Origin of the sequence: Thiobacter sp. AK1 (assembly GCF_039822265.1) — a bacterium.
Lineage (GTDB): Bacteria > Pseudomonadota > Gammaproteobacteria > Burkholderiales > Thiobacteraceae > Thiobacter > Thiobacter aerophilum.
Genome location: NZ_JBAJEX010000003.1, coordinates 1 through 227565 on the forward strand (window position 1 = coordinate 1; position 227565 = coordinate 227565).

The 227565-nt window shown below is 64.1% G+C and carries 216 protein-coding genes and 2 pseudogenes (1 of these 218 only partly in view); 102 read left to right on the top strand and 116 right to left on the bottom strand.

What is annotated here, in order from left to right:
• Positions 1-113: 113 nt before the first annotated feature.
• Positions 114-380, top strand: a pseudogene (gene glmM, locus V6E02_RS04910) (phosphoglucosamine mutase); the annotation flags it as partial.
• 393 nt (positions 381-773) lie between these two features.
• Entirely contained in the window at positions 774-926 is a 153-nt protein-coding gene (locus V6E02_RS04915) for a hypothetical protein (protein WP_347307659.1), read from the top strand.
• Positions 927-1056: 130 nt separating this feature from the next.
• Here V6E02_RS04915 and V6E02_RS04920 read toward each other — a convergent pair whose 3' ends face one another.
• The 8 genes from V6E02_RS04920 to V6E02_RS04955 all read right to left on the bottom strand — a co-directional run bounded on the left by V6E02_RS04920 (position 1057) and on the right by V6E02_RS04955 (position 6704).
• Positions 1057-1338, bottom strand: a complete 282-nt coding sequence (locus V6E02_RS04920) for a DUF2442 domain-containing protein (protein ID WP_347307660.1) — start codon at positions 1336-1338, stop codon at positions 1057-1059.
• Positions 1310-1549 carry a DUF4160 domain-containing protein gene (locus V6E02_RS04925; RefSeq protein ID WP_347307661.1) on the bottom strand — a complete coding sequence of 80 codons (240 nt, stop codon included), beginning with the start codon at positions 1547-1549 and terminating at the stop codon, positions 1310-1312. The genes V6E02_RS04920 and V6E02_RS04925 overlap by 29 nt, the downstream gene beginning before the upstream one ends.
• Positions 1550-1678: 129 nt before the next feature.
• Positions 1679-2293, bottom strand: coding sequence for a hypothetical protein (locus V6E02_RS04930; protein ID WP_347307662.1), 615 nt, complete (start codon positions 2291-2293; stop codon positions 1679-1681).
• A gap of 98 nt (positions 2294-2391) precedes the next feature.
• Positions 2392-4263 (bottom strand): GmrSD restriction endonuclease domain-containing protein, encoded by a 1872-nt coding sequence (locus tag V6E02_RS04935; RefSeq protein WP_347307663.1) that lies wholly within the window; start codon positions 4261-4263, stop codon positions 2392-2394.
• Between the two features lie 67 nt (positions 4264-4330).
• On the bottom strand, positions 4331-4756 hold the full coding sequence (locus tag V6E02_RS04940; protein ID WP_347307664.1) for a hypothetical protein: 426 nt from the start codon (positions 4754-4756) through the stop codon (positions 4331-4333).
• Positions 4757-5276: 520 nt separating this feature from the next.
• A complete protein-coding gene (locus tag V6E02_RS04945) occupies positions 5277-5813 on the bottom strand; it encodes a hypothetical protein (protein ID WP_347307665.1) in 537 nt (178 codons plus the stop codon).
• Positions 5814-5901: 88 nt separating this feature from the next.
• On the bottom strand, positions 5902-6219 hold the full coding sequence (locus V6E02_RS04950) for a hypothetical protein (RefSeq protein WP_347307666.1): 318 nt from the start codon (positions 6217-6219) through the stop codon (positions 5902-5904).
• A gap of 71 nt (positions 6220-6290) precedes the next feature.
• Positions 6291-6704 carry a hypothetical protein gene (locus tag V6E02_RS04955; protein WP_347307667.1) on the bottom strand — a complete coding sequence of 138 codons (414 nt, stop codon included), beginning with the start codon at positions 6702-6704 and terminating at the stop codon, positions 6291-6293.
• Positions 6705-6839: 135 nt separating this feature from the next.
• Here V6E02_RS04955 and V6E02_RS12985 point away from each other — a divergent pair.
• The 3 genes and pseudogenes from V6E02_RS12985 to V6E02_RS12995 all read left to right on the top strand — a co-directional run.
• Positions 6840-7078, top strand: a pseudogene (locus tag V6E02_RS12985) (phage integrase N-terminal SAM-like domain-containing protein); the annotation flags it as partial.
• Positions 7079-7225: 147 nt separating this feature from the next.
• Entirely contained in the window at positions 7226-7399 is a 174-nt protein-coding gene (locus tag V6E02_RS12990; RefSeq protein ID WP_430626776.1) for a tyrosine-type recombinase/integrase, read from the top strand.
• A gap of 176 nt (positions 7400-7575) precedes the next feature.
• Positions 7576-7830 (top strand): tyrosine-type recombinase/integrase, encoded by a 255-nt coding sequence (locus tag V6E02_RS12995; RefSeq protein WP_430626772.1) that lies wholly within the window; start codon positions 7576-7578, stop codon positions 7828-7830.
• Here V6E02_RS12995 and lipB read toward each other — a convergent pair.
• The 13 genes from lipB to V6E02_RS05025 form a co-directional block, all read right to left on the bottom strand.
• On the bottom strand, positions 7827-8480 hold the full coding sequence (gene lipB / locus V6E02_RS04965; protein WP_347307668.1) for a lipoyl(octanoyl) transferase LipB: 654 nt from the start codon (positions 8478-8480) through the stop codon (positions 7827-7829). The two genes, V6E02_RS12995 and lipB, sit on opposite strands and share 4 nt — an antisense overlap.
• On the bottom strand, positions 8477-8749 hold the full coding sequence (locus V6E02_RS04970) for a YbeD family protein (protein WP_347307669.1): 273 nt from the start codon (positions 8747-8749) through the stop codon (positions 8477-8479). The genes lipB and V6E02_RS04970 overlap by 4 nt, the downstream gene beginning before the upstream one ends.
• Complete coding sequence (locus V6E02_RS04975) at positions 8746-9570, bottom strand: D-amino acid aminotransferase (RefSeq protein ID WP_347307918.1); 825 nt, start codon at positions 9568-9570, stop codon at positions 8746-8748. The genes V6E02_RS04970 and V6E02_RS04975 overlap by 4 nt, the downstream gene beginning before the upstream one ends.
• A gap of 20 nt (positions 9571-9590) precedes the next feature.
• Positions 9591-10730: a D-alanyl-D-alanine carboxypeptidase family protein gene (locus tag V6E02_RS04980; RefSeq protein ID WP_347307670.1), complete on the bottom strand. Its 1140-nt coding sequence runs from the start codon at positions 10728-10730 to the stop codon at positions 9591-9593.
• 76 nt (positions 10731-10806) lie between these two features.
• Complete coding sequence (ptsP, locus tag V6E02_RS04985) at positions 10807-12537, bottom strand: phosphoenolpyruvate--protein phosphotransferase (RefSeq protein ID WP_347307671.1); 1731 nt, start codon at positions 12535-12537, stop codon at positions 10807-10809.
• Between the two features lie 67 nt (positions 12538-12604).
• Positions 12605-12874: an HPr family phosphocarrier protein gene (locus tag V6E02_RS04990; protein ID WP_347307672.1), complete on the bottom strand. Its 270-nt coding sequence runs from the start codon at positions 12872-12874 to the stop codon at positions 12605-12607.
• Positions 12855-13268 carry a PTS sugar transporter subunit IIA gene (locus V6E02_RS04995; RefSeq protein WP_347307673.1) on the bottom strand — a complete coding sequence of 138 codons (414 nt, stop codon included), beginning with the start codon at positions 13266-13268 and terminating at the stop codon, positions 12855-12857. The genes V6E02_RS04990 and V6E02_RS04995 overlap by 20 nt, the downstream gene beginning before the upstream one ends.
• A gap of 146 nt (positions 13269-13414) precedes the next feature.
• Entirely contained in the window at positions 13415-14482 is a 1068-nt protein-coding gene (locus V6E02_RS05000) for an FAD:protein FMN transferase (RefSeq protein ID WP_347307674.1), read from the bottom strand.
• Positions 14479-15414, bottom strand: a complete 936-nt coding sequence (gene gshB, locus V6E02_RS05005) for a glutathione synthase (RefSeq protein WP_347307675.1) — start codon at positions 15412-15414, stop codon at positions 14479-14481. Before gshB ends, V6E02_RS05000 begins: the two co-directional genes overlap by 4 nt.
• A gap of 73 nt (positions 15415-15487) precedes the next feature.
• Positions 15488-16780, bottom strand: a complete 1293-nt coding sequence (gshA, locus tag V6E02_RS05010; protein ID WP_347307676.1) for a glutamate--cysteine ligase — start codon at positions 16778-16780, stop codon at positions 15488-15490.
• 434 nt (positions 16781-17214) lie between these two features.
• Positions 17215-18720, bottom strand: coding sequence for an ammonium transporter (locus V6E02_RS05015; protein ID WP_347307677.1), 1506 nt, complete (start codon positions 18718-18720; stop codon positions 17215-17217).
• A gap of 10 nt (positions 18721-18730) precedes the next feature.
• Positions 18731-19069, bottom strand: coding sequence for a P-II family nitrogen regulator (glnK, locus tag V6E02_RS05020; RefSeq protein WP_347307678.1), 339 nt, complete (start codon positions 19067-19069; stop codon positions 18731-18733).
• A 15-nt stretch (positions 19070-19084) separates the two neighbouring features.
• Positions 19085-19903, bottom strand: coding sequence for a TorF family putative porin (locus V6E02_RS05025; RefSeq protein ID WP_347307679.1), 819 nt, complete (start codon positions 19901-19903; stop codon positions 19085-19087).
• A gap of 341 nt (positions 19904-20244) precedes the next feature.
• Between V6E02_RS05025 and V6E02_RS05030 the strand changes: the two genes are divergently transcribed.
• The 3 genes from V6E02_RS05030 to V6E02_RS05040 all read left to right on the top strand — a co-directional run bounded on the left by V6E02_RS05030 (position 20245) and on the right by V6E02_RS05040 (position 23606).
• Entirely contained in the window at positions 20245-21741 is a 1497-nt protein-coding gene (locus V6E02_RS05030; RefSeq protein ID WP_347307680.1) for a high affinity choline transporter 1, read from the top strand.
• Positions 21742-21824: 83 nt separating this feature from the next.
• A complete protein-coding gene (locus V6E02_RS05035; protein WP_347307681.1) occupies positions 21825-22100 on the top strand; it encodes an accessory factor UbiK family protein in 276 nt (91 codons plus the stop codon).
• A 9-nt stretch (positions 22101-22109) separates the two neighbouring features.
• Positions 22110-23606, top strand: a complete 1497-nt coding sequence (locus tag V6E02_RS05040) for a YifB family Mg chelatase-like AAA ATPase (RefSeq protein WP_347307682.1) — start codon at positions 22110-22112, stop codon at positions 23604-23606.
• 105 nt (positions 23607-23711) lie between these two features.
• On the opposite strand, the gene V6E02_RS05045 is transcribed toward V6E02_RS05040, so the two are convergent.
• Genes V6E02_RS05045 through V6E02_RS05060 form a run of 4 tightly spaced genes read right to left on the bottom strand, consistent with a single transcriptional unit; the run spans position 23712 to position 26967 of the window.
• Positions 23712-24050, bottom strand: a complete 339-nt coding sequence (locus tag V6E02_RS05045; RefSeq protein WP_347307683.1) for an STAS domain-containing protein — start codon at positions 24048-24050, stop codon at positions 23712-23714.
• A complete protein-coding gene (locus tag V6E02_RS05050; RefSeq protein WP_347307684.1) occupies positions 24047-24913 on the bottom strand; it encodes an STAS domain-containing protein in 867 nt (288 codons plus the stop codon). Before V6E02_RS05050 ends, V6E02_RS05045 begins: the two co-directional genes overlap by 4 nt.
• 33 nt (positions 24914-24946) lie before the next feature.
• A complete protein-coding gene (locus tag V6E02_RS05055; RefSeq protein WP_347307685.1) occupies positions 24947-25984 on the bottom strand; it encodes a SpoIIE family protein phosphatase in 1038 nt (345 codons plus the stop codon).
• A complete protein-coding gene (locus V6E02_RS05060) occupies positions 25981-26967 on the bottom strand; it encodes a GGDEF domain-containing protein (protein ID WP_347307686.1) in 987 nt (328 codons plus the stop codon). The genes V6E02_RS05055 and V6E02_RS05060 overlap by 4 nt, the downstream gene beginning before the upstream one ends.
• 96 nt (positions 26968-27063) lie before the next feature.
• On the opposite strand from V6E02_RS05060, the gene V6E02_RS05065 reads away from it, so the two are divergent.
• Positions 27064-28113: a VIT1/CCC1 transporter family protein gene (locus V6E02_RS05065; RefSeq protein ID WP_347307687.1), complete on the top strand. Its 1050-nt coding sequence runs from the start codon at positions 27064-27066 to the stop codon at positions 28111-28113.
• A gap of 114 nt (positions 28114-28227) precedes the next feature.
• Here the strand turns inward: V6E02_RS05065 and V6E02_RS05070 are convergent, their stop codons facing one another.
• Positions 28228-28614, bottom strand: a complete 387-nt coding sequence (locus V6E02_RS05070) for a rhodanese-like domain-containing protein (RefSeq protein WP_347307688.1) — start codon at positions 28612-28614, stop codon at positions 28228-28230.
• 80 nt (positions 28615-28694) lie between these two features.
• On the opposite strand from V6E02_RS05070, the gene metH reads away from it, so the two are divergent.
• Entirely contained in the window at positions 28695-32375 is a 3681-nt protein-coding gene (gene metH / locus V6E02_RS05075) for a methionine synthase (RefSeq protein WP_347307689.1), read from the top strand.
• Between the two features lie 79 nt (positions 32376-32454).
• Here the strand turns inward: metH and V6E02_RS05080 are convergent, their stop codons facing one another.
• Positions 32455-34533 (bottom strand): putative bifunctional diguanylate cyclase/phosphodiesterase, encoded by a 2079-nt coding sequence (locus V6E02_RS05080; RefSeq protein ID WP_347307690.1) that lies wholly within the window; start codon positions 34531-34533, stop codon positions 32455-32457.
• On the opposite strand from V6E02_RS05080, the gene V6E02_RS05085 reads away from it, so the two are divergent.
• Both V6E02_RS05085 and V6E02_RS05090 read left to right on the top strand, forming a co-directional pair.
• Entirely contained in the window at positions 34532-35173 is a 642-nt protein-coding gene (locus V6E02_RS05085) for a thioredoxin family protein (protein ID WP_347307691.1), read from the top strand. The genes V6E02_RS05080 and V6E02_RS05085 overlap by 2 nt on opposite strands.
• Before the next feature lie 40 nt (positions 35174-35213).
• The gene (locus V6E02_RS05090; RefSeq protein WP_347307692.1) at positions 35214-36197 is read left to right on the top strand and encodes a 2Fe-2S iron-sulfur cluster-binding protein; all 984 of its coding nucleotides are present in this window, start codon (positions 35214-35216) and stop codon (positions 36195-36197) included.
• Positions 36198-36212: 15 nt separating this feature from the next.
• On the opposite strand, the gene V6E02_RS05095 is transcribed toward V6E02_RS05090, so the two are convergent.
• A complete protein-coding gene (locus tag V6E02_RS05095) occupies positions 36213-36971 on the bottom strand; it encodes a tetratricopeptide repeat protein (RefSeq protein ID WP_347307693.1) in 759 nt (252 codons plus the stop codon).
• Between the two features lie 197 nt (positions 36972-37168).
• On the opposite strand from V6E02_RS05095, the gene V6E02_RS05100 reads away from it, so the two are divergent.
• The 5 genes from V6E02_RS05100 (at position 37169) to V6E02_RS05120 (ending at position 40229) form a co-directional block, all read left to right on the top strand.
• Positions 37169-37405 (top strand): DUF3567 family protein, encoded by a 237-nt coding sequence (locus V6E02_RS05100; RefSeq protein ID WP_347307694.1) that lies wholly within the window; start codon positions 37169-37171, stop codon positions 37403-37405.
• 161 nt (positions 37406-37566) lie between these two features.
• The gene (locus V6E02_RS05105; protein WP_347307695.1) at positions 37567-37935 is read left to right on the top strand and encodes a hypothetical protein; all 369 of its coding nucleotides are present in this window, start codon (positions 37567-37569) and stop codon (positions 37933-37935) included.
• A gap of 79 nt (positions 37936-38014) precedes the next feature.
• Positions 38015-39160, top strand: a complete 1146-nt coding sequence (gene metX / locus V6E02_RS05110; protein ID WP_347307696.1) for a homoserine O-succinyltransferase MetX — start codon at positions 38015-38017, stop codon at positions 39158-39160.
• The gene (gene metW / locus V6E02_RS05115) at positions 39157-39750 is read left to right on the top strand and encodes a methionine biosynthesis protein MetW (protein WP_347307697.1); all 594 of its coding nucleotides are present in this window, start codon (positions 39157-39159) and stop codon (positions 39748-39750) included. The genes metX and metW overlap by 4 nt, the downstream gene beginning before the upstream one ends.
• A gap of 47 nt (positions 39751-39797) precedes the next feature.
• A complete protein-coding gene (locus V6E02_RS05120) occupies positions 39798-40229 on the top strand; it encodes a DUF4426 domain-containing protein (protein ID WP_347307698.1) in 432 nt (143 codons plus the stop codon).
• Between the two features lie 7 nt (positions 40230-40236).
• Here the strand turns inward: V6E02_RS05120 and V6E02_RS05125 are convergent, their stop codons facing one another.
• From V6E02_RS05125 to V6E02_RS05135, 3 genes are read right to left on the bottom strand one after another with little or no spacing between them, the layout of a single operon-like run.
• Positions 40237-40902: a sulfite exporter TauE/SafE family protein gene (locus tag V6E02_RS05125; protein WP_347307699.1), complete on the bottom strand. Its 666-nt coding sequence runs from the start codon at positions 40900-40902 to the stop codon at positions 40237-40239.
• The gene (locus V6E02_RS05130; RefSeq protein WP_430626773.1) at positions 40895-42211 is read right to left on the bottom strand and encodes an AmpG family muropeptide MFS transporter; all 1317 of its coding nucleotides are present in this window, start codon (positions 42209-42211) and stop codon (positions 40895-40897) included. Before V6E02_RS05130 ends, V6E02_RS05125 begins: the two co-directional genes overlap by 8 nt.
• Positions 42198-42977: an exodeoxyribonuclease III gene (locus V6E02_RS05135; protein WP_347307700.1), complete on the bottom strand. Its 780-nt coding sequence runs from the start codon at positions 42975-42977 to the stop codon at positions 42198-42200. The genes V6E02_RS05130 and V6E02_RS05135 overlap by 14 nt, the downstream gene beginning before the upstream one ends.
• 22 nt (positions 42978-42999) lie before the next feature.
• On the opposite strand from V6E02_RS05135, the gene pyrE reads away from it, so the two are divergent.
• Both pyrE and V6E02_RS05145 read left to right on the top strand, forming a co-directional pair.
• Positions 43000-43656 carry an orotate phosphoribosyltransferase gene (gene pyrE / locus V6E02_RS05140; protein WP_347307701.1) on the top strand — a complete coding sequence of 219 codons (657 nt, stop codon included), beginning with the start codon at positions 43000-43002 and terminating at the stop codon, positions 43654-43656.
• A complete protein-coding gene (locus V6E02_RS05145; protein WP_347307702.1) occupies positions 43653-44306 on the top strand; it encodes a DUF4124 domain-containing protein in 654 nt (217 codons plus the stop codon). The genes pyrE and V6E02_RS05145 overlap by 4 nt, the downstream gene beginning before the upstream one ends.
• A gap of 1 nt (position 44307) precedes the next feature.
• Here the strand turns inward: V6E02_RS05145 and gatB are convergent, their stop codons facing one another.
• The 3 genes from gatB to gatC all read right to left on the bottom strand — a co-directional run bounded on the left by gatB (position 44308) and on the right by gatC (position 47559).
• Positions 44308-45741: an Asp-tRNA(Asn)/Glu-tRNA(Gln) amidotransferase subunit GatB gene (gene gatB / locus V6E02_RS05150; protein ID WP_347307703.1), complete on the bottom strand. Its 1434-nt coding sequence runs from the start codon at positions 45739-45741 to the stop codon at positions 44308-44310.
• A 2-nt stretch (positions 45742-45743) separates the two neighbouring features.
• Positions 45744-47198 (bottom strand): Asp-tRNA(Asn)/Glu-tRNA(Gln) amidotransferase subunit GatA, encoded by a 1455-nt coding sequence (gene gatA, locus V6E02_RS05155; protein ID WP_347307704.1) that lies wholly within the window; start codon positions 47196-47198, stop codon positions 45744-45746.
• A gap of 73 nt (positions 47199-47271) precedes the next feature.
• A complete protein-coding gene (gatC, locus tag V6E02_RS05160) occupies positions 47272-47559 on the bottom strand; it encodes an Asp-tRNA(Asn)/Glu-tRNA(Gln) amidotransferase subunit GatC (protein ID WP_347307705.1) in 288 nt (95 codons plus the stop codon).
• A 133-nt stretch (positions 47560-47692) separates the two neighbouring features.
• Here gatC and V6E02_RS05165 point away from each other — a divergent pair, with 133 nt between their 5' ends.
• From V6E02_RS05165 to msrQ, 13 genes are all read left to right on the top strand, one after another.
• Entirely contained in the window at positions 47693-48736 is a 1044-nt protein-coding gene (locus tag V6E02_RS05165; protein WP_347307706.1) for a rod shape-determining protein, read from the top strand.
• Between the two features lie 76 nt (positions 48737-48812).
• The gene (gene mreC, locus V6E02_RS05170) at positions 48813-49700 is read left to right on the top strand and encodes a rod shape-determining protein MreC (RefSeq protein WP_347307707.1); all 888 of its coding nucleotides are present in this window, start codon (positions 48813-48815) and stop codon (positions 49698-49700) included.
• Positions 49687-50226 carry a rod shape-determining protein MreD gene (mreD, locus tag V6E02_RS05175; protein ID WP_347307708.1) on the top strand — a complete coding sequence of 180 codons (540 nt, stop codon included), beginning with the start codon at positions 49687-49689 and terminating at the stop codon, positions 50224-50226. Before mreC ends, mreD begins: the two co-directional genes overlap by 14 nt.
• On the top strand, positions 50223-52130 hold the full coding sequence (gene mrdA, locus V6E02_RS05180; RefSeq protein WP_347307709.1) for a penicillin-binding protein 2: 1908 nt from the start codon (positions 50223-50225) through the stop codon (positions 52128-52130). Before mreD ends, mrdA begins: the two co-directional genes overlap by 4 nt.
• The gene (gene rodA / locus V6E02_RS05185; RefSeq protein ID WP_347307710.1) at positions 52123-53217 is read left to right on the top strand and encodes a rod shape-determining protein RodA; all 1095 of its coding nucleotides are present in this window, start codon (positions 52123-52125) and stop codon (positions 53215-53217) included. Before mrdA ends, rodA begins: the two co-directional genes overlap by 8 nt.
• Positions 53214-54098: a septal ring lytic transglycosylase RlpA family protein gene (locus tag V6E02_RS05190; protein WP_347307711.1), complete on the top strand. Its 885-nt coding sequence runs from the start codon at positions 53214-53216 to the stop codon at positions 54096-54098. The genes rodA and V6E02_RS05190 overlap by 4 nt, the downstream gene beginning before the upstream one ends.
• Before the next feature lie 112 nt (positions 54099-54210).
• Complete coding sequence (gene mgtE, locus V6E02_RS05195) at positions 54211-55653, top strand: magnesium transporter (protein ID WP_347307712.1); 1443 nt, start codon at positions 54211-54213, stop codon at positions 55651-55653.
• 66 nt (positions 55654-55719) lie between these two features.
• Positions 55720-57096 carry a dihydrolipoyl dehydrogenase family protein gene (locus tag V6E02_RS05200; protein WP_347307713.1) on the top strand — a complete coding sequence of 459 codons (1377 nt, stop codon included), beginning with the start codon at positions 55720-55722 and terminating at the stop codon, positions 57094-57096.
• Positions 57097-57257: 161 nt separating this feature from the next.
• Positions 57258-57683 (top strand): nuclear transport factor 2 family protein, encoded by a 426-nt coding sequence (locus tag V6E02_RS05205; protein ID WP_347307714.1) that lies wholly within the window; start codon positions 57258-57260, stop codon positions 57681-57683.
• 14 nt (positions 57684-57697) lie between these two features.
• Positions 57698-58219 carry a sigma-70 family RNA polymerase sigma factor gene (locus V6E02_RS05210; protein ID WP_347307715.1) on the top strand — a complete coding sequence of 174 codons (522 nt, stop codon included), beginning with the start codon at positions 57698-57700 and terminating at the stop codon, positions 58217-58219.
• Positions 58219-58956: an anti-sigma factor family protein gene (locus V6E02_RS05215; RefSeq protein ID WP_347307716.1), complete on the top strand. Its 738-nt coding sequence runs from the start codon at positions 58219-58221 to the stop codon at positions 58954-58956. The genes V6E02_RS05210 and V6E02_RS05215 overlap by 1 nt, the downstream gene beginning before the upstream one ends.
• Before the next feature lie 53 nt (positions 58957-59009).
• Positions 59010-59924 (top strand): protein-methionine-sulfoxide reductase catalytic subunit MsrP, encoded by a 915-nt coding sequence (msrP, locus tag V6E02_RS05220; RefSeq protein ID WP_347307717.1) that lies wholly within the window; start codon positions 59010-59012, stop codon positions 59922-59924.
• Complete coding sequence (gene msrQ, locus V6E02_RS05225; protein WP_347307718.1) at positions 59925-60539, top strand: protein-methionine-sulfoxide reductase heme-binding subunit MsrQ; 615 nt, start codon at positions 59925-59927, stop codon at positions 60537-60539. It abuts the gene before it with no gap.
• Positions 60540-60585: 46 nt separating this feature from the next.
• Here msrQ and V6E02_RS05230 read toward each other — a convergent pair whose 3' ends face one another.
• The 3 genes from V6E02_RS05230 to lptM form a co-directional block, all read right to left on the bottom strand.
• On the bottom strand, positions 60586-61224 hold the full coding sequence (locus tag V6E02_RS05230) for a histone H1-like repetitive region-containing protein (RefSeq protein ID WP_347307719.1): 639 nt from the start codon (positions 61222-61224) through the stop codon (positions 60586-60588).
• A gap of 368 nt (positions 61225-61592) precedes the next feature.
• Entirely contained in the window at positions 61593-62858 is a 1266-nt protein-coding gene (lysA, locus tag V6E02_RS05235) for a diaminopimelate decarboxylase (RefSeq protein ID WP_347307720.1), read from the bottom strand.
• On the bottom strand, positions 62855-62992 hold the full coding sequence (gene lptM / locus V6E02_RS13000) for an LPS translocon maturation chaperone LptM (RefSeq protein WP_430626774.1): 138 nt from the start codon (positions 62990-62992) through the stop codon (positions 62855-62857). Before lptM ends, lysA begins: the two co-directional genes overlap by 4 nt.
• Before the next feature lie 57 nt (positions 62993-63049).
• On the opposite strand from lptM, the gene cyaY reads away from it, so the two are divergent.
• Both cyaY and V6E02_RS05245 read left to right on the top strand, forming a co-directional pair.
• The gene (gene cyaY / locus V6E02_RS05240; RefSeq protein WP_347307721.1) at positions 63050-63367 is read left to right on the top strand and encodes an iron donor protein CyaY; all 318 of its coding nucleotides are present in this window, start codon (positions 63050-63052) and stop codon (positions 63365-63367) included.
• Between the two features lie 23 nt (positions 63368-63390).
• Positions 63391-63963 (top strand): MarR family winged helix-turn-helix transcriptional regulator, encoded by a 573-nt coding sequence (locus tag V6E02_RS05245; RefSeq protein ID WP_347307722.1) that lies wholly within the window; start codon positions 63391-63393, stop codon positions 63961-63963.
• A 4-nt stretch (positions 63964-63967) separates the two neighbouring features.
• On the opposite strand, the gene V6E02_RS05250 is transcribed toward V6E02_RS05245, so the two are convergent.
• Genes V6E02_RS05250 through V6E02_RS05285 form a run of 8 tightly spaced genes read right to left on the bottom strand, consistent with a single transcriptional unit; the run spans position 63968 to position 71811 of the window.
• Complete coding sequence (locus V6E02_RS05250) at positions 63968-65086, bottom strand: S1C family serine protease (RefSeq protein ID WP_347307723.1); 1119 nt, start codon at positions 65084-65086, stop codon at positions 63968-63970.
• A gap of 17 nt (positions 65087-65103) precedes the next feature.
• Positions 65104-65583, bottom strand: coding sequence for a phosphate-starvation-inducible PsiE family protein (locus V6E02_RS05255; RefSeq protein ID WP_347307724.1), 480 nt, complete (start codon positions 65581-65583; stop codon positions 65104-65106).
• Entirely contained in the window at positions 65580-67289 is a 1710-nt protein-coding gene (locus V6E02_RS05260; protein ID WP_347307725.1) for a cation:proton antiporter domain-containing protein, read from the bottom strand. Before V6E02_RS05260 ends, V6E02_RS05255 begins: the two co-directional genes overlap by 4 nt.
• 12 nt (positions 67290-67301) lie before the next feature.
• Positions 67302-67739, bottom strand: coding sequence for a thioredoxin TrxC (trxC, locus tag V6E02_RS05265; protein WP_347307726.1), 438 nt, complete (start codon positions 67737-67739; stop codon positions 67302-67304).
• 28 nt (positions 67740-67767) lie between these two features.
• Positions 67768-69615 (bottom strand): ATP-dependent zinc metalloprotease FtsH, encoded by a 1848-nt coding sequence (ftsH, locus tag V6E02_RS05270; RefSeq protein ID WP_347307727.1) that lies wholly within the window; start codon positions 69613-69615, stop codon positions 67768-67770.
• Between the two features lie 17 nt (positions 69616-69632).
• The gene (locus V6E02_RS05275) at positions 69633-70553 is read right to left on the bottom strand and encodes a zinc metalloprotease HtpX (protein ID WP_347307728.1); all 921 of its coding nucleotides are present in this window, start codon (positions 70551-70553) and stop codon (positions 69633-69635) included.
• Between the two features lie 8 nt (positions 70554-70561).
• Entirely contained in the window at positions 70562-70873 is a 312-nt protein-coding gene (locus tag V6E02_RS05280) for a chaperone modulator CbpM (RefSeq protein WP_347307729.1), read from the bottom strand.
• Positions 70870-71811 carry a DnaJ C-terminal domain-containing protein gene (locus tag V6E02_RS05285; RefSeq protein WP_347307730.1) on the bottom strand — a complete coding sequence of 314 codons (942 nt, stop codon included), beginning with the start codon at positions 71809-71811 and terminating at the stop codon, positions 70870-70872. Before V6E02_RS05285 ends, V6E02_RS05280 begins: the two co-directional genes overlap by 4 nt.
• A 204-nt stretch (positions 71812-72015) precedes the next feature.
• Here V6E02_RS05285 and V6E02_RS05290 point away from each other — a divergent pair, with 204 nt between their 5' ends.
• Together V6E02_RS05290 and V6E02_RS05295 are read left to right on the top strand one after the other, a co-directional pair.
• A complete protein-coding gene (locus V6E02_RS05290) occupies positions 72016-72516 on the top strand; it encodes an Hsp20/alpha crystallin family protein (protein WP_347307731.1) in 501 nt (166 codons plus the stop codon).
• Between the two features lie 39 nt (positions 72517-72555).
• On the top strand, positions 72556-72924 hold the full coding sequence (locus tag V6E02_RS05295; protein ID WP_347307732.1) for a TusE/DsrC/DsvC family sulfur relay protein: 369 nt from the start codon (positions 72556-72558) through the stop codon (positions 72922-72924).
• 3 nt (positions 72925-72927) lie between these two features.
• Here V6E02_RS05295 and argH read toward each other — a convergent pair whose 3' ends face one another.
• Positions 72928-74322 carry an argininosuccinate lyase gene (gene argH, locus V6E02_RS05300; RefSeq protein WP_347307733.1) on the bottom strand — a complete coding sequence of 465 codons (1395 nt, stop codon included), beginning with the start codon at positions 74320-74322 and terminating at the stop codon, positions 72928-72930.
• Between the two features lie 29 nt (positions 74323-74351).
• Here argH and V6E02_RS05305 point away from each other — a divergent pair, with 29 nt between their 5' ends.
• A complete protein-coding gene (locus tag V6E02_RS05305) occupies positions 74352-75401 on the top strand; it encodes a sensor histidine kinase (protein ID WP_347307734.1) in 1050 nt (349 codons plus the stop codon).
• Positions 75385-76155: a LytR/AlgR family response regulator transcription factor gene (locus V6E02_RS05310; RefSeq protein ID WP_347307920.1), complete on the top strand. Its 771-nt coding sequence runs from the start codon at positions 75385-75387 to the stop codon at positions 76153-76155. Before V6E02_RS05305 ends, V6E02_RS05310 begins: the two co-directional genes overlap by 17 nt.
• Positions 76156-76355: 200 nt before the next feature.
• On the opposite strand, the gene V6E02_RS05315 is transcribed toward V6E02_RS05310, so the two are convergent.
• On the bottom strand, positions 76356-76916 hold the full coding sequence (locus tag V6E02_RS05315; RefSeq protein ID WP_347307735.1) for a thioredoxin family protein: 561 nt from the start codon (positions 76914-76916) through the stop codon (positions 76356-76358).
• On the opposite strand from V6E02_RS05315, the gene hemC reads away from it, so the two are divergent.
• Genes hemC through V6E02_RS05335 form a run of 4 tightly spaced genes read left to right on the top strand, consistent with a single transcriptional unit; the run spans position 76915 to position 80943 of the window.
• Positions 76915-77904 (top strand): hydroxymethylbilane synthase, encoded by a 990-nt coding sequence (hemC, locus tag V6E02_RS05320; RefSeq protein WP_430626775.1) that lies wholly within the window; start codon positions 76915-76917, stop codon positions 77902-77904. The genes V6E02_RS05315 and hemC overlap by 2 nt on opposite strands.
• A complete protein-coding gene (locus V6E02_RS05325; RefSeq protein WP_347307737.1) occupies positions 77901-78698 on the top strand; it encodes a uroporphyrinogen-III synthase in 798 nt (265 codons plus the stop codon). The genes hemC and V6E02_RS05325 overlap by 4 nt, the downstream gene beginning before the upstream one ends.
• Complete coding sequence (locus tag V6E02_RS05330) at positions 78695-79741, top strand: uroporphyrinogen-III C-methyltransferase (RefSeq protein WP_347307738.1); 1047 nt, start codon at positions 78695-78697, stop codon at positions 79739-79741. Before V6E02_RS05325 ends, V6E02_RS05330 begins: the two co-directional genes overlap by 4 nt.
• Positions 79738-80943: a heme biosynthesis HemY N-terminal domain-containing protein gene (locus V6E02_RS05335; protein ID WP_347307739.1), complete on the top strand. Its 1206-nt coding sequence runs from the start codon at positions 79738-79740 to the stop codon at positions 80941-80943. The genes V6E02_RS05330 and V6E02_RS05335 overlap by 4 nt, the downstream gene beginning before the upstream one ends.
• 234 nt (positions 80944-81177) lie before the next feature.
• Here V6E02_RS05335 and V6E02_RS05340 read toward each other — a convergent pair whose 3' ends face one another.
• A complete protein-coding gene (locus V6E02_RS05340; protein WP_347307740.1) occupies positions 81178-82212 on the bottom strand; it encodes a CDP-6-deoxy-delta-3,4-glucoseen reductase in 1035 nt (344 codons plus the stop codon).
• Between the two features lie 64 nt (positions 82213-82276).
• Between V6E02_RS05340 and V6E02_RS05345 the strand changes: the two genes are divergently transcribed.
• The gene (locus tag V6E02_RS05345; protein WP_347307741.1) at positions 82277-83143 is read left to right on the top strand and encodes an SDR family oxidoreductase; all 867 of its coding nucleotides are present in this window, start codon (positions 82277-82279) and stop codon (positions 83141-83143) included.
• 155 nt (positions 83144-83298) lie between these two features.
• On the opposite strand, the gene V6E02_RS05350 is transcribed toward V6E02_RS05345, so the two are convergent.
• Positions 83299-83676, bottom strand: a complete 378-nt coding sequence (locus tag V6E02_RS05350; RefSeq protein ID WP_347307742.1) for an FxsA family protein — start codon at positions 83674-83676, stop codon at positions 83299-83301.
• A gap of 11 nt (positions 83677-83687) precedes the next feature.
• On the opposite strand from V6E02_RS05350, the gene cutA reads away from it, so the two are divergent.
• The 8 genes from cutA (at position 83688) to V6E02_RS05390 (ending at position 91221) form a co-directional block, all read left to right on the top strand.
• On the top strand, positions 83688-84017 hold the full coding sequence (gene cutA, locus V6E02_RS05355) for a divalent-cation tolerance protein CutA (RefSeq protein WP_347307743.1): 330 nt from the start codon (positions 83688-83690) through the stop codon (positions 84015-84017).
• A gap of 19 nt (positions 84018-84036) precedes the next feature.
• Positions 84037-86319, top strand: coding sequence for a protein-disulfide reductase DsbD (locus V6E02_RS05360; protein ID WP_347307744.1), 2283 nt, complete (start codon positions 84037-84039; stop codon positions 86317-86319).
• Positions 86320-86323: 4 nt separating this feature from the next.
• Complete coding sequence (locus tag V6E02_RS05365; protein WP_347307745.1) at positions 86324-86851, top strand: TlpA family protein disulfide reductase; 528 nt, start codon at positions 86324-86326, stop codon at positions 86849-86851.
• A gap of 159 nt (positions 86852-87010) precedes the next feature.
• Positions 87011-87433, top strand: coding sequence for a type II 3-dehydroquinate dehydratase (gene aroQ, locus V6E02_RS05370; protein ID WP_347307921.1), 423 nt, complete (start codon positions 87011-87013; stop codon positions 87431-87433).
• A gap of 13 nt (positions 87434-87446) precedes the next feature.
• Positions 87447-87899, top strand: coding sequence for an acetyl-CoA carboxylase biotin carboxyl carrier protein (gene accB, locus V6E02_RS05375; RefSeq protein WP_347307746.1), 453 nt, complete (start codon positions 87447-87449; stop codon positions 87897-87899).
• 115 nt (positions 87900-88014) lie between these two features.
• Positions 88015-89370: an acetyl-CoA carboxylase biotin carboxylase subunit gene (accC, locus tag V6E02_RS05380; RefSeq protein ID WP_347307747.1), complete on the top strand. Its 1356-nt coding sequence runs from the start codon at positions 88015-88017 to the stop codon at positions 89368-89370.
• A 13-nt stretch (positions 89371-89383) separates the two neighbouring features.
• Positions 89384-90289 (top strand): 50S ribosomal protein L11 methyltransferase, encoded by a 906-nt coding sequence (gene prmA / locus V6E02_RS05385; protein WP_347307748.1) that lies wholly within the window; start codon positions 89384-89386, stop codon positions 90287-90289.
• A complete protein-coding gene (locus tag V6E02_RS05390; RefSeq protein ID WP_347307749.1) occupies positions 90286-91221 on the top strand; it encodes a DUF3426 domain-containing protein in 936 nt (311 codons plus the stop codon). The genes prmA and V6E02_RS05390 overlap by 4 nt, the downstream gene beginning before the upstream one ends.
• Positions 91222-91337: 116 nt before the next feature.
• Here the strand turns inward: V6E02_RS05390 and V6E02_RS05395 are convergent, their stop codons facing one another.
• The 14 genes from V6E02_RS05395 to hisG all read right to left on the bottom strand — a co-directional run bounded on the left by V6E02_RS05395 (position 91338) and on the right by hisG (position 101845).
• On the bottom strand, positions 91338-93113 hold the full coding sequence (locus V6E02_RS05395) for a thioredoxin domain-containing protein (RefSeq protein ID WP_347307750.1): 1776 nt from the start codon (positions 93111-93113) through the stop codon (positions 91338-91340).
• 40 nt (positions 93114-93153) lie between these two features.
• Entirely contained in the window at positions 93154-93960 is an 807-nt protein-coding gene (tatC, locus tag V6E02_RS05400) for a twin-arginine translocase subunit TatC (protein WP_347307751.1), read from the bottom strand.
• On the bottom strand, positions 93957-94418 hold the full coding sequence (gene tatB, locus V6E02_RS05405) for a Sec-independent protein translocase protein TatB (RefSeq protein WP_347307752.1): 462 nt from the start codon (positions 94416-94418) through the stop codon (positions 93957-93959). Before tatB ends, tatC begins: the two co-directional genes overlap by 4 nt.
• Positions 94419-94488: 70 nt before the next feature.
• A complete protein-coding gene (gene tatA / locus V6E02_RS05410; protein ID WP_347307753.1) occupies positions 94489-94710 on the bottom strand; it encodes a Sec-independent protein translocase subunit TatA in 222 nt (73 codons plus the stop codon).
• A gap of 19 nt (positions 94711-94729) precedes the next feature.
• Entirely contained in the window at positions 94730-95068 is a 339-nt protein-coding gene (locus V6E02_RS05415) for an HIT domain-containing protein (RefSeq protein WP_347307754.1), read from the bottom strand.
• A gap of 19 nt (positions 95069-95087) precedes the next feature.
• Entirely contained in the window at positions 95088-95408 is a 321-nt protein-coding gene (locus V6E02_RS05420) for a phosphoribosyl-ATP diphosphatase (RefSeq protein WP_347307755.1), read from the bottom strand.
• A 10-nt stretch (positions 95409-95418) separates the two neighbouring features.
• Positions 95419-95805, bottom strand: a complete 387-nt coding sequence (hisI, locus tag V6E02_RS05425) for a phosphoribosyl-AMP cyclohydrolase (RefSeq protein ID WP_347307756.1) — start codon at positions 95803-95805, stop codon at positions 95419-95421.
• Between the two features lie 45 nt (positions 95806-95850).
• Entirely contained in the window at positions 95851-96612 is a 762-nt protein-coding gene (gene hisF / locus V6E02_RS05430) for an imidazole glycerol phosphate synthase subunit HisF (protein ID WP_347307757.1), read from the bottom strand.
• Positions 96613-96633: 21 nt separating this feature from the next.
• Positions 96634-97395, bottom strand: coding sequence for a 1-(5-phosphoribosyl)-5-[(5-phosphoribosylamino)methylideneamino]imidazole-4-carboxamide isomerase (gene hisA / locus V6E02_RS05435; protein ID WP_347307758.1), 762 nt, complete (start codon positions 97393-97395; stop codon positions 96634-96636).
• Between the two features lie 10 nt (positions 97396-97405).
• Positions 97406-98080 carry an imidazole glycerol phosphate synthase subunit HisH gene (hisH, locus tag V6E02_RS05440; protein WP_347307759.1) on the bottom strand — a complete coding sequence of 225 codons (675 nt, stop codon included), beginning with the start codon at positions 98078-98080 and terminating at the stop codon, positions 97406-97408.
• 43 nt (positions 98081-98123) lie between these two features.
• Positions 98124-98711, bottom strand: coding sequence for an imidazoleglycerol-phosphate dehydratase HisB (hisB, locus tag V6E02_RS05445; protein WP_347307760.1), 588 nt, complete (start codon positions 98709-98711; stop codon positions 98124-98126).
• Positions 98712-98764: 53 nt separating this feature from the next.
• Positions 98765-99826 carry a histidinol-phosphate transaminase gene (hisC, locus tag V6E02_RS05450; protein WP_347307761.1) on the bottom strand — a complete coding sequence of 354 codons (1062 nt, stop codon included), beginning with the start codon at positions 99824-99826 and terminating at the stop codon, positions 98765-98767.
• A 67-nt stretch (positions 99827-99893) separates the two neighbouring features.
• Positions 99894-101198, bottom strand: a complete 1305-nt coding sequence (gene hisD / locus V6E02_RS05455; protein ID WP_347307762.1) for a histidinol dehydrogenase — start codon at positions 101196-101198, stop codon at positions 99894-99896.
• A complete protein-coding gene (gene hisG, locus V6E02_RS05460; protein ID WP_347307763.1) occupies positions 101192-101845 on the bottom strand; it encodes an ATP phosphoribosyltransferase in 654 nt (217 codons plus the stop codon). Before hisG ends, hisD begins: the two co-directional genes overlap by 7 nt.
• 198 nt (positions 101846-102043) lie before the next feature.
• Between hisG and V6E02_RS05465 the strand changes: the two genes are divergently transcribed.
• Positions 102044-103987: an LTA synthase family protein gene (locus tag V6E02_RS05465; protein WP_347307764.1), complete on the top strand. Its 1944-nt coding sequence runs from the start codon at positions 102044-102046 to the stop codon at positions 103985-103987.
• 41 nt (positions 103988-104028) lie between these two features.
• Here V6E02_RS05465 and murA read toward each other — a convergent pair whose 3' ends face one another.
• From murA to V6E02_RS05515, 10 genes are all read right to left on the bottom strand, one after another.
• Entirely contained in the window at positions 104029-105294 is a 1266-nt protein-coding gene (murA, locus tag V6E02_RS05470) for a UDP-N-acetylglucosamine 1-carboxyvinyltransferase (protein WP_347307765.1), read from the bottom strand.
• Positions 105295-105393: 99 nt separating this feature from the next.
• The gene (locus V6E02_RS05475) at positions 105394-105630 is read right to left on the bottom strand and encodes a BolA family protein (protein WP_347307766.1); all 237 of its coding nucleotides are present in this window, start codon (positions 105628-105630) and stop codon (positions 105394-105396) included.
• Positions 105631-105634: 4 nt separating this feature from the next.
• Positions 105635-106387, bottom strand: coding sequence for an ABC transporter permease (locus tag V6E02_RS05480; RefSeq protein WP_347307767.1), 753 nt, complete (start codon positions 106385-106387; stop codon positions 105635-105637).
• Complete coding sequence (locus V6E02_RS05485; protein WP_347307768.1) at positions 106384-107292, bottom strand: ABC transporter ATP-binding protein; 909 nt, start codon at positions 107290-107292, stop codon at positions 106384-106386. The genes V6E02_RS05480 and V6E02_RS05485 overlap by 4 nt, the downstream gene beginning before the upstream one ends.
• Positions 107289-107579, bottom strand: a complete 291-nt coding sequence (locus tag V6E02_RS05490; RefSeq protein ID WP_347307769.1) for an STAS domain-containing protein — start codon at positions 107577-107579, stop codon at positions 107289-107291. Before V6E02_RS05490 ends, V6E02_RS05485 begins: the two co-directional genes overlap by 4 nt.
• Entirely contained in the window at positions 107579-108205 is a 627-nt protein-coding gene (locus tag V6E02_RS05495; RefSeq protein ID WP_347307770.1) for an MlaC/ttg2D family ABC transporter substrate-binding protein, read from the bottom strand. Before V6E02_RS05495 ends, V6E02_RS05490 begins: the two co-directional genes overlap by 1 nt.
• A gap of 36 nt (positions 108206-108241) precedes the next feature.
• Positions 108242-108712: an outer membrane lipid asymmetry maintenance protein MlaD gene (mlaD, locus tag V6E02_RS05500; RefSeq protein WP_347307771.1), complete on the bottom strand. Its 471-nt coding sequence runs from the start codon at positions 108710-108712 to the stop codon at positions 108242-108244.
• Positions 108713-108717: 5 nt separating this feature from the next.
• Entirely contained in the window at positions 108718-109512 is a 795-nt protein-coding gene (gene mlaE / locus V6E02_RS05505; protein ID WP_347307772.1) for a lipid asymmetry maintenance ABC transporter permease subunit MlaE, read from the bottom strand.
• Complete coding sequence (locus V6E02_RS05510; RefSeq protein ID WP_347307773.1) at positions 109505-110317, bottom strand: ABC transporter ATP-binding protein; 813 nt, start codon at positions 110315-110317, stop codon at positions 109505-109507. The genes mlaE and V6E02_RS05510 overlap by 8 nt, the downstream gene beginning before the upstream one ends.
• Before the next feature lie 44 nt (positions 110318-110361).
• The gene (locus tag V6E02_RS05515) at positions 110362-110853 is read right to left on the bottom strand and encodes a DUF72 domain-containing protein (protein ID WP_347307774.1); all 492 of its coding nucleotides are present in this window, start codon (positions 110851-110853) and stop codon (positions 110362-110364) included.
• Between the two features lie 70 nt (positions 110854-110923).
• On the opposite strand from V6E02_RS05515, the gene V6E02_RS05520 reads away from it, so the two are divergent.
• From V6E02_RS05520 to V6E02_RS05585, 14 genes are all read left to right on the top strand, one after another.
• The gene (locus tag V6E02_RS05520) at positions 110924-111967 is read left to right on the top strand and encodes an LLM class flavin-dependent oxidoreductase (RefSeq protein WP_347307775.1); all 1044 of its coding nucleotides are present in this window, start codon (positions 110924-110926) and stop codon (positions 111965-111967) included.
• Positions 111967-112851 carry an NAD-dependent epimerase/dehydratase family protein gene (locus tag V6E02_RS05525; RefSeq protein WP_347307776.1) on the top strand — a complete coding sequence of 295 codons (885 nt, stop codon included), beginning with the start codon at positions 111967-111969 and terminating at the stop codon, positions 112849-112851. Before V6E02_RS05520 ends, V6E02_RS05525 begins: the two co-directional genes overlap by 1 nt.
• The gene (locus V6E02_RS05530) at positions 112848-113561 is read left to right on the top strand and encodes an ABC transporter ATP-binding protein (protein ID WP_347307777.1); all 714 of its coding nucleotides are present in this window, start codon (positions 112848-112850) and stop codon (positions 113559-113561) included. The genes V6E02_RS05525 and V6E02_RS05530 overlap by 4 nt, the downstream gene beginning before the upstream one ends.
• 97 nt (positions 113562-113658) lie before the next feature.
• Positions 113659-115104, top strand: a complete 1446-nt coding sequence (locus V6E02_RS05535; RefSeq protein WP_347307778.1) for a sigma-54-dependent transcriptional regulator — start codon at positions 113659-113661, stop codon at positions 115102-115104.
• Positions 115105-115123: 19 nt separating this feature from the next.
• Positions 115124-116482: an AAA family ATPase gene (locus tag V6E02_RS05540; protein WP_347307779.1), complete on the top strand. Its 1359-nt coding sequence runs from the start codon at positions 115124-115126 to the stop codon at positions 116480-116482.
• 16 nt (positions 116483-116498) lie between these two features.
• Complete coding sequence (locus V6E02_RS05545) at positions 116499-118241, top strand: type II secretion system protein GspD (RefSeq protein WP_347307780.1); 1743 nt, start codon at positions 116499-116501, stop codon at positions 118239-118241.
• Between the two features lie 8 nt (positions 118242-118249).
• Positions 118250-119287: a tetratricopeptide repeat protein gene (locus V6E02_RS05550; protein ID WP_347307781.1), complete on the top strand. Its 1038-nt coding sequence runs from the start codon at positions 118250-118252 to the stop codon at positions 119285-119287.
• A 3-nt stretch (positions 119288-119290) separates the two neighbouring features.
• Positions 119291-120997 carry a GspE/PulE family protein gene (locus V6E02_RS05555; protein WP_347307782.1) on the top strand — a complete coding sequence of 569 codons (1707 nt, stop codon included), beginning with the start codon at positions 119291-119293 and terminating at the stop codon, positions 120995-120997.
• Between the two features lie 12 nt (positions 120998-121009).
• Positions 121010-122212: a type II secretion system F family protein gene (locus V6E02_RS05560; protein WP_347307783.1), complete on the top strand. Its 1203-nt coding sequence runs from the start codon at positions 121010-121012 to the stop codon at positions 122210-122212.
• 27 nt (positions 122213-122239) lie between these two features.
• The gene (locus tag V6E02_RS05565; RefSeq protein ID WP_347307784.1) at positions 122240-123721 is read left to right on the top strand and encodes a hypothetical protein; all 1482 of its coding nucleotides are present in this window, start codon (positions 122240-122242) and stop codon (positions 123719-123721) included.
• 83 nt (positions 123722-123804) lie between these two features.
• A complete protein-coding gene (locus tag V6E02_RS05570) occupies positions 123805-124320 on the top strand; it encodes a hypothetical protein (protein ID WP_347307785.1) in 516 nt (171 codons plus the stop codon).
• Positions 124317-124802 carry a hypothetical protein gene (locus V6E02_RS05575; RefSeq protein ID WP_347307786.1) on the top strand — a complete coding sequence of 162 codons (486 nt, stop codon included), beginning with the start codon at positions 124317-124319 and terminating at the stop codon, positions 124800-124802. The genes V6E02_RS05570 and V6E02_RS05575 overlap by 4 nt, the downstream gene beginning before the upstream one ends.
• A complete protein-coding gene (locus tag V6E02_RS05580; protein WP_347307787.1) occupies positions 124774-125664 on the top strand; it encodes a hypothetical protein in 891 nt (296 codons plus the stop codon). The genes V6E02_RS05575 and V6E02_RS05580 overlap by 29 nt, the downstream gene beginning before the upstream one ends.
• A 226-nt stretch (positions 125665-125890) precedes the next feature.
• Complete coding sequence (locus V6E02_RS05585; protein WP_347307788.1) at positions 125891-126703, top strand: NF038132 family protein; 813 nt, start codon at positions 125891-125893, stop codon at positions 126701-126703.
• A 63-nt stretch (positions 126704-126766) separates the two neighbouring features.
• Here V6E02_RS05585 and V6E02_RS05590 read toward each other — a convergent pair whose 3' ends face one another.
• Both V6E02_RS05590 and V6E02_RS05595 read right to left on the bottom strand, forming a co-directional pair.
• Complete coding sequence (locus tag V6E02_RS05590; RefSeq protein ID WP_347307789.1) at positions 126767-128434, bottom strand: bifunctional sulfate adenylyltransferase/adenylylsulfate kinase; 1668 nt, start codon at positions 128432-128434, stop codon at positions 126767-126769.
• On the bottom strand, positions 128431-129399 hold the full coding sequence (locus tag V6E02_RS05595; RefSeq protein ID WP_347307790.1) for an acetyltransferase: 969 nt from the start codon (positions 129397-129399) through the stop codon (positions 128431-128433). Before V6E02_RS05595 ends, V6E02_RS05590 begins: the two co-directional genes overlap by 4 nt.
• Before the next feature lie 617 nt (positions 129400-130016).
• Here V6E02_RS05595 and galE point away from each other — a divergent pair.
• Both galE and V6E02_RS05605 read left to right on the top strand, forming a co-directional pair.
• A complete protein-coding gene (galE, locus tag V6E02_RS05600; protein WP_347307791.1) occupies positions 130017-130994 on the top strand; it encodes a UDP-glucose 4-epimerase GalE in 978 nt (325 codons plus the stop codon).
• Entirely contained in the window at positions 130991-132049 is a 1059-nt protein-coding gene (locus V6E02_RS05605; RefSeq protein WP_347307792.1) for a VanZ family protein, read from the top strand. The genes galE and V6E02_RS05605 overlap by 4 nt, the downstream gene beginning before the upstream one ends.
• On the opposite strand, the gene V6E02_RS05610 is transcribed toward V6E02_RS05605, so the two are convergent.
• Positions 131946-134171, bottom strand: coding sequence for a VanZ family protein (locus V6E02_RS05610; RefSeq protein WP_347307793.1), 2226 nt, complete (start codon positions 134169-134171; stop codon positions 131946-131948). The two genes, V6E02_RS05605 and V6E02_RS05610, sit on opposite strands and share 104 nt — an antisense overlap.
• Before the next feature lie 313 nt (positions 134172-134484).
• Between V6E02_RS05610 and V6E02_RS05615 the strand changes: the two genes are divergently transcribed.
• The 5 genes from V6E02_RS05615 (at position 134485) to V6E02_RS05635 (ending at position 139323) form a co-directional block, all read left to right on the top strand.
• Positions 134485-135618, top strand: coding sequence for a branched-chain amino acid ABC transporter substrate-binding protein (locus V6E02_RS05615; RefSeq protein WP_347307922.1), 1134 nt, complete (start codon positions 134485-134487; stop codon positions 135616-135618).
• Positions 135619-135729: 111 nt separating this feature from the next.
• Positions 135730-136659, top strand: coding sequence for a branched-chain amino acid ABC transporter permease (locus V6E02_RS05620; RefSeq protein WP_347307794.1), 930 nt, complete (start codon positions 135730-135732; stop codon positions 136657-136659).
• Between the two features lie 85 nt (positions 136660-136744).
• Entirely contained in the window at positions 136745-137848 is a 1104-nt protein-coding gene (locus tag V6E02_RS05625) for an ABC transporter permease subunit (RefSeq protein ID WP_347307795.1), read from the top strand.
• Positions 137849-137855: 7 nt separating this feature from the next.
• Positions 137856-138626: an ABC transporter ATP-binding protein gene (locus V6E02_RS05630; protein WP_347307796.1), complete on the top strand. Its 771-nt coding sequence runs from the start codon at positions 137856-137858 to the stop codon at positions 138624-138626.
• Positions 138610-139323 (top strand): ABC transporter ATP-binding protein, encoded by a 714-nt coding sequence (locus V6E02_RS05635; RefSeq protein ID WP_347307797.1) that lies wholly within the window; start codon positions 138610-138612, stop codon positions 139321-139323. The genes V6E02_RS05630 and V6E02_RS05635 overlap by 17 nt, the downstream gene beginning before the upstream one ends.
• Positions 139324-139621: 298 nt before the next feature.
• On the opposite strand, the gene V6E02_RS05640 is transcribed toward V6E02_RS05635, so the two are convergent.
• Both V6E02_RS05640 and V6E02_RS05645 read right to left on the bottom strand, forming a co-directional pair.
• The gene (locus tag V6E02_RS05640) at positions 139622-140134 is read right to left on the bottom strand and encodes a hypothetical protein (protein ID WP_347307798.1); all 513 of its coding nucleotides are present in this window, start codon (positions 140132-140134) and stop codon (positions 139622-139624) included.
• A gap of 21 nt (positions 140135-140155) precedes the next feature.
• A complete protein-coding gene (locus V6E02_RS05645; protein ID WP_347307799.1) occupies positions 140156-140911 on the bottom strand; it encodes a DUF2334 domain-containing protein in 756 nt (251 codons plus the stop codon).
• A gap of 468 nt (positions 140912-141379) precedes the next feature.
• Here V6E02_RS05645 and V6E02_RS05650 point away from each other — a divergent pair, with 468 nt between their 5' ends.
• The 8 genes from V6E02_RS05650 to V6E02_RS05685 are packed head-to-tail and all read left to right on the top strand — an operon-like array spanning position 141380 to position 151715.
• Positions 141380-142846 carry a lipopolysaccharide biosynthesis protein gene (locus V6E02_RS05650; RefSeq protein WP_347307800.1) on the top strand — a complete coding sequence of 489 codons (1467 nt, stop codon included), beginning with the start codon at positions 141380-141382 and terminating at the stop codon, positions 142844-142846.
• 8 nt (positions 142847-142854) lie between these two features.
• Positions 142855-143655 carry a polysaccharide deacetylase family protein gene (locus V6E02_RS05655; protein WP_347307801.1) on the top strand — a complete coding sequence of 267 codons (801 nt, stop codon included), beginning with the start codon at positions 142855-142857 and terminating at the stop codon, positions 143653-143655.
• A 2-nt stretch (positions 143656-143657) separates the two neighbouring features.
• Complete coding sequence (locus tag V6E02_RS05660) at positions 143658-144599, top strand: glycosyltransferase family 2 protein (RefSeq protein ID WP_347307802.1); 942 nt, start codon at positions 143658-143660, stop codon at positions 144597-144599.
• Positions 144596-145561 (top strand): beta-1,6-N-acetylglucosaminyltransferase, encoded by a 966-nt coding sequence (locus V6E02_RS05665; RefSeq protein ID WP_347307803.1) that lies wholly within the window; start codon positions 144596-144598, stop codon positions 145559-145561. Before V6E02_RS05660 ends, V6E02_RS05665 begins: the two co-directional genes overlap by 4 nt.
• Entirely contained in the window at positions 145548-146483 is a 936-nt protein-coding gene (locus tag V6E02_RS05670; protein ID WP_347307804.1) for a glycosyltransferase, read from the top strand. The genes V6E02_RS05665 and V6E02_RS05670 overlap by 14 nt, the downstream gene beginning before the upstream one ends.
• Entirely contained in the window at positions 146480-149650 is a 3171-nt protein-coding gene (locus V6E02_RS05675) for a sulfatase-like hydrolase/transferase (protein ID WP_347307805.1), read from the top strand. The genes V6E02_RS05670 and V6E02_RS05675 overlap by 4 nt, the downstream gene beginning before the upstream one ends.
• Positions 149647-150579 (top strand): FkbM family methyltransferase, encoded by a 933-nt coding sequence (locus V6E02_RS05680; protein ID WP_347307806.1) that lies wholly within the window; start codon positions 149647-149649, stop codon positions 150577-150579. Before V6E02_RS05675 ends, V6E02_RS05680 begins: the two co-directional genes overlap by 4 nt.
• Positions 150580-150584: 5 nt before the next feature.
• Positions 150585-151715, top strand: coding sequence for a glycosyltransferase (locus V6E02_RS05685; RefSeq protein ID WP_347307807.1), 1131 nt, complete (start codon positions 150585-150587; stop codon positions 151713-151715).
• Here V6E02_RS05685 and V6E02_RS05690 read toward each other — a convergent pair whose 3' ends face one another.
• The 5 genes from V6E02_RS05690 to V6E02_RS05710 all read right to left on the bottom strand — a co-directional run bounded on the left by V6E02_RS05690 (position 151716) and on the right by V6E02_RS05710 (position 156744).
• Positions 151716-152498, bottom strand: coding sequence for a hypothetical protein (locus tag V6E02_RS05690; RefSeq protein ID WP_347307808.1), 783 nt, complete (start codon positions 152496-152498; stop codon positions 151716-151718). It lies immediately after the preceding gene.
• On the bottom strand, positions 152495-153643 hold the full coding sequence (locus V6E02_RS05695; RefSeq protein ID WP_347307809.1) for a glycosyltransferase family 4 protein: 1149 nt from the start codon (positions 153641-153643) through the stop codon (positions 152495-152497). Before V6E02_RS05695 ends, V6E02_RS05690 begins: the two co-directional genes overlap by 4 nt.
• Before the next feature lie 205 nt (positions 153644-153848).
• Positions 153849-154772 carry a glycosyltransferase gene (locus V6E02_RS05700; protein ID WP_347307810.1) on the bottom strand — a complete coding sequence of 308 codons (924 nt, stop codon included), beginning with the start codon at positions 154770-154772 and terminating at the stop codon, positions 153849-153851.
• On the bottom strand, positions 154769-155824 hold the full coding sequence (locus V6E02_RS05705) for a hypothetical protein (RefSeq protein ID WP_347307811.1): 1056 nt from the start codon (positions 155822-155824) through the stop codon (positions 154769-154771). The genes V6E02_RS05700 and V6E02_RS05705 overlap by 4 nt, the downstream gene beginning before the upstream one ends.
• The gene (locus V6E02_RS05710; protein WP_347307812.1) at positions 155821-156744 is read right to left on the bottom strand and encodes a sulfotransferase family protein; all 924 of its coding nucleotides are present in this window, start codon (positions 156742-156744) and stop codon (positions 155821-155823) included. Before V6E02_RS05710 ends, V6E02_RS05705 begins: the two co-directional genes overlap by 4 nt.
• A 95-nt stretch (positions 156745-156839) precedes the next feature.
• On the opposite strand from V6E02_RS05710, the gene V6E02_RS05715 reads away from it, so the two are divergent.
• Positions 156840-158648: an asparagine synthetase B family protein gene (locus tag V6E02_RS05715; RefSeq protein ID WP_347307813.1), complete on the top strand. Its 1809-nt coding sequence runs from the start codon at positions 156840-156842 to the stop codon at positions 158646-158648.
• On the opposite strand, the gene V6E02_RS05720 is transcribed toward V6E02_RS05715, so the two are convergent.
• Genes V6E02_RS05720 through V6E02_RS05795 form a run of 16 tightly spaced genes read right to left on the bottom strand, consistent with a single transcriptional unit; the run spans position 158602 to position 178314 of the window.
• On the bottom strand, positions 158602-159903 hold the full coding sequence (locus V6E02_RS05720; RefSeq protein ID WP_347307814.1) for a putative O-glycosylation ligase, exosortase A system-associated: 1302 nt from the start codon (positions 159901-159903) through the stop codon (positions 158602-158604). The genes V6E02_RS05715 and V6E02_RS05720 overlap by 47 nt on opposite strands.
• The gene (locus tag V6E02_RS05725; protein ID WP_347307815.1) at positions 159900-161252 is read right to left on the bottom strand and encodes a phenylacetate--CoA ligase family protein; all 1353 of its coding nucleotides are present in this window, start codon (positions 161250-161252) and stop codon (positions 159900-159902) included. The genes V6E02_RS05720 and V6E02_RS05725 overlap by 4 nt, the downstream gene beginning before the upstream one ends.
• A complete protein-coding gene (locus V6E02_RS05730; RefSeq protein WP_347307816.1) occupies positions 161249-162451 on the bottom strand; it encodes a glycosyltransferase in 1203 nt (400 codons plus the stop codon). Before V6E02_RS05730 ends, V6E02_RS05725 begins: the two co-directional genes overlap by 4 nt.
• Positions 162444-163658 (bottom strand): TIGR04063 family PEP-CTERM/XrtA system glycosyltransferase, encoded by a 1215-nt coding sequence (locus V6E02_RS05735; protein ID WP_347307817.1) that lies wholly within the window; start codon positions 163656-163658, stop codon positions 162444-162446. The genes V6E02_RS05730 and V6E02_RS05735 overlap by 8 nt, the downstream gene beginning before the upstream one ends.
• On the bottom strand, positions 163658-165607 hold the full coding sequence (locus V6E02_RS05740) for an XrtA/PEP-CTERM system amidotransferase (protein WP_347307818.1): 1950 nt from the start codon (positions 165605-165607) through the stop codon (positions 163658-163660). Before V6E02_RS05740 ends, V6E02_RS05735 begins: the two co-directional genes overlap by 1 nt.
• A 17-nt stretch (positions 165608-165624) precedes the next feature.
• Positions 165625-166785 carry a TIGR03088 family PEP-CTERM/XrtA system glycosyltransferase gene (locus tag V6E02_RS05745; RefSeq protein WP_347307819.1) on the bottom strand — a complete coding sequence of 387 codons (1161 nt, stop codon included), beginning with the start codon at positions 166783-166785 and terminating at the stop codon, positions 165625-165627.
• Positions 166782-168299, bottom strand: coding sequence for an exosortase A (gene xrtA / locus V6E02_RS05750; protein ID WP_347307820.1), 1518 nt, complete (start codon positions 168297-168299; stop codon positions 166782-166784). The genes V6E02_RS05745 and xrtA overlap by 4 nt, the downstream gene beginning before the upstream one ends.
• Positions 168296-169534, bottom strand: a complete 1239-nt coding sequence (locus V6E02_RS05755; RefSeq protein WP_347307821.1) for a TIGR03087 family PEP-CTERM/XrtA system glycosyltransferase — start codon at positions 169532-169534, stop codon at positions 168296-168298. The genes xrtA and V6E02_RS05755 overlap by 4 nt, the downstream gene beginning before the upstream one ends.
• Before the next feature lie 38 nt (positions 169535-169572).
• Positions 169573-170640: a FemAB family XrtA/PEP-CTERM system-associated protein gene (locus V6E02_RS05760; protein WP_347307822.1), complete on the bottom strand. Its 1068-nt coding sequence runs from the start codon at positions 170638-170640 to the stop codon at positions 169573-169575.
• Positions 170598-171434 carry an XrtA system polysaccharide deacetylase gene (locus V6E02_RS05765; protein ID WP_347307823.1) on the bottom strand — a complete coding sequence of 279 codons (837 nt, stop codon included), beginning with the start codon at positions 171432-171434 and terminating at the stop codon, positions 170598-170600. The genes V6E02_RS05760 and V6E02_RS05765 overlap by 43 nt, the downstream gene beginning before the upstream one ends.
• The gene (gene wecB / locus V6E02_RS05770) at positions 171431-172588 is read right to left on the bottom strand and encodes a non-hydrolyzing UDP-N-acetylglucosamine 2-epimerase (protein WP_347307824.1); all 1158 of its coding nucleotides are present in this window, start codon (positions 172586-172588) and stop codon (positions 171431-171433) included. Before wecB ends, V6E02_RS05765 begins: the two co-directional genes overlap by 4 nt.
• On the bottom strand, positions 172581-173579 hold the full coding sequence (locus V6E02_RS05775; RefSeq protein ID WP_347307825.1) for an XrtA/PEP-CTERM system-associated ATPase: 999 nt from the start codon (positions 173577-173579) through the stop codon (positions 172581-172583). The genes wecB and V6E02_RS05775 overlap by 8 nt, the downstream gene beginning before the upstream one ends.
• Positions 173580-173592: 13 nt before the next feature.
• Positions 173593-175119 (bottom strand): TIGR03016 family PEP-CTERM system-associated outer membrane protein, encoded by a 1527-nt coding sequence (locus tag V6E02_RS05780; RefSeq protein ID WP_347307826.1) that lies wholly within the window; start codon positions 175117-175119, stop codon positions 173593-173595.
• Positions 175120-175155: 36 nt separating this feature from the next.
• Positions 175156-176094 (bottom strand): XrtA-associated tyrosine autokinase, encoded by a 939-nt coding sequence (locus tag V6E02_RS05785; RefSeq protein WP_347307827.1) that lies wholly within the window; start codon positions 176092-176094, stop codon positions 175156-175158.
• A gap of 18 nt (positions 176095-176112) precedes the next feature.
• The gene (locus V6E02_RS05790; protein ID WP_347307828.1) at positions 176113-177651 is read right to left on the bottom strand and encodes an XrtA system polysaccharide chain length determinant; all 1539 of its coding nucleotides are present in this window, start codon (positions 177649-177651) and stop codon (positions 176113-176115) included.
• Between the two features lie 42 nt (positions 177652-177693).
• Complete coding sequence (locus tag V6E02_RS05795) at positions 177694-178314, bottom strand: XrtA/PEP-CTERM system exopolysaccharide export protein (protein WP_347307829.1); 621 nt, start codon at positions 178312-178314, stop codon at positions 177694-177696.
• A 308-nt stretch (positions 178315-178622) separates the two neighbouring features.
• Here V6E02_RS05795 and V6E02_RS05800 point away from each other — a divergent pair, with 308 nt between their 5' ends.
• The 11 genes from V6E02_RS05800 to V6E02_RS05850 all read left to right on the top strand — a co-directional run bounded on the left by V6E02_RS05800 (position 178623) and on the right by V6E02_RS05850 (position 187652).
• Entirely contained in the window at positions 178623-178994 is a 372-nt protein-coding gene (locus V6E02_RS05800; protein ID WP_347307830.1) for a nucleotide pyrophosphohydrolase, read from the top strand.
• Between the two features lie 55 nt (positions 178995-179049).
• Positions 179050-179364, top strand: a complete 315-nt coding sequence (locus V6E02_RS05805; RefSeq protein ID WP_347307831.1) for a (2Fe-2S) ferredoxin domain-containing protein — start codon at positions 179050-179052, stop codon at positions 179362-179364.
• Positions 179365-179603: 239 nt separating this feature from the next.
• Complete coding sequence (locus V6E02_RS05810) at positions 179604-180206, top strand: alpha/beta hydrolase (RefSeq protein WP_347307832.1); 603 nt, start codon at positions 179604-179606, stop codon at positions 180204-180206.
• The gene (locus V6E02_RS05815) at positions 180194-181105 is read left to right on the top strand and encodes an ATP-binding cassette domain-containing protein (RefSeq protein WP_347307833.1); all 912 of its coding nucleotides are present in this window, start codon (positions 180194-180196) and stop codon (positions 181103-181105) included. Before V6E02_RS05810 ends, V6E02_RS05815 begins: the two co-directional genes overlap by 13 nt.
• The gene (locus tag V6E02_RS05820) at positions 181105-181887 is read left to right on the top strand and encodes an ABC transporter permease (protein WP_347307834.1); all 783 of its coding nucleotides are present in this window, start codon (positions 181105-181107) and stop codon (positions 181885-181887) included. Before V6E02_RS05815 ends, V6E02_RS05820 begins: the two co-directional genes overlap by 1 nt.
• A gap of 68 nt (positions 181888-181955) precedes the next feature.
• Positions 181956-183731 (top strand): bifunctional alpha/beta hydrolase/class I SAM-dependent methyltransferase, encoded by a 1776-nt coding sequence (locus V6E02_RS05825; RefSeq protein ID WP_347307835.1) that lies wholly within the window; start codon positions 181956-181958, stop codon positions 183729-183731.
• Positions 183728-185050, top strand: a complete 1323-nt coding sequence (locus V6E02_RS05830; protein ID WP_347307836.1) for a phosphatase PAP2/dual specificity phosphatase family protein — start codon at positions 183728-183730, stop codon at positions 185048-185050. Before V6E02_RS05825 ends, V6E02_RS05830 begins: the two co-directional genes overlap by 4 nt.
• Positions 185037-185447 carry a hypothetical protein gene (locus tag V6E02_RS05835; protein WP_347307837.1) on the top strand — a complete coding sequence of 137 codons (411 nt, stop codon included), beginning with the start codon at positions 185037-185039 and terminating at the stop codon, positions 185445-185447. Before V6E02_RS05830 ends, V6E02_RS05835 begins: the two co-directional genes overlap by 14 nt.
• Before the next feature lie 20 nt (positions 185448-185467).
• Complete coding sequence (locus V6E02_RS05840) at positions 185468-186073, top strand: CDP-alcohol phosphatidyltransferase family protein (protein ID WP_347307838.1); 606 nt, start codon at positions 185468-185470, stop codon at positions 186071-186073.
• Entirely contained in the window at positions 186073-187011 is a 939-nt protein-coding gene (locus tag V6E02_RS05845; protein WP_347307839.1) for a phosphatidate cytidylyltransferase, read from the top strand. Before V6E02_RS05840 ends, V6E02_RS05845 begins: the two co-directional genes overlap by 1 nt.
• Positions 187011-187652, top strand: a complete 642-nt coding sequence (locus V6E02_RS05850; RefSeq protein WP_347307840.1) for a lysophospholipid acyltransferase family protein — start codon at positions 187011-187013, stop codon at positions 187650-187652. Before V6E02_RS05845 ends, V6E02_RS05850 begins: the two co-directional genes overlap by 1 nt.
• A 1-nt stretch (position 187653) precedes the next feature.
• On the opposite strand, the gene lipA is transcribed toward V6E02_RS05850, so the two are convergent.
• A complete protein-coding gene (gene lipA / locus V6E02_RS05855; RefSeq protein ID WP_347307841.1) occupies positions 187654-188595 on the bottom strand; it encodes a lipoyl synthase in 942 nt (313 codons plus the stop codon).
• Between the two features lie 225 nt (positions 188596-188820).
• Here lipA and gltB point away from each other — a divergent pair, with 225 nt between their 5' ends.
• From gltB to hemE, 3 genes are all read left to right on the top strand, one after another.
• Positions 188821-193272, top strand: coding sequence for a glutamate synthase large subunit (gltB, locus tag V6E02_RS05860; protein WP_347307842.1), 4452 nt, complete (start codon positions 188821-188823; stop codon positions 193270-193272).
• Between the two features lie 70 nt (positions 193273-193342).
• Positions 193343-194749: a glutamate synthase subunit beta gene (locus tag V6E02_RS05865; RefSeq protein WP_347307843.1), complete on the top strand. Its 1407-nt coding sequence runs from the start codon at positions 193343-193345 to the stop codon at positions 194747-194749.
• Positions 194750-194809: 60 nt separating this feature from the next.
• Positions 194810-195868 carry a uroporphyrinogen decarboxylase gene (gene hemE / locus V6E02_RS05870; RefSeq protein ID WP_347307844.1) on the top strand — a complete coding sequence of 353 codons (1059 nt, stop codon included), beginning with the start codon at positions 194810-194812 and terminating at the stop codon, positions 195866-195868.
• Positions 195869-195876: 8 nt separating this feature from the next.
• Here hemE and V6E02_RS05875 read toward each other — a convergent pair whose 3' ends face one another.
• Positions 195877-197463, bottom strand: a complete 1587-nt coding sequence (locus V6E02_RS05875) for a GGDEF domain-containing protein (RefSeq protein ID WP_347307845.1) — start codon at positions 197461-197463, stop codon at positions 195877-195879.
• A gap of 333 nt (positions 197464-197796) precedes the next feature.
• On the opposite strand from V6E02_RS05875, the gene V6E02_RS05880 reads away from it, so the two are divergent.
• The 6 genes from V6E02_RS05880 to V6E02_RS05905 all read left to right on the top strand — a co-directional run bounded on the left by V6E02_RS05880 (position 197797) and on the right by V6E02_RS05905 (position 205689).
• Positions 197797-199986, top strand: coding sequence for a primosomal protein N' (locus V6E02_RS05880; protein ID WP_347307846.1), 2190 nt, complete (start codon positions 197797-197799; stop codon positions 199984-199986).
• 43 nt (positions 199987-200029) lie between these two features.
• Positions 200030-201754, top strand: a complete 1725-nt coding sequence (argS, locus tag V6E02_RS05885; RefSeq protein ID WP_347307847.1) for an arginine--tRNA ligase — start codon at positions 200030-200032, stop codon at positions 201752-201754.
• Positions 201755-201788: 34 nt separating this feature from the next.
• Positions 201789-202358, top strand: coding sequence for an SPOR domain-containing protein (locus tag V6E02_RS05890; RefSeq protein ID WP_347307848.1), 570 nt, complete (start codon positions 201789-201791; stop codon positions 202356-202358).
• Positions 202359-202400: 42 nt separating this feature from the next.
• On the top strand, positions 202401-203054 hold the full coding sequence (locus V6E02_RS05895; RefSeq protein WP_347307849.1) for a thiol:disulfide interchange protein DsbA/DsbL: 654 nt from the start codon (positions 202401-202403) through the stop codon (positions 203052-203054).
• Positions 203055-203075: 21 nt separating this feature from the next.
• Positions 203076-203726 carry a response regulator gene (locus V6E02_RS05900; RefSeq protein ID WP_347307850.1) on the top strand — a complete coding sequence of 217 codons (651 nt, stop codon included), beginning with the start codon at positions 203076-203078 and terminating at the stop codon, positions 203724-203726.
• Positions 203727-204054: 328 nt separating this feature from the next.
• The gene (locus tag V6E02_RS05905) at positions 204055-205689 is read left to right on the top strand and encodes an acetolactate synthase large subunit (protein ID WP_347307851.1); all 1635 of its coding nucleotides are present in this window, start codon (positions 204055-204057) and stop codon (positions 205687-205689) included.
• A 21-nt stretch (positions 205690-205710) separates the two neighbouring features.
• Here the strand turns inward: V6E02_RS05905 and V6E02_RS05910 are convergent, their stop codons facing one another.
• From V6E02_RS05910 to V6E02_RS05980, 15 genes are all read right to left on the bottom strand, one after another.
• Complete coding sequence (locus tag V6E02_RS05910; protein ID WP_347307852.1) at positions 205711-206475, bottom strand: ParA family protein; 765 nt, start codon at positions 206473-206475, stop codon at positions 205711-205713.
• A gap of 222 nt (positions 206476-206697) precedes the next feature.
• Entirely contained in the window at positions 206698-207033 is a 336-nt protein-coding gene (locus tag V6E02_RS05915; protein WP_347307853.1) for an H-NS histone family protein, read from the bottom strand.
• A gap of 108 nt (positions 207034-207141) precedes the next feature.
• Complete coding sequence (gene glmS, locus V6E02_RS05920; protein ID WP_347307854.1) at positions 207142-208968, bottom strand: glutamine--fructose-6-phosphate transaminase (isomerizing); 1827 nt, start codon at positions 208966-208968, stop codon at positions 207142-207144.
• A gap of 43 nt (positions 208969-209011) precedes the next feature.
• The gene (glmU, locus tag V6E02_RS05925; RefSeq protein ID WP_347307855.1) at positions 209012-210382 is read right to left on the bottom strand and encodes a bifunctional UDP-N-acetylglucosamine diphosphorylase/glucosamine-1-phosphate N-acetyltransferase GlmU; all 1371 of its coding nucleotides are present in this window, start codon (positions 210380-210382) and stop codon (positions 209012-209014) included.
• 109 nt (positions 210383-210491) lie between these two features.
• Positions 210492-210914 (bottom strand): F0F1 ATP synthase subunit epsilon, encoded by a 423-nt coding sequence (locus tag V6E02_RS05930; RefSeq protein WP_347307856.1) that lies wholly within the window; start codon positions 210912-210914, stop codon positions 210492-210494.
• 75 nt (positions 210915-210989) lie between these two features.
• Complete coding sequence (gene atpD / locus V6E02_RS05935) at positions 210990-212369, bottom strand: F0F1 ATP synthase subunit beta (RefSeq protein ID WP_347307857.1); 1380 nt, start codon at positions 212367-212369, stop codon at positions 210990-210992.
• A 101-nt stretch (positions 212370-212470) separates the two neighbouring features.
• Positions 212471-213367 (bottom strand): F0F1 ATP synthase subunit gamma, encoded by an 897-nt coding sequence (atpG, locus tag V6E02_RS05940; protein ID WP_347307858.1) that lies wholly within the window; start codon positions 213365-213367, stop codon positions 212471-212473.
• Between the two features lie 46 nt (positions 213368-213413).
• Entirely contained in the window at positions 213414-214955 is a 1542-nt protein-coding gene (gene atpA, locus V6E02_RS05945) for a F0F1 ATP synthase subunit alpha (RefSeq protein WP_347307859.1), read from the bottom strand.
• 8 nt (positions 214956-214963) lie between these two features.
• Positions 214964-215500 carry a F0F1 ATP synthase subunit delta gene (locus tag V6E02_RS05950; protein ID WP_347307860.1) on the bottom strand — a complete coding sequence of 179 codons (537 nt, stop codon included), beginning with the start codon at positions 215498-215500 and terminating at the stop codon, positions 214964-214966.
• Positions 215500-215970, bottom strand: a complete 471-nt coding sequence (locus tag V6E02_RS05955; RefSeq protein WP_347307861.1) for a F0F1 ATP synthase subunit B — start codon at positions 215968-215970, stop codon at positions 215500-215502. Before V6E02_RS05955 ends, V6E02_RS05950 begins: the two co-directional genes overlap by 1 nt.
• A gap of 36 nt (positions 215971-216006) precedes the next feature.
• The gene (gene atpE / locus V6E02_RS05960) at positions 216007-216246 is read right to left on the bottom strand and encodes a F0F1 ATP synthase subunit C (protein ID WP_347307862.1); all 240 of its coding nucleotides are present in this window, start codon (positions 216244-216246) and stop codon (positions 216007-216009) included.
• Between the two features lie 54 nt (positions 216247-216300).
• A complete protein-coding gene (atpB, locus tag V6E02_RS05965) occupies positions 216301-217239 on the bottom strand; it encodes a F0F1 ATP synthase subunit A (RefSeq protein WP_347307863.1) in 939 nt (312 codons plus the stop codon).
• 60 nt (positions 217240-217299) lie between these two features.
• Positions 217300-217701: an ATP synthase subunit I gene (locus V6E02_RS05970; RefSeq protein WP_347307864.1), complete on the bottom strand. Its 402-nt coding sequence runs from the start codon at positions 217699-217701 to the stop codon at positions 217300-217302.
• Between the two features lie 690 nt (positions 217702-218391).
• Complete coding sequence (locus tag V6E02_RS05975) at positions 218392-219759, bottom strand: HlyD family type I secretion periplasmic adaptor subunit (RefSeq protein WP_347307865.1); 1368 nt, start codon at positions 219757-219759, stop codon at positions 218392-218394.
• A 21-nt stretch (positions 219760-219780) separates the two neighbouring features.
• A protein-coding gene (locus tag V6E02_RS05980) for a putative Ig domain-containing protein (RefSeq protein WP_347307866.1) crosses the window boundary here: on the bottom strand, positions 219781-227565 show its 3' portion. 5499 nt of this gene lie beyond the right edge of the window; 7785 of the gene's 13284 nt are visible here — the last part of the coding sequence; its start codon lies off the right edge, out of view — the gene reads right to left on this strand; its stop codon occupies positions 219781-219783.

Below are 227565 nucleotides of genomic sequence, written 5' to 3' on the forward strand. Positions count from 1 at the left end.
GGCCACTTGCGAGCCGCTGGATGGTGCAGGAGCTTGGCGGATCGCAATGGGAAGGTCAGGGGGACGCGAGAGCAGCAAACTAGAAGGTAAAGGCCTGACCCTTTGAGGTGATGTTGGCCGACTTGCTCGCACCCGTGACCCTCTACCCCCAGGTGCTGCGCAACGTGCGCTTCGACACCCGTTCGGACTGGCGTGCCAACGCGGCATTGCTCGACATGGTCCGCGCCGCTGAGGCAGCGCTGGGGCAGCAAGGGCGCGTGCTGATTCGCGCCAGTGGCACCGAGCCCGTTTTGCGTGTCATGGTGGAAGCCCGCGACGCGGCGCAGGCACACACCTGGGCGGACGCATTGGCCGGCGCAGCACTCAGTTCCCAGGTTTGATGTGTGGGGTATCCACCCTTGCACGCCGCCACAGAGCCTGCTCAGCCCGTATCCGCACCCCGGGCGAACCGGCGATCTCGCGCCTTTGGGGCGGGTGCTGGCGGCCCTCCGCCAGCCCTTCGACGAAAGCTCGCTCCACGCTCCCCTGGCTGAACCCGCGCCCGCAGCATCCATGTCGGCATTCCGCATGTTTTGTGGAACCTGAGGGGTGAGCACGTTCCTGCGGGCGGTTGTCCCAGGCGCCGGCGTTCTCGTTTGGTTTTGGCGGGGTGGGTGTAAAGTAAAGGCCTGACCCTAACGGTGCATGGCGGGGTGGGTGTAAAGTAAAGGCCTGACCCTAACGGTGCACGTAAAGTAAAGGCCTGACCCTAACGGTGCACGCAGGCATTGCGATTGGCCGCTGCCGCCCTGCGCACCAGTCAGTCGGCCCTGGGCGCCTACTTTCGCCGCATGCGCGCGCGCATGGATAAGCCCAAGGCCGTCACCGCCGCCGCCCACAAGCTGGCCCGGCTGATCTACACCATGCTGACCAAGGGTGAAGAATAGACCGATCAGGGCCAGGACTACTTCGAAGAATGCTACCGCGAAAGAGTCGTCCGCCAGTTATCCCTGCGCGCCGAAAAACTCGGCGAAACTCATCAACAATCCAGAAGTCGCGTGAACGCACCATTACCAATCAACTACTTGGGGCGTGTTTCTTGAGAGCCGAAACAGCGGAAACCAGCGGAAAACGTTCGGGATGTCGGATGGACTCGACCGATAGATCGACATCGAGCAGAGGCCAGTAAAGGTGATCTGCCGTAGGCCATTCAACATTGCAAAGTTGATCCACGGTTGCCTGGCGAAACCATGGAAACTCGGAGAATGGAATCAACAGCTCTTCGTCGCCAAGCAACAGCCAGAAGCCATGCTTGGAAATGTGCGTGACCTCAGCGGCCAAAGTGTTTGTACCAGGCATCGGTGATCTCCTGCAAATGACGGCGGACGACTTCTTCAGCAGCGGCCAATTCCTTCTGCGACAGCCCCGTATGACTTGCCAGGGCCACCGAGGGTTCGATCCAGAACTTGGCTTCGCCGTCTGGATGTGCGACATGAACATGCATTCTCGGCTCTTCCCGGGAAAAGAAGAAGAGCCTGAACGGGCCATCGCGGACGACTGTGGGTGCCATGGGGTTCTCGTGGGCTAACGTAGAGCTAAGGGGCGCCCGGCACCGGGGACGCCTGCCGAAGGCACGGGCGGTGAATTAACCGACCACCTTTCGAAGCCCGCTGGCCGTGCGTCCCTTTTGAGCGCCATGTTATGCATGGCGCAAAGGTGGGAAGTCTGCATATAAGGTTGATTGACCACTTGGCGTGTGCTGTCCCCGCAGCAAATATCCCTTTGGTTCGATAAAGCTATAGATGGATTTCTTTGGTTTTTCATGCCAACTGATATTGAAGGCACAGATGGCTGGAAAAAACTCAAGCTCACTGTATGGGAGATGGTCGTGAATCCAGTAGGCGAGAGCCCGCCAATCAGTTCCTTGTTCGTAACGGTCTGTGAACCAAGGAAGTACAATGCATGCAGTAGCACCTTTTAGCCCTTCAGCGTCGAGGCGATCCCAAATGTGCCTGCCGTAGTTCGCCTCGTTATTGGCGCAACCGTATTTGTGCTCGTTACAGAATGCGTTTATTTCGCAGGACCGAAATGAGGAGCGTACAGCAACCCGCCCAAAGGTTGCATTTAACGGCTCAAGAAGTTCCTCGCAGAGTTTTCGGCCGACCTCAATAGCCAGGTCTGGGTTATCTGGAATATTTTGCAGCCCGTGAAAGTTTGCTGTTTCGCTATACAAAAATTCGCGCATATAGAACGAGCGAGAAAGACGAACCATCCCGAGCTTTTCCAGTGCACCTACAGACGACGGTTTGCGCATAGCGCCTCCTTGAATGCATAACGCGCCGGTTCAGCGGCGGGCCGCGCAGCGGACCGTCCGCTGCAACCGGTTGTTAGACAGTTGTTGCCGTACACTGATCACGATACCACATCCTCGATGGCTTGCTCTTTTTCCCACTCCTCGGGCCCTTCGTCGTAGGTCTCCACCTCAGCACCGGCCTGGAAGAGCGCCGGCTCGCGCGGGATCGCCTTGCCAGTGGCCGTTTCGATGCGCTGGAGTAGCGCCTCAGCACGGGCGGCGAAGAAGGCCCAGAAGTTGTCGTTGCGCAGGTGATCGGGGTTGATTGCGTGGGATTCCAGGATCTGGTTTAGACGGGCGTCGTCGATGCCGGCGGCCTTCTGGATGGCTGGCAAGTACTCGGACGGCGCACGGCCACCGATCTGACGGTTGGTGCGAGCAGCGAGCGCAGTCTTGTTGATCACGCTGTTGTAGACGCCGGGGTGCAGCCCTGCGCCTTTGCACCAGCGCTCGGGGAAGATGTGGTGGATGTCCACCTTGTCGTCGTAGAAGGTCTGGGCATCGATCGGCACGCCCGTGCGGAAGTCGTGCGCGCCGTCGCGCATAAGAAGCGCGTAGAGGCCCTTGTACGCGGCGCTGTTCCGGGTGCGGAGCGTGAGCAGTCGCCCCGCCTGGAAGCTCGATTCCCGGATGGTCACAGGCTCGGTGGCCTCGCCGCGTATCCAGGCGACCACCTCGGGCAGGTCGCGGGCGAGGCGGGTCTCGATGGCACCACCGTAAAGCTCGCCGAACACACCACACCAGTACCAACGCGCGATCTTCTGCTGGGTGCCATCGGTCTCGCCGTCCTTACCTAGGTCCACAAAGATCGCCGCCAGCGGCACGAGCTGGGTGCGGTAAGGGAGATCGCGCGCGTTGAAGATCTTCTGGCCGTGGAGAAAGCGCGCGGCACGCACGAATCCCTCCTCAACGCTATCGGCCCAGGCCTTCCAATCGGCGACTTCGAGCCTGAGGATGTCCTTGCGCTTGCAACTGATGCCGGGCGCCTCGTGTTCCGCTCGGCCAGTCGTGAGCGCGGCACGACGGCGTTCCTGGCTGACGAGGAGCGAGATCGCTTGGAGGAAATCGTCGTTCTGGAGGCTCGCAAGAACGGGGTGCCTGCTCTTAAGGCGCTTCTCTCGCGCCTCCCAGTCGTCGCGGAGCTGAAAGTCGTCTGCAGCGAACGACGCGGTGAGAAGCTCGAAGACGTTGAGCGCTACGCCGCCCGTGTTGACGCGCTCGAACACGAGGCAGACGGCCTCCTTCGGCGTCTCCTTCTTCAGCTCGATCACCGGCACCTGGTACTGCTCGAAGCGCTTGATCACCTCGCGCTCGAAAGCGTCGTAGAGCTGGATCTTCTCGGGTGCGTAGTTCCAATACTTGTTGTAGGCCTGCCGCCACTCTGCGCTCTGGAAGATCCGGTTCGCGGGAAAGAGATCCTCGGCGTACTCGCGTTCGGGCGTGCTTACGTCGAGCGCGATCTCTCCGCCGAAGGTCTTGACCACCCGGTCCTCAGGAACGCTCAGCACGGCGTCTTCGCGTTCGTCGGCGTTGGCGAGGGCCTTCTTCATATCGAGGTAGTACCAGCGCCGGATGGGCTTTCCCTTCTGGTCCCTGGTCTCGACAGCCTCCCTGCCGAGAAGCGCCTGGTAGAGGGAGGTGAGGCGCTGTTGGCCGTCGAGGATGAGCGCCTCGGGGGCGACCCCGCGCAGGCCCGAGTCCGTACCAGAAAGGGGGCGTGGCTTGAAGCGAACGTGCGCGCCACCTGTTTCGAGGAGCATCACGGCGCCGATCGGGAATGAGACCGAGACGCTGCCGATCAGGCTCCGGATCCGCTCGTCGTCCCACACCCAACCGCGCTGAAAGTCCGGTAGCTGGAGCTTTCCCTTGTCGGCCCGGGCGAGCAAGTCTTGGAGGGAGGTCTTGGTGCTGTCGAAGCTGGCGCCGATCATTCTGTCACCTCGTTGATGCGCGTGATGGTCTGCGTCACGGTCTGATTCTCCTGTCTAACGTCCAAGCTCAGGGGCGCGCCGCTTGCGGCGCGTCCCCCTGGAGCGAGGGGTTAGCGGAAAAAGGTTTCGCAGGCCAAACGAAGACAACAAACATAACGAACTCAAGCAAGAGAATGACCGGCGAAACCACGCGTGTTACGGAGCCGCCCATGCCCAAAAAGGCGATTAGCGCGGCAGAAACAGACAAAAGCAAGCCAGCGGCGACCCGCGCTTTGGGGGTGACAGAACCGGCAACAACGCGAGGAAGACCAATAAGCAATGGCCCCAAGCCCAGCACCAACCCCATGATGAACAGCGGGCCGAAGAACAAAAGGTAACTTCCGGGCTCAGGTGGTTCGCCGACGCCATACGCGAACATAAGCCCGAGGTAAGAGGGGGCTGCGATCAAGGCGAACCCGAGAAGAATGGCAACGAGGCGGATAAAGGTGAGCATGTCCCTAACGTCGAAGCTCAGCGGCGCGAGCCGCTTTGCGGCGAAGGGTCCCGCTGGAGCGCAGTGTTAGCACAATACAGCACTGCCGGCAGCTGCCCATGGTGCCAACCCTACAATAAGTTGAAGGCCAACGGAAATTTGGCGCTGCCAAGGCTCGCGCACGATGTGCTCAAAAGTTGTAAGTTGGGGGGGAGGCATGTCTTTGAGGAACCAGACAAACCCGACTAGAGGAAGTCCAAGGAAAAGCACGACATGAACCCCTCCAAGGCTGCTGCTCTGGGGAGCAAGAACGAGCCAGAAAGTGAGCAGACAACCCGCAATAAGGTTGACTCTTCCCAGAGAAAGCAAAACTCGCCCATCAGGTTGAGCCGCTACCACCTCGCGGAAATAGCGGGAAACGGGCCAGCGTGAGACGTCCTCAAATGGTTCCGGCATAGGCGCTAACGTTTGAGGTGAGGGGCTGGCTGGCGGCGGGCGAAGCCCGCTGTAAGCCAGTCCCGCTTGACCGTAGGGTTGGGCATCACGCGCCCCCCTCTACGTGAGACCCCATGCGAATAAGGTCAACGATGTCAGCGCCACTGGCGCTACCGATAACAAAAGAATCTTTGACGAGAGAGGAAACTATCTCGTTCAGTCGGAGAATCTTGATTCCGTGACTGGCGATGAGCTTTAGTTCTTCTTCGGATTTCACGACATTAACCACGAGTTCGGATGACCATTCGCCGCCCCACAGCTTTGCCATAAGCGCTTTTTTGTCGGAGCGCCGAAATTTCTTTTCCACCCACTCAGCCACCCCTTGCTCCAGTTCTTCTTGAGAGCGTTTGGCGCTGTTGGCAGCGCGACCAGATTTTTGGTCTTCTTTTGGAACCTGAGAAATGTAGCTAACGGGGCGAATGGATGCCTGAACTTCAACGTGGCGGCACTCAGCCTTTCCAGATGTGTTCCATTTGACCGCGAGCAGGTCAATTTCTTGAACGCCCATCTTGATTCCGCGAATCGTGAAATATCCCTGTCGGTTCAACCATTCTTCAACAATTTCTTCAGCGAGTAGAGCCATGGCTTACCTTAATGACGCCCAACGTGCAGCTTGAGGGGCGCGCCGCTTTTGGCGCGTCCCGCTCGAATGCAGGGTTAGGGCATAAGCGTCAATTGTTGTCATTGGATTTCAGTTTTGCTTTTGCAAGAAAAAATGCCATTTCCATTGCTGTGGGTTTGATCTCCGTTTGCATGTGAACTATGGCGATAACTACTTGAGGTGTACGTTTCTTACCGGACCTGTTTTTTGGTTTCCTTAGTTTTGATTTACCATTGTTTTCTACATTGGACGGAACGTTGCTAGATGAGGCAACTTTAGCCGCTGCAGCTTTTCTTTTTCTGTTGGAGTTCGCAGGGCCAGCATCTGAAACGAGCTTCCCAGTCTTCTCTAAGTAGCGCTGGGCAAAGCGAGCCGCATTTTTATACATGACAGGGCCCTAACGATTAATTGAGGCGCGCCCTGCTGCTGGGGCGTCGCTCTCAAATGCAGAGTTAGAATTCATAGCGCTACTAAACCACTTTTCCCAGAGAAAAATAGCACATAAAGAATCGCAGCCAAGGTCAAAAGGATAACAAGATTAATTAACGCGACCAAAAAGAAAGCTCTGCGCACTACGGCAGTTATCGCAAGTGCAATAAGCAAAGTGATTTGGGTACCTAAAGCTATGCGGAGGTTGGCCGCAATAGAGGCAGAAGACGCGAGCACTGATTTTGTGAGTGATGGAAGATTTGAACCAAATGATCCGTAGAACTCAGCAAATGAAGCAGCAATTGAATTGAAACCATAGAACGGCGGCGCCACCAATATCGATAGCAGAAGTGCCCAGACCCATGTCCAAAGGCCGAGCGGCGCTCGACCACGCGCAACCTCTCCTTGGATGTGGTGTTCGGAACTACGCTCGCTGTCGGTCATGAGTTCTAACAAAAAGTAGCCGTCCTAAACGACGAAAAGAATGTCGTCGTCTTGACGGATAAAATCAAATATCTAGCATAACTTCATAAAAATCAATACGGCGCAGTTTTTCGGACATCCTAAAAAGGACAAAGAATGCGTCAAGCCATCTCCCCCAGCTCTCCCTCTGCCTCCCGCCCCAAGCTGCTCGATCATGTGCGCGACAAGATTCGGCTGAAGCACTATAGCATTCGCACCCAACAGGCGTACACGGACTGGATCAAGCGTTATATCCGCTTTCATGACAAGCGGCATCCCAAGGATATGGGGCCGCCGAGGTCGAGCAATTCCTCACCCATCTTGCGGTGCAGGGTAATGTTGCCGCAGCCACGCAGAACCAGGCCAAGAGCGCGTTGCTGTTTCTTTACAAGCAGGTTCTGGGGATCGAATTGCCCTGGCTGGATGAGGTGGAGCAAGCCAAGGCTCCGCGGCGGCTGCCGGTGGTGCTGATCGAGCGCGAGGTGGCCCGCCTATTGGATCGCATGCAGGGGACGATCGGCCTGATCGCGCGGCTATTGTACGGAACCGGCATGCGCATCATGAAGGCCGTTCGTCTGCGCGTGAAGGACGTGGATTTTCACCGGCGCGAGATCGTGGTGAGGGAAGGCAAGGGCAACAAGGATCGGGTCACGATGTTGACCGTCAGCCTGGTGTAGCCGCTTTAGGCCCACCTCGTAGCGGTGAAGCGCTTGCATGATGATGATCTGCAGAAAGGCTTCGGCGAGGTGTATCTGCCCTTTGCTCTTGCCCGCAAGTATCCGAATACGGGCCGTGCGTGGGGTGGCAATATGTATTCCCGGCGGCTGGGCGCTCGCAGGACCCGCGCAGCGGGGTGGAAAGGCGGCATCATGTCAGCGATCAGGCCGTGCAGCGGGCGGTGCGTCAGGCGGTGCGCGATGCCGAGATTGCCAAGCCTGCCACGGCGCATACGCCGCGCCATTCCTTTGCCACCCACCTGCTTCAATCCGGCTACGACATCCGCACCGTGCAGGCACTGCTTGGCCACAAGGACGTGCAGACCACCATGATCTACACCCATGTGCTCAATCGAGGCGGGCGCGGCGTGGTGAGTCCCTTGGATCGCTAGAGGCAAGCCTCCAGGCGCACCCGCAGGCGTTCGCCCACCTGATCGAGCGGCTCGTCCACGCCCAGCTCGCTAAGCTGCGTGACCTTTAGCCCCTCATAGCCGCAAGGGTTGATGGCGCTGAAGGGCGCAAGGTCCATGTCCACGTTGAGGGCGAGGCCGTGGTAGCTCATACCGTGTCTGATGCGCAGTCCGAGCGCGGCGATTTTTTTTCCGTCCACGTACACGCCCGGCGCCTTGTCGCGGCGCTGGCCTTCTATTCCGTAGTCAGCCAGCAGATCGATCACAGCCTGTTCCATGCGGTTGACCAGCTCACGCACGCTTAAGCCGCGCCGCTTCAGGTCGAGCAGCAGGTAGGCAATGAGCTGGCCCGGGCCGTGGTAGGTGACCTGGCCGCCGCGGTCGACGGGGAGGATGGGGATGTGGGTCACTTGCAGGATGTGTTCGCGCTTGCCAGCGAGCCCCAGGGTATAGATGGGCGGATGTTCCAGCAGCCAGAGCTCGTCCGGCGTGTCGGGGCCGCGCCGGGCGGTGAAATCCTGCATGGCGTGCCAGGTGGGCTCGTACTCGACGCGGCCGAGGTGGCGCACGATCAGCGCGGCGTGTTGGGAGGCGGCGTTCTCACCCGTTTGGCCGCGGGTGAGTCGCGTCACAAGACCACCTTCACTAGGGGATGACGGCTTAGCTCGGTGTACAGGGCATCGAGCTGAGCCTGGGACGTGGCGCGAATGGTGCAGGTGAGGCTTAGGTAACGGCCCAATCGGGAGGGCCGCATCTCGGTGCTGGCCACGTCGTAATCCGGCGCGTGACGCAAGACGATTTCCACGATGGTTTGCGCAAATTCGTCTCGTGACTCGCCCATGATCTTGATGGGGAAGTCCATAGGGAATTCCATCACGCATTTTTGTGCGCCCATGTTCATTTCCCTCGCATGGTGGTGGCCTTGTAGGCCTGGTAGAGGGCATCCATGCGCTGGAACAGGGGGCCGGGCCGCCCAGTCCCCACGGCTTGGCCGTCCAGGGCCGTGATGGGCAACACCTCCCGCGTCGAGGAGGTGAGCCACAGTTCGTCCGCCGCGCGCACCTCAGCCTCGGCAATGGGGCGGATGTGTACCGGCATGCCATCTTGTCGGGCGAGTTCCACCACCACGTCGTAGGTGATGCCCGCCAGCATCAGATGGTCCTTGGGGGGCGCATACAGGGCCCCTGCCTTCACCACGAAAATGTTGCTCGCTGCACCTTCGGTGAGGAAACCGTCGCGTAGCAGCACCGCTTCCATTGCGCCCGCCTCCACTGCCAGTTGACGCAGCAGGACGTTGGGCAAAAGCGAGATCGACTTGATGTCGCAGCGCAGCCACCGGTTGTCCACCGCGGTGATGGCGGTAACACCGCTCGCCTTGAGCACCGGATCGGGTGGAGCAAGCGGGGTGCTCATCATGAACACGGTGGGGGTCACCTGCTGCGGGAAGGCGTGGTCGCGCTTGGCGGGACCACGCGTGACTTGCAAATAGAGATACTGGTCCTCACCCGCGTTACGGGCGATGAGCTCGCCGATGAGTCGAGTCCACGCTGCCTCGTCGTGGGGGGTGGCGAGCTTAATCTGGTCCAGGCTGTACTGTAGGCGTCGCAGGTGTTCGGCTAGCCGGAAGGGCCGACGTGAATAGACGGGAATCACCTCGTACACGCCGTCGCCGAAAATAAAGCCCCGGTCCAGTACGGACACCCTGCCCTGTTCCAGGGGCATCCACTCGCCGTTGAGGTAAATCACTTGAACCACAGCTTCACCGTATCCCAGGCGCGGCCAAACATGCCCGCCACCGGCACCTCGGTGAGCGCCTGCAGCGTGTAGCTGGCGTAGGGCTTGCCCTCAATCTGGATGGTAAGGGTGCCCACGGCCTGTCCCTGGGTCAGGGGGGCCAGCAGAGGCTGCCGGCTCATCAGGCTGGCCTTGGCCTGGGCATACCACCCCTTGGGCAGGGATAGGTACACATCGCGATCGAAGCCCGCCTTCACCGTGTTGGAGGCGCCCTTGTACACCGGCAGGGTGGCCACGGTCTGGCCCTTCTGGTAGAGGCGGTAGGTCTCATAGAACTGGAAGCCGTAATTGAGCAGTTTCTGGCTTTCCGCAGTGCGCGCATTGTCGGAGGCGGCGCCGGTGACCACCGAGATGAGCCGCATCTGGCCGCGCCGGGCGGAGGCGATCAGACAGTAACCCGCCGCCTCGGTATGGCCGGTCTTGACTCCATCCACGTAGGGATCCTGCCACAGCAGCCTGTTGCGGTTGGGCTGGGTGATGCGGTTGTAAGTGAATTCCTTCAGCGCATACAGCGGATAGAACTCCGGGAAGTCGCGGATCAGGGCCGCCGCCAGCAAAGCCAGATCGCGTGCCGTGGAATAGTGCTGGGGATGAGGCAGGCCGGTGGAATTCATGAAATGGGTGTTGGAAAGCCCGAGCCGCTTCGCCTCTCGGTTCATGAGCTCGGCGAAGGCTTCCTCGGTACCGGCAATACCCTCGGCCAGCGTGATGCAGGCATCGTTGCCGGACTGCACGATCATGCCCTTGAGCAGATCGTCCACGCGCGCCGGCGTCCTGGGATCGAGGAACATGCGCGAGCCCTCCGTGCGCCAAGCCTTTTCAGATACGGGCAGGGTCTGGTCCAGCTTGAGCCGGCCTTGGCGGATGGCGGTGAAGCTGAGATACGCCGTCATCAGCTTGGTCAGCGAAGCGGGCTCAATGCGCATGTCCGGGTTGTGTGCGGTGAGCACTTGCCCGCTCTGGAAATCCAGCAGCACCCAGGACCGGGCGGCGATGTCGGGCGCTGGCGGCGGCGGCAGAAGACGGCTCTCCCCATGCACGAACGTGGCATGGATAAGCAACAGGAACGCAAACAGCAGTTTTTTCATGGGAAGGAAAGGCACGGGAAGACTGCGGAAAGGATCGGATTATAGCGCGAAGGTTCCCGCCGCCTGGTGATCGCGCCTACAGGTTGTTGAGCCGCGCAAGCAACGCCCGCATCTTTTCCGGGTGCTCGGTCTTGAGCATCTTGCTCACCAGGTTCGCTACTTCCGGCAGGTTGGTCTTCAGCACCTGCTGCTTGACGGCGAGCAGATGGGCCGGGTGCATGGAGAACTCGCGCAGACCAAAGCCCAGCAGGAGCCGGGTGAGGCTGGGATCGCCGGCCATCTCGCCACACACGGCCACCGGCGTGCCGTTGCGATGGGCAGTGCGGATGGTGTGTGCCACCAGCTGCAGCACCGCAGGATGCAGGGGATCGTAAAGATGCGCCACCGCATCGTCGGTGCGGTCGATTGCCAGCGTGTACTGGATCAGGTCGTTGGTGCCGATGGAGAGGAAGTCCAGCTTCTTCACGAAGACCTGAACCGTGAGGGCGGCAGCGGGGATTTCGATCATGCCCCCGACCTTGACGCCCTTGTCGTAGGGGAGACCGTCCGCTTCCAAGCTGTGCTTGGCCACCTCGAGCAGATGCAAGGTCTGGTCGAGCTCCTGCATGGTGGCGAGCATGGGAATGAGGATCTGCACCCGGCCATAATGGGAGGCACGCAAGATGGCGCGCAGCTGGGTGTGGAAGAGATGGGGCTCGGCTAGACACAGGCGGATAGCGCGCAAGCCCAGGGCGGGATTGGCGCTGGCCGGTCGCTCCATGTGGGTGAGCTGCTTGTCGGCCCCGAGATCGAGAGTACGGATGGTCACCGGTGCGCCATCCATCTCCTCCACCACCCTGCGGTAGAACTCGAATTGCTCATCCTCACTCGGTAGGTCGCGGCGGTTCATGAACAAGAACTCGCTGCGGAATAGGCCGATGCCGGTGGCGCCGTTCTCTTTCACCTGGGCCACGTCCTGGGGCAGCTCGATGTTGGCGTGTAGTTCCACTGGCGTGCCGTCCAGGGTGCGTGTCTGCGCCTGAACGATGCGCTTGAGCTTCTGACGGTCGATCTCCCACTGGTTCTTGCGCAGCTGGTACTCGGCCAGCACGTGCTGGTCCGGATTGACGATGACCACGCCCTGTTCACCATCCACGATGAGTAGCTCGTGCTCGCGGATCAGACTGCGCGCATGGTGCAACGCCACCACGCAGGGAATGTTGAGGCTACGCGCGAGAATGGCAGTGTGGGAAGTGGCACCGCCCACGTCCGTGATGAAGGCGGCGAACTGGTGGCGCTTGAATAGGATCATGTCCGCTGGCGACAAGTCATGGGCCACCAGGATGCTGGTCTCCTCCGGGCTGCGCCCTTCCGCCGGCATGCCGGGATGCCCCAGCAGCTGCTTGAGCACCTTCTCCACCACCTGGATCACGTCCTGCTTGCGCTCGCGCAAGTAAGGGTCCTCGATGCTCTCGAATTGGTCCAGCAGGTTCTCCATCTGCTGCGCCAGCGCCCACTCCGCGTTGCACTGCTGGGCTTCGATTAACTGCTTGGGCACCTTGGAGAGGCTGGTGTCATTCAGGATCATCAGGTGCACCTGGAGAAAGGCCTCCACTTCCGGCGGCGCATTGGGCGGGATGTGCTCGCGCGTGGCTTCCAGCTCCGCCCGCACGGCGGCCACGGCGGCATCGAAGCGGGCTTTTTCTTCTTCCAGCAGGTGACGGGGCAGGGCGTAATGGGGGACGTCGAGCGCGGCGTGGGAGACCAAATGGGCGAAACCGATGGCGATGCCACCGGACACCGCCACGCCGTGCATGGTGAAGCTCATACCCGCCCCTGGACCAGAACGCCGCGCCAGGGGCGCGCAGGCGCGTCACGATGTTGCCGCCAAACGGTCACTGTCCCTCCCCGAACTTGTCGCGAATCAGCCTGGTGAGGGCCGCCATGGCCTCGGCCTCGTCGGGCCCGTTGGTCTCGATGCGAATGGTGCTGCCCTTGGCGGCCGCCAGCATCATCACGCCCATGATGCTTTTCGCATTGACGCGATTGCCATTGCGTTCCAGGAAGATATCGCTCTTGAACTGGCCCGCGAGCTGGGAGAGTTTCGCCGAGGCACGTGCATGCAGGCCCAGCTTGTTGATGATTTCAACGTCCTGCTGCAACACTGCACGCCTCTCTCGATACCTCGATGACGCCTTCCCGACCGCCGCTGATGGCTTTTTCCACCACCACGCTTAGCGGCTGTTCCCGATAAGTCAATGCCCGCACCAGCATGGGTAGGTTCACGCCGGCCACCACTTCCACCTTGCCGGGCTGAAGCAGCCGACAGCCGATGTTGCAGGGCGTCGCGCCGTAGATGTCCGACAGCACCAGCACGCCGCTGCCGTCATCCAGCTCCGCTACCAGGGCCCGTGCCTGCGGCAGTAGGGCGGCGGGCTCGTCGTGCACACTCACACCCAGCTGACGCAGGCGCGGCGGCCGGCTGCCGAACACATGGCTTGCGCAGTGGATGAGACTCTCGCCCAAGGCGCCGTGGGCGATGATCAAAATCCCGATCATGATGCCATCCTCGTGTGGGCGATCCCCAGTCTTCCGCTCGTGGCAACTTAGCCCGTTGCCTTGCCACCGGCGTACCTGGCGCCGGTCTCGGATTGAAAGAAATATTCGTGCCAGGCCGACTGGCAAGCCCCAAGGACGCGGCCCGCTCAGGGTACGACCACGACCTTGGGCACATCCGGCGCGAATTTGAGGCGCCGCGCCAGCCCCTGCGTGACGAATATTCTACCCTCCCCATCCACTAGCAGGGCCTGACGAACCTGCAGTTTTTCAGCTACTTGACGCCAGGCTCCGGGACCGGCAATGAACAGGGGCTTGGACAGCACATCCGAACGCACGCCCGCTTGCGGCCCGGGCGGCACCAGCACCGTGACCGCCTGCACCCCCTGGACCGGCCAGCCGGTGCGGGGGTCGATGATATGACAGTAGCGTCGGCCCTCCGCTTCGAAATAACGCTGGTAGTCGCCCGAGGTGCCGATGGCTTCGCCATCCTGCAAATCCAGTTCGGCGAGCACCCCTGCCCGGCGCGGATGCTGGATGCCCACATGCCAAGGACGGTCGCCAGCGCGCCCCAGGGCGAGGATGTTGCCACCGATGTTGATGAGCGCATTGCGAATGCCTGCCGCCTTGAGCTGCGCGGCCGCCCGGTCCAGGGCAAGTCCCTTGGCGTAGCCGCCGAAGTCCAGTTGCACGGCAGGATTGCGGCTTGCCGCCCGGCCTTCGGCGATGACGATGTCCCCCATGCCTGGATGGGCCGCGACCAGCTTGTCGATGGCCGCGGGATCAGGCCGCACGGGTTTGAATTCATCGGACTCAAAACCCCACAGGGCGATGAGCCGGCCGATGGCGGGATTGAACAGACCTTCCGAGGCCACCCACCAGCGGCGCGCATCCTCGATGGCGGCGGCAAGTTCCGCGGACACAGGCGCAGTCTCACCCTTGGCGAAAGCCGCATTGAGGGCGGTGAGGGGTCCCGGCTTCCACGCATGGAAGTCGCGGTTCATTCGGTCGAACCCGCGCAGCACCTCGCCTGCCGCCGCCTGCGCCTTTTCCGGCGGCTCACCCTGGATGACGACCTCTACCAGGGTGCCGAACACATACGCTTGCTGCCGATGAACCGGCGCATCGCCACAACCCGCCAGTGACACGAGCCAGGCGAGCACCGCCAGGGAAAGCCACCACCTCCGCGCGCTGGAAGCAAACGGCAAAGGCATCATTGCCGCTCCAGCGCATCCATGAACTTGGCGGCCACCTCAAACCCCGTCTGGGCCGTGATCTCCTGCATGCCGGTGGGACTGGTGACATTGATCTCCGTCAGCCAATCGCCGATCACGTCCAACCCCACCAGGAACAGCCCCTCGCTCTTCAACACCGGGCCGAGGGTGGTGGCGATTTCCCAGTCGCGGTCGCTCAAGGGCTGGGCTACGCCGCGGCCACCGGCGGCAAGGTTGCCCCGCGTCTCCCCGGCCTTGGGAATGCGCGCCAGCGCCCAAGGCACGGGCTCGCCGTCGATGAGCAGGATGCGCTTGTCGCCGGCCCGGATTTCCGGGATGTAGCGCTGGGCCATGACGGTGCGCGTACCCAGTTGGGTCATGGTCTCCAGGATTACGCTGAGATTGGGATCCGCAGGTGAGACACGGAACACGCCAGCGCCGCCCATGGCGTTGAGCGGTTTGATCACAGCGTCCCCCTGAGCTTCGATGAAGGCGCGCAGCCGCGCCATCTCACGGCTCACGAGGGTGGGCGCCACGAACTGGGGAAAGCGGGCAATGGCGAGTTTCTCGTTATAGTCGCGGATGGCGGCGGGACGGTTGAAGATGCGCGCACCCTGGCGTTCCGCCAGCTCCAGCAAATAAGTGGTGTAAACGTACTCGAGATCGAACGGCGGGTCTTTGCGCATGAGCACCCAGTCGAAATCCCCCAGGACATGGATCTTGGGCTCGCCCAGCGAATACCAGGACCGGGCATCGTCGATGAGGTCGAGGCGCCGCACGCGGGCCCACACCTCTGTCCCCTCGAGCCACAAATCGCCCTGCTCCAGCACGAACAGGGCATGGCCACGCCGCGCCGCCTCTCGCATGATCGCGAAGGTCGTGTCCTTGTAGACCTTGATGTGTTCCAGCGGGTCGAGCAGGATGGCTAGCCGCATGAGGGCCCCCTAGAGGGAATCGACAGTAAGCGCGCAGCCCAAAGGCGCACGGGATGACATGGGCCGTTCGCTATCAGGTCGCACCCCCTGCGCGCCGCGGATCCGTCTGTTCTAGCTCCAGCGACGCCGCGAGCAGCGCCAGGCGCGCGATCACGCCATAGGTGTAGAAACGGTTGGGTGGCGCGTCAGGACGCGCCTCGGTTTCAGGCAGCGAGCAAGCGGTCTCGAAAGAAAGGGGAACGAAGTGCATGCCGGGAGAATTGAGATTCTCATCCTTGCCCCGGCCCGTGTGTACACGGTAGAAGCCACCCACCACGTAGTGGTCGATCATGTACACCACCGGCTCGGCCACCGCCTCGTTGATGCTTTCGAAGGTATAGACCCCTTCCTGAATCAGTACCTCGCTGACCGCGAGGCCTTCCTTGACCACTGCCATTTTCTTGCGCTGATTGCGGTTGAGCTCGCGCACATCCTCCGGACGCTTAGCCGTCATGATGCCCATACCATAGGTGCCGGCATCCGCCTTGATGATGACGAACGGTTCCTCGGTGATGCCGTTTTCGCGGTAGCGCGCGCGAATCTTTTCCAGCATCGCTTCCACCTTGGCAGCCAGGCATTCCTCCCCTTTCCGTTCGCGGAAGTTGATGCGGCCGCAGGTCTCAAAGTACGGATCGATGAGCCAGGGGTCGATGCCGATCAGGGCAGCGAACTCGGCCGCCACCCGCGAATAATTGGCAAAGTGCACGGACTTACGGCGCGTATGCCAGCCCGCGTGGAGGGGCGGAATGATGGGCTGCTTCACCCCCTCGAGAAGCTGCGGCACGCCGCCCGAGAGATCGTTGTTGAGCAGGATCGCGCAAGGATCAAAGCCCGCAAGCACCAGCCGGTCACCGTCCCGATGCATGGGTTCGAGCGTGATCGTCTCACCGGTAGGCAATGCAATGGGCGTGGCGCGGGTAATGTCCGGAATGAGGGTGCCGACGCGGACCTCCAGCCCCGCATGACGCAGAATGTAAGCGAGCGCCGCCACATTGGCCAGGTAGTAGAGATTGCGTGTGTGGCTCTCCGGGACGATCAAAAAACGCCGGGCGTCGGGACAAATCTTCTCCACGGCCGACATGGCCGCGTGCACACACAGGGGCAGGAAATCGCGGTTGAGGTTATTGAAGCCACCCGGGAACAGATTCGTGTCCACCGGCGCCACCTTGAAGCCCGCATTGCGCAGATCGACCGATGCGTAGAAAGGCACACTGTGCTCCTGCCACTTGAGGCGAAACCAGTGCTCGATTTCCGGCATCGCCTCCAGGATGCGTTTTTCCAGGGACAGCAGCGGGCCGGTAAGGGCGGTGGTGAGATGGGGAACCATGATGACCTGCTCGGCGGGGACGCGGCGATTGTAGCGCATTGCGCACCACGCAAGGGCATGAGGTCTCTCCGTTCTGCCCGCGCAAGCGGGGAACCAGGCAGACGGCCATGCAATAAGCCGTTCCCGCCTATTGAGCCCTATGTTTGTGGCTGCCCCGCGAAAGCGGGGACCCGGCGCTTGCGCAGCGGCGGGCGCACTTCCTCGTGCGTCGTCCCCGCGAAGGCGGGGACCCAGGGATGGCCAGAAATCTCTGGATTCCCGCTTTCGCGGGAATGACGTTTGACTTACGCAGCCTGTCAACTATTTTCGTAAAGCTCAATAGCTACGTGAGATCGCAGCTAGCGTTCTCGCTTGACAAGGCGCAGCACCTCTTTAAGCGCATCAAGTCCAGGTAAGGCGCCCGAACCCCATTTCCAGGAGGCTGGCGAGAAGAGTTACAGCGTGTAGGCCCGTTCCCCATGCTCAGACACATCCAGGCCTTCGCGCTCTTGTTCTTCCGGCACGCGCAGCCCGATCACCAGATCGGCGATCTTGTAGGAAACGAACGCCGCCACCGCAGACCACGACACACTCACGCCCACCGCCTTGGCCTGGATCCACACCTGATCCAGGATGGCGTTGGAACCGACGGTCGCGGTGACCCAGTCGGTAACCAGGCCCGGCCCGCCCAGAGCCTGGGTGTTGAACACGCCAGTGAGCAGGGCGCCGACGATGCCGCCGATGCCATGCACGCCAAACACGTCCAGCGAATCGTCCGCACCCAAGAGCTTTTTCAGGCTGGTCACGCCCCACAGGCAGACAATGCCTGCCACCAGGCCGATCACCAGGCCACCCATCATGCCCACGTTGCCGGCCGCGGGCGTGATCGCAACCAGACCCGCGACCGCGCCAGAGGCTGCACCCAGCATGGAGGGTTTGCCCTTCAGCATCCACTCGGCAAAGGTCCAGGACAGCACCGCGGCGGCGGTGGCCAGCATGGTGTTGAAGAAGGCCAGCACGGCGGCGTTGCCTGCTTCCAGCGCGGAGCCGGCGTTGAAGCCAAACCAGCCCGCCCACAGCAGGGAAGCGCCGATCATGGTCATGGTCAAGTTATGTGGCGGCATCGCCTCCTTGCCATATCCGATGCGTTTGCCCAGGAGGTAAGCGCCCACCAGACCGGCCACACCGGCGTTGATGTGCACCACGGTTCCCCCCGCGAAGTCCAGCGCGCCCCACTGCCAAAGCAGCCCGGCCTTGGCGTTCATGGCATCCACCACCTCTTTGCTGGTGTAAGCGTCCGGCCCCATCCAGAACCAGACCATGTGCGCAATGGGCACATAGCTCAGGGTGAACCACAGCGCCATGAAAAGTAGCACGGCCGAGAACCTCATGCGCTCGGCAAAGGACCCGACGATGAGCGCGCAGGTGATACCGGCAAAGGTGGCCTGGAAGGCCGCGAACAGCAGCTCTGGAATGACCACACCCTTGCTGAAAGTCGCGCCCATGGACAGGGTGCCGGCAGAAGCGTCGAACATCCCCTTCAGGAACAGCCGGTCGAAACCGCCGATGAAGGCATTGCCCTCGGTGAACGCGAGGCTGTAGCCATAGATGGCCCACAGCACCAGGATCAGCGAGAACGTCACCATCACCTGCATCAGCACCGAGAGGGTGTTCTTGCTGCGCACCAGGCCGCCATAGAACAACGCGAGACCAGGAACGGCCATCATCAGCACCAGCAGGGTCGATACCAGCATCCACGACACGTCGCCCTTGTTCGGCGTCGGTGCGGGCGCGGCGGCAGGCGCCGCCGGGGCGGCCTGAGCGGAAGCCGCTGCAGGCGCGGCCGCCTCGGCCGCGGGTGCTGCGGCGGCGGGAGCTGGCGCGGGCGCGTCTTCCGCGAGGATGGGGGTGGCGAAGCCGATGGCACCGAACAGCGCCAGGACTGCGATGAGTTTTTTCATGTCGGCCTCCTTACAGCGCATCCGGACCGGTCTCACCGGTACGGATGCGCACCACTTGTTCGAGCTCGAACACGAAGATCTTGCCGTCGCCGATCTTGCCGGTGTTGGCCGACTTCATGATCGCTTCCAGGACCGGGTCGAGCATGTCGGCCTTGATGGCGACCTCGACCTTGACCTTGGGTAGAAAATCCACCACGTATTCCGCGCCGCGGTAGAGCTCCGTGTGTCCCTTCTGCCGTCCGAAGCCCTTGACCTCGGTGACGGTGACGCCCTGCACGCCAATGGCGGACAGCGCCTCACGCACCTCGTCCAGCTTGAACGGCTTGATGATGGCCGTGACGAATTTCATGGCTGTGGCCTCCATTCAGAAAGATTTGGTGAAAGACACGAAGGCACGGCCATCTGCAACCTTCTTGAAATCGGTGCCGTTGGCCGAAGTGGACCAGTCGTAGGCCCAGTCCTTCGCATTGGTATCCGTGTAGGCCAGGGTGATCACGCCAAAGCCAACGTCCTTGCTCACGCCGACTTTCCAATCGGTGTAGCTGGCATCGCCGACATGCTTGACGGTCTGATGCCCCACATGGCCCAGCACGCCCCAGCCGCCGCCCAGGTCATAGTTGGCGTTGAGCTCCAGGTAGTGGCTGCCGCGGGTATTGCGGTTGTTGGTGAAGTCGTACCAGCCGATGAAGTTCTCGGAAACCACGTGGCTGTACTTGACGCTGAGAAACTTCCAGCTGCCACCCAGATAGACCTCCGTGGTGTCCGGCGATTTCGCCCCGGCGGTCTTGTTGCCCGGGTAATAGTAGGTGATCACGCCCAGGTCATAGCCGAAGTCCCCCGCGGAGGCTTTGTAGCCACCGTAGAAGTCCCATTCCATGCTGTTGTTTTCCTTGAAGGGATCGCCCGTCGTCACGGTGCCGTTGCTGTCCTTGAAGGAACGCACCGAGACCCAGGACACATTGGAAGCCCAGGTACCGACATAGAAACCGCTCGGGTGCGCATAATCGATCCCGCCCTGGATGGCAGGTCCCCCTTGGGTCTGGGACACACCGCGGAAGACGTAGTCGCTGGTGATGCCGACGTTGGCGGTCAGGGGGGCTGCGTTGTCGGCGAATGCCGGCACCACCGTCGTGAGCAGTCCCGCTGCAGCCAGGGTGTGGGTCATGGAGCGGAGGGTATTCATGCCTCTTCCTTTCTTTGCCGATGAGTTGATGAAAAAACACGCAGCGGTGATCCAGCAGGATGCGTGCCATCTCAAAAACCAGAGTGTTTTCAATTCGCTAGAGCACTGCTACCCATGGCGGGTAGTGCCTCGCTTTGGTGCATGCCTTGCCCCCTGGTGCACCATCCGAAGGCGGACAGGAGAAGGCAAGCCAGGGTGGATGCTTGAGCTGGCCGACGAGAACGGCGTAAGGCAGGTCGAGTGTATAGGGGGTATCGATAAGCCCAAGCCATCATGCGGCTCAAGTGCAGAGGGCTTGTTCGCTATAATCGGCAGCTCTACCTTTTCCCGCAGGGAACGCCATGCTGCTCTGGTTCGTCATCGGCTACTGGGTGGTCTCGGTGGCCATCGGCCTGTGGGCTGCCACCCGCGTGCACAACACCAAGGACTTCGCCATCGCCGGGCGGCATTTGCCCTTCTACATGGTCACGGCGACGGTGTTCGCCACCTGGTTCGGCTCCGAAACCGTGCTGGGGATTCCCGCGACCTTCCTCAAGGAAGGCCTCAACGGTGTGGTGGCCGACCCCTTCGGCTCCAGCATGTGCCTGATCCTGGTCGGGCTGTTCTTTGCGGCGCCGCTTTATAAGATGAACCTGCTCACCATCGGCGACTTCTACAAACGGCGCTACAGCCGCAGCGTGGAAGTGCTGACCACCATTGCCATCGTGATCTCCTACCTGGGCTGGGTGGGCGCGCAGATCACCGCCTTGGGATTGGTGTTCAACGTGGTGTCTGGGGGCGAGATCAGTCGGCTGGCGGGCATGTGGATCGGTTCGGTCACCATTCTCGTGTATACCTTCTTCGGCGGCATGTGGGCGGTGGCCATCACCGACTTCGTCCAGATGATCATCATCGTCATCGGCATGCTGTGGATCGGCAATGAGGTGAGCGGCATGGTGGGCGGTGTGGACGCGGTGGTGCTGCACGCCCATCAGGCAGGCAAGCTCGCCTTCGGCCCGGGGCCGGATTTGAAGGAGATCATCGCCTTCGCCGCGGCCTTGGTGACCATGATGTTTGGCTCCATTCCGCAGCAGGATGTGTTCCAGCGGGTGCAGTCGTCCAAGACCGTGCGCATCGCCGTCTGGGGTTCGGTGCTAGGCGGCGTGCTCTACTTCCTGTTCGCTTTCGTCCCCATGTTCCTGGCCTATTCCGCCACGCTCATCGACCCGGCCATGGTGAACCGGCTGATGGAGGAAGACTCGCAACTCATCCTGCCCACGCTGGTGTTGGAGAAAGCCCCGCTGTTCGCCCAGATCATGTTCTTCGGCGCCTTGCTCTCGGCCATCAAAAGCTGCGCCTCGGCCACCCTGCTCGCGCCCTCGGTCACTTTCACCGAAAACATCCTGCGCCCGATGGTGCCCCATATGACGGACAAGAAGCTGCTCAAGTCCATGCGCATCGTCACGCTTCTCTTCACGCTTTTGGTGACGCTTTATGCCATGTATTCGAAGGCGAGCATTTTCAAGATGGTCGAGAACGCCTATCAGGTGACGTTGGTGGTGGCCTTCGTGCCGCTGGCCTTCGGCGTGTACTGGAAGCGCGCCACCAACCAGGGCGCGCTGATGGCGATTTTCTTCGGTCTCGCGGTGTGGCTGTCGCTGCTGATCTTCGGGCCGGACGATCCCTTCATGCCGGCGCAGTTCGCCGGCCTGCTCGCCAGCCTTGCCGGCATGATCATCGGCTCACTCATGCCGCAGTTCGTGCCCCATCCCCTGCCCGAGCGGCCGGAGCACGAATTCCTGCACCATCACGCCGCCCATCCGCTGCCTCCAGGCACTCGGCCACATTCCCATCATTGACGGCGCAAGGCCCGCCCAGCCCTGGCGAGCCTTCCGCGCGCGGCATGGCGGCTCTGCTACACTCGCCATTTTTGGAGGTGACCATGCTGAGCGCCAAGTTCTTGGACGAGTTATCGGTCCGGATCCGGGAGGTGTTCTCCCAGTCGCCGGCTGCCGACGTGGAGAAAAACCTGCGCGCGCTGCTGACGAGTGTCTTTACCCGCCTCGACCTGGTGACGCGGGAAGAGTTCGAAGCGCAGCAGGCAGTGCTCGCTCGCACCCGGGAGAAGCTGGAGGCCTTGGAAAGGAAGGTGGCCGCGCTAGAGACCGCTGCCCCGCCAGAGCCGGCGCCGCCCACAACGACCCCGCCCGAGGCCTGACGCCGCCCCATGAGCCTGGCCGTACTCTTCAGCCGCGCCCTTTCCGGTGTGGAGGCGCCGCTGGTAACGGTGGAGGCGCATTTGGCCAATGGGCTACCGGCCTTCACCATCGTCGGTCTGCCGGAGGCAGAGGTGAAGGAAGCGCGAGACCGTGTGCGCGCCGCGATCCAGACCGCGCGCTTCGATTTCCCCGCCCGGCGCATCACGGTGAATCTGGCACCGGCCGACCTGCCCAAGGAGGGCGGTGCCTTCGATCTGCCCATTGCGCTCGCCATCCTCGCCGCTTCGGGTCAGATTCCCGCCGAACAGTTGTCGCGTTTCGAGTTCGCCGGCGAGCTCGCCCTCACCGGCGCGCTACGACCAGTGCGTGGCGCACTGGCCATGACTTGGCGTGCAGGGCACAGCGGACGAGCCTTCGTGTTACCGGCGGAGAATGCGGCGGAAGCCGCGCTAGCGGGGGACGTGGAGGTCTATCCTGCGCGCACTCTGCTCGAAGTCTGCAACCACTTCGCGGGCGGCGAGCGGCTTTCCCGCTACCGCGGCCAACCGACGCTCGCCTCCCCTCTGCTTGCGGATTTCGCCGAGGTAAAGGGGCAGGCCCAGGCAAAGCGCGCCTTGGAAGTGGCAGCGGCAGGGGCCCACAGCGTGCTGATGAGCGGTCCGCCCGGCACCGGCAAGTCCATGCTGGCGGCGCGCCTACCCAGCATCCTGCCGGCCATGAGCGAGGCGGAGGCATTGGAATCCGCCGCCATCCAGTCATTGGGCAGCGGCGGCTTCCGGCTGGAAAACTGGCGCGTGCGACCGTTTCGTGCTCCCCATCACACGGCCTCCGCGGTGGCGCTGGTGGGCGGCGGCAGCAACCCCCGCCCCGGCGAGATTTCGCTGGCCCATCATGGCGTGCTGTTTCTGGACGAGTTGCCGGAATTCGACCGGCGTGTCCTGGAGGTGTTGCGTGAGCCCCTGGAGGCGGGCCGCATCCACATTTCGCGCGCGGCCAACCAGGCGGAATTTCCCGCGCGTTTCCAGCTCATCGCAGCGATGAACCCCTGCCCCTGCGGCTACCTGGGCCACCCCTCTGGACGCTGCCGTTGTACCCCGGACCAGGTCGCCCGCTACCGGGCGAAGATATCGGGCCCGCTGCTGGACCGCATCGACATCCAGATCGAGGTGCCGGCCCTGCCGGAGACCGAGCTGATGAGCGCGCCCGCCGGCCAGCCCTCGGCGGTTATTCGGGCCCGGGTGGAAGCAGCCCGCGCCCGCATGACGGCGCGCCAGGGCAAACCCAACGCCCAACTCACGCCCGCCGAAATCGACCAGCACTGCCGGCCCGATGCCGCAGGCGAGCGCCTCCTCAGGCAGGCCATCGCACGCCTGTCCCTGTCCGCGCGCGCCTATCACCGCATCCTCAAGCTCGCTCGCACCATCGCCGATCTGGAAGATCGCCCCACGATCCTAGATTCCCACATCGCCGAGGCCATTCAGTATCGGCGTGGCATGGATGCCTGACGCGCCCGCCCCATCCCCCAGCGATCCCTCGACCGCCGAGCGCCCCTCGTAAGCGCCATGGGCACCCTCGTCGCCCGCCGGGAAAGCAGGCCGTGGCCCCTGCGCTTACCGCGCTTCCATGTCCAGGGCGGTGTCGAAGCTGGGTGGGTCCTGGAGAAAGGTAGCCAGACCGAAGGCGGCGGTGGGCTGCATGTGGATGCAAATCATGCGCACGTTGATGGCGCGACAGGCGCGCGCCAGGCTTTCCAGCCACGCGTAGTGCACGGTGTCGATCACCGGCACGTCCGCCAGGTCGTAATACAGGCGGTCTGCCCTGTGCTTGTGCAGTTGGGCGAGAATGGCTTCCAGCACGAAAGCAGTGTCCGACAGATCCAGGGCGCGGCTGGGTTCGGCCAGCATGGCGCCGCCGCCCACGCGCGTGAGGTGGATGCCGCCCAGGTTCATGCCGCGCGGCTCACATGCACGCCCAACAAGCGGAAGGCTTCCTTCAGCCCGTCGGACAGCGTGGCGCGGGTGGTGACATTGCCCAGGTCGATGTTGAGGCTGGTCATGGCGCGTGCGATCTCGGGGCGGATGCCGGTGAGGATGGCCGTCGCGCCCATCAGCTGGATTGCGCGCACCATTTGGATCATGTGGTGGGAAACCTGGGAGTCCACGGTATGCACGCCGGTGACGTCCATCACCACCGCGCTGGCGCGCTCCTGGGCAATGCGGTTCAACAAGGCCTCCATGATGAGCAGGGTGCGCGAGGAGTCCAGCGTGCCAATGATGGGCAGCGTCAGCACACCATCCCAGATCTCGGTGATGGGCGTGGAGGTCTCGCGCAGCTCCCGCTGCTGGGCCTCGATGGTGCGCTCTTTCTCTTCGAGATAAGTCTGGAACACCGCCAACAGCAACTCGTTGAACACGCTGGAAAGCAAAAGCAGGATGGCGCGCATCTCCTCCGGCGCCACCTTCTCGTCCTGCCCTAGGGACTCGATGAAGCAGCGCTGCAGGAATTGCATGTAGCGCACGAAGTCCTCCATGCGTCCGCCACGGGCCACGATCTGCTTGGAAATATTGCCGAAGAAAGTCTTCAGCGCCCGGAACGCGGGTTGCTGGGAATCCAGCGGATTTTCCGTGTCCAGCAGCATGACCATGAGTTCCAGGAACTGCACGCTGAGATCGGTGATCTCGTCGGTGGACAACACATTCCCTTCGCCGAACACGGCCTGGCCCTGTGCCTCGATGCGGTTAGATATGTGGCCCACCTGCAACTTGAGCTGCTCGATGAGACTGTTCTTGGCTTGGGTGACGTTCTTGAGCATGGGGTGTCTCCTAGCAGATGCCGAGGCATCGGATCAGTTGTATCGCAGCACGCACACCGACTGGTCGTCGGTGAGGCGCGCCATGGAATTGCCCAGCACATAAGCCACGAGCTGCGGATGCTGGCGGCACAAGCCCGGGAAGGTTTTCTCGTCCCAGCCGCGGCGGATGCCATCGCTGGTGGACACCAGCACCGCACCTGGTTCGAGCGCAACCTCCACCGGTCTCGGCGTCTTGTGTTCCCGCCCCAGCACGCCCGGGGCAAAAGCGTAGCGGTCTACTGTGCCGTCGCGGCAGACATGGCCAGCCATGTCGCCCACGCCCATCAGCGTGAGCCGACGCTGCCGCGGCAGCAGCTCGCAGGCAATGGCCACCGCGCCCCGCGTGGTGGAGCGCAGCTGGCGATCCACCCGGTCCACGAGAGCGGGCAAGCTCTCCGCCTCCGCCAACTGGCGCGCCAGATGGCTGGTGGCATAGGCCGCCTCCGCGCCATGTCCCAGCCCATCCAGGTGCAGCAAACGCAGACGTTCCCCATCTTCGTGCAGGTAGATGTGGTCGCCGTTGTGGCGGTCGTCCGCCAGCGAGCGCACGAACAGTCCCACCTCGTAGCGGGCCGGTGGTCGAGAGCCTGGCTCGAAGCGGCACCACACTGCCGTGCCATGCCAGCGGCCCTCCTCCCTGCTAGGGCGCTGGGAAAATAGGCCGAAGCGGTCGGCCAGGCGCTGCATGCTGCCCAGGCCCTTGCCCAGGGTGCCAGCGGTGGAAAAACCATCGGCCTGGGCAAGGCTCGGATTCTCCACCCCGGGGCCGTAATCGAAGGAAAGCAGATCCAGTACGTTGCCCGGCTGCTGCCAGATCTGCAGCACGCCGCGGCCGTGGGCATGTTTGATCAGGTTGGTCACCATCTCGGAAGCCACCAGCACCATGTTCTCTCGGCGCGCATCGGCAAATCCCAGCCTACGCGCCACCGACTGCAGGCGTGAGCGCAGCAGGATGCCGGCACTCTCGTTGCCGATGGCGTCCGCAAACAACAGCTTGCAGGCACTGGAATCGAGCAGGGTCGGTGCCGTCACGCGTTGGCCTCCTCCAAGGTGTGCTCGCTGTAGGTGAGGCGTCCATCTGGCCAGCAGGTTTCGGCAACGACACGGCCCCGGCCCCGGTTCTTGGCTTCGTAGAGGGCCCGGTCGGCGCGGGCGATGAAGTCCGTAAGGGAGCCGGCGCAGGACTCCTCCGCCGAGATGGATGCCAGTCCCACGCTGATGCGCCCGTCCATGGCCTTGAGCAAGGTGAGCACCCGACGCAGGGCGATAGCCTTGCCGCAACGATAGAGGAGGGCGAACTCGTCGCCGCCGAAACGGAAGGCGGCATCAGTATCGCTGCGGATCACCGAGCGCATGGCCTCGGCCATCCGGCACAGATAGGCGTCGCCATATTGATGGCCGTGTTCGTCGTTGATGCGCTTGAAGTGATCCAGATCACACAACGCCAGGGTGAGGGCCTGGCCGCTACTCATGGCCTGCATGAAGGCCTGAGCGATGCGGGCATCATACGCGCGACGGTTGTAAAGGCCGGTCAAAGGGTCGGTCTCCGCCTGGCGCAGGGTATCCGCGAGTTCGGCCTGGCGTTTTTCCAGAGCCGCTTGCATGCGTGTCAGCTCACGCTCCGCGCGCGCCCGGGATTCCTCCAGAAAGCGGGCCATCTCCGCGTTGCGCCGCAAAAGCAAGGCGGGATCCTCGATCTCGGTGGAGCGCTGGAAGTGCTGGCGCAGCTCGGAGAGAGCTGTCTGGCTGGGCATCTGGGTAAGGCGGACGATGCTCATGGATTCAACGCCGTTCCATTGCACCTTGAGCTCGCCCTGATCCAAGCTCAGACTGACGGGCAAGGGGTAGCCGGTCCCCGCCCCCGCCTTCCGTAACTGCTCGGCCAAGGCGATGCTCACGGGCGTGGCGGCGAAGGCATTGCCACCGAGGCGGGAAACCGCGGTGAGCACAAAGCCGATAAAATTCTGCAGATCCGGCTCGATCGCCAGATTCTGCCGCAAAAGCTCGGTAGCCATTCTTTGCGCGATGGACGGTTACACGCGAAAGTTATCGGGCTTGGCTACGAAATCTTGAGCCGTTTGTCGGAAATCCAGGGCCTAAAAGGGGGAGCGATGCAGCACGAACTGGAAAGCTGGCGGGAGGAAAAGCGCTCCGCCTACCTCTACCGGGTGGTGTCCGATGCCGAGTCCGGCACGCCGCGCCAGATCCTGTTCCTGGAACTGGCGCGCGCGGCAGACGAACAAGCCGACCTCTGGGCGCGCGAAATGCGTAAGTCCGGCCACACGCCCCCGGCGCGCTATGTGCCCGACCTGCGCACGCGGCTCGTAGCCTGGTTGGTGAAGCGACTGGGGCCCAGGCCCTTACGCCCGGTGCTGGCCGCCATGAAGGTGCGCGGCATGTCCCTCTACACCAAGGCGCCCGTGGGCCATGCCATTCCCACTGATTTCTCCCAGGTGGGGCGGCGGCACCAGGGCATGGGCGCCGGCAACAACCTGCGCGCCGCGGTTTTCGGCGTCAACGACGGGCTGGTGTCCAATGCCAGCCTGATCCTGGGCGTGGCCGGTGCGGTCTCCCAAAGCCCCGCAGACAGCGGCGTGATCGTTCTTTCGGGAATTGCGGGCCTATTGGCGGGCGCCTTCTCCATGGCCGCCGGCGAATATGTAAGCGTTCGCTCACAACGGGAGATGTACGAGTACCAGATCGGCTTGGAACGCGCCGAGCTGGAGCAGTATCCGGAAGAAGAAGCCGCGGAGCTCGCCCTCATTTTCGAACACAAGGGCATGGGGCGGGAGCAGGCACGGGCCCTGGCCGCCAAGCTCATCGCCGATCCGGACCGGGCCCTGGATACCCTGGCCCGCGAAGAGCTGGGTCTGGACCCGGATGATCTGGGCTCGCCGCTCGCCGCAGCGGTGTTTTCTTTCCTTTCCTTTTCCGCCGGAGCCGCCCTGCCGCTGCTGCCCTTCGTGCTGTTCGACGCCGCGCGCGCGCTGCCCGTGGCGGTGGGTCTGACGGCGCTCGCTCTGTTCGCCGTGGGCGCCACCCTGTCCCTCTTCACCGGCCGCACGGCCTGGCTCGGTGGCTTGCGCATGCTGGCCATCGGTGGCGCGGCCGGCGGCGCCACCTGGCTGATCGGGCGGGCCCTGGGGGTCACCCTGGCCTAGCCTCGGCACAATGAACAGGACCCGGTGGGCGAGCGCCCCTGAGGCGAGCAGAGACATCGCGACCGGTATGACACGCACGCGGCCAATCGGGATGAATTGCTCGGGGCGCACGCTTCAGCATTGCTCCCAAGGCAGGCCGTCGAAGCGCCAGCCATTGAGCTTGCCGCGCTGGTGGTCCTCGTTGAGGTCACCCTCGAAACCGTGCTCCACGTTGTACACCTTGGTGAAGCCCGCCTCTTCCAGGGCCTTGCCTGCATCGCGGGAACGGTTGCCGCTCCGGCAGATGAGGACCACCGGCCGGTCGATGGAAGTGGCCCGTTTCACGTGGGCCACGAACTCGGGATTGCGCTCCCAGTTGGGGCCGTCCACCCAAGGAATGAGCAACGCCCCCTTGGGGTGCCCCACGAACAGATACTCCCATTCGCTGCGCACGTCGATGAACACCGCTTCCGGGTGAGCACGCAAAAACTCGTGGGCTTCCTTGGGCTTGAGGTGCTTCATGGAAACAGTATAGGCTCAAGCACGCAGGCCGGGCCAGCGTCCCTGTGCTAACATTGGGCCCTTTTTTCAAGCCCTTGTCCATGCCCGCCGATCGCATCGCCCGCCTGCCGGAGCTTCTTGCCAGCCGCATCCTGGTGCTGGATGGCGCCATGGGCACCATGATCCAGACCTTCAAGCTCACGGAAGCGGATTACCGAGGCAGCCGCTTCCGCGACTGGCCTCACGACCTCAAGGGCAACAACGATCTCCTGGTGCTCACCCGACCGGAGCTGATCCGGGACATTCATGCCGCCTACCTCAAGGCGGGGGCGGACATCATCGAGACCAATACCTTCAACGCCACCCGCATCGCCATGGCCGATTACGGCATGGAATCCCTGGTGCACGAGATCAACCTGGCGGCGGCGCGCCTGGCGCGCGCGGTCGCAGACGCGTACGAAGCACAGGACCCCACCAAGCCACGCTTCGTCGCCGGGGTGCTTGGCCCCACCAATCGCACCGCGACCATTTCTCCAGACGTAAACGATCCAGGGTTGCGCAACGTAACCTTCGACGAACTGGTGGCGGCCTACGGCGAAGCGGTGGACGGCCTGGTCCAGGGTGGAGCGGATCTGATCCTGATCGAAACCATCTTCGACACCTTGAACGCCAAGGCAGCGGTGTTCGCGGTGCAGGATTATTTCGATCGCATCGGACGCCGGCTGCCCATCATGATTTCCGGCACCATCACCGACGAATCCGGCCGCACCCTCACCGGTCAGACGGCAGAAGGCTTCTACAATAGCCTGCGCCACGCCGAGCCCCTGTCGGTGGGCTTCAACTGCGCCCTCGGGGCGGACAAGCTCAGACCCTACGTGGAGGAGATCGCGCGCAAGGCAGACGTCTATGTCTCGGCGCATCCCAACGCGGGCCTGCCCAATCCCCTGTCGGAAACCGGCTATGACGAGACGCCGGAGCACTTGGCGGCGGAGATTCGCGCCTGGGCTGAGGACGGCATCCTCAACATCGTTGGTGGCTGCTGCGGCACCACACCGGCCCACATCCGCGCGGTGGCCGAGGCCGTGGCGGGCCTGCCACCGCGGCGCATTCCAACCGTTTCGCCCTGCCTGCGCCTGTCTGGGCTGGAAGCGCTCAACGTGTGCGAGGGCTCGCTGTTCGTAAACATCGGTGAGCGTACCAATGTCACCGGCTCACGCCTGTTCGCCCGCTTGATCCTCAACGGCGAATACGACAAGGCCCTGGACGTGGCGCGCCAACAGGTGGAGAACGGCGCCCAGATCATCGACGTCAACATGGACGAGGCGATGCTGGATTCCGAGGCGGCCATGGTGAAGTTCCTCAATCTAGTAGCCTCCGAGCCGGACATCGCGCGCGTTCCCATCATGATCGATTCGTCCAAGTGGAGCGTGGTTGAGGCGGGGCTCAAATGCATCCAGGGCAAGGGCATCGTCAATTCCATTTCGCTCAAGGAAGGCGAGACGGAGTTCTTAGAGCGCGCCCGGCTCGCCCGCCGTTACGGTGCGGCGGTCGTGGTGATGGCCTTCGACGAAAAGGGCCAGGCCGATAGCTATCAGCGCAAGATCGACATCTGCGCCCGCTCATACCGGCTGCTCACCGAGGATGGCTTCCCCGCCGAGGACATCATCTTCGACCCCAACATCTTCGCGGTGGCCACCGGCATCGAGGAGCACAACAACTACGCGGTGGATTTCATCGAGGCTACCCGCTGGATCAAGCAGCATCTACCCCATGCCAAGGTGAGCGGCGGCGTGTCCAATGTCTCCTTCTCCTTCCGCGGCAACGAGCCGGTGCGCGAGGCCATCCACACCTGCTTCCTCTACCATGCCATCCGCGCCGGCATGGACATGGGCATCGTCAACGCCGGCCAGCTCGGCGTCTATGAGGAAATCGACCCGGAACTCAGGCAACGCGTCGAAGACGTGTTGTTGAACCGCCGGCCCGACGCCACGGAACGTCTGGTGGAATTCGCCGAACGCTACAAGGGCCAGAGCAAGGAGCAAGTGGAGGATCTCGCCTGGCGCCAGCTGCCGGTGGAAGAACGCCTCACCCACGCACTGGTGAAGGGCATCACCACCTACATCATCGAGGACACAGAGGAAGCCCGCCAGAAGTTCGAGCGCCCCATCCAAGTCATTGAAGGTCCACTCATGGCCGGCATGAACGTGGTGGGCGACCTGTTCGGTTCCGGCAAGATGTTCCTGCCCCAGGTGGTGAAATCCGCGCGTGTGATGAAGCAAGCAGTGGCGTACCTGGTTCCCTACATCGAGGCGGAAAAGGCCGCCAGTGGCGATAATCGCGCCAAGGGCAAGATCGTGCTGGCCACGGTCAAGGGCGACGTCCACGACATCGGCAAGAACATCGTGGCCGTGGTGCTCGCCTGCAACAACTATGAGGTGGTGGATCTGGGCGTGATGGTGCCCGCCGCCAAAATTCTGGATACCGCCCGCGAAGAGCAGGCCGACATCATCGGTCTGTCGGGCTTGATCACCCCGTCGCTGGAGGAAATGGCTTTCGTGGCCAAGGAGATGGAGCGCCAGAACTTCAGCGTGCCGCTACTCATCGGCGGCGCCACCACCTCGCTTGCCCACACCGCGGTGAAGATCGCGCCCCATTACAGCGGGCCGGTGGTATATGTGAAGGATGCCTCCCGCTCGGTGGGCGTGTGTACCAGCTTGCTTTCCGACGAGCAACGCGAGGCCTACATCGCGAAAATCCGCGCCGACTACGACCAGGTTCGGGCGCGTCATCTCGCCAAGGGCGAACGTTCGCGTCTGATTCCCCTGGAAGCGGCACGCGCCAATGCCCTGTCGATCGACTGGTCCCACTACACGCCGCCGGTGCCGCGCCAGCTCGGGACGCGCGCCTTCCGGGATTATCCCCTTCAGGACGTCGCCCGCTACATCGACTGGACGCCCTTCTTCCAGACCTGGGATCTGCATGGCAGGTTTCCCAAGATCCTGGACGACGCGGTGGTGGGCAGCGAGGCGCGCAAGCTGTATCAGGATGCCCAAGGCATGCTTGCCGACATCATCCGCGAGAAGTGGCTCACCGCCAACGCGGTGATCGGCCTGTTTCCCGCCAACGCCGTGGGCGACGACATCGAGATCTACACCGATGAATCGCGCTGCGAGATCGCCATGGTCTATCACACCCTGCGCCAGCAGATGGAAAAGCCCTCCGACCGCTTCAACTACGCCTTAGCCGATTTCATCGCGCCCAAGGCCACGGGCGTGCGCGACTACATCGGCGCCTTCGTGGTCACCGCCGGCATCGGCATCGAAAAAAAGCTCGCCGAATTCGAAGCGCGCCACGACGACTACCAAGCCATCATGCTCAAGGCGCTGGCCGACCGGTTGGCGGAAGCCTTCGCCGAGCTAATGCATGCACGCGTGCGCCGGGAGTTTTGGGGCTACGCGCCGAATGAAGCCCTCTCCAACGAGGCGCTCATCGAGGAGAAATACCAGGGCATCCGCCCCGCGCCGGGCTACCCGGCCTGTCCGGACCACACGGAAAAAGGCCCCCTGTTCGCACTGCTCAATGCCCCGGAAAATGCCGGTGTCAGCCTCACCGAAAGCTACGCCATGTGGCCCGCAGCGGCGGTGTCTGGCTTCTACTTCTCCCACCCGCAGGCCCACTACTTCGCCGTGGGCAAGATCGGCCGCGACCAGCTGGAAGACTACGCCCGGCGCAAGGGATGGGACCTGGACACCGCCGAACGCTGGCTCGCGCCGCTATTGTGAAGGGGCGCGCCCTGACACCGCAGTGGGAAAGCGGTCGGCTGACCACGGTCGCCCGCCGCGATGGCTACAAACGGCGGGGCTAGGGGGAAAGCACTTGGCTCGCGGCGTTCTCCCCACCCGCCCAGGGCGAAGTGCGTAGCCACTGGCGCAGCGCGTTAAGGCCCATGGGACGGGCCATGTGGTAGCCCTGGGCGCAGTCGCAGCCGAGTATCGTTAGGGTGTCCCAGATGTCCTGCGTTTCCACGCCTTCTGCCGTGACGCTAAGACCCAGGTTGTGAGCCAGATCGATGGTGGAGCGCACGATCACGGCATCACTCTCGTTGGTGGCCAAATCCAGCACGAAGGATTTGTCGATCTTGACCTCATCCACCGGCAGACGCTTGAGGTAGGCCAGCGACGAATAGCCGGTGCCGAAGTCGTCGATGGCTAGTCTCACCCCCATGCGATCCAGTTCCGTGAGGATGGCGAGACTGTCGCTGGGGTTGGCCATCACGGCGCTCTCCGTGATCTCCAGCATGAGATGATCGGGCGCCATGCCCGCACGGGCAAGCAAGGTCTCGATGCTTGCCGGCAACCCCAGGTCATGCAGGCTACGTGCAGACAGGTTCACTGCCGCGTGCAAAAGATGCCCATCGTGGTGCAACCTCACCAGATCGCGCAGGGCGCGCTCCAGCACCCACTCGGTGAGGGCGCCGATCAGTCCAGCCTGCTCCGCCAGAAGAATGAAGCGGTCCGGCGACAGAAAGCCTTTCACGGGATGGTCCCAGCGCACCAGGGCCTCCAATCCCACCACGCGCCGCGTGTGGAGGTCGATCTTGGGCTGGTAATGGAGAACGAGTTCGTCGTTGCGGATCGCCTCCCGCAGCTCACTCCTAAACGACAGGTCCGCGCGACCGAGGCGATCTTGCTCCGTAGAATACAGGGCCCAGCCACGCCCCGAGCGCTTGGCGGCATACATGGCGATGTCGGCGCAGCGAATCAGGCTGCTGGCATCCTCGCCATGAGCGGGATAGAGAGCGACCCCGAGGCTTGCTCCCAGGTCGATAAGATTGCCCTGCCACACGAAAGGGCGATCCAGGGCGGCGAGGATTTTCAGCGCCACCACTTGGGCGTTCTTTTCCGCCAGCCCATGGAGCAAAAGCACGTATTCGTCGCCGCCGAGGCGTGACACGGTATCTTCGCCGCGCACGGTGCCCACCAGCCGCCGCGCCACTTCTCGCAACACCTCGTCACCCACCTCATGGCCCAAGGTATCGTTGACTTCCTTGAAATGGTCCAGATCCAACAGCACGACGCCGAAGGATGTGCTTTGCCGCTGCGCCTGGGCAATCTCCCCGCTCAATCGGTCCTGCAGCAAACAGCGGTTGGCAAGGCCGGTAAGAGGGTCATAGAGGGCCTGCCTGGCCAGCAGCCCTGCCTGATGCGCCACCCGTCGGCTTACGAAGGCGGCAACAGTCAACCCCACCAGAACCGCCGCCGTGCCCAGGGCCAAAAGCAGCGTGCGCACCGCCTGATAGGAGCTTCGCGCCTGCGCGAGCGCCTTGGCAGTCTGCTCGCGCTGTAGCTCAATCAGCTGGTTCACCTCACGCGCGATGGCCCGCTGACGCGGCATGGCCACGCTGCGGATGCGCTCGAATATCGCGTCGGAATCATCCGTGAAGGTGGCCATGTCCACCACCCGTTCCACTTCTGGCTGTGCTTCGCGGGTTAGCGCGGCAATGCGGGCGAGGATGGTCTGCTCCGCCTGGGAAAGAGGCATGTTCTGGAGTTTCGCGCGCGCCTCCATGTACACCACCCCCTGGGCGTGGAAATACTGGGCCATGGCATCCTTCTCGAAGGCGTCCGTAATGATGGGCATCGCGTGCATGGCCAGCGCCCGCTCGCGCAAGGCGTTGTGCATAGTGGTGGCGAGCTCAGTCTTGACGTTGTGGTTCTCGGCAATGCGTTCCAGTCGCTGGTTGGCCTCCGTCACCGCGTGCAGTGCAAGGACGGTAAGCGCACCGAGAAGCACGAGCACCACCAAAAAGCCGGCTACAATACCGCTGGAAATCCCCTGCCCACTGTCCCGGCCCGGCTCGCCCTTTGGGGATGGCAAAAATCGTGGATCGCGCGCCATGACCACAGTAGCGGCAGGGGCACTGCCCCACTTGAGAGCCATGCCAGAAAATCTCCATCCCCCCGCCGCCCTGCTCGTCACCTTGCCCGGTTGTCCCCATTGTCCCGGCATGAAGCGCCTTCTGGAAAAGTTGCTCGACGAAGGCCTCCTCGCAACCCTGGAGGTGGTGGACGCTGCCAGCCAGCCGGAACGGGCCCAGGCCCTGGGGGTGAGAAGCGTGCCATGGCTCGCCCTCGGCGCCTTGCGCTTCGAGGGCCAGATGACGCCAGCCGAGCTGCGCCAGTGGGCGCAGCTCGCCGCGCAACCGGACCAGGGCCTGCGCCCTTATTTCTTCGAGATGCTCAAGTCTGGTCGGCGCGACCGAGTGGAAGCCCTCATCCGCGAGGATCCAGCCCGCGCTGCGGTGCTGGCAGCCTTGGTGACCGACCCCAAGGCAAGCATGGCGGTGCGCCTGGGCATCGGCGCGGTCCTGGAGGAGTTCCAGGGCACGACGTTCACCCAGGCCATGGCGGCACCCCTGATCGCCGCCCTGCCTACGGCACAGCCCCGCGATCGCGCGGACATCGCCCATTTCCTTTCCCTGATCGGCGGCCCCGAGGCGCGGGCGGCCCTCACCTCCCTCCTGGACGATCCGGATCCCGAGGTTCGCGAGATCGCCCGCGAAGCGGTAAGGCACGCCTGATTCCCGGCTTTAAGCTAGCATTAAAAAAAGCCCCCTAACCATGCCCTTCCAGGTCCGTTTACTGCCCAGCGGCCACGTATTCGAGGTGGTCGGCCACGACACGCTGCTAGAAGCCGCGCTGCGCGCCGGAGTGGCCATAAACTACGGCTGCAGTAGTGGCAACTGCGGGTTGTGCCGCGCGCGCCTGCTATCGGGGCAGGTTGAGCGCACCCGCCATCAGGACTACGTGTTTCCCGAAGCGGAAAAAAGCCAGGGGTGGCTCCTCATGTGCGCCCACACGGCAGCAAGCGACGTCGTGCTGGAAGCAGGGGTGGCGACCCGCGCAGACGAGATCCAGTTCCAGGAAATCGTCGCGCGCGTCAAGGCCATCACGCCCCTCACAGACAAAGTGCGCCTGTTGCACCTGCAGACGCCACGCAGCCAGCGCCTACGTTTCCTGGCCGGCCAGAGTGTAGCCCTGGCGGTCGGAGACGATGCCGGCGTCTACGCCATCGCCAGCTGCCCCTGCGACGACCGCAACCTGCAGTTCCACGTGCGCAACCTGCCGGACGACCGGTTCGCGGCACGGGTGTTTGGGGGCATGAAAGTGGGCGACAGCGTCACCGTCTATGGACCAGTGGGGGATTTCGTGCTGCGCCAGGACGCGCGCCGACCGCTGCTATTCATCGCCTGCAACAGCGGCTTCGCGCCCATCAAGAGTTTGCTGGAGCACGCCGTCTCCTTGGAATGGGCGCAACCGCTCTATCTCTACTGGCTCGCCACCGTGGCGGGCGGCCACTATCTCTCCAACTGGTGCCGCTCCTGGGAAGATGCCCTGGATCAGTTCCATTACCGAGAGCTTTTGGCGGAAAACCTGGAGGATCCCAATCCGGACGAGGTGCTCACCGCCATCCTTGCCGAGCACGCGGATTTGAGCCGTTTCCAGGCCTACGTGGCGGGTCCCCAGGGCTTCGCCTCGCGCGCCTGCGCGCGTCTCATGGAACAGGGCTTGCCGGCGGGGCAGCTGGCCGCGGCAGTCGTGTGAGGAGGCATCGCTCCTTCAGGGCTTTGCCGCGAGTTTGAAGTAGAGTGCCTCTTCCAGGGCATCCCGCGCCAACGTGTAGTCCGGCTGAAATTCCACCGCGCGAGAGAAGGCCCGCGCCGCATCCGCGAACCGTTCCTGGGCCATGTAGGCAAGCCCCAGTTGGAAATAGAGCTCGGCATTTCCCGGGCACAGACCAATGGCCTCGTTGAAGCAATGCACCGCCACCTCGGGTGAACCCAGGGCGTAGCAGATGAGCCCCAGGTTCACCCAGGAAGCGTAAAAATCCGGCTTCAGGGTGATCGCCCGCTGATAGCAGAAGGCCGCCTCTTGCGTCTGCCCTAGGTTCTGCAGCGCGACCCCCAGTCCGTAATGGGCCGAGGCGAATAGGGGGTCTGTGGCAAGCGCGCGGCGGAACAGCTCGGCCGCCTCCTCGAACTGCCCGGCATCGATGAGCAGCATGCCCAGGTTGTTCTGCGCCTCGGGAAAGCGCGGCCGCAGGGTCAGGGCGGCGCGGTATTCGGACATGGCGCGCTCGGTCTTGCCTTGGGCGGCGAAGGCGCGGGCAAGGTTGTAGCGGGCAATGGCCAGACGTTTGTCGTCCCGGCTACGCGAGGCCAGCAGCACGTCTACCGCCGACTGGAACGCCGCCTGCGCGGCGCGATGCTCGCCTGCTTCCATGAGGCGGTTACCCTCGTCCACCAGGGCGGCGACGGACAAGGCATTTTGCTGGTTTGCACGCAGGATGGCCTGGGCGGAGCGGGAATTTTTCTTCATGCGCCCATTTACGGCAGGTGCGGCAAAATGTTGAGGGCTCCGCCCAGTCCTTGAGGTGGGTTCAACCCAAAATATCCAGTAGGCCGGCGTGCGCCCAATGAACCGCCCGCCACATGACCTTCCTCATCTGGGTTGAATTTTCCCTGTCGCGCACCATCTAATGAGCAGCGAAGCAAATTGCTTCAAGGAGGTCGCAGATGATGAATTTGGTGTTCGCCAATGATCAATACCAGGTGCTGGAATACCCCGAGCTGAACGGCTTCGAGCTTTTGAACACCCGGCTCGGCACGGGCGTGTTCCTGAGTGGGGAAATGGCGCGCGTGTTCCGCCAGTCCATCGAGGGTTTGCGCAACAGCAATCCCACGGAAGAAGACGTGGAAGGGGTGATTGGCAATTTCGACGCGCTCATGACCCACCGTCTGATCTACCACTGATTCCCTCTCACCAATCCAATCCTGTTTCGCCCCGGGTTGACCGGGGCTTTGTTTTTCCCCACGCCCGGCGCTTGACGATGGCGCGTGCCCGGGTGCTATCATGGCCGATCGCCCCGGAGGGGCGCATTTCGCGATTTTTGCAAGGCGCTGGGAGCCCCAGGATGAAGCTGGAATACAACTACCGGATCGGCCCGAGCGGGATCGAGTTTTCCCTGGTCGAGGATGGCGATGACGGCATCGAGATGGAAGGCACGCCGGAGCAGCGCATGACCGTCCAGCGCTACGTCATGCTCGCCTGGCAGAAAGCCATCAACCACACCTTCACCCCGGAGCAGATCCGCGAGCTGATGGCCACCCCGGAGGGTCAGCGGCGTTTGCAAGAAGGAGCTGAAAGCTACCTCGCCAAACTGCTGGAAAACTTTCCGCCGGAACTGGACCGGCGCAAGACGCCGGACCGGCGCGACTGGTCCAAACGCCCACGCGACAGCTCCACCGACCGCCGCCGTAGCCGCCGCAACGCTGGCGCCTGAGGGCCGCCACGCCGCGTAGACCGCGCGGGACGTCTCGCGGCTAAGCGGCTATAATCCGCGCTGTTTTTTCCTTCACCCCATGACCAGCCCTCCGGCCCAGGCCAGCACTTCCGTAGGCATCGTCACGCCGCAGACGGCGCAGTTCGACACGCCCATCGCCCTGCGCAGCGGAGCGGTTATCCCGCGCTATCAGCTGGTCTATGAGACCTACGGCGAGCTCAACGCGGCGCGTTCCAACGCGGTGCTCATCTGCCACGCCCTTTCCGGCAACCATCACGTCGCGGGGCGGTACACGGAACATGATAAATATCCAGGCTGGTGGGACAACATGGTGGGGCCAGGCAAACCCATCGACACCAACCGCTTCTTCGTCATTGGCGTCAACAATCTCGGAGGGTGTCACGGTTCCACCGGCCCCTCCAGCATCAACCCGGAGACCGGCAAGCCCTGGGGCTCGCGCTTCCCGCTGGTGACCGTGGACGACTGGGTGGAAACCCAGGCGCGGCTGGCTAATCGGCTCGGCATCGAGCAGTTCGCTGCAGTGGTGGGCGGCAGCCTGGGCGGCATGCAGGCGTTGCAGTGGAGCATCACCTATCCCGACCGCCTGCGCCACTGTCTGGTAATCGCCGCCGCCCCCAAGCTCACCGCCCAGAACATCGCCTTCAACGACGTGGCCCGTCAGGCCATCCTGAGCGATCCCGAGTTCCACGGCGGTGATTACTACGCCTACGGCGTCACCCCCAAGCGCGGTTTGCGGCTTGCGCGCATGCTGGGCCACATCACTTATCTCTCGGACGACGTGATGGGCACCAAATTCGGCCGCATCCTGCGTTCCGGCACTTTCCAGTTCGGCTATGACGTGGAGTTCGAGATCGAGTCCTACCTGCGTTATCAGGGAGATAAGTTCGCCGCCAGCTTCGATGCCAACACCTATTTGCTCATGACCAAGGCGCTGGACTACTTCGATCCCACCCACCACTACGAAAGCGGCCATCTGTCCGAGGCGCTGGCGCCGGCCAAGGCCAACTTCCTGGTGATTGCCTTCACCAGCGATTGGCGCTTCGCACCCGAGCGCTCCCGGGAGATCGTCAAGGCGCTGCTGGACAATGAGCGCAACGTTACCTATGCCGAGGTGAAATCCACCCACGGCCACGACGCCTTCCTCATGGTGGACCCCTATTACCACGAGGTGGTGCGCACCTACATGGGGAATATCGCCCTATGAACGCCAGTGTGCGCCCCGATTTCGAAGCCATCGGCGCCTGGGTGCGCCCGGGTGCCAAGGTGCTGGATCTGGGTTGTGGCGATGGCAGCCTGCTGCGCTACCTGCGCGAGAGCCGCAACGCCTTCGGCTATGGTGTGGAGATCGCCGACGAGAAGATCGCCGCCTGCGTGCGAAACGGCGTCAACGCCATTCAGAGCGACCTGGAAAGCGGCCTGTCCACCTTCGCCTCCCATTCCTTCGACTACGTGATCCTGTCCCAGACCCTGCAGGCCATGCGTCACACGGAGGAGATCATTCGCGAGATGCTGCGGGTGGGGCGGGAAGCCATCGTCAGCTTCCCCAATTTCGGCCACTTGAATCACCGCTTGCAAGTCCTGGCCGGCCACATGCCGGTCTCCCACGACCTGCCCTATCAGTGGTACGACACCCCCAACATCCACCTGTGCACCCTCAAGGACTTCGAGCACTTCTGCGCTACCCACGGGGTAGAGATCTTGGAGCGGTTGGTATTGCATCGCGGTCGCCGGGTGCGCCTGCTTCCAAATCTGCTGGGCAGTCTGGCGGTCTACCGGTTGCAGGCACGGCGCTGAAAGCCGGCTATATTGAGAAGATCAGCCGTTCCAGGAGGAGATGCGACATGAACAAACTGCTTGCCGCCTTTGCCCTGCTCTTCTTCGCCCTGCCGCTTCGTGCCGAACAGGCCGCTCGCTTTCGCGACGTGGAGATCCATTACAACGCCATGCCCACCGACGAGCTGCTGCCGGACGTGGCCAAGAGCTACAAGATCGAACGCTCCCGCAACCGGGGCATGCTCACCCTGTCGGTGCTGAAGAAGACACCCCTGGGCGTGAGCCAGCCAGTGCGAGCGCGCGTCAAGGTGGTGCTGCCCACCCTCACCGGTCAGAGCATCGACGTGCCGGTACGGGAGATCGTTGAGGGCACGGCGATCTACTACATTGGCGAGTTCCGCATCACCCCGCCGCAGAAGCTCAAGTTCAAGGTGAGCGCCCAGCCTGAAGGAATGAGCCAGCCCCTGAACTTCGAGTTCGAACAGGCTTTCTATCAATAGGGCGCGTTCAGAAAAAGAGCCGGGCAAGGCCCACAAGTCCCAGCCCCAGCACGGCCAGACCCGCCGTCCTGCGAACCACCGGTCGCCGCACCCACGCCGCCAGGCGGTTGGCGAACCAACCCATGGCGAGCAGGTTGGGCAGCGTGCCCAGACCAAAGGCGAGCATGGTCAATGCGCCGCTCGTGGGACTACCGCTGGCGAGGGCGGCGATCAACACGCTATAGACCAGCCCACAGGGCAGCCACCCCCACAGAAGGCCGGCGAGAAAGGCTTGGCCGGGGCGCTCGATGGGCAGCACGCGGGTGAAGAGCGGTTGCAGTCGCCGCCACACCACGCTCCCCGCTCGCTCCACGTGCAGCAGCCAGCGATTCCAGCCGGCCAGATACAAGCCCAAGAGCACCAGCATGACTTGGGCCAGGCCAAACAGCAGCTGCTCGACAGGGAATAGCTGCCTCAGCCACAGGCTGCTTTCACCCAGCCCGCCCGCTACGGCTCCAGCCAAGGTATAGGAGACGAGCCGTCCCAGGTTGGCGCTGAGATGTAAAAGCAGGCGCGGCTCTTTCCCTGGGCGTTGAAGCGCGAAGGCCGTTACCAGAGGCCCGCACATGCCCACGCAATGCACGCCCCCCATCAGCCCCACCAGGGCCGCCGCCAGCAGGGAAAGTTCAGGCATGGGATCCCACCCGGCCCGCGCGCCACACCAAGATGAGCACCGGCAAGCCTAGCATGGCCGTGCCCGTGAAGAAGGCGGTCCAGCCGAAGGCATCGACGAATTCGCCCGAGAAGCCGGCGAGGAATTTTGGGAGAAGCAGCATGATCGAGGTGAACAAGGCGTATTGGGTGGCGGAGTAGGCCTGATTCACCAGGCCCGAGAGATAAGCCACGAAGGCGCTGGAGGCTACACCCGCCGACAAGTTATCCGCAGAGACGGTGAATACTAGCGCGCCCAGGTCGTGGCCGCGTGCGATGAGCCAGACGAACAGCAGATTGGTGGCTGCCGATAGAAGCGCGCCGAGGAAGAGGGTGCGCATGACACCCAGGCGCGCAACCAGCACCCCACCCAGTCCAGCGCCGGCTAGCGTCATGAAAACGCCGTACACCTTGGAGACCGTCGCTACCTCGTCCTTGGTGAAGCCCATCTCGTGATAGAAGGGATTGCTCATCACCCCCATCACCACGTCCGAGATGCGATAAAGAGCGATCAGCCCGAGGATGATCAGCGCGTGCCAGCGGAAGCGGGCGAAGAATTCAAGGAAGGGGCTTAAGAAACTGCCGTAAAGCCAGCGTGCGAATCCCAGCTCACGGATGGCGGGCGGCAGCGGCGAATGTTCCGGCTCGCGAATCGCCAGCGTGGTGACGATGCCCACCGCCATCAACGCCGCCATCACCGAGTAGGCCACCTGCCAGGGATGAACGTCATAGCGCGCCTCATTGAGGTCGAAGGCGGCCGCAATCCAGAGCACGCCCGCGCCGGCGGTGATCATGGCGAGGCGATAGCCGGTCTGGTAGCTGGCCGCCATGGCGCCCTGGCGTTGCACCTCCACCGCCTCGATGCGCCAGGCATCCAGCGCAATGTCCTGAGTGGCCGAGGCGACCGCCACGAGGATGGCGAACACGAGGGTGGGCCCGAGCGCGAGCGCCGGGTCACTCCGGGAAAGGCCCCAGAGTCCCGCAGCGATGGTCAGCTGGGAGAGGAGCAGCCACGCCCGCCGCCGCCCCAGCCGGCGGGTGAGCACAGGCAGGCGCAGGCGATCGACGAGAGGAGACCAGAGAAACTTGAGCCCCCAGGCCAGACCCACCCAGGAGAGATGACCGATGGTGGCGCGGGAGACACCCGCTTCCGATAACCAGAAAGAGAGGGTCCCCAGCACCAGCAGCAAGGGCAGCCCCGCCGAGAAGCCCAGGAACAGCATCGCCAGCACGCGCGGATGGCCATAGACACAAAGCGCCATGCGCCAGGGATGCGCCTCAGGCCGCCGCATCCTCATAATCCACGATCAGGGGCGCATGGTCGGAGAAGCGCTGCGCCTTGTACACCCGCGCCGAGAGGGCACGGGCGGCGATGCCGGGCGTGGCGATTTGGTAGTCGATGCGCCAGCCCACGTTCTTAGCCCAGGCCTGACCACGGTTGCTCCACCAGGTATAGCCCTCGCCTTCCGCCTCCGGATACAGGTGCCGATAGACATCCACCCAGCCGGAAGCGAGCACCTGGCTGAGCCAGGCGCGTTCCTCTGGCAGGAAGCCGGAGTTTTTTTGGTTGGACCGCCAGTTCTTCAGATCCTTCTCGGTGTGGGCAATGTTCCAGTCACCGCAGATCACCACCTCGCGGCTACTTGCGCGCAGGGCGTCGAGCCGTGGCCGAAAGCGCGCAAGAAAATTGAACTTGGCCTGCTGGCGCGCCTCGGATGCGGATCCCGAAGGCAGATAGAGGCTGACCACGCTCCATGTGCCAAAGCGCGCCTCCAGGTAGCGCCCCTCGGCGTCGATGTCGGGTAACCCCAGCCCCTCGATGATCTCATCCGGCTGGCGCCGGCTGTAGAGTCCGACGCCGCTGTAGCCCTTCTTCTCGGCGTAATGGAAATAGCCGAACAATTTGTCCGGCTGCAGCATCTCGCGGGTCAAGTCGGTGGCCTGGGCCTTGAGCTCCTGCACGCACACCACGTCGGCGCGCTGACGCGCAAGCCACTGGAAGAAACCCTTGTCGGCGGCAGACCGGATGCCGTTGAGGTTCGCGGTTATAATCCGCAAGACGTCTTACTCACTCGATGCCATGGAAGATTTCCGGCAGGAATTCATCGAATTCGCGGTGCAGAAACAGGTCCTGCTGTTTGGCGAATTCAAGACCAAGGCCGGGCGCTCAAGCCCGTATTTCTTTAATTCCGGGCTGTTCAACGACGGCGCGTCCCTGGGCAAGCTGGGCCGATTTTACGCGAAAGCTATTCTCTCGTCGCAGCTTGCCTTCGACATGCTGTTCGGTCCCGCCTACAAGGGCATCCCTCTGGTGGCTGCCCTCGCCATCGCCCTGGCCGAAATGGGTCGCAACCTGCCCTTCGCCTTCAACCGCAAGGAGGCCAAGGACCATGGCGAAGGCGGCCAAATCGTGGGCGCTTCCCTCAAGGGAAGGGTGCTCATCGCCGATGATGTGATCTCGGCCGGCACGTCGGTACGCGAATCGGTGCATCTGATCCGAAAGCAGGGTGCCACGCCCTGCGGCGTGGTCATCGCCCTGGACCGTCAGGAACGGGGGCAAGGCACCCTGTCCGCGGTTCAGGAGGTGGAACGGGACTACGGCATGCCCGTGATCGCCATCGCCACCCTTGACGACCTGATCGCCTATCTGCGCCGGCAGCCGGCGCACGCGGCCGATCTGGCGCGGGTGCTGGCCTATCGTGAGCAATACGGCATCGAGGGCCTGCCCAAACCATGAAATCGAGATCCGTCGCCAGCGCGCCCTTGCTTTTCGCGTTGTTCCTCCTGCCGCACGGTGCGCTCGCCGCCAAGCAGCTGTATCGCTGGGTGGATGCCCAGGGCAAGGTGCATTACGGCGATACCCTGCCTCCCGAATACGCGCGCCAGGGCAACGCGGAGCTCAGTAAGAGCGGCCGGGTAATCAAGGAAACCCCACCGGCCCCCACCACGGAGCAGCTCCAGGCACTTAAGGCAGCGCAGGCGCGCGAGCGCGAGGCGCGGGAAAAGGTCGAGGCGCAGCGGCGGCGCGACAAGGCACTGCTGGCAAGCTACACCACCGTGGACGAATTGGATCTGGCGGAACGCCGCAACCTGGAGGCAGTGGACGTGCAGATCAAGGCCCATGAGCTGCGCATGAAGTCGATGCAGGGCCGGCTCGACGCTTTGAAGAAGCAGGCGGCTGGCTTTCGCGCGCGCCAGCGTCCCGTGCCACCGGACCTATCGGCGGACCTCAGCCAGGCCCAGGAAGAAATCGACCAGCTACGCGCGCGTATCGCCCAGGCCAATCAGGAGAAGGACGCCATCCGGGCCCGCTTCGCCGCCGACCGCAAGCGCTTTCTGGAGCTAAAAGGGCTGGCCCCCGCCTCCGCGGGGGCTGCAGCGCCCTAATTCAGCCCAGTCTGGCCTTAAGGAGCTGGGTCACCTGCTGGGGATTGGCCTTGCCCTGGGTGCGCTTCATCACTTGACCCACCAAGGCGTTCAAGGCGCGGTCCTTGCCGGCGCGGTATTCCTCCACCGACTTGGGGTTGGCGGCGATCACTTCCTCCACCAACCGCTCCAGGGCGCCGGCGTCGGTGATCTGACGCAGGCCCCGCCGTTCGATGATGGTGTCGGCATCCCCCTCGCCCGCCCACATGGCCTCGAACACTTCCTTAGCGATCTTGCCCGAAATCGTGTTGTCTAGGATGCGCGCGATTAGACCGGCGAGCTGCGCGGCCGAAATGGGGCTCACGCTGATCTCGCGACCCTCGCGGTTGAGTGCCCCGGCAAGCTCGCCCATCACCCAATTGGCCGCCACCTTGGCATGGGCAGCACCCACTTCCGCCACCACCGCCTCGAAATAGGCAGCCATGGCGCGGCTGGTGGTGAGCACGCCCGCGTCGTAGGCAGATAGCCCGTACTGGCTCATGAAGCGGCTGCGCTTGGCATGGGGCAGCTCCGGCAGACTGGCCCTGATAGACTCGATCATTTCCTCCGGGATGCGCAAGGGCATAAGGTCCGGATCCGGGAAATAGCGGTAGTCGAAGGCCTCTTCCTTGGAACGCATGGAGCGCGTCTCGCCACGGTCCGAATCATAGAGGCGGGTTTCCTGCTCGATGAAGCCACCCGCTTCGAGAATCTCGATTTGCCGGCTCGCTTCGTATTCGATCGCCTTCTCTAGGAAGCGGAAAGAGTTGAGGTTCTTGATCTCACAGCGGGTGCCGAAGGCGTCACTGCCCCTGGGCCGCACCGAGACATTGGCATCGCAGCGGAAGGAGCCTTCCTGCATGTTGCCGTCACAGATGTCGAGATACTGCACCAGGGCGTGCAGGGCTTTAGCATAGGCCACTGCCTCTTCCGCGCTGCGCAGGTCAGGCTCGGAGACGATTTCCAAGAGCGGCGTGCCGGCGCGGTTCAGGTCAATGCCGGTCATGCCGTGGAAATCCTCGTGCAGGGACTTGCCGGCATCCTCCTCAAGATGAGCACGGGTGATGCGGATGACCTTCTCCTGATCCCCCACGGCGATGGTGATGCTGCCACCCTCGATGATGGGCCGCTCGTATTGGCTGATCTGGTAACCTTTGGGCAGATCCGGGTAGAAGTAATTCTTGCGAGCGAACACCGACTCGCGGTTGATTCGCGCGCCAATAGCCAGGCCGAAGCGGATGGCCCGCTCCACCGCTCCCTTGTTGAGCACCGGCAGCACCCCAGGCAGGGCGATGTCCACCGCACAGGCCTGGGTGTTGGGCGCGGCCCCATAGCGTGTGGCGGCACCGGAAAAAATCTTGCTACGGGTGGAGAGCTGGGCATGCACCTCCAGCCCGATGACCACTTCCCATTCCATGACTAGATTCCCTCCGGCATGCGCGTGTGCCAGTCGGTCGCTTTCTGGTACTGATGGGCGACGTTGAGCATTTTCGCTTCCGAGAAATAATTGCCGATGATCTGCAGGCCTACCGGCCGCCCTTTGCTGCCGAAACCCACAGGAATGGACATGCCAGGAAGTCCTGCCAGGTTCACCGCGATGGTGTAGATGTCGGACAGATACATGGCCACTGGATCGTCGGCCTTCTCGCCCAAATCGAAAGCAGGGGTGGGCGAGGTGGGCCCCATGATCACGTCGCAGCGCTGGAAGGCCTCGCTGAAGTCCTGGGCGATCAGGCGGCGCAGCTTCTGGGCCTTGAGGTAGTAGGCGTCGTAGTACCCAGCGGACAACACATAGGTGCCGATCAGGATGCGCCGTTTCACCTCCGACCCAAAGCCCTGCGCACGGGTCTTCTTGTACATGTCCATGAGATCGTCGTACGCCGGCGCCCGGTAACCGTAGCGTACCCCGTCGTAACGCGCCAGGTTGCTGGAGGCCTCGGCCGGCGCGAGCACGTAATAGACCGGAATGGACAGGCGCGTATTGGGCAGGGACACCTCCACCACCTCGGCACCCAGCTTCTTGTATTCGGCAATGGCCGCCTCCACCGCCGCTGCCACGTCCGGTGCCAGCCCTTCGGCGAAATATTCCTTCGGCAGGCCGATGCGCAACCCGACCAGCGGCTGCTCCAAAAGCCGTGTGTAATCCTCGGCGGGGCGGTCCAGGCTAGTGGAATCGCGCGGATCGAAACCGGCCATGACGTTGAGTAAGAGCGCGCAGTCCTCGGCGCTCTTGGCCATGGGGCCGCCCTGATCCAGGGAAGAAGCGAAGGCGATCATGCCATAGCGGGAGACGACGCCATAGGTGGGCTTGATGCCAGTGATGCCGCACAGGGCCGCCGGCTGGCGGATGGAGCCGCCGGTGTCGGTGCCGGTGGCCGCTGGCGCAAGGCGCGCCGCCACCGCCGCCGCCGAGCCGCCGGAGGAGCCGCCCGGCACCGCCGCGCGATCCCAGGGGTTCTTCACCTTGCCGAAATACGACGTCTCGTTGGATGAGCCCATGGCGAACTCGTCCATGTTGGTCTTGCCCAGGTTGACGATGCCCGCGGCGTTCATCCGCTCCACCACGTGGGCATCATAAGGCGCCACGAAATTGGCGAGCATCTTCGAGCCACAGGTGGTAAGCCAACCCTTGGCGCAAAAAATATCCTTCTGGGCCACGGGGATGCCGGTGAGCGGCCCAGCCCCCCCCGTCGCCAGCAGATTGTCGGCGGCATCGGCTTGGGCCAGGGATTTCTCCCGGTCCACGGTGATGAAGGCATTGAGCTCGGGGTTGTGGGCCTCAATGCGCGCAAGGAACAGCTCGGTGAGTTCGCGGCTGGAAATCTTGCGGGCGGCGAGCTGAGTGGCGAGTTCTTTCAGACTGCTGTTGATCATGTCGGATCCAAATCTCGAATGGCGTGCCCCGCCCACCTCGAAAGCCGGGCGCGGCGCCCCGCGCACAGGGGAATTACTCGATCACCTTGGGCACCAGATACAGCCCGGCTTCCACCTGCGGGGCGATTGACTGGAACAGCTCGTGCTGATCAGGCTCGGTGACCTCATCCTCGCGCAGGCGCAAGGCGATGTCCTGGGCGTGGGCCATGGGCGTGATGCCCTCGGTGTCGACCGCCTGCATCTGTTCCACCAGGTGCAGGATGTTGGAAAGCTGGGCGAGCACGGGTTCGATCTCGGCCTGCGTGATCTCGATGCGGGCGAGGTGGGCGACGCGTTTTACGTCGGCTGCGGAAAATGACATGGATTTCACCGGCTTCCGTTAACGAATGAAGCCCTATAGGGTATCATAAGCCCTTTATTCGAGCAGGCTGTCGCCTCCTTCTTGCGTCTTCCCGGTGCGCGAGTCCTGCCCCATCCTTTCACGGTAGCGAGACATGTTCGGATTCCTGCGTGGTTACTTTTCCAGCGACCTGGCCATTGACCTGGGCACGGCCAACACCTTGATTTACGTGCGTGGCAAGGGCATCGTGCTGGACGAACCCTCCGTGGTGGCCATCCGTCACGAAGGCGGGCCCACGGCCAAGAAGACCATCCAGGCGGTGGGCATCGAGGCCAAGCAGATGCTGGGCCGCACACCCGGCAACATCACCGCCATTCGGCCCATGAAGGACGGCGTGATCGCCGATTTCACCATCACTGAGCAGATGCTCAAGTACTTCATCAAGAAGATCCATGGCTCGCACCTGTTCGGCCCCAGCCCGCGCATCATCATCTGCGTGCCCTGTGGCTCCACCCAGGTGGAGCGGCGCGCCATCCGCGAATCAGCCATCGGCGCCGGCGCGCGCCAGGTCTATCTCATCGAGGAACCCATGGCGGCTGCCATTGGCGCCGGGCTACCGGTGGCGGAAGCCACCGGCTCCATGGTGGTGGACATTGGCGGCGGCACCACCGAGGTGGGCGTGATCTCCCTAGGCGGCATCGTCTATTCCGCCTCGGTTCGGGTGGGGGGGGATAAGTTCGACGAAGCCATCATCAACTACATCCGCCGCAACTATGGCATGTTGATCGGGGAATCTACCGCGGAACAGATCAAGAAGGAGATCGGCTCCGCCTTCCCCGGCTCGGACGTACGCGAGATGGAAGTGAAAGGCCGCAACCTGGCCGAAGGCATTCCCCGCAGCTTCACCATCTCCAGCAACGAAATCCTGGAAGCGCTCACCGATCCCTTGAACAACATCGTCTCTGCGGTAAAGTCTGCCTTGGAGCAGACCCCACCCGAACTGGGGGCGGACATCGCCGAAAAGGGCATGGTGCTCACCGGCGGCGGCGCGCTGTTGCGCGACCTGGACCGCCTGCTCATGGAAGAGACCGGGCTACCGGTGATCGTGGCCGAGGATCCGCTCACCTGTGTGGTGCGTGGTTCCGGACGGGCGCTCGAGGAAATGGAGCGTCTGTCCACGGTCTTCACCAACGATTGAGCGAGTGTTCCTTCTCCCGGCACGGGAGACAGCCCGGAGAGAGGGGGCGGACCTCTCTGGCCAAGCACCATAACGAATGACCGACACCACCCCGCCACCCTTCTTCAAGACCGGCCTCAAGCCGGCCACCCGCTTCGCCATCTTCGCCCTATCGTCCGTCATTCTGATGCTGGCCGATGCCCGCTTCGGCTACCTCGATCCCCTGCGCCAGGTGTTGGCGGTGATCGTCAACCCCCTCCAGCACGCGGTGAACGCGCCTGTGCGCCTGGCTGGCCAGGTCGGGGCATTCTTCGTCACCCAAGGTCGGTTGCGGCTGGAAAACGACGAGCTCAAGGAAGCACGTCTGCGGCTTTCCGGGCAGCTCATGGAATTCCAGGCGCTACAGGCGGAAAATGCCCATCTACGCGCTCTGTTCAAGGCACGCGAACGCTATGGCACTCGCGTTACGCTGGCAGAGATCCTCTACTCGGAACGTGATCCCTTCGCGCGCAAGATCATCATTGACCGGGGCAGCCTCCATCACGTGGTGCCGGGCCAGGTGGTGGTGGACGAGGTGGGCGTAGTCGGGCAAGTCACCCGGGTCTATCCCGGCGTGAGCGAAGTCACCCTGATCACCGACAAAAACCAGGCCGTGCCGGTGCAGAACCTGCGCAACGGACTGCGCGCGGTGGTGTTCGGTAGCGGGCAGGACGGTAGCCTTACCGTGCCCTTCATGCCCATCCATGCGGATCTGCAGCCTGGGGATCAGTTGGTTACTTCGGGCCTCGACGGCATCTATCCGCCGGGACTACCAGTGGCGACGGTGCTGCGCGTGGAACGCAACGCCGCCTATCCCTTCGCGCGCATCACTTGTCTGCCGGTGGCCGGCGTTGATCGGCATCGCCAGGTACTGGTGCTGGCGAGCCTCGCGCCCGCGCCGCCGCCCCGCCCCCAGCCCGTGGAGGTAAGCCGTGGCAAGCGCTAATCCCCCTCGCTCGGTGCTCGCGCGTCCGCCGCGCACACGCTTCATCGTTCTGACTCTGACGCTTTCGCTTATGGCCAATCTGCTGCCATGGAATGGCATAGCGGTGCTGTTGTGGCCAGACCTGGTCGCGCTGGTGCTCCTCTACTGGATGATCCATTACCCACGCCGGGTGGGCCTTGCAAGCGCCTGGTTCCTGGGGCTCGTCATGGACATCGCCGATGGCGTGTTGTTTGGCCAGCACGCCCTGGGCTATGTACTCATCGGCTACGCCGCGTGGCTTACGCACCGGCGGCTGCAGACCTTCAATCCCTGGCAGCAGGCGCTCTACGTGCTGGGATTCATGCTGCTGCTCAAGCTCACCATGCTGCTGATCCGGCTCGCCTTCGGCGCGGCCTTTCCCGGCTGGCTCTACTTCGCCGGTAGCCTCACGGCTGCCGTGCTCTGGCCGCTCCTCACCCTGGTGCTGCAGCTGCCCCAGCGCAGGCCGCCGGCCGCGGCACCGCCTTACGGTACCGCCTCGCGATGAGCCGCCGACCGGAGATCCGCGACCACCAGCGCGAACTCTATTACTTCCGCATCCGGCTGGCGGTGGCCGCGAGCATCGCCCTGGTGCTGTTCTTCGTCTTGCTCGCCCGCGCCTTCTGGCTACAGGTCCTGCAGTACGAGCACTACCATACGCTAGCCGAGGAGAACCGCATCTCCATCGTGCCCATCGTGCCCAACCGCGGATTGATCCTGGATCGCAATGGCGCGGTGCTCGCCCACAACTATTCCGCTTACACGCTGGAGATCACGCCAAGCAAGGTGGAAGGGGGACTGGACAAGACCATTGACGCCCTGGCCGAACTGATCGAGATCACGCCCCGGGATCGCAAGCGCTTCCGCAAGCTGCTGGAAGAGAGCAAGAACTTCGAGACACTGCCCATCCGCACTCGCCTCAATGACGTGGAGATCGCCCGCTTCGCGGCCAACCGCTACCGCTTCCCTGGGGTGGACATCCACGCCCGCCTGTTCCGGCACTATCCCCAGGGAGAGATCACTTCCCACGTGGTGGGCTACATCGGCCGGATCAACGATGCGGATCTGAAACGGCTCGAAGAGATGGAGCTGTTGCCCAACTACCGCGGTTCCGACTACATCGGCAAGGCAGGCTTGGAGCAAAGCTACGAGCAGGCGCTACACGGCACCACCGGTTTCGAGCGGGTGGAGACCGATGCCGCAGGCCGCGCAGTGCGCACCCTGTCGCGTACCCCACCGATTTCCGGCAACAATCTCACCTTGCACCTGGATCTGAAACTCCAGCAGGTGGCAGAGCAGGCCTTCGGCAGTTTCCGTGGAGCGCTGATCGCCCTCGATCCCCGCACCGGCGGTGTGCTCGCCTTTCTGTCCAAGCCTGGCTACGACACCAACCTCTTCATCGACGGCATCGACCCCATGAACTGGCAGGCGCTCAACGATTCGCCGGACAAGCCCCTGATCAACCGTGCCATGCATGGCATGTATCCGCCGGGCTCCACTTTCAAGCCTTTCATGGCCCTGGCGGCACTGGAGCTCAAGAAACGTTCCCCCAGCTATACCATCGCCGACCCGGGCTATTTCAGCCTCCCGGGCAGCAGTCACCGCTACCGGGATTGGAAGCCCGGCGGCCACGGCATGGTCAATCTGCACAAGTCCATCGTCGTTTCCTGCGATACCTACTACTATGGGCTGGCGGTGGATATGGGCATCGACGCCATCCACGATTTCATGGCTCACTTCGGTTTTGGCCGCAAGACGGGCATCGACATCGAAGGCGAGCGTGCCGGCCTGCTTCCGTCCCAGGAATGGAAATGGAAGCGCTTCAAGCAGAAGTGGTTCGTGGGCGACACGGTGAGTGTGGGCATCGGTCAGGGCTACATGCTGGCCACGCCGCTGCAGCTCGCGGTTGCGGTGGCCACCCTCGCCAATGGCGGCCGCGAGATGCGGCCACACCTGGTGCGGGAGATCCAGAACGCCAAGACCGGCGCGGTAACCCCGGTGAAACCGGAGCTTATCTCCGAGTTGCCGGTGAACCCGGAGAACCTCGAGCGGGTGAAGGCGGCCATGGTGGACGTGACCCGTCCCGGCGGTACCGCAGCCCGCGCCGGGGCAGGCGCGCCCTACACGATGGCGGGCAAGACCGGCACGGCCCAGGTGATCGGCATGAAGCAGGGGGAGAAATACGTGGAGAGCCGGGTGGCGGAGCGCCACCGCGACCATGCCTTGTTCATCGCCTTCGCGCCGGCCGAGGATCCCCGGATCGCCGTCGCGGTGCTAGTGGAAAACGGCGGCCACGGCGGCTCCACCGCCGCCCCCATCGCCCGCGCCGTGTTCGACTACTACCTGTTGGGCAAGCGTCCGGCCGGTGCCGCTGCCACCGAGGAAGGCGCGCAGGAGAACGGGGATGATTAGACGCTGGTTGGCGCGCAGCGCGCGCCACGTGGATGGCGTGCTGCTCGCCCTGGTGGGAGCCGTACTGCTTCTGGGACTGGGAATCCTCTACAGCGCCTCGGGCCAGGACACCGCCCGTGTAGTGAACCAGATGCTCAACATCTTGCTCGCGCTCGCCATCATGTGGGCGGTGGCCAATGTGCCGCCCCAGCATCTCATGCGTTTCGCCCTGCCCACCTATCTCGTGGGCCTGCTACTGTTGGTGGCGGTGGCGCTGTTTGGCGAGGTGAGCAAGGGCGCGCGCCGTTGGCTAGACCTGGGCATAACCCGTATCCAGCCATCGGAATTGATGAAGATCGGGGTACCGCTCATGCTTGCCTGGTATCTGGACAAGCACGAGAAGGGGCTGCGCCTGCGGGACTTCGTCGTGGCCGCGGTGATCCTCGCGCTGCCGGTGGCCTTGATTGCCAAGCAGCCGGACCTGGGCACGGCGCTACTCATCTCGGCCTCCGGTTTCTACGTGTTGTTCCTGGCGGGCATTGGCTGGCGGGTAATCCTGGGGCTGGCGGTGGCAGGCGCAGCCATGCTGCCGGTGGTCTGGTCTTTGCTTCACGACTACCAACGGCAGCGCGTGCTGACCCTGCTCGACCCCAGCCAAGATCCCTTGGGGGCAGGCTATCACATCATCCAGTCCACCATCGCCCTCGGCTCCGGTGGCCTGCTGGGCAAGGGCTGGCTACACGGCACCCAGGCCCATCTGGACTTCCTGCCGGAGCGCCACACCGATTTCATCTTCGCGGTGCTGGGGGAGGAGTTCGGGCTAATGGGCATCCTGGTTTTGGTGGCTCTCTATTTCGCCATCCTCGCCCGGGGACTGTTGATCGCTGGCAACGCCCCATCCCTGTTCGGCCGCCTGATGGCGGGCAGCATCACCCTCACCTTCGGCACCTACGCCGTGGTGAACATGGGCATGGTATCCGGCATCCTGCCCGTGGTAGGCGTGCCGTTGCCCCTTGTGAGCTATGGGGGCACAGCGATGGTGACGCTCCTGATGGGCTTTGGTATTTTGATGAGCGTAGCCACCCACCGGAGACTGGTGAAGACATGAGGCGGGCGCATCCTTCCAGGCGAGCAGCAAGCGGCTTCGCGCTGGCTTTGTTGCTTCTGGCCGGCTGCGCCAGCGCGCCCGCACCGAGTCCGCGCGCCGCCTCCGGCGGGGGTGCGATCGCGTCCGAGAAACCCACGCCAGCCGTGGCGCGCCCGGGGGGCTATTACCAAGACGACGGCCCCGGGGACAACCCGCCTGCCGACCTCGAGCGCATCCCGGACGCCGAGCCCAAAGCGGAACCCTTGCACCGCTTCGCCAACAATCCCTACATCGTCTTCGGCCGCACCTACGTCCCGGACGTGAGTGGACGGCCTTATGTGGCGGAGGGTATCGCCTCCTGGTATGGACGCAAGTTCCATGGGGCGCGTACTTCCAGCGGCGAGCCATACGACATGTATGCCATGACCGCCGCCCATCCCACCCTACCCATCCCCAGCTACGCGCGGGTGACCAATTTGGCCAACGGCAAGTCGGTGATCGTGCGCATCAATGATCGGGGGCCCTTCCACAGCGACCGTCTGATCGACCTGTCCTACACCGCCGCTTACAAGCTGGGGCTGGTACGCACCGGCAGCGGCCGCGTGCGGGTGGAGAGCATCGATCCAGCGAACTGGAATAACAATGCCATCGCCACCGCGGCCGAGACAGACGACGCGGCCTGGTGGGTGCAGCTGGGTGCTTTCAGCCTGGCTAGCAACGCGGAGCAGATGTTGAGCCGCGTCAAAGTCCAGGTGGCAGCGCTTGCCGACCGGTTGCGCCTAGTGGAAGGCGAAGGCGTGGTGCGTCTGCGCGCAGGCCCTTTCGCAAGTCGCAGCGAGGCCGACGAAGCCGCGGCCTTGGTGCGCCGCCTCACCGAGCTCGCACCCTTGGTGATCCGGTGAAAGCCAGGCCGGCTCACTAAAGCGCATCGCGCCTCCGCGCAAATAAGCGTGGACGGCTCCCCCACCTCTCCCTAGAATTTGGCCTTTTGCCGCCTCTGCCCTGCCTCGCCCCATGACCGTCGTCCAGGATGGCAAACCCCACGAAAACGTCCAGGCGTCCCTGCACGAGGTGCAGGAACTCCTGCGCAAGGCCGAGCTCGTCGAGTCCCTGGTGCACAAGCAGGCAATGCCGCGTCACGAGCTGGTGGAATCCCTCGTCCACAAGCAGAACCTGGCGGCCCTGCAAAAGAAGCTGGATGAGCTGCATCCCGCCGACGTGGCCTACATCCTTGAGGCCCTGCCTCTTGAGCAACGGCTCAAGGTTTGGGATCTGGTCAAGGCGGAACGCGACGGCGAAATCCTGCTGGAGGTCTCGGATGCGGTGCGCGAGACCCTCATCAAGCACATGGATTCGGAGGAGCTGCTCGCTGCCGCCGAAACCCTGGACACGGATGAGATCGCCGACCTGGCGCCAGACCTGCCCAAGGACGTCATCGAGGAGCTGCTCGCCTCGCTGGACGTGCAAAACCGGGCGCGCCTGCAGTCCGCCCTGTCCTACGAGGAGGACCGTGTCGGCGCGCTCATGGATTTCGACATGGTGCCGATCCGCGAGGACGTCACCCTGGAAACTGCCTTGCGTTACCTGCGCCGCCTGAAGGAGCTGCCGGACCAGACTGACAAGCTGTTCGTGGTGGACCGCAACAACGTCCTCAAGGGCGTTTTGCCCTTGAAGCGCCTACTCACCGAGGAACCGGAACAGACGGTGCGGGAGGTGATGGCGGAGGACGTGGTGGTGTTCCACCCGGAAGACGATGCGCACGAGGCGGCCCAGGCCTTTGAGCGCTATGACTTGGTGACCGCGCCGGTGGTGGACGCGCAAGGTCATCTCATCGGCCGTCTCACGGTGGATGCCGTGCTGGACTTCATCCGCGAGGAATCGGAGGCCGAAAAACTCAACCTGGCTGGTCTGCGCGAGGAAGAGGACTTGTTCGCGCCGGTGTGGAAAAGCGTGCAAAACCGGTGGACGTGGCTGGCCATCAACCTGGTCACGGCCTTCGTTGCTTCCCGCGTGATCGGCCTGTTCGAAGGCACCATCGAAAAGCTGGTGGCGCTGGCCACCTTGATGCCCATCGTCGCCGGCATCGGCGGCAATTCCGGCAACCAGACCATCACCATGATCGTGCGCGCCCTCGCCTTGGGCCAGGTGCAAGACACCAACGCCCGCAAGCTGCTATGGAAGGAACTGGGTGTGGCCGTGGTCAACGGCCTGCTGTGGGGATCGGTGATCGGCTTGATCGCCTGGTGGCTCTACGACAACGTCGCCTTGGGCCTGGTGATGACCGCGGCCATGACCCTCAACCTGCTGCTGGCGGCCACCATGGGCGTGCTGATTCCCATGGTCATGTACAAGCTGGGACGCGATCCGGCGGTGGGATCCAGCGTCATGATCACCGCCATCACCGACAGCGGGGGATTTTTCATCTTCCTGGGACTTGCGACGCTATTTTTGTTGTAAAGTCAAACTTCCCGCAGCCCACGCGGGATGCGGAGAACGAGCAATCGCCGGGGGCAACCTCCACCCATGCAATACGACCTGATCGTGATCGGCTCCGGGCCGGGCGGAAACCGCGCCGCTGTCCTTGCCGCCAGTCACGGACTCAAGGTCGCCATCATCGAGAAAGCCGAGTGGGGCGGCTGTGGCGGAAACCGCGGCTATCTGCCCAAGCATGACTGGCATCACACCGCCAAGCTGCTCCTCGCTGCCAAAGGCTTCGCCCGACGCGGCATCCACGGCAGCGTCAGCGGTGATCTCGCCGGGGCCTGGGAACATGCACGCAAACTCGCCCGCTCGGTACGCGATACCCAGATCGCGCAGATGAAGCGCCTGGGCATCAACGGCTTTGCCGCCACTGCTTCCTTCGTCGATCCCCATACCATCGCCCTGGATGGACGTGACCGCCTCAGCGCCCGCCAGTTCGTCGTCGCCACCGGCTCCGCGCCCTACGTACCCAAGCCCTTCTTCATCACGGCACAGCGTGTGCTCACCACCGATGAGCTGTTCAGCCAGCCGCCGCCCGCGGGCAAGCGCGTGACCATCGTCGGCTCGGGCGCCGTCGCCACCGAATTCGCCTTCATCCTGACCATGTTGGGGCGCGAAGTTACCTGGGTGGCCCACAATCCTCCCCTGTCCCATTCCCGCTTCAGTGCCGCCGCCTTGCAGCGTCTAAACGAGCGCCTACGCCGCCACGGTATCGAAGCGCGCGTCGGGGCGCGTCCCGAAGCGGTGGAAATGCCGCCCGAGGGCGTACGCGTGATCCTCGCCGGCGGCGATTCCGTGCTCGCAGACTGGGTGCTGCTGGGCACCGGCCGCCGTCCCCACACCTCGGGGCTGGCCCTGGAAGCGGCGGGCGTCAACACCGACAGCAAGGGCTTCATCAAGACCAACGAGTACATGCAAACCTCGCAACCCCACATCTATGCGGTGGGAGACGTGACCAATCCCCGCATGAGCGCAAGCCAGGCGCTGGCGGACGCGGCGGTCGCAGTGGCCAACATCCTGGCACCGGGCTCCCGAAGGCAGGACCGGCGCGCCGTGCCGGAAGTCATTCACTCCGCCCTGGAACTGGGGCGCATTGGCGCCGCGGCGGCCGAGGAGGAGGGCTTGCTGGTGGGCAGTGCCGATTTCAGCCACAACGTCCGGGCCTTGAGTCAGGACGAGGCGGATGGCTGCGTGCGCCTGGTGGCGGACGGCAAGACAGGGGCCTTGCTGGGGGCCGAAGTGGTGGGCAGCGATGCCGCCGAGCTCATCCACCTCTTTGCCCAGCGTCTGAACCAGCCGGAGGCGCTGCGCGTCCTGGCCAATGGTTTCTATGGCCACCCGGCGCGCGCCGAGGCGGTCTGCCAGGCAGCCCAGGGCATCGTGGCCCGACTGCCCGCGCCGGAAAAGCCAGGCGAGTGAAATTTTTCTCCGCTGAGGGAATAAACTCGCACCTCGTCCTGTTTGCTCCAATGTAATTCCCTTCAACCAACCCCTGCCGGGGTGGCGAGGTGACGCAATGGCCTTTCTGCCTGAGCCACTACCACGCCCGCCGGCGCAAGGGGCAACACTGGAGCACAGCCATGCACAAGACTCTACTGCTTTTCGCTGTCTTCGCCGCTTTTTCCCTCCCCGCCCACGCGGGTCCCGCCGAAGAAGCGGCGCGTGCCCACTTTGACGCCATCGGAGCCGGCCAGGTGGACCTCATCATGGCGCAGTACGCGCCCCAGGCCGCTTTCCAGTGGGTGGGTGGCCCGCTGGATGGCGCCTATGGCGGGGCGGAAGCGATCCGCGAAGTCTGGAGCCGCTTCGCCAAGAACGCGCCCTATACGGTGACCGTCGCGCGCCTCGAGGAATCCGCCAACGACAAGGGCGCGACCGTCACCGCCAACGTCCAGTTCCAGGGCAAAAGCACGGTCAAGGTGCGCTACGTGCTGGTGTACCGGGATGGCAAGCTGGTCAACGAAGTCTGGCAGGTGGATCCTAAACTCGCCGTCAGCGCCTATTGAGTGAGTCGCGCAGCGTGTGGCAGCGGCGCCATCCCATCACCGAACACATCCCCCGCCTGCGTCGGTTTGCCCGGGCGCTGACGGGGGATGCCGCGCGCGCCGATGATTTGGTACAGGACACGCTCGAGCGGGCACTCAAGAAGTTCGCCCTCTGGCGCCACGGTTCGGATTTGCGCGCCTGGCTGTTTACTGTCATGCACAATGTCTATGTCAACCAGCAGGCTGCGCGCCGCGAAGGCGCTGGCCCTGCCTGGGAAGGCGTGTCCGATGAGGATGTCCTGGAGAAACTGCCAGTAGCCCCCACCCAAGAAAAGGCGCTGGAGCTACGCGACCTGGCCGCCGCTCTTGCGCAGCTTGCGCCGGAGCAGCGCGAGGTGTTGCTGCTCGTGGGTCTGGAAGGCCTACGCTACGAAGAAGTGGCGCGGGTCCTGGGTGTGCCGCTGGGCACGGTGATGTCGCGCCTGGCACGGGGCCGTGAACGTTTGCGGCGCCTGATGGAAGGAGAGCGCTGGCCGAGCCTGCGCCGAGTGAAGTAATGCGGGAAATCGACGAACACAGCTTGCACGCCTACCTGGATGATGCCCTGGATGGGCCGCGCCGCGCGCAAGTCGAAGCCTACCTCGCGCAGCACCCGGATGCGGCGGCGCGCGTTTCGGCCTGGCGCCACCAGAAAGAAGCGCTGCACGCCCTGTTCGACCCAGTGCTGGAGGAACCCCTGCCGGCGCGGCTCAAGCCGCCCGCGCGCGCCCTACCCGCACTACGCTATGCCGCGATGCTGGGTTGGTTGGGCGTAGGCGCCGCCTTGGGTTGGCTGGCACGGGGCGATGCGCCCGCACCAGGGCCTCTTGCGTCCCTGCCGCGGGAGGCGGCAGTGGCCCACGTGGTCTATGCGCCGGAAGTGCTGCATCCGGTGGAAGTGGGCGCGGAGCAGCAGGCCCATCTGGTCAAATGGCTGTCCAAGCGCCTGGGCGCTGAACTCAATGCGCCTGATCTCGCCCCCAGTGGCTTCCATCTCATGGGCGGGCGGCTGCTGCCGGCCGACGACGGCCCTGCCGCGCAGTTCATGTACCAGGACAGCCAAGGCAGGCGGCTTAGCCTCTACGTGCGCGTACTGTCCGGCACGGCGAGAGAGACCGCCTTCCGCTTTGAACGCAAGGACGGGGTGAGCGTCTTCTACTGGGTGGACGGCCGCTTCGGTTATGCCCTCTCGGGCGAGCTGGACCGGGCGCGTCTGCTGGAAATCGCCACGTCGGTCTATCACCAGCTCGGCTGAGGACGTTGGATTCCCTGCCTTGGCCGAGCCAGTCGCAAACATCGAGAGGCCTCATGTCCAAGCTTCGTATCCCTTACATTCCCCCTTCGGAGATCACCCCCAGCCAGTTGGTGCTAAGCCGGCGCACCTTTCTCAAAAGCGGCGCCGCCGCGCTGGCGGCGCTAGCGGCTCCGGCACAGGCGCGCCTTGCCGCACAGGCGAGCGCCTATTCCACCCAAGAGCCCCTCACCCCCTTCTCAGACGTGACCCACTACAACAACTTCTACGAGTTCGGCACCGGCAAGGAGGAGCCTGCGCAACGGGCCCATAGCCTGATCACCCGTCCCTGGACGGTGAGCGTGGAGGGCTTGGTGCAAAAGCCCAGGGTGTGGGACGTGGAGGCGCTGCTACGCTTCCCGCTGGAAGAGCGCATCTACCGCCTGCGCTGCGTGGAGGGGTGGTCCATGGTCATCCCCTGGATCGGTTTCCCCCTGGCCCAGTTGCTGCGCCAGGCAGAGCCATTGGGATCGGCGAAATACGTGGAATTCGTGAGCCTGCACGATCCCCGCCAGATGCCAGGTCAGCGCCTCCCCCTCCTAGACTGGCCTTATCGCGAAGGATTGCGTCTGGACGAAGCCCTGCATCCTCTGACCCTGCTTGCCGTGGGCCTGTATGGCGAACTGCTGCCGAACCAGAACGGTGCGCCCATCCGCCTGGTCGTGCCATGGAAATACGGCTTCAAGAGTGCCAAGTCCATCGTGCGCATCCGCCTGGTGGAAAAGCAGCCCCTCACCACCTGGATGCGCGCAGCACCCGATGAATACGGTTTCTATTCCAACGTCAATCCGGCAGTGGACCACCCGCGCTGGAGCCAGGCTCGGGAACGGCGCATCGGCGAGTTCCACAAGCGGCCCACCCTCCCCTTCAACGGCTATGGGGACCAGGTGGCGTCCCTCTATGCCGGCATGGATCTGAAGAAATTCTTCTGAATGGGGCGCGCCTCCCGAACCGAGTCGGTGAGGAGGCCACGCCTGGCCTGGCTCAAGCCCTTCCTGTTCCTGTTCGCCCTGCTGCCGCTTGCGCGGCTCGTCTGGCTTGCACGCGGCCAAGGTCTCGGGGCCAATCCCGTCGAGTACGTCACCCACTCCACCGGCACCTGGGCGCTGGTATGGTTGCTCGCGACCCTGGCCGTGACGCCCCTGCGGTGGCTTTCCGGCCGCAACGAGCTGGTGCGCCTGCGCCGCATGCTGGGCTTGTTCGCCTTTTTCTACGCCAGCCTGCACCTTCTCACCTATCTCTGGTGGGACCAGTTCTTCGACTGGAATGAGATCGCGCGCGACGTGATCAAGCGGCCCTTCATCACCGCGGGGGCGAGCGCCTATCTCCTGATGCTCCCCCTCGCCTTGACCTCCACCCAGGCCATGATGCGCCAACTGGGACGCCACTGGCAGAGACTGCATCGTCTGGTTTATGGCGTGGGCATCGCGGCGGTCCTGCACTACTTTTGGCTGGTCAAGAAAGATCTCAGCCAACCCCTCCTCTACGGGGCGATCTTAAGCCTCCTGCTTGCCGCGCGCGTGATGCACTGGCTGCGCAGCAAATAAAAAAAGCGGGAGGGTCGCCCCACCCGCTTCATGAACCGCGCCGCGCTTACTTGAGCAGCGACGCCACCGTGGCCATCGGCTTGGGGATCACCGGCGCAATGGGCGCGGCCGGCGAAGCTGCCGGTGCCGGAGCAGGCGCCGCCGGTTTGGGCGCAGCTTTCTTCGCGGCGGGCTTCTTCGGTGCCGCCTTCTTCGCCGCCGGCTTGGGCGCGGCTTTCTTCGGCGCCGCTTTCTTGGTGGCGGGTTTCTTGGCGACCGCCTTCTTGGCCGCAGCCTTCTTCGGTGCCGCCTTCTTGGCGGCGGCCTTCTTCGGTGCCGCCTTCTTGGCGGCGGGTTTCTTGGCCGTGGCCTTCTTCGGTGCCGCCTTCTTGGCGGCGGGTTTCTTGGCCGTGGCCTTCTTCGCCGCCGGCTTCTTGGCGGCGGGTTTCTTGGCCGTGGCCTTCTTCGCCGCCGGCTTCTTGGCGGTCGCCTTCTTCGCCGCGGGTTTCTTGGCGGCGGCCTTTTTCACCGCTGGCTTCTTGGCGGCCGGTTTCTTGGCAGCAGCTTTCTTGGCTGCAGGCTTCTTGGCGGTCGCCTTCTTGGCTGCGGGCTTCTTGGCTGCCGCCTTTTTGGCGGCGGGCTTCTTGGCCGCAGGCTTGCCAGACGAACTGCCAGCTGCCGCCGCGGCCATTTCCAGTGTTGCCATGGTTGAACTCCTTTTCGAAACGTTAAGGATTGAAACCGGCGAGGCCTCAAGCCGCGCCACCCGGCGGCAGGTGGCTCCCAATTGACTCACGCGCAACTCTTACCTTCCGTGACTCAGTTGAAAGTTCGCTACCGCCCGGTGACGCGAAATTTATGGCAGCACGCGGAAGCACACAATAGCCGTCAACGCAAACTCCATGCTTTTTACTGAGAAAAAACGGGGTGCCAGTAATTTGGTCGCGACTCGATACCGATTTTAGACAAACACCATTCCCCTAGGAGCAAGCAGCGGCGCGGCTTTCGCGAGATGGTATCGGGTCGAATCCATCCGCGCTAAAAAATAATTTTTCGTTCGCCGGCGTGGAGTCTTTAGGAGGCAGACAGAGCATCGGTGGGAAGCAGGTGTTCCAGGGCGTAGAGAGCCTCCACTGATTCCCGCTCCCGGATCAGGAAGACCTGTTCCCCGCTGACCATCACTTCGGCAGCCCGCGGTCGGCTGTTGTAGTTGGAAGCCATGCTCATGCCGTAGGCTCCCGCGGACATGATGGCCAGCAGATCGCCCTGGGCGAGGGCGAGACTGCGGGCGTGACCGAGGAAATCACCGCTTTCGCACACCGGGCCGACGATCTCCCACGTCCGCGCGGAACCTTGGTGGGGCACCACGGGAAGGATGTCATGCCAGGCGTCGTACAAGGCGGGGCGCATGAGGTCGTTCATGGCGGCATCGACAATGGCGAAATGACGCGTCTGTCCGGGTTTGAGGTACTCGACTCGAGTCAGCAACAACCCGGCATTGCCCACCAGGGCTCGCCCCGGCTCGAGCAATAGCTTGAGTCCCCGCCCTGCGAGGCGCTCGGCGAGGCGGCGCGCATACTCAGCGAGATCAGGGGGGCACTCGTCACGGTAGCGAATGCCCAGTCCGCCCCCCAGATCCAAGTGCTCGAGCCGGATGCCCGCGGCCTTAAGGCGATCCACCAGTTCCAGCACCCGTTCCAGGGCATCCACGAAGGGCTCCACCTGGAGGATTTGGGAACCGATGTGGCAGTCGATGCCGCGCACGACGAGATGGGGCAGCCCTTGCGCTACCTGGTAGAGCTCGAAGGCGCGGGCATATTCGATGCCGAACTTGCTTTCCTTGAGGCCGGTGGAGATGTAGGGGTGGGTGCGCGGATTGACGTCGGGATTGACGCGCAGGGACACCGGCGCCCGGCGTTTAAGCCCACCGGCCACTTCGTTGAGGCGGTAGAGCTCTGCTTCGGATTCCACGTTGAAGCAGTGGATGCCAAGCTCGAGGGCCAGGCGCATCTCAGCCTCGGTCTTGCCCACGCCGGAGAACACTACCTTGGAGGGATCGCCCCCCGCGGCCACCACGCGCTTGAGCTCGCCACCGGAGACGATGTCGAAGCCCGCGCCCAGCCGGGCAAACAAGTCGAGGATGGCGAGATTCGAGTTGGCCTTGACCGCGTAGCAGATGAGATGGGGCAGCCCGCTAAACGCGCCATCGAAGTTCCTGAAGGCGAATTCCAGCGCGGCGCGGGAATAGACATAGCACGGCGTGCCGTATTGGGCGGCGATGCGGGTCAGGGGCACCGCTTCCACGCACAGCCCCTGCTCGCGATAGGCGAAAGGCGTCACGGTCTTTCCCTGTCTTTGTCCGCGGCGGGTGCCTGAGGGGATGTTGCAGCCGGCGGGGGCAGGTAGAGCGGCCCTTTCACGCCACAGGCTTGCAGCGCAGCCGCGAGCACCAATATCATGGGGACAAATCGCATCGAGGAATGGGATCAGGGGTGGCAGGCCAAGCCCGCATCTTAGCACACGGGGAAAACATGATGACCGAGACGGAATTCAACCGCCTGGTGGACGAGACCTTGGCCCGCATCGAGCAAGCGATCGAGGACAGTGGAGCCGACATCGACTACGAAACCAGCGCGGGCATCCTCACCCTGGATTTCCCGGACGGCAGCAAGATCGTCATCAACCGTCAGAGCGCCAACCAGGAGCTGTGGGTGGCCGCCCGCGCCGGCGGTTTTCACTTCCGCTGGATGGACGGTGCCTGGCGCAACACCCGCGATGGCTCCCAGCTCATCCCCTCGCTCGCCCGCTGGGTGAGCGAGCAGGCGGGCATGCCGGTAAACTTCGACTGAACGGGAGACCGCCAAGCCGCCCGATGCGCAAGAGCGCTTTCAACCTGCTGGAACTCACGGAGCGCCTGGGCAACCTGATCCGGGTCGAGATGCGCCGGCTGGGAGCGGCCTACAAGCTGCACCCCGTGCATTTGCAGGCCTTGAGCTATCTGCGTCAGGCCAACCGTTACAGCAACACCCCCCAGGCGCTCACCGAGTATCTGGGACTGACCAAGGGCACGGTGTCCCAGAGTCTGCTTTTGCTCTACCGCAAGGGGCTGGTGACCCGCTACGTGGACGAACGCGACAAGCGCGTAGTTCGCTTGAAGCTCTCCGCTTCTGGCCGGCGTCTGATGAAGGATGCCCAACTCGCGCCCATCTGGCAGACTGCCGCCGCCAACATCAGTCCAGCGCGCAGCCGCACCACTGTGCTGGTGTTGCAGGAAACCCTGCGCAATCTCCAGGCCATGCATCAGGAACGGACCTTTGGGGTGTGTAACACCTGCGCCCATCTGCAGCGCGAGAGCGCCCGAATTTACCACTGTGGCGTCACGGGCGAACGCCTGAGCGTGCCGGAAACCCGCCAGATCTGCCGCTTGCACACCCCCCGCGCGTGAAGACTCAGGCACCCGGCATCAGCGTCACCGCCACCTCCAGCTGCCGGCTGCCGCGCAATAGGCGTAGGGTCACCTGATCACCCACCTGGAAGTCGTCCAGACGGGAGAACAGCTCGGCCACGCTACGCACCGGCCGACTATTCACCGCCAGAATGATGTCGCCCGGCACTAGGCTGCCGTCCGGCCCGAGGGTGGCGCCCTTGAGCCCGGCCTGGGCCGCCGAGGAATCCGGAAGCACACGCAGGATGACCACGCCCTCAACGCCGAGCAGGCGGGTCAAGCGCGCATTGAGCATCTCGTCCACCTCGATGCCCAGGGCAGGCCGAATGTAGCGGCCCTTGGCAATGAGGTGAGGCACCACCCGGTTGACGGTATCCACCGGCACGGCGAAGCCGATGCCGGCAGAGGCGCCGCTGGGACTGTAGATGGCGGTATTGATGCCAATGAGGCGGCCGGCAGAATCCAAAAGCGGCCCCCCCGAATTGCCGGGGTTGATGGCGGCATCGGTCTGGATCAGGTGGTCGATGGTGCGACCGTCTTCGGTGGGCAGCGCCCGGTCCAGGGCGGAGACGATGCCAGTTGTGAGGGTCCAGTCCAGGCCAAAGGGATTCCCGATGGCAAACACTTTCTGTCCCACCTTGAGGTCGTGGCTGGTGCCGATGGGCACCGGCGGTGGCCGCTTGAAGGCCACGCCGATCCTCAGCACGGCGATGTCGTGGGGCGGCGAAGCGCCCACCAGGGCGGCGCGGAAGCTGCGGCCATCGGCCAGGCGCACCGTGGCCTCGGAGGCGCCCTCGATCACGTGGAAATTAGTGATGACATGGCCTTTATCGTCCCAAATGAAGCCAGAACCGGTGCCGCGGGGGACGGTGAACACGTTGCGCGTGTAAAGATCCATCACCGTGGCGCGGGTGCTGATGAACACCACGCTGTCGCGGGATTTTTCGAAGATCTCGATGGTAGCCTTCTCATCGGCCGCCAAATCGCCCCGCGCCGTCACGGGACGTGGCTTGGCGTCGGGGCTAGGCGCGCCAAGCCAGAAGGGGGTCCCCCGCCAGAGCACGAGCAGCAACAGCAGAACCACAGCAAGCCATAACAGGGACACGATGCGACGCAAAGACATGACAGCTCCTCAAGGTTTCAGGATTGGGTAGCCCGCGTGGCCGCCTCGTCGCGCTCGCGCATCAGCCAATAAACGATGCCCAGGGCCAGGGTGGCGCCCGCCAGGGCGGCGATCTTGGCGGGGCCCGCGTCAGGATCCAGGATGACGAACTTGCGCGCCAGCGCGATCAAAGCAATCAGCACCACGGTCTTCACCTGGATGATGCTGTCCCGGCGCAGCGCCACCTTGATGATGGAGTGCTTGAACTCCATGGCGATGAGCAGGGTCATGATGGCACCGAACACGGTCTGGAACACGGTGTGATCGAGGGGGTTGAAGGCATCCACCCACAGCAGGGTAAACGCCAGGCGAATGAGCTGGATCAGGGAAATCACCACGATCACCGCGATGACCCCAGAGAGGATGAGCGCGATGACTTCCTCGAAACGTTCGTAGAAACTCATCACTGCCCAGGCATCGCGCAGGTCTTTCCAGGCAGCAGAGGGGCGCGGCTTCATGGAGTCTCCTTGGCGGGATGAAGTGGAGATTGTAGCGTCTCGCGCAGGGCGGCGATGAGGCCATCAGTGCGCTCGGCATCGACACCGCTTTCCAAAAGCGCGCGCTCAGCCAGAGCGAGTCCAGCCGCCAGGCGTTCCACATAGACTTTCACCCCAGGTTCGCCCAGCAGGCGGCGCGCCTCGCGGTCGGTGAGGCTGGTGGCCAGCACCGGCACGTCGGGATGGGTGTGACGCAGGTAATGAACAATGCGCAGCGCCTGTTCGGAACGGTGGAAGGTGATCACCACCAGCCGCGCCCGCTCCACACCGGCGGCGCGCAGGGTATTGATGCGGCTGGCATCACCGTAATACACCGGCAGTCCTTCCGCGCGTGCAATCTGGTACGCCTCGTAGTCGGACTCCACGACCAGGTGGGGAATCTCCGCCACCGCCAGCGCCTGGCTAACGATGCGCCCCAACTGGCCCGCGCCGCAGACGATGACGTGCTGTTTAAGCTGCGCGGCGCGCAAGCCCACGTCCTCTTCCTGAGGTGGCGCGGGGTGAACCGCGGTCCGGGTGAGCAGGCGGGCAATGCGTTCGTGGTGGCGGATCATTAATGGCGCCGCCCCCATGGACAGCGCCAAGGCCACCAAGGCCGCCTGGCCTTGGGGCGCCGGAATCACCCCCGACGTCATGGCGCCACTCAAAAGCAGCAAACCGAATTCACCGCCATGCCCCAGGACCACCGCGCTGCGCCAAGCATCGGCCCGCGACAGCCCCGCCAGGCGCAAAGCCGGCCAATTGAGCAGGATTTTCAAGGGCACCAGCGCCGCGAACCAGGCCAGCACCGCCAGCGGCGCGGCGAGGAACTGGCCGGCATCCACTTGCAGGCCGACGGTGATGAAGAACAGACTCAACAGCACGTCGCGGAAGGGGCGGATGTCGTCTTCCATGCGATGGCGAAAATCGCTCTCGCCCAACACTATCCCCGCGAGGAAGGCACCCAGCGCGGGCGACACCCCCAGCACATGGGCGCCATAGGCCGCCCCCAGCACCAAAGTGAGCGCCACCAGCAAGAACACCTCCTCCACGCCGCGCCGCGCCACCCAGGCCATGAAGCGATGCAGGGGGCGGCGTGAGGCGGCCACCGCCACCACGAACAGGACCACTACGCCCGCCACCTCCACCAACACTGCGCCGGTCTGGGGCGCGCCACCGCGCGCCCAGATGGCGAGCAGGGCGAGCACGGGGATGGTGGCGATGTCCTGGAACACCAGCACGGCCATGGCCATGCGGCCGTGGCGCACGGTGAGCTCGCCCTGTTCCGCAAGCTGTTTGCCGACGATGGCACTGGAGGACATGGCCGCCGCCGCGCCCAGCAGGAAAGCCGCCCGCGCGTCCACCCCCAGCGCGCGGCTGGCGAGTCCCACCGCCAGCCCCACGAACAGCATTTGCATAAGCCCCGCCGAGAGCACGCGGCGCCAAGTGGCCCACAGGCTCGCCACGGAGAATTCCAGTCCCACCATGAACAAAAGCAACACCACACCCACCTCGGCGAGGAAGGTGAGGCTTGCACCGGGCTGCAACAGCCCCGACACCGAGGGTCCGAGGGCGACGCCAGCAGCGAGATAGCCGAGCAGCGTGGGCAGGCGCAAGCGACTCGCCACCGCCGCGGCGATCGCCCCCGCCACCAGCAGGGCGAGGGAGAAGGAGAAGAGATCCTGCACGGATGCAGACGTTCAGCGCAGTTGAGCTTGCACCCAGCGGACGATGTCCTGTGCCCCCATCGCCCCGGCCTGGCGCGCGATCTCCCGCCCGCCGCTAAACAGGACTAGGGTGGGAATGCTGCGGATGCCGTATTGCGCCCCCAGCATCTGTTCCGCTTCGGTGTCCACTTTCCCCAGGCGCACGCGGGGCTCCAAGACGCGCGCCGCCTGTTCGAACTGGGGCGCCATCATCTTGCACGGTCCGCACCAGGGCGCCCAGAAATCCACCAGCACCGGAATGTCGCTACGCTCGATGTGCTTGCCGAAGGTGGCGGCGGTGAGCGCGACGGGATGCCCGGTGAACAGGGGCCGGTGGCACTTGCCACAATTGGGATGCTGATCGAGCCGAACGCTGGGCACGCGGTTGACGGCGTGACAATGGGGACAGACGATGTTGAGGGTATCGCTCACGATGTTTCTCCGAATAGGGGCATTGCAGTTAGCTGGAAACGGCTGTGGCTAGGGCCGAAGCGGGTTTTTTCAAATCAACGGTGAGCGCCTGGATGGCCGCCTCGTCCAGCGTCTCTCGCGCCAGCAGCTCTGCTGCACAGCGATCCAGCACGTCTCGGTTGTCGGCAAGAATGCCGTAGGCCCGCGCAAACACATCCATGACGATGCCGCGCACGGCGGCGTCAATACGCGCCTGGGTGGATTCCGCCACCCGGCAGCCGCCGGCGGCCAGTTCCGGCACATCCAGGAAACGCGGGCGCTGGGCTTCGAAGGCAATGTAGCCGAGATCCTCGTCCATGCCGTAGCGGGTGATCATGTCGCGGGCAATGTCGGTGGCCTTGGCCAGGTCGTCGGCCGCGCCGGTGGACAGTTCGCCGAAAACCAGTTTCTCGGCGGCGCGTCCGCCCAAGAGCACGGCGATCTTGTTCTCCAGTTCCTGCCGCGTCATGAGATAGCGATCCTCGGTGGGACGCTGGATGGTATAGCCGAGGGCGCCGATGCCACGGGGGATGATGGAAACCTTGTGCACCGGATCGGTCCCTGGCAGCGCCAAAGCAACCAGCGCATGGCCCATCTCGTGATAGGCCACGGTCCTGCGTTCCCGCTCGTTGAGCACGCGATTCTTCTTCTCCAGCCCCGCCACGATGCGTTCGATGGCGGCGGTGAAGTCGGAGAGCTCCACCGCATCGGCCTTGCGGCGCGTGGCCATGAGGGCGGCCTCGTTCACCAGGTTGGCCAAATCGGCCCCGGAAAAGCCAGCGGTGAGTGCAGCGACCTGTTCCAGATCCACGTTGGCAGCGAGCTTGATCTTCTTTGCGTGCACCTTGAGGATGGCCAGACGTCCTTTCTTGTCGGGCCGGTCCACCAGCACCTGGCGGTCGAAGCGGCCGGCGCGCAGCAGCGCCGGATCCAGGATTTCAGGGCGGTTGGTGGCGGCAAGGATGACGAGCCCCACGGAGGAATCGAACCCATCCATTTCCGTGAGAAGCTGATTGAGGGTTTGCTCTCGTTCGTCGTGGCCGCCGAGAGGGTTCGCCACGCCACGCGCGCGTCCCAGCGCATCCAGTTCGTCGATGAAAATGATCGCCGGTGCTTTCTCCCGCGCCTGCTCGAACAGATCCCGCACCCGCGCGGCGCCCACGCCCACGAACATTTCCACGAACTCCGACCCCGAGATGGAAAAGAAGGGCACTCCGGCTTCTCCCGCCACCGCCTTGGCGAGCAGGGTCTTGCCCGTGCCAGGTGGCCCCACCAACAGCACCCCCTTGGGAACGCGCGCGCCCAGCCGTCCATATTCCTGGGGATTTTTCAGGAACTCCACCACTTCGCGGAGTTCGGCCTTGGCCTCGTCCACCCCCGCCACGTCATCGAAGGTGACGCCCGTGTCCTTCTCCACATAGACCTTGGCGCGGCTCTTGCCGATGGTCATGAAGCCGCCCATGCCTTGTTTCTCGGCGAACTTGCGAAACAGAAAGAACCAGACGGCAAAGAAGATCACCGCCGGCAGCACCCAGGACATGAGGTCGCGCAGGAAGGTGCTCTCCACCACCCGCGTGTAGGGCACGTTGTATTGGGCGAGCCGCGCGGCAAGGTCTGGTTCCACCCGGTTGGCAACGATCACCGTCTTGCCCTTGGCATCGGGTGCCCTGAGCTTGCCGGTGATCAATTTGTCCGTGATGAACACCTCTTCCACCCGGCCTTCCTTGAGCGCCTGTTCGAATTCGCTGTAGGGCACGAGCTCCACGGTGCGCGCCGTCTGCCACCAGTTCTGCAGCATCAAAAGCAGGGTGATGGCGACGATCCAATAAATGAGATTCCATTGGGTTTTCTGTTCCATCGTTTTTCCTTTATCGTCTAGCGCCAGATCCCAAGAGGATGCCAGCGCGGAGGCCGCACGTGCGAACCCGGCCATTGCCAGTCCTGCGCTTCGGCCGACCCTTGTTTGAGCGCGCGCAGGCGCGCGATGCGCTCCTCGGTGGCGGGATGGGTGCGTAGCCAGGACGGCTCGGGATTGCCCCAACCCGGCATCAGCCAGCTCTTCCAGGAGCGGCTCACCCGCTCGATTTTCGCCAGGGCCGCCGCCAGCCCCTCCGGATCGCCAGTGAGGCGCGCCGCCATCAGGTCGGCATCGAACTCGCGCACCCGCGACAAGCCAAGCTGGGCAAGTAGGGCGAGCTGCGGCGAGAACAAGAGCAGCAACAGCCCTGGCCACTGGATGTCCACCGCCCCCGCAAGCCACGCCGGTAAGGATACGAGCAGCAGCATTTGCGCCACCAAGGCGACCAAGGCCGTCAATCGGCTCACGTAATCCGCCAGCCCCATCACCCGGAGGTCGTCCTGGGCGATGTGGGCGATCTCGTGGGCGAGCACTCCCGCCAGCTCGCGCCAGTCAAGATTGCGAAGCAGTCCCTCGGTGAGGACGATGTGTGAATCGTCCCGGCTCCCCACGGCGAAGGCGTTCGCCACGGGACTGCCCACCCAATAGAGGCGCGGCGCACGCGCAAGCTGGGCGCGCGCCGCCAGCTTTGCCACCAGTTGTTCCAGCGCCGGCGCCCCGGTGAGGGGCCGCGCGCCGTAGAGGCGCAGCGTAAGCCGCGTCGCCGCGGCCGGTTCGACGGCCAACGCCACCACCGCCGCACCCAGCGCCGCCCACAGGCCAGATTCCCCAAGGAGCAGCCAGCCGGCTTGCGCGGCGATGGCCAACAACACGCCCGCAAGCAACAGGCTCTGCAACCGGTTGGCGCGGGCGTGGCGCCGCCACGTTTCGTCGGACACGTCCGGCTTCACAGCTCACCCAGGCAGCGCAGACGCCGGCGCAGACGATCGGTTTCCTCCATGAGGTCGGCCACCAGCGCGGCGAGCTCTGGCACGGCCTCGAAGTCCCGCTCCAGGCTGCGCATGCGGCGCGCGCGGGTGAGGGCCTCCTCGGCGAAACGCCACACGCCTCCCACGCTCTCGGCATGGGGAAACAACCCTGCCTCCAGATGGGCGAGCAGCCACTCGGGTTCCACGTCGCAGGCAGCCGCCACCTGCTCCAGGGTAAGCCAGCTCTCAGAGAGCAGGGTGCCGATCAATACCTCTTCGTCGCTCATCATGTCCTCCCGGCACGCGGGTCGAAGGCGAGCTCCCGCGCCATGGTTTCATAAAGTTCCCTCGCCCGCGGCGTATCCGCTGGCGGCAGCACCACTTGCAGGGTGAGCAAAAGATCCCCCGGGGGATCGGAGGGAATACCCTTGCCCCGCACCCGCAATTGCCTGCCCGACTGGGCACCGGGCGGGATGCGCACCTTGACCACGCCGTCAGGCAACTCCACCGGCACCACCGCACCCAGGGCCGCTTCCCAGGGCGCCACCGCTAGGCGCATGTGCAAGTCCCTGCCCTGCACCTGGAAACGGGGATGGGGATGGAAGTGCACCTCAAGCAGCAAATCCCCAGGAGGGCCGCCGCCGATGCCAGGCGCACCTTGCCCCGCGAGGCGGATGATCTGGCCTTCACGCACGCCCTTGGGAATCTTCACGTTCAGGGTGCGTGTATCCAGCACCAGGTGGCCACTGGCGTCGAGCCGGGGCGCGCGCAGGGTGATCTGGCGCGTAGCGCCCGTGAAGGCATCGGCCAGATCGAGATAGACCTTGGCGTGATGGTCTTCGCCCTGGGCGCGGAAGCCACTGCTGCGACGGCTGCGCCCGCCAAAGCCGCCAAACAGTTGCGAGAAGAAATCGGAGAATTCCGCCGCCTCGTGGGGGGAGAAGCCATGGCTGGAGAACTCGAAGCCCGCATCCCAGCCGGGCGGCGGCCGGAATTCTTCGCCGGAACGGTAACCTTGGGCGGCGAGCTGGTCGTAAGCGGCGCGCTTCTCCGGGTCCGAGAGCACGGCGTAGGCCTCGTTGATCTCCTTCATGCGCTTTTCCGCATCCGGCTCCTTGGACACATCCGGATGGTATTTGCGCGCGAGTTTACGGAAGGCCTTCTTGATCTCGTCAGCCGTCGCGTCGCGGGAAACGCCCAGCACTTCGTAGTAGTTCTTGAATTCCATGCCTTGTCCTTGTCGTGGCGTAAGCGGCAAGCAACAGATATGAGGGCCACCCCTCACCAATCAAGGGGCCGCAAGCGCCGGTCTGATGGATCATCTGGGTTGAAATCGGAAAAGGACGCCCCGAATTGTCCATATAGGAAGAATGCTCGCACATTTCCGTTTTCGCTGCTTTAATGACCATAGGACAGAAGAAAGGAGATGACCATGAAACTGGGTTTGCGCGAAGTCGGAAGCCTGTGGGACAGCGTCACGGAAGGCTGGCGTCATCTCTGGGAGTCGGCGCGTGGGGCCTTGACGCGCTTTCGCCCCGGCGAGAAAACCAACCTGCCCAAGCCAGAGGAAGTGGAGGACGAGTCCTTTCTGCCGGCGCTAGGCTGGGCCATGTTGGGCGGAGAAGTGTTCGAGGACGATGAGCGCGTGGTGGTACGCCTGGAAGTGCCCGGCATGGACAAGGCGGATCTGGACATCCAGGTGGAAGGCGACAGTCTGATCGTCTCGGGCGAGAAGCGTTTCGAACGTGAGGCCACCGAGGGGCGCTGGCATACCCTGCAATGCGCCTACGGCAGCTTCCGGCGCATGATTCCCTTGCCCGCACCGGTGAGAAGCGAAGAGGCTCGCGCCAGTTACAAAAATGGGGTGCTGCGGGTTGAGCTCCCCAAGCTTGTGCCCGGCCGGCGCTCGCCCCGCTCAATCCCCGTGGAATGAGGTTTCCCGCAACTGCTACGAAAGAAGGAGCGTTCCATCATGACCATTCCCATCATCGACGCCATTCAGGGAAAGATCATTGTGCGCAATCACTACGGCGAGCTGGTGGAGCTCGACGAGTGGTCGCCCGACATCGCACGCAAGCTTGCCGAGCAGGAAGGCATCACCCTCACCGACGAGCACTTCCAGGTGCTGAATTTCCTGCGGGATTATTTCATCAACCAGAACGGCAGCACGGAGGACGCGCACCAGATCCTGCGTTCCACCGAAGAGTATTTCGCCGACAAGGGCGGCCGCCGCTGGCTCTATCAGCTCTTTCCCCACGGCCCCATGGTGCAGGGCATGAAGATCGCAGGCCTGCCGGTACCGCCCCACGCCACCGATCCTTCCTTCGGCAGCGTGAGCTGACCGTCACGCCCCTAGGGTCGCCCGTGCGCGGGCAATGGCTGCGCGTACGGCCGCCGGGGCCGTGCCGCCCAAATGATTACGCGCCGCAAGCGACCCTTCCAGGGTGAGCACCGCGAACACGTCGGCATCGATCACGGGTGAGAACTGCCGCAATTCCTCCAAAGGCAGGTCGGCCAGGTCGCAGCCCTTGGCCTCCGCGTGGCGCACGGCGCGCGCCACCGCCTCGTGGGCATCGCGAAAGGGCACGCCCTTCTTCACCAGGTAATCGGCAAGATCCGTGGCAGTGGCGTACCCTTCCCGCGCCGCCTGGCGCATGGCCTGCGTGTTCACCGTGATGGCGCCCATCATGTCCGCGAACAGGGTGAGCGCATCGAGCAAGGTATCGACGGTGTCGAAAAGAGGTTCCTTGTCTTCCTGATTGTCCTTGTTGTAGGCCAAGGGCTGGGCTTTCATGAGGGTCAAAAGCCCCATCAGATGGCCATAGACACGCCCGGTCTTGCCCCGCACCAGTTCCGGCACATCCGGGTTCTTTTTCTGGGGCATGATGGAGGAGCCGGTGCAGAAACGGTCTGCGAGCCGGATGAAGTCGAAGCGCGGGCTCATCCACAGAATGAGTTCCTCGGACAAGCGCGACAGATGCATCATCACCAGGGAAGCACAGGCGGTGAATTCGATGGCAAAGTCGCGGTCGGACACGGCATCCAGGGAGTTCTCGCACAAACCCTCGAAGCCCAGCAGCTCTGCCACCCGTTCCCGGCGAATGGGATAGGTCGTGCCGGCAAGGGCCGCAGCCCCCAGGGGCAGTCGATTCACGCGCCGCCGGCAGTCGGCCAGCCGCGCCTGATCCCGCGCAAACATTTCCTGGTAGGCCATCAAATGATGGGCAAAGGAAACCGGCTGCGCCACCTGCAGATGGGTAAAGCCCGGCATGATGGTCTCGGTATGCTGCTCCGCCAGGTCCAGAAGCGCGATCCGCAGCGCCCGGACTCGCGCCTGGATCTGGTCGATGGCATCGCGCAGCCACAGGCGCACGTCCGTGGCCACCTGGTCGTTGCGCGAGCGTGCCGTATGCAGACGCTTGCCCGCCTCACCGATGAGCTCGGTGAGACGGCGCTCGATGTTCATGTGCACGTCTTCCAGATCCACCGACCAGGGAAAGCGATCGCTTTCGATCTCCTCGCGAATGCGCGCCATGCCCGCCTCAATGGCGGCGAGATCGGAGGCAGCCAGCAGCCCCACCTCGCTCAGCATGCGCGCATGGGCGAGCGAACCTTGAATGTCGAACAAGGCCAGCCGCCGGTCGAACAAGACCGAGGCGGTGAAGCGCTTCACCAGCTCGTCCACGGGTTCGGAAAAGCGTCCCGACCACCTGCCATTGGGCGATTTTTCTTCTTGCATCAAGGATATGCCTTAACCACAATAGGGAGGTGGCAAGTATAAACCATCCCCACCCCGTTACCCTGCCCAATTTCGCCAATCTGGGTACTATCCTGCGCATCCTGGTGCTTGCCAACGTCATGGGCTTGGCAGCAGCCCTCGTCATTGCACCCAGCCTGACCCAGATCTGGCGCGCCTTGCAGGAGGTTTCCCTGCATCTGCAGCCGGTGGTGCTAGCGAGTCTCGGCCTCATGTCTCTCGTCAACCCCTGGCTTGCCCGCCTGCCCTATGTCTGGGGCGCAGCGCTGGTTGTGGCTGTGGTGACGGCCATCGCCGTGGGCCATGAGTTTCTGCTCGCGCATCTGTTCCAATGGGAGGTGAAAGGCGACACCGGCGGTGTAGTCGCCCTGAGTCTGCTGGCGAGCACCGCCATCCTGGGTTACTTCCACATGCGCGCTCGCATCCTTTCTCCGGCAGTGACAGAGGCGAGACTGCAAGCCCTGCAGGCGCGCATCCGGCCCCATTTCCTATTCAACAGCATCAACGCCGTGTTGAGCCTGGTGGGCAGCGATCCGCGGCGCGCGGAGCGGGCGCTTTTGGACATGGCCGATCTGTTTCGCGTGCTGATGGGCAACAACCGGGAATTGGTGACCCTGGAGAGCGAGCTCAACTTAAGCTGGCAATATCTGGAGCTGGAGCAGCTGCGTCTGGGCAACCGGCTGAAAGTGGTCTGGCACATCGACAAGATGCCCAAGGACGCCCTGGTGCCGCCGCTCATCTTGCAGCCCCTGCTGGAAAATGCCGTCTATCATGGGGTGGAGCCGGTGGCGGAACCCGGCGAGATCGTCGTCAACATCTACCGCCACCGGCACCAGGTGCATCTGGTCGTGAAGAATCCCTGCCCCACCACCGCTGGTCGTCATCATGCGGGCAACCGCATGGCGGTGCAGAATATCCGCGAGCGGCTGGCGCTGCACTTCGATGCCGAAGCCACCATGAAGGCGGAACGGCTGGGCGACACCTATCAGGTGCACATCATCCTTCCTTACACCCGGGCCAAGAATGAACCGAGAACCCTTGAGCGTGCTGATCGTGGATGACGAGGCACCGGCGCGGCTGCGTCTAAGCGATCTGCTGCACGACCTGGCCATGGAGCTGCCCGTCCGCATTGCGGGCGAGGCCAGCAACGGACGCGAAGCCCTCGATGCCGTGTGTGCGCTCAGGCCGGACGTGGTCCTGCTGGACATTCGCATGCCAGAGATAGATGGCATCGAAACCGCCGAGCATCTGCTTGAGCTGGAACATCCCCCGGCAGTGATTTTCACCACCGCCTATGACGATTACGCCGTGCGTGCCTTCGAGGTGAACGCCATCGACTACCTGCTCAAGCCGGTGCGCGCGGAAAGGCTGGCCGCAGCCCTCAACAAGGCCCAGGGCTTAAGCCGTCCGCGCTTGGAAGCAATTAAGCACGCGGCCGGTCACCCGCGCAGCCACCTGGCCATCACCGACCGGGGCCGCATTGTGCTGGTGCCTATCCACGAAGTGATCTACCTCAAGGCGGAGCTCAAGTACGTGACGGTACGCACTGCGGCTAAGGAATATCTGATCGAGGAATCCTTGAGCCGGCTTGAGCAGGAGTTCGGCGAGCGTTTCGTGCGCATCCACCGCAACTGCCTGGTAGCGCGCGCCCACGTGGCAGGTTTCAAGCGAGTCAAGGAGGGAGAAGGGGAGGGGGAACATGCCGGCAGCGGCTGGGTGGTCATGCTCAAAGGCATCCCGGAAACTCCGCCGGTATCACGCCGCCAGCAGCATGTGATCCGGGAATTCAAGAGCGGCCAGCGGGCAACCCATTGACCCGCTCGCCCCGCCACGTCGCCTACCTGCGAGCAGGGCAAGCCGCCGCGCTGCCGGGGTTTCGAGGTTTTGCCGCCACGAGGATCTGAATGCGAAGAAGCCGAAGCGCGCGAAGCGCTCTTTTGGCGAGTCCGCGCTGCGTGCGCGGCGCCATTGAAGATGGCCGCGGCAAGGTCCGCTTGGTTGTCTAGGGCCGCGCCTCAGTTGGCCGCGGTGCGCGCCTCGCCCCGCACCCGCGCCTGGGCGGCATGGATGGCCTCATCCAGCGGGCCGCCATAGAAATCGGGATTGGCGATGCCCACCAGGGGGAGCGCCACTTCCCGGCCGCGGGTATCGAGGAACTTGATCGTGGGCGTCATGCTGATCTGGTAGCGAGAGGCGAACTCGGCATGGGTGGTCACGCGGCCATCGAAATCGACTAGGCGCTGGGTGCTGCCCGCATCGATTTCCACCATCACCACCTTGTCGTCGTAGTCGGCATTGCGCGTGGTGGGAATGAGGAAACCGTCGCGCACCTGGGCGCAGTAATGACAGCCGGCCGAGCTGAACAGCACGAGAATGGCGGCGCGGCGGGCGGCGGCATCGCGCGCCACCTTGGTGAAATCGCGCGCCATGGGCAGCACGCCGCGCTCCACCGCTCCCGCCGGCGTCGCGGCAAGCCATGCTAGAATCGCCGCGAGCAAGGCCAGCTTGGGCGTTGCGAAATCGAACTTCGCGAATCGCAGTTCCCAGGTCTTCATTTCTGCTTGTCTCCGTTCCATGCCTGTTGCGTCAGGCCATTGTCGTCGTCATTTGGTTCCATTGGCCCCCGGGGAGAACACCATCAGCGAACTGATCATTGCCTCGCGCGAAAGCCAGCTTGCCCTGTGGCAGGCGCGCCACGTCCAGGCACAACTGGCCGCATTATACCCGGACTGGCAAGTATCCATCCTGGGCATGACCACCACCGGCGACCAGATCCTGGACGCGCCGCTGGCCAAGATCGGCGGCAAGGGCTTGTTCGTGAAAGAGCTGGAGGTGGCCATGGCCGAGGGCCGGGCCCACATCGCCGTGCATTCTATGAAGGACGTGCCCATGGTGCTGCCCGAGGGCTTCGCCCTGGCCGCCATCGGCCCGCGGGAAGACCCGCGGGATGCCTTCGTGTCAAATGACTATGCTCGGCTTTCCGAGCTGCCCGCAGGCGCGCGCGTGGGCACCTCCAGCTTGCGCCGCCAGGTCCAGCTCAAGGCGCGCTTCCCCCATCTGGTGATCGAACCGCTGCGAGGCAACGTCCAGACCCGGCTGCGCAAGCTGGACGAAGGCCAGTATGCTGCCATCATTCTGGCCGCCGCCGGCTTAAAGCGCCTGGGGCTCGCCCATCGCATCACCGCTGTGCTCACACCGGAGGAGAGTCTGCCCGCGGTGGGCCAGGGGGCGCTGGGCATCGAGTGCCTTGCCGCGCGCACGGATCTCATCGAGCGTCTCGAGGCCTTAAACGACCCGGCCAGCGCGGCCTGCGTACAAGCGGAGCGAGCCATGAGCCGCAGGCTTGCGGGCAGCTGCCAGACGCCCCTGGGCGGCTACGCCACTCTCAGCGGCGACACGCTTACTCTCACCGGTTTCGTGGCGGACTTGCAAGGGCAGCGCATGGTGCAAGATCGTCTCTTAGGCCCAGTTGCCGATGCCGAGCGCATTGGCGTGGCGCTCGCCGAGAACCTGCTTTCCCGCGGGGCCGACCGCATCCTCGCCGAGCTCGGGGTTCTGCCATGAACACGCAAGCCGGGCCCTTGGCAGGGTTGGGTATTCTGGTCACCCGCCCCGCTCACCAGGCCCAGCATCTGGCCGAGCGTATCCGCGCCGCGGGCGGCGAGCCCATCCTGTTTCCCGTGCTGGAAATCGTCGATGTGGCCGATCTCGCGCCCCTCAACGCCCTCATCGACCATCTGGACCAATTCGATCTCGCCATCTTCATCAGCCCCAATGCCGTGGCCAAGGCGATGAACCTGATCCTGGCGCGGCGCACCCTGCCCGCCAGCCTGGCCATTGCCGCAGTGGGGCAAGGCAGCGCCCGGGCGCTGAAAGAACGTGGGGTGCACGCGGTGATCGCGCCCACGGGCCGCTTCGACAGCGAGGCACTGCTGGAGCTTGCGCCCCTGAAGGCGGTGCAAGGTAAACGGGTGGTGATCTTCCGCGGCGAAGGCGGACGCGAGCATCTCGCCGAAGTGCTGGCAAGCCGCGGCGCCCGGGTGGAATACGCCGAGTGCTACCGCCGCGCGCGACCCCAAGGGGAGAGTGCGCGCCTGCTGCACCTCTGGGCGCGAGGGGCACTCCATGCCATCACGGTCACCAGCAGCGAGAGTCTGCACAACCTGTTCGAGTTGGTGGGCAAGCTGGGCCAGCAGTGGCTACGGGCGACCCCCCTGTTCGTGCCGCACGAGCGCATCGCGCAGGCGGCGCGCACGCTGGGACTTTCCCACGTGATCCTCACCCCACCTGGCGACGAAGGGCTTGTGGCCGGCCTCATCGCCTGGCGCCAGGGCCAATCCGCTAGAATATCCCAATGAGCGAGCATCCCATCACGCCCGCGGCGCCACCGTCCGTCCCTAGAAAGCACCTCATCACCGCCTCGCGCCTGCTAGCCGCGCTCGCACTGGCAACGGCGCTGGGCGTGTGGCTCTACACCACGCGCGAGATCCATGCGCTAGAGGCAGAGCTGGCACGCAAGCTATCAGCCATCGAGACGCGCAGCAACGAAAGCCGTGTCCTCGCGAGCCAGGCCCAGGAGTCCATGCGCGAGCTGCTGGTGAAGATCGGCGTGCTGGAGCAAAAGCTGCAGGAGTCCCGAGACCAGCAGCTCGCCCTGGAAACCCTCTACCAGGAGCTGGCGCGGGGACGCGATGAGGCCACTCTGGCCGAGATCGAGCAACTGGTGTACTTCGCCAGCCAGCAACTGCAACTGTCCGGCAACGTGAAGGCCGCGCTGATTGCCCTGCAGAATGCAGAGAGCCACTTAAGCCGCAGTGACAAACCCCAGTTCCACCGCCTGCGCCAAGTGATCGCGCGGGACGTGGAACGTCTGCGCACCTCTCCCAGCGTCGATGTGGCAGGACTCTCCCTACGCCTGTCCGAACTCACCGACACGGTGGATGAGTTGCCGCTGTTTCCCGCGCAGCCGGCGCTCGCGTCGGGGAAGCCGTCTGCCACAGCCGCGTCAAGCCCGAGCGGCCTGGCCTGGTGGAAGCGCTTCGCGGCCGAGGTGTGGTCCGACTTGACCCAACTCGTGCGCATCCAGGACACCGGCCGGGCCGAGCTGCCGCTCCTGCCGCCGGAGCAGGCGTACTACGCCCGTGAGAATCTCAAGCTGCGTCTGCTCATGGCGCGGCTCGCATTGGCCCAGCACGACGAGGCTTCCTACCGGCGCGATCTGAAGGCCGCCCAGACCTGGCTTGCCCGCTATTTCGACACCGACGACAAGCGGGTCAAGGCCGCGGCCGGGCTTTTGCGCCAGCTGGCGGAAAGCCCGGTGCGAGTGGATTTGCCCGACATCTCAGCCAGCGTGGCCGCGGTGCGGGATTTCCGGCTGGCAGCGGAGCGGGGAACCCGGTGAAGGCGCTCACTTGGTTTCTGGCCGTCGTCGCCGCGGCCATCGCCCTGGTGTTGGCCATCAAGACCAATGTCGGCTACGTGGTGGTGGTCTATCCGCCCTATCGCTTCGATTTCTCCCTCAACTTCTTGATCATTGCTCTCCTGGTGGGCTTCTTCGTGCTCTACGCCGTGGTGCGTCTGGCCGTGCATACCTGGCGTCTGCCCGCCTACGTGCGCCGCTTCCGGCGCGAACGGCGGCGGGAAAAGGGTCGGCGCGCCACCCTGGAGGCGGAACTGGCCTTCGCCGAAGGTCGCTGGGCCAAGGCCGAGCGGCTCGCGCAGCAGGCCATGGATCTGGGCGAAGCGGTGCTGCTCAATGCGCTGCTCGCTGCGCGCGCGGCCCACGCCCAGCGCAACTTCAAGGCGCGTGATGCCTATCTCGCCCGCGCTGAGAAGGCCAGTCCCGCTCAACCCACGGCCCGGCTCATGACCCAGGTGGAGTTGCTGCTGGATGCGCGCGACGTGCAGGCCGCCCTGCCCCTTTTGAACCAGCTCCAAGGCCTCGCCCCGAAACACATCGGCGTGCTGCGCCTCAACCTCAAGGCCCAGCAGCTCGCTCGCAACTGGGATCAGCTGCTCGCCGTTTTGGCACAACTGGAAAAACGCGAAGCCATCGAGCCGGTGCAGGCAGAGCAGCTACGCCTCAACGCGCACCTGGAAAACCTCAAGCGCAAGGCCCACAGCACCGAAGCCCTCGCCCAATACTGGGAACGCATGGCCCCCGAAGACCGTAGCCGCACCCAGCTCGCCGCGAGCGCAGCCCGACTGTTTCTGGCCCTGGGCGGCACCCGACAGGCGCGTGAGATCATCGAGCAGAGCCTGGAAAAACAATGGGACAGCGGACTGGCCGCACTCTACGGGGAATGCGCGGACCGGGACGTGCTCCGGCAAATCGAACAGGCGGAGAAATGGTTGCCCGCCCACCCCCAAGATCCCGCGCTTTTACTTACCTTGGGTCGCCTGTGCGCGCGCCAGGAATTGTGGGGCAAGGCCCGCTCCTACATCGAGGCCAGCCTCGCCGTGGAACCCACGCGGGAGGCCCACCTTGCCCTCGCCGAACTACTGGAACGTATGAACCAGCCGGACGAGGCCTGTCGCCATTACCGCGCCAGCCTCGCCCTGGAAAGCGCGCAAGCGCCACGGCTTACGTCCCATCGAGACTGACCAAGGCGTAGGCGACACGCTGCGCGCGGGGCCGCACGCCCACAAGGGAAATCCAGACCACGTCCTCACCGCGCCGCCGCTTCCTGGATTCCGGCTCGCCTGTGGCGCGCGGGATGCAGCAAGGGTTTCATCGGCGCCAAATAGGCGTTTGAGCACCGTTTATTGCTTCCTTGAAAAACGAAGGACGAGCGCAGGCGCGCTTTCTAGGGCTTCCCGCGGGCGCCCTCGCGCCGTTCAGGTCGTGGGCTGCGGCTGGCTGTCCTTGGCAGGAGTGAAGGCATCGGAATAGAACGCCTCCTCCGGCAAGCCCGCCGCCACCAGCACGCGATGGGCTTCGCTCACCATCTCCGGTGAACCACAGGCATAAACTTCGTAACTCTTGATGTCGGGATGATCGGCCAGGGCGCAGTCTTGGACGTGGCCCGTGCGTCCGTTCCATTGGTCTTCCGCCGTGGGCCGCGACAGCACCGGCACGAAGGTGAAGTTGGCCTGCGTCTGCGCCCATTGCTGGGGCAGGTCCAGCATGTAGAGATCGTCCCGGTGGCGACCACCCCAGTAAAGGGTGATGGGGCGCCTGATACCCACGTGGAAGGCATGTTCCAGCATGCTCTTGATGGGCGCGAAACCGGTGCCGGTGGCCAGCATGATGATGGGTTTATCGCTGTCTTCCCGCAGGAAGAACGTTCCCAACGGCCCTTCGAAGCGCAGGATGGTCTTTTCCTGCATGGTGGTGAAGACGTATTCGGTGAAGGCACCGCCCGGCACGTGGCGCACATGGAGTTGCAACAGGGCATCGTCATGGGGCGCATTGGCCAGCGAGAAACTGCGCCGCTTGCCATCCTTGAGCAGGATATCGATGTATTGGCCCGCCAGGAACTGCAGGCGCTCGCTGGCAGGGAGCTTGAGATAGAGCACCGCCACATCGTCGGAGACCCGCTCGATCTTCTGCACCCGGCAGGGAATGGTCTTGATCTGGATATCGCGCGCAGCGCTCACCTCGCGTGATTCGATCACCAGATCGGACAGCGGGCGCGCGCGGCAGAACAAGGCGAAACCGGCGGCTTTTTCCTCGTCGGTGAGCGCCGTGCTCTGGTAATCCCCATAATCCACTTGGCCCGAGAGAATCTTGCCCTTGCAGGAACCACAGGCCCCATTGCGACAGCCGTAGGGCAGGGTGAAGCCATGGCGTAGGGCGGATTCTAGGACGGTTTCCTGGTCTTCCGCCTCATAGCGATGGCCACTGGGCTGGATGGTGATGTAAAACGGCATGACGAATCCTCGAGAGCGGGAACAATCCCGGTATAATCCAGGCCCCTTCCTGGATGGTTGCAACATGAGACGGTTGTTGATCGTGGGGTGCGGCGACGTGGGCCTGCGCGCGGTGAAGCGGCTTTTGCCGGCGTTCCATGTCTATGCGCTCACGCGCGACCGGACGCGCGTGAGCGTTTTGCGGGCCATGGGCATCACGCCCATCGTCGGTGACCTGGACCGTCCCGAAACACTCACCAAACTCGCGGGCCTGGCCCACTGCGTGATGCACTTCGCGCCGCCGCAGAACGAAGGCGAGGTGGACCGACGCACACATCACCTGCTCGCCGCGCTGGACAGGGGCGTGATGTTACCACAGCGGCTGGTGTATATCAGCACGACCGGTGTGTATGGTCATTGCGAAGGCCAATGGGTGACCGAGACGCACCCCGTGCGGCCCACCACCGCCCGCGCCAAGCGTCGGCTGTCGGCAGAAACCCAGTTGCGGGAATGGGGAAAGCGCCAGGGCGTGACGGTGTCCATCCTGCGGGTGCCCGGGATCTATGCCCAGGATCGCCTACCTTTGAAGCGGCTGGAAGCGGGCCTGCCCACCCTGGTGCCGGAGGAGGATAGCTACACCAATCACATCCATGCTGACGATCTCGCACGCATTGCCGCCGCCGCCATCTTTCGCGGCCGGCCGGGACGCGTCTACAACGCGGTGGACGATTCCCACATCAAGATGGGGGACTGGTTCGACCTCCTCGCCCGCCGTCACAATTTGCCGCCGCCGCGCCGCATCACCCGTGCCGAGGCGCAGACGGTGCTGCCCGCCAACTTGCTGTCGTTTCTCAACGAGTCCCGTCGCGTCGCCAACCAGCGCCTCAAGCGCGAGCTCAAGGTGAGGCTCGTCTATCCGGACGTGGAAACAGGCACCCGCCCTGTGGCGTGATTCAGCGCCGACTTTGCATAGAGGGTGGGAAGGCGCGCCCATGAGCGAGGCGGTTTGCGAGACGGTTTATCGCCAGGTTGGGCGCCCGGCAAAGCGCGCGCGCAAAAGACCGCTCAAAGGCAGGCGCGGCCCGCATCTTGTTGGATAATCTGGGTTCAATCTTCGCGCCTGAACTGGCCTTCGATGACCTCGCGCGCCTGTCCCGGCGCGCGTGACTTGCCGCGCGGCCACAGCAACACCCCCAGCGCCAACAAGTCGGATACCAGGCCCGGGAAGGCCAGTAGGAATCCCGCCAGCATCACGCGCCCTGACGCAACCAAGGCCTGCAACGGATCGCGGCCTTCGACCAGGGCCGCGGCCAGCCGCCCGGCCAGTGCGAACTGCTCCTCGCGCAGGAGCATGAGGCCGGCCACGAAGCTGATGATCAACCACACAAGCAGCCACCAGCCGAGCTTTTGCGCCACGAGGACCATGACCAGCACCTCGATGGTGGGGAAACCCAGTAAAATGAGCGGGAGTATAAAAATGCGCATGGAGGATAAGAATGGAGGCGGTGCTGGTGATTTCGAATCTGCCCGATCAGGACAGCGCGCAGGCGCTGGCACAAGAAGCGGTCACGGCGCGGCTTGCGGCCTGCGTGAACGTTCTGGCGCCCTGCAGCTCAGTCTATCGGTGGCAGGGTAAGCTGGAAAGGGCGATCGAAGTGCCAGTCTTGTTCAAAACGTCCAAGCAGCGCTACCCCGAGCTGGAAGCCTTCATCCGCGCCCGCCACCCTTACGAACTTCCGGAAATCGTAGCAGTCCCAATCGAGACTGGCCTGCCCGCCTATCTGCATTGGCTGGCGCTCGAGATCACCCCTAAACCCCTACAATAACAGCGAACGGAAACTTGCGATGAGATTCTTTGCCGCCCTTGCCCTGTTGGTGTCCTTGGTCGCTAATGCCGCAGAAGATGGCGAGCTATTGGAACCAGAAAAGGCTTTCGCCTTTTCCGCACGTGCGTTGGATGCCGCCACGCTGGAAATCCGCTACCGCATCGCCGAGGGTTATTACCTCTACCGCGACAAGTTCCGCTTCGAGGTGGAGCCCAAATCCATCGCCCTGGGCACGCCCCAGTTGCCGCCAGGCAAGGTGAAGCAGGACGAGTTTTTCGGTCGCGTCGAGACCTATCGCGGCACGCTTACCTTCAAGCTGCCGCTGGTGCGGCCGGCGCCGGGCCAGACCCTGACGCTCAAGAGTATCTCCCAGGGGTGCGCCGACGTGGGCGTGTGCTATCCGCCCCTCGCCCAGACGATCAAGCTCACCCTGCCTGATACAACGCCCAGGGCGGTGGGCGGCCTTGCCGCGCTGAAGGATCTGGGAACCGAGCTGGGTGGCGAGTCCGACCTGCTGCCGCCGGATCAGGCCTTCAAGGTATCGGCGGTAGTGCGGGATGCCCGCGCCGCGGAGGTGATCCTGGAGCCCGCGCCCGGCTATTACCTCTACCGCGACAAGCTCAAGTTCAAGGTGGTGGAAGGGCCGGCCAGCGTGACCGAGGTCATGCTACCCAAGGGCGAGCAGAAAGACGACCCCAACTTCGGCAAGACTGAGGTATATCACCAGCGGGTGGTGGCAGAGCTGCGTCTGGCCCGAAGCCGGGAGGGCGCAGCCCGCATCGTGCTGGAAGTCGGCTGGCAGGGCTGCGCCGACAAGGGCGTGTGCTACCTGCCCGCCAGCCGTCGTTTTCCCCTCAACCTTCCGGCCGTCGCCGCCGCTCAGCCTGGGGCCGCTTCCCCGGCCCCCGCGCCCGAGGCCACACCGCCCGCGTCCCCGGCGGAGGCGACGCAGCCCATCCGCGCGGCTCAAACCTCCCCCCAACCGTCCCCCAAGGGCGCGACTCAGCCCGAGGACGAATCTTCGACCATCGCCCGCTTATTCCAGGGGGGCAGCTTTTGGCTGATCATCGCCAGCTTCTTCGGCTTCGGACTGCTGCTGGCGCTTACGCCCTGCGTTTTCCCGATGATCCCCATCCTGTCCGGCATCATTGTCGGCCAGGGCAAGCAGCTCACCAAGATGCAGGGTTTCGTGCTGTCTCTGGCCTACGTCCTGGGCATGGCGGTGACCTATGCCATCGCCGGTGTGGTGGCCGGACTATCGGGCGCGTTGATCTCCTCGGCGCTGCAAAATCCCTGGGTGTTGGGCGCCTTCGCGCTGATCTTTGTGGCCCTGGCCTTGTCCATGTTCGGCTTCTACGAGCTACAGATGCCCAACTTCATCCAGAGCCGTTTCACCGAGAAGGCCAACCAGATCAAAGGGGGCAACCTCACCGGCGTATTCGTCATGGGCGTGCTGTCGGCGGTGATCGTGGGGCCCTGTGTGGCCGCCCCGCTGGCCGGCGCGCTCCTCTATATCGGTCAGACCCGCGACGTCTGGCTAGGCGGCTTCGCCCTGTTCGCCATGGCCCTGGGGATGGGCGTGCCGCTGCTGCTGGTGGGCGTGGCCGGCGGCGCGCTACTACCCCGGGCCGGCGCCTGGATGAACGCGGTCAAGGCCTTCTTCGGTGTGATGCTGCTAGGCGTCGCGATCTGGCTTGTCTCGCCGGTGATTCCCGCCTGGCTAAACATGCTGCTTTGGGCGGCGTTGTTGATCGTCTCCGCCATCTATCTAAATGCCCTCGACCCGCTGCCAGCGGGGGCCCCGGGTTTCCGCAAATTCTGGAAGGGCGTGGGGGTGATTGCGCTGCTGGTGGGCACCTCGCTGTTGATCGGCGCCCTGTCCGGCAGCCGCGATATCCTGCAGCCCCTGGCGGGCCTGCGCGCGGCGCCTGCGGCGGCCAGCGAAGCCACCGGCCTCAAGTTCGAGAAGGTGGCCGCGAAAGATTTCGACACGCGGCTCGCCGCCGCGCGCGGCACACCGGTGATGGTGGACTTCTACGCGGACTGGTGCGTTTCCTGCAAGGAAATGGAACGTTTCACCTTCAGCGATCCGCGGGTGGTGGCGCGCCTTGCGGGCGTGACCCTGCTTAAGATCGACGTGACCCAAAACGACGAAGCAGACAAGGAACTGCTCAAACGCTTCAACCTGTTCGGCCCACCCGGCATCATCTTCCTCGATGGCGAAGGCAAGGAACGCTACCGGGTGGTGGGCTATCAGCCGCCCGAGAAATTCCTGAAAAGCATCGACGCCGCGCTGAAGTGACACCATGGGTGGGCGGGCACAATGGCTGCTGATCGGGGTGGTCGCCCTCGCCGCCCTCGGCCTGGGGCTGTGGGTGGGCGAGCGCCACAGCCGTCCCGAGCCGCCCAATGGCATGACGCCGGAGCGCCTCTACGCCCTGACCTTTGCCGATCTGGAAGGCCGACCCCAGGCGCTTGGCCGCTGGCACGGCCAGGTGGTGGTGCTCAACTTCTGGGCCACCTGGTGCCCCCCCTGCCGCGCCGAAATGCCGGAATTCGTCCGGGTACAGCAACGCTATGGCGCGCGCGGCTTCAGCTTCGTGGGCATCGCCCTGGACGAGCCGGCGGCCGTGCAAGCCTTCGCACGGGAGCTTGGCATCAACTATCCCCTGCTGATCGGCGGCGCCCAAGGGGCGACACTCGCCCGCAGCCTGGGCAGCCGGGGGGCGCTGCCCTTCAGCGTCATCCTGGACCGGCAAGGACGCATCGTCGCCACCCGTCTGGGTACGCTTAGCGAATCCGAGCTCCATCAGCTCTTGCCCCCTATACTGTAAAGGGGCGCGCTGACCGCATGCTTGCGTCATCTTCGCCGAAGATATGGACAAATTCGCCCCAATTGCGGCAAACTTGCGCCCATGAAAAAGAAAGCCCCCGCCGCGCAGGCGGCCAGCTCGGGGAGCCAGGGCCGGCCCGCCGGCCCCAACAAGAAAAACATCCTGGTTCTCCATGGGCCGAACCTCAACCTCCTGGGCAGCCGCGAGCCGGAGCACTATGGGCGCGTCACGCTAGCGCAGATCGATGAACGACTGAAACGGCTGGCGCAAGCTGCCGGGGCGCGGCTTCAGACCTTCCAGAGCAATGGGGAGGCCGCGTTGATCGAGCGCATCCACGCGGCCCGCGACGAAGGGGTGGATTTCATCCTGATCAACCCGGCGGCCTTCACCCACACCAGCATCGCCCTGCGGGATGCCCTCACCGGCGTGGGCATTCCCTTCATCGAGGTGCATCTTTCCAACGTGTTCGCGCGGGAGCCCTTCCGCCATCACTCCTACCTCTCGGACCGGGCGGTGGGCGTCATCAGCGGTCTCGGGGCGCTTGGCTACGAGCTGGCCCTCACCTACGCGCTAAACAATTGAGGAAGCCATCGTCATGGATTTGCGCAAGCTCAAAAAGCTGATCGACCTCGTCCAGGAATCCGGCATCGCCGAGCTGGAGATCACGGAGGGCGAGGAAAAAGTCCGCATCACCCGTACCCAGGCAGGCGGCCAGGTCACCTACGCGGCACCCCCATTGCAGCACGTACTGGCCGCACCGACACCGGCTCCCCAGGCGACCCCCGCTGCGGCGGCGGAACCGCCTGTGCCGGAAGGCCACGTGGTGAAATCGCCCATGGTGGGCACCTTCTACCGCGCGCCCTCGCCGGGCGCCAAACCCTTCGTGGAAGTGGGCCAGACGGTGAACGCGGGCGATACCCTGTGCATCATCGAAGCCATGAAGCTGTTGAACGAAATCGAGGCCGACATCGGTGGCGTGATCAAAGCCATCCTGGTGGAGAACGGCCAGCCCGTCGAGTACGGCGAGCCGCTGTTCATCATCGGTTGAGACGCCGGCCAGACAAGACGACACGGGACATGGCGTCGAGGCGGCGATGGTCTTTCCCCACGCCCCAACGGCCTTGGACCCGCCCATCCCGTGGTGAACTAAACGCAGATCATCCATGTTCGAAAAAATTCTCATCGCCAACCGAGGCGAAATCGCCCTGAGGGTGCAGCGCGCCTGCCGCGAAATGGGCATCAAGACCGTTGCGGTGCATTCGGAGGCCGATTCCGAGGCCAAATACGTGAAGCTCGCCGACGAGTCCGTGTGCATCGGGCCGGCGCCTTCGCACCTGAGTTATCTCAACGTGCCGGCCATCATCGCCGCCGCGGAGGTGACCGATGCCGAGGCCATTCATCCGGGCTATGGCTTCCTGTCGGAAAATGCCGACTTCGCCGAGCGGGTGGAATCGAGCGGCTTCGTTTTCATTGGGCCGCGCCCCGAGAGCATCCGTCTCATGGGCGATAAGGTGAATGCCAAGCGCGCCATGCTGGAGTCGGGCGTGCCCTGCGTGCCAGGCTCGGAAGGTGCGCTGCCGGAAGACCCGGACGAGATACTGCGCATCGCCCGTGACGTGGGCTATCCGGTGATCATCAAGGCCGCGGGCGGGGGCGGCGGCCGGGGCATGCGTGTGGTGCACACAGAAGCCAATCTGCTCAACGCCGTGAACATGACGCGCAGCGAGGCCCAAGCGGCCTTCGGCAATCCCGAGGTGTATCTGGAACGCTTCCTCCAGAATCCCCGCCACATCGAGATCCAGGTGCTGGCCGATGAGCATGGCAACGCCATCCATCTAGGGGAGCGCGACTGTTCCATGCAAAGGCGCCACCAAAAAATCATCGAGGAAGCGCCGGCGCCTGGCCTTGACCCGAAACTGCGCGACAAGATCGGCGAACGTTGCGCCACCGCCTGCCGCAAGATCGGCTACAGGGGTGCCGGCACCTTCGAGTTCCTCTACGAAAACGGGGAATTCTTTTTCATCGAGATGAACACCCGGGTGCAGGTGGAGCATCCCGTGACGGAGCTTATCACCGGGGTGGACATCATCCAGGAGCAGATCCGCATCGCCGCCGGCGAGAAGCTGCGCTACCGGCAAAAGGACATCAAGTTCCGCGGCCATGCCATCGAGTGCCGCATCAACGCCGAGGATCCCTATACCTTCGTGCCTTCACCGGGGCGCATCACCCAATACCACGCCCCCGGCGGGCCCGGCATTCGGGTCGATTCCCATGTGTACCAAAACTACTTCGTGCCGCCCTACTACGATTCCATGATCGGAAAGCTGATCGCCTATGGTGATACCCGCGACCAGGCCATCGCCCGCATGCGCATCGCCTTGTCGGAGATGGTGGTGGAAGGCGTGAAGACCAACATCCCACTGCACCAGGACCTGATGCAGGATCCCGCCTTTATCGCCGGCGGCGCGAGCATCCATTACCTCACCCACAAGCTGGAAGCCCTCAAGCCGGGCAAGTGAGGGGCACCTGCCCATGGCCTGGCAAATCCTGAAGATACATACCGACGCAGCAAGCGCCGAGCGTCTGTCCGACGCCCTGCTGGAGCGGGGGGCGCTCTCCGCGGGCATCGAGGATGCCCATGCCGGCACGGCAGCCGAGCAGGCCTTGTTTGGCGAGCCCGAAGGCCAGCCTGGTGGACAAAGCCCGCCTAGCCTGTGGCAGGACAGCTTGGTCACCGCCCTGTTTCCCCCTCAGGTGGACGTAGGCTCGGCGCTCGCCGCCGCGGCGCAAGCCGCTGGCTTGCCCACGCCGGCTTGCGAGGTGGAAGCGTTGCCGGAACAGGATTGGGTGCGCCTCACCCAGTCCCAGTTCGAGCCCATTTCCATCTCGCCGCGTCTGTGGATCGTTCCCAGCTGGCATCGAGCCCCCGATCCTGCCGCCATCAATCTGGTGCTCGACCCGGGCCTCGCCTTCGGCACCGGCAGTCATCCCACCACCCGCCTGTGCCTCGAGTGGCTCGACGAAGCGCTCACACCTGGCGCGTCGGTGCTGGATTACGGCTGTGGTTCAGGCATCCTGGCCATCGCCGCCAAGAAGCTGGGAGCGGGCGAGGTGGCCGGGGTGGACATCGATCCCCAGGCGGTGGCGGCTGCACGCGAGAATGCCGCAGCAAACGGCGTGGCCATCGCCTTCGCTTTGCCCGGTGAGCTGTCTGGGGCACAATACGACGTCGTGCTGGCCAACATTCTCGCCAACCCCCTGCGCCTGCTCGCGCCCGCCCTGGCCGCTGCGGTGCGCCCGGGTGGAACGATCGTGCTATCGGGCCTGCTTGCCCAACAGGCGGAGGAGATGAACGCCCTGTACGCCCAGTGGTTCGCCATGGCACCGCCCGTTTACCAAGAAGGCTGGGCGCGCTTAACCGGCGTGCGCCGACCATGAGCATGCAGACCACCTGCCCCTCCTGCCAGACCGTCTTCCGGGTCACCACGGAACAGCTGGACATGCGTGCGGGCAAGGTGCGCTGCGGCAAATGCGCCTTCGTCTTCAACGCCTTCGACACGCTGGTCACGCCCATCGAGACGGTGAGCTTGATGGCGCCTTCCGACGGAGCGCCCGCCAGCGAGCACATCACCCTAAAGCCTGCCCCCCTCAGCGTGGCCGAGCCCCTGACCGCCTCTTTCCCCCTGCCCACGGACGAACAGATCGAACGGGAAACGGAGGAGATCAACCGCAGCATCGCCGAGACGGACCAGTTGGAAAGCCTGCGGCCCCGGGAGGATCGCGGGAGGAAGCGCGCCCGGCCGCGTCTGGAGATCACGCCCGAGCTAAAGGAAAAGCTGGAGAATCTGCAGGAGGAACTCACCCTCCAGGAAAAGCGCGCGCGCCGGCGTCGCCTCGCCTGGGCGGCCGGCTCGCTTTTGCTGGCGGTCGTCGCGCTGCTAGAGGTTGCCTATTTCCAGCGCGTCTGGCTTGCGTCCCGCTATCCCCAGATACGCCCGGCCTTGGAATTCATGTGTGGACTCGCCCGCTGCAAGATCGGACTGCCCGCGGAAGCCGAGAAGATACGTCTGGAGTCTTCGGAGCTAAAGGCCGATGCCGAGCGGCCCCAGGGCGTGCTGCTCACGGCGACGCTGCGCAACCTCGCGCCCTGGCCCATGGCCTACCCCCATCTGGAACTCACCCTCACCGACAGCAACAGTCGGCCGGTGGCGCGACGCCATTTCGGCCCGAGGGACTACCTGCCCACAGGGGTCCAACTGCAACAGGGCATGCCCCCCAACGAGGAAGTGACGGTGAAGCTATCCCTGGAAGTGGTAGGCGTGGATGCTACCGGCTACAAGCTTTTCGTGTACTACCCGCAGGGCGGCTGACCACGATTGATCGGCATCCCGGAAACGGAAATCCGGGTACGGCCATGGGCGGCTTTCTGCGTTCCCGCGTGCGGGGGACGCAGACATTCGTCACGCCTTGACGCATTCCGGGCTAGTCACTGGATCTCGCCCATGGCGGCGACCTGGGTTGCGTACCAGAACACGCCCTGGTCCAGAATCTCATAGCCCACGTTGAGCGCCCGCAGCGCACGCGTGCGCAGGGGCTTGCCGCCCAGGCGCCAGCTTGTGCGGATGAGCACGGCAGCAGGCGCGGGCGTGGCACCATCGGGCACGATGCGCTGATAATAGGGGCGCGCCAGGAGCGGCTGGGTATCCAAGGTCCAGCCGTGGGGACCATGGAACAGGTCCCAGGCGCGCGTCACGAGGGTGCGCGCCCGTTCCCGGTCACCCAGGCTTTCGTCTAGCAGCGCGTAGGCCAGCAGCCCCTCGGCCACATAGGCATAGTCCTCCAAATCCGCCGGCCCCAGGACCTGGCCGCTGGCAATGCCCTTGCGGAGGCCCTGATCCGTCATCAAGCGTTGCACCAGAAAATCCCGCACCGCCCGTGCCGCTGGCCGATAACGGGGTTCGTCCTGGGCGGCGCGCGCAAGCGCGGCAAGCGCCAGGCCGTTGAGCCCCGCCAACAGTTTCTCGTCGCGTAAGAGTCCGCGCCGTGCGCGCTCCGCCTTGAGGCGCGCATGGATGGCCCTAAGCCGCGCGGTTTCCGCGGCCGTGGGGACGATGCGCGCCATGGGCAGATAACCGAGCTCGAAGGATGGCGGCTCGCCAAGCCCCCAGATGCGCTCGACCAGGCTGTAATCCGCAGCATCGAGTAGCCGCGCCAGTTCCGCCTTGTCCCAGAGATAGACACCGCCTTCGCGCCCTGCCTCGTCCACCGCCGAGGTGCTGGTCACGAAACCACCGGAGACATCACGCAAGTTTTCCAGCATGAAGTCCAAGGTCTCATAAGCGATGTCTCGGTATTCGGGGCGGGCTAGCAGGCGCGATGCGTCCAAATATACGGCTGCCAGCTGGGCGTTGTCGTAGAGCATTTTCTCGAAGTGGGGCGTGTGCCAGTCCGGATCCACGGTGTAGCGGAAGAAGCCGCCTGCCACGTGGTCACGCAGACCTAGCCGCGCCATCTGGTCCAAGCTGAGACGCAGGAATTCCGCCAGTCTGGGATTGGGCTTGCGGCCCTCGATGGCGAGCAGCGCAGCGAGCTGGGGTGCATGGGGAAACTTGCTCACCTTGCCGAAGCCGCCCTGGAGGACATCGGCGTGGGCGAGGGCTTCCTCGACGAGACGCTGCTGGTAGAGCACGCCGATGGCAGGGGCGAAGCGCGCCTCCACCGTCAGGGGCGGCGGTGGCGGCAGTGCCGCTTCCCGCGCCAGCCGCGCAAGCTGCGGCCCTTCCTCGTCCCAGCGCGCGGCCAGGCGCTGCACGGCTTGCAGAAATTCCGCTGGCGGCGCATAAAGCAGCGCGAATAGGGGGTAGCCCTCGGGCGTGATGAAGACGTTCAACGGCCAGCCAGACTGGCCGCGAGTGGCCTCGGCAAAGGCCTGTAGCTGTGCGTCCAGCGCAGGATCGAGTTCCCGGTCCACCTTGACCGGAATGAAATGGGCATTGAGGAAGGCAGCGATCTCGGGATCGCGGTAGCTCTCCTTTTGCATCACATGGCACCAATGACAGGAGAAATAGCCCAGGGAGACGAACAAGAGCTTGTTCTCGCGGCGCGCCCGCGCCACGGTTTCGGCATTCCATTCCTGCCAGGCCGTGGGGTCGGTGCCATGCAGGGCGAGATAGGGCGAGGGATGATGCCGCAGCCGGTTGGCCAGGGGTTCGGCCTGCAATGCTGGCGCGAAGAGCAGAAGAACGAGAAGAAGGGTGCGCATGGGGGCTTCCGCTATACGGGAGGCGAGTGTCTTTGCGGCATTAGGAGCCGCGCTTTTGTTCTGTCTCGATGCGATCCAACTCGGCATCCAGTTCCGACTCGGAAAGCGGCCGATAGGGCGTCTCCTCGGGACGGGCGCGGCTCACCAGCCGCGCCAGGAGGATTCCCACCTCGTACAAAAGCCACAGGGGCACGGCCAGCATGAACTGGGACACCACATCCGGCGGCGTGAAGATGGCGCCCACCACGAAGGCCCCGACGATGATATAGGGACGGATCTTGCGCAGTTTCTCCACGCTCACCAGGTCCACCTTCACCAACAAGACCACCGCCACCGGTACCTCGAAGGTGATGCCGAAGGCGATGAATAGGGTGATAACGAAATCGAGATATTTGCCGATGTCGGTCATCACTGCCACGCCTTCCGGCGCCACATGGGTGATGAAGCCGAACACCACGGGAAACACCAGGAAATACGCAAAGGCCATGCCCACAAAGAAAAGCAGCACGCTCGAAACCAGAAGGGGTAGGGCGAAGCGCTTTTCATGGGCATACAAGCCGGGGGCGACGAAGGCCCAGATCTGGTACAGGATATAGGGCAGGGCAATGAGAAAAGCCGCCAGCGCGGTCACTTTCATGGGGACGAAAAAGGGTGTGGTGACCTCGGTGGCAATCATTTGTCCCCCCTTGGGCAGACTGGCGAGCAGGGGCTTGGCCAGCAGGGTGTAGAGAGTGTTCGCCCCGGGGTAGATGAACAAAATGATGAAGACCACCACCACCGCCGCCACCATGCGCAACAGCCGGTCGCGCAGCTCGAGGAGGTGTGAGATGAAGGTCTGTTCGCTCATGGCGCGGGGTTGTGCGGCGGGATATGCTGCGCGGGCGGCTCGCTCAGAGGCGGCAGCGGCAGCTCCAGCTGGGGCGAGGGCTCGGCAGGCGGCGCAGCGGCCTCATCCGGCGCGGAGCGCGTGACTTCCACCGGTCTGGGTTCTTCGACGAACTCCAGGGAACCCACGGATTCCGGAACCGATTTGAGAATCTGCCCGGTCTCGCCCACTTGCTCATGCAGCGCCTGTTCCACGCCGGTCACCGCATCCTTCGCCTCCTGCAGGCTGGCGGAGAGTTTCATGATCTCCTCATTGTGCATCTCACGCTTGATCTCGGCCTTCACGTCCGAGACATAGCGCTGGAAGCGGCCGAGCAGATGCCCTGCGGTGCGGGCGACCTTGGGCAGGCGCTCCGGCCCCAGCACGATGAGAGCCACCACGCCGATCACCAGCAGCTCGGAAAAGCCGATGTCGAACATGTTCAGCCGTCCGGCTTCAGCCCAGCCATTGAGCCCGAGCCGTCACTTTGGGGGGACGCGCAGCAAGCATTCAACCATGGGTCTTGTCCTTGACCTCACCCTCCACCGTGGTGCCCGTGGGTTTGGCCTCCACCTGCTTGGGCGCCTCGGCCGCGCCTTCTTTCATGGCATCCTTGAAGCCTTTCACCGCGCCACCCAGGTCGCTGCCCAGATTGCGCAGCTTCTTGGTGCCGAACACGAGCAGGACGATGGCCAGAACGATGAGCCAGTGCCAGATACTGAAAGAACCCATGTTTCGCTCCTCCGGAAAATCAGATTTTTGGAATACGCTCGCCGCCACCAAACACGTGCAGATGCAGATGAAAGATTTCCTGCCCGCCGCCGCGACCGGTGTTGATCATGGTGCGGAAACCCTCGGTGAGCCCATGTTCCCGCGCCAGGCGCGGCGCCAACAACAAGAGCTTGCCCAACAGCGCCTGGTGCGCCGGCCCGCAATCGGCCAAGCTCGCCACGTGGGCCTTGGGAATCAGAAGCAAATGCACCGGCGCGATGGGATGGATGTCATGGAACACCAGTACATCCTCGTCCTCATAGGCCTTGCGGCTGGGCAGCTCGCCCCGCACGATCTTGCAGAAAATGCAGTCTTCCATTTCGCCCCTCTCACACCGGTCATGATTCCCGGCGCGAGGCCTTCTCCACGATACCGGAGACACCTTCACGCCGAGCGAGTTCTGCCAGCACGTCACGCGGCCCCAAGCCTTGGCTTGCCAGAAGCACCAAGGTGTGAAACCACAGATCGGCCACCTCGTACACCAGTTGCCCGCGCTCACCCCCCTTGGCAGCGATGAGGGTTTCCGCCGCCTCTTCGCCCACCTTCTTGAGGATGGCATCGAGTCCCTGGGCATACAGCCGCGCCACGTAGGAAGTCTCGGGATTGGCGCCCTTGCGCGCCTCCAGGGTGGCGGCGAGCTTGTCTAGGATGTCGTTCATGGCTGGCGGCTCATTTGCGGTAAATCAGCGCCGGGTCCTTGAGGACAGGCTCCACGTCCACCCAGCGGTCGCCGTCCAGTCGCCGGTAGAAGCAACTTTCGCGGCCGGTATGGCAGGCAATGCCACCCACCTGCTCCACGGTGAGAAGAATCACGTCGCCATCGCAGTCCAGACGGATTTCCTTCACCTTCTGCACGTGGCCTGACTCCTCGCCCTTGTGCCAGAAACGGCCGCGGGAGCGGGACCAGTACACCGCCTCGCCAGTAGCGGCGGTCCTGGTCAGGGCCTCCCGATTCATCCAGGCCACCATGAGCACCCGACCGCTGGCTGCTTCCTGGGCGATCACCGGCACCAGGCCATCTTCGCTGAAGCGTACTTCGTCAAGCCAATCTGCCATGGCGCCTTCCGGACAAAAAAGCCATTTTACACGTCTGGCGCACGCTCAGAGGCGCACTTCGATGCCATGGCGCGACAGGTATTCCTTGGCCTCACGCACGGTGTATTCGCCGAAATGGAAGATGCTCGCGGCTAGCACCGCATCAGCATGACCCTCGAGAATGCCGGCCACCAGATGGTCGAGATTGCCCACGCCGCCGCTGGCGATCACCGGAATGTCCACGGCATCCGCCACCGCCCGCGTCAAGGCAAGGTCAAAGCCCTGCCGGGTGCCATCGCGATCCATGGAAGTGAGCAGGATCTCGCCCGCGCCCAGAGTTTCCACCCGGCGTGCCCAAGCCACGGCGTCGAGGCCGGCATTCTTGCGCCCACCATGGGTGAAGACTTGCCACTTGCCGGGTGCCGTCTCCTTGGCATCGATGGCCACCACGATGCACTGGTTGCCGAAACGCGCCGCGGCCTCCTCCACCAGTTGCGGGTTTTGCACGGCCGAGGTGTTCATGGATACCTTGTCGGCGCCCGCGTGCAGCAGGCGGCGCACGTCCTCGGCGGAACGCACACCGCCGCCCACCGTGAGGGGAATGAACACCTGCGAGGCCACCGCCTCGACCACTTGCAGGATGATGTCGCGCTCGTCGGAGCTGGCGGTGATATCGAGGAAGGTGAGCTCGTCCGCCCCTTGCTCGTCGTAGCGACGGGCGATTTCCACGGGGTCGCCCGCGTCCTTGAGGTTGACGAAGTTCACCCCCTTCACCACGCGGCCGGCGGTCACGTCGAGACAGGGGATGATGCGTTTGGCCAGGGCCATGGCGTGGGCAGGCCGACCCTGCTAGCTCTTCTGCGCCGCGCGCTGGGCACCCAGCTCGTCGGCCAGCTTCTGCGCTGCCGCGAAATCCAGCGAACCTTGGTAGATGGCGCGGCCGGTGATGGCCCCCATGATGCCCTCGTCTTCCACCGCACACAAAGCGCGGATGTCGTCCAGATTGGTGATGCCGCCGCTGGCGATGACGGGAATGGAAAGCTCCCGCGCAAGCCGCACGGTGGCTTCGATGTTCACACCTGAGAGCATGCCGTCGCGGCCGATGTCGGTGTAGATCACGGCCTCGACGCCATAGCCTTCGAATTTCCTGGCCAGGTCCACCACATCATGGCCCGTGACCTTGGACCAGCCGTCAACCGCCACCTTGCCGTCCTTGGCGTCCAGTCCCACCATGATATGGCCGGGGAAGGCATCGCAAGCCTCGTGCAAAAAGCCCGGGTTCTTCACCGCCGCAGTACCGATGATGACGTAGCTCACGCCGTCGTCCAGGTAGCGCTCGATGGTGTCCAGGTCGCGGATACCGCCCCCGAGTTGCACCGGGATTTCCGTCCCCACCGCCTCGATGATGGCTTGGATGGCCTTTTCATTCACGGGTTTGCCGGCGAAGGCACCGTTGAGGTCCACCAGATGCAGACGGCGTGCGCCTTGGGCCAGCCAATGGCGGGCCATGGCGGCGGGATCATCGGAGAACACGGTGGCTTGCTCCATGATACCCTGCTTGAGACGGACGCAATGTCCATCCTTGAGGTCGATGGCGGGAATGATCAGCATTGCAGAACTCTCACAGGCAGACCGATGGGGTACAGGCGGCGCCGGCGCCGCCGTCCCAAAGCACGAAATTGCCCAGCAGAGTCAGGCCAGCGGCCTGGCTCTTTTCCGGGTGGAATTGCACCGCGAACACGTTCTCCCGCGCCACGGCACTGGTGAAGGGAAAGGGATAGAGACTATATCCCGCCACCAGATCGGGGGTGGCCGGTTCGCAGTAATAGCTGTGCACGAAATAAAAGCGCGCGCCGTCGGCGATGCCGTTCCACAGGGGATGGGGCTGGACCTGGTACACCTGGTTCCAGCCCATGTGGGGCACCTTGAGCCTCTCGCCCTGCGCATCGTGCATGGCCTCGCCGGGAAACCGCAGCACCCGCCCCGGCAGGATGCCCAGGCCCGGGGTGTCGCCTTCCTCCGAATGTTCGAATAGCATCTGCATGCCCAGACAAATGCCGAGGAAGGGCTTGCTGCGCGCCACCTCAGCCACCAGTTCGCGCAAGCCCCGGGCATCGAGCTCGCGCAGGCAGTCGGCAGCATGCCCCACGCCCGGAAATACCACCCGCCCGGCGCGCCGGATCACATCGGGATCGCTGGTCACACTCACCCTCGCCCGCGGTGCCACGTGCTCCAGGGCCTTGGAGACCGAGCGCAGGTTGCCCATTCCATAGTCGATGACGGCAATGTCGGTCATGGTCAAACGGGGCCGGGAGCGACGTGTCACACGGGCAAATGGATTACAAGCTTCCCTTGGTGGAAGGCATGATGCCGGCCGCCCTAAAGTCCCGTTCCACCGCCATGCGCAGCGCGCGCCCAAAGCCCTTGAACACACTCTCTGCCTGATGGTGCGCGTTGAGGCCACGCAGATTGTCCACGTGCAGGGTGAGCTGGGCGTGATTGACGAAACCCTGGAAGAATTCGCGGATCAGGTCCACGTCGAATTCCCCCACCCGTGGGCGCGTGAACTCCACCTGGAACACCAGGCCAGGCCGCCCCGAGAGATCCACCACCACCCGCGACAAGGCTTCGTCCAGGGGCGCGTAGGCATGGCCCATGCGGCGAATACCCTTCTTGTCGCCCACCGCCATGGCGAATACCTGACCGAGGGTGATGCCCACGTCCTCGACGGTATGGTGGGCATCAATGTGCAGATCGCCCTGCGCCGTTACCTCGATGTCGAACAGGCCATGCCGGGCCACCTGCTCGAGCATGTGATCGAGAAAGGGCACACCGGTGGCGATGCGGGCCTGGCCGCTGCCATCGAGATTGATGCGGGCGGCGATGCGCGTTTCCAGGGTGTGGCGTTGGCTGGCAGCTTCGCGCATGGGGCATTCGATGTCGTGTGAAGCGCGGTTCATGGGGCAGGTGGAAGATCTGGTCAAAGGCAGGTCGCTAGGCTGTGCAGGAATCGGCCGTTTTCCTCGGGCGTGCCCACGGTCACCCGCAGGCAGCCCGCAAGCATGGGGTGGGCCCGGTTCAGGTTCTTTATCAGGATGCCCTGTCGCTTCAAGCCTTCGAAAGTCCGCTCCGCATCCGGCACGCGGAACAGGATGAAATTCGCATCGCTGGGGTAGGGCTCAACGCCCGGCAGGGCTTTCAGGGCGCGGAACAGTTCCCCGCGCGCCTCGCGAATACATGCCGCTTGCTCTTCGAGCACCGCCATCGCCCCCAGCACCCGCTCCGCCACCACCTGGGTGAGGGCGTTGACATTATACGGCAAGCGCAGCTTGCCAAGCTCCGCAAGCCAGGCGCGCGCGCCCACCAGAAACCCTAGGCGCAGACCCGCCAGCCCCAGCTTGGACAGGGTGCGCATCACCAGCAGATTCGGGTAGTCGGCCAAGCGCGGCAGCACGCTTTTGCGGGCGAAAACGTGGTAGGCCTCGTCCACCACCACCAGCCCCGGCGCCGCGGCCAGGATTTCCAGCAGGGTCGCCTCGTCGAACAAATTGCCGGTGGGATTGTTGGGATAGGCGATGAACACCAGCGCCGGCTGGTGGGTGCGGATGGCCGCCAGGGTCGCCTCCCGGTCGAGGCGAAAGTCCGGTTTGAGGGGCACGCCCACGTAACGCAAGCCGGCAAAGGTGGCGATCATGCGGTACATGACGAAGGACGGCTCCAGGCCGAGCACAATCGCACCCGGCCGCGCCACCGCGAAGGCGAGGATCTGGATGAGCTCGTCGGAACCATTGCCCAATAGGATGTCCCACTCGGGCCCAATACCCATAGTCTGTCTGAGCCGCGCCTTGAGTCGCACCGCTTCCGCGTCCGGATAGCGGTTGATGTCGGTGTGCGCCACAAGCTGCGCGATTTCCGCACGCAGCGCCTCCGGCAACGGGTAGGGGTTCTCCATCGCGTCCAGCTTCACGTAGCCGGTGGCCTCCGGCACGTGGTAGGGGGTTAGCGCGCGGATTTCGTCGCGTATGAGTTGGTCGGGGTTCATGGGCATATCCACGCCATAGGGGTCTCGCGCTTGGCCCCTGCCCGCCGGCCGGAGCGCGCGAGGCACGTCAACGATGGGGAATCCGATATTCCGCCGACTTGGCATGGGCCTCTAGGCCCTCGCCATAGGCCAGGGTGGCAGCAATGCGGCCCAGGCTATGGGCTCCCTCGGGCGAAACCTGGATCAGGCTGGAACGTTTCTGGAAGTCATACACCCCCAGGGGGGAGGAAAAACGTGCAGTGCGCGAGGTAGGCAACACGTGGTTGGGACCCGCACAGTAATCGCCCAAGGCTTCGCAGGTGTTGCGGCCCATGAAGATGGCGCCCGCGTGGCGAATTTTCTTCGCCCAGAATTCGGGCTCTGCCACGGATAGCTCCAGATGCTCGGGAGCGATGCGGTTGGCGAGGGCCACCGCCTCTTCCAGATCCCGCACATGGATCAAGGCACCCCGGCCTTCCAGCGACGCGGTGATCACCTTCCGGCGTGGCATCTGCTCGAGCAGCCGTTCCATGCTGACCGCAACCCGGTCGATGAATTCGGCGTCCGGACACAGTAGGATGGACTGGGCGAGCTCGTCGTGCTCGGCCTGGGAGAAGAGATCCATGGCAATCCAGTCCGGCTCGGTCTTGCCGTCGCAGATCACCAGGATCTCCGAAGGCCCCGCCACCATGTCGATGCCCACCACCCCGAACACGCGACGCTTAGCGGCGGCCACATAGGCATTGCCGGGGCCCACGATCTTGTCCACCTGGGGGATGGTCGCCGTGCCGTAGGCCAGCGCTCCCACTGCCTGCGCCCCGCCGATGGTGAACACCCGATTCACTCCGCACACCGCGGCGGCGGCCAGGACCAGGTCATTTACCACGCCGCCTGGCGTGGGAACCACCATGACCAGCTCCGCTACCCCGGCCACCTTGGCCGGAATGGCATTCATCAACACCGAGGACGGGTAGGCCGCCTTGCCGCCCGGCACGTACAGGCCGACGCGATCCAGAGGCGTGACCTGCTGGCCCAGCACGGTGCCGTCCGGTTCGGTATAGGTCCAGGACTGCAGCACTTGGCGCTCGTGGTAGGCGCGCACCCGGTCGGCAGCCACCACTAGGGCATCGTGCACGTCCGGATCCAGCCCCGCGAGCGCCTGGGTCAGACGCACCTTGGGCAGTTCCAGGGCGGCCACGGAGGGCGCATCGAGCCGGTCGAACTGGCGCGTGTAGTCCAGCACGGCGGCATCCCCCCGGCGCTTGACGTCCTCCAGGATACGGGCAACGCTGGCTTCGATGGCGGCATCCTGGGCCCCTTCGAAGGCAAGCAGCTGTGAAAACCGTGCCTCGAAATCGGCATCGGCAGTGGCCAGACGGCGCAGTTTCAACATGGAGCATCTCCCACGGCCGCGGCGAACTGTTCGAGCAGAGGTTGGATCTGCCCGTACTTGAGTTTCAAAGCAGCCTGATTCACCACCAGCCGGGAGCTGATGGGCATGATCTCTTCTACCGCGACCAGGTTGTTGGCTTTCAGGGTGCCACCGGTGGAGACGAGATCGACGATGGCGTCGGCCAAGCCCACCAGGGGGGCGAGTTCCATGGAGCCGTAGAGCTTGATCAGATCCACATGCACGCCCTTGCCGGCGAAATGCTCGCGTGCGGTCTTCACATACTTGGTCGCCACGCGCAGACGCGCCCCCTGGCGCACCCGTCCGGCATAGTCGAACCCTTCAGGCGCCGCCACCATCATGCGGCAGCGGCCGATCTTAAGATCCAGCGGCTGGTACAGCCCGGTGCCGCCATGCTCCAGCAACACGTCGCGGCCCGCAATGCCCAGATCGGCGCCCCCGTGCTGCACATAGGTGGGCACATCGGTGGCGCGCACGATGATGAGTCGCACATCGGGCCGGTTGGTGCCGATGATGAGCTTGCGCGAGGACTCCGGATCCTCCAGCGGCTGAAGTCCCGCAGCCTTTAGAAGCGGCGTAGTTTCCTCGAAAATCCGGCCCTTGGACAGGGCAATGGTAATCCCAGACACGGCGGGCTTTCGCGCAAAATTGTGATTTTACTGGATCCCTGTAGTTTCGCCTAAGTTCCGGTTCCGGATCTGCCGGCTCCCCCCCTGCGAGCCCCTGTTGCCCCAGCCGAGCCAAGCCAGGGTTGAATAGCCAGCCCCGGTTTGTAGCGCAGGCGCCCGTTGACATACCATGACATGTTTTCCGCAGACGAATTCAGCATGCGCAAAGAACGCCTACCCCCACGCCTGGTGCCGGTCTTAGCCCTCGTCGCCAGTTCGATCACCATCGCCATGATCACCCGCATCGCGCTGATGCTGCGGCCAGAGGTGGGGCTACCCTCGGGCCTGACGCCCTATCTGCAGATTTTTGGCTTTGGCCTGTTGTTTGACCTCGCCGCGGCAATTTACTTCGTGACGCCGGTGTTCGTAATGCTCGCCCTGGTGCCTGACCGCTTCGCGCGCTGGCACGTCTGGCGTGCCATGGTCATGCTGGCGCTGGCCGTTTTGACCTTCGTGCTGCTGCTCACCGCGGTGTCCGAGTGGTTTTTCTGGGAAGAATTTGGAGCGCGCTTCAACTTCATCGCCGTTGACTACCTCATCTACTCCCAGGAAGTTCTGGGCAACATTCGCGAAAGCTACCCGGTGGGCAGAATCATGCTCGGGCTGGCGCTGGCTGCGGTGTTGTGGTGGGTTCCCTTCGCGCGCCGGATTTATGCCTTGGCCGGCAGGCCCTGGGCCTGGCAATCTCGGCTGGCTTGGTTTGTGGGCTGGAGCACGCTGCTGGCGGGCCTCATCATGGGGCTAAACGGTGACCTGAAAAACCAGAGCAGCAGCGATTCGGTCAACGAGCTGGCTGGCAACGGAATCTATGCCTTCTTTGCTGCCGCGCGCGCAAACGAACTCGACTTCGAACGTTTTTATGCCACCCTGCCGGAAAAGGAGGCCTTCGCCACGACGCGCCGCCTGCTCATGGAAGATGGCGGCAGCTGGCGAGCCGATCAACCGGCCGGCGGGCTTGAGCGTCATATCGCTGGCAGTGGCCGGTCTAGGCGCCTCAATGTCGTGCTGGTGAGTATCGAGAGCATGGGTGCGGAGTTTCTCGGTGCTTATGGCGACCCGCGCGGGTTGACGCCGGTAATGGATCGCCTGGCTAAGGATAGCCTGTGGTTTTCCAACGTCTACGCCACTGGCAATCGCACGGTGCGTGGACTTGAGGCGCTGTCCCTGAGCCTGCCGCCGACGCCTGGCCAGTCCATCGTGCGCCGGCCCAGGAACGAGCACTTGTTCTCCCTTGGAAGCCTCCTAGGGGAATTCGGCTACCAGGTGTACTTCGCCTACGGTGGGTATGGCTATTTCGACAACATGAACGCCTTTTTCGGCGCCAACGGCTACCAGATCATCGACCGCACGGACATCCCGAAGCACGAGATCGGCTTCGCCAACATCTGGGGGGTGGCCGATGAATACCTGTTCGACCACGTCATCCAGAAGATGGACCACGTCTTGGAGAACACGCCGCCGGGGGCGCCCGCTCGCCCTTTCTTCGTTCACATCATGACCACCAGCAATCACCGGCCCTATACCTATCCTGCCGGCCGCATCGACATTCCCCCCGGCTCCGGGCGCGAAGGCGCAGTGAAATATGCTGACTACGCAATCGGCCATCTGCTCGCACAAGCACGCAAACATTCCTGGTACGACGACACCCTGTTCGTGATCACCGCCGATCACGGCGCCAATGCCCGCGGTACCGTCAACATCCCGGTGGACAAGTACCGGATTCCCGTGTTTTTCTACTCACCGAAGCACATCTCGCCGCAGCGGATCGACCGCTTGATGTCGCAGATCGACATCGTGCCGACCCTACTGGGCGTGCTGGGTCTGGACTACGACAGCAAGTTTTTCGGGCGGGATGTCCTCCACGCGCCGCCCTCCGCTGACCGCGCCTACGTCGCCAATTACCAGACGCTGGGCTACATCAAGAACGGCCGTATGGTGGTGCTGCGACCCAAGCGCAAGGTGGACGTGTTTGAGCTCGACGAGCGGAATCTACCGAGGAGCCGAGTCGAAGACGCCGACCTCGCCCGAGAAGCGATCGCCTGCTATCAAACCGCAGCCTATGTGTTTCGCCACGGCCTCTATGCCGCGCGCTCCCGTCCCTAGAGCGCGGCCGGAATCGTGCGGCGGGCCGCTTGCGTTATCGTTCAGCGCACGCGCTTGATGCGCGCGCCTAGCCGGGAGAGTTTTTCCTCGATCGCCTCGTAGCCACGGTCCAGGTGGTAGATGCGGTCGATCAGGGTTTCGCCTTCTGCCACCAGGCCCGCGATCACCAGGCTGGCGGACGCGCGCAGGTCGGTGGCCATGACCGCGGCACCGGTGAGACGCTCCACCCCTTCCACCACCGCCTGGTTGCCGTCGATACGAATGTTGGCGCCCAGCCGCTTCAGTTCCACTGCATGCATGAAGCGATTCTCGAAGATGGTTTCGCGAATCACGGCGGTGCCGCGGGCGATGGTGTTGAGGGCCATGAATTGCGCCTGCATGTCGGTGGGGAAGGCCGGATAGGGCGCGGTCCTCACCGATACCGCCGTGAGCTTGCGCGGTGCGCGTAGACGAATTGCTTCGTGGTCCGGCGACTTTTCCGTGACGATGTCGCAGCCAGCATCCATCAGCTTGTCGAGCACGGCATCCAGATAGGATGCGGAGGTGTCCAGCAGCCGAATCTCGCCACCGGTGGCGGCGGCAGCGCACAAATAGGTGCCGGTCTCGATGCGATCGGGCATGATGCGGTGGCGCGCCCCAGAAAGACGTTCCACGCCGCGGATACGGATCACGTCGGTCCCGGCACCGGAAATGCGCGCCCCCATGCTGGTCAGGCACTGTGCGAGGTCCACCACCTCCGGCTCCCGCGCCGCGTTTTCGATCACCGTCTCGCCCTCGGCCAGGGTCGCGGCCATCATCAAGTTCTCGGTGCCGGTCACCGACACCAAATCCATGAAGATGCGTGTCCCCTTGAGCCGCTCGGCGCGGGCCACGATGTAGCCGTGCTCGATTTCGATCTGCGCGCCCATGGCCTTGAGCCCCTTGATGTGCAAATCCACCGGGCGGGAGCCGATGGCACAGCCGCCGGGCAGGGACACGCGCGCCTCGCCAAAGCGCGCCAACAGCGGTCCCAGCACCAGGATCGAGGCACGCATGGTCTTGACCATGTCGTAGGGGGCCTCACGCCGGTGAATATGGGCACCGTTCAAGGTGAGCTCCATCGTCTCATCCACGGTCACCTGCATGCCCATGCCCCCCAGCAGGGACAGCATGGTGGTCACGTCGCGCAGATGGGGCACGTTGGTGAGGCTGACCGTCTCCGAGGTAAGCAAGCCGGCGCACAGAATGGGCAGGGCCGCATTCTTGGCGCCGGAGATGCGCACTTCACCTTGGAGCGGCGCGCCGCCCTGAATCAGCAGTTTGTCCATGTTTGCGGTTGGGTGGATACCTTTCGGCCAGGCGGGGCAGCCGCGGCGCATTCACGCGTCGCAATCGTCTGGGCGCCGCAGCGCTGGTGCCGAAATTTGCTAGCGCTTCGCCCAGTCCTCGGGCGTGAAAGTCTTCATGGAGAGGGCGTGGATTTCCTCGCGCATGCGATCGCCCAGCGCGGCATACACGGCCTGGTGCTGCTGCACCATGCTCTTGCCGCGGAAGACGGGGCTGACGATCACCGCCTCGAAATGCTGGCCATCACCGCGCACCTCAACGTGGTCGCAGGGCAGGCCCTGGCGGATGTAGTGCTCGATCTGTTCCGGAGTCACCATAGCGTCAGTAGCGGAGCTTGTAGCCGGACCTGAGTAGTTGCAAAGTGGCCAATGATAAGGCCAAACAGGCCAAGGTCACAATGAATAGGCTGCGCGCCGGAGGCACGTCGGACAGGCCGAAGAAGCCATAGCGAAAGCCGTCGATCATGTAGAAGAACGGATTGAAATGGGAGGCTGCCTGCCAGAAGGGCGGCAGGGAATGGATGGAATAAAACACGCCCGCGAGAAAAGTCAGGGGCATGATGAGGAAGTTCTGGAAGCCCGCCATCTGGTCGAACTTTTCGGCCCAGATGCCCGCCACCACGCCCAACGCTCCCATCAGGGCGCTGCCCAGCAGAGCAAAGCCCAGGGCCCATGCAGGATGCCGTAGCGGCACGGGGGTAAACCACACCGCCACCAGCAGCACGCCCATACCCACCACCATGCCACGCACCATGGACGCCGCGACGTAAGCGAGAAAAAACTCCCGGTAGGAAATGGGTGGCAACAGCACGAACACGATGTTGCCGGTGATCTTGGACTGGATAAGACTGGAAGAGCTGTTGGCGAAGGCATTCTGCAGCACCGACATCATGACCAGGCCAGGAATCAGAAATGCCGTATAGGGCACACCAGGATAGACCTCGTGGCGGGACAGGACATGGGAAAAAATCAGCAAGTAAAGCAGCGCCGTGATGATGGGCGCCAGGATGGTCTGCAGCGAAACCTTCCAGAAGCGCAGCAACTCCTTGTAGAACAGGGTGAGGAAGGAGGTCATGGCTGGCTTTGCATCAAGTGGATGAACACTTCCTCCAGATCCGGCTTCACCAGGTCGAGATCGGCTATTACGGCCCCCTGCGTGCGCAGCAGGCACAGCAAGTTTTCCAGCTCGGCCATGTCGTTCAAGCGCAGCGTATAGCGGTCACCGCTGGCGACAACCTTTCCTTGCAGCTCCGGCGGCAGGCGCCCCTCGCGCAGAGTGAAGCTCGCGTATTTCTCGGTAAAACGAGAAAGCAGGTTTTGCTTTGTGTCGAGGGCGATGATGCGACCCTGCTTGAGCATGGCGATGCGGTTGCACAGGGCCTCCGCCTCTTCCAGGTAGTGGGTGGTGAGCAAGACGGTGTGGCCTTCGCGATTGAGCATCTGGATGAACTGCCACAAGCTCTGGCGCAGCTCCACGTCGACGCCGGCGGTGGGCTCATCGAGGATGATCACCGGCGGCTTGTGCACCAGCGCCTGCGCCACCAGCACGCGCCGCTTCATGCCCCCCGAAAGTTTGCGCATGTTGGTGTCCGCCTTGTCCGCAAGGCCAAGCCCGTCAAGCAGGGCGTCGATCCAGGCATGGTTGTCGCGCAAGCCGAAATAGCCAGACTGGATTTCCAGCGTCTCACGCACGGTGAAGAAGGGATCGAATACCAGTTCTTGAGGCACGACGCCCAGCGCCCGGCGTGCGGCGCGGTAATCGCGCACCACGTCATGGCCCATGACGCGCGCACTGCCCAGGGTGGCACGCGCAAGCCCCGCCACGATGTTGATCAAAGTGGATTTGCCAGCGCCGTTGGGCCCCAGCAGGGCGAAGAATTCGCCGGCCTCCACGGTGAGATCCACGCCACGCAAGGCGTGCAGTTCACCAAAGCGCTTGTGGACCGCGCGCACCTCCAGCGCAGGGGGGCTGCCGCTCATGCCTCCTCGGGCAACAGTTCAGTCACGCCGTAGAGGACAGCCAGGCTCTTGAGACTCGCGGGAAGATGGGCGAAGCGCAGGCGGCGGCCCAGCCGCGCCGCCTGCCGCTGCCACTCCAAAAGCAGGCTCACCGCGGCGGAATCCACGTCGGTGACCTCGGCGAGATCCACCAAGGTGACCTCGGGCGCGAGCAGGGCAGCGCCTTGCGCCAGCAGCGCGCGCGCATTGGATATGTGGATGGGGCCGCTGACTGTCAGCCGGTCCCCTTCCCGGCGGATGGCACTCATCAGTTCTTCCGGGTAGCCGGCTGGCCGACCTGGGCATTCTTCTCCGCCAGGGCATGGATCAGCCGCTCGATGCCGCCCTGCTGGATTTCCTGAGCGAAGCTGGAACGGTAGTTCACCACCAGGCTCACCCCTTCCACCGTGATGTCATAGACCTTCCAGCCATCCGCCGTCTTCACCATCTGGTAATCGATGGGGATGGGCTGCCGGCCTGGCTCGATGACCACGGTCTTGACCGTCACGTCGGTATCGTTGGGACCGACGCGCAGCGGCTTGTATTCGATGGTCTGGTTCTTGTAGTTGGCAAGCGACATGGCATAGGTGCGCACCAGCAGATCGCGGAATTCCTTCGTAAGCCGCTGCTGCTGTTCCGGCGTCGCCTCGCGCCAGTAGCGCCCCACGGCGAGACGCGTCATGCGGGTGAAATCGAAATGGGGCAGCACCTTGGCATCCACCAGGGCATAGATCTTTTTCTGGTCGCCCTTCTGGATGTCCTTGTCGGACTTGATGATGTTCATCACCTCGCTGGCCACCGATTTTACGAGTTCATCCGGCGGCAGGGTGTTGGCGCTGGCCATGAACGGCAGGGCGGCAAAAAACAGGGCAAGATAGGCGAGCAGTTTTTTCATGCAATGGTCCTCTCTACAAGGCCCGTTGGGCCGAATTCACTTGGTGCCCTCTCCTTCGGCCGCCTTGCTGTAGAGGAACTGGCCGATCAGGTTTTCCAGCACCATCGCGGACTGGGTCTTGGCGACCTTGTCGCCGTCCTTGAGATTCTCGGCATCCCCGCCCGGGTCGAGCCCGATGTACTGCTCGCCCAACAGGCCGGAGGTGAGGATCTTGGCGAAAGTGTCCTTGGGGAACTGGTAGCGCTTGTCCACGTTGAAGGTAACGCGAGCGCGGAAGGTCTGGTTGTCGAACTGGATGTCGGCGACCCGCCCCACCACCACGCCGGCGCTCTTCACCGGCGCGCGCACCTTGAGCCCGCCGATGTTCTCGAATTCCGCCCAAAGGCGATAAGTCTCGTTGTTGTTGAAAGTGCCCAGGTTGCCGACCTTGAAGGCCAACACCAGAAGCGCCGCCATGCCAGCGACCACGAAGGCGCCCACCCAGAGGTCCATCGTCGTGCGTTCCATTACGCCTATACTCCCCGAAACATGAATGCGGTCAATACGAAATCCAGCGCCAGCACGGCCAGCGAAGAGGTCACCACGGTGCGGGTGGTGGCATGGGACACCCCTTCCGCCGTGGGCGGCGCATCATAGCCCTCGAACAGGGCGATGGCGGTCACGGCGATGCCAAATACGACGCTCTTGATCACGCCGTTGACGATGTCTTCACGGAAATCCACTGCCGCCTGCATCTGCGACCAGAACTGCCCCTCGTCCACGCCGATCAACACCACGCCCACCAGATAGCCGCCGAAGACGCCGATGGCGGAAAACAGGGCAGCCAGAAGCGGCATGGAAATCACCCCGCCCCAGAAGCGCGGTGCCACCACCCGCGCAATGGGGTCCACCGCCATCATTTCCATCGCCGAGAGTTGCTCGGTGGCCTTCATCAAGCCGATTTCCGCCGTGATGGCGGAGCCCGCGCGGCTGGCAAACAGGAGCGCGGCCAGCACTGGCCCCAGCTCCCGCACCAGGGACAGGGCCACCAGCGTGCCCAGGGCCGATTCAGACCCGTACTTTTGCAACGTCTCGTAGCCCTGTAGCCCGAGCACCATGCCCACGAACAGGCCAGACACCAAGATGATGATCAGGGAGAGCACGCCGCTGAAGTAGATCTCCTTGATGGTGAGATGAAAGCGCCGGAAACTCGCGCCGGAATGAAGCAGGGTGGCCAGGAAGAAGCGCGCCGCGTAGCCCATGCGCCAGACCGCATCCACCACGCGATGGCCGATGGCCCGCACCGCGGCCAGCAAGCGCTCAGCCATGGGCCGCCTCCAGTCCCAGATCGGCCCGGTAGGGCGGCGCCGGATAGTGATAGGCCATCGGCCCGTCGATCTCGCCATGCACGAACTGATGCACGAAGGGCGTATCGGAGTTGCGGATCTCCTCCGGCGTGCCCTTGGCGATCACCACACCATCGGCCATGAAGTAGATGTAATCCACGATCTGCAACGACTCCTGAACGTCATGGGTGACGATGATGGAAGTGGCGCCCAGGGCATCGTTCAAGCGGCGTACCAGATTGCCGATCACGCTCATGGCGATGGGATCGAGGCCCGTAAACGGTTCGTCATACATGATCAGCATAGGGTCGAGGGCGATCGCCCGCGCCAGCGCCACTCGCCGCGCCATGCCCCCCGAAAGTTCCGCTGGCCGCATGTTCCACACGGCATGCAAGCCCACGGCGTGCAGCTTCATCATCACCAGATCGCGGATGAGCTCTTCCGGCAGGTCGGTGTGCTCGCGCATCTGGAAAGCCACGTTGTCGAACACGGTCATGTCCGTGAACAGGGCGCCGAACTGGAACAGCATACCCATGCGCCGGCGCAAGGCATAAATGCCTTCGCTGTCCAGCTCGCTGGTGACCTGGCCATCCACCACCACCTGGCCGCTAGTGGGAAAGATCTGCGCGCCGATCAGGCGCAAAAGCGTGGTCTTGCCACAACCGGACAGACCCATGATGGCCACTACCTTGCCGCGCGGGATGCTCATGTTGATGCCCTTGAGCACCGGCCGCACGTCGTAGGTGAAATTCACGTCCCGGATTTCGATCAGGTTCTCGCAAGCCATGGGGAAGCGCGCAAAAGTCGTTATTGTACTCAAAGCGCGGACGCTCAGTAACCGAGCACTTCCAGCAGGGTCCGCACCGCCTCGATGCGCGCAAGGTCGGCATCCAGGGAAATGATATAGAGTCGCTGCCCCTGGGCGTAGGCTTGCTGCCCTTTTTCCTGGATGCGTTGCGCGAGCAGCTTGAGATCGGCGTTGGCATCGAACCAGATGATCCAGGCATGGCGCTCCGGTCCCAGCGCCACACCCCGTTCTCCCAGGGCGGCAAGCCGGGCCTGGTCTTCCGGGGAGAACGGCCCCGGCGGATGCTCCAGCAGGAAGCGGAAACGCTCCAGGGTCTCCGCGGCCCAAGACGAAAGCGTCTCCGGCGCGGTGTGCGCCCACAGGGCATGGGTCAGGAACACACAGTCGAACTGGGTGGCGTAGTAGGACAAACGCCATTCCGTCGGGAGGTCTTCCGGATAGAAGGCGCCCAGCCAATGCCCGTGCTCCCAACCCATGGCCCCCAGGGCACAGAAGTGCATGGCAGATTGCGTCATGAACAGGCATTATCCACCAGGCTCAGGCGTTTGAGGTCGTCTGCGCCTTCGCTATCCTGCCCATCATCCCATGCACTTCGATCTCTTCCACGAACTGGCCATGCCACCCGCCCTCGGCCGCAGCGAGGCGCAGGCCGTGGACGACTGGCTACAGGAACTTATGCTGGCCGATAACCTAGGCTTTCGCTGCGCCTGGCTGGTGGAACACCACTTCACACGCCATTATTCCCACAGCTCCGCCCCCGACTTGCTGCTTGCTGCGGCGGCCATGCGCACCCGCCGGCTGCGCCTGGGGCTAGGGGTGATTCCCTTGCCCCACCACCATCCCGTGCGGGTGGCGGAACGGGTGGCCACGCTGGACGTGCTCTCCCACGGCCGGCTCGAAGTAGGCATCGGCCGGGGCTTCGCCCCCCAGGAGTACCGGGTGTTCGGCGCGCCCATGGAGGAAAGCCGTGCCCGTACCGAGGCTGGGCTCGCGGTGCTACGGGCGAGTTTCGCGCGGGGACCGGTAACCCTCGCCGACGGCACCCAGGTGGACATCCTACCCAAGCCCCTGCAGGCCGCGCCGCCCCTGTGGGCCGCGGCGGTGAGTCCCGAGAGTTTCCACTGGGCGGCAGGTCAGCAGCTCAATCTGCTGGCCGGCCCCTTCAAGCCCTGGTTCATGACCCGCGCCGACATCGCAGCCTACCGCGCCGCCTGGCAGGGTGATGAGCCACCCGCCATCGGCATGACGCTGGGCGTGTTCTGCCTACCAGACGGACGCCGCGCGCGCCGACTGGCGGCACCGGCCTTCGAGTGGTTCTATGGGGAACTCCTGCGCGTGACCCTGCCCGTGTTGGAACGGCTCTATCCCAGCTATGAACACTTCCGCGAACTGGGCCGTTTCCGACACCTGCTGCGCCTGGGCGTCGATCTCGCGGTGTTGCGCCGCTTCGGCATGGCGGTGGTCGGTTCCCCCGCGGAGTGTATCGACCGGCTCTCATCGCTGGCCGAGGCAGGGGTCACGCACGTGCTGTGCGCGGTAGGCGCGGGCGCCATGCCCACGGAGCTTACGCGCGAGTCCCTCCAGGTGCTCGCCAGCGAGGTGATACCGGCCCTGCAAAGAGACGACTGATGCGGGTGTGTGTCACGGGTGCTGCTTCCCATCTCGCGCACGCGCTGCTGCCCGCCCTCTGCGCGCGACCCGAGGTGGAAACGGTGATCGGCTTGGATCTGCGCCCCACCGGCTTTGTCCACCCCAAGCTCACGCACTACATCGCCGACCTGCGCGCGCCCCACCACCACTGGCTCGCCGGCTGCGACGCGCTCGTGCACCTGGCCTTCGTCGTGCTGCGCGGACACATGCCGGCCCACACCATGCGCGCGATCAATGTGGAAGCTACCCAGCGCCTGTTCGAAACCGCGGCCCGGATGGGCATCGCACGCCTTGTGCACCTATCCAGCGCGGCCGTCTATGGCCACGGCGAGAATCTGACGGAAGACGCCCCGCTCTCACCCCTGCCGGGTTTCCTTTATGCGGCCCACAAGGCGATGCTGGAGGCCTGGTTCGAGGACTGCCTGCCCCAGGCCGTGCGCTTGCGCCCCCACGCCATCCTAGGCCCATGCTGTCAGCCCTTGTTGCGCACGCTGTTGCGGCTGCCGCTGGGGGTGGCGCTAGCCAAGAGCAGCCCACGTCTGCAGTGCGTGCACGAGCAAGACGTGGTGGCCGCCATCCTCGCCGTCCTGTTCGCGCCGGGCGACGTCCGTGGTCCCTACAACCTGGCCGCGCCGGGCTATTTCACGCTCGACGATCTGGGCCGCCGCCTACGCTTGCCCCCGCCCGTCGCGCGCGGGTTGCTCTACACCGCCTGGCGTTTGACCGGCTTCGGCGGCGAACCCGACTGGGTCGCGGGGCTTAGCCACTCGCTCACCCTCGACTGCAGCCGGGCGCGGTTGCAGCTTGCTTGGCAGCCACGCCATGACGTGCGCGCCACCCTCGCTGCTATCATGGCCCCATGACTGCCGCGATTTCCATCGAAGGCGTGTGCAAGACCTATGCCGGCCGAGCCGTGCTACGTGAGGTGACGCTGCAAGTGCCGGCCGCTACCACCTGGGGCCTGGTGGGCGCGAATGGCGCCGGCAAGACCACGCTCATCAAATGCCTGCTGGATTTCTGCGCCCTCGACGCCGGTCGCATCAGCCTACTGGGACGGCCCCATAGGACAGTGGAAGCGCGCCGCGTCATCGCCCATCTTCCGGAAAACTTTCTGCCGCCCCACTACCTCACCGGGCGCGAATTCGTGCGCTATCTGCAAACGCTGCGTGGAATCCCCTATAGCGAGGCAGACACACAGGCTGCCTGCGCGGCGCTCGATCTCGATTCCCAAGCCTTGGACCGCCCAGCGCGTACCTATTCCAAAGGCATGACACGCAAGTTGGGGCTGGTGGCCTGCCTGGTGAGCGGGGCGCAGTTGTTTGTCCTGGACGAGCCCATGAGCGGCCTGGACCCCAAGGCGCGTGCCCTGCTCAAGGACGCGCTTGGCCGCTTGGCGGCGGACGGCCGAACCGTGTTCATGAGTACCCACGCCCTGGCCGACGTGGAAGAGCTGTGCAATGCCATGGCCATCCTGCACGAAGGCACGCTGCGCTTCACCGGCACGCCGGCGGCTTGCCGCGCCCAGTTTGGTGCCGCCACCTTGGAGGCCGCCTATCTCGCCACCATCGCCTGAAACGGCCTTGGTTTCCGCGCGCCGCTTCTGGCACAATGCCAGAAAAAGCGAGAATTGTTGAACCCGGCGCAGAGGCTTTCTTTTCTGGGAGTTCCCCGTGGCAACACCGCAGAATGAGAAGCCCGTTCTCCTCATCGTCGATGACGATCCTCTCATCAGCGAAACCCTGAGTTTCGTGCTCGCCAAGCGGTTTCGGGTGCTGACCGCAGATTCCCGCGCCCGGGCCCAGCTGCTCTTGCAGGAGCTAAACGCGCCGCCCGAGCTGGCGCTGGTGGACCTGGGCCTGCCGCCGCTCACCCATCTGCCGGATGAGGGGTTCCATCTCATATCGGAACTGCTGGCCTATTCGCCCGACATCAAGATCCTGGTTCTGTCCGGCCAGAACGACGAGGTCAACGCGCGCCATGCGCGCACGCTGGGCGCCATCGATTTCATCGCCAAGCCCTGCGATCCCGGGACCCTGATCGGTCATCTGGAACGGGCGCTGCAAGCGCGGCGCGCGGAGGTGGCAGCCCAGGCCCAGGCCGAGGGCGATGCCACCTGCGGCCTGGTGGGCGCAAGCCCCCCGGTGGCCAAGCTGCGCCAGCAAATCGCCCAGTTCGCGGACTCGCCCTTTCCGGTATTGATCGAGGGCGAATCCGGGAGTGGCAAGGAACTGGTGGCGGCCTGCCTACATCGGCTCTCCAGCCGCCGGCGCAAGGCCTTCCTCGCCCTCAACTGCGCAGCGATCTCGCCCACCCTGGTCGAACCCACCCTGTTTGGCTACAGCAAGGGCGCCTTCACCGGCGCGCAGAATGCCCGTTCCGGCTATTTCGAGGATGCCAGCGACGGCACCCTGTTTTTGGACGAGATCGGCGAACTACCCTTCGAGCTGCAGGCTAAACTCTTGCGCGTGCTGGAAAACGGCGAATTCCAGCGGGTAGGCGAGACCCAGACCCGTCACTCCAACGCACGCATCATCGCCGCCACCAACCGCGATCTGCGCGCCGAGATTCGCGCCGGCCGCTTCCGCGCCGACCTCTACCACCGCCTGTCCGTCTTCACCATTGCCGTGCCGCCGCTCAGAGAACTCGCCGAGGACAAGCTCGCCCTGCTCGACCACTTCCGTGCCTTCTACGCGCGCCAGGCCCATGTGGCGCCCTTCGAACTGGACCAACAGGCCACGGAACGCTGGATGAGCTACCACTTTCCCGGCAACGTGCGTGAGCTGCGCAACATCGTCATCCGGCTCACCACCAAGTATGCGGGGCAGAATGTGACCGCCCAACAACTGGAGGACGAGCTCGATACCCAGGTCTATGCCGCGAGCCCCCTGGAGCTTCTCACCAGCGCGGAAGCGGTGACGGAAATGGCGCGCAAGCATTTGCAAAGCCAGGCCAATTTCAATCTCGACCAAATGCTCAAGCAATGGGAGAGAAGCTACGTGGAAGCAGCCCTGAAACTCACCCATGGCAATCTGAGCCAGGCAGCCAAGCTGCTCGGGGTGAACCGCACCACGCTCTACAGCCGCATGCAGTCCTACGAGAACGCGGCTCGCGAGTAGGAAACAAAACGGCCTTCGCGTGTACCTGGAGTTTTTCGGTCTTTCGAAGCCACCCTTCCGCATCACCCCCAATACGGAATTCTTCTTCCCGGGGGGCAACCGGGGTGCCATCCTCGATGCGCTGATCTACGCTATCCGCCATGGCGAGGGCATCGTCAAGGTGGTGGGCGAAGTGGGCAGCGGCAAGACCATGCTCTGCCGCATGCTGGAGGATAGCCTGCCGGAGACGGTGGAGACGGTTTATCTCGCCAATCCCAGCGTGCAGCCCGGCGAGATCCTGCACGCCATCGCCTTCGAGCTGCACCTGTCCTTGGCGCCGGACGCGCCACGACTGCAAGCGATGCAGGCTCTCTACGACTACCTACTGCAGCGCCACGCCGAGGGCCGACAGGTGGTGTTGTTCGTGGAGGAAGCCCAGGCCATGCCGCTGGCCACGTTGGAGGAGATCCGGCTGCTGTCCAATCTGGAAACCCAGCACCACAAGCTGCTGCAAATCGTGTTGTTCGGCCAGCCGGAGCTGGACGAGCTGCTGACCGACCCCGCGATCCGCCAGCTGCGGGAACGCATCGTCCACAGCTTCCATCTCGATCCCCTCAATGCCACCGACACCCGCGCCTATCTCAATTTCCGCATGCGCCAGGCGGGTTACAAGGGGCCGGACGTGTTCGGCCCCGCGGCGGTGCGGGAAATCCAGCGTGCCTCCCTAGGACTGACCCGGCGCATCAATATCATCGCCGACAAGGCGCTGTTGGTCGCCTACACCGAGCGTACCCACGAGGTCAATGCGCGCCATGTGCTGGCTGCAGCCAAGGATTCCGAGTTCATCGATTTCGCTCATCCCAGTCGTCGGCGCCTGTGGGCAGGCGGGGTGGCGCTAGTTCTCCTCGGTGCGGTGGCGGGTTTCGGGGCGGGGCGCCTTTTGCCGGCTGCAGCACCGCCGGCGCCTATGGCCACCCTCGCCAGGGCGCCCCTGGCGGCACCGAGCGCTTCCTCTCCCGCAACGCCCAAGACCACGATTCCGCCTGGCCTTGCCGCGGCGCGCTTGACCGCCACCGAAGCATGGCTGGCCAAGGCGCCCGCCGATACCCTCAGCATCCATGTCCAACTCATTTCCGGCACGGACCTGAACAAGCTCGAGCTCTACTTGGAGGAGCTCGCCAAACTCGTTGAAATAGAGAAGGTTTTTGTGTACCGTACCCAAGCGGGTGGCAAACCCGCCGTCAGCGTGCTCTACGGCAGCTTCCCCGACCCGGCCGCCGCCAAGCAAGCCATGTCCCGCTTGCCCGCCGCGCTGCGTGCGCAGCGGCCTTATCTGCGCAGCGTCCGCGGCGTGCGCGAGGAAATCCGCAAGACCCGCGAGAGCCACGAAGCGGGATAGAGAGGAGCAAGCGATCGTGAGGCGTCCTGGCATCCTTCCCCTGACCGGCTTGTGCCTGCTGCTCATCGGGGGCTGCGCCAACGAAGTGCGCATCCCACTCTCGCAAGGGCACATCGCGCCGCCTGCGCCCGCGATGCGCGAGATTCCCGCACCAGTGACCGCTGCGCCGCGCCTGCCGCCGCCCAAGCCAGCGGTGAAAGCACCCACCTACAGCGTGGTGGTCACGGAAGTGCCGGTGAAAGAACTCCTTTTCGCCCTGGCGCGGGATACTGGGCTCAACATCGACGTGCATCCCAACATCCAAGGGATCGTGACCCTCAATGCCATCAACGAGACCTTGCCCGCCATCCTCGATCGCATCGCCCAGCAGGTGAACATCCGCTGGAAGCTGGAGGGACGCACCCTGATCGTCACGCCCGATACGCCCTACCTCAAGACCTATCGCGTTGATTACGTGAATATTCAGCGCAAGACCAGCTCCACCATCGGCGTCTCGGCGCAAGTGGCCACTACCGGCAGTGGCACGGCTGTGGCGCAGCAAAGCACCGGCAGCAACAGCTCCACCACCACCGTCACCAGCACCTCCAGCAATGAGTTCTGGGAGGTGCTCGCCGCCAACATCCGCGACATCCTGCGCAGCACGCGCGCCCAAACCCTGTCGGCGGAGGAGCGCAACGCGCGCGTGGAGGCCCTGCGCGCCGCGCGTGAAGAGCGCCTCCAGCAGGCGAGCGCGGTGGCCCGCGCCGGACAGGCCGCGCCCACCCTGTTCAAGGAGGTGTTCGGTCAGGGTGCCCAAGCCGCTCTCGAAGAACGGAAGGACGATGTGATCGTCAATCCCGTGGGTGGCACCGTGATGGTGATGGCCACCGAGGCGCAGCACAGGCTGGTGCAGCAGTATCTGGATGGCGTGCAGGCGGCGGCCAACCGCCAGGTGCTGATCGAGGCCACCATCGTCGAGGTGGTCCTCAAGGACGAATTTTCTGCTGGCATCGACTGGCAGCGGGCATTGACCGCCGCCGCGGGCACGGGATTCTTCTTCGGCACCAATGCCAACCTGGTCACCAGCGCGCCCTTCTTCACCCTCACCTACAACAACGCCAACCGCGACTTTACCGCCGCCGTGAAGCTTCTCGAATCCTTCGGCGAGGCGCGGGTGCTGTCGAGCCCAAAGCTCATGGTACTCAACAACCAGACCTCCATGCTCAAGGTGGTGGACAATTTGGTGTATTTCTCACTGGAGGTGCAGCAGGGCACGCAGACGGCGGGCGGCATCATCGTCCAACCCACCTTCACCACCACCGCCCATACGGTGCCGGTGGGTGTGGTCATGGCAGTCACCCCCCAGATCAACCCCGACGGCCGAGTGACCTTGGTGGTGCGTCCCACCATCACGCGCAAGGCGGGCGATGCAGCCGACCCCAATCCCGAGCTCAAGAAGGTGGGCGTGACCAACACCGTGCCGGTGATTCAGGTGCGGGAAATGGAATCCGTGCTGCAAGTGGCCAGCGGCGAAACCGTGGTGCTGGGCGGCCTGATGCAGGATGACAGCGCCCGAAATCGCGATGGCCTGCCAGGTCTGACGGACAACCCGGTCACCAACTTCCTCACCGGCCGCCGCGAGCGCAAGGCGAGGCAGACGGAGCTGGTGGTGTTTTTGCGTCCGACCGTGGTGACGCATCCCTCGCTATCGAGTGATGAACTCTCCTTCTATCGTCGCTGGCTACCCACGCCCGCGCCAACCTCCCCATCCTCGCCATGAGCCTGTTGATGAAGGCATTGAAGAGTGTGGAGCGAGCGCCCAGCGCGCCAGACTGGGCACTCGAGCCCATGATGGGCGATGAGGCACCACCCCGCTCCGCCCAGGCGGCGGCGGACCTGATCCGCGCCCATGGAGAAGAAAGCGGCAATCGGCGTCTGGTCGCGCTCCTCGTCCTGCTGATCGCGGTGGTGGTGGGTCTGGCTGCCTATTTCTACGTGGCGGTTTACATGCCCTGGCTGTTTTTGCCCAAACCGCCCGCGCCGTCCGCGCCTCCTGCGGCGCCCCCCACCCCTTCCCCAGCATCGCCGGCGCCGCAGCCCAATGCCCCCGCGCCGGAACGCGTGCCGCCCCTGGAGGTCATGGTGAAGCCGACACCCCGCGCCTCACCCGCCGTCAGCCAGGAGCAAGCGGCCCCGCTGCAGCCGCCCAGCGCCGTAGGCCAGCCACTGATCAGACCCTCGACCCAAGGCAACGTAGCCGAGCCGTCGTCGGACCTGGCCCAGGCCTACGCCCTCTTGGAAGCGGGGCGCGAGGCCGAGGCGGAGGCGGCCTACCTGAAACTGCAAGCGCGCCATCCCGACAACCCGGACGTGCTGCTCGCGCTCGCCGTGATCGCGCAGAATCGCAACGAGAACGAACAGGCCGCGCGCTTGTATTCCCGCGTGCTGGAAAAGGATCCCCGCAACGGCTACGCCCAAGCGGCCCTGGTGGCGCTCATCGGCCGCGGGGAACCCGCGCGAGCGGAGGCCCGCCTGCGCGCGCTGATCGCCGAGCGGCCCGCCGCCTATCTCCATTATGCGCTGGGTAATCTGCTCGCCGCCCAGGGACGCTGGCACGAGGCGCAGCAGGCCTATTTCGAGGCACAGCGGCTGGAACCCGAGGTGGCGGATTACGCCTTCAATCTCGCGGTGAGCCTGGAACATCTTGGCGAGGCACGTTTGGCGGCGGAATACTACCGGCGCGCCCTGCGCCTCGCGCAGCAGCAGGGCAGCGCCCATTTCGACCCCGCAACGACGCAGGCGCACCTGCGTCAACTCAGCCCGTGAGCCGTGTCCGAACAACGCCGCAAGCTCCGTCTCGGTGACCTGCTATTGCAGCAGGGCCTAATCACCCAGGACCAACTGCGCATCGCTCTCAAGGAGCAGGAAAAAAGCCAATTGCCCCTGGGCCGGCAACTGGTGGCGTTGGGCTTTGTCACCGAAGCGGTGATCCGGGACACCGTGGCCCACACCATCGGCCAGGAGAGCGTGGATCTCGCCACCGTGGTGGCCGATCTGGAGGCCCTCAAGCTGGTGCCGGAAGAATTCGCGCGCCGGCACAACCTGCTGCCGCTGGCCTTCGATGCCGACAAGCGCCTGCTGGTGGTGGCGGTAGGCGACATCTTCAACGTCATGGCCCTGGACCAGCTGCGCGCCCTGGTGGGGCCGCAGGTGGAGATCAAGCCCCTCTTGGCGGGGCTTGCCCAGCTTTCGGAATACATCGACCTGTTCTATGGCTATGAGCTCTCGGTGGATGGCATCCTGCGCGAAATCGAGACCGGCGAGGTGGACTATGCCAGCCTGCTCACCGCCAGCGGAGAGATGGAATACACCCAGCCGGTGGTGCGCCTGGTGGGCAGCTTGCTGGCAGATGCTGTCAAGCGTGGAGCCTCCGACATCCACTTCGAGCCGGAATTCGCCTTCCTGCGCATTCGCTACCGCATCGACGGCGTGCTGGAACAGATCCGAAGCCTGCACAAGACCTATTGGCCGTCCATCGCAGTGCGGCTCAAGGTGATGAGCGGCATCAACATTGCCGAGACCCGCGCCGCCCAAGATGGGCGCTTCTCTCTCAACCTCAATGGCCGGCCCATCGATTTCCGCGTCTCCACCCAGCCCACCATCTGGGGTGAGAACATCGTGTTGCGCATCCTGGACCGCGAGCGGTCCATCATCCCGCTGGAAGCCATGGGCTTGCCGCCTGCCACGCTGGCAACCCTGCAGCGCATGATGGCGCGGCCCGAGGGCATTCTCATCGTCACCGGCCCTACCGGCTCCGGCAAGACCACCACGCTCTATTCCCTGCTCGCCCATATCAACGACGAGACCATCAACATCATGACGCTCGAGGACCCGGTGGAATATCCAGTCACCCTCATGCGCCAGACCTCGGTCAACGAAACAGTGAAGATGGACTTCGTCAACGGCATCCGTTCCATCATGCGCCAGGACCCGGACGTGATTCTGGTGGGGGAGGTGCGCGACCGGGAGACGGCAGAAATGGCCTTCCGCGCCGCCATGACCGGGCATCAGGTGTTCACCACCCTGCACACCAACTCTGCCCTGGGCGCTTTTCCGCGGCTCATGGACATTGGCATCTCACCGGAGATCATGGCCGGCAACATCATCGGTGTCATCGCCCAGCGCTTGGTGCGCCTGCTCTGCCCCCACTGCAAGGCGCCGTACGCCCCCACCCAGGAGGAATGCGCGCTGTTGGGTGAGGCAGCGAAGGACAGCGTGATCTATGGACCGGTGGGCTGCCCCCACTGCCGTTACAAGGGCTACAAGGGGCGCATGGCGCTCATGGAATTGTTGTACATGGACAACGAGCTGGATGAGCTAGTGGCCATGCGCGCCCCCCTGCATGAGCTGCGCGCCGCAGCGCTTGGCAAGGGCTTCCGGCCGCTGGCCGAGGACGGCATCCGCCGCGTGCTGGAAGGCAAGACCAGCCTGAACGAAGTGGCGCGCGTGGTGGACCTCACCGGCCGCCTACGCTAGTCTGTTGCCGCGATGCCCGCTTTCCAGTATTCCGCCGTGGATCGCGATGGACGCCGCTTGCGCGGACGCATGGACGCCGCCAACGAAGCCGACCTGGAACAGCGCTTGAAGCGCATGGGGCTGGATCTCATCACCTGCCGGGTGCAGACCGACGCGGCTCCCCTGTTCGGCCGTCCGGTGTCGCGCCGGGACTTGATCAACTTTTGCTTCCAACTGGAACAGATCACCCGCAGCGGAATCCCTCTTTTGGACGGCGTCGCCGACCTCGCCGCCACCCTGGACAATCCGCGCTTCCGGGAAGTGGTGGCGGCGGTGCACGAGGACATGGTGGGCGGGCGCATGCTGTCCGACGCGCTCGCCAATCATCCTACGGTGTTCGATGCGCTCTTCGTCAGCCTGATCCGCGCCGGCGAGCAGACCGGCAATCTGCCGGAGGTGTTGGCCAATCTGGCGGCGACCCTCAAGTGGCGGGACGAACTCGCGGCCCAGACCAAGCGCCTGCTCATCTATCCCACCGCGGTGCTGATCGTGGTGGGCGCGGTGATTGTGTTCTTGATGCTGTATCTGGTGCCGGAGCTCACCACCTTCCTGCGCACCATGCGCCAAGAACTTCCCTGGCAAACTCGCGCCCTCATCGCCATCTCCGATTTCGTGGGGCGCTACTGGCTCCTGCTTTTCCTGCTGCTTGTGACAAGCCTGGGCCTTCTGCTGCTGGCATCGAAACGCGGTGGCAACGCGCGACTCACCTGGGACTATCTCAAGCTGAACCTGCCGCTCATCGGCCCCATTCTGCAGAAGATCCTGCTGGCGCGCTTCGCCAACTTCTTCGCACTGCTTTACGGGTCGGGCATCACGGTGTTGGATGCGCTGGCCGCCTGCGAAGGCATCGTCGCCAACCGCTATGTGGCTGACGGCCTGCGCCGCGCGGCGCAGCAGATCGCGGGTGGCGAAAGCATCACCGAGAGTTTTCGCAACACTGGTCTATTTCCACCGCTGGTGCTGCGCATGATCCGCGTGGGCGAGACCACCGGCGCCTTGGACGCGGCTCTGATGAACGTCACCTACTTTTACAACCGGGACGTGCGCGAATCAGTGGAACGGGCCCTCAAGCTGCTGGAGCCGGCGCTGACCGTCTTGTTGGGTCTCATCCTCGCGGCCATCCTGTTTGCGGTCCTCGCCCCGGTCTATGATATTTTGGGCACGGTCAAGCTATGAGCGCGCCGCGCCGACCGCCAGCCGCCGATGCCCGCTAGAATCCTGCTCAATCTCTCCGCTCCCCGTGTCACTTGGGGCGTGTTCCATGCCGGACGGCTGGGACAGGTGACCAGCCTGCCAAACGATGGCAGCGCACAGGCCCCTTTCCTCGAGCTGCTCGCCGCCCATCCCCGGCGGCCCGTGTATGTCATGCTGGACGTGGTAGAAGAGGACTTCCGCGTGGAGACCTTGCCCCATGCCTGGGGCCGCGCCCGGCGCGAGATGGTAGAGCGCAAGCTCGCCCAATATTTCCGCACCACGCCTTACCGCGCCGCTTGCCTCCAGGGCCGCGTGGCGGGGCGGCGCCGGGATGATCAGTATTTGTTCATGGCCCTCACCAGCCAAGACTTGCTCCGCCCCTGGCTTGCGCGCCTCGCGGCGCAGAACGCGCCCCTGGCCGGCATCTATCTGTTGCCTTCGGTGAGCACGGCCTTGGTAGCGCGCCTCGATGGTGCCGGCGCACGGCTACTGGTCTCGCGGCAAAGCGGCGGTCTGCGCCAGAGCCTGTTCGTGGACGGCCATTTGCGCATCAGCCGTCTCACCCCGCTGGAGGATGCCTCCGCCGCCGCGCTAGAAGGCGTGTTGCCGGAAGAGATGGAAAAGAGCCGACTGTTTTTCTACAACACGCGGCTGCTTGCGCGCGATGCGCCTTTACTCGCCTGGGTGCTCGATCCCACAGGTGAGCTGGCCGCCGCGTGCCGCCAGGTGCCCACCGAACCCGGCTTCCGCTGCGAGCCGGTGGGGGCCGAGCGTCTCGCCCGCGCCATGGGTCTGCCCACCCACCGCCTGCCCCACGACATGGATGCCCTGATGCTGTGCCTGCTCGGACGTCACGTCCCGGCCTGCAATCTGGCCCAGCCTCAGCAGGTGCGCGGTTTCGTGGAGCAGCGCCTGCGCCGCGTCGCCTATGGCCTCGCCGCCAGCATCGCTTGCCTGGGCGTGGCGTACGCCGGCGGAAGCTTCTACCAGAGTCAAAATCTGCGCCAACAGGCCGCGTTGGCGCGCGCCGAGGCCAACCAGGTTCGAGCCCGCTATGAGGACGTCACGCGCACCTTCCCCGCCGCGCCGGCCACTGCCGGGCAGATGCGCGCCGCAGTGGAGACAGTGGCCATGCTCAACGCCCAGCGCCGCACGCCCGAGGCGGCGCTACGCCTGGTGGGAGGCGTGCTGCCCGCCTTTCCACAGGTTAAGCTGGTGCGCTTTGCCTGGAATGCCGAGACAGGGACCGCGGAACAGATCGAGCTCAGCGCCGAAATTCACCCCTTCGATGGCGATTACCGCGTTGCGCTGGCGCTCATCCAGCGACTGGCCGATAGTCTGCGCGCCCAGGCCGGCGTGAAGGAGGTGAACGTGGTCGAGCTACCGGTCAACCTGGATCCCAAGACGCCCCTATCCGGCAACAGCGCCGAGATACCAGCCAGCGCGAGCGCCCCATTCAGGCTGGCGCTGCGCCTGGAGCGCGCGCCATGAATGCCGGCGCCTGGCTCGCAAAGTGGCTTTTTCCGCTGGCAGCGCTTGGCGCGGCTAGCGTCTTCGCGGCATGGCTCTTCAGCGTGAGTTTGGCCGCCGTGGGCGAGGCCCGGCGCGTTTTGGAGCAAGAGCAAAGCCGTTTGGCGGCGGCCCGTGCCCGCCTCAATCAGGTGGACGAAGAACGCCGCGCCCTGGAGCGCTATGCGCCGGCCTACCGGGCGCTGCTCGCGGCCGGCATCGTCGGCCCGGAGCAGCGTGTGAATTGGATCGATGCCGTGCGGGCGGCAAGCCAAAGTCTGCGCGGCTTCGCCGTGGATTATCGGCTAGCGGCCCAGCAACCGGCCCGCCTTTTGGCCGCGCCGGCGGGCGTGGTGGTGCATGAAAGCCTGATGGAACTCAACCTCAAGCTGCTGCACGAAGGCGACCTGCTCGCCTTCCTCTCGGCCCTGGACAACCAGCACGCGGGCCTGGCGCTCCCCCGCTCCTGCACCATCCAGCGGCTCGCAAGTGGCCCGTTCAGCGCCCGCTTCGAGCCCAAGCTCGTCGCCGAGTGCAGCCTGGTCTGGATCACCTTGAGCCCGGTGGAGCGCCAACCATGAAGCGCCTCGCCCTGCTGGCGCTGGCCGTCTTCCTCGCGCCTGCGTGGGCAGACGATCTGGGACGCCTCTTTTTCACGCCCGATGAGCGCGCCCTCCTGGATTTGGCGCGGCGTACCCAGGCGACAGCAGGGGCGGGTCAGGACCCAGGCGTAGGCATCACCCTCAATGGCGTGGTCATCCGCAGCGACGGCCGACAGACGGTGTGGATAAACGGTCGCCCCCAGGCGAATGCCCGTGCGCGCGCCCCCGGCACCGCCTTCATTCCCCTCGATGGCAAACAGGTGCGGCTGCGGGTCGGACAGACCCTGGACCCCCTCACCGGCCAGGTGCGGGAAGGCACGCCCCGTGCCGCAGCCCCGGCGGCGAGCGACGCCCCACCGGTGGCCCCGCCCAAGGGCGCAACTAAGCCCCGCCACCGCGGCGAAACCACGGCCACTTCCAACCCCGAGAATCATGAAGCCAGCGACTGGGCGTCGCCGTGACACGGGTGAACAGGGCGCCGCCTTGTTCCTGGTGCTCCTCCTGCTGCTGGTGGGAGGCGGCCTCGTCTTCGTCAGTCGGATCAAAAGTGCCCAGGTGGAGTTGGAAGCGCAGCGCAAAACCAGCGCGGCCCTCGCCGTGGCCAAGCAGGCCCTGTTGGGTTACGCCGTGCTGGATCCCGGAAGCGCAAAGCTCAACCCGGGCCGTCTGCCCTGTCCGGACCAGGACAACGATGGCAATGCCCAAGGGGCAGCCTGTGCCACCCCCTATGTGGGGTGGTTTCCCTGGCGCACCCTGGACACAGGCGACCTCCGCGACGGCACTGGGCAACGCCTCTGGCTCCTGGTGGATGGCGCCTTCCGCAGCGGCGGTGGGCCGCTCAACACCAACACACAACCCAGCCTCACCCTGGATGGGCAGCCGGTGGTGGCCGTGCTATTCGCCCCGGGGCCCGTGCTTGACCGCCTCGGCCAGGTGCGGCCAGGCAGCGGGCCATTCTCGGCACCCAGCGCCTACCCCAACTACCTGGAAGGCGTCACCCGAAGCCCGCCGGCCGTCCACACCGCGCCCTCCTCCGACACCTACAACGACAGCGTGCTCGCCCTCACGCCCCAGACCCTCTTCACCCTCGTGACCCAGCGCATGGCGCGGGAACTCGCCGCAGTCAACCCCCCGCCCTACAGCGCAACCACCGTCGCCGACCTGAACAAACCCTCGCTTTGGATTGCCAACCAGTGGGATGACGCCCTCGATCCCAGCTCCACCGTCAGCCCCACCGCCATCACCCTCAAGTTCAGAAACTGCGCCATCGTCTACACCATCACGGGCAAAGACGCGGTGACCCGCGACCGACCGTCCTGCTAAGCCCAGCGATCCCAGCACCCCGCAGGGCAGCCCATCCGTAGGCCGCGTTTGTCGGAAAAATTTACACTTGCAGCCGAGGCAGTTGGGCCCGCTCGATGCAACAGATTGATTAAAAGAGACAATCACGCAGTTGGCACGGATGGTGCTTAGCGATGGCTGCAGGAACCCATTCGGCCCGTCTCCAATGCAAGGGGCGGGTAACACTGAAGTTGATCAGGAGGTAACCATGAATATCGGACTAAAGCCTTCGTCGTGGACAAGGCGGCTTAACCTAATTGGCGTGATGGTTGGTTTGGGATGGGCAGGCGCTTCGTTGGCTGCCCCCCTTCCTGCGGGCTGGACGTGTGTCGGCAACTGCGGCACCAACACCAGTGCCGACGGCGTAGTGAGCCTACCGCCGGGCTTCGGCTCTTATCAGTGGATTTCCACAAATGGAGGCCCTGGTGGTGTAGGGACATTGCCAGTGGGCGCCACCGGCCAGGAAACCAACGGTTCGTTTGCGCAGACGCCCGCTTTCAGCGCCAACTCTGGGGACACGCTTACCTTCTACTTCAACTACATCACCAGTGATGGCGCCGAATACACGGAGTACGCGTGGGCGGGGTTGTATCAGGGCACCAACACGTTCGATTCCTTACTCTTTACCGCCCGGACCACGCCCAGCGGCAATACAGTTCCTGGTTTTGGGCTGCCTGGGCTGGGAGCGGGGGTTACGCTGACCCCCCCCAGCACTCCCATTATTGCAGGTGCACCAACCTTCTCGCCCCTTGGCGGCTCCTCGGGCACGTGCTATGACGTGGGATGCGGATATACAGACTGGATCAAAATGACCTACACTTTCCCAACGTCAGGCACTTATTCCATTGGATTCGGCGTGACAAACGCGCTTGACCAAGCTTTCCAGTCGGCTTTTGCATTTGCGGGTCTTTCGCTCAACGAAAAACCCATTGGTCAAAGTGTCCCCGAGCCCGCCTCCCTGGCTCTCATGGGCCTGGGGCTTGCGGGACTGGCCGCCCTCCGGCGCCGCAAGCCCGCGTGAAGGGAAAAGAGCGCAATCACAGCCCGGCAGACAACTGTCGGGCTTTTTTACGCCCTATTTTGGTCAGCGCAGGTAGCCTTCCTGCTCCAACTTGATGAGCACGCGCTGCACTGCCTCGTCCACGGTGAGCTCACTGGTATCCAGCGCAAGCTCCGGCTGCTCCGGCGCCTCGTAGGGGTCGGACACGCCGGTGAAAGCCTGAATGAGCCCAGCGCGGGCCTTGGCGTAGAGGCCCTTGCGGTCGCGCGCCTCGCACACTTCGATGGGCGTTGCCACATACACTTCGAAGAAACCGCCGTATTGCCGGATCATCTGGCGCACGGCGCGGCGGCTTTCCCGATAGGGGGCGATGGGCGCACAGATAGCAATGCCGCGATGCTTGACGATCTCGCTCGCCACGTAGCCTATGCGGCGCACGTTGATCTCGCGATGTTCCCGGGAGAATCCCAGCTCGCTGGACAAATGCTTGCGCACGATGTCGCCGTCGAGCAGGGTCACCTGCCGACCGGTGATTTCCAAGAGCCGAATCTGCAGCGCCTTGGCCAGGGTGGACTTGCCCGCGCCGGACAGCCCGGTGCAAAACACGCAGAAGCCCTGCTGATGCCGCGGTGGATAGGCACGCTGCAGGGCGGCCACCACCTCGGGCCAGGCATACCAGGCGGGGATGTTGAGGCCCCAGTCCAGTCGCCGTTCGAATTCCTGGGCGGTGAAAGCCAGCCTCCGCGCGCCCGCCACCACGTCCTCCTCCGGCAGAAACTGAGCACGATCCTCCACGTACACCATGCGCCGGAAGGGCACCAGTTCCACACCCACCGCCTGCACGGCCTCCGGCAGCGTGGCTTGCACTTCCGCGAGGATGTCCGCGCCACGCCGCTGTTCGCCTGCTGACGTTTGCTCGCCACCGACGATGAGGTGGGCGCAGCCGTGATTGCGCGCGAGGATGGCCCGCAGCATCACGCCACGCGGGCCGGGGGGCAGCTGTGCGAGAGGGAGCAGGGCGAGCACGCTTAAGGCCGGTGGCAAGTGTTTCACCGCCGCCTGCCAGGCCCGCACCCGGCTGAAATATTCCGCCTCGTTGGCCGGCAGCACGCCCGCCACGCCGTGTAGCAGCAGATTCGCCTCACGGTCGAGGGAGGCCTTGACTACAAAGGCTTCGTGCATGCGCTGCAGGGGATGGGCCGTCTGGTAGGCGATCACGCGCTTGAAGCCGCGCCGCTCAAACTGGGCGCGCAAGGCCGCAGGCGTGAAGCGCCACTCCAGAAAGTCATGGCGCGGCGGCAGCGCCACGCCTTCCACGGTGCCGCCAACACAGATGCCGCCGGGCGAGGTGCCCAGCGCCGCGCGTTCGAGGCGCTCATCAGCCGGCCAGACGTCGGCAACGGTGAGCACCGCGGGCATGAAACCCTCCGGATCGCGTAGGGCGTAGCGTCGGCCCGGTGTCATGCCTGTGGCCTGTTTTTCCGTGAGGCGCAACACCAATGGCCAGGGCCACCAGGTGCCATCCGAAAGATGTCCCGTTGCCAGCACCGCCCGGTAGTCCGCCTCGCCAAGATAGCCGGTCAGGGGTGAAAAGCCGCCGTTGAGCAGAAGCTCCAGCTCGCAAAGCTGCTCGCGCGTGAGGTCGAGATCCGGCAGATCGCGTGCTTCCTCACGCAGCGCCGCCGCGCGTTTTTCATCCACGAGGAGATTCACCAGGCGGCCGCCGTAGGGCGCAGGAAGCGTATCCGTCACGCTGCGCGCCCCGCTGTAAATGCCGCATCGAAGGCGGCGAAAAAGCGCTCAAGCTCGCCCTCCGGCAAATGGTTGATGCCCGCCGCCGCCTTGCGTCCGCCGCCCGTCGCGAACTGGCTGGCGAGCCCGTCGGCACCGCTTGGGCTGGCAAGCGGAGCGCGGATGCTCACCAGGTAGCCGCCTGGTTTGCACGTGAGCACGGCGTGGGCCTCCTGCGGAGCCTGGCGCGCAAGCAGGTTTCCAAACAGGCCGGATACGCGGCGCGCCCAGGCTTCGTTGGGCAACAGGTAGATCGCCCCGGCGGCGCAACGGTGCACCGGACGCACAGCTTGCGCCCGCGCCAGATCCTGGGCGCAGCCTTCCTTGAGGATGACGAAAGCACGCTCTGCCGCGATGAACTCGAAGGGATCGCGGTAGGCGTGCAGCAGGCGGTAAAGCGCCGCGGGATGGAAATACAAATCGTCCGTGGTTTCCCCATAGGCGTTGTAGTTTAAGCACTCACCCAGCTCGCGCAGGGCGTCGAGCTGCGCCTCGGTGAGAGCCAAATCCCGGGCCGCCCGCCGTGCCGCAGCGTGCAGGTTATCGCCGAAGGCGCCCACCACCGCCCACGGACGATGCCGACCGGAAAGATAGCGATCCACGAGCAGGCTGGTACACCACTCCGGCCCGGTCTCGATGTGCGCCGCCAGGCGCACATGTCGCGGAATCTCGCCCGCCTGATGATGATCGAAATAGGTCACCTCCGCGCCCGCATCGAGCATGCGCATGAGCGCCGCGCGGTTCTTGTCCAGGGAAATGTCCAGCACCGTCACGCGGTCGCCGGCACCCGCCGCGACCCGCTTAAGCAGGCCAATGTCCCGCTTCACGCCGGTGACCAGCTCACTTTCGCGCGGCACTTCCAGCCGCAGCATGTGCAGGGCGCAGATGCCGTCGGCATCGCCGTTGAAGACGTCATAGTCGGTCATGGAACCACCCTTGAAACCAGATTATCCATTACGACGCGGCTGTCCCACCAAGACGACGATGGATCTCATATGCCCTGCAGTTTAGGGGCACGCGCCGGTGTGATGGATAATCCGGGTTGAGGGGTAGCGGCTTTGGCCACGCCGCGCTCACCGCGCGCAAGCCAGCCCGCCACACCCCTGAAGGCCCTTCGCTGCCACCGTGGCAAGCCAGCGACCCAGAGCGATTCTAGCCGGAATCGGCGCCGGCCTATACACTTGGCCCATGGTTGTGCTGCCTTTCCGTCACATCATCGGCCTGCGCCCGAGCGGCGAGGGAATGACAGAGAGCGAACGACATCGACACGGGCGCATCACCCACGGCAGGCTGCGAGCGGAAGTGAAAGGCATCGATTGAGCATCACGTTAGTACGTGACACCTGTTTGTCGTCCGCGCAAAAGCGGACCGGGGAAAATGACCAACAATACTCTGGATTCCCGCCTTCGCGGGAATGACAGGTTACTTACGCAGCTGGCAACTACTTCGGTAGAGGTCAATAAAATGGTGGAGCGATTCATCGTAGAAACCATGGGCGCGTGCCCAAGAGTGCAGCGCCTGCCGAAGCGGGCGAAGGGGTGACATGCCCATTTCCGTGCTGGTAGTCGGCGGCGCGGGCTACATCGGCTCGCACATGGTGGCCGCGCTCCTGGCGGGTGGATGCCGGGTCACCATCTTCGACAATCTCAGCACCGGACATCGCGATGCGGTGCTGGGTGGGGAATTCGTGCAGGGCGATCTGGCCGACCGCGCCACCCTCGATGCGCTGTTGAACGCTCGTCATTTCGATGCGGTGATGCATTTCGCCTCCTTTATCCAAGTGGGTGAGTCGGTACGCGAACCTGCGAAGTACTACGCCAACAACCTCGCCCACACGCTGAATCTGCTGGATGCCATGGTGGCCCACGGCGTACACCGCTTCATCTTCTCCTCCAGCGCCGCGGTGTATGGCAACCCCGCGCAGGTGCCCATTCCCGAAACGCACCCGAAACAGCCCATCAATCCCTACGGCCGCACGAAGTGGATGGTGGAGCAGATTCTCGAAGACTACGATCGCGCCTATGGGCTGAAGTCGGTTTGCCTGCGCTACTTCAATGCCGCCGGCGCCGATCCCGAAGGCCGACTCGGGGAACGCCACGAACCGGAGACCCATCTCATTCCCCTGGTGCTGCGTGCCGCTCGCGGGCGGCTGCCCCATGTCTCGGTGTTTGGGCGCGACTACGACACGCCGGATGGCACTTGCATCCGCGACTACGTACACGTGACCGATCTGGCTGAGGCCCACTGGCTCGCCCTGGAATACCTGCTCGCGGGCAGCGCCTCTACCGCCTTGAATCTGGGCAATGGCGCAGGCTTTTCGGTGGCGGAGGTGATCGCCACGGCCGGGCGCGTCACCGGCCGGCGCATTCCGGTGCGGGATGCGCCCCGGCGCGCTGGGGATCCGCCGCGTTTGGTGGCGGACGCAGCACGCGCGCGTGACCTGCTCGGCTGGCGTCCCCGTTTCGATGCCCTCGCCACCATCATCGCCCACGCCTGGCAGTGGGAATGCCGTGCGCCATGAGCGCGCCCCGTCCGAGCCCGCCGCTCGCGCTCTTTTTCTACGCCGCGCTCTTGGTGTATGGCAGTCTCTATCCCCTGTATGGCTGGCGCGTACCGGAACCGGCCGCCTGGGGGTTCCTCATCGCGCCCGTGCCGCCGGTGGTCACCCGCACCGACCTGGCAACCAACGTGCTCGTGTATGTCCCCTTCGGCTGGCTCATGGCGCGCGCCTTGACGGCCTCGCGCCGGTTGCGCGTGGCCCTGCCCATGACCTGTGCCGCTGCGGCCCTGTTCTCCACCGCCATGGAGACCGGCCAGCTGTTCATCCCGGGACGGATCGCCTCCAACCTGGACATCGCGGCCAACAGCCTCGGCGCGCTCCTGGGCGGCCTTCTCTACGGATTGGCGCGGTGGGACCGGCTGCCGGGACGGCTGGTGATGGGGCTGCGCCATCGCCTCCTCGCACCTGGCCGCCTGTCCGAGGCCGCTTTGCTGCTGCTCGCCCTGTGGGCCCTGCTACAGCTCTCCCTGGAACCGCCTTCCCTGCTGGCCGGCCACCTGAATCGGGGCTTTCTGCCCTTCTGGGAAGTGCCCAGCCATCTTGACAGGCTGGAGCCCCTGCTTGCCGCCATCTACGCTGGCGAACTGGTGGTAGTGGGGCTAATGCTTGCCACGGTACTGCGGCAACCTCCGCGCCCAATGGGAATGACGGTGGCGGCGACCACGTTTGTCCTCGCCTGCAAATTCGCCGCCGCGGCGGTGCTGCTCAAATGGACCGTGCTGGAACGGCTGCTTTCTGTGGAACTCATAAGTGGGCTTGCGGCGGGCGCGTTGTCCCTCAACCGCCTGCTTGGGGTATGGCCGCAGCGGCCAGCACGGTGGAGCGGGGTGGCCATTGCCCTGCTGCTGGGAGCCGCCCTGGTCTATCTCATCTGGCCGGGCATGGTGGAGCCTTCCCCCCGTCGGCTCAACGTCACGGGACTGGCCGCGGCTGGGGCGCTGGCCTGGCCTTGGCTTTCCGCCCTGTACCTGGCTGTGGCGCGGGGAGAACCGCCGTCACCGCGGCCGTCACGCTGACGGCAAGCCACCACGCGAGGCCAAAGCGCAGAACGAGTTCGCCGTCTGAGGCGTAGTGGGCGCGATCGGTCGAGAGCAAGAACTGCAGCGCGGAAAACACCCGGCCATATTTCACCAGTGTGGGCTCAAGCCCGAAAGCGAGCAGAACCCAGGCCACCGGCCCTGCGCCAAGCACCGCCCAGGGCAGCCAGCGCACGCGGCGCCCGTCGATCCAGGCTGCCAGGCCGTAGCCCGCGAGCGCCGTGACAAAGCCTGCCAGCCAGACCCAGAGAAAGGCGTCCCAGCGCGCCGAATGGGCGAGAAGCTCCGTGAGGTTGTCGGTATTGGCGGCCAGCACCACCACGGCATAGGAGGTCACCACAAGCGGACAAGCCAGCGCAATGGCCAGCCACCGCACCGGCCGCGGCGCGCCCAGGGCGAGGCTCGCGGCGGGAAAGGCGGCTGCCGAAACGGCGGCGAACAAGCCCAGAAAACGCGCCACGATTTCCGACTCCCCGGGCCAATCCAAGGTCGGGCTGCCCACCACGTCGTAAAGACTCTCGATCGGCACCGCCAGCCGCAGTAGGGCAAAAGCAAACACCCCGTGCAGCAGAATACCGGCGGGCAGCCAAGCCAGGCCTCGCCGCCCATCGCCGGCCCGCGCCAGCCAGGCGGGGAAACCGACGATCCACAGCATGGCCAGGGAAAGCGCCAACGAAGATAATAGCGCGTGCTCGCCCAAGAGTTCACGCACGTTGTACGGCACGGAGGGAAGACGCGTGCCGACCAAGGCAAAGGCGGCAAGTCCCCACCACACCGCGATCAAGCGCAGGCCGCGCCGCGGGCGCTGAGAGGCGCGCGCTGGGAGCACGGTGGGACTCAGCGTGCCCTTTGCCAGCCAGCCGCTCAGCCACACCCCGATCCCGCCGCCACAGCCCTCGATCAGCCAGTCGGTGAGGTCGGCATGCTTGCCCGGCAGGAAAAACTGCCCGCCCTCCAGGAGCGCAGCCACCGCCAGGCTCAACACCAGCGCCGCACCCCGTTTACATCCCGCCCGCGCGGCGAGCCAGCCCAGGGGAACAAAAAACAGCAGCTTGTGCAGCACCTCGGTGGCCGCCCGATATTCGGTGCCAAAGTAGTAGGCCGCGAAAGGCACGCGCGGAAGCCCCGCGAGCCGCTGCGACAGGAATGGCCCGTCGGCGCGGAAGTCGAAGGGATACCAGAACAGCCCGACGAGCACGACTACCCACGCGCCCAGCAGCGCCGCTGCCGCGGCCCGCGGGAAGATGGCCTCCCCCCGGCGTGGAAGGATCGCACCCATGAAGCCGCCTAGCGCGGCGGTGAGCACATCCGTCACGTCGGTCACGCGGCTATACACCCAGAGTTGCAGGAATTCGAGCAGGGCGGCGGCTGCCACCGTGTTGCCCACGGCCCGCGCCCGGCTCGCGCCGCCGGCCCGCCACAGCCAGGCGGCCGGGATCCACAGCGCCACGTCGGTGATGAGGTCGTAGAGGGCCTGCGACGGGTCGGCCGGTAAGCCGGCAAAGGGCAGCATCACCACCCGCCCAGCGCGAAACTTGTGGTATAGCTCTACCGGGCTGATGGTGAGATCCAAGGGCAGCACGTTGTAGAAAAACAAGCCGCAAAGCCACAGGGCGAGCAGGCGTTCGTGGCGCGCCAGCGGCCCGTGCGCCTCGCGCCAGCCCCCCACCCAGGCCACCAGTCGCTCTCCCGCCACCCACCAGAGGGCCACGCCCCCGACCGCCCCGAGGCTCTCTGCCAGGATGTCGTTCAAGGAAACGGTGCGTGGCGGGAAGTAGAGCTGGGCAAACTCGATGGCCACGGAGAGCAAAACCGACGCCGCCCCCACCGCCAGCGTGGCGGCCAGTCGCCACGGTCGGCTCGAGTGGTGCCACACCACGCCCAGCCAGAGAAAGGCGAGGGGGATGAATAGCAGAATGTTGGCGACCCAGTCGGCGCGGGAGCCGATGCCCAAGGTGAGATAGGGCATGGCTTGGAAACGCGCCAGCGCCTCGGCAAGGGGCAGCGGCCGGAAATCCAGCGGCACCAAGCTGCCGTAGATCACGAAGACCGTGTAGGCCAGGGCAGTCCCCAGCAGAAGGCGGCGGGAAGATGGGTTCACGGCGGACGCACCTGTCTTGCACCTACCTTAGCGCGAAAGCGGCCACCGCACCAGGCGCGGGCCGGCGTAGGCGTAACGGTACACCGGGCAGCACTTGTGCACAGGGAGACGATGGGCCTGGGGCACGCTCATCCCCGGGCCAGCGGGGGCGAAAAATTCCCGAGCCGTTCCTAGCGTGCCCCGCCAGCCGTGCCGCTTCGCCTGGCCAGCGCGCCTCGAGGTCCGCTGAGGGGGATTGCGATATACTTTTGCGATCCAGGATTTGACTAAACAGAGGAGGGGTCTGGTGAAATCCCGTCTACTCACGTCGCTAATGGTGGCAACCGGCCTTGCCCTCACGCTTGCTGGGTGCAACAAAAAGCCCGAAACGGCGGCCGGGGACGAATTGGTGATCAAGATCGGTTCGGTCTCCCCGCTGACGGGCCCCCAGGCCCACCTGGGCAAGGACAACGAAAACGGCGCCCGCCTGGCGGTGGAGGAACTCAACGCCAAGGGCCTGAGCATCGCCGGCAAGAAAGCCCGCATCGAGCTCATCGCCGAGGACGACGCGGCGGATCCCAAGACCGCCACCATCGTCGCCCAGCGATTGATCGACGCGCACGTGGCCGGCGTCATCGGGCATCTCAATTCCGGCACCTCGATTCCCGCCTCCAAGCTCTATAGCGATGCCGGAATCGTCCAGATTTCTCCCTCCGCCACCGCTGTGAAATACACGGCCCAGGGGTTCAAGACCGCTTTTCGCGTCATGACCAACGACGAGCAACAAGGTCGGGTGCTGGGCCAGTACGCGGCCAAGCTCGGCAAGAGGGTCGCCATCATCGACGATCGCACCGCTTATGGGCAGGGCTTGGCGGACGAGGTGGAAAAGGCCGCCAAGGCCGCCGGCGCCGAAATCGTCGCGCGGGAATACACCTCGGACAAGGCCACCGATTTCACTGCCATTCTCACCGCCATCAAGGGCAAGCAACCCGACGTAATCTTCTTTGGGGGCATGGATCCGCAGGCGGCGCCCATGGTGCGGCAAATGAAGCGATTGGGCATCACCGCCCAGTTCCTCGGCGGAGATGGCATGCAAACTGCCGAATTCCTGCAACTGGCAGGGGCCGACGCGGAGGGCGTGATCGCATCCAGCCCCGGCTTGCCGCTGTCCCTGATGCCAGGTGGCAAAGCGTTCGAAGAAAAATTCACCGCCAAGTACGGCAAGATCCAAAACTACGCACCGTACGCCTACGACGCGGTGATGGTCATGGTGGAAGCCATGCGGCGCGCCAACTCGACCGATCCCAAGCAATACCTGGCTGAGCTGGCGAAGATCAACTACGACGGCGTCACCGGCAACATTCAGTTCGACCAGAAAGGCGACCTGGCCAGCGGTGTCGTGACGCTCTATCAGGTCAAGGGCGGCAAGTGGGAGCCGCTCGAAACGGTGCGAAGCGGCGGCAAGTAATCGGCGCACGGTGCCCCTTCCGCGGGCAGGCCGCCCGCCGTTTTGCCAACCAAAGGCGCGCCCAGAGCGTTCGTGAAATGCCCTTCCATGCTTTTTCCCTGTTAGGCCATCTTGGACATCTTCCTGCAACAGCTCATTAACGGCCTGGTCCTCGGCAGCGTCTATGCGCTGGTCGCGCTGGGCTACACCATGGTCTATGGCATCCTCGAACTCATCAACTTCGCCCATGGCGAAGTGACCATGATGGGCGCCATGGTGGCCCTCACCGTGATCGGCGCCCTGGTCGGCGCCCACGTGGATCTGCCCGGCATCCTCATCGTTGCCACCGGCGTGCTGGTGGCCATCCCGACGTGCATGTTGCTTGGCTTTACCATCGAGCGGGTGGCCTATCGTCCGCTGCGCCATGCGCCGCGGCTGGCGCCTTTGATCACCGCCATCGGCGTCTCCATTCTGCTGCAGAACATCGCGATGATCGTCTGGGGGCGGCAATACGTGAAATTCCCGGCCATCCTGCCCTCGGGCAGCCATCAGATCGGGGGCGCGACCATCAGCGACTTGCAGATTTTCATTCTCGTGCTGTCGCTGGGAATCATGGCCGGCCTCGTGCTGCTGGTGCAGAAAACCAAGCTCGGCCGCGCCATGCGCGCCACCGCCCAATCGCTGCAGGTGGCCTCTCTGATGGGCGTGAACGTGAACACCGTGATCGCGCTCACCTTCATCATCGGCTCGGCGCTGGCCGCCGTCGCCGGTGTGATGGTGGCGGCCTACTATGGTCTTGCCCACTATTACATGGGCTTTTTGCTCGGGCTGAAAGCTTTCACCGCCGCGGTGCTGGGGGGCATCGGCAACATCGCCGGCGCCATGCTGGGCGGGCTTTTGCTGGGCGTGATCGAAAGCCTGGGGGCAGGCTACATCGGCGATCTCACCGGGGGTTTCATGGGCAGCAATTACCAGGACGTGTTCGCCTTCTTGGTGCTGATCCTGGTGTTGGTGCTGCGACCGTCCGGCTTGCTGGGCGAACACGTGGGGGAACGCGCGTGAGCCGGGTCATGAAGCTTCCAGCTGGAAACGAATCGGCCCGGCGCGCGACTGCGTGCTTGGTGCGTTTTGAGGCAGGTTTTCCCGCATGAGGCTCGTTGCCCCCACCCGCCGCAACGCCTGGCTGAGCTTCGTCCTGCTCGGGTTGCTGCTCGGCTGCCTGCCGTTCCTGGTGGATGCGGGTTTGGGCCGCAGCTGGGTGCGCATCCTCGATTTCGCCCTGCTCTACATGATGCTGGCGCTGGGGCTTAACATCGTGGTCGGTTACGCCGGGCTTTTGGACCTGGGTTACATCGCCTTCTATGCCGTGGGGGCCTATCTCTACGCGCTACTGGCTTCGCCCCAGTTCGGGCTGCACCTGCCTTTCTGGGTGCTGCTGCCTCTGGGGGCTTGCGTGGCCGCCGTGTTTGGCATGCTGCTTGGCGCGCCCACGCTAAGACTACGCGGCGATTATCTGGCCATCGTCACCCTGGGCTTCGGCGAGATCATCCGCATCTTCATGAACAATCTCGATGCGCCGGTCAACATCACCAACGGCCCGCAGGGCATCACCCTCATCGACCCGATCGTCATCGGTGGCCTGTCCTTTGGCCAGACCCACGAGTTCGCGGGCATCCGTTTCTCCAGCGCGCACAGCTATTACTATCTCTTCCTCGCGGCCACCCTGCTGGTGATCTTCCTCAGCATGCGCCTACAGGATTCGCGTATCGGCCGCGCCTGGGCGGCCATCCGCGAGGACGAAACTGCCGCCGCGGCCATGGGCATCAACACCCGCAACCTGAAGCTGCTCGCCTTTGCCATGGGCGCCTCCTTCGGTGGTGTGGCGGGTGGCCTGTTTGCCGCCTTCCAGGGCTTCATCAGCCCGGAAAGTTTCAACCTGCTCGAGTCCATCATGATTCTGTGCATGGTCGTGCTGGGCGGCATGGGCAACATCGCCGGCGTGATGCTGGGCGCGTTTCTGCTCACGGTATTGCCCGAGGCGCTACGCTATGTCGGCGATGTCCAACGTTGGTATTTCGGCCGCATCCTGGTCGATCCGGCCGACTTGCGCATGCTGCTATTCGGTCTGGCGCTGGTGGGTATGATGCTCTTCCGCCCCGAGGGCATGATTCCCTCCGCCCAGCGCCGGCGCGAATTCCAGCACCAAGACGCGCCCGACGAGCCGCCTCCCCTCTATGACCAGCAGAAATGATCGGCCCATGCTGCTTCAGACGCGGGGACTATCCAAACGCTTCGGTGGTCTGGCCGCGCTGCAGGACGTGAGCCTAGGCATCCACCAAGGGGAAATCTTCGGCCTCATCGGCCCCAACGGCGCGGGCAAGACCACGCTGTTCAATTGTCTCACCGGCCTGTACACCCCCAGCGCGGGCGAGATACGTCTGGACGGCCATCTGCTCAATGGGCTGAAGCCCCACGCGGTGGCCAAGCTGGGCCTGGCCCGCACCTTCCAGAACATTCGTCTGTTCGCCCACATGACGGCGCTGGAGAACGTGATGGTAGGCTGCCACGTGCGCACCCGTGCCAATGTCCTCGACGCCATCCTGCGCACCAATAACACGCGCGCGGAGGAAGCCGCGATACGCGCCAAGGCCCATGAGTTGCTGAAGCTTGTGGGTATAGACAGACACGCCCGGGCGCTCGCCAAGCACCTGCCCTATGGCGACCAGCGCCGGCTGGAAATCGCCCGGGCGCTGGCCACCGACCCCAAGCTGCTCGCCCTGGACGAACCCGCCGCCGGCATGAACCCGGCCGAGCGGCGAGAACTCGTGGAGCTCATAGAAAAACTGCGCGCCGCCGGCACCACCATTTTGCTCATCGAGCACGACGTGAAGCTGGTGATGGGCCTGTGCGATCGGGTCGCGGTGCTCAATTATGGCGAGAAGATCGCAGAAGGCGCACCCGAAGACGTCAAGCGGGATCCGCGCGTGATCGAGGCCTATCTGGGAGGCGCCGTTGGCCAGCCTGCTTGAACTCCGCAAGCTTGCCGTCGCCTACGGGGGCGTGAAGGCGGTCAAAGGGGTGGACCTCGTCGTCGAAGAAGGGGAACTGGTCTGCCTGGTCGGCGCCAACGGAGCCGGCAAGACCTCGCTATTGAAGGCGCTGTGTGGCCTGGTGCCGGCCTCGGGCGGCGCCGTGCACTTTCGCGGCGCTTCCCTCACCCACCAGCCCAGTCATGAAATCGTGCGTCGCGGCATCGCCCTAGTACCCGAAGGGCGCGGTGTCTTCAGCCGCATGACGGTGAAAGAGAATCTCGAAATGGGCGCCTATGTCCGCCGCGATCGCGCCCAGATCCGTCGCGACCTGGAAGCCGTGTTCGCCCGCTTTCCGCGCTTACAGGAACGCGCCGACCAAAAGGCCGGCACCCTTTCCGGCGGCGAACAGCAAATGCTCGCCATGGGTCGCGCCCTCATGAGCCGGCCGCAATTGCTCTTGCTGGACGAACCGAGCATGGGGCTCGCGCCCCTCATGGTGCACAAAATCTTCGAGATCATCCGCGAAATCTCGCAGCAGGGCGTCACCATTCTGCTGGTGGAACAAAATGCCAATCTCGCGCTGCAAGTCAGCCACCGGGGCTATGTCATGGAAAACGGGCTCATCACCCTGGCCGATGAGGCCAGCGCACTGGCGGCCAACCCGGAGGTGCGGCGCGCCTATTTGGGCGAATAGCTCACCACAGGTAAGCCGGGCGGGACGCTATCGGAGCGGGCCTTTGCATCGCCACAGCGTTCCCGCTGCATCAATTCGCTGGCAATGACACTTGCACGTTGAGCCTACCATGGCTATTGAACGGGACGCCCATGATTGACACCTTGCCGCCTGCCCTGCGTAAGCGGGAGCCGAGGAAACGGGCCAGGAACATGAAATGGTCGGCGCCCGCCACACGGGAGCAACCCAGCTCGGCCCTTCCGGCCAAGCAAGGCGAGAGCCGGATTTAGGCAACCGCGCCACCATGGTCACCTGGGCCTTACTTCCCGTCTGCGCGGGAAGGGCGATCGCCGGCTGTCGGGTCACATACTTTCGAAAGTCTCAATGATCGCGACCGGGGAAAGAAATATCGCCCGCTCTTCGCGCCGGCAGCCAACCAACCCAGGGCCACGAGCAAGACGGCCAACTTCGAGAAATAAAACCCTTGCGCAAATCCGAGGGCGGCAACGCCCAGCACCAGGAGGAGCAGCATGGTCTGCTGTAAGCGCACCGTGTGCTGGAACGGCGCGAGTCGCAGCAGCCGAAGTGTGAGCAAGTAGCTCGCCGCAAACAGGGCAAGCGCTAGACCGACCACCCGCGCGATAAGCCACAGGCGTCGAGCTTCCGCTCGGTCCGTTTCCAGGTAGATGCCATCTGGCGATGGCGGTGCAAGCCAGGCGGGCAACAACGGGCCCCAGCTGCGCAGCGCGCTCACGAGGGCATGGTTGGCCGCAACTCGACGCGGCGACAGGTCCTCCCGTTCCAGCGCCTCGCTCACCGAAATCAACCGCACACCGGCTTGGTTGCGCGCCCACTACACATCGTCCAGAAAGGTCTGCACCTTCATCTGGTCACGATAGCGGGTCCGGAAACCAGGCATAGCCTCGCCACTGTCCACGAAGTCGTAAGGATGCATCACGACCACCACGAGGGCAGGCTCCTTCAACTGCCGAGCCCGCGCCACCGCGGCGCGCAAACCCTGGGGATAGACCGTGCCAGGCAAAAGACGTAAGGGCCCCGCCTCTTGCGCGGGCGTGGTCCCGGCGGAGAGCACGGAAAAGCCCGTCTCACGCAGGGCCCGCACGGTTTTTGCGTCGAACGCGTTGAAAGGGGGCGTGAACACCCGCACCGGCGCATCCAGCGTGCTTTCCAGCGCGCGTCGGCCCAGCAGGAGAAATTGCCGCTGGCGCTCGAAAGGCAGCCCTGCAAATTCGGTGACGACATCGCCAGCCGATCCATTGTTACGATGGCTGTAGCCGTGCAGACCAATTTCCCCGATGCCGCTCCTTAGCAGTGCCTTGAGCAGCGTCACCTTCTCTTCGCTGAGGTCTGGGGCAATAGGCGTCAGGTCAGTCACCGACTGGGGATAAGCGCGCCCCGGGAAAGGCACGACAGCCACCAGCACCGGCACACGCTGGGCGGCAAACGCCGTGAACAGGCGCTGCTCGAGGGCTGTGGAACTGGTCGCCGCATAGTCGTCATAGCGCAGCACGATGCTCACCGTCGGGAAAGCCGCACCCCAGACGCCCCCAGAGAACACGACCATGGTCATTGCGACTAATGTCATCATCAGAGGCGTTCGCATGCATAAAGTCCCCATGACAGTTTTCGCTTTCTCACCCGCCTTTACGCCAGCACGCGGCCCGACGGTGCAGGGTTCATGCCAAGGGCAGGGCCGCGCTTCTCAAGGAGCGCATGCCACGGTATGGACCAGCGAAAACACGGCTTTCCGCCCACACGGCAGGGCACACAGGTGCCCGTCGCCACCGGCCTTTTGGCGAAAGCTCGACGGACTTGACGGAAGGCCCACCGAAGCAAAGACTGCGGACCTTGAGCGGACGTCCACGGCAAAGGCCCAGCGCCGGGGTGCCCAGGGTGCGCGGCACAATCCCCCTTGGGAGGGCGTTGCTCGAACAGGAGAGGGTCGCAACTCCACCCCATACCTGCCATGGGATGCGAACGGCATGGCTTTTGCTACGATGTCGCGCGCATTTCTGCTGCTTCCTCTCTTGGCCAGCATTTATTGAGTCCTTAACGCATGACGCTCGGTGAACGCATTCGGCACGGCACCAAGTGGCTGGTTCTCGGCGGCTTAAGCAGCCAGGTGCTGCAGTTCGCCTTCGGCGTGGTGTTGGCGCGCCTGCTGCTGCCGGAGGATTTCGGTTTGTTGGTCACCGTGCAGATCTTCACCGGCTTCGTAGGCATGATCGCCAGCGCCGGCATGGGGGAGGCCACCGTGCAGGCCAAGGAGGTGAGCGAAAGGGACTATGAGACCCTGTTCGCAGTGCAGCTCGCCATAGGCGTGGTGATCTACGCCGGATTTTTTCTCATCGCGCCCTGGTTCGCCCGCTGGTTTGGTCATCCCATCTATGAGCCCCTGCTGCGGGTATCGGCGCTTTCCTTCCTCATCCGGCCTTTCAGCGCCAACCCTGGGGTGCGCCTGCGGCGCGCCATGCGCTTCAAGGAAACGGCGGTAATCGGCTTCATGAGCATGATTTTCACCGGTGTCTTGAGCATCTTCTGGGCGTGGCAGGGCTGGGGGGTGTGGAGCCTGGTGCTATCGGGCCTAGCGGGGGCCGTGCTGTCGGCCTTGCTCCTATCCTGGCGCGCGCCCTGGCGCCCCATTCCCCGTTACCACCCACAAAGCGCACGCCGCCTCGGCGCCTATGGGGCGAAGAACGTCCTCAACGAGCTTTTGGTTTATTTCCGCGCCCAGACACCGAACTTCCTCATCACCAAGACGCTGGGCCCCGCAGCGGTCGGCCTGTACAACAAGGCCGATAGTCTGTCCGACATGCCCTTGCGTCTGTTGGGCGGCTCCACTTACCAGACAGTGTTCCGGGCGATGTCGCAGGTGCAGGATGATGTCAATCAGTCCCGTTACCTATACGTTCGCACCCTCACCCTGCTTGCGTTCTACACCTTTCCTGCCTTTCTCGCCCTAGGTTTCGCCGCGGAGCCCTTCGTGGTTGCGCTTTATGGGGAAAAGTGGCAGGCAGCCGCCTGGCCCTTGGCCCTGTTCTGCCTTGCCGGGCCTTTTCGGCTTCTGGAAATCGTCTCCGGTGCCTTGATCGCAGCCCAGAACCGTCTAGGGCGCGAGAGCATCTTGCAAGGCCAGGCCTGGATGTTGCTCACCGTCGCGTGCCTCGTCGTGGCATCTTACGGCATTCATGTGATCGCCATCGCCGTGCTTGCGGTGGCTGTGGTCCACGGCCTGCGCATGTGTGCACTGGCACTCTCGACCATTGGCTCGTCCTGGCAGGCCGTATGGCAGGCCCTTGCCGCCGTATTACGCCTATGCGCCGTAGAAGCGTGCGTGCTACTCGCGGTCTCCCAGCTCACCCGCGAGTTGGGCCTCACCTCACCTTTTCTGCAACTGCCTCTGATCGCGGGCACGGGACTCGCAGCCTATGCCATGCTCGCCTTGTTGAAGCCACCCGCGCCCCTACGCAGCGAAGCCAATCGCTGGCGCAAACTCGTGGGGCTTTCGCCCTTACCGGCATGAGATACGCGATGACCAGGATCGATCCCATCAGCCGTTGGCTCCACGCCCGCCAGGTTACGCACCCGCCGGTGATCCTCATGTATCACGCGGTTACTGCCGGTAGAGGCACGCCGAGCTGGCCTTGGGCCGTGTCGCTTGCGCGCTTTCGTGCCCAGCTCGATTTTCTCCAAGACGCGGGCTACGACACGCCCACGGTGAGCGAGCTGTTGCGCGAAGCACCGCAGGCCAGCCCGCGCATTGCGGTCATCACCTTCGATGATGGCTACGTGGACAATCTGGCTGCCTGGGAAGAATTGAACCGCCGCGGGATGAAGGCCACCTGGTATGTGACCACCGGCTACTTGAACCAGGCCCACCCCTGGCAAACGGATGCCCGTCCTCGAAGTCGGTTGCTCTCACCTGCGGAACTCAGGGCCATGGCCGAGTCCGGAATGGAAATCGGCTCCCACACCATCACACACCCGCGACTGCCAGAGCTCGGGGATGAGGACTTAAGGCGCGAGCTCATGGACTCGAAATCGCGGCTGGAAGACCTCCTCGGCCGGCAGGTGCCCAGCTTCGCCTACCCTTATGGCAAATGGGATGAGCGTTGCGAGGCCGCGGTCAAAGCGGCAGGCTATGCCTCGGCCTGCCATACCCGCACGGGCTGGGCGCTGCGGGATGGCAACCCCTATCGCCTGCGGCGGCTGACTGTCTTCAACAAGGACTCGACTTCCGTGCTTGCCCGCAAGCTGGCGTGGGGCTCCCACGACGTGGCCTGGCAGCAAGTGGCGCGCCATGCCCTATCACAGATCGCGGCGAGAATCTGACGATGCCTGCCATCTCCGTCATCATGCCCTGCTACAACGCCGCCCGCTTCCTGCCGATGAGCGTGGGCAGCGTGTTGGCCCAAACATTTTCCGACTGGGAACTGATCGCCGTGGATGACGGGTCCACCGATGACACGGCAGAGGTGCTTGCAACGCTCCCAGACCCGCGGATCCAGATCATTCGCCAACGCAATCGCGGCCTGCCCGCATCGCGAAACGCTGGGCTAGAGCACGCCACGGGACAATTCGTGGCCTTTCTCGATGCCGATGACACTTGGCACCCGGAGTTTATGGAGGCGATGGTGCGGGCCCTGGAAACCACCGACCGGTCTGCGATTGCCTATTGTGGCTGGCAAAACGTAGGGTTGGCCGAAGGGCGTGGCCAACCTTTCGTCCCGCCTGACTACGAAACGCCGGACAAACCAGTGAACTTGCTCAAAGGCTGTCGCTGGCCGGTGCACGCGGCGATGCTGCCCACTGGCTTGGCCAAGGCGGTACGCGGCTTCGACGAGCAACAGAAGGCGGCCGAGGACTTCGATTTCTGGCTGCGAACGGCGATAGACGTGCCATTGGTTCGCGTCGCGCGCGTGCTGGCTTATTACCACCATCATGGCTCGGGTCAAATGACCCGCGATCGCGCCAAGATCGCCCGCTACCAGGTGAGAGCCCAGCAAAAATTCCTTGCCACTCATCCGGAGATCCGACGACAACTGGGGCGGCAAACCGTTCGCCACGTGCTGTGGGGCCCCGTGTTGCGCATGGGCTACGAAAGTTACTGGCAGCGGGATTTGCCGGCCGCCCGCAGAATCTTTCGGGAGGTCATGAAACACGGCTATGGGGGCCTGAAAGACTGGCTCTACATGCTGCCCGCGTGGCTGCCAGAATCCTGGCATGCAGGGTTATTGCGTGTGCGCGAAGATACACCCCGTGAGGGAACATCATGACCGTGGCTCCAGTGGCTTACCTTGTCATGGCTCATCACAAGCCGCAGCAGTTGCTTCGTCTGCTGGAGCGCCTGCGGAGAGACAGCCCCAACGCCTTGATCGCGCTTCATTTCGATGGCAAGCAGCCGGTACCGGAACCGGCGCGCCTGGCGGCATTGGATGTGGGCCTCATCATCCCTCGCATCACCGTGCAGTGGGGTGACTATTCTATGGTCGAGGCCGTGCTCGCGGGATACCGACGACTGCTCACGGAAAATGGCTGGCGTTACGTGCAACTCATCAGCGGCCAGGACTATCCTTTGCGTCCCTTGGCCCAGAGCGAGCGAGCGCTTCTTAAAGAGGCCCAGGATGCCTATCTCGATGCCTCGCCGGAGCATGAGTATCTTTACCGGTATTGCTATCGCTACTGGGTTCTACCGAAGTTTCGCCACGCCTACCTCCTGCCGCCCTGGGTGAAAGCTTTCGCTGGCATTGTGCGCACGCGACTCAACCAATCTCAGCGTTTCATTCGGCTCGAACGGCGGCCCCGCGGCCTGCCTCAACTGCTCGGTGTCAGGCGTCATCGCTTGCCGTTTAGCGAGTCTTGGCCCTGCTGGTTTGGCAGCGACTGGTTCGTGCTGTCTCGCCAGGCCGTCGAATATCTCCTGGAAACGCTAGACCAGAGACCCGGTCTGGTCGCCTTGTATCGCACCAGCTTGATCCCTTCTGAATCACTCTTCGCCACCGTGTTGTGCAACAGCCCCTTGCGCGTGCACTGCGGTGACAACAGACGCTTCATTTTGTGGGCGAGTGACACGGCCGCTCATCCGGTCACACTCACCATGGAACATTTACCGGCCATGATCGCATCCGGCAAGGATTTCGGCCGCAAGTTCGACGCGGATCGAGATAGCGCCGTGCTGGACGCATTGGATCGCATACTCGATGCGGGCCACACCTTGGGAGCACATGATGGAGCCTGAGCGCCTCCATGCCACAGTGATCGTCTGCACTTACAATCGCGCCCAGTCTCTCGCGGAAACGTTGCAGTGCCTGCGCAATCAACAAGTCATGGCCGGTCGCACCTGGGAAGTGATCGTCGTGGACAACAACTCCCGCGACGACACGCGTGCCGTAGTGGCACGCTTCCAGGCACAGTGGCCGATCCTTCGCTATGTCTTCCATCCAACCCAGGGACTATCCCACGCCCGTAACCGAGGTATTGCCGAAGCACGGGGCGAGATTCTTCTGTTCACGGACGATGACGTGCATCCAGAGCCGGACTGGCTGGAACAAGTTTTGAGCGGCATGGCGCAGCATGGGGCTGATGCATGTGGCGGTTTTATCGCGCCCATGTTCGAAATCGCGCCTCCAGCCTGGTTCACGCCGCGTTTCTATGGCTTCGTCGCGGTGCGCACCGAACGCACCGATGACTATCCCATCACCGACCCCAGCCAGGCACCCTTCGGCGCGAACATGGCCTTCTGCCGCTGGGTTTTCGACCGCGTTGGGCTCTTCGACACGCGTCGTGGCCGCACCGGCCAGGTGCTGGCCAGCGGTGAGGACGGGGAGATGTTCGAGCGTATCCTCGCCGCGGGGCTCAAGGTAGTGTTTCTCGGCCGGGCCCGTGTGCATCACAAGGTGGAAACCTTCCGGCTTACGCGGCGCTACCTTCTGCGGTGGCGTTATCAGACCAGCCGTAACATTGCCGAGAGCCGCGATGTACCCGGCACGCGACGGCTGCTCAACGTCCCCCTGTATCTTCTCCCCCAAACTTTGCGTGCCGTGGGCCGTGCCGTGGCGGGCAGCGTGTTCGCTACGCCAGACGAAGCGGTTCATCGACAAATCATCGTCGCCCATTTTCTGGGCACGTTGCACGGCCTGTTGCGGCGTCGTCGGTCATGAGCGATTCCATGCCGGGCAACGGTGTCAAGCAACTGACCATTCTCATCTGCACCCACAACCGCGCCACACTCTTGGCGCGCGCTCTCGAATCTCTGAACGCGGCCAAGCGGCCTACAGGATGGCGCGTGGATATTTTGGTCGTGGCCAACGCCTGCACCGATGACACACACGCATTGCTGGAACGGGAGGCCACGCGCAGCATCCAAGATGCCTCCGTGCTGCCGCTGTCCTGGTTCAGCGAAGCGCAGCCCGGCAAGGTGCACGCCTTGAACGCCGCCATCCCGCGGCTGCGCACCGCAGACCTGGTGGCCTTCGTGGATGACGATCAGCGGGTCGCGCAGGACTATCTGCTGGCGGCCTGTCGAGCCGCGGACGCATGGCCGCAGTTCAGCCTGTTCTGTGGCCGCATCGTCCCGGACTGGGATGGCAGTGAGCCCCCCTGGGTGCATACCGAAGGGCGTTACGCGATTCGGCCGCGCCCCGTGCCCCAGAGTGGCTGGGGCAGCGAGCCTCGGGAACTCACACCCGCCGATGGTTTACCCGGTGGGGGCGTTCTCGCGCTGCGCGGCGATGTATTCGATCGCGTGGGTGCGTTTTCGGTCAAGCTGGGTCCTCGTGGGCACGACCTGGGCGGCAGCGAGGACGCAGATTTTCTGGAGAGGGCGTTCGCCCTGGGTGAACGCTGCCGCTATGTGCCAGACATGCTGCAGTACCACCATGTGGACCCCAAGCGGCTAAGCATCGCCTATGTGCTCCGGAAGGCATTCGCCCGCTCCAAAACGGAAATCATTCGCCGCCGGGTGCGCACCGGTATCGCGCCCTACCATTGGAAGAAGCTATCGATTTACGTTCTGTCAGCTCTGTGGCCTCCGACGCCTGCGCGCATGCGCTACTACCTGGTGCGCCTCGCCGCCACCCTTGGGGAAATGGCGGGCGCTCATGCTAACCGCTGGCGACCCGCCTGGCGCGACGGAGAAATCCGGCGCACGCGGATGTTTCTTGTGCTGATGATCCTCTCCGCCGCCTCGGCCCTCGCTGCGGGCTGGCAGGCCGCCCCCCGGGGCATGACGCAGGGTATCCTGGCCGTTTCGCTGGTTGCCGCCGGCGCCGCGCTCGGATTGTCCCTGTGGTCGCTGCGCGCCTTCGTGATGGCTGGGCCACGGCTGCCTGCCGAGATCATCCGCCGCTACCGCGTCCAGGCCTTGCTGGCCCAGCTGCGACTCACGGCCTGGGCCTTCGTGATTGCCAGCCTGTTGGCGATTCCTGGTGTGGCCATGCAGCACGCCGTCGCCCGCTGGCTGGGCCAAGGCGCTTCCTTGGGCGGACAACTCGTCGCGGCCTTCACCTCTCTGGTGTTACTTACGGGTCTGCAGTTTCTCCGCCAGTTGCTTTGGCTGCCCGCCAATATCGCCGCCTCGTACCGCTACCGGATCAGCCGCCTCTACCCCATCTGGTTTCGACTCACGCCAACGCGCCTCAAAGGAGCGACCATGCTCGCGGTCGGGGTGCCGACCGCCGCCGCGCTCGCCATGGCACTAGGCGATGCGCTTGAGGGCCGTCTTACGGCTGCGTTGGCCTGGCTCGCGGGGCTGTCCTTCTATGGCCTTCTGGCCTTATGGCTGCGACCTGTGGAGGCGCGCCCGGTCACGGCAGTTCGCCGTGAAGGACCACCCAATCTGCTGCTGCTCGGTTGCGACACGCTGCGCGCGGACCGGCTGGATGGCAGTCACACGCGCAATGCGGCGCCTTTCTTGCTGGAGCTTTCCCGACGCGGGGTGCGGTTTGATGGGTGCTTCACGCCCTGCGCGCGCACGGCACCCTCGCTGCTTGCCCTGCTCACTGGTTGCTGGCCCGCGCGGCTAGGTGTTGGGGACAATTTCGTCCCCGATGAGGCCACCCAGCTGGCCAGCCCTGCGCTGCCGCACATGTTGCGGCGCTGCGGTTATCGGACGCTTGCCTTGTCGGACTGGTGTGGTGCCGATCTGGGCAAGTTCGAGCTCGGATTCGAGCGGGTGGACACGCCTGAGGATCAGTGGAACATTTCATTGTTCATCCGGCAGGGTCCGAAGGACCTGCGGCTATTCCTCGCGCTCTTCACCCACAATGCCTTCGGGCGCCGCTTCCTGCCAGAAATCTTTTATCTGGCCGGCGTGCCCAACACCGACTTCCTGGGACGGGAAGCGCGCCACCTTCTCAGCGAGTGTGCGGCGGACGAGCGTCCTTTTCTGCTCAATGTGTTTTTCTCCACCACCCATGGACCGTTCGGCTCCGAGTATCCCTACTACCTGCGGTACGCGCCCCGCGACTACACGGGCGAGTCCAAGTTCGCCTTGTCCCGCGTGACCGACCCCTGGGAGATCATACGGCGCCAGGCCGAGCCTCGCACCGCCTTCGACTTGGACCAGATCATCGCGCTCTACGATGGCTGCGTGGCGCGCTTCGATGAGGAGGTGCGGGCCATTCTGGCTCACCTGGAAGCGTGTGGGCTCGCGCACAACACCATCATCGTGCTCTACTCGGACCACGGCATGGAGTTCTTCGAGCATGGCACCTGGGGGCAGGGCAACTCGGTGGTGAGTGATGCATCCAACCGCATTCCCCTGGTGATCTGCGGGCCTGGGATCGCACCCAGGGTGGTGACGGAACCCGTGCGCGCCATCGACCTCGCGCCCACCTTGCTCGATCTGTGTGGAATGGCCAAGCGTGAGCAAGCAGCCATGGACGGATGCTCCCTTGTGCGCCTCATGCGGGGCCAGGCGGGCGGCGCGCCGCGGGAGGTTCTCACCGAGACGGGCATCTGGCTTTCGCGCCTGCCCGACATGCATCCCCAGCACAGACTGTACCCACCCCTGACCGAACTTCTCACCGTGCGCGACTTCGCCACCGGCACCATCTCGGTCAAACCCGAGTGGGAATCGGCGGTGCGCCTGGCGAAAGATCGCGCATTGCGTGTTGGTCGCTGGAAGCTGGTCTGCCAGCCCCTGGAAGAAGGGTTGCTGCTGCGACTCTTCGACATGGAAGCCGATCCGGAATGCCGGTTCGACTGCGCCGCCGAGCATCCGGAGCTTTTGCGTAGCCTGTGGCATCGGTTGACCACGCTCGCCGGTCAAGAGCTGGCCGGCAATCCCATTCCCAGTTGCATGACGGGGGAGGCCGCGCGCGGATGAAGCTGACGGAGAAAACCGCCATTCTCGCCGCGGCTGCCTGGCTGCGCCACAGTCCGGTGACTCGTGGCCGCTGGCGCATCATCGCCGCCACATTGCCCCTGCTGCGCCGACAGGGCGATAGGCTAGGGACACGGCTGGTCAAGACGCGCCACGGATTTCGCTTCCATGCCGATCTCGGGGATTGGCTCGGTCAATACGTCTATCTCACGGGGGACTATGAGCCCGCGACCGCTCGCGTCATCGCCAGTCTGCTACGCCCCGGGGACCACTTCGCCGATGTCGGCGCCAATGCCGGCTTCTTCACGCTGCTGGCCGCGCAAGCAGTGGGACTCGAAGGACGCGTGTTCAGCTTCGAGCCTCTGCCCGCGCTGCGCGACCGGCTAGAAGCCGACCTGAAGCTCAACGGCTATCGGAACGTGACGCTATACGATTTCGCGCTGTCGGACCGCGAGGACACCGTGACCTTCCATGAGGGCCCCGCGGGCCACAAGGGCGTTTCCAGTCTGCGCGCGATCGCGGATGCCGCGGCGCGATTCGAGGTTAAGACCCGGCCGATGGACGCATTGATCGAAGAAGTCACGCCGCTGCGGCTGGTCAAGATCGACGTGGAAGGCGCGGAACACCGCGTCGTGCGCGGCATGGCGCGGATCATCGAAACGGACCGTCTTTATCTACTGATGGAAATCACGGACGGGTTTCTGCGTGCGCTGGGAAGCAATGCCGTCGAACTGGCCTGCGACGTGGTCGCCCGCGGCTACTACATGTATGCCATCACCGAGAAGGGCTTGCGCCCAATGAAGCCGAAGCAAGCCGCGCAGGAGAATCAGTACAACGCCCTATTCGCGCCCGAAACGATCGAGCCCGGCTGGATCGGTCTCGATGCCGTCCGTTACCGCGCGCGGCGCGCGAAACGGTCCTTTAGCGCGTGAGCGCCATGCGAACCTGCCTCCTCATCAACAACAGCCCTCAGCCGGGACGGGCTCGTCTCGCCAAGCTGGGCGGCGGCGGCATGAGTCTGCTGGGCCTTATGTCGAAACTGCCGGAATATGGCTGGCAGCCCCACGTCGTGGTGCCCGGCGAAGGACAGTTTACCGAACACGCGCGCGCCTTGGGCTTGCCCGTTGAGGTATACCCTTTTCAACCCTTGACCGCCAGCCGCCCCTTGGCTTGCGCCCTGGGCACGCTGCATTGGTATCGCCTCTTTCGCCGGGTGCGTCCGGCCATCATCCATGGCAACGGTTTCGATCTCAGCCGATCCTTCGCGCTGGCGGCGGGGCTTGCGGGTATTCCCTATGTGACCCACGTGCGCTTTCCCGTGGATGAAGCGGGCGCGCGCTGGACTTTGCATGGCCTGCCCAAGCCTGCCGCATTCATTTTCAACAGCCAGGCCATGCGCGATGCGCTCTGGCCCCTGTTGCAACGGATGACGCCCCGCAGCCGGCCGTACGTAGTGCACAACGCAGTGGACCTGGAACGCTTCCCGCACGCGCCGCTGCCCGCGACGCCGCCGTTTCGAGTGGGTATTGTCGCGAACTTTGCCCCCTTCAAGCGGCACGAAGATTTTCTGCGCATGGCAGCCATTTTGCTTGGCCACCGTACCGACCTGGCGTTCTGGATCGTGGGTGAAGACACGGAGGGTACCGGAAGGCGCGCTCAGTTGGAACAGTTGACACGCAGTCTTGGAATCGAAGCTCACGTGCAGTTTCTCGGGCATCGCACCGACATCCCGGACATCTTGCGGCAACTGTTCGTCCTGATCGTACCTTCCCAGTTCGAGCCCTTTGGCCGGGTCGTGGTGGAAGCCATGGCCTGCGGCCGGCCCGTCATCGGCAGCAGGAGCGGAGGCATTCCCGAAATCATCGAAGATGGCAAAACGGGCTTCCTCAGGAACGTCGGTGACGTCCACGGCTTTGCTGAGGCGGTTCTCACTCTCCTTTCCAACCCGACCCTCTGGGCGCAAATGAGCCTCAACGCCGCCCAGTGCGCGCACCAACGCTTTGCGCTACCGGCACACACCCAGGCCATCACGGCCATATATGACGAGGTGTTGCAGGCGCGGAGCTGATCAGGGTTCGTCGGGACAGAAACGACAATAGGGTTTGTCTGGGTTCGCGCCTGCCGCGTTTGGCTGCGGCGGCGCGGCGCGCAAAGCCGGGGAGGTGCCTGAGTCGGCAGGTTTTGGATCGCCATTAGAAGGGGATGGCCCGTTGGGTTGCGCATCAGCGGGCGCACTCGCCTTGCCCTGGGCCACCACCGGCTCCGGGTAGGGCAGCTTGCCGCCGAGTTTTTCGTAGCGGTTTTGCAAGTCGCGACTGCCGGGGTTCCAGCGCAGACCTTCGGTCACGACCTTGAGCGCGTCTTGGGGAAGCTTTCTTTCCGCAAGTAAATCCGCCCACGCGATGTAAGCCCTGACGAGACGGGGATCATGGCGAACCGCTGCCTGGTAATCTTGCATCGCTTCCCCATCCCGCCCCCAAAGGGCATAGGCCGTTGCCCTGCCCAAATAGCTCGCGCCAGCCAGGGTGCTACTGGGCACGAGATGCTCCACCATGTAGGTGAATTCATTGACCGCCTCGTGGAGGAAGGATTTCGCGCCCGGAGAGCCGACGGCACGATAATAGCGGTTGATGTGGTTCAAACCAGCACAATAGTGGTGGGCGTTTTTGAACTGTTCCCCAAGCAGGGCGAAGCCACGATCCAGATCTGCTTTTCCACCGCGCAGCTTCCAGGTGCAAAAAGGTGGCAGGGTTCTGAGTTCCTCATCCGTTGGATAGCTGCCCGCGGAAGCGACGGGCATGCCTTCAACCAGCACCACGAGGATGGCTACGGCTGCCAGAATCGTTTTCATCGTTTCGCCTCCTTAACAAGCCGTCGTGTCCGGTCCGCGACGACCGCCCAGTCGAACTCGTGGTGGGCGCGAGCTCGCGCTTGGTCGGCCATCGTTTGTGCGCCGCTGTCGTCGGCAAGCAGCTGGGCCAGCGCCGAAGAGACGGGGCGCACATCGTTCGCGTCGATGCGTAGCCCGGTGACCCCGTGCACGACCGCCGCCCCCGTCCCGCCTGCGTTTCCGGCAAGGGCGGGTTTGCCGCAGGCCGCAGCTTCCAAGAACACCATACCGAACCCCTCCGTGTCGCCGTTGATTTCCCGATTGGGCATCGCGAACACGTCACACGCATTGTACCAACGGGGTAGGTCTTCGCTCGGGACGTGGCCCAAGAAGTGCACACGGTCGGCCACGCCGCAATCTCGCGCCAGGCTATGCAGGTAGTCCCAATCCTCGCCGATGCCGATCAACGCGTAACGCACGGGTCGCCCCTGCTTCAAGAGTTCCGGCAGGCTGCGGATCACCATATCGAAACCCTTACGCCGGGAGAGGCGGCCTACGGACAAGATGAGTTTCTCGTGGGCCGCCAGGCCGATGGAAGCCTTGAGGTCATCGCACGGCAAGCCGGGGCGGAAATGCTCGGTATCGACACCGGGGTGAATCAGAACGATGCGCTGCGGCGCGACCCCCAGCTTGGTCAGCTCGTCGCGCGTAAATTCGCTGTTGGCGATCACCCAGTCCGCATGGCGATACACGAAGCCCATGACGCGGAATTTGGCGGGCTGGCGCCAGGTGGTGATTTCCTCGCCATGGGCATAGACCACCACCGGGATGCGGGCGATGCGCGCCACCAGCCACGCCACCAGCCCTTCCGGCAACACGCGGCCGGCGTGCACGGCCTGGAATCGATGGCGCAGGGCGAGGCCCAGACTCTTGAAGAAAAACTTCCCATACATGGCCAGCGACTCGGGCCTGAGCCACCAATGACGTCGCAGCGAGAGCCGGTGCACCGTGTTGGGATGGGCCGCGTCGTGCTGCGCCGCGCCCGGCACATCCGCCGTTACCACGTGGATGTCCTTGCCGCCCAGACGGCGGTAGACCTGGTCGAACCAGACGGCAGTGCCGCCCTTGGTAGGTAGGTAAAGTTCGGTGATCACGATGAGTCGCACAGCCTAGGCTCTCCGTGGATGATCAGCCTCTATCGGCCACGCGCACCCAGACGGGTGGGCTGCACATCCGGGCCGATGTTGCCATCGCCTGGAAAACTGCTGCACGACCGTGCTTGCGATTGCGCCATCGCGATGCGGGTTTGACAAGGATGAACGCCATGGACAGCCACGCCATTGCTGCTGCCTGGCAAGACAGCCGTTGCCCTCATCCGCGCACCATGGAAAGCACATCCCGGAGCCCTCGGGCAGATTGCCACAGGTTGGGCAACACCGCGCGCACGGCCGCCCAGCGCCGGCCCGTGCGCGCCAGGGCATAGCCCAGGTTCAGGCGCCCCCGCCGCAGCCGCGCCAGCACACCCCGGCGCACCTGCGCGGGATAGGCCACGGACTCGCGCGCCATGGCTTCCAGGGTACGCACGTTCTCCTGCTGCGCCCGCAGCGGATCCCGCCGCGTGGCGCTGGCTTCGTGGATGACATAGGCCGCCATGGGCCGACACACCACGCCCACGCGACGACTCGCCGCACACAGCCGCACCAGGAAAAACACGTCCTCGCACACGCGATAGCCTTCGGGATAACCGCCCAGACGCAGGAAGGTGGCCCGCGGCACCGATAGCGTATGGGTATCGCCGAAATGGTCGGCAACGAAGATCTCGAATTCGTCCGACTCCATCACCACGTGCGGCAAGCCCTTAGCCTTGCGCAGCATTGCCTGGCCGGATTCGTGCTGGTCCATGGAGTGGGAAATGAGGCTACCGTCCGTGCGCACGTAGTCATAGTCGCCGGTGAAGAAATCCAGCCCCGGCCGGGCGGCGATCCATTCTGCGTGCCAGCGCAGCCGGTCTGGGTAATACCAGTCGTCCGCGTCGAGGAAGGCGAGCCAGTCACCAGTGGCCTGGCGCGCGCCGCGGTTGCGCGCCGCAGATACCCCAGCGTTGTCCTGACGCAGATAAAGGATGCGATCCCCATAGCGCCGCGCGACTTCCGGCGTGGCGTCGGTGGAACCATCGTCCACGACGATGATCTCGTGGGCCGTCCAGCTCTGCGCCAGCACCGAGTCTATGGCCCGGGCCAGGCAGGCCGCGCCGTTGAAGACGGGAATGATCACCGAGAAGCGGGGGCCACTCATGTCACGCCTAGTCTCGTCCAACAGTGTGCAAGCCTGGGCGGCCTGACCCAGTCGGCGTCCCTATCGAGGAGTTTTGCGCCCAGTTCCTCGCTCGCGGCGAAACGTAGCTTCGCGTAACGCGCCAAGGCCATTTCCAGGGCGCACCGCAGCGCCTCCCGAGCCTGCGCACCCCTTTGCCCCAGGTAGTTGAAGCGATGGGTTTCCACCAAGCAGGGCCGGCCCGCGCGTACTTGGCGGTCGAGTCCGCTCACCAGCCGCTGGGGGTCATGGCCGCGGGCGGGCTCGAAATAGACGTCACGCACCAGGTAGCGCACACCGGTGGCAGAGGGCGCGCCGTTGTAGAGCCACCGGCGATCTGTGAGTAAACGACCTTGAGCATCACGGCCCGTGTGGCGAGCGCCAGGCGTCACCACCCACTCGACGCCGGCACGCCGCCAAGCGGCTTCCACGTCGTCGTTCCACACGAAGGTATTGGGTACGGCCACGGTCGGTACGCGCCCGAAGCATCGTCGCAAGCACGCCGCCTCTTCGGCAATGGCTTGTTCGATGAGCGCTCCGGCAATGGCTTGGGTGGGCAAGACCGACCCATCCACCCAGCGACTTTGCAGCGCATCCGGCAAGGCTTCCGTGGGTGCCTCCTGCTCGAGCCACCGCCTGACCGCCGGCTGCGCGCGGCTCGCAAGCAGGGCGGGCGGCCAGTAGTGCTCCAGCCCGTGCCACTGGATGGCAAACACGCCCGCCGCAATACCGCTTTCTAAGGCCTCCCGCACCGCGGCCTGGGATGGGTGATCGAGGGTCAGCCGGACGTAGCGCGCCGTCTTGCGCCAGACTTCGCGATCGATGATGCCGCTCACCAGCCCAATGGTCATCACGGCGCTGCGCCCGGTAGCATCGCGAATACTTCTTAGCACTTGTATGAGAGCGTAGAGCGCCCGCGCTTGCTCAGCCACCCGGCCGGGCGCATCCGCCCCCCAGTCGTCGCTCTCCAGGACCAGGACGGGATGGGTGAGGGCCGGCTCGCGCCAGACGGAGAGCAGGCGAGCTGCGTTCACGGCTCGTATCCCATGCGGCGTGCCACCGGTTCGACCATGGGCAGGATACGCTCGATGCGCGCCCGGTTGCAGCCATCTTTCCATTTGTCCAGGCGAATGGCGGAAAAGGCGTTGTAAGGCGTATCCAGCACACGCGCGCAATGCTTTTCCAGGGCGGGCGTGAAACTTAGCTCCGCTTCGCTGAATAGACGCCTGAATTCGTTCACCGGATCGCGCACCAGATCCTCGTAAAACACCTCGGACCACTGGTTGGGCGAGAGAAGGGCCCTGGCTTCGAGGATGGCCTGGTTGATGGCCACATACTGAAAGGCGCACACCTCCTCGATCGAGGCGCGGCTATAAGCACGCCAGCCCTCGGCGAGAAAGAAGCACCAGCGAGTATAGCGGCCGCCATCGATGGCCACCTGCTCCGGCAGCTCCGCCGACCAGGTGGCGAACTCCTCCGGCTTGCCCCACCCTTCGATCAGACTGTTCACGTTGTCGCCGGGGCTACGCTTGACGTAAACGAAATGCGCATCCGGAAAAAGCGCATGCAGATAGGGCACGCACAGGCCGTTCTGGTTGTTCTTATCCACCCAGCGCGAGCGGCCGGTCCAGGCGTAGAAATAGCGGGTGACGTAATCCCGGTCTGCCGGCGAGGCATGACGCGCGTCGAGGGCATGCGTGTCCCAGTTGCGGGCGCGCGGATGGTGCAGCGCCATCCAGAAATCGTGGGTCTCCCGCTGCAAGCTGCCCAGTTCAAGGGACTCGGAGAAGGTTTTGTACACCAGGGTGGTGCCAGCGCGGCTGCAACCGAGGATGATTACGGGACGGCTGGCTGCCGGCCGCAGCAGATCCCAGATCACACCGCGCAGGACACGCCTGCCAGCCTGCGCGTGGTGGCGTAGGGTTTTATCGACTTTCACCCAGAATTCACTCAAAATCGACTCCTTCGATCAGGGGAGCGGCGCACGGTCCGCGCACACTGCCCGCGTGCCAGTGGACGCCGCGCACGCTCCGCCACGAGGGAGGTTTCATGCTTTGCGGCTGGCTGGGTATTCGCACCGATGATGCGGCCGACGTGCTCCATGGGATGGGGCAAGGCGCATCGCCCATCGTGCTGCAGCCGGACGCGGGTCTTGCCGTCCATTCGCCCTTCGGCCGCGCTTCGGGCCATTTCCAGGCGGGCCTGGCCGTCGCGCTTCACGGCCGGGTGCGATTCGCCGATGACGCGCTGGCGGCGATCGCAGCCGAGCACGGTCCGGCGGCAGCGGTGGCTCAAGGCTTTCGCCGTCACGGCCTGGATGTGCTTAACGCCTTGCGCGGTGGCTTCGCCCTGGCCCTGATGGAACCCGCCACACGCACCCTGCTTTTGGCCCTCGACCGCATGGGCATCGAAAAACTGGGCTTTGCCGCGTCGCCCCAAGGCGTGGTGTTCGGTCGCAATCTCGACAGTGTGACGCAGCATCCGGCGGTGGGCGCCCGGCTGTCGGCCCAGGGGCTGTTCGATTATCTCCACGCGCACATGGTGCCCTCGCCCGACAGCATCTACCGTGGCGTGGAAAAGCTCCTGCCGGCGCAGTATCTGCTCTGGCGCGATGGCCGGAGCGAGCGCGGCTTCTACTGGGAAGCCATCTGGGAAGACGCAGAGACGAATGCTTTCGACGCGCGCGCTAGCCAACTGCATTCCTTGCTGGAGGAGGCTGTGCGCGCCGCGCTGGAGAAAGATCGCGCCGGCGCCTTTCTCTCGGGTGGACTGGATAGCTCCACCGTTTGCGGCATGCTGGCGCGGGTAGCAGGCCATGCCGACAGTTTTTCCATCGGCTTTGCCGCCGAGGGCTACGATGAGATGGGCTACGCCCGCATCGCGGTACGCCATTTCGGGCTCACGCCCCACGAATACTACGTCACACCCGCCGACGTGGCCGCAGCCATTCCTCTCATCGCTCAGGCCTACGACGAACCCTTTGGCAACGCCTCGGCCGTGCCCACCTACTACTGTGCCCTGCGCGCGCGGGAGGCGGGCCTGCCGCTGCTGCTGGCGGGCGACGGCGGTGATGAAATTTTTGGTGGCAATGCCCGTTACGCGAAGCAGATGATGTTCGAGCACTACCAGAGACTGCCATCCAGCTTGCGCAGCGCAGTGATCGAACCTCTCGCCCGTCGGCTGCCCGATGGCCGCGCAGTTTTGCGCAAGGCCAAACGCTATGTGGAACAGGCGCGCATTCCCTTGCCCGATCGCCTGGAGACCTACAACTTCCTGCACCGGGATCCCCTGCCAGAAATTTTCGATCGTGCATTTCTCGAGGCCGTGGACACGGAACGACCGCTCGCCATCCAGCGCGAGGCGTATTTCCGCACACGGGCGCGCCATCCCATTAACCGCATGCTGCACCTGGACTGGAAACAGACCCTGGCGGACAACGACCTGCGCAAGGTGGAGCGCATGGCGGAACTCGCCGGTATCGAGGTGCGTTACCCCATGCTGGACGAGCGCTTGGTGGATTTCGCCAGCGCGCTGCCGCCCTCCTTCAAGGTCCGCGGAGCAAGCCTGCGTTGGTTCTACAAAGAAGCGCTGCAGGATTTTCTGCCGCGCGAGATCCTCACCAAGCGCAAGCACGGCTTCGGGCTGCCCTTCGGCGTCTGGATGAAGGCAGATGCAACTCTCAATGCGCTCGCCCTGGACAGCCTGCACGCCTTCCGCGGCCGCGGCATTTTGCGCAAGGCCTATCTCGACCGCCTGATCGCCGCCCACGAAGCCGAGCATAGCAGCTACTACGGCGTCATGATCTGGGTGGTCATGATGCTTGAACAGTGGCTGGCCGCCCATTCCCTTTCCCTCTGACTGCTGCTACCGCCTGCGTGGCTCTTTCCTCCTGGAGCAGGACCACCTTGGCGAGGATGACCAGCATGAGCACGTGGTAGTAGAGGTCGAAGTAGCTCAACCCCAGAAAAGCGCCGGCGGCGTAGTAGGCCATCATGGTCACCTGGCCCATGGCCGCCAGGTCTGCCGCCCATTTCTTGTCCGGATCCTTTCTCACCCGGCGCAGCACCCAGGAACCCGTGCGCCAGGTGAGAACCCCCAATAACAGCCACAGGGCCAGAGCGGGAAAACCGTGCTCGCCCAATTGTTCGAAATAGACGGAGTGCACGTCGTGTACCCGATCCGGCTCCGGTGCGTAAACCTGGAAAGTCGGTTCCTGGAACATCTCGAAGCCGCCGCCCGTGATGCGTGCCTTGGCCACGTTGTAAGCGGTCCACCAGGCGTTGATGCGGCCCAGCGCGGAGGCGTCTTCTTCGTAACTTTCGATGGTCTGCATGCGCTCATACCACTGGGCCGGCATGATGAGATAAATCAGACCCGCAGCCATCACCACCAGGATGGCCGTAACAAACTTGTTGCGACTCTTCCACCAGAACATGGTGGCCATCACCGCCGCTCCCACCAAGGCGCCCCGCGACTGGCTGCCGATGGCGGCGAGCGCGGTGAGCACGATTGCGGCCGTCAGCCCCAGCCGGATGAGGCGGTGCTTTTCCGTGAGCTGGAGATAGCGCATGAGAGGAATGGTCATCAGCAGGGCCAGCGCGATCTCATTGTTGCCACCGATGAAGGATCCCATTGGCCCTTGCACGCGATACACGCCGCCATGGACGATGGTGAAGATGCCACCCTTGATGCCGTAGAAGCCGAGGGAGAGCACGATCACCCACACCAATAGACGTAGCTTGTGCCGGTCGTTGATCACTAGGGGCGTGATGAAGATCATGGCCATGATCTTCATCACCTTTTCCCATTGGCTCCAAGCGAGTTCGGGATAGAAGGCGAAGAAAGTGGTGAAGGTCCACCATAGCGCGAGCAGCAGAAGCACCGTCATCTCCCGCGTCCAGGGCATGCGTTTCGGTTCCTTGGAAAACAGCACGCCCACCAGCGTGGCGAGCGCGGCGAGATAAGCCCAGGGAAAGGAATAGGCGAAGCCATAGGCCAGCCGATGGGGGTTCATGTAACTGATCCAGGAATACAGATACAGTCCCCAATGGGGTCGCGCCAGTGCAAAAGGCAGGACGCCGAAGAACACCACTGCCAGCAGCAAATCCCTCATGGCGCCACCTTGCTGACGATATAACGGTATTTGCCGGAAGCCTCGCGGGGAATCTCGGCCACCCGCTCGATTTCGATCTTCACACCACTGCCAAGGCGACGGGCAAGGCCGGTGCGGATCGCGGCCAGTGACGTTTCCTGGAATTCGGGGCCAGTCACCAAAAGCACGCGGGTGAATTCCGCGCTTTCCTGCACGATCTTGAACTGGGCGACACCCGGCACGTCACGCACCACGTAGATGAGCGCTAGGCCATGCATCACCGTGCCGTCCTGCGCCACGACGAAGTCCGTGTTGCGGCCCTGGATCTCCTTGAGCAGCGGTAGCCCGCGACCACAGGCACAGGATCGATCGTCCAGCACCCCCACGTCGCCCGTGCGATAGCGGATGAACGGGAAATCGCCAGTGGCGAGATGGGTGACCACGATCTCGCCCGCTTCCCCCGGCGGTAGCACGCGGCCGGCCTCATCCACGATTTCCACGAGGATGTCTTCCGCCGTAATGTGCATGCCGCCGGCTGGACACTCATGGGCGATGAAACCCGCATCGCGGCCCCCGTAGCCATTGGCCACCGGGCAGCCGAAGGTGCGGGATATTGTCTCCCGCTGGTGATCGTAGAGCCGCTCCGAGGTGACGAAGGCGACCCGGATGCCCAGATCGTGCATCACCACCCCTCGTTTCTCGGCGTGCTGCGCGATCAGCGCAAGGGAGGATGGGTAACCGAACAACATGTGCGGCCGCATGCGGCGGATCGTTGCCAGATAGCCATCCAACCGGGCTTGCGACATCTCGAAGGCGGGAAGCAAATGGCTGCGCAGCACGCGGTCGCGCCAGGCCCGCAAACGGTCCTGGCGGGAAAGTTCGATGGGCGAACCCCAGACCACGATTTCCGGATCACCGATGTCCACACCCCACCAGCGGGTGGCGCGCCATTTCGCCGCCACGTCGTGGGAAACACGCTGTTTGCCGATGAAAAAGATCAAGGGCTCGCCGCTGGAGCCCCCCGTGTTGGATCGCGCCAGACCCTGGGCATCGTCCGCTTTCAACGCTTCCAGATTGGCGCGAATGTCGGCCTTGGTGAGAAACGGCAGGCTGCCAAGATCGGCAACACGCTCGACTCGCCCGGGATCGAACCCGACGCGCGCGAACAACGCCCGATAATAGGGCACGTGCACCTGGGCGCGGGCAAGAAGGCGTCGCAGGCGAAGGAGCTGGATGGCCTCGATCTTTTCCCGTGGCCACCATTGGCTTTCCTCCAAGCGCCGGCGCAGCTTGACCGTGTCGTGCCCCTTGAGCCGCTCATGCAGAGGAAACAGCACGTGAGCGACCAGCCAAGTGTAAGCGCCACTCATATCGCTGCCAGCTCCCGGAAACGGGTGACCAGGGTTGCGATGCGGGTATCCCAGGAATTCTCGGCCGCGTAGGCGCGGATGTGCTCGCGATCCCACTGCCGGCGCAGCGACTTGGCGAGTGCCTCGCATAGCGCGCTTTCATCACCGAAGGGCACCACATAGCCGAGGTTCTCGTCGCGCACCACTTCGCGGTTGCCGCCCACGTCGGTGGTTACCACGGGCAGTCCGCAGGCCATGGCTTCCAGGAAGACGTTGGCCCAGCCTTCGTTGCGGGTAGCCAGCACGAACACGTCGGCCGCGGACAGGGGCCAGCGCAGTTGTTGCGGCGGGACCACGCCCAAAAACCGCACGTGGCGCGCAAGCCCCAGCTGCGCCACCTGCTGTTCGAGCTGGGCGCGCATGTCTCCTTCCGGCGAGGCGCCGCCGACGATGAGATAAAGGAGGTCAGGAAACTCGCGCAGCAAGTGCGGCAGCAGCGCGATCACGCGATGAAAACCCTTGCGTTCCACCAGCCCGCCCACGGAGACCAGTATCTTGGCTTCAGGAGGAAGAGACAGCCGCGCCCTTGCCTCCGCCCGGTCTTCCGGGTGGAAGACGTGGGTATCGACACCATTGCCCACGACCTGGATTTTGCTCGGATCCGCGCCCAGGCTCACCACATGGCGCGCGAGGGCCTCCGCCACGGCGAACACGCGGGCCGCCCGCTCAAGCGCCACCAGCATGCGACGGCGCTTGCCCGGGTGGAGGGCATGGGGCACTTCCGTGCCGCGCAGGGTGATGGTGACCGGCACGTGAAGCCAGTGCCCGAGCCAGGTGGCAGCGTAGCCGTCGGGGTAGGCGAAATGGGCGTCGATCACATCAAACCCGAATTCCCTCTTAAGCCGCCTGAGCAGGGGCAGACAAAAGACCGCCATGAGCAAGCCGTCCCAGCTACGGAACAGGCCGGGCACCGAGAGGAAGCGGGGATGCCAGACGACGATGCCTTGTTGCACTTCCTTGAGCGGCGGCATGGGACGATAGCCCGCGCGGAACAAACGGATGAGGCCCTGGAGAGGAAACCAGGGCACGGGTGCCACCACCAGCAGGGGCAGGTGGCGCGCGACACGGAACATGCGCTCGCGGATGAACAGCCCTGCCGCGGGCTGGACGCTGCTCGGAAACAAAGAGGAAAAAACCACCAGGCGCGGGCTTTCAGCCACAGTGCCGTCTCCGTGCATCTTCATAGACCTGGTGGTAGCGGGCCACGCTCGCCTTCCAGTTGCGTTCCGTTTCCACGAAGCGGCGGGCGCGCGCACGCATCTCCTCCCAGCGGTGACGGTTGGCGAAAGCCTGCAGCACGGCCCGCGCCAGGGCCGCGGTGTCGTCCGCGGGAAACAGCCAGCCGGTTTCGCCGTGGCAGATCAGTTCCCGGTGGCCACCCACGTCGGAGGCGACGAACAGGTGGCCTTGGGCCATGGCCTCCAGGGGCTTGAGGGGCGTGACCAGTTCGGTAAGACGCATGCGATGGCGTGCATAGACCAACAGATCGATCAGATCGTAGTAGCGGTTGACCTCGGCATGGGGCACGCGACCGGTGAAAACCACCTTGTCGGCGATGCCCAGCGCCTCCGCCTGGCGCTGCAGCAGGCCCTCCTGCGGCCCGCCGCCCACCAGCAGCACGCGCACGTCGGGCGCCTGCTGCAGAATCTTCGGCAAGGCGGCGAGCAATAGATCGAGCCCCTCGTAGGCATAGAAGGAGCCGATGAAGCCCAGCACCCGCGCGCCAGTCAGCCCGAACCGCGCCTTGAGCGTCTCATCCGGCGGATTGCCGAGGGGAAATTTCTCGATGTCCACCCCGTTGGGTATCACGGTCACCTTCTCCGGGGCGATGCCGCGCGCGACAATGTCGGAACGCAGCCCCTCGCAGATGCAGGTGACGGCATCCGCGCGCCTGAAGGCGTAAGTATCCAGGTGCTTGGACAGACGATAGCGCAGACTGCCCTCGGTGGTGGTGCCGTGGTCCACCGCGGCGTCCTCCCAGAAGGCGCGCACCTCGTACACCACCGGAATGCCGCGCCGATGAGCGGCGCGCAGGGCTGGAATGGCGTTCAACTGCGGTGAGTGGGCGTGCACGATGTCTGGGCGGACGGTGTCGATGACTTCGGCAAGACGCCGCTTCAGGGCCAGCATGTCGGCCAGCTGGTTGACCGCCGGCAGCCGGCTCATCAGACCAGTAGGCGGCGCGGTACGGTAGAAATGCAGGCCGTCCACCTCTTCCTCCGCCACTTCGCATTTAACCTGGCGCGGGCCGGTGAGGTGGAAGGTTTCCCAGCCCAGCGCCCGCTGCTCGCGCAGGATGGCCGCACTCCGAAACGTGTAACCCGAGTGCAGGGGCAGGGAATGGTCGAAGACGTGGAGGATGCGCATCAGCGACCTCCCGCCGACGCGGTGGCAAGTCTCCCATCGCGCTCGAAGGCGTCAACGCCAGCTTCCTTGAGGCGCAGGAACGCTTCGAACATGAGGACGCTCCACAAGGCCGCGCTATGGTCACGCCGGCCACTCATGTGCTCATCCACCATCTCGCAAAGAAAGGCCATGTCGAACCAGCCCGTGTCGCCCAGACGTTCGCCCAGCACGGCCTCGCGCACGCGCTCTTTCAGCGGCCCGCGGAACCAGCGCGCCAGGGGAACGGCGAAGCCCATCTTGGGGCGATAGAGTACTTCGTGCGGCAGATAGGGTTCCATCGCCTTCTTGAACACGTACTTGCCCTGGCGACCATGTAGTTTCAGTGAGCGCGGCAGGCCCGACACCCATTCCATGAAGACGTGATCCAGCAGAGGCTCGCGCACCTCCAGCGCATGGGCCATGCTCGCGCGATCGACCTTGGTGTTGATATCGCCCACCAGGTAAGTTTTCATGTCCAGATATTGCACGCGCGAGACCGGATCGTCCTGGGGCGCGCGAGCGTCGTGGCGGCGCAGGACTTCCACCGCCTGGTAGCCCTGCAGTTCGCGCTTGAAGCGGGTGCTAAATAGCCTGTTGCGCAGGGGATCACCCAGGACGGACACGCCGTGGAAATAGCCGGCCACCGTATCCCGCGCCAGGGCCTCGAAGGTGGACTTGGCGCGCAACACTTTCGGCGCCCAGTCGAGCTTGGGATAAAACCGGCTAAGCAGGCCGAACAGGGGTTGCCGCAGACCAGCTGGCATGAGGCTGCGCAGCCGCTCTTCGTAGAGGTGCCAGCGATAGCGCCGATAGCCGGCGAAGCTCTCGTCCCCACCGTCGCCGGAAAGGGCAACGGTGACGTGACGCTTGGCGAGTTCGCACACCCGATAGGTCGGCAGCGCCGAGGAGTCGGCGAAGGGTTCGTCATAGAGCGCGGCCAGCGTGTCGATGAGGCTAAAGTCATCCGTGTCCACCGTTTCCACGTGGTGGCGCGTGCCGTAGCGCTGCGCCACTTGCTGGGCGAAGCTGGCTTCGTCGAAAGCCGGATCCCTGAAGGCGATGGAGCAGGTGTTGACCGGCTCAGGCGACAGGCTCGCCATCATCGCCACCACGGCGCTGGAGTCCACGCCGCCGGAGAGAAAAGCCCCCAGGGGTACTTCCGCCATGAGGCGGATGCCGACCGCTTCGCGCAAGCGGTGCACCAATTCCTGCTGCGCGTCTGCCAGGGACAGTCGCCCCACCGGACGGAAGGGAATGTCCCAGTACTGGCGCGGCCCAGGCAGCGGCTCGCCGCGGCGCAGGGTGAGGGTGTGGCCGGGCGGCAGCTTGAAAGCGTCGCGATAGATGGTGCGTGGCTCGGGAATGTAGCCATAGGCGAAATACTCCTCCACCGCCAAGGGATCCAGGACACGTGGCAACCGTGGATGGGCGGTGAGGACCTTGAGTTCCGAGCCGAACAGAAACTGGCCGTCCGGCAATAGCGCATAAAAGAGCGGCTTGACGCCAAAACGGTCGCGAGCGAGGAACAGGGTGCGGCGGTTGCGGTCCCACAGGGCAAAGGCGAACATCCCCCGCAGACGCTCGACACAAGCTTCGCCCCATTCCTCCCAAGCATGGACGATGACCTCGGTATCGCAATGGGTGCGAAACACGTGACCGCGCGCGGTAAGCTCAGGCACGAGTTGCTGGAAGTTGTAGATCTCGCCGTTGAACACAACCACCACGCTGCCGTCTTCGTTGAACAGGGGTTGCTGGCCGGCAGCAAGATCGATGATGGACAGGCGCTTGTGGGCAAGCCCCAGACCAGGCTCCAGGTGCAGCCCCGTTTCGTCCGGACCACGGTGGTGCTGGCGCTCGTTCATGTGCGCAAGCAAGATCCGGTTGATGGAACGTTCGCCGTGGAGGTCGAAAATGCCTGCGATGCCGCACATGGTTGAAGGTTTTCGTCTCAGCCCCGGCCCGTGGCGCGGGCCGGGCAGCGCGCCAGGACCTCGTCATAAACGCCAAGATATCCGCGCACCATGGCATCCAGACTGAAGCGCGCATCCACGCGGGCCCGCGCGGCGTCGCCCGCGCGTGCGCGCTTTGCCGCGTCGTCCACGTATTCAAGCAACGCCCGTGCCAGTTCATCGGGCCGCCCCGGTGGCACCAGGCGGCCGGTGACGCCCTCCTCCACCAGCTCGGGATTGCCGCCGACGTGGGTCGCCACCACCGGCAGACCACTCGCCATCGCCTCCAGGATGGTGTTGGAAATGCCCTCGCCCAGCGAAGGCAGAACGAACACATCCATGGCTCGCATCAGGGTGGGAATGTCGGTCCGCTCCCCTGGCAGCCAGACCCGGTCCACGATGCCCGCTGCCTCGGCCATGGCCTGGCAGTGGCCACGGCTCACTCCCTCGCCGATGATTACCAAGCGTGCCTGGGGTCGCAGGCTGGCCACCCGCACGAAGGCTTGCATGAGGGTGGGGAAGTCCTTCACCGCGGCCATGCGACCCACGCTACCAATCACCACGCTGGCTGCCTCCACGAAACCAGCCGGACCGATGGCGGGGCGGGGGCCCACGCGGGGATGGAAGCGTTCCCCATCTACGCCGTTGTAGATCTGGGTCACCCGCGTTGGCGCCACGCCCACGGTGTGCACCAGCCAGCGCGCGAGATCCTGCGACACGGCGATGTAGCGCGTCACCAGGGGTCGCGCCAGGCGGCGCAGCAGATTGTATTTGCGGCTTTTGCCTTCCAGGTCGAACACGTCGCGCCCATGCTCGCCGTGAATCCGCGCGCGCACGCCACAGGCCGCGGCAACGAATTGGCCTTCCAGCGCGGAGAGATTGCGCGTATGCACGAGGTCCGGCGCAAGCTGCTTAAAGAGGCGCGCCAGCCGCAGGTAGCAACCCGGGTCCTTGCCCGGCCGCTTGTTCAGGGCATGGAAGCTCACCGCGGGATTGGTGATGCGCAGCCGGTAATCGCCAAAGCCCGTGAGGCAGACGACGGCATGACGATAGCGTTCGGGCGGGATGCGGTTCAACAGATTCACCATCCCGTTTTCCAACCCGCCCGTGTCGAACTGGTGCACCAGGTGGGCAATGAGAGGAACACTGGGCGTGCTCACGTCTCCGCCGCCTGCTCCAACTTGGCCGTGAGCGCAGGCAGCATGTCCCGCAGGAAGTCCTGTAGTGTCCGCGCCGCGTTCTCCGGCCGTTCTTCGTAGGGCGTATAGACGATGATGGCCGCGGCATCGTCCCAGTGGCCCAAAAGACGCGCCCGCGCCTCGTAGAACTTGGCCCAGTAGGGGTTGACGGTGAAGGGGCCGTTGAGCCAGTTCCAATGCCAGACTAGCAGGCGCTGGTGCGGGGATCTGAGTCGGGTCTCGATCACGGTGACCGGGCGACCGGCCAACTCGACCACTTGCGCGGCTTCGCCCACGTTGCTCCACACGGGATGCTTTTGGCGCACCATCACGTTCTGACTGTTGATGAGCTCCGCATCCTGGCGCTGGTAGCGGTAGTAGGCGAGGAAGACGCCCACCACGCGCCCGTCCTTGCCGTAGGTCTGGTGCAGGCTTGCGTCCATGCCCTTGTACTCGGGCCGCCAGTCGGTGACCGGGGCCACCAGGCGCCAGCCATTGCGCCCAGCGGGGGCTTGCAGGCGCACTGCCAGGTTGTTCGGGGCAAGGCCTTCCACGTAGGCCGCATAGGCAGGCCAGAATCCGGCGATGATAAGGCTAGCAGCGAGCATGGGCTTGAGTCCTCCCGGCAGTCCCCACCCATACTCCACCACGGGCGGCGCGGGCTTGACCCGCTCGTCTTCACGCCAGAAGGAACCGATCCAGAACAAAAGCAGCATGACAACGCCGAAGAACACCCAGCCGTAGATGTAATGGTCCACCCCCAGCGCCAGCCGCATGTCCGACAGGTGGGCGATCATCACGATCATGTAGGCGCGCAGGCCATTGGCGATGATGGGCACGACAATGGAAGCCAAGGCAAACAGCAAGCGCTTTTTCAGACTGCGATAGGTGAGGTAGCCATAGAGGGTGCCGAGGGTGAAGGAAGCGATGAGGTAGCGCAGGCCACTACAACCTTCCACCACCGACCAGTTGCCACTGGGAATGGTAAAGAAGGTGCCCTCGCGATAGACGGGAATACCGGTGAGGCGCAGCGCGGCCACGGTAAAGTCGGCGGTGAACTCCATCATGGGCGGAATCAGGAATTCGCCCATGGGTACGGCCAACAGGAGGAAGGCCAGGGGAAAGGCCATGGCCCAGGTGATGCGCCAACCCAGCAAGGTGAACACCAGCGCAGGAACCATGGCCACCAGGGCGAGCTGCTGGATCACCAGCACCCGCGCCACCTCCGCGGCGAGCCAGGCGAGCCCCAGCACCGCGAGCAGGATCAGGCCGCGCCAGTCCGGTACCGGAGTCAAGGCGGCGATCTCCCGGCGGCGCTGCCAAATGAGCCAGGCAGAGATGGGAAAGATGAGAAAGCCATGGGCGAAGGTCTCGGAACGCCGCCAGATGGCCACAGTAGAGGCCACCGTGGACCAGTAGATGAAGAACAGCACCACCACACCCGCCAGGGTGAGCCAGGCGGCGCGAGGCCAGGGTCGGTTGCTGGGGACATTCATACCTGGGCCTCGCACTTCTGGTGAGAAGAGTCTGTCTGCGCGCCGGTGAGCAGAGCATCCACGCGCGCGAGATGAACGTCCCAGCCGTAATCGGTGAGCACCCGGGCGCGGGCGCGCTGGCCGATGGCGGTGGCGCGTGCCGGATCGTCGAGCAATTCGCCCAAGCGGGCGAGAAACTCGGCCGCACCCTCTGCCACCACGACCTCTTCGTCCGGTCGCGCGCGGATGCCTTCCAGCGCCTGGGGCGAGACCACCGTGGCGCGTGCCATGGCCATGGCCTCCAGCACCTTGTTCTGGATGCCGCGCGCGATGCGCAAGGGTGCGACGGCGGCCTGGGCGTGAGCGAGCCAGGGCCGCACGTCGGGCACGCTGCCAGTGACCACCACCCCCGGCTGTCGGGCCAGGGCCTGCACCGCAGGAGTGGGCCGCGCGCCAACGATGTAGAAGACAACCGCAGGATGACGGGCATGTAGGGAGGGCCAGACTTGGGACGCGAACCAGCAGACCGCATCCACGTTGGCCCAGTAGTCCATGGCACCCGTGAACACCAGCGCCTGGGTGCCAGCGGGGTACGGATTCGCGCCCGCTTCTGCCGGCGAGAAGTAATCCGTGTCCACGCCGTTGCTGAAGGCGGACACGTGGGCGGCGACCTCCGGCGCGAGGCGACAAAACAGCGCCGCCTCCGTCTCGGAAACGAAGGTGGCGGCATCGAAGCTAAGCGCCACTTGCCGCTCGAAGGCAAACAGACGATAAGCCTCGCGCCGATAAAGCACACTCAGCGGCCAGGGGCGGCGCGCCGCGTACTGGCGCCACTTGTCCGAATCGATGTCCACGAAATCGATCACCCGCCGCAGCCCATCGTGCGCCAGCACATAGGGCGCCATCGAGGACGAATAGACCAGCACCTGGCCGACACCGGCGGCGAGGCGCGCCTCGACCCAGCGCTGCATGGGGCCATCGCGATAATAGGGGAGGGAAAGGGGCTCGCCGGTCACAAAGCCGGTGAGGCTTCGCAATAGGGCACGCGGTCGGGTCAGTGGCCGCAGGCAGAGCTCACCCCGCACCCATTCGCGCAGAGCCGGTGCCTGCGCCCAGTCGGCAGGATCGTCCACGAACGCGCCCAAGTGTACCCGATGCCGCCGCGCCAGATGGCGCAGCAGGTGAAAGGAGCGGATTTTATCCCCCTTGTTGGGTGGGTAAGGAATGCGGTGCACCAGGTAGAGCAGGTCGTTCATGCGGCCTTCGTTCCGGATCCGTCTGGCGTGGCAGAGCCTCATCCCAGGTTCTTGACGATGGCAGGACCCAAAGCATTGGCCACGGGCAAGGGCAAGCGCTTCCACAAGGCAATGAACAGCCGGTACTTGGGATTGGCAGGGTTGTGCTGGGGAATGGCGGGCAAGCGCACGAGGTCGTACTCGTAATGCAGGGGCTGGGGTTCGAAGCCCCAGTTCTTCTTGAAATCGAATTGGCCGGTGCCGCGCTTGCTGCGTCCGTAGTCGAACACGCGGTAGCCGCGCTCGCAGGCATGACGCATCAGCGCCCAGTACTTGAAATCGTTGGCCGCCAATTCGCGCGCAACTGGTACGTCGCCCGCGTAATAGGGGAGCACCTCATCGCGAAACCAGAAGGTGAGGACACCCGATACCGGCCGCCCGGCGTGGGTCACGATGAGCACGTCGCAATCTGCACCAAACACTTCTTTGAGGAGCGCGAAATAGCGACGCGGCAGCGCAGGCGTGCCGTGGCGGTGCACGTTATCGGCGAACAGGGCGTAGAAGCGCTCCACGTCGCCATCGAACTCGGCCTTGAGGCCATGCTTCATGCCCTTGCGCACCATGGCGCGCTGCTTGCGGGGGATGGCCTTGAGGTTGGTCTCCACGTCGGGCGCGATTTCCTTACGAAAGGTGTAGTAGAGGTCTTGGGTCGGCCAGTCGCGGTGGAAGGGGCGCAAATTCCGGTATTCCAGATGGCCGACGCAAAGTTGCCGCGCCAGCGCCCTGGCATGCGTATCCAGGGCCTGGCGCGCGTCTTCGTCCGTGGCGGCGATTCCGCCATAGACGCAGAACGCGTTGGAAATCAGCGCGTGGCCGAACAGGCGGCTCTTGATTTCCGTGAGAGGCAGCACGCCCACGATGGTCCCATCACGCTCGGCGAACAGGTAATGGGTGCGGTGACCGAAGGCGCGCTCGATCACGGTTTTCCAGCCCGCGCGGTGGAAAAAGGTGGCCTCCGGGCAGGCCGCAACGAAGGCGTCCCAGCGCGCGGTGTCGGCGGCCGTGAGGGTGCGTACCGCAAGCCTCAGTGCGTCGCGTTCAAGAAGATGCGGTCCATCCGGTCCCATTGGAAATCCTCGAGCAGACGGTTGAGGCGACCTTCCATGCGCGATAGGTTGACGTAGTGCCGGAAGCGGGTCTTGGCGCCCACGCCGCGCTGACGCGGTTGGTCCGGGTCGATTTCCCACGGATGAAAGTAGAAGATGCCGGGCTGGCCATCACGCCGGTTCACGCGGTTGAGCATCCAGCGCGAAATGGGATAGGGCAACAAGCGGAACCAGCCGCCACCGGCAGCGGGCAGATTGCGTCCGAAAAGTTGCACCGTGGTAGCGGGCAGTTCCATCACGCCATCCTGGCCGCGTGGATGGTGGGCGAAGCGCGGCGCATCCGGCATGCCGTAGTGGTCGTGGCGCACGGGGTAAATGCTGGAGCTGTAGCGGTAACCGGCCTGCGCCAGCTCATCCAAAGCCCATAGGTTGTGATGGTTGATGGAAAAGCTCGGCGCCCGATAACCCAGCACCGGTACCCCCGCGGTGTCTTCCAGGATGCACTTGGCGCGCGTAATGTCGGTGCGGAACTGCGCGCGACTTTGCTCACTGGCGCGCCGGTGGGCATAACCGTGGCTGGCAAGCTCATGCCCCGCCGCGACGATGCGACGCACGAGCCCCGGATAGCGCTCCGCCACCCAGCCCAGGGTGAAGAAGGTGGCATGGGTGCCGTGCTCGGCGAGCAGAACTAGGATACGCTCCACGTTGCGCTCCACGCGGCAGGGGAGATGCTCCCAGTGCTCGCGGGGAATGTGGCGAGCGAAGGCGGAGACGTGGAAGTAATCCTCCACGTCGATGGTCATGGCGTTTTTCATGCCGCTTTCGTCCTTGCGCATGGAAGCTTGAGCCAGCCCGACAGGTGCGCGGCGATGCGCCGTGCCGCCTGACCGTCCCAGTATTCCGGCAGCCGCCCCGCCTTGCCGCCGGTGGCGAGGATATCGGCAACCGTGGCCAGAATGGCCTCACGCGAAGATCCCACCAGCGTGTTGGTGCCTTCCTCCACCGTGATGGGCCGCTCGGTGTTCTCGCGCAGCGTGAGGCAGGGCACGCCCAGTGCGGTGGTTTCCTCTTGGATGCCGCCGGAATCGGTGAGCACCAGGCGGGCATCGCGCATAAGGCCCAGCATTTCCAAGTAGCCTTGGGGCGGCAGGAGATGGATGCGGGAATCGCTGATCAGCTTCTCCAGGCCAAACTCTCGGATGCGCGCTCGCGTGCGCGGGTGCAAGGGAAACAGCAAGGGCAGCTGTAGCGCGATCTCCTTCATGGTGGCAAGCAGGCGGGTGAGGGTAGGCGCGTGGTCCACGTTGGAGGGACGATGCAGGGTGAGCACGCCATAGCCGCCGGGGGCAAGCGAATCCGTGACACCGGCAGTGGCCAGAGTGACCGCCACGGGCACCGCCCGCGGCAGGTTGTGGCGCAGGGTGTCGATCATCACGTTGCCGACGAAATGGATGTGCGACGGGTCGATGCCTTCCCGCGCCAGATTGGTAGCCGCCGATCGTTCGGTGGTGTAGAGCAGGTCCGAGAGCTGGTCGGTGAGCACCCGGTTGATCTCTTCCGGCATGCTGCGGTCGAAGCTGCGCAAACCGGCCTCTACGTGGATCACCGCCACGCCTTTTTTTGCCGCCACCAGGGCGCAGGCGATGGTGGAATTGACATCGCCCACCACCAGTACCGCGCGCGGCCGCAGTGCGTCCAACACGGGCTCGAAGCGGCGCATGATCTCGGCAGTCTGCTGGGCGTGACTGCCCGAGCCCACTTCCAGGTTGATGTCCGGCTCAGGGATGCCCAAATCGGCGAAGAAGCGCTGATTCATGGCTTCGTCGTAGTGCTGACCGGTGTGCAGCAGCCGCGCAGGAATGCCGGATTCGGCGAACGCCGCCATGATCGGCGCGATCTTCATGAAATTGGGACGTGCGCCCACCACGCACAGCACGCCACCTTGCAGCGCGTCGGGATGCTCAGCCATGGGAAATGCGCTCCCCGGCCTTGTCCTCGCCCAGGGTATGCAGCAGTTTGCGCATCATGGCCAACAGGCGGTTCAACGACCGTTCGATGCCTTCGATCCGTTCCTCCAGGCCCGGCGCGCCCTGCGCCGCCGGCACGGCGGCAAGCCCCGGTTTGGGCTTAACGGGCGCCGTGCTGTAGACCACCTCCTGGGAGAGATCGTCGATCACCTCCTGCACTTCCGCCCGGTCGAAATGATGCTTCTCCGCCAGGAAACCCAACAGCATGAGCCGGTCGCAGAGGGTGTTGATGCGACGCGGAATGCCTCCCGTGAACTCATGGATCAGCTGGTAGGCGGCGTCGCTGATGGAAGGGTCGCCCTGCCAGCCGACCAGGTCGAGGCGATGCTGGATGTAGGCGCGGGTCTCCGCCGCATCCATGGCAGAGAGGTGATAGGAGGCGATCACCCGCTGCTTGAGCTGCTGCAATTCCTCGCTCTGCAAAGTGGCGCGGAATTCCGGCTGGCCGAGAAGGAAGCTTTGCAGCAATGGCTCGTTGCCGTGCTGGAAATTGGACAGCATGCGTAGCTCCTCCACCGCCCGCGGCGAGAGGTTCTGCGCCTCATCCACCACCAAGAGCGCCCGCTTGCCCTGGCGGTGCACGGAAAGCAGGTAGCTCTCCAGCTTCTTGAGCAGCGAAGCCTTGTTCAGACCCTCTTGCTCCAGCCCGAAAGCGCCCGCCACGGAACGCAGCATATCGTCGGCGTCGAGCTGGGTAGAGACGATCTGCGCAGCCACCACGTCCTCGTGCTCCAGCTTCTTGAACAGGTTGCGCACCAGCATGGTCTTGCCGGCACCGATCTCGCCGGTGATGACGATGAAGCCCTCCTTCAAGCTCAGGCCGTATTCCAGATAGGCCATGGCCCGTTTGTGGCCCTTGCTGCCGAAGAAGAAGCGCGGGTCCGGATTGAGGGAAAAAGGCTTGGCCCGTAGGCGATAAAACGCTTCGTACACGGCGGCGTCCTGCTCAGAACTGGTAGTTGAGGGTGCCGATCACGGCGTTCTCCCGGAAGTCTGCACCGGCGACGTCGCTATCCCGTTGCTGGTGTCGCAGGTTGAGGCTGCCGGTGAGCTGCGGATTGAAGCTGCGCGCAAGACCCAGATTGAACACCTTGAGGTTGTCAGTGCGGTTGAGCACGGTGAAGCGGTTACGGGTGAAACTCGCGGAGCCGGTGGCCGTGAGCCGCGGCGACAGACGCCAGGAGACACCGAAATTCACGCCCCGCTGCTTGATGGTGTTGGTGCTGGCGAAGGGCCCGCCGGCGATGAGGCTACCCGCCGTGGTGCCGGATTCCAGCGCCTCGCGGGAGAGATCGTAATAAGACAACACGGTGGTGGTCTTGGCGGTGGAAAAAGCCACCGAGGCATCGAAGCGCTTTTGCAGATAGACCAGCTGCGACAAGATGTGGAGGGGGTCGCTCAGCGTGGCGGGCAGGTTGAGCAGACTAATCAGGGTCGCCACGAACTGCGCTCGGGCGGTGGGATCCGGGATGCTTGCCTGATACAGCGCATCCAAAAAGGCCGCAGTGGAGAGCGTGGCCGGCACGGTGAACTGGCTGGTGAAGGTCGTCACGTCCCGGCTGTAGCCGGCATGCCAGTTGGTGCGGCGCATGCGGTGATCGAGCTTCAGGCCATAGGTCTTGCCGAAATAACGCTCGCCGGTGAAGGCCGACAGCTCGCTGCGCGAGGTGGGATTCCAGGTCGCCCCCACCTGCCAGAAGCTGCCGGCCGCTTTCTTGCCCGCCAGGGGCACGTAGTTGTTGTCGTCGTAGCCGGCCGTGGCCGTGAGCTGCAGGCGGGGTTGGATGCGGTAGCCAAGCGTGCCGTAGGTGGTGGAAAAACGCACATCCGGGCGGCTTCGGTAGTCGATGCTCTGGCTGCTGTGGTGCAGGCCCCAGGAAACGCCCCGGAACGCGCTGCCGCTGGTCAAGGCCACCTGCACGCCATCGACGGTGGAATCGGACACGCCGTTTCCGGAACGCACTTCACTGTGGGTGTAGCGCAGAAGGCCGTTCGCGGTGGGGCCAAAGCGGTGCTGCCAATAGGGGCTCAACGTGATCTGGCTTACGTTGGTGACGTTGCCGGCGGTGGTGGCAGTGTCGGCGCCGATGGGCCCCAGCAGGGACGTGATCTGCTGGCTGATGGTGGCCGTGGCATCCAAGAACAGTTCCTCTTGGTAGAGCTCCGCCTTCGCGCGCGCCGCGAGCTGGTGGAAAGTACGGCTGCGGCTCGACTCATCGGCATAGAATAGGTTTCGCATGCGGTAGGAGAAGTCTGCTTCCAGCCGCGCGCCCTTCTTCGAAAGGGTGACGTAGGGCGCAAGCTCGGTGATGAAATCGCTGTTGCGATTGGCCGCGGACAAGTCCACGTTGTCGGTGTAGGTCTCCTTCGCCGTGAGGCCCGCTTCCAGCTTCCAGTCGGCGCCGTAGGTCGCGGGCAGGGCCGGCAACGCCGCCAGCAGCAGCGCGAGACGCAGGTGGTGGCTCTTCTCCATCTTGGTCCTGATCCTCCCCGTGTCTTCCGTCACCGTTCAGGTGCCATATTTGCCGTAACCATAGCCATAGCCGTAGTAGCCACCGGCACTCTGGGGGCCGGTCGTCTTGTTGAGCAGGAGGCTGATGGCGGCGCCCGAATCCTCGATCAGCTCCAACGCTTCGCGCAAGGCGCTTTGGGGCGTGTGGTCCGCCTCCACCACCATCACGATCTGGCCCATGTGGGAAGCCAGCACGCTCGCCTCCGAGGTGGCCAGCAGCGGCGGCGAATCGAAGATGACGATGCGGTCGGAATAGCGATTGGCCATGTCATCCACCAAGCGGTTCATTGCCTCGCTGGCCAGAAGCTCGGTGGCATGCTTGTAGGGCTTGCCCGCGGGCAGGAGGGTGAGTTTCTCGATGTTGGTCTTAAGCAACACGTCTGGCAGCGCGAGCCCGTCGCTGCGCAAGACGTCGAGCAGTCCATCCTTCTCGCCCGGCACGCCCAGGTATTGCATTAGCTTGGGCTTGGCCACGTCGGCATCCACCAGGAGCACCGTGCGGTCCATCTCCATGGCGATGGAAATGGCGAGGTTGATGGCACAGAAGGTCTTGCCTTCGCCCGGCAGGGAACTGGTCACCAGGATCATGTTGCCGCGCGGCACCGCCTCGCCGCCCTGACCGGTAGCATTGATCAGCAGGGGACGCTTGATGAGACGGAACTCTTCGGCGATCTCGGTCCGCTCGGCGTCCGGCGTGACGAAGCCAGCGCTTTTCAAGCGCGCCAAGTTGACCATGACGCTCTGGGCCGTGACCGGCGCGGCGCTGCGCGCCGGCTCGCGGCCGGGCGTGCCGGAGCTGGTCTGCTTCGCCATCGCCTGGGCGATGAGATCCCGTTTTGCTGCGGGAGCGGCAGTGTGCTGGCTGTCGTCTTCCTGGGAGGCGGCGGGCGCAGTCTCGCCGGCTAGTTTGTTGACGGCTTTTTCGATCAGACTCATGGTTTGCTCCCCGCTAGGTCAGGCGCGGCCAAGCAGCGCGAGGGCGGAGACAAGCGCGCCCCAAGCACCGATCAGACTGCCCACGGCGGCCGCGAAGGCCGCAAGGCCCCGCCGCCGCTGCCGTTTCTGGGCGGGACTCCACACCATGGAAACCGAACCCAGGATAGGATAGTCGGCCACCGCGCGCAGCGCCGTACGATCCGGAATGACGGGAATGATCTGGCTCACCAGGAAGGCCACCGCGACCCCCGCGCCAAGGGCCACCAAAAGCACCAGCGACAAAAGCAGCGGCCGGTTGGGGAAGGCGGGCTTGGAGGGCACGCGCGGCGGATCCACCACACGGAAGTCGATGACCTCGGTCTTGGATTCCATTTGTTCGGAGATCTCCGCCGATTCCAGGCGCTTGAGCAGCTGCTCGTAATTGGCCTTCTGCACCTCATAGTCGCGGGTGAGCTGGGTGAGCTCGGCCTCGACCTGGGGCACCATGTTGACCGCATGCTTGAGCTGGGCGTGGCGCGCAGCCAACTCGTTCACGCGCGCCTTGAGGGAGGCCACGTTGGCCTCGGCCTCCGCCAGGGCGATGCCGAGCTGCTGGTAGAAGGGATTGGGTGAGCTCCCCGCGGAGACAGCGGTGGGCTTGCGATTCTTCGCCTCCTCCCGCTTCTGGGCTTCCAGTTGGTCAATGAGGCGTTTGGTGGCGACCACGTCCGGGTGGCGTTCGGTATAAACCAGTCGCAACTGATCGAGCCGCCGCTGCTGCTCCTGGATGCGGGCATCGAGCTCCGGATTGGCGGCCCCTAGGGGTTGGGCTTCCTTCTCGATCTCGGGACGCTCATCGGCGAGCTGGCGCTTCAACTGGTCACGCCGCGACTCCGCCTCCCGCAGCGCCAGTTGGGCTTCTGATAGCGCCTGCTGGGCGGCGGCCAGCTTGGCAAAATAGTCGCCGCCTTCTCCCGGCATCAGGCCCACGTGCTTCTGCTTGAACTCCTTGAGCGCGTTCTCCGAAGCGACCAGCTTTTCCTCGTAGCTCTTGAGCTGGTCCTGGATGAAGCGTTTGGCGGTGTCCGTGTCCTTGCGCTTGGTGCCCAGGCTGCTTTCCACCAGGATGGTGAGCAAAGACTGCACCACTCGCTTGGCCGTTTCCGGATCCCGGTGCTGATAGCGGATGACATAGAGGTTGTCGCCCCGCGCCGCCTCCAGCTTGATGTCGTTGGCCAGCCCGTCGAGCAGAGCCTCCATTTCCTTGGGCGTCTTGGCGCTGACGTCCAGGTCGGTCATGCGCGCCACCTTTTCCATGTTGGGCCGGGAGATCAGGGTGCGCGTCATCATGGTCACGATCTGATCCATGTTGGGTGCCACGGTGAGCCCGGACATGAGCGGCTTGAGGATGGACTGGGTGTCGATGTACACGCGCGCCGTCGCCTCGTAACGGTTGGGGGTGAGATACACCCAGGTCCAGCCGACCAGGGCGATCAACCAGGCGACCACCACCGCATACCAGCGGCGCAGCCACATGGCGCGCAGATAGGACATCAGTTTGGCAAGGACTTCATGCATGGCGCACCCCTCGGTACCGGCGCGTAGCCGGGTCAGGCCTGGTCAGAAGAAGCTTTCCGGAATGATCAGCACATCACCCGGCATCATCTCCACGTTGGCGGAAATGTCGCCGCCACGGATGAGATCGTCCAGGCGCACGGAGAACTGCTGCTGCTTGCCCCCATAGGTGCGCACGATGGTGGCCTTGTTACCCGCGGCGAAATCGGTGATGCCACCCACCGCGATCATCACGTCCATCAGACTCATCTTTTCGCGATACTGCAGGGCCTGGGGCTTGGCCGCCTGACCGATGACACGAATCTGCTGACTGTAGGGGCCGTTAAAGCCGGTGACCATCACGGTCACGATGGGATCCTGGATAAACTTGGCCAGATGCTTTTCCAGATCCCGCTCGAGCTGGGTAGGGGTTTTGTTGGCGGCCACCATGTCATCCACCAGGGGGGTGTTGATCTTGCCGTCGGGGCGCACCGTGACGCTCGTGGACACTTCCGGGTTGCGCCACACTTGGATGCTCAGGGAGTCGCCAGGGCCGATCAAGTAATCCGGCGCACCCTTGATGTCGGCCTTCGCCGGCGCGGGCGCAAAATCACCCGTGCTGGCACAGCCGGCCGCAAGGAGCGTGGCCGCCAGAAGCGCGAAGACAGGCGTGATGACTCGGTTCATTTTTCCCCTCCTTGAAGATCCCGATGATGAATTCCCGGCACAAGCGTTCTTGCTAAGACACATCAATTGTGGCAAGCAAGTATAAGATCTCATGGCATTTTCTTCAGCCGCCGCGCGTTCGGAAGCGTTGCGCTGGAAACCGGGTATGAGAGCATGCAATATTTGGGCCATACAATCGGCCAAAGGTTATAGGCGGCGCATGACGGGGGTGTTGCGCCCATCATGCGCGGGATCAGGGCCCACAGCAAGCCCGCCCGCGCCACACCTGACGATCTTCTGCCAGAATGGCGGCTTTTCAGGAGCTTGACATGACCGATTCCACTTTACCGGCGCACGACCTCGCCAGCCTGCGCGCCCGGCTCCGGGCTTTCGCGCGGGAACGGGATTGGGAGCAGTTCCATAGCCCCAAGAACCTGGCCATGGCCCTGATCGTGGAAGCGGCCGAGTTGTTGGAACCCTTCCAGTGGCTGACGCAAGAACAAAGCCTGAGCCTCGACCCGGAAACGCGCCGCGCCGTGGCAGAAGAGATTGGCGATGTGCTGATTTATCTCGTGCGTCTGGCGGACGTTTTGGACATCGACCCTCTCGAGGCGGCCTTCGCCAAGCTGGAAATCAACGCGCGCAAGTATCCGGTGGACAAGGCACGTGGCCACAGCCGCAAATACGACCAACTTCGGTGACCAAGCCGGCAGCGGATTGGGCCCGGTATAATGACCTTTTGGCTGCCTGACGACGATGTCCCTTTACTACCGCTATCACGTCTTCTTCTGCACCAACCAGCGCGAGGATGGCGCGGCCTGCTGTGCCGATCATGGTGCGCAGGCCATGCGCGACTACGCCAAGCGGCGCATCAAGGCACTGGATCTCAACGGCCCCGGCAAGTGCCGCATCAACACCGCGGGCTGCATGGATCGTTGTAGCGAAGGACCGGTGCTGGTGGTCTATCCCGAGGGGGTTTGGTACACCTACGTGGATCACGCGGACATCGACGAAATCATCGAAGAACATCTGGTCCATGGCCGCGTGGTCGAGCGGCTCAGAATCAGCTAGCAAGGATGACGCAAGTCCGTGACACCCGCCCACCAGCTCCGCATAACGGACAACCCAAGGCAATGGCCACGAGGCGCGCCGATGCGCGGGGTGGCGTCCTTACCGCCATTCCGGCTAAGCGCAGCGAAAGCCGGGGGCCAGGAAGCGGCAGCGCCTGTCGTGACGTCGGCTGGGACCCCCCCATGCGCGACAATGGCGGTGCACACACAGCATGTCAGGTATGTTGGTAAAGTCCGGTAGTGGCCCGGTTTAGGCTGCGCATCGACGGTCCGGCCGGCAAGATCGAGACCGTCATCGACGATCCAGGCGCGACCCGCAAGGGCATCGCGCTCATCGCCCATCCCCATCCCCTGCATGGCGGTAGCCTGGAAAACAAGGTGGTGAAAACCATCGCCGATACCCTGCATGATCTCGGTCATGTGAGCGTGCGCTTCAACTTCCGCGGCGTGGGGGGAAGCGGCGGCGAATACGATGGGGGTCGCGGCGAGGTGGAGGACATGCTGGCGGTGCACGATTTCGTGCGAGCCCGCTATCCGGCGCTACCGGTGATCCTCGCCGGTTTTTCCTTCGGTGCCTACGTGCAAAGCGTGGTGGCGCAGCGCCTCAAACCACGGCACCTGCTCCTAGTGGGACCGGCAGTGAACCTGTTCGCCATGGGGGAGGCGCCTTGCGGAACGATCGTCATCCACGGCGAGCATGACCAGCTGGTGCCGGCAGAAGAAGCGCGCCGCTGGGCGCAGAGCCACGGCTGCACCTTCGCCCTGGTGCGCGGCGCGGATCATTTCTTCCACAAGAAACTGGCCTGCCTGCGGGAGCACATTGAGACCCTATGTCCGTGCTGAAGGCACAGGGCCTGCGTAAAGCTTACGGCGGCCTGGAGGTGGTGGCCGGGGTGGACCTGGCAGTCGAGAAGGGTGAGTGTTTCGGCCTACTCGGTCCCAATGGCGCGGGCAAGACCACGACCTTGCGTCTTTTGCTCGGGCTGATCGAGCCGGATGGCGGCTCGATCGAGCTATTGGGCGAGCCGGTGCCCAAGCGGGCGCGGCAAGCCAGACAACGGGTGGGCGTGGTGCCCCAGGTGGACAACCTGGATCCCGACTTCACCGTGGAAGAAAACCTCCTGGTCTATGGTCGCTATTTCGGGCTAACGGACCGGGCCATCGTCATGCGCATTCCCGCCCTGTTGGAGTTTGCCGGGCTCGCCCACCGCGCGCAGGCCCCCATCGCCACCCTGTCCGGTGGCATGAAGCGCCGCCTGACCCTGGCGCGCGCCCTGGTGAACGACCCGGACGTGGTGTTCCTGGACGAACCCACCACCGGCCTCGATCCCCAGGCGCGGCATCTCCTGTGGCAGGGTTTACGCCGCCTCACCGCCCAAGGTAAGACGCTCATCCTCACCACTCATTTCATGGAGGAAGCAGAAAGGCTGTGCGACCGGCTCGCCATCCTGGACCAAGGACGGATCATTGCCCACGGCACGCCACGGGCGCTCATCGCAAGCCACATCGAACCCTTCGTGGTGGAAATCTACGGTGAGCAGGCCGCGCCCTGGGCGGAAGCCTTCGGCAGCCGGCTGTGTGGGCGGCTCGAGCGCGCAGGCGAGAGCGTGTTCTGTTACACCGAGGATGGCGCAGCCCTGATGGAAAATCTGCGCGGGCAGCCCGGGCTCAAGGTCACCCACCGTCCCGCCAACCTGGAGGACGTGTTCCTCAAGCTCACGGGCCGGGAGCTCAGAGACTGATGCGCCACTTTACTCTGCCTCGGCCGAGCCTACGCTGCGTGCCCGTTTGGCGGCGCAATTTCCTGGTATGGAAGAAACTCGCCATTCCCTCCATGCTGGGCAACCTGGCCGACCCCATGCTCTACATGCTGGGCCTAGGCTTCGGACTTGGGGCGCTACTGCCGGACGTGGGCGGCGTGCCCTATCTCACCTTCCTGGCGGGCGGCACGGTCGCCTATTCCACCATGAACAGCGCTACTTTCGAGACCCTCTACTCGGGCTTTTCGCGCATGCACGTGCAAAAGACCTGGGATGCCATCCTCAACACCCCCCTCACCCTGGACGACATACTGCTGGGAGAATGGCTGTGGGCCACCTCCAAGGCGCTGCTGTCGGGCTTGGCCATCCTCGCCATCGTTTGGGCGCTGGGACTCAACGCCTCGTTTGCCATGTCCCTGTGGATCATTCCCGTGGTCATCCTCACCGGATTGTGCTTTGCCGGCATGGGACTGGTGATGAACGCGGTATCACCCAACTACGACTTTTTCCTCTACTACTTCACCCTGGTGATCACCCCCATGGTCCTGCTGTGTGGGGTGTTCTACCCGGTCTCGCAGCTGCCAGCGGCCCTACAGAAGCTCTCCGCTTTTCTGCCCCTCACCCACGCCATCGAACTGGTGCGGCCGATCATGCTGGGCGAGGCGCCGCACGCCATCGCGCTGCATGTGCTGGTGCTGCTTGCCTATGGCGGCGTCGGCTTTTGGCTGGCGTTGGGGCTGACGCGCAAGCGGCTGTTGAGCTGATCCGGCTTCTGGTACCCTCATATGACAAATGGTAGGCTGGCAGCCTTCACTTGTACTGGGGGACCCTCATGACCGCAAACCCGCCTCTCACTGCACGACCGCTGGAAGAACGCAGCTTCGCAACCCACGATGGCGTGCAACTCTTCTACCGCCACTGGCCGGCGACCGGCGCGACGCCCAGGGGCGCGGTGGTGCTGTTTCATCGCGGTCACGAACACTCGGCGCGCATGGCGCATGTGGTGGATGAACTGAATCTGCCGGACTTTGCCTTTTTCGCCTGGGATGCGCGCGGACACGGCCGGTCGCCCGGCGAGCGCGGCTTCAGCCCCAGCTTCGGCACCTCGGTGCGCGATGTGCAGACCTTCATCGAGCACATTCAGTCCGAGTATGGTCTGGCAGAAGAAAATCTGGCCGTGGTCGCGCAAAGCGTCGGCGCGGTGTTGATTTCCGCCTGGGCGCACGATTACGCGCCGCGCATCCGCTGCATGGTGTTGGCGTCTCCCGCTTTCAAGGTGAAGCTCTACGTGCCCTTCGCGCGGTCCGGCCTGCGCCTGATGCAGAAATTGCGCGGCCATTTTTTCGTCAACAGCTACGTCAAGGCGAAATTTCTGACGCACGATCCGGCGCGCATCGCCAGCTACGACAGCGACCCGCTGATCACGCGCCCGATTTCGGTCAACATTTTGCTGGCGCTGTATGAAACGGCCGAACGCATCGTGGCGGACGCCGGCGCCATCACCATCCCGACGCAACTGCTGATTTCGAGCGCGGATTGGGTCGTGCATCACACGCCGCAGCACCGCTTTTTCGAGCGGCTGGGATCGACAATCAAGGAGAAGCACGTATTCGACGGCTTCTTCCATGACACCCTGGGCGAACAGGATCGCGCGAAGGCTTTGGACAAGGCGCGCGCCTTCATTCTCGCGCGCTTCGAGGCGCCGTGGCAGCGCCCGGATCTGACGCAAGCCCATGTCGCCGGTTACACCGCCGACGAAGCGGCCCGCCTTGCCGCGCCCTTGCCCGCCCTCTCGCCGCGTGGCCTGTACTGGGCGCTCACGCGGCTGTCGCTGAAATTTCCGGGCCGCCTGTCGCGCGGCGTGCAGCTCGGCCATGAAACCGGTTTCGATTCCGGTTCGAGCCTGGACTATGTGTATCGCAATCAGGCGCAAGGCACGACGCCGCTTGGCCGGATGATTGATCGCATTTATCTCGACGCCATCGGCTGGCGTGGCATCCGTCAGCGCAAAGTGCATGCCGAAGAATTGATTCAACTGGCCGCCACACGGCTGCGCGAAACAGGCCAGCCGGTGCATGTGCTGGACATCGCCGCCGGCCATGGCCGTTACGTGCTGGAAGCATTCGAGCGCGGCGCGATACAGCGACCCGACTCGCTGACCCTGCGCGACTACAGCGACATCAATGTCAAAGCCGGCGCGGCGTTGATCGCCGAGAAAAATATGGCGGGCTTCGCGCGCTTCATTCAGGCCGATGCCTTCAACGCCGACAGCATTGCCGCTGCCGATCCGCGCCCCACGCTCGGTATCGTGTCCGGCCTGTATGAATTGTTTCCGGACAATACGCTGATCCAGCGTTCCTTGAGCGGCTTCGCGCGCGCGCTGCCCGTGGGCAGCTATCTGGTTTACACTGGCCAGCCCTGGCATCCGCAACTGGAATTCATCGCCCGCGCCCTGACCAGCCACCGCAAGGGCATAGCCTGGGTGATGCGCCGTCGCACGCAGGAGGAATTGGATCAATTGGTATGCGCGGCGGGCTTTCGCAAGATCACCCAGCGCATTGACGAATGGGGCATTTTCACCGTGTCGCTGGCGCAGCGGGTGAAATGAGCGACGCCCGTGCCGCGCGCCCCTGGAAGACGGCCATCGCCTGGCTGATTTTTCTCGGGCCATTTTTCTTCCTTACCTATGGCACCGCCAACACGCTGGCGGCTGCCCGCGCCAATGTGCCTTCGATCGTGTTCGACTGGGAGCGGCATCTCCCGTTCTGGGATTGGAGCATCCTGCCTTACTGGTCGATCGATGTGCTGTACGGCGCGTCTCTATTCGTGTGCGCGACGCGGGCGCAACTCAACATCCATGTCAAGCGCCTGATCAGCGCGCAGTTGATTGCGGTCGCATGCTTTCTACTGTTTCCGCTCACCTTCAGTTTTGAGCGGCCATCGACCAGCGGCTGGGCCGGCGAGCTGTTTACCCTGCTCGCCGGCTTCGACAAGCCTTTCAATCAGGCGCCGTCGCTGCACATCGCGCTGCTGGTGAGTCTGTGGGTGCTGTATGAGCCATTCGTGCGCGGCGCGGGCCGCTGGCTGCTGCACGCCTGGTTCGCGCTGATCGGCGTGTCGGTGCTCACCACCTATCAACATCATTTTTTTGACGTGCCGACCGGCATGCTGCTCGGCTGGCTGTGCGTGTGGGCGTGGCCAGAACATCAAGCCAGCCCATGGGCCGACGCGCATCTCACGGGCGACGCGCGCCGGCGCGCGTTGGCTTTGCGCTATGGCGCGGGGGCCGCTATCGCCGCGCTGCTGGCGATGCAATTCGGCGGCGGTGCGTTGTGGCTGTTCTGGCCGGCGGTGTCGCTGCTGCTGGTCGCGCTGTGCTATCTGCTGCTCGGCCCGCGTGGATTTCAGAAGCGGACGGATGGCGCGCTGAGTCCTGCCGCCACGTGGCTTTACGCGCCCTATCTGCTCGGCGCCTGGATCAATTCGCGTTGGTGGACGCGCAATCATGAGGCCGCGCACGAGATCGTGCCCGGCGTATGGCTCGGGCGCCTGCCTGGGCCGCGCGATGCCCTGTGGTCGAAAATTCGCACCGTCATCGACATGAGTGCGGAGGTGCCCTTGAGCACCCCGCGCGGCAGCCAGGTGGAAGTCATTGGCTTTCCCACCCTGGACCTGACCATGCCGCGCCGCGAAACCTTGGAGCAAGCCGTGGGGGCCATCGAGGCCGCGCGCCACAAGGGGCCCGTGCTGGTGTGTTGTGCGCTGGGCTATTCGCGCAGCGCGCTGGCCGTCGCGGCCTGGATGCTGCGCCACGGCGAAGCGCGCGACGTAGCGCATGCCTTGCAAGTCATTGCGCGGGCGCGACCTGCCATCGTTCTGGGCGCGGAGCATCGGGCCACGCTGGAAGCCTTGTATGCCGGCGCATGAGACGCCCTGGTCGCTGGAAATTGTCGTCGCCATGTTGCGCGCGGCCCGTCTGGTCACATGGCTGTCGCTGCTGTTCACCGCCGCCGCGCTTACGCCCTGGCTGGGCGGGGCGCCCGCGCCGCTGCGGGGCATGATCGTCATACTGGGCATCGGCGCGATCTGGTACGGCGTGCGCATCGCCATTGACGCGCATTTGTTTCGTCGCCTGCAAGCAGCGGGGCCCGACACCGGATTGGACGCGCTGGATCAAGCGCTGACCCAATTGGGCTGGATGAAACCCGACAAGCTTGGCCGCTGCATGAACGCACGCATTCAGGGCGCGTTGCGTCTGGTACGCTGGCAGGTGGGGCTGACGCTGGCGCAAGGCCTTGGGATCGTGACTGTATTCATGTGGTAACTTCACTATAAAGACCCGAGATGCCCAGCATCTATCAACTCAAACCCGCTTTTCAACGATTGCTGCGACCGCTGACCCATGCGTTGGCGCGCGCCGGCGTCACTGCGAATCAAGTCACCACCGCCGCGGTGCTGCTCTCCTTTGCTACCGGCTGGTGCGTGTGGCAATTCCCTGCCGAGCGCTGGCCCTGGCTGCTGGTGCCGGTGTTTCTGTTCGTGCGCATCGCGCTGAATGCCATCGATGGCATGCTGGCGCGCGAGCATGGGCAAAAAAGCCGACTGGGCGCGCTGCTCAATGAGCTGGGCGATGTGCTCTCGGATGCGGCGCTCTACCTGCCGTTTTCAGTGCTGCCGGCGATCTCGCCGATGCTGGTGGTGCTCATCGTCCTGTTGGCCACGATCAGCGAAATGACCGGCGTGGTGGCGATTCAAATCGGGGCCAGCCGCCGCTACGACGGGCCGATGGGGAAGAGCGATCGCGCATTCGTGTTCGGCGCGCTGGGACTGGCGCTGGGGATGGGGGTCGCGCCGGGCGGATGGATCAATTGGCTGCTGGGGGTCGTGCTGGCCCTGCTGGTGCTGACCACGCTCAACCGGGCGCGCAAGGCGCTTGTGGAAAACGCGTGATGTTCGACCATCTGAAACCGAATGTGCTGTGGGCGCTGGGCGGGGTGATCGCCGTGCTGGTACTGGCCAGTGTGATCGTTGCGGTTCTGGCGGCAGTGCGGCGCGACAAGGACTACGGCGAACTCAAGCTGCGCATGCGGTCCTGGTGGTGGATGGTCGGCATTTTCGCCGCCGCCATGCTGCTCTCGCCGACGGCGGCGGTGGTGTTCTGGGGTTTTGTCAGCTTTCTCGCGCTCAAGGAATACCTGTCGCTCATTCCCACCCGCCGCGCGGACCGGCGCGTGCTGTTCTGGGCCTATCTCGCGATTCCGATTCACTACTACTGGGCGGGCATCGCGTGGTATGGGATGTTCGTGATTTTCATTCCGGTGTTCATGTTTCTGCTGTTGCCGCTGCGCATGGTGACCATCGGCGAGACCCAAGGCTTTTTGCGCGCGGCGGGCACCTTGCACTGGGGCATGATGGCCATGGTGTTCTCGATCAGTCATCTGGCCTATCTGCTGGTGCTCGATCCGGCGAAAAATGCGGCGGGTGCCGGCGCGGGCTTGCTCTTGTATCTGGTGTTCCTCACCCAGTTCAACGATGTGGCGCAATACACTTGGGGCAAACTGTTCGGCAAGCACAAGGTGATCCCGAAAGTGAGCCCAAAAAAAACCTGGGAGGGGTTGATCGGCGGCATCCTGACCACGCTCGCGCTCGCGGTGCTGATCGCGCCCTACCTCACGCCGCTGCGCTTGTTAGAAGCAATTGGCGCCGGATTGATCATCGGCGTGTTCGGATTCATCGGCGACGTCACCATTTCCGCGGTCAAGCGCGACATCGGGGTGAAGGACAGCGGCACGCTCATCCCCGGCCACGGCGGCGTGCTGGATCGCGTTGACAGCCTGACCTATACCGCGCCGCTGTTTTTCCACTACGTCTATTACCTGCACTACTGATGGGGGTTCGCGTACTGCGTCTGCTGTTTTTCTTGCTGGTGGTACGCCCGCTGGCACTGATTGTCATCGGCCTGAACGTGCGGCATCGCGAACGCCTACCTGCTTCGGGGCCGGCGATTGTCGTCGCCAATCACAACAGCCATCTCGACACGCTGGTGCTGATGTCGCTTTTCCCGCTGGCGCTTTTGCCTAAGCTGCACCCGGTGGCGGCGGCGGATTATTTTCTGCGCAATCGTATCGTTGCCTGGTTTGCGCTCAACATTATCGGCATTGTGCCCATCAAGCGGCGCGCGATGGGCGTGGAAGATCCGTTGGCGGCCGCGAGCCAAGCCATCGCACAGGGCGATATTCTGATTCTGTTTCCTGAGGGTTCGCGCGGCGAACCGGAGCGGTTGGCCGAGTTCAAATCGGGTGTGGCGCATTTGGCCAAGCGCCATGCTGCCGTGCCTGTCGTACCGGTGTTTCTGCATGGCTTGGGCAAGGCCCTGCCTAAAGGCGAAGCACTGCTCGTGCCATTCTTTTGCGATGTCTTTTTGGGCCTCCCGCTGTATTGGGGAGGAGACAAGCACAGTTTTCTGTCCACGCTGGAAGCGCAGATCAACGCACTCTCCGCAGAAGGAAATTTTGCGCCGTGGGAATAACTTAAGCGACGCCGGCCGCTTGCTGATCGGCGTGGTACGAGCTGCGCACCATCGGCCCGCAGGCGGCGTTGCTGAAGCCCATCTCCCGCGCGGCGGTCTCGAAGGCCTTGAATGCCTCCGGCGTGACGAAGCGCTTCACCGGCAGGTGATGTTTGGAGGGCTGCAAATACTGGCCGAGGGTGAGCATGTCCACGTCGTGATCACGCAGGTCGCGCATGACCTCGAGGATTTCCTCATCCGTCTCACCCAGCCCGACCATCAATCCCGACTTGGTGGGCACGTCTGGGTGCCGCGTCTTGAAATCCTTGAGCAGACGCAGGGAGTGGGCATAGTCGGCACCGGGGCGGGCGGCCTTGTACAAACGAGGGACGGTTTCCAGATTGTGGTTCATCACGTCCGGCGGCGCGGTCCCGAGGATGTCAAGCGCCAATTCCAGGCGCCCGCGGAAATCCGGCACCAGGATTTCGATCCGGGTGGCGGGCGAGGCTTGTCGCACCGCGCGGATGCAGTCCACGAAATGCTGCGCGCCCCCGTCGCGCAGATCGTCCCGGTCCACGCTGGTGATCACCACATAGCTTAGCTTCAGGGCAGCGACGGTTTGCGCCAGGTGTGCCGGCTCCTGGGAATGCGGGGCCTGCGGCTTGCCATGGGCCACATCGCAGAAGGGACAGCGTCGGGTGCACACCTCACCTAGGATCATGAAGGTGGCCGTGCCGTGGGAAAAGCACTCGCCAATGTTGGGGCAGGAGGCTTCCTCGCACACCGTGTGCAGCCCATGTTCCCGCAGGATCTGCTTGATCTCGAAGAAGCGGGGGCTGTTGGGCGACTTGGCGCGGATCCAGGCAGGCTTCTTCGCCACCGGCTCCGGCACGATCTTGACCGGAATGCGCGCGGTCTTGGCGGCGCCTCGCTGGGCGGTGGGGTTTTTGTGGGAATCGCTCATATCTCGAAGTCACACTCGCCGCACGGCGCGCCCGAAGCGGGCATTGTACATGGCTTCACCACTGGAGCGGCTGCCCCACGATGGCTTGCATCACAGGGCAGCGCACCGATGGGACGCCCCGAAACGACAAACCCGCGCAGGTTCTAGGGGTGTCATCGCATTGCCGGGGCGCGCGTTTCCCGGTTAGAATCGCGAACTTTTCACCGAATTTTGCAGGGTTTGGCGATGGACAGACGGAGCTGGCTCAAGGGCACCCTCTACCGCCCGGATTTCGAGCAGGACAGCTGCGGTTTCGGCTTGATGGCGCAAATGGATGATAAGCCAAGCCATTGGCTGGTGCAAACCGCGATCAACTCGCTGGCCTGTCTCACCCACCGCGGCGCCGTGGCCGCCGACGGCAAGTCGGGTGACGGCTGTGGTCTGCTATTCAAGAAGCCCGATGCCTTCCTGCGCGCCGTGGCCAAGGAGGCGGGCTTCACGCTCAAGGACAAATACGCTGCGGCGCTGGTGTTTCTCAACACGGACGCGTCGGCTGCCCTCACCGCGCGCGACATTTTAAGCCGCGAGCTCGCCGCCCAGGGCCTGGAGGTGGCGGGCTTTCGGCCGGTGCCCATCAATCCCGAGGCCTGCGGCGAGTATGCGCTGGCCACGCTGCCCGTGATCGAGCAGGTGTTCGTGAACTGTCCGGACGACGTGACGGAAGAGGTCTTCGAGCGCAGGTTGTTCATCGCTCGCCGCCGCGCGGAGAAGGCCATCGAATCCCACGATCCCACCTTCTACATTCCCACCCTGTCCTCCCGCGTCATCGCCTACAAGGGTCTGGTGATGCCGGCCAATTTGCCGGTGTTCTACCCGGACCTGCGCGATGAGCGCTTCACTTCCAGCCTGGCGGTTTATCACCAGCGCTTCTCCACCAACACCTGGCCCCAGTGGCGGCTGGCCCAGCCCTTCCGCTACCTCGCCCACAACGGCGAGATCAACACCCTGCAGGGCAATCGCAACTGGTCCAAGGCGCGCGAGGTGAAGCTTGCCTCGCCGCTGATTCCCAACATGGACGACGTGCGTCCGCTGGTGAACACGACGGGCTCCGATTCCTCCAGCCTGGACAACATGCTAGAAGGCCTGCTCATGGGTGGTGTGCCCCTGTTCCGGGCGCTGCGCATGCTGATCCCGCCGGCCTGGCAGAACGTGGACGAGATGGACCCGGACCTGCGCGCCTTCTACGAATACAACTCCATGCACATGGAGCCTTGGGATGGCCCCGCGGGCATCGTGCTCACCGATGGCCGTTATGGCGTCTGCGCCCTGGACCGCAACGGCCTGCGCCCGGCGCGCTACGTGGTGACCAAGGACCGCTATCTCACCATCGCCTCGGAAGTGGGGGTGTGGGATTACAAGCCAGAGAACGTGGCAATCAAAGGCCGCATCAAGCCCGGCGAGATCGTGGCGGTGGATCTGGCCACGGGGCAGCTGCTTTTGCCCCACGACATCGATGATCAGCTCAAGCGCGCGCAACCCTACCGGCAATGGCTCAAGGAGAACGTGCGTTATCTGGAATCCTCACTCAGCCAGCCCCAGACCTTGCCCCTCATGAATGCCCACGAGGTGTTGGTGCACCAGAAGCTATTCAACGTCACCTTCGAGGAACGCGATCAGGTGATCCGCGTGCTGGCGGAGGATGGGCAGGAAGCCGTGGGATCCATGGGCGATGACACGCCGATGGCGGTATTGTCGCAGATGGTGCGTTCGCCCTTCGACTACCTGCGTCAGCAATTCGCCCAGGTGACCAACCCGCCTATCGATCCCATCCGCGAAGCCATCGTCATGTCGCTCAAAACCTGTTTTGGTCCCGAGCGCAACCTGTTCGAAGAGACGCCCGAGCATGCGCGGCGCATCGAGGTGCATTCGCCCGTGCTCACCCACGAGAAGTTCGTCTTCCTCACCCAGCAGGCAGGCCCGGAATACAAATCGGTCACCCTGGATCTCAACTACGATCCGGCGCAGCGCTCGCTCAAGAACGCCATCGAGGCGCTCGCCGGCCGTGCAGTGGAGGAAGTGAAGAAGGGCGCGGTGATCGTGGTGCTATCCGACCGCGCCATCACCCGCGACAAACTGCCCGTCCACGCTTTGTTCGCGGTGGGAGCAGTGCACCATGCCCTGATCCGGGCAGGCCTGCGGTGCGACTGCAACATTGTGGTGGAGACAGGGACCGCGCGCGATCCCCACCATTTCGCCTGTCTGATCGGCTACGGCGCGACGGCGGTCTATCCCTATCTCGCCTATCAGGTGATCCATGATCTCATCCGCAGCCACGAGATCAAGGAATCCCTGGAGGATGCCATCGCCCATTACGTGAAAGGCATCAACAAGGGCCTGCTCAAGATCACGTCCAAGATGGGCATTTCCACCATCGCTTCCTATCGTGGGGCGCAGCTCTTCGAGGCGGTGGGCATGCACGAGGAAGTGGTGGAACTGTGCCTGACGGGCACGGTAAGCCGGATCTCTGGCGCCAACTTCGATGACTTCGAGCAGGATCAGAAGCAGCTTGCGCGCCATGCCTTCGATCCGCGCAAACCCCTGTCCCAGGGAGGCCTGCTGAAATTCATCTTCGGTGGTGAGTATCACGCCTACAACCCGGACGTGGTGATGCAGCTGCAGAAGGCGGTCCAGAACGGCGATTACGAGGAATACAAGAAATACGCCGATCTGGTGAACAATCGGCCGGTGGCCATGCTGCGGGATCTGATGAAGCTCAAGACCGGGCTCCAACCCATCCCTCTGGAAGAGGTGGAGCCCATCGAGAACATTCTGAAGCGGTTCGACTCGGCGGGCATGTCCCTGGGGGCGCTTTCGCCCGAGGCCCACGAGGCGCTGGCAGAGGCCATGAACCGCTTGGGTGGTCGCTCCAACTCCGGCGAGGGTGGCGAGGACCCGGCGCGCTACGGCACCATCAAGATGTCGAAGATCAAGCAGGTGGCCTCCGGCCGTTTCGGCGTCACGCCCCACTACCTGGTGAACGCCGAGGTGCTGCAGATCAAAATCGCCCAGGGCGCCAAGCCCGGCGAAGGGGGGCAATTGCCGGGCGACAAGGTCTCACCCATGATCGCCAAACTGCGTTGCTCCAAGCCCGGCATCTCGTTGATCTCGCCGCCGCCCCACCACGACATCTACTCCATCGAGGACCTGGCCCAGCTCATCTTCGATCTCAAACAGGTCAATCCCGAGGCGCTGGTTTCGGTGAAGCTGGTAGCGGAACCGGGGGTGGGTACCGTGGCCGCCGGCGTGGCCAAGGCCTATGCCGACCTCATCACCATTTCCGGCTATGACGGCGGTACCGGCGCCTCGCCTCTCACCAGCGTGAAGTATGCCGGCACACCCTGGGAACTGGGGCTCACCGAAACCCAGCAGGTGCTGCGCGCCAACGGCCTGCGTGGCCGGGTGCGGGTGCAGACCGACGGCGGCCTGAAAACCGGCATGGACGTGGTGAAGGCGGCCATCCTGGGGGCCGAGTCCTTTGGCTTCGGTACCGGCCCCATGGTGGCCCTGGGCTGCAAATACCTGCGTATCTGCCATCTCAACAACTGTGCCACCGGTGTGGCCACCCAGGATGCGCGCCTGCGGCAGAAATACTTCATCGGTCTGCCTCAAATGGTGATGAACTACTTCACCTTCATCGCCATGGAAACCCGCGAGCTGATGGCGAGCCTGGGCGTTCGCACCATGGAAGAGCTCATCGGCCGCGTGGATCTCCTGGAACTGATGGAAGGCCAGACCCCCAAGCAAAAGCGTCTGACCTTGGATGTTCTCCTCAACCAGAGCGGCATCCCGGACTCTGAGCCCAAGTATTGCGTCCAGGCGCGCAACCCCTCCTTTGACAAGGGAGAGCTCGCTGAAAAAATGGTGGCCGATGCGCGTGAAGCAATCCGCGATCGCAAACCCATTCGGCTCTTCTATCCCATCCACAACACCAACCGCTCCATCGGGGCGCGGCTATCCGGAGAGATCGCCCGCATCCATGGTGCGGAAGGCCTGCCGGAGGACTGCATCCACATCAAGCTCATGGGCAGTGCCGGCCAGAGTTTCGGTGTGTGGAATCACAAGGGGTTGACCCTGGAACTGGAAGGCGACGCCAACGATTACGTGGGCAAGGGCATGGCGGGTGGCCGCATCATCATCTATCCGCCACGCTCATCCACCTTCCTGGCGCATGAAGCGGCCATCATCGGCAACACTTGTCTCTACGGCGCCACCGGCGGCCGCCTGAATGCCGCTGGGGTGGCCGGGGAGCGCTTCGCCGTGCGCAATTCCGGCGCCCTGGCGGTAGTGGAGGGTGCGGGCGATCACTGCTGTGAATACATGACCGGCGGCTGCGTCATCGTGCTGGGTCGGGTGGGGCTCAACTTCGGTGCCGGCATGACCGGCGGTTTTGCCCTGGTGTACGACGAGGATGGTGGCTTTGTGCGCCGCTACAACAACGAGCTCATCGACATCCACCGCATCACCAACGAATCCACGGAGGAATACCGCCAGTTCCTGCGCGAGAGAATCGAGGAGCACGTGGCCCTCACCGGCAGCCGCCGTGGCCAGGAGCTGTTAGCGGACTTCGACAACACGGTGGCGAAGTTTTACCTCGCCAAGCCCAAGGCCCTTAAGCTAGACAGCTTGTTGAAGGACTAGGTGCGCGGCGCGTGGGCGCGATTTACGCCTGCCCGCGCAAGGAGTGGGACCTGTTTGTGGAAACCAGATAATGGGTGACATTTTTCAGTTTCTGAACGTGCCGCGGCGAGACGGCAACAAGACGCCGGTGGAAGTGCGCATCAAGCAGTTCAAGGAAATCTATGCGCCCTTCGATGCCAACCAGGCGGCGGAACAGGCGGATCGCTGCTTGGGCTGCGGCAACCCCTATTGCGAGTGGAAGTGCCCAGTCCACAACTACATCCCCAACTGGCTCAAGCTGGTAAGCGAGGGCAATCTGCTTGAGGCGGCGGAGCTATGCCACAAGACCAACTCCCTGCCGGAGATCTGCGGCCGGGTCTGTCCCCAGGACCGGCTGTGCGAAGGGGCCTGCACCTTGAACCAAGGCGGCTTCGGCGCGGTGACCATCGGTGCGGTGGAGAAATACATCTCGGACGAAGCCTTCAAGCTGGGCTGGCGGCCGGATCTGTCGGACGTGACCCCAACCGGCAAGCGAGTGGCGGTGGTGGGTGCGGGCCCGGCCGGCCTGGCCTGCGCCGACGTGCTGGTGCGCAATGGTGTCAAGCCCGTCGTCTATGACCGCTACGACGAAATTGGCGGGCTGCTCACCTTCGGCATTCCCGAATTCAAACTGGAGAAGGAAGTCGTTCGGCGGCGGCGCGCCATCCTGGAAGGGATGGGCGTGAGCTTCGTGCTCAATACCGAGATCGGCCGCGACCTCCCATTTCAGAAGCTTCTCGACGAATACGATGCGGTCTTCCTGGGCATGGGCGCCTACACCTACATGAAAGGCGGTTTCCCCGGCGAGGATCTACCAGGCGTGTACGAAGCCCTGCCCTTCCTCATCTCCAACGTTCGCCATTGCCTAGGCTTGCCCCCCAATGAGACCGGTTACATTTCCATGGAAGGCCAGCGCGTGGTGGTGCTGGGCGGCGGCGATACCGCCATGGACTGCAATCGCACCTCCATCCGTCAGGGCGCGAAGTCCGTGATCTGTGCTTATCGCCGTGACGAGGCCAACATGCCGGGTTCCCGTCGCGAAGTGGCCAACGCCAAAGAAGAGGGCGTGCAGTTCCTATGGAACCGCCAGCCGGTGGAAATCGTTGGTCATGGCAAAGTAGAAGGGGTGAAGCTGGTCACCACCGAGCTGGGCGCGCCCGATGCCCGCGGCCGGCGCACGCCCCAGGTGGTGCCGGGTTCCGAGGAGATCATTCCTTGCGACCGGGTGATCATCGCCTTTGGTTTCCGGCCCAGTCCCCAAGCCTGGTTCGCCGAGTACGGCATCAGCACCGACCAGGCCGGACGCGTGCTCGCCAAGGGCCATGCCCATCCCTACCAGACCGCGCACCCCAAGGTGTTCGCCGGCGGCGACATGGTGCGTGGCTCGGATCTGGTGGTCACTGCGGTCTGGGAGGGCCGCCAGGCGGCCGCCGGCATCCTCGCCTATCTGGGCGTTTGACGAGCCGTTAAGCGTGAGGGGCGAGCGGCCCTCCCCACACAGAAGACGCCTGCCGCACACATGAAGCCTAAAAACGACACCTTCCTGCGCGCCTTGCTCAAAGAGCCCGTGCCCTATACGCCCATCTGGATCATGCGTCAGGCGGGACGCTATCTGCCGGAATACAACGAAACACGCGCCCGCGCGGGTTCCTTCCTCGACTTGTGCAAGAACCCGGACTTCTGCACGGAAGTGACCCTGCAGCCCATCGCGCGCTTCGGGCTGGACGCGGCCATACTGTTCTCCGACATCCTCACCATCCCGGATGCCATGGGACTGGGCCTGTATTTCGCGGAGGGCGAGGGCCCCAAGTTCGAACGGCCCCTGCGCGAGGAGTGGGAGATACGCGATCTAACCGCGCCCGATCCGGAAACCCATCTCGGCTATGTGCTGGATGCGGTGCGCCAAATCCGCAAGGCGCTGGCCAACGAGGTGCCACTAATCGGCTTTTCCGGCAGCCCGTTCACCCTGGCCTGCTACATGGTGGAAGGGGGTGGCTCCGATGATTTCCGCACCACCAAAACCATGCTCTACCGGCGGCCGGACTTGTTTCACCGAATCCTGCAAGTGAACACGCGTGCGGTCACCGACTACCTCAATGCCCAGATTCGTGCCGGTGCCCAGGCGGTGCAGATCTTCGATACCTGGGGCGGCATGCTGTCCTCACCCGCCTACGAAGAATTCTCCCTCGCCTATCTCCGGCAGGTGGTGGCCGGCCTCATCAAGGAACACGAAGGCGTGCGCGTGCCCTCCATCGTTTTCACCAAGGGCGGTGGCGTCTGGCTGGAGAAAATCGCCGCCATCGGCTGCGATGCGGTGGGTCTGGACTGGACCTGCGAAATCGGCGAGGCGCGCAAGCGGGTGGGCCATCGAGTGGCGCTGCAGGGCAACATGGATCCCATGGTCTTGTTCGCCGGACCCGAGGTGGTGCGCGAAGAAGCGCATCGCATCCTCAAGTCCTATGGGCAGGGATCGGGCCACGTGTTCAACCTGGGTCATGGCATCTCCCAGTTCACGCCGCCGGAGAGCGTGGCCGCGCTGGTGGACGCGGTGCATGACCTATCGCGGCCGTTTCATTGAGGGAAGCTTCACGCCAGCACGAGCCGGTTGCGCCCGCTGCGCTTGGCCTCGTAGAGGGCCTCGTCGGCGGCCTGGATTAGCGCGTCAGCGGTCTCATAGGTAGGAAAACCGGCGATGCCGCCGCTGGCGGTGGTTTGAAAGAAGCTATCGCGATAAGGATGGCGTACCCGCGCGAAATCTTCCCGGATGCGGTCCATGATGGTGAAGGCCTGCTGGGGCGTGGTGTGGGGCAGGGCGATGAGGAATTCCTCGCCCCCATAGCGGCACAACAGATCGCTGCGACGCAGCCGCTGTCGTAACAACCAGGACAGACTGCGGATCACCTGATCGCCTACGGGATGACCGTAGCGGTCATTGACCTGCTTGAAATGGTCGATGTCCAGCATCACCACCGACAGGCCAGTCTTCTCTGCCGGCAGGTTGGCCAGCAACACCTCCAGCGTGCTCTTGCCGCTCGTGTGGTTGAGCAGCCCGGTGAGACTGTCGTGGTGCATGGTGCGACGCATGGCCCGGTAGCGCTCGATCTGGGTGCGCACCAGCGCGTTGAGAAACACCGGATTGAAAGGCTTGGTGAGGAAATGGTCGCCGCCCAGACGCATGGCATCCACCTGCAGCGCCACGTTGGTCTCCGCCGACAGATAGACGATGGGCACGCTCAAAAACTGCGGATGCTGCCGGATCATGCGCGAAAGCTCCACGCCGGTGCACCCTGGCATGTACATGTCCATCAGCACCAGGTCCGGATTGAAGCGCCTGAGGGCGGGCAAGGTCTCGCGTGGATCCTGCACGATCTCGCAGGCGATCGCGTTTTCCGCCAGGGTGCGGCGGATGAGCTCACCCGCGGTCCGGGAGTCCTCGACTATCAGCACACGCCCGGCTTCCGGCTCCTCCCGTTGGCGTAGCTCCAGGATGCGCTCCACGAGGACATAGAGCGGCGTGCCTTCCAGCAAGCAATGATCGGCGCCGCCCGCCAGGGCTGCGTGCAGTTCTTCGAAATCGGAGCGCACCTCCAGGCAGAGGATCCGGCTTCCCGGCTGGCTCGCCCGCAGCTGCGCCAGGCGCGCGCGCCATTCCGGCAGGGGCAGGCTACGCAAGTCCACAAGCAGGAGGGATGCCCCCGTCTCCGGCAGGTCATCGTCCCAGCGTAGGAAACGCAGGGGGCTGCCGAAATGGGCGAGCTGCTCCATCAACGCGCACCAGCGTTCCGACGCGTGGCCAATCAGCCAGTCTTGGGGCGCCGCTGCGGGGACATCCCCACTGGTGAGCCCCTGGCGGCGCTCCGGCCGTCCGGCCGCCGCCTTGACCTGGGCTTCCACTTGCGCGGTCAGGGCGGCCAGATGCCGCGCAAGCTCGGTCATGGCCGTCTCCGGCAAGGGATGGGCGACCCCCGGGTCGAATAAGGCAAGTACCGCCTGTTCCAGCTCGTGGGCGGCATGGCAGAGGGCGGTTGCCTGGCTGTGGCGCAGGAATTCGGCGAAACTGTTGACCCCCACCGCGAGTTCCACGAAGCGTTCCAGGCTGGGAACATCGCGATAGCGCCGCCAGGCTTCCTGAACGAGGCGAAGGCGGGACAGCAGGGCGGTGGGGGCAGGCACGGCTGGCGGCGAGGAAAATAGACCCTTATAGCCCGTTTCGACTACCACGTAAAGGCCTGAGCAACGCCCGCAAACGGGTTGGGCGGACGTTCCAGTCTTTACTTATGCACAGGTCCCTCGACCGCGCCCAATGGGCCTAGGTTCCGAGGGGCTTTATCAAGACCATGCCGCAAGGTACTGATGTGTAACTTTTTTGTGTCCACGGCATGGCTGCTGGCGCAGATCATGCTTGACGAGGGAATGCTTTTGCGCTCCAGCAGGCAAGACTATGCACAAAGTTATCCACAGACCGCGGCCCCGCTAGAATATGGCCTTCCCGTCCAGCCGAATCCGATGCCCATTGTCCGCGTCGCCCTCGACGTTCCCGTTTTTGCCCCCTTCGACTATCTCGCCCCGAGTGCCGAGCCCGGGGACGTGGGTCGCCTGGCAGTCGTGCCTTTCGGTCGCCGCACCCTGGTGGGGGTGATCGTGGCGCTGGCCGAAAAGGCCAGCGTCGAAGGCGTGCGCCTGAAACCCGTGAGCCGCATCCTGCGCGACCTGCCGCCCCTGCCCGGGGACGTGCTGGCCCTGGCGGCGTTCTGTTCCGACTATTACCACCATCCCCTCGGCCAGGTGCTGGCCACCTTGCTGCCTCAGCGTCTGCGCCGCAGCTCGCCAGTGCGGTTGACCGAACCCCTTTGGCGTCTCACCGAGGCGGGGTGGGCGGTGGACCCGGCCACCCTGCCGCCCCGCGCCGCACTGCGCCGCCGGCTACTCGCCGCCCTCCGGGTTGAAGGCAACTTGAGCCGGGAAGCCTTGCTCGCCCTGTCCCCCAGCGCCCCACAGGTGATCCGCGACTTTCTTGCCCGGGGCTGGGTGGAACGGGCCAATGCCCCCTTGCGGGTGCAAGCCCCGCCGCGCCCCTACCGCCCCGATACCCCACCGCCCCTCACTAGGGAACAGCAGGCGGCGCTAGATGCGGTGCGTGCCGGTGGCGCGGGCTTCGTCCCGTGGTTGCTGCTGGGCGTGACGGGAAGCGGCAAAACCGAGGTCTATGCTCACCTCATCGCCGACGCCCTCGCGCAGGGCAGGCAGGCATTGCTGCTCGTGCCCGAGATCAATCTCACGCCCCAGACCGAGGCACGCTTTCGGAGTCGCTTTCCCGAGGCCGTCATCGTCAGCCTGCACAGCCACCTGGCGGAAGGCGAGCGGCTGCGGCACTGGCTGCTGGCAGCGGAAGGCCGCGCCGACATCGTGCTCGGCACGCGGCTGGCGGTGTTCGCGCCCCTGCCCAAGCTGGGGCTGATCGTCGTGGACGAGGAACACGATGCTTCCTTCAAGCAGCAAGACGGCCTGCGCTACAGCGCCCGCGACCTGGCCGTGGTCCGTGCCCAGCAACGCGAGGTGCCCATCGTCCTGGGGTCGGCCACCCCGTCGCTGGAAAGCTGGCACAACGCCGTGAACGGCCGCTATCGCCTACTCACCCTGTCCACGCGCGCCGTGCAAGCGGCCCGTGCGCCGCGCCTGACCTTGATCGATTTGCGGCGGGAGCCGGTGACGGACGGTCTGACCGCGCCCCTGGTGCGTGCGCTCAAAGAGCGCCTCAAACGGGGCGAGCAAAGCTTGGTATTTGTCAATCGCCGCGGCTTTGCGCCGGCACTCGCCTGCCCCGCCTGCGGTTGGCTCGCCGGCTGCCCCCGCTGCGCGGCGAAGCTGGTGGTGCACCTGAGGGAAAAGCGCCTGCGTTGCCATCATTGCGGCCACGGGGCAGTCATCCCGCGCCAGTGTCCGGCCTGCGGCGCTTTCGAACTCACGCCACTGGGGCAAGGGACCCAGCGGCTGGAGCGGGCCCTACAACGTTTTCTGCCGCAAGCGCGCATCCTGCGCGTGGACCGCGACAGCACCCGGCGGCGCGACGCCCTGCCGGAAATGTTGCGCCAGGTGCAGGCAGGAGAGGTAGACGTCCTGGTGGGCACCCAGATGCTCACCAAGGGCCACGACTTCCCACGGCTGACCTTGGTGGGCATCGTGAATGCCGACAGCGGCCTGTATAGCGCCGACTTCCGCGCATCCGAGCGTTTGTTCGCGCAACTTCTGCAGGTATCAGGCCGCGCCGGCCGCGCCTGCGCCCATGGCGAGGTGCTGATCCAGACCGCCTTTCCCGGCCATCCCCTGTTCGCCGCGCTGGCTCATGGCAATTACCGGGAATTCGCCAATACCCTGCTCGCCGAGCGCGAAGCCTTGGGCCTGCCGCCCTTCACCTTCCAAGCGCTGCTACGCGCCGAGGCCCACCGCATGGAATCCACCCTGGATTTCCTGCGTAAGGCCCAAGCGCTGGCACCACGGCTGCCGGGGGTGGAGGTGTACGACCCGGTGCCGGCGCTGCTGCCGCGGTTGGCCGGCAAGGAACGGGCCCAGCTCTTGGTGGAATCCGCTTCGCGCGGTCTGCTCAAGCAATTCCTTTCCACCTGGCTGCCAGTACTCAGGAGGCACCAGGTGCGCAACGTGCGCTGGGCGCTGGACGTGGACCCCCTGGAACCCTGAATTCACCCTGCCGGCGGTATAATCGCCTTTTTCCTATTCCACCATGTCCCATCTCAAATCCCATCTCGTTGACCTGTTGTCCGATGCGCTACGGGTGGTCGCATCCGACACGCCCGTGGGCATCGAAGTCCTGCCCACGCGCCAGGCCACCCACGGAGACTTCGCCTGCAATGTGGCCATGCAGCTCGCGAAGGTGCTGGCGCGTAATCCGCGTGAGGTGGCGCGCGACATCGTCGATGCGCTGCCCTTATCGCCCTGGCTGGAGAAGGTGGAAATCGCCGGCGCAGGTTTCATCAATTTCTTTTTCAACCAGGCCGCCAAGCAGCGCATCGTGCCGCTGATCCTGGCGCGGGGCGAAGCTTTCGGCCGGGCCCAGCCCAAGGGGATCAAGGTGCAGGTGGAATTCGTCTCGGCCAATCCCACCGGTCCCCTGCACGTGGGTCATGGGCGGGGCGCCGCCTATGGCGCATCGCTCGCCAACGTGCTCGCCGCCGCGGGCTATGACGTAACCCGAGAGTTTTACGTGAACGACGCGGGCCGGCAGATGGACATCTTGGCGCTCTCCACTTGGCTACGCTATCTGGAGCTCAACGGTATCAACGTTCCGTTTCCGCCAAATGCCTACCAGGGTGAATACGTGCGCGACATGGCGCGCGTGATCTACGCCCAGCATGGCGACCGTTACGTGCACGAGCCCTGGCACGTGCTGGACGGCGCCCCCTCGGCGGAAGCGGATCCGGAGGGCCATCTGGATCAACTGATCGCTAACGCCAAAAAGCTTTTGGGCGAGGATTATGCCTACGTGCACGACCTGGCTCTCACCGAGCAGCTGGGTGACTGCCGTAACGATCTCACCGAGTTTGGGGTGGTGTTCGACAACTGGTTCTCGGAGAAATCTCTTTATGAAAGTGGCCTGGTAGCGCGCGCCATCGAGCTTTTGCAAAGCCGGGGCCATCTCTACCGTCAGGACGGTGCGCTGTGGTTCCGTTCCACCGCCTTCGGCGACGAGAAGGACCGCGTGGTGCAGCGGGAAAATGGCCAGTACACCTATTTCGCGTCCGACATCGCCTACCACCTCAATAAGTTCGAGCGCGGCTTCGATCGCGTGATAGACGTCTGGGGCGCCGACCATCACGGCTATGTGGCGCGAGTGAAGGGCGCGCTAACCGCGCTCGGGTTGGATGCCGAACGCCTCACCGTGGCCCTGGTACAGTTCGCGGTGCTCTATCGCGGCAAAGAGAGGGTGCCCATGTCCACCCGCGCGGGCGAATTCGTCACGCTGCGCCAACTGCGCAACGAAGTGGGCAATGATGCCGCGCGGTTCTTCTACGTGCTGCGCAAGTCGGACCAGCATCTGGATTTCGATCTGGAGCTCGCCAAGGCGCAGAGCAACGAAAACCCCGTCTATTACATCCAGTACGCCCACGCCCGCGCGGTGAGCGTGCTCACTCGCTGGGGAGGCGATCTGGCGCTGCTTAGCGATGCCGACGTCTCACGGCTGACAAGCACCCACGAGTTGGCACTCGCCAAACGGCTGGACGCTTATCCGGAAACGGTGGAAACTGCTGCGCGCGAGCTTGCTCCCCATCACATCGCCTACTATCTGCGCGATCTCGCAGGCGATTTCCACACCTACTACAATGCCGAACAGTTCCTGGTCGAAGACGAAGCGGTTCGGCTCGCACGCCTCGCCCTGGTGGCCGCGGCACGCCAGGTTTTCGCCAATGGGCTTGGACTGCTGGGTGTGTCGGCGCCGGCAAAGATGTGAGCCGTCCACCCCTTCTGAGGAAATTCGACGAGCCATGAACAAAGATTACAAACCCCGCAGCGCGCCCCGCTCCGGCGCGGGCAACCCGATGCTGACTGGCATCCTGATCGGCATCTTTATCGGCCTGGGTGCCGCCATCGCCGTGGCCTGGTATGTGCCATCGCTCACGCGCGGCTTCCGCCAGCCGGAAGCGCCCCCCGCCGCCAAACCGGAACCGGCCAAGCCCCCAGCAGAGGCCCAAACCAAGGCCGATGCGGACAACCGCAAACCCCGGTTCGATTTCTACAACATCCTGCCCGGCACGGAAGAACCGGTGACCGACCAGGAGGGGAAACAACCCGTACCCGGCACCCAGGAGCAGCTCTTCCTGCAGGCCGGTGCCTTCCAGAACCAGAGCGATGCCGATAACCTCAAGGCGCGTCTTGCCCTGATGGGCGTGGAGGCCACGGTACAGAGCACCGAACTGCCCGACAAAGGCGTGTGGCATCGGGTACGCATCGGGCCCTTTACCAGCCTGGACGAAATGTCCCAGGTGCGAGCCACCCTGGCGCAAAATGGCATCCAGGCCACCTTGGTGAAGGTGAAGGAAGCAGTGGCCCGCTAATCCCCCGTTTCAGATTCGACCCCCCGAGGAGCCGAGCCCGCCATGACCGATCGCCGCCAATTCTTGAACCTCGCCGCCGCTTCTGCGGCGCTTGCTTGTCTTCCTGCCGGCGTTGCGCGCGCCACCTTGGTGGCAGGACGTGACTATGCATTGGTGGAATTCCCCCAGCCCACCCTGGACCCGAAGCGGGTGGAAGTGCTGGAGTTCTTCTTTTACGGCTGCCCCCACTGCTTCGAGCTGGAGCCGCTAATCAACCGCTGGCTTAAAACTCTCCCGCGTCATGCCTACTTTCGGCGCCTGCCTGCCATATTCAATGACGCGTGGGTGCCGTTGGCCAAGGCCTACTTCGCCGCGGAAGCGCTCGGCGTGGTGGAAAAGCTCCACGGTGACCTGTTCAACGCCATCCACCTGCAGGGCATCAACCTCAACAATCGGGACACACTGCTGCGTTTCGTGGCCCAAAGGGGGATCGATGCTGCGAAATTCGGCGCCGCCTACGACGCCTTCGGCGTGCAGGCCAAGGTACAGCAGGCGCGGGACCTCACCAGCGCTTACGGCATCGAGGGCGTGCCTAGCATGATCGTGGACGGAAAATACCGCACTTCCAGCAGCATGACGGGCAGTCACGAGAAACTCTTTCCGGTGCTCAACGAACTCATCGCTCTCGCCTGGCGACAACACGCGGCGCAGCGATGAGATGGCTCTGAGGCGCGCCCCATGACCATCCGCGTGATCCTGGTAGACGACCATCCCCTGTTCCGCAAGGGCCTGGAGCATCTATTCGCCAACCAGCCCGACGTGGCCATCACCGGACAATTCGCCACCCTGGCCGATGCGCGCCAGTGGCTGGAACAGGGCGGCCAGGCGGACGTGGCCTTGCTTGACCGCGGACTGCCCGATGGCGATGGCCTCTCCCTGGTGAGCGAGTTCAAGCGGGCTGGCCTGCGCGTGGTAATGCTCACCATCGCCGACGAAGATCACGAGATCCGTGACGCCATTGAGCGGGGCGTCGATGGCTACATCCTCAAATCCAGCGAACCGGAGCAGATCCTGCAAGCCATCCGCTCCGTGCATGCCGGTCACAGCATGCTGCCCGCCCACATCATGCAAAAAATGGCGCGCGGCGAACTGACCCAGAAAGTATTCGACAAGCTCTCCCAGCGCGAGCTGGAAATTGTCACCTATGTCGCGCGCGGCATGAGCAACCGCGCCATCGGCGAGGCGCTGGGCCTGTCAGAAAACACCGTGCGCAACCATCTGCGCAGCATCCTGGACAAGCTGGGCCTGGCCAACCGGGTGCAGGTGGCCACCCTGGCCCTGGAGCAGGGCCTCGTGCGCCGCCGCGAAGGCGGCAAACCGCCGAGTTGACCCATCCCTCCGGATGCGCCGGCTGGCGCCGCGGCGCCAGCCCTATTGGCTCACCTCACCCCGTGCGCCAGCGGCCATGCGCGCTTCCCTGGCGCACCTTCCCCGGCCGACGGGCCGAAGGCCCGGGGCGGCGGGCCCTCTGGCCCCCGCCGGCGTGGTCGGAAAAGACTAGACATCCGTGGTTTTTGTGTTATATTGGCAGCGCAAGTGTGATGCTTGTTTCTGTTCAACTAGTGCTTTCCGCCCCGACTCCCATCGGGGCTTTTTTTTGCCTCAGGCCCGACCGCCGCGGTGCTATGCTCGGTCAGGTGCGAAAGGAGGCTAAACCATGAAAGCGGCGGAGCTGCTGGTACGCTGCCTGGAGGAGGAGGGCGTTCGCTTCATCTACGGCGTGCCCGGGGAGGAGAACCTCGACGTGATGGATGCCCTGCTGGGCTCGTCCATTCGTTTCATCACCACCCGTCACGAGCAAGGAGCAGCCTTCATGGCAGACGTGGAGGGGCGCCTGACCGGGCGGCCGGGCGTGTGTTTGTCCACCCTCGGCCCCGGCGCCACCAATCTGGTCACCGGTGTGGCAGATGCCAATCTGGACCACGCCCCAGTGGTGGCCATCGCGGGACAGGCAGCCACCAGCCGCCTGCACAAGGAGTCCCACCAGGTGTTGGACCTGGTCAATCTGTTCCAGCCCATCACCAAGTACGCCACCCAAATCCTCAATCCGGAGATCATCCCGGAAGTCGTGCGCAAGGCTTTCAAGACCGCGAGCAGCGCCAAGCAGGGCGCTTGCTTCATCGAGTTCCCGGAAAACATCGCCCACATCGCAGACCTGGAGGCGCAACCGCTGCGGCCGGTGCCGGTGACGCTGCCCCATCCCGCACCGGAACGGGTGGCGGCGGTGGCCGAAGTGATCAGCCAGGCCCAATTCCCCTTGATCCTCGCCGGCAATGGCGTGGTACGCGCGCGTTGCTGCGACGCGCTGGTGGCCTTCGCGGAGAAGTTGAACATTCCGGTGGTCACCACCTTCATGGCGAAGGGCGCCATCCCAGATTCCCATCGGCTGTCCCTGGGAACAGTGGGGCTACAGGCCCACGATTACGTTTCCTGCGGCTTCGATCGGGCCGACGTGATCATTTGTGTGGGCTATGACCTGGTGGAATATCCACCCCGCTTATGGCACCGTTCCGGCGACCGAAAGATCATCCACCTCGACACCCACCCCGCGGAGGTGGACGCCTTCTATCAGGTGACCGACGGCGCGCTGGGAGACTTCCGCGCCACCTTGGCCGCCGTGGCGGGACTGGCCCGGCCCTATCACGGCGCGCTGCATGAGCGCCTGCATGAGGCCATCCTGCGCGAGCTGCATGCCGATGACGACGACGTAGAGTTTCCGGTCAAGCCTCAGCGCATCGTCGCCGACCTGCGCCGGGCCTTGGCGCCGGAAGATATCGTGATCTGCGACGTGGGCGCCCACAAGCTGTGGATGGCGCGCATGTATCCCTGCGAACGACCCAATACCTGCGTCATCTCCAACGGTTTCGCCAGCATGGGTATCGCCGTGCCCGGTGCAGTGGCGGCCAAGCTCAACTTCCCGCAGCGCAAGGTGGTGGCTGTGACGGGGGATGCCGGCTTCCTGATGAATTCCCAGGAAATCGAGACCGCCATGCGCCTGGCCCTGCCGCTGGTGATCCTGATCTGGAACGACCAGGCCTATGGCCTCATCGAGTGGAAACAGCAGATCCAGTTCGGGCGCAGTGCCCACGTGCGCTTCACCAATCCGGATTTCGTGAAATATGCGCAAGCCTTCGGCGCGCGCGGTTTTCGCATCTCGCGCACAGAGGAGTTGCTGCCCGTGCTGCGCGAGGCGCTCGCGTGCGATACCGTAGCAATCATCGACTGCCCCGTGGACTATCGGGAAAACCTGCGCTTAACCCAGAAGCTGGGCGAGATGATCTGCCCCATCTGAGGCTCGGGGCGGCGCACCGGCTTAAGTGAAGAAACCCCTGTCCCATAACTCCAGGGTGAGGCGCATGTAGTCGCGCGCGCCTGGGCTTCCGGGCTGAAAAGCCAGCACGTCTTTACCGACCGTGGGGCTCGTGGCGAGTGCGACGTTTTCCACTACGCGGGTCTCGCACACCTCATCGCCGAAACGCTCGCGCAGCTTCTCATGGATCTCGAAAGCCAGCTTGCGCCGCGCGTCGAAGCGCGTCAGGACGATGCGCTTTTCGATGCGCCGCCCCAAGGGACCTTCCAGCGCACGCAGGGCAAGATCCAGCTTGCGCACCCCCTGGAAGGACAGGAAATCTGCCGACACCGGTACCAGCACCCGGTCCGCGGCGAGGATGGCATTCAGGGACAGCACACCCAGCATGGGACAGCAGTCGATCAGAATGGGCACGCCCTCGCGCGCGAGCTCCTCCTCGAGTCCCGCTTTGAGTCGGCGCGCGGCGCTGGCGCTACGCCCATTAAGCGCCTCGATCTTGGATAGCTCCATGTGGGCGGGAATGATGCGCACGCCGTTGGGTAGCTCGCGGGTGAGCTGGGCCAGCACTTTTTCCTCGCGGAAGAAAGCCGCAACAGAATCGGCACCAGTGATCTGGGCAAGCCCCACGGACAGGGTGAGATGAGCTTGGGGGTCGAGATCGATGGCGATGGGGTCCTTGCCCATGCGCGCGAGGGCGGCTGCGACATTGAGGGTGGTCGTGGTCTTGCCCACGCCCCCCTTCTGGTTGAATACGGCGATGACCGCCAAGAATCCCCTCCTGCGCCGAACCCTCTAGCAAGCGTGGCAACAGCAGTTTACAGGCTGCGGCCGCGGAAGCGGGCTTCCAGTCTGACCGCCCCTGCTCTCGCCCGCGCAGTAGAGCAAGTCCAGGGCCGTTTTCCGGGCCGCCCTTGCGCGGGGTCCACGGAAGGTGCCACGCACCGACCGAATACGCACTTTATCGCCACGAGCCACGGCTGCGGGTGGCGCTCAGAGCTTGAGGGCGTCCAGAGACTTTCCGGCAGCAAGCCAGGCCTGCACCCACTGCGGCTTGCGGCCGCGCCCACTCCAGGTTTGCTGGGGATTGTCCGGGTTGCGGTATTTCGCCGGGCCCTTGGTGCGCACAGGCGCCCGACGCCGCACGGGCTTGGCGCGGCCACGCCGGGTGCCCAAGAGCTCCTCCAGTTCAAACCCCCTTGCCGCTGCGATGGCGGCCAGTTCCTTGAGCGCCTTTTTCTTCTCGGCGGTGGCACGGCGTGCGATTTCCTTCTCCACACGACCCTTGAGCGATTTGAGCTCTTTCAGCGAAAGCGTCTTGAGATTCATTTTTCTCCTTTGCAGGATGGGGTCAGTGTTCTCGTTCATCTCGATGCCGCGGAGCGCCCCGCAGCGGGGCCATTGTACTCCTCAGAACGCGTGGCGCGACAGCCGTGCTCATTCCACGGTGACGGATTTCGCCAGGTTGCGTGGCTTGTCCACGTCGGTGCCTTTCTGCAGAGCGGCGTGGTAAGCGAGCAGTTGCACCGGAATGGCATGCACCACCGGGGAGAGCATGCCGGCATGACGCGGCGTGCGGATCACGTGCACCCCCTCGGACTCGGTGAAATGGCTGTCCAGATCGGCGAACACATAAAGCTCGCCGCCGCGGGCACGGACCTCCTGCATGTTGGACTTGAGCTTCTCCAGCAGGGCATCGTTGGGGGCGATCACCACGACTGGCATGTCAGCGTCTACCAGCGCTAATGGGCCATGCTTGAGCTCGCCCGCAGGGTAGGCCTCGGCGTGGATGTAGGAGATTTCTTTGAGCTTGAGGGCGCCTTCGAGGGCGATGGGATAGTGCAACCCGCGACCAAGGAACAGCGCATGTTGCTTGCTGGCGAAGCGCTCCGCCCAGACTTGGATCTGCGGCTCCAGGTTGAGGGCGTGCTGGACGCTGCCTGGCAACTGGCGCAGCGCTTCCAGGTAAGCGGCCTCCTGCTCGGCCGACAGGCGACCATTTAGTTTGGCCAATGTTGCGGTGAGCACGAACAGGGCGATGAGTTGCGTAGTGAACGCCTTGGTGGAGGCCACACCGATCTCCGCCCCGGCGCGAGTGTAAAACACCAGCCGGGACGCACGGGGTATGGCGCTTTCCTGGACGTTGCAGATGGAAAGGGTGAGTTCCTGGCCCAGGGATTTGGCGTATTTCAAGGCCTCCAGCGTGTCCAGTGTCTCGCCGGACTGGGAGATGGTCACAACCAACTGGTCGGGCCGCGCCACCACGGGGCGATAGCGGTATTCGCTGGCGATGTCCACCGCACACGGCAGGCCGGCGATGGCCTCCAGCCAGTAACGCGCCACCAAGCCCGCGTAGAAACTGGTGCCGCAGGCCAAGACCTGTACGCTTCTCGCCTGCGACAGCAAAGCCGCCGCGGGCACACCGTACAGCTCGGGCACGAAGCCGTGCTGAAGCACCGGCTCGATGGTATCGGCCAGCGCCTGCGGCTGCTCGTGGATCTCCTTCTGCATGAAGTGGCTGTAGGGCCCAAGCTCCAGAGAAGCGAGCGAGACGTCGCTCAAGTGGATGCGTGGCTTTACCAGGCGGCCGGCGCGATCATGGACTTCCACCCCGTCGCGACGCACGATGGCCACATCCCCCTCCTCCAGGTAGATCACCCGCCGCGTGCTGGCTAGCACGGCAGAAACATCAGAGGCAATGAAGTTCTCGCCATCGCCCAGGCCGATTAAGAGCGGGCAGCCCATGCGCGCCACCACCATTTCATCCGGCTCGTCCAAGGCCACCACGGCAATGGCATAGGCCCCGACCAGCTCTTCCACAGCGGCGCGGACTGCAGCGTAGAGATCGTGCTGCCGCTGATAGTGGTAGTGCACCAGATGGGCGATGACTTCGGTGTCGGTCTGGGATTCGAATTCGTAGCCGAGCAGGCGCAACGCTTCGCGCTTGGCTTCGTGATTTTCGATGATGCCGTTGTGCACCACCGCGATCAGATCGCGCGAGACGTGGGGATGGGCATTCGGCTCGGTGACACCCCCGTGGGTAGCCCAGCGGGTGTGGCCGATGCCGATTTCGCCGGCGAGCTTCAGCTCCCGCGCGGCGGCTTCCAGTTCTGCCACGCGCCCCACGCGGCGCACGCGGCGGATGCCGCCGTCGATGACAGCCACACCGGCAGAGTCGTAGCCCCGATATTCCAAACGGCGCAGGCCATCGATGAGCAGGGGAACGACGTTGCGCCGGGCAATGGCCCCTACGATGCCGCACATGGAGGGTCTCCCTCGGGGCCCGATGAGCGCCCCGTCTGTCGCTTCATTTCTTCTTCACCGGCCGCTGCCAGCCATCGACGGTGGTCTGTCTCACGCGCGACAAGGTGAGCTTGCCCGCGGGGGCATCGCGCGTGAGCGTGGTGCCAGCGCCTAGGGTCGCGCCCGCGCCCACGGTCACTGGCGCCACAAGTTGGCTATCGGAACCGATGAAGGCATCATCTTCGATCACAGTGCGATGCTTGTTGGCGCCATCGTAATTGCATGTGATGGTGCCGGCACCAATGTTCACCCGCCGGCCTACGCTCGCATCGCCCACGTAGCTTAAGTGGTTCACCTTGCTGCCCTCGCCGATCTCGCTGGCTTTGATTTCCACGAAATTGCCGACGTGGACGTGGTTAGCGAGACTCGTGCCAGGGCGGATGCGGGCGAAGGGGCCAATTCGGCACGCAGGGCCGAGCTGGGCGCCGTCGATGTGGCTAAAAGCCTGAATTTGCGTGTCTTCGGCGACGAGCACGTCTTTTAGCACGCAATGGGGACCCACCTGCACGCGGTCACCCAGGTGCACGCGGCCTTCGAACACGCAGTTGACATCGATGACGACATCCCGACCGCAGGTGAGCTCACCGCGGACGTCGATGCGGTCCACGTCGAGGATGTGGGTGCCCGCACCCGCCAGGGCCCGCGCCAGATTGCGCTGGTAGATGCGCTCCAGTTGCCCGAGCTGCAGCTTGCTATTGATGCCCAGCACCTCCCATTCGTGATGGGGATGCACGGTCTCGATGGGCAGACCTTCGGCCACCGCCATGGCGACGATGTCCGTAAGATAGTACTCACGCTGGGCATTGGCGTTGGACAGGCGGCCAAGCCAGTCGCCTAGTCGGACCGTGGGGGCGGCCAGGATGCCGGTGTTGATCTCGGTAATAGCCTTCTCGCGGGGGCTGGCGTCCTTCTGTTCGACGATGCGCAGCACCCGACCGTCGCCATCGCGCACGATGCGGCCATAGCCGGTGGGATCCTGGAAATGGGCGGTAAGCAGCGCCAGCCGCTCGGGCCCGGCGCGCTCCAGCAGCCGCCTCAAGGTCGTATCCGGGGTCAGCGGCACATCGCCATAGAGCACCAGCGTGATGCCTTCTTGCACCAGATGGGGCAGGGCCTGGGCCACGGCATGCCCAGTGCCCAGCTGCTCCGCTTGGCGTACCCAATGAATGTCCGAAGCGGGGAGGGCGGCCGGCACGGCCTCGCCGCCGTAGCCATAGACCACGCACAGGCGTGCAGGCGCCAGGCGGCGCGCGGTGTCCAGCACATGCTGAAGCAAGGGGCGGCCCGCCAGCGGGTGCAGTACCTTTGGGCGGTCGGAATACATGCGCGTGCCCTTGCCTGCGGCGAGCACGACGACGTTGACGGGAAAGCTCATCAAAGCGGCCAGAAAAGGAACCAGGCCGATTATAAACGCTGGCTTGCGGACGCAAGACGCGGAACGTAAAAAAGGCGGGCAAAGCCGCCCTGATGCAGCGAGGGAAGCGCTATTTGATCTTGCGCAACCGCTGGATGGCCGCCAGTTGCGCCACGGCCTCGGCCAACTCGGCCTGGGCCTTGGCGATCTCCATGGCCCCGGTACGGTTCTTCATGGCTTCCTCCGCAGCGCGCTTGGCTTCCAGGGCCTTGGCTTCGTCCAGATCTTTGCCGCGCACGGCGCTGTCCGAGAGCACCGTCACCACGTCGGGCTGCACTTCCAGGAGGCCGCCGTTGACCCAAATCAGCTCTTCCTCTTCCCTATCCGGCACCTTCACCCGCACCGAACCGGGCTTGAGCCGGGTGACTAGGGGCGCGTGGCGAGGATAGACGCCCAGCTCGCCCGCTTCTCCGGGGAGAATCACGAACTCGGCCGGACCAGAGTAGAGCAGCTGCTCCGCGCTCACCACATCCACATGTATCGTCATTGCCATACCTTTGTCTTCCCGTCGGGTCTTACCGTGTGGGGCGCAGGCGGCAAGGCGCCAGCGGCGACGCCGCCTTGCGCCTTACTGGATGGTCTTCGCCTTTTCGACGGCTTCCTCGATGGTGCCCACCATATAGAAGGCCTGTTCCGGCAAGTGATCGTATTCGCCGTTTACGATGGCCTTGAAGCCCTTGATCGTCTCCTTGAGAGGCACGTACTTGCCAGGCTGGCCGGTGAACACCTCCGCCACGAAGAAGGGCTGGGACAGGAAGCGCTGAATCTTGCGGGCGCGGGCCACCACCAGCTTGTCTTCTGGCGATAGTTCGTCCATGCCCAGGATGGCGATGATGTCACGCAGTTCCTTGTAGCGCTGCAGCGTGGCCTGCACCTGCCGCGCCACGGTGTAATGCTCCTCCCCCACCACCAGCGGGTCGAGCTGGCGCGAGGTGGAATCAAGCGGATCCACGGCGGGATAAATGCCCAGGGCGGCGATGTCGCGGGAGAGCACCACGGTCGCGTCCAGGTGGCCGAAGGTGGTGGCAGGCGAAGGGTCGGTCAGGTCGTCCGCCGGCACGTACACCGCCTGGATGGAGGTGATGGAACCCACCTTGGTGGAGGTGATGCGCTCCTGCAGCTTGCCCATTTCTTCCGCCAGCGTCGGCTGGTAACCCACTGCGGAAGGCATGCGGCCCAGCAGGGCCGACACCTCGGTACCGGCCAGGGTGTAACGATAGATGTTGTCGATGAACAAGAGCACGTCGCGGCCTTCGTCGCGGAAGTATTCGGCCATGGTCAGCCCCGTAAGCGCGACCCGCAGGCGGTTGCCGGGCGGCTCGTTCATCTGGCCATAGACCAGGGCCACCTTGTCCAGCACCCCGCCTTCCTTCATCTCGTGGTAGAAGTCGTTGCCCTCGCGGGTGCGCTCGCCCACGCCGGCGAATACGGAGTAACCGGAGTGCTCCACGGCGATGTTGCGGATCAGCTCCATCATGTTCACGGTCTTGCCCACGCCAGCGCCACCGAACAGACCGACCTTGCCCCCCTTGGCAAAGGGGCAAATCAGGTCGATCACCTTGATGCCGGTTTCCAACAGCTCGCGTGAGGCGGCCAACTCGTCGAACTTGGGTGCATGGCGGTGGATGGAGGCAGTCTGCTCCGCACCGATCGGGCCTTTCTCGTCGATGGGGCGGCCCAACACATCCATGATGCGGCCCAGAGTCTTGGGCCCGACGGGCACCGAAATGGGGGCACCGGTGGACTCCACCTTGAGGCCGCGGCGCAGGCCATCCGTGGAGCCCAAGGCGATGGTGCGCACCACGCCGTCACCCAGCTGCTGCTGCACCTCCAAGGTGAGATCGGTGCCAGCGACTTTCAGCGCATCGTAAACCTTGGGCATCGAGGCGCGATCGAACTGTACGTCAATCACCGCGCCGATACACTGAACGATTGTTCCTTGGCTCATGGTCGTTTCCTAGATAGTCAGATTCAAAATCTTTCGTCTTGCAAAGCCCCGGCGGTGAGCAGAGCGCACGTGGCGGTTTGCGTGTTCCATCGCCTGTGGCGTCACACCGCCGATGCGCCGCCGACGATCTCCGAGAGTTCCTTGGTGATGGCCGCCTGGCGCGTCTTGTTGTACACCAGGGTGAGTTCGTCGATCAGGTTGCCGGCATTGTCGCTGGCGGCCTTCATCGCCACCATGCGCGCGCTTTGCTCGGAGGCCATGTGTTCCGCCACCGCCTGATAGACGGTGTATTCCACGTAGCGCTTGAGCAGGGTGTCGATCACCACTTTGGCTTCGGGCTCGTAGATATAATCCCAGTGGTGCTCGAAGATGCCGCGATCCTCGCCGCCCTCGATGCGCGACAGCTGGTCCGGCTGATCGACGATGGGAGCGAGCTGAAGCAGCACCGGCTCCTGCTTCATGGTATTGACGAAGACCGTGGAGCAGAGGTGGATTTCATCGATCTCACCCGCCATGTACTTGTCCAGCATCACCGTCACCGGCGGCAGGAGCTTGTCCATGTGGGGCGTATCGCCCATATGGGTGAGATAGGACACCACATTGGCATTCATGCGCTGCATGAAGCCGAAGCCCTTGTTGCCGATGGCGCATACCTGCACCCGCTTACCCTGGCCGTCCCATTCGCGCATCTTCGCCAGCGCGACCCGCAGCACGTTGGTGTTGAGGCCGCCGCACAGGCCCTTGTCCGAGGTGACCACGATCAAGCCCACTGCCTTCACCTGTTCCCGCTTTTGCAGCAAGGGATGGCGATACTCGGTGCGGGCATAGCTCATGCGCCGCATCACGGCGCGGATTTTGGCACCGTAGGGGCGCGCGGCGCGCATGCGTTCTTGCGCCTTGCGCATCTTGGAGGCGGCCACCATTTCCATGGCCTTGGTGATCTTGCGCGTGTTCTTGACGCTGTTGATCTTGGCACGAATCTCGCGGCTGCTAGCCATTGTGTTTCCTCAAGCAGTGAAGGCAGGCAAGGCCTGGCATGCGTCCTCAGTAGGTGCCCGTCTTCTTGAAGTCCTCGACCGCAGCGGCGAGGTCCTTCTCGGTAGCCTCGTCGAGATCGTTGGTGGCGGAGATCTTCTCGAGGATGTGCGGATACTTGCTCTTGATGTGCGCCTGCAGCGCCGCCTCGAAGGCCAGCACTTTCTTCACGTCCACGTCATCGAGATAACCGCGGTTGACGGCGAACAGCGAAACCGCCATCTGCGCCACGCTCATCGGGCTGAACTGGGGCTGCTTCATGAGTTCGGTCACGCGCTTGCCACGCTCGAGCTGCTTGCGGGTGGCCTCATCCAGGTCGGAAGCAAACTGAGCGAAGGCCGCCAGCTCGCGATACTGGGCGAGCGCCAGACGCACGCCACCCCCTAGCTTCTTGATCACCTTGGTCTGGGCGGCACCCCCCACACGGGACACCGAGATACCGGCATTCATGGCGGGACGGATGCCGGCATTAAACAGGTCGGTCTCCAGGAAGATCTGGCCATCAGTGATGGAAATCACGTTGGTGGGGACGAAGGCGGTCACATCGCCGGCCTGCGTCTCGATGATGGGCAGGGCGGTGAGGGAGCCGGTGCGGCCCTTCACCTCGCCGTTGGTGAATTTCTCGACGTACTCCTCGTTTACCCGCGCGGCACGCTCCAGCAGCCGGCTGTGCAGGTAGAAGACGTCGCCGGGATAGGCCTCGCGACCTGGCGGACGACGCAGCAGCAGTGAGATCTGACGATAGGCCCAGGCCTGTTTGGTGAGGTCGTCATAGACGATTAGCGCGTCCTGGCCACGGTCGCGGAAATACTCGCCCATGGCACAACCGGCGTAGGGGGCGATGTACTGCATCGCCGCCGAATCGGAAGCAGAGGCGGCCACCACGATGGTGTATTCCATGGCGCCATGCTCTTCCAGCTTGCGCACCACGTTGGCAATGGTGGAGGCCTTTTGGCCAATCGCCACGTAGATGCAGGTCATGTTCTGACCTTTCTGGTTGATGATGGCGTCCACCGCCACGGCGGTCTTGCCGGTCTGGCGGTCGCCGATGATCAGCTCCCGTTGGCCGCGCCCGATGGGCACCATGGAGTCGATGGCCTTAAGGCCCGTCTGCACCGGCTGCGAGACGGATTTGCGGGCGATCACGCCGGGGGCGATCTTTTCCACCGGCGAGGTGAGCTTGGCATGGATAGGACCCTTGCCGTCGATGGGCCGGCCCAGGGCGTCCACCACGCGACCAAGCAGTTCCGGCCCCACCGGCACTTCCAGAATACGACCGGTGCACTTGACGGTATCGCCCTCGGTGATGTGTTCGTAATCACCGAGGACCACCGCACCCACCGAATCGCGCTCCAGGTTGAGCGCAAGGCCAAAGGTGTCTCCAGGGAATTCCAGCATTTCCATGGCCATGACGTCGGACAGGCCGTGGATGCGCACGATGCCGTCGGTGACGGACACCACCGTGCCCTGGGTACGTGTGTCCGCGCCGGTTTCCAGGCCCTGGATCTTGTTCTTGATCAGTTCGCTGATTTCAGAGGGATTGAGTTGCATAGCTACTCCTAAGATTTGAGCGCGGACGCCATTTTCGCGAGCTGGCCGGCGACGGAGCCGTCGATGACCACGTCACCCACGGTGATGCGGGCACCGCCGATGAGGTCGGGATCCACTTGGGTACGAGCCTTGACGCGGCAAGCGAAGCGCCTCTCGAGCGCCGCCACGAGGTCCTGCACCTGTGTTTCGGTGAGGGGAAAGGCCGAGGTGATCACCGCTTCCAGCTCGTTCTCGTGCTCGCGACGCAGCGCTTCGTACAGCTCGGCGATAGTAGGCAGCAACGCTAGGCGGTCGTTGTCGCTGAGGAGCTGGATGAAGTTGCGGCCGGCATCGTTGAGCTCGGAGCCGCACACGCCCAGGAAAAGGCGCGCCAGCTCGGCGGCCGGGACATTCGGATCATGGATCAGGGCCGCCATCTGCGGGTCTTTGGCGACGGTGGCGCAAAGGCTCAGCATGCGCGACCAATCGGCAAAGGCCTGGCTTTCCCGTGCGATGCGGAACACCGCCTCGGCATAGGGCCGCGCGATGGTGACGAGTTCGGCCATCAGAGTTCCTTCTTGAGGGCTTCGAGCAGGTCGGCGTGAGCCTTGGCGTCGATCTCACGACGCAGGATGCGCTCGGCGCCCGCCACGGCCAGAGCGGCCACCTGTTCCCGCAGCATCTCGCGGGCACGGGTGGCTTCCTGTTCGATTTCGGCGCGCGCCGCGGCAATCATGCGGTCGCCTTCGGCCTTGGCAGCGTTCTTGGCTTCCTCGACGATCTCGATGCCGCGTTTTTCCGCCTGGGCAATGACCTCCGCCGCTTGGCTCTTGGCCTCGCGCAGCACGTCGGCGGCGCGCTTGGAGGCAAGCTCCAGCTCGTGCTTGCCGCGTTCACCGGCGGCCAGCCCGTCGGCGATGAGCTTTTTGCGCTCGGCCAGGGCAGCCATGATGGGCGGCCACACGTACTTCATGCAGAACCAGACGAACACGGCGAACGTGATCGACTGCCCAATCAAGGTGAGATTGATGTTCATGCGTCTACCCTTTGAGAGGGCCTGTCAAAGACAGGCTTAACCAGCCAGGGCGAAGATGACGTAGAACGACACACCCACGGCGATCATCGGCACGGCGTCGGTCAGACCCATCATGATGAAGAACTGGGTCCGCAACATGGGGATGAGCTCGGGTTGGCGCGCGGCGCCCTCCAGGAATCGGCCGCCCAGCACACCGATGCCGATGGCGGCACCCAAGGCGCCCAGGCCCATCATGATGGCACCGGCGATGATCAGCATTGCTTGGATTTCAGTCATTGCACTCTCCTGTTTTCAGAATCAAAGAATCAAACCAAAACCTTTGCGGGTGTCTCAGTGGTGCTCGGGCACCGTGTGCGCCATGTCCATGTACACGATGGTGAGCGTCATGAAGATGAACGCCTGCAGCGTGATGATCAGGATGTGGAAGATGGCCCAGCCCAATTGCAGCAAGCCGCCGAACAGGCCCAGGATCCAGCCGCCATACATGAGCGCGATCAAGATGAAGATCATCTCGCCGGCGTACATGTTGCCGTACAGTCGTAGCGACAGCGACAAGGGCTTGGCCAACAGGGACACGAATTCGAGGAGGAAGTTGATGGGAATGAACAGCGCCTGCAGCAGGGGATTCTTGGAGCTGAACGGGTGCAGGGTGAGCTCCCCAAGGAAGCCGCCGGCGCCCTTTATCTTGATGCTGTAGTAGAGCATCAGCACGAACACCGCGAGTGACAGGCCGAAGGTAATGTTGGGATCCGTGGTGGGCACAACCTTGAAATACACGTGGTGTGGCTCCACGCCCAACAGGCTGTGGCCCAACTGGCCCGCAAGGAAGGGTAGCCAGTCCACCGGCAACAGGTCCATCAAATTGAGGAGGAAAACCCAGGCGAAAATGGTGATGGCTAGCGGCGCCACCATGTCGTTCTTGCCGGCGAAGGAGCCGCGCACGTTGGTATCGACGAACTCGCAGATCCACTCAGCAAAATTCTGCGCAAGGCCGGGCACGCCCGCAGTCACCTGCCGGGCGACCCGTCGGAAGAACCAAAGGAAGACCAAGCCCAGTGTGACGGACCAGAACATGGAGTCCACATGGATCGCCCAGAAGCCCATTTGCTTGGCCTCCCCGGCCGAATGGGCGAAGGTCCAAGTGTCCTGCTGCAACACCACTTTCTGGCCATCGATCTCGCGCTCCGTCCCGGCGGGGAGCTTGCCAAAGGTGAGGTTTTGCAAGTGGTGCTTGATGTAGTCGGACGAGGTCAGGTTTTCTGATGACATTTTTCGTTTCTTTGCTCAGAGCTTGTGAAAAACCCGTAGCGAAGGCGACTACGGCATTTTTCACAAGCCCTCAGGATCCGCGCCTCGCAGCAGGGGGGCGATGAACCACCCCAGTTGGCCCACGACGAAGCCCGCCGTCAGCGCCAGGGGTTCCAAGCCCATCCCGGCTAGCCCCAGGCCAAGCAGCAGGGCGACCAGCGCGAAGCGCTCCAGACTGGATCGGTAAGCCCCCGCGAGCGGGCGGCACGCCATTGCCGCCCCTTGCTCGCCCCGGCGCATGCGCCACATCAGCAAACCGGTGTTCGCGAGGGCGATCAGCACACCCCAAAAAGCTGCCTCGGCGGCCGCCGGCCCCTCGAGCTGCCAAGCGATTCCCGTGACGAGCACAAGCAGAACGAGCTGCAGATGCAGCACCTGCCCGGGATGCCGGATTCCGCGCTGCGCTCCCCGGATGTGCTTCATGGGCGGCAAACCGAGAAAAGGCCGCGATTATAGCGACCGGGTTATAAAATCGTCAAATGCCTGTATTCGTCCAGTACCTTTGGCGCTCGGGCTGTTTGCGTTCGGCGAAGTTACGTTTACACGTCTGGCGTGAGCACGAGTGCTGACAGAGCTTTGCGGAGTGTCCTCGCCAGCATCACCACTTCCGCAGGCGCGTTTTTCGCTTTTTTGCCAGTTTTGCCGTTCTCCGTCTCTTGCTGGTTGCCTTAAGTGCACGAGGCCGCTTCGTAACCTTGGGGTTTCCGGGCAGGAGATTGTTGCTCGCAACCCTGCTCCCGATTGGCGCTGCAATATGAACTGCGCCGTCCAGGTTAGCCATTATCTGGCTTTACGAAAGCGGCTGGCAGACTGCGCAATTTGACCGTCATTCCCGCGAAAGCGGGCATGCAGGGGGGTTTTGACCGGTTTGCTGGGTCGGCGCTTTCGCGGGGACGACGGATAGGTATCACGTACCTATGTAATGCAATAGGACGCGGGATGGGACGGCCCCAGGCGAAGCTGGGTTGCGCGAGACGTTCGCAGGCGAGAGTGCACCGCCGTTCGAAAAGTGGCGGCAACGCGGGGCCGCAGGGACCCGTTTCCACCTGCGTAGGCGTAGCTGACCCTCTGCCAGGATCTCCCGCGCCAGGAAGCTTCACGGCGGGACATCTTTCATCGTTCCCGGCCTGCCTCGTGCCAGGCCTTCTTCACCGGCGAGAGCAGGTATTCCGCCACCGTGCGCTCACCCAAGAGGATTTCCGCCGTGGTTTGCATGCCCACCGACAGCGGGTATTTCACGCCATCCATTTCCAGTGCGGTTGTATCGAGCCTCACCAGCGCCTTGTAGCGCAACGGCCGCGGCCCGGCGCCTGGGAGGCCCCTGTCGCGGGCTTCTTCTTCGCTTTGGGCATCGGCGCTCACGTGCTCGACGGTGCCGCGTCCCATGCCGTACTTCTGGAACGGGTAAGTCGCGAACTTGAGCTTGACCGGTTGCCCCGCCCGCACGAAGCCGATGTCCTCGTTTAAGACCCAGACTTCGGCCTTGAGTTTTTCGTCTCGCGGCACGAGGGTCGCCAGCACGGTGCCGGGCTGCACCACGGTGCCGGAGGTGTGCGTCGCCAAGTCCTTGATCACCCCGTCCTGGGGCGCCTTGAGTTCGAGAAGCTCGCGCCGGTGCCGCTGTTTCTCCAGTTCCTTGGCCAGTTTGTCCAGTTGCGCCTGCGCCTCAACGCGCTCGGCATGCAGCTGCCGCATATAGTCGGCCTCGATCTGCTCGAGTTTCTTGAGCGACTGGTCGATGCTGGCCTGGGCGGAGGCGATCAGGTGTTCCTGGGTGGCCAATTCCTGTTCCTTCTCGATGCGCTCACGGCGCTTGTCCGAGCCCATCAGCGGGCTTGCAAAGCCGTCCTTGACCAGTTTTTCGTAGGCCTTGTCCTGTTCCCGGTAGTGGGGCAGCACGGCCTCCAGCCGCGCTTTTTGCTGGCGGGCCGCCGCCAGTTCCTGCTCTGCCTTGATAAGCCGGCTGCGTTCTTCCGCCAGCGCCGCGGCCAGGGCTTCGCGATTGGCCCGGTAGTGGGCGGCGGTTTCGCGCACGAGCGCCACGGGGGCCTCAATCGCCGGCCGGAAGGCTTGCCCAGTCCGTTCCGCATCGATGCGGGCAAGCTGCAGGCGCTTGCGGGCGTATTCGGTCGTGATGGCATCGAGATCGGCATTGGTGATAAGCGCATCCATGCGCATCAAGGTTTGTCCGGCGCGCACCGCCTCGCCTTCGCGCACCAGGATTTCCTTGACGATGCCCGCCTCCGCAGGTTGCACGATCTTGAGGTAGCTTGCCGGTATGAGCTTACCGTCGGCCACGGCTACGATGTCCAGCCGCCCGAACAGGGCCCAGATCAACAGGAAGGCCAGTAGTCCCAGCAGCATCCACAACACCCGCCGCCCCTGCGGATGCGGCGCGCTCTGCTGCAACCGAATCAGCGGCGGGAGGAACGCCTGATGATCCTGGTGGGCAGGCTGGATGAGGTGCTCAAGCGCACGCATGTTGGGGCCTCGTGTTTTGCATCAGCATGTGAGCGTGCTCATCCCTTCGCGCAGGCCGACGAAGCCTTTGAGATGGGTGCCGCTCGCGGCCAGCGACACGGCATCCACACCGTGGCGCATGCCAGGCTCACCCCGGTGCATCCAAGGAGCCAGGCCGGCGAGATCGGCCCCCTGATTGACATGGCTCCAGGCAGGGGCGCTCTGGCGTTCGGCATCGAGCCGGTTCAGGGCATGCGTCAGTTCGGCCCAGTGGCGCGCCACATCGTGTGTGAGCTGGCCCTGAGGTGTCTGCCCGGAGGCTTGGCCTGGCTTATCCCATGGCTCGAACCAGCGACGATCGATTAGAGGCCACGCCGGCTGTTGGGACTTGCCTTCACGCTTGAAGCTGTCGAGGAAACGCCCCAAGAGATCATCCTCACCCTCACCACCATGCTTGCGCCCCGGCTGGCCGGGCGAAGTCCCCGCCCCGTCATTGAGATTGGACTCGTGTCCGGGGGGCGCTGCGTCCCCGCCGTTGCCTAGGCCTTCGTTGCCTTTCTGATCCGTCGGCACGACCGTCTGGTTGCCAAAGCGGATCGAGAAGACATCCGAAGCCGTGGAATCCTCGCCATGACCGTCGCTCACGGTGACGCGCACATCGATGCGGCCGCGGGCCGAGGCCGGCGCGGTGCCGCTGAAGATCTGGGTGGCGGCATCGAACTTGAGCCAGCTGGGCAGCGGCTTGCCATTGGAGAGGGTGGCGGAATAGCTCAACTGGTCCCCCTGGTCGATATCGATAAAGGAGCCGGAGGGGATTTTCCAGCAGACGTTGTTATTGGGCGCGATGCTCTTGTTGCCCAAGGGCTCCTTGAGCAGCGGCACATCGTTTTTACCCGTGATGGCGATCGTCAGCTCCCCCGGGGTGCTATTGACGCCATCGCTTGCCTGGTAGGCAAAGTGCTCATACACCGTCTGCCCGCCTGCTAGCGACTGCACCGCCGAGGAAGCGTTGTTGAGCGCGTACTGGTAGCTGCCGTAGCTGGTGAGCCACAGTTGCCCCCACTGGCCGTTGCGCACACCCGCATTGACGACCGACAGCGGTTTGCCTTCCGGATCGACGTCGTTGGCCAGCACATTGCCCCAGGCGACCAGGACGCTGTCTTCGCTAACGGCGTTCGCGTCGAAAGCCGTGACCGGGGCCTGATCGATCTGGGTGCCGGCGACCGTGACCGAGAACACCTGGCTGACCGCTGCGCCGGCATGATCGGTCGCCGTGAGGACGACGCTCACGCTGCCGGCATCCTCCGCTGCGGGCGTGCCGCTGAAGGTGCGCGTCGCTGCATCGAACTGGAGCCACGACGGTAGCGCTGAGCCATCGGTCTGGGTGGCCGAGTACGCCAAGGTGTCGCCATGGTCGACATCAATGAAGGCGTCGGCATCGAACTGGAAGCTGAACGCCTGCCCGCTCTGCGCCGATTGCGCGCCGATCTGGCGTGCCACAATGGGAGCGTCGTTCTGGCCGACCACGGCGATGTCAAGCGTAGAGCCTGTGCTGGTCAAACCGTCGGTGGCCGTGTAGCTGAAGGACTCGTGCGCCACTTCGCCAGCAGCCAGCGACTGTACCGCGTTGGTGTCGGCCAGGGTGTAGCTGTACTGACCATCAGCCGCCAGGTTCAAGGTACCGTAGCTGCCGATGCGGCTACCCGGATCGCCGACTTGCAAGACCGTGTCGGCATCGACATCGATGTCGTTACCCAGCACATTGCCCGTCAAGGGGGCTGTCGTGTCTTCGCTGATCGCTTCGATATCCGCTGTCACCACTGGCGCGTCGTTGAGACCCTGAACCACGATGGTAATTTCGTTGGCCACGCTCGCTTCGCCATCGCTCACCGTCACGGTAAAACGCTCAAGCTGGTTTTGTCCGGTGCCCAGCGCCTGCACGGCGGAATTGCCATTGTCGAGACGATAGGAGGCTGTGCCGTCCGCCGCCACGTCAAGACGGCCGTAACTGCCGGTTTGTGACCCCGGATCGGCGATACGCAGCGTGGTGCCGTGATCAATGTCGCGATCATTGGCGAGGAGATCCAACTCAAGGGCCGCAGGGTCGTCTTCACTGATCAAGCCTTCGTCGGCCTGGATCTCGGGCAGATCATTGCGCCCATGGATCCGGATGGAGAGTTCCGCGCCATCGCTTCCCGCACCGTCGGTGACGCGGTAGGCGAAGGTTTCGGTCAGGATTTCGCCGCTCGCCAGGGCCTGAACCTCATCTAAACCGCTATCCAGAGAATAGCTGTAACTTCCATCGGCGTTCAGCTCCAAGCTGCCATAGCGACCGGCATAGGTACCCGGCGCAACGACCTTAAGATTCGTTCCCGCGTCCACATCCCGGTCGTTGGCCAACAGCGATCCCGTCACCGGGGTCGCGGCGTCCTCATCGATGGATGCGCTGTCGGATACCGCCTGCGGGGCGTCGTTGACCGGATCGACATCCAGGGTGAGAACCCCTGCGTTTGCAGAAACCAGGCCGTTGTCCACGCGGAATTCGATGCGGCCGTAAGCGGCGCCATGGGCATCCGCGTCCGGCGTGAAGACCAGCAGACCCGCATCGAGTTGGCTACGCAGGACGACCGTGCCGTCGGCAACTATCGCGCCATTGAGGAGCAGGCGTCCAGCCACCGGCGCCGCGACGATGACGACAGCCTGCAGCGTGTGGGGGCCGTCGGGATCGGCAAAAGCAAAGTCCGCCGCCGTCAGGATGCGTGAGGAGTCTTCCGCCAAGGCAATGTCACCATCGAGCGCCACTGGCGCCCTGGCGACCTGCACGGGTGTGACATCGATTTGGACATGGGCCGTGGTGTTACCGCCTTGGCCATCGCTGACCGTATAGGAGAATCCGGCTTGCCCGGCATAGCCCTGCTCGGGAGTGAAGCGCACGCGGCCGTCCGCCATCAATTCGACGGAGCCGTGCTCGGCATCGCCGACCGCGCTGATAGTCAGCGTGTCGTGGGTCGGATCGATGTCGTAGTCATTGGCGAGCAAGGCCTCGCTGGTCAGATCGAGCACGGCATTGGCGTCCAGTGTATAGCTTTCTCCTGTGGCCACCGGCGCATCGTTGACGTTCTGTACGGTCAACTGGAAGCTATCCGAAGCAGTGCCGCCGTCCGGCTCGGTCGCGGTAATGCGAACCTGCAGGGCGCCGACATCAGCATTGCCGGGCGTTCCCGAGATCGTGGCGGTGCCGGCATCGAAAGACAACCACGCGGGCAAAGGCCGACCGTCCAAAAGAGTGGCCGATAGCGTCAAGCTGCCGCTCGCCTCTGGATCGGTGAACACGCCAGCGGGCAGGCTCAGGCTGAACGGCGCATCTTCGAGCGCGATCTGGTCCGCCACTGGCGTGGTAACCACCGGCGGCAAGGTCCTTTCATCGATACCAATCGAGAACACATCGGCGGCTTCCGCGCCCTGGGAGTCGGTGGCCACGATGCGGATTTCGGTCGGCGCCCGTTGTCCGGCGGGCACATGACCCGAGAAGGTCAGCGTGGCTGCATCGAACTGGATCCAGCTGGGCAGCGGGCTGCCATTGTCTTGCAAGGCACGGTAGCTCAGGGTATCGCCGGCGTCGATATCGCTGAAGGTATTGCGCGGCAACTGGAAGGAGAAGGTCTGGTCGCGCCGATAGATCTGGTCTGCGACCGGAACCGCCAGGCGTGGCGCGTGATTGCGCTGGGCTAGGGTCACGGCAAGATCGAAGTCGTCGGCAATACTGGTGCCGACAAGGTCAGTCGCGGTGATCCGGATCGAATAATTGCCGACCTGATCGGTGCGCGGCACGCCCGAGAGTACCCCCGTGGCCGGATCGAAGCTCAGCCAGGCGGGTAACGGGTCACCGTTGCTCAGGCTTGCCGAATAGCGCAGGGTCTGGTCCCTGTCCAGCTCATAGAAGGCATTGCTGGTGCTGAGGTAGAGCGATTGGTCTTCTTGCACGCTTACGTCAGACAATGGTGCCAGCAGGCGCGGCGCGTCGTATTCATTGAGAACCGTGATCTTGACCTGCTTGGTCGGGTTGGAAACCCAGGCATGCGCGTTCCCATCCGGTTCGCTTCCGCTCTTCGAGAAAGAGTCCGAGGCCGTCAGCGTCAGGTAGAACGTGCCGACCCCGAAATCACCTGCCTGACCGATGATGGTCTTGGTGGAGGGGTCGTAATAGGCCAGGATTTCGTACTGCCGGCTCAACGGGTTGTAGGTTCGGATCGCAGTCCCGCTGGTCGAGACGGGGTCACCGTCCGGGTCTGAGAACGTCGAATCCGGCAGCGTCATCGAGAAGGCCTGATGCTCGCGCACCACGATTTCCGGAATGTCCTCGATAATCGGCGTGCGATTGGCCACCACGCTGAACTTGGTGAGCGAGCGGCCGCCGCGACCATCGTCGGCGATGATGTCGAAGACCTGGCTGCGCGGAAGCGGCGCAGCGCCTTGGTATTGCAGAGTACCCGTGCCTGAGTTGTAAACCCATCCATCGGCAGTGGCTGAGCCTTGGGGAAGGATGGAGATGCTCAGGAGGTCGCCATCCACATCGACAAAGCCCGGCAGGCTGACCTGCATGCTGTCGCCCATGGTCACGACCACCGATGTCTGCGCGGCATAACTCCACTGCCAGACACCTCGGTTGGCGTCCCAGACCTGTCCGTAAACATTCCAGGGCTGGCTCGAACTCGTTGCGACCACCGGGATATGGTTGATGCCGGCAGCTTGCACGTCGACCGTGAATTCGGCACTCGTCGTCAGGCCCAGACGGTCCTCCGCCGTGAGCTTGAAGGTCCAGGTGCCGATATCCCAGTAATCCAGACTGCTGTAGACAAATGGGCCGTAATAGCTGCTGGGCGTCGTCGAGCGCAGCGTCAAGGCGCCGTTGGTCGAATCCAGCGTGAAACTGGATTTGGCGTAGGGAGGCGCGGACAGGCGTTCAAGGCGGTAGGTCAGCGTGTCGCCGCGATCCGGGTCGGTAAACAAATCCGTCGGCAAACGCAGTACTGCGCTCTGGCCTTCCCGGGCAGTGAGAGTGCCCACCGGAGCGGTCAGCACCGGCGCATCGTTGACGTCACCGACGACGACATCGAAATCCTCGTATGCGGCGAGCCCATTGCTGTCGGTGCCGGTGATCCGGATCGTCGTGATGCCGACACTGTCGCTCTGCGTCGTCCCGCTGATGCGGGACGTGTCCGGGTCGTAGGACAACCAGGCCGGCAGAGGCTCTCCGTTGGCGAGGGTCACCTGGATGGAAACGGAATCGCCTTCCCGGTCGATGAACAGGTCTGCGGGCAAGGCCACATCGATGGATTGCCCCTGCCAGACAATCTGGTCCGTGACAAGTCGTTGAACACGTGGCGGATCGTTGGCGTCCTCGACCACGATGTCGAAGACGTCGCTCGCCGTGCGACCGCGCGAATCGCGCGCCGTGACTGCGACCGCCAAGGTGCCCACATCGTCCTTGCCCGGGGTGCCGGAGAACGATTTCCGTACCGGGTCGAAACTCAGCCACCTGGGCAGGGCAGCACCGCCGGCCAGCGTTGCGGAGTAGGAGAGCGTGTCGCCGACATCGAAGTCCTTGAAGGCATCCTCGGGCAGGCTGAAGGACAAGGCCTGGTCTTGCCGGCCGTGTTGATCGGCCAGCGGCCGGAACACGATCGGCGAGGTGTCGTTCGGGTTACGGATGGACAGGTCGAACTGGTCGGAAACCACGCGATTGGCGCTATCCGACACCTGCACGACGATGCTGATGGTGCCGACATCGCCCTCACCCGGCGTTCCCCGGAAAGTGCGGCTGACCGCATCGAAGCTCAGCCAGCCCGGCAGCGGGTCGCCGTTGGCCAGGGTCACCTTGGGAATCAGCACATCGCCAGCATCCTGGTCGCCGAACACGCCCGCCACGCTGAACTCGAAACTGTGCCCGACGTCGACCGTCTGATCGGCCGCTGCAGCGATGACCTCCGGATCGGTGTTGGCCGGCGTGGCCGCCAAGGCAGCCTCGACCTCGGACTGTCCCCAAGTCGTGCCATCGGCGAATTCGATGGTTTCGACCAGGCTCGCGGCTTGCCAGTAGTTGCGCACCGTCAGCCGGTCGCTGGTATCGCGTACGGAGATCAACAGATCGTCGCCGTTGCGGCGCAGTAGCAAGTCGGTCGGCGCCACACCGGCGCCCAGTCGCAAACGATCGCCGGCCGAGGCGGCGCCGTTTTCAAGGACCAGATCCTGGGCGTAACCGCGCCCGAACACATAACTGTCGTTGCCGGCCCCGCCATAGAGCATATCGTTGCCGGCGCCACCATCGAGCAGGTCATTGCCGGCAGCGCCGGCCAGGGTGTTGTTGCCTGCGTTCCCGCGAATGCGATTGTCTCCGGCATTGCCGGTGCCGTCGATATTCGCCGAACCGCCCAAAGTGAGATCCTCGACGAATTCCGGCAGCGCAAAGCTTGCCGTGGCGAGAACGCTGTCGTGACCTTCGCCGGTCAGTTCGATCACCGAGTCGCCGGCATCGTCGACCAGATAAAGGTCGTCGCCCTGACCGCCGTAGAGGACATCGGCGTTGCCGCCGCCATTCAGGGTATCGTTGCCGCCCATGCCGCGCAGAAAGTTACGGCCGGCATTGCCGATCAGGACGTTGGCCCCTTCATCGCCAGTGGCAGTGAGATTGGCTTCGCCCAGCAGTTCGATATTCTCGATGTTGCTGCCGGCGGTGATCGTCCAGCTGATGGTGGCCGCAACGGTATCGTTGCCTTCGCCGGCCAGTTCGACAACGGTATCGGCAGCATTGTCGACCACGTAGCGGTCGTCGCCCGTGCCCCCGGTCAGGGTGTCCGCGCCGGCGCCGCCGTCCAGGCTATCGTTGCCAGCGCCGCCCTCGATCCGGTTGTTGGCGCTATTGCCCACGAGGCGGTTGTTCGCCGCGTTGCCAATCAATTTGACCGGCGCCGTTCCGAGCACTTCGAAATTCTCGATTTCGCCGGTGACGATGATATCTTGCGTCGTGGTGAGACGAACCGTGTCGCTGCCCCCGCCGGGCAGTTCGACGACTTCGCTCAAGTCATCGACGATGTACAGATCGTCGCCGTCGCCGCCCACCAAAAGATCCGTGCCCATGCCGCCGATCAGCACATCGTTGCCGTCGCCGCCCATCAGGACGTCGTCGCCATGGCTGCCGACCAGCGTATCGTTGCCCGCGCCGCCGGAAACATGGGCCGGGAAGCCGGCGCTGGCCACCAGATGGTCGGCGCCGTCCGTGCCGATCAGGGTGGAAGCCCGGCGAGAAAGATCCTCGGCGTTCCAGACCGTGCCGTCGGCAAAACGTGCCTGCAATACCGGCTGGCTCACCGAGTCGTTGAACCAGGCCGTGAAACGCACGCCATCAGCGCCGCTCACCACCACCAGATCGGCTCCCTCGCGGCTGGCCGTGACCGTGTCGGGGTCGATGCTGGTACCGAAGCGCAAACTGTCATAGCGCGTATCGCCCGCGACCTCACGCACACCGTCGCCGACGTTCACAACGAGGTCATTGCTGCGCGCGGCCCACGTAATGGGGTCGATGATGGTTCCATCGACGAAACGAATGCGCTCGATGGCCATCAGCGGGCGATCAAAGCCCATGATCGTGATGGAGTCAGCTCCCCCCGCAATATGCAGGACGAGGCTGCCGTCGACGATTTCTCGCGAAACGTCGGCCAGCGTGATGCCGGCGCCAAACTCGATCGTATCGACATCCTTGAGCCCGGAACCAAAGTCCCCCACGACGTCCTGGCCGTCGCCCCGTCCGAATCGGTACACATCGCTGCC

Excerpts from the sequence above, each read along its gene's own strand:
- V6E02_RS04920 (WP_347307660.1), bottom strand. The coding sequence starts at position 1,338 with ATGCCTGGTACAAACACTTTGGCCGCTGAGGTCACGCACATTTCCAAG.
- V6E02_RS04925 (WP_347307661.1), bottom strand. The coding sequence starts at position 1,549 with ATGGCACCCACAGTCGTCCGCGATGGCCCGTTCAGGCTCTTCTTCTTT.
- V6E02_RS04930 (WP_347307662.1), bottom strand. The coding sequence starts at position 2,293 with ATGCGCAAACCGTCGTCTGTAGGTGCACTGGAAAAGCTCGGGATGGTT.
- V6E02_RS04935 (WP_347307663.1), bottom strand. The coding sequence starts at position 4,263 with ATGATCGGCGCCAGCTTCGACAGCACCAAGACCTCCCTCCAAGACTTG.
- V6E02_RS04940 (WP_347307664.1), bottom strand. The coding sequence starts at position 4,756 with ATGCTCACCTTTATCCGCCTCGTTGCCATTCTTCTCGGGTTCGCCTTG.
- V6E02_RS04945 (WP_347307665.1), bottom strand. The coding sequence starts at position 5,813 with ATGGCTCTACTCGCTGAAGAAATTGTTGAAGAATGGTTGAACCGACAG.
- V6E02_RS04950 (WP_347307666.1), bottom strand. The coding sequence starts at position 6,219 with ATGTATAAAAATGCGGCTCGCTTTGCCCAGCGCTACTTAGAGAAGACT.
- V6E02_RS04955 (WP_347307667.1), bottom strand. The coding sequence starts at position 6,704 with ATGACCGACAGCGAGCGTAGTTCCGAACACCACATCCAAGGAGAGGTT.
- V6E02_RS12990 (WP_430626776.1), top strand. The coding sequence starts at position 7,226 with ATGCAGGGGACGATCGGCCTGATCGCGCGGCTATTGTACGGAACCGGC.
- V6E02_RS04970 (WP_347307669.1), bottom strand. The coding sequence starts at position 8,749 with ATGAACATGGGCGCACAAAAATGCGTGATGGAATTCCCTATGGACTTC.
- V6E02_RS04975 (WP_347307918.1), bottom strand. The coding sequence starts at position 9,570 with ATGCCCCTGGAACAGGGCAGGGTGTCCGTACTGGACCGGGGCTTTATT.
- V6E02_RS04980 (WP_347307670.1), bottom strand. The coding sequence starts at position 10,730 with ATGAAAAAACTGCTGTTTGCGTTCCTGTTGCTTATCCATGCCACGTTC.
- ptsP (WP_347307671.1), bottom strand. The coding sequence starts at position 12,537 with ATGAGCTTCACCATGCACGGCGTGGCGGTGTCCGGTGGCATCGCCATC.
- V6E02_RS04995 (WP_347307673.1), bottom strand. The coding sequence starts at position 13,268 with ATGATCGGGATTTTGATCATCGCCCACGGCGCCTTGGGCGAGAGTCTC.
- V6E02_RS05000 (WP_347307674.1), bottom strand. The coding sequence starts at position 14,482 with ATGATGCCTTTGCCGTTTGCTTCCAGCGCGCGGAGGTGGTGGCTTTCC.
- gshB (WP_347307675.1), bottom strand. The coding sequence starts at position 15,414 with ATGCGGCTAGCCATCCTGCTCGACCCGCTGGAACACATCAAGGTCTAC.
- gshA (WP_347307676.1), bottom strand. The coding sequence starts at position 16,780 with ATGGTTCCCCATCTCACCACCGCCCTTACCGGCCCGCTGCTGTCCCTG.
- V6E02_RS05015 (WP_347307677.1), bottom strand. The coding sequence starts at position 18,720 with ATGAAAAAACTCATCGCAGTCCTGGCGCTGTTCGGTGCCATCGGCTTC.
- glnK (WP_347307678.1), bottom strand. The coding sequence starts at position 19,069 with ATGAAATTCGTCACGGCCATCATCAAGCCGTTCAAGCTGGACGAGGTG.
- V6E02_RS05025 (WP_347307679.1), bottom strand. The coding sequence starts at position 19,903 with ATGAATACCCTCCGCTCCATGACCCACACCCTGGCTGCAGCGGGACTG.
- V6E02_RS05030 (WP_347307680.1), top strand. The coding sequence starts at position 20,245 with ATGCTGCTCTGGTTCGTCATCGGCTACTGGGTGGTCTCGGTGGCCATC.
- V6E02_RS05035 (WP_347307681.1), top strand. The coding sequence starts at position 21,825 with ATGCTGAGCGCCAAGTTCTTGGACGAGTTATCGGTCCGGATCCGGGAG.
- V6E02_RS05040 (WP_347307682.1), top strand. The coding sequence starts at position 22,110 with ATGAGCCTGGCCGTACTCTTCAGCCGCGCCCTTTCCGGTGTGGAGGCG.
- V6E02_RS05045 (WP_347307683.1), bottom strand. The coding sequence starts at position 24,050 with ATGAACCTGGGCGGCATCCACCTCACGCGCGTGGGCGGCGGCGCCATG.
- V6E02_RS05050 (WP_347307684.1), bottom strand. The coding sequence starts at position 24,913 with ATGCTCAAGAACGTCACCCAAGCCAAGAACAGTCTCATCGAGCAGCTC.
- V6E02_RS05060 (WP_347307686.1), bottom strand. The coding sequence starts at position 26,967 with ATGGCTACCGAGCTTTTGCGGCAGAATCTGGCGATCGAGCCGGATCTG.
- V6E02_RS05065 (WP_347307687.1), top strand. The coding sequence starts at position 27,064 with ATGCAGCACGAACTGGAAAGCTGGCGGGAGGAAAAGCGCTCCGCCTAC.
- V6E02_RS05070 (WP_347307688.1), bottom strand. The coding sequence starts at position 28,614 with ATGAAGCACCTCAAGCCCAAGGAAGCCCACGAGTTTTTGCGTGCTCAC.
- metH (WP_347307689.1), top strand. The coding sequence starts at position 28,695 with ATGCCCGCCGATCGCATCGCCCGCCTGCCGGAGCTTCTTGCCAGCCGC.
- V6E02_RS05085 (WP_347307691.1), top strand. The coding sequence starts at position 34,532 with ATGCCAGAAAATCTCCATCCCCCCGCCGCCCTGCTCGTCACCTTGCCC.
- V6E02_RS05080 (WP_347307690.1), bottom strand. The coding sequence starts at position 34,533 with ATGGCTCTCAAGTGGGGCAGTGCCCCTGCCGCTACTGTGGTCATGGCG.
- V6E02_RS05090 (WP_347307692.1), top strand. The coding sequence starts at position 35,214 with ATGCCCTTCCAGGTCCGTTTACTGCCCAGCGGCCACGTATTCGAGGTG.
- V6E02_RS05095 (WP_347307693.1), bottom strand. The coding sequence starts at position 36,971 with ATGAAGAAAAATTCCCGCTCCGCCCAGGCCATCCTGCGTGCAAACCAG.
- V6E02_RS05100 (WP_347307694.1), top strand. The coding sequence starts at position 37,169 with ATGATGAATTTGGTGTTCGCCAATGATCAATACCAGGTGCTGGAATAC.
- V6E02_RS05105 (WP_347307695.1), top strand. The coding sequence starts at position 37,567 with ATGAAGCTGGAATACAACTACCGGATCGGCCCGAGCGGGATCGAGTTT.
- metX (WP_347307696.1), top strand. The coding sequence starts at position 38,015 with ATGACCAGCCCTCCGGCCCAGGCCAGCACTTCCGTAGGCATCGTCACG.
- metW (WP_347307697.1), top strand. The coding sequence starts at position 39,157 with ATGAACGCCAGTGTGCGCCCCGATTTCGAAGCCATCGGCGCCTGGGTG.
- V6E02_RS05120 (WP_347307698.1), top strand. The coding sequence starts at position 39,798 with ATGAACAAACTGCTTGCCGCCTTTGCCCTGCTCTTCTTCGCCCTGCCG.
- V6E02_RS05125 (WP_347307699.1), bottom strand. The coding sequence starts at position 40,902 with ATGCCTGAACTTTCCCTGCTGGCGGCGGCCCTGGTGGGGCTGATGGGG.
- V6E02_RS05130 (WP_430626773.1), bottom strand. The coding sequence starts at position 42,211 with ATGCGGCGGCCTGAGGCGCATCCCTGGCGCATGGCGCTTTGTGTCTAT.
- pyrE (WP_347307701.1), top strand. The coding sequence starts at position 43,000 with ATGGAAGATTTCCGGCAGGAATTCATCGAATTCGCGGTGCAGAAACAG.
- V6E02_RS05145 (WP_347307702.1), top strand. The coding sequence starts at position 43,653 with ATGAAATCGAGATCCGTCGCCAGCGCGCCCTTGCTTTTCGCGTTGTTC.
- gatB (WP_347307703.1), bottom strand. The coding sequence starts at position 45,741 with ATGGAATGGGAAGTGGTCATCGGGCTGGAGGTGCATGCCCAGCTCTCC.
- gatA (WP_347307704.1), bottom strand. The coding sequence starts at position 47,198 with ATGATCAACAGCAGTCTGAAAGAACTCGCCACTCAGCTCGCCGCCCGC.
- gatC (WP_347307705.1), bottom strand. The coding sequence starts at position 47,559 with ATGTCATTTTCCGCAGCCGACGTAAAACGCGTCGCCCACCTCGCCCGC.
- V6E02_RS05165 (WP_347307706.1), top strand. The coding sequence starts at position 47,693 with ATGTTCGGATTCCTGCGTGGTTACTTTTCCAGCGACCTGGCCATTGAC.
- mreC (WP_347307707.1), top strand. The coding sequence starts at position 48,813 with ATGACCGACACCACCCCGCCACCCTTCTTCAAGACCGGCCTCAAGCCG.
- mrdA (WP_347307709.1), top strand. The coding sequence starts at position 50,223 with ATGAGCCGCCGACCGGAGATCCGCGACCACCAGCGCGAACTCTATTAC.
- rodA (WP_347307710.1), top strand. The coding sequence starts at position 52,123 with ATGATTAGACGCTGGTTGGCGCGCAGCGCGCGCCACGTGGATGGCGTG.
- V6E02_RS05190 (WP_347307711.1), top strand. The coding sequence starts at position 53,214 with ATGAGGCGGGCGCATCCTTCCAGGCGAGCAGCAAGCGGCTTCGCGCTG.
- mgtE (WP_347307712.1), top strand. The coding sequence starts at position 54,211 with ATGACCGTCGTCCAGGATGGCAAACCCCACGAAAACGTCCAGGCGTCC.
- V6E02_RS05200 (WP_347307713.1), top strand. The coding sequence starts at position 55,720 with ATGCAATACGACCTGATCGTGATCGGCTCCGGGCCGGGCGGAAACCGC.
- V6E02_RS05205 (WP_347307714.1), top strand. The coding sequence starts at position 57,258 with ATGCACAAGACTCTACTGCTTTTCGCTGTCTTCGCCGCTTTTTCCCTC.
- V6E02_RS05215 (WP_347307716.1), top strand. The coding sequence starts at position 58,219 with ATGCGGGAAATCGACGAACACAGCTTGCACGCCTACCTGGATGATGCC.
- msrP (WP_347307717.1), top strand. The coding sequence starts at position 59,010 with ATGTCCAAGCTTCGTATCCCTTACATTCCCCCTTCGGAGATCACCCCC.
- msrQ (WP_347307718.1), top strand. The coding sequence starts at position 59,925 with ATGGGGCGCGCCTCCCGAACCGAGTCGGTGAGGAGGCCACGCCTGGCC.
- V6E02_RS05230 (WP_347307719.1), bottom strand. The coding sequence starts at position 61,224 with ATGGCAACACTGGAAATGGCCGCGGCGGCAGCTGGCAGTTCGTCTGGC.
- lptM (WP_430626774.1), bottom strand. The coding sequence starts at position 62,992 with ATGCGATTTGTCCCCATGATATTGGTGCTCGCGGCTGCGCTGCAAGCC.
- cyaY (WP_347307721.1), top strand. The coding sequence starts at position 63,050 with ATGATGACCGAGACGGAATTCAACCGCCTGGTGGACGAGACCTTGGCC.
- V6E02_RS05245 (WP_347307722.1), top strand. The coding sequence starts at position 63,391 with ATGCGCAAGAGCGCTTTCAACCTGCTGGAACTCACGGAGCGCCTGGGC.
- V6E02_RS05250 (WP_347307723.1), bottom strand. The coding sequence starts at position 65,086 with ATGTCTTTGCGTCGCATCGTGTCCCTGTTATGGCTTGCTGTGGTTCTG.
- V6E02_RS05255 (WP_347307724.1), bottom strand. The coding sequence starts at position 65,583 with ATGAAGCCGCGCCCCTCTGCTGCCTGGAAAGACCTGCGCGATGCCTGG.
- ftsH (WP_347307727.1), bottom strand. The coding sequence starts at position 69,615 with ATGGAACAGAAAACCCAATGGAATCTCATTTATTGGATCGTCGCCATC.
- V6E02_RS05280 (WP_347307729.1), bottom strand. The coding sequence starts at position 70,873 with ATGATGAGCGACGAAGAGGTATTGATCGGCACCCTGCTCTCTGAGAGC.
- V6E02_RS05285 (WP_347307730.1), bottom strand. The coding sequence starts at position 71,811 with ATGGAATTCAAGAACTACTACGAAGTGCTGGGCGTTTCCCGCGACGCG.
- V6E02_RS05290 (WP_347307731.1), top strand. The coding sequence starts at position 72,016 with ATGAAACTGGGTTTGCGCGAAGTCGGAAGCCTGTGGGACAGCGTCACG.
- V6E02_RS05295 (WP_347307732.1), top strand. The coding sequence starts at position 72,556 with ATGACCATTCCCATCATCGACGCCATTCAGGGAAAGATCATTGTGCGC.
- argH (WP_347307733.1), bottom strand. The coding sequence starts at position 74,322 with ATGCAAGAAGAAAAATCGCCCAATGGCAGGTGGTCGGGACGCTTTTCC.
- hemC (WP_430626775.1), top strand. The coding sequence starts at position 76,915 with ATGCCTGTTGCGTCAGGCCATTGTCGTCGTCATTTGGTTCCATTGGCC.
- V6E02_RS05315 (WP_347307735.1), bottom strand. The coding sequence starts at position 76,916 with ATGGAACGGAGACAAGCAGAAATGAAGACCTGGGAACTGCGATTCGCG.
- V6E02_RS05325 (WP_347307737.1), top strand. The coding sequence starts at position 77,901 with ATGAACACGCAAGCCGGGCCCTTGGCAGGGTTGGGTATTCTGGTCACC.
- V6E02_RS05330 (WP_347307738.1), top strand. The coding sequence starts at position 78,695 with ATGAGCGAGCATCCCATCACGCCCGCGGCGCCACCGTCCGTCCCTAGA.
- V6E02_RS05340 (WP_347307740.1), bottom strand. The coding sequence starts at position 82,212 with ATGCCGTTTTACATCACCATCCAGCCCAGTGGCCATCGCTATGAGGCG.
- V6E02_RS05345 (WP_347307741.1), top strand. The coding sequence starts at position 82,277 with ATGAGACGGTTGTTGATCGTGGGGTGCGGCGACGTGGGCCTGCGCGCG.
- V6E02_RS05350 (WP_347307742.1), bottom strand. The coding sequence starts at position 83,676 with ATGCGCATTTTTATACTCCCGCTCATTTTACTGGGTTTCCCCACCATC.
- cutA (WP_347307743.1), top strand. The coding sequence starts at position 83,688 with ATGGAGGCGGTGCTGGTGATTTCGAATCTGCCCGATCAGGACAGCGCG.
- V6E02_RS05360 (WP_347307744.1), top strand. The coding sequence starts at position 84,037 with ATGAGATTCTTTGCCGCCCTTGCCCTGTTGGTGTCCTTGGTCGCTAAT.
- V6E02_RS05365 (WP_347307745.1), top strand. The coding sequence starts at position 86,324 with ATGGGTGGGCGGGCACAATGGCTGCTGATCGGGGTGGTCGCCCTCGCC.
- accB (WP_347307746.1), top strand. The coding sequence starts at position 87,447 with ATGGATTTGCGCAAGCTCAAAAAGCTGATCGACCTCGTCCAGGAATCC.
- accC (WP_347307747.1), top strand. The coding sequence starts at position 88,015 with ATGTTCGAAAAAATTCTCATCGCCAACCGAGGCGAAATCGCCCTGAGG.
- prmA (WP_347307748.1), top strand. The coding sequence starts at position 89,384 with ATGGCCTGGCAAATCCTGAAGATACATACCGACGCAGCAAGCGCCGAG.
- V6E02_RS05390 (WP_347307749.1), top strand. The coding sequence starts at position 90,286 with ATGAGCATGCAGACCACCTGCCCCTCCTGCCAGACCGTCTTCCGGGTC.
- V6E02_RS05395 (WP_347307750.1), bottom strand. The coding sequence starts at position 93,113 with ATGCGCACCCTTCTTCTCGTTCTTCTGCTCTTCGCGCCAGCATTGCAG.
- tatC (WP_347307751.1), bottom strand. The coding sequence starts at position 93,960 with ATGAGCGAACAGACCTTCATCTCACACCTCCTCGAGCTGCGCGACCGG.
- tatB (WP_347307752.1), bottom strand. The coding sequence starts at position 94,418 with ATGTTCGACATCGGCTTTTCCGAGCTGCTGGTGATCGGCGTGGTGGCT.
- tatA (WP_347307753.1), bottom strand. The coding sequence starts at position 94,710 with ATGGGTTCTTTCAGTATCTGGCACTGGCTCATCGTTCTGGCCATCGTC.
- V6E02_RS05415 (WP_347307754.1), bottom strand. The coding sequence starts at position 95,068 with ATGGAAGACTGCATTTTCTGCAAGATCGTGCGGGGCGAGCTGCCCAGC.
- V6E02_RS05420 (WP_347307755.1), bottom strand. The coding sequence starts at position 95,408 with ATGAACGACATCCTAGACAAGCTCGCCGCCACCCTGGAGGCGCGCAAG.
- hisI (WP_347307756.1), bottom strand. The coding sequence starts at position 95,805 with ATGGCAGATTGGCTTGACGAAGTACGCTTCAGCGAAGATGGCCTGGTG.
- hisF (WP_347307757.1), bottom strand. The coding sequence starts at position 96,612 with ATGGCCCTGGCCAAACGCATCATCCCCTGTCTCGACGTGACCGCCGGC.
- hisA (WP_347307758.1), bottom strand. The coding sequence starts at position 97,395 with ATGCTGATCATTCCCGCCATCGACCTCAAGGATGGACATTGCGTCCGT.
- hisH (WP_347307759.1), bottom strand. The coding sequence starts at position 98,080 with ATGACCGACATTGCCGTCATCGACTATGGAATGGGCAACCTGCGCTCG.
- hisB (WP_347307760.1), bottom strand. The coding sequence starts at position 98,711 with ATGCGCGAAGCTGCCAGCCAACGCCACACCCTGGAAACGCGCATCGCC.
- hisC (WP_347307761.1), bottom strand. The coding sequence starts at position 99,826 with ATGAACCCCGACCAACTCATACGCGACGAAATCCGCGCGCTAACCCCC.
- hisD (WP_347307762.1), bottom strand. The coding sequence starts at position 101,198 with ATGTTGAAACTGCGCCGTCTGGCCACTGCCGATGCCGATTTCGAGGCA.
- V6E02_RS05465 (WP_347307764.1), top strand. The coding sequence starts at position 102,044 with ATGCGCAAAGAACGCCTACCCCCACGCCTGGTGCCGGTCTTAGCCCTC.
- murA (WP_347307765.1), bottom strand. The coding sequence starts at position 105,294 with ATGGACAAACTGCTGATTCAGGGCGGCGCGCCGCTCCAAGGTGAAGTG.
- V6E02_RS05475 (WP_347307766.1), bottom strand. The coding sequence starts at position 105,630 with ATGGTGACTCCGGAACAGATCGAGCACTACATCCGCCAGGGCCTGCCC.
- V6E02_RS05480 (WP_347307767.1), bottom strand. The coding sequence starts at position 106,387 with ATGACCTCCTTCCTCACCCTGTTCTACAAGGAGTTGCTGCGCTTCTGG.
- V6E02_RS05485 (WP_347307768.1), bottom strand. The coding sequence starts at position 107,292 with ATGAGCGGCAGCCCCCCTGCGCTGGAGGTGCGCGCGGTCCACAAGCGC.
- V6E02_RS05490 (WP_347307769.1), bottom strand. The coding sequence starts at position 107,579 with ATGAGTGCCATCCGCCGGGAAGGGGACCGGCTGACAGTCAGCGGCCCC.
- V6E02_RS05495 (WP_347307770.1), bottom strand. The coding sequence starts at position 108,205 with ATGAAAAAACTGCTCGCCTATCTTGCCCTGTTTTTTGCCGCCCTGCCG.
- mlaD (WP_347307771.1), bottom strand. The coding sequence starts at position 108,712 with ATGGAACGCACGACGATGGACCTCTGGGTGGGCGCCTTCGTGGTCGCT.
- mlaE (WP_347307772.1), bottom strand. The coding sequence starts at position 109,512 with ATGGCTGAGCGCTTGCTGGCCGCGGTGCGGGCCATCGGCCATCGCGTG.
- V6E02_RS05510 (WP_347307773.1), bottom strand. The coding sequence starts at position 110,317 with ATGGCTTGCGAGAACCTGATCGAAATCCGGGACGTGAATTTCACCTAC.
- V6E02_RS05515 (WP_347307774.1), bottom strand. The coding sequence starts at position 110,853 with ATGACGCAATCTGCCATGCACTTCTGTGCCCTGGGGGCCATGGGTTGG.
- V6E02_RS05520 (WP_347307775.1), top strand. The coding sequence starts at position 110,924 with ATGCACTTCGATCTCTTCCACGAACTGGCCATGCCACCCGCCCTCGGC.
- V6E02_RS05525 (WP_347307776.1), top strand. The coding sequence starts at position 111,967 with ATGCGGGTGTGTGTCACGGGTGCTGCTTCCCATCTCGCGCACGCGCTG.
- V6E02_RS05530 (WP_347307777.1), top strand. The coding sequence starts at position 112,848 with ATGACTGCCGCGATTTCCATCGAAGGCGTGTGCAAGACCTATGCCGGC.
- V6E02_RS05550 (WP_347307781.1), top strand. The coding sequence starts at position 118,250 with ATGAAGGCATTGAAGAGTGTGGAGCGAGCGCCCAGCGCGCCAGACTGG.
- V6E02_RS05560 (WP_347307783.1), top strand. The coding sequence starts at position 121,010 with ATGCCCGCTTTCCAGTATTCCGCCGTGGATCGCGATGGACGCCGCTTG.
- V6E02_RS05565 (WP_347307784.1), top strand. The coding sequence starts at position 122,240 with ATGCCCGCTAGAATCCTGCTCAATCTCTCCGCTCCCCGTGTCACTTGG.
- V6E02_RS05575 (WP_347307786.1), top strand. The coding sequence starts at position 124,317 with ATGAAGCGCCTCGCCCTGCTGGCGCTGGCCGTCTTCCTCGCGCCTGCG.
- V6E02_RS05580 (WP_347307787.1), top strand. The coding sequence starts at position 124,774 with ATGAAGCCAGCGACTGGGCGTCGCCGTGACACGGGTGAACAGGGCGCC.
- V6E02_RS05585 (WP_347307788.1), top strand. The coding sequence starts at position 125,891 with ATGAATATCGGACTAAAGCCTTCGTCGTGGACAAGGCGGCTTAACCTA.
- V6E02_RS05595 (WP_347307790.1), bottom strand. The coding sequence starts at position 129,399 with ATGACCGACTATGACGTCTTCAACGGCGATGCCGACGGCATCTGCGCC.
- galE (WP_347307791.1), top strand. The coding sequence starts at position 130,017 with ATGCCCATTTCCGTGCTGGTAGTCGGCGGCGCGGGCTACATCGGCTCG.
- V6E02_RS05605 (WP_347307792.1), top strand. The coding sequence starts at position 130,991 with ATGAGCGCGCCCCGTCCGAGCCCGCCGCTCGCGCTCTTTTTCTACGCC.
- V6E02_RS05615 (WP_347307922.1), top strand. The coding sequence starts at position 134,485 with ATGGTGGCAACCGGCCTTGCCCTCACGCTTGCTGGGTGCAACAAAAAG.
- V6E02_RS05625 (WP_347307795.1), top strand. The coding sequence starts at position 136,745 with ATGAGGCTCGTTGCCCCCACCCGCCGCAACGCCTGGCTGAGCTTCGTC.
- V6E02_RS05630 (WP_347307796.1), top strand. The coding sequence starts at position 137,856 with ATGCTGCTTCAGACGCGGGGACTATCCAAACGCTTCGGTGGTCTGGCC.
- V6E02_RS05645 (WP_347307799.1), bottom strand. The coding sequence starts at position 140,911 with ATGATGACATTAGTCGCAATGACCATGGTCGTGTTCTCTGGGGGCGTC.
- V6E02_RS05650 (WP_347307800.1), top strand. The coding sequence starts at position 141,380 with ATGACGCTCGGTGAACGCATTCGGCACGGCACCAAGTGGCTGGTTCTC.
- V6E02_RS05655 (WP_347307801.1), top strand. The coding sequence starts at position 142,855 with ATGACCAGGATCGATCCCATCAGCCGTTGGCTCCACGCCCGCCAGGTT.
- V6E02_RS05660 (WP_347307802.1), top strand. The coding sequence starts at position 143,658 with ATGCCTGCCATCTCCGTCATCATGCCCTGCTACAACGCCGCCCGCTTC.
- V6E02_RS05665 (WP_347307803.1), top strand. The coding sequence starts at position 144,596 with ATGACCGTGGCTCCAGTGGCTTACCTTGTCATGGCTCATCACAAGCCG.
- V6E02_RS05670 (WP_347307804.1), top strand. The coding sequence starts at position 145,548 with ATGATGGAGCCTGAGCGCCTCCATGCCACAGTGATCGTCTGCACTTAC.
- V6E02_RS05675 (WP_347307805.1), top strand. The coding sequence starts at position 146,480 with ATGAGCGATTCCATGCCGGGCAACGGTGTCAAGCAACTGACCATTCTC.
- V6E02_RS05680 (WP_347307806.1), top strand. The coding sequence starts at position 149,647 with ATGAAGCTGACGGAGAAAACCGCCATTCTCGCCGCGGCTGCCTGGCTG.
- V6E02_RS05685 (WP_347307807.1), top strand. The coding sequence starts at position 150,585 with ATGCGAACCTGCCTCCTCATCAACAACAGCCCTCAGCCGGGACGGGCT.
- V6E02_RS05690 (WP_347307808.1), bottom strand. The coding sequence starts at position 152,498 with ATGAAAACGATTCTGGCAGCCGTAGCCATCCTCGTGGTGCTGGTTGAA.
- V6E02_RS05700 (WP_347307810.1), bottom strand. The coding sequence starts at position 154,772 with ATGAGTGGCCCCCGCTTCTCGGTGATCATTCCCGTCTTCAACGGCGCG.
- V6E02_RS05715 (WP_347307813.1), top strand. The coding sequence starts at position 156,840 with ATGCTTTGCGGCTGGCTGGGTATTCGCACCGATGATGCGGCCGACGTG.
- V6E02_RS05720 (WP_347307814.1), bottom strand. The coding sequence starts at position 159,903 with ATGAGGGATTTGCTGCTGGCAGTGGTGTTCTTCGGCGTCCTGCCTTTT.
- V6E02_RS05725 (WP_347307815.1), bottom strand. The coding sequence starts at position 161,252 with ATGAGTGGCGCTTACACTTGGCTGGTCGCTCACGTGCTGTTTCCTCTG.
- V6E02_RS05735 (WP_347307817.1), bottom strand. The coding sequence starts at position 163,658 with ATGCGCATCCTCCACGTCTTCGACCATTCCCTGCCCCTGCACTCGGGT.
- V6E02_RS05740 (WP_347307818.1), bottom strand. The coding sequence starts at position 165,607 with ATGTGCGGCATCGCAGGCATTTTCGACCTCCACGGCGAACGTTCCATC.
- xrtA (WP_347307820.1), bottom strand. The coding sequence starts at position 168,299 with ATGAATGTCCCCAGCAACCGACCCTGGCCTCGCGCCGCCTGGCTCACC.
- V6E02_RS05755 (WP_347307821.1), bottom strand. The coding sequence starts at position 169,534 with ATGAACGACCTGCTCTACCTGGTGCACCGCATTCCTTACCCACCCAAC.
- V6E02_RS05760 (WP_347307822.1), bottom strand. The coding sequence starts at position 170,640 with ATGGGACCGGATGGACCGCATCTTCTTGAACGCGACGCACTGAGGCTT.
- V6E02_RS05765 (WP_347307823.1), bottom strand. The coding sequence starts at position 171,434 with ATGAAAAACGCCATGACCATCGACGTGGAGGATTACTTCCACGTCTCC.
- wecB (WP_347307824.1), bottom strand. The coding sequence starts at position 172,588 with ATGGCTGAGCATCCCGACGCGCTGCAAGGTGGCGTGCTGTGCGTGGTG.
- V6E02_RS05780 (WP_347307826.1), bottom strand. The coding sequence starts at position 175,119 with ATGGAGAAGAGCCACCACCTGCGTCTCGCGCTGCTGCTGGCGGCGTTG.
- V6E02_RS05785 (WP_347307827.1), bottom strand. The coding sequence starts at position 176,094 with ATGAGTCTGATCGAAAAAGCCGTCAACAAACTAGCCGGCGAGACTGCG.
- V6E02_RS05790 (WP_347307828.1), bottom strand. The coding sequence starts at position 177,651 with ATGCATGAAGTCCTTGCCAAACTGATGTCCTATCTGCGCGCCATGTGG.
- V6E02_RS05795 (WP_347307829.1), bottom strand. The coding sequence starts at position 178,314 with ATGAACCGAGTCATCACGCCTGTCTTCGCGCTTCTGGCGGCCACGCTC.
- V6E02_RS05800 (WP_347307830.1), top strand. The coding sequence starts at position 178,623 with ATGACCGATTCCACTTTACCGGCGCACGACCTCGCCAGCCTGCGCGCC.
- V6E02_RS05805 (WP_347307831.1), top strand. The coding sequence starts at position 179,050 with ATGTCCCTTTACTACCGCTATCACGTCTTCTTCTGCACCAACCAGCGC.
- V6E02_RS05815 (WP_347307833.1), top strand. The coding sequence starts at position 180,194 with ATGTCCGTGCTGAAGGCACAGGGCCTGCGTAAAGCTTACGGCGGCCTG.
- V6E02_RS05820 (WP_347307834.1), top strand. The coding sequence starts at position 181,105 with ATGCGCCACTTTACTCTGCCTCGGCCGAGCCTACGCTGCGTGCCCGTT.
- V6E02_RS05825 (WP_347307835.1), top strand. The coding sequence starts at position 181,956 with ATGACCGCAAACCCGCCTCTCACTGCACGACCGCTGGAAGAACGCAGC.
- V6E02_RS05830 (WP_347307836.1), top strand. The coding sequence starts at position 183,728 with ATGAGCGACGCCCGTGCCGCGCGCCCCTGGAAGACGGCCATCGCCTGG.
- V6E02_RS05835 (WP_347307837.1), top strand. The coding sequence starts at position 185,037 with ATGCCGGCGCATGAGACGCCCTGGTCGCTGGAAATTGTCGTCGCCATG.
- V6E02_RS05840 (WP_347307838.1), top strand. The coding sequence starts at position 185,468 with ATGCCCAGCATCTATCAACTCAAACCCGCTTTTCAACGATTGCTGCGA.
- V6E02_RS05845 (WP_347307839.1), top strand. The coding sequence starts at position 186,073 with ATGTTCGACCATCTGAAACCGAATGTGCTGTGGGCGCTGGGCGGGGTG.
- V6E02_RS05850 (WP_347307840.1), top strand. The coding sequence starts at position 187,011 with ATGGGGGTTCGCGTACTGCGTCTGCTGTTTTTCTTGCTGGTGGTACGC.
- lipA (WP_347307841.1), bottom strand. The coding sequence starts at position 188,595 with ATGAGCGATTCCCACAAAAACCCCACCGCCCAGCGAGGCGCCGCCAAG.
- gltB (WP_347307842.1), top strand. The coding sequence starts at position 188,821 with ATGGACAGACGGAGCTGGCTCAAGGGCACCCTCTACCGCCCGGATTTC.
- V6E02_RS05865 (WP_347307843.1), top strand. The coding sequence starts at position 193,343 with ATGGGTGACATTTTTCAGTTTCTGAACGTGCCGCGGCGAGACGGCAAC.
- hemE (WP_347307844.1), top strand. The coding sequence starts at position 194,810 with ATGAAGCCTAAAAACGACACCTTCCTGCGCGCCTTGCTCAAAGAGCCC.
- V6E02_RS05880 (WP_347307846.1), top strand. The coding sequence starts at position 197,797 with ATGCCCATTGTCCGCGTCGCCCTCGACGTTCCCGTTTTTGCCCCCTTC.
- argS (WP_347307847.1), top strand. The coding sequence starts at position 200,030 with ATGTCCCATCTCAAATCCCATCTCGTTGACCTGTTGTCCGATGCGCTA.
- V6E02_RS05890 (WP_347307848.1), top strand. The coding sequence starts at position 201,789 with ATGAACAAAGATTACAAACCCCGCAGCGCGCCCCGCTCCGGCGCGGGC.
- V6E02_RS05895 (WP_347307849.1), top strand. The coding sequence starts at position 202,401 with ATGACCGATCGCCGCCAATTCTTGAACCTCGCCGCCGCTTCTGCGGCG.
- V6E02_RS05900 (WP_347307850.1), top strand. The coding sequence starts at position 203,076 with ATGACCATCCGCGTGATCCTGGTAGACGACCATCCCCTGTTCCGCAAG.
- V6E02_RS05905 (WP_347307851.1), top strand. The coding sequence starts at position 204,055 with ATGAAAGCGGCGGAGCTGCTGGTACGCTGCCTGGAGGAGGAGGGCGTT.
- V6E02_RS05915 (WP_347307853.1), bottom strand. The coding sequence starts at position 207,033 with ATGAATCTCAAGACGCTTTCGCTGAAAGAGCTCAAATCGCTCAAGGGT.
- glmS (WP_347307854.1), bottom strand. The coding sequence starts at position 208,968 with ATGTGCGGCATCGTAGGGGCCATTGCCCGGCGCAACGTCGTTCCCCTG.
- glmU (WP_347307855.1), bottom strand. The coding sequence starts at position 210,382 with ATGAGCTTTCCCGTCAACGTCGTCGTGCTCGCCGCAGGCAAGGGCACG.
- V6E02_RS05930 (WP_347307856.1), bottom strand. The coding sequence starts at position 210,914 with ATGGCAATGACGATACATGTGGATGTGGTGAGCGCGGAGCAGCTGCTC.
- atpD (WP_347307857.1), bottom strand. The coding sequence starts at position 212,369 with ATGAGCCAAGGAACAATCGTTCAGTGTATCGGCGCGGTGATTGACGTA.
- atpG (WP_347307858.1), bottom strand. The coding sequence starts at position 213,367 with ATGGCTAGCAGCCGCGAGATTCGTGCCAAGATCAACAGCGTCAAGAAC.
- atpA (WP_347307859.1), bottom strand. The coding sequence starts at position 214,955 with ATGCAACTCAATCCCTCTGAAATCAGCGAACTGATCAAGAACAAGATC.
- V6E02_RS05950 (WP_347307860.1), bottom strand. The coding sequence starts at position 215,500 with ATGGCCGAACTCGTCACCATCGCGCGGCCCTATGCCGAGGCGGTGTTC.
- V6E02_RS05955 (WP_347307861.1), bottom strand. The coding sequence starts at position 215,970 with ATGAACATCAATCTCACCTTGATTGGGCAGTCGATCACGTTCGCCGTG.
- atpE (WP_347307862.1), bottom strand. The coding sequence starts at position 216,246 with ATGACTGAAATCCAAGCAATGCTGATCATCGCCGGTGCCATCATGATG.
- atpB (WP_347307863.1), bottom strand. The coding sequence starts at position 217,239 with ATGTCATCAGAAAACCTGACCTCGTCCGACTACATCAAGCACCACTTG.
- V6E02_RS05970 (WP_347307864.1), bottom strand. The coding sequence starts at position 217,701 with ATGAAGCACATCCGGGGAGCGCAGCGCGGAATCCGGCATCCCGGGCAG.
- V6E02_RS05975 (WP_347307865.1), bottom strand. The coding sequence starts at position 219,759 with ATGCGTGCGCTTGAGCACCTCATCCAGCCTGCCCACCAGGATCATCAG.